Below are 166,382 nucleotides of genomic sequence, written 5' to 3'. Positions count from 1 at the left end.
GAAAGGGCTAGCGTGGTGGCGGTTTTGTTCGCGGTCGCGCGCGCCCTGTGAGCCCGGCTTTTTAACCCCCCCACCCCCGGGGCCCCCCCGCCGGAAACACCCCGGGCGGGGGGCGCCGCCGTATTGTCTAGACACCACCGGTCGCTCCGGCCGCCGTGTCGGTGCAGGCAGCACCGGTTTGCCCCGAAGGAGCCCCTCATGACCCCGCCCGTCGTCCACTCGCTGCGCGAACAGATCCGCGAGCACATCGTGGACGGGATCGTCAGCGGGCGCTGGAAGCCGGGCGAGCGGATCGTCGAGCGGCGCATCGCCACCGAGCTGGAGGTCAGCCAGACACCCGTGCGCGAGGCGCTGCGCGAGCTGGAGACGCTCCGCCTGATCGAGTCGGCGCCCAACAAGGGCGTCCGGGTCCGCAACCTCACCGCCGCCGACCTGGAGGAGAGCTACCCGGTCCGGGCCGGCCTGGAGCAGATCGCCGCCGAACTGGCGGCCCCGGGGCTCGGCGAGGACTGCTCGCTGCTCGCCCCGCACGTGGCGGCGCTGTACGAGGCGGACAGGCTGGCGGACGGCGAGGCCCAGGTGCGGCACACGGTGGGGTTCCACCGGGAGCTGGTCCGGGCGGCCGGCAACGCCGTTCTGCTGCACACCTGGGAGGGCCTGGGCATCGAGGTGTTCACGGCGCTCTCGATCCGCTGGCTGGGCACGGTGCAGAAGTCGTACGCCGAGGAGCACGAGGCGCTCATCGAGGCGTTCCTGCGGAAGGACCCGGACATAGGGACGCTGGTCAAGGCCCATGTGCTCGGCTGCGCGCCGCGGGCCTGAGGCGGGTGCGCCGCGCCTGAGCCCGGTGCGCCGCGCCTGAGGCCGGAGCAGGCGCGCGGTGCGCATGTGTCGTGAGGGGCGCTCGCCTGTGCAGGCGAGCGCCCCTTTTGCCTGATAAATCCCGTCACTCCGTGCCCCGTTTCGCGGCACCCCATGCCACTTTCTTCATATCGAGAAGTTTTGCCTTTCATCCTTTGATCGATCATCGATCGGAGCCTTACAGTTCACTCCGCGGGCCCACCGGCCCCATCGCCCTGTCCTGCCAGTCAGGGACTTCTCCACCCCCCTCCTCACCGGAAGGCGGCGATCATGACCGACCCCGTAGGAAAGCTTCCGAGCGAGCTCGACCAGCTCCCGGACCGCGACCCGGAGGAGACCGCTGAATGGGCGGCCTCCCTGGATGCCGTCACCAAGGCCGCGGGCCCGCACCGCGCCGCGTACCTGATGCGGCGCTCGCTCCAGCACGCCGAGGGCGCCGGTCTCGCGCTGCCCAAGCTGCTGGAGACCGATTACGTCAACTCCATCCCCACCGCCGCGGAGCCCGACTTCGACGGCGACCTGGAGATGGAATCGAAGATCACCGCGTGGAACCGCTGGAACGCGGCCGCGATGGTCACCCGTGGCTCCCGCTTCGGCGTCGGCGGCCACATCGCCACCTTCGCCTCGGCGGCGTGGCTGTACGAGACCGGCTTCAACCACTTCTTCCGCGGCAAGGAGGGGGACGGCTCCGGCGACCAGCTCTACATCCAGGGCCACGCCTCCCCCGGCATCTACGCCCGCGCCTTCCTCGACGGCCGGCTCAGCGAGCAGCAGCTCGACAACTTCCGCCAGGAGGCGGGCGGTGACGGTCTGCCGTCCTACCCGCACCCGCGGCGGCTGCCCTGGCTGTGGGAGTTCCCCACGGTGTCGATGGGTCTCGGCCCGCTCTCGGCGATCTACCAGGCGCGCTTCAACCGTTACCTGACCAACCGCAACATCAAGGACACGTCGAACTCGCACGTCTGGGCCTTCCTGGGCGACGGCGAGATGGACGAGCCCGAGTCGACCGCGGCCCTCGCCCTCGCGGCGCGTGAGCAGCTCGACAACCTGACGTTCGTCATCAACTGCAACCTGCAGCGCCTCGACGGTCCGGTGCGCGCCAACTTCCGCGTCGTCCAGGAGCTGGAGGGCGCCTTCCGCGGCGCCGGCTGGAACGTCGTCAAGACGCTCTGGGGCACCGCCTGGGACGAGCTCTTCCAGCTCGACACCACGGGCGCGCTGGTGCGCCGGCTCCGTGAGGTACCGGACGCGCAGTTCCAGACGTACGCCACCCGTGACGTCGCCTACATCCGCCAGCACTTCTTCGGCACCGAGCCCGCGCTCGCCGAGCTGGCGAAGCTGCTCACCGACGCGAAGATCGCCGAGTGCTTCCACAGCTCGCGCGGCGGCCACGAGGCCCGCAAGGTGTACGCGGCCTACCGGGCGGCGCTCGCGCACAAGGGCGCTCCGACGGTGATCCTGGCGCAGACGGTGAAGGGCTACACGCTCGGCCCGGGCTTCGAGTCGCGCAACGCCAACCACCAGATGAAGAAGCTCGACGGCAAGCAGTTCCGCGCCATGCGCGACCTGCTGGAGCTGCCGATCCCGGACTCGAAACTGGACGAGGGCCTGGTGCCGTACGGCCACCCGGGCGCCGACTCCCCCGAGGTCCGCTATCTCCAGGAGCGCCGTGCCGCCCTCGGCGGCCCCGCCCCGGCCCGCCGGGTGCACGCGGTGGCGCTGCCGCAGCCCGAGGAGCGCGCGTTCGCCGCGCTGAAGAAGGGTTCCGGCAAGCAGGAGCTGGCCACCACGATGGCCTTCGTCCGCCTGGCCAAGGACCTGATGCGGGACAAGGAGACCGGCAAGCGCTGGGTTCCGATCGTCCCCGACGAGGCCCGCACCTTCGGCATGGAGGCGCTGTTCCCGTCGGCCGGCATCTACTCGCCGCTGGGGCAGACGTACGACCCGGTCGACCGCGACCAGCTGATGTACTACAAGGAAGCCAAGGACGGCCAGGTCCTCAACGAGGGCATCACCGAGGCCGGTGCCATGGCCGACTTCATCGCCGCCTCCACGTCGTACGCGACGCACGGCGAGCCGATGATCCCGTTCTACATCTTCTACTCGATGTTCGGCTGGCAGCGCACGGGCGACCAGTTCTGGCAGCTCGGCGACCAGCTCGGCCGCGGCTTCGTGGTCGGTGCCACGGCAGGCCGTACGACGCTGACGGGTGAAGGTCTCCAGCACGCGGACGGCCACTCGCACCTGATCGCGTCCACGAACCCGGCGTCGCTCAACTACGACCCGGCGTTCGCGTACGAGATCGCGGTGATCGTCCAGGACGGTCTGCGCCGGATGTACGGCCCCGACGCCGAGAACGTCTTCTACTACCTGACGGTCTACAACGAGCCGAAGCCGCAGCCCGCGATGCCGGAAGGCATCGAGGAGGGCATCCTCAAGGGCCTCTACCGGTTCAAGGAGGGCACGCCCGCGAACGCGGACGCGCCGCGCGTCCAGCTGATGGCCTCCGGTACGGCGATCCACTGGATCCTGGAGGCCCAGGAGATGCTGGCCGCGGACTGGGGTGTCACGGCCGACGTCTGGTCCGCCACCTCGTGGGGCGAGCTGCGCCGCGACGCACTGGAGTGCGACGAGGCACTGCTCCGCGGTGAGCAGCGGGTGCCGTACGTGACTCAGGCGCTGGAAGGCGCACCGGGTCCGGTCGTCGCGGTCAGCGACTGGATGCGCCAGGTGCCGGACCAGATCAGTCAGTGGGTGGAGCAGGACTGGACCTCGCTCGGCACGGACGGCTTCGGCCTCTCCGACACCCGTGACGCGGCCCGTCGCCACTTCGGCGTCGACGCGCAGTCGATCGTGGTCGCGGCCCTGGCCCAGCTGGCCCGCCGCGGCGAGGTGCCGGCGTCGGCGGTCAAGGAAGCCCGCGAGCAGTACGGGCTCTGACGGCCCGGAGGACGGGGAGCGGGCCTGCCCCGCTCCCCGTCCTCCGCACGTCTGCCCCGCTCCGGCAGAGGCTTCGTCCTCAATCGCCGGACGGGCTTGGAGATCAAGCCCGTCCGGCGATTGAGGACGTCTTTTTTGAGCCCGGCCGGCGCTTGAGGCCGCACACCCAGCCCGGCCGACGCTCGAGGCCGCACTCCCGGCCCGGGCCACGCCCGCCCCGTACCGCGGCCACAATGGCCGCATGCGTGCTGCCCGGCTCATCAGAATGGTGCTGCTCCTGCAGTCCCGCCCCGCCATGACCGCCGCCGAGCTAGCCCGGGAGCTGGAGGTGTCCGAGCGGACCGTCACCCGGGACGCCCAGGCGCTGTCCGAGGCCGGGGTGCCGGTGTACGCGGACCGGGGACGGGCGGGCGGGTACCGGCTCGTCGGCGGGTACCGGACGCGGCTCACCGGTCTGGCCCGTGACGAGGCCGAGGCCCTCTTCCTCTCCGGCCTGCCCTCCGCCCTGCGCGAGATGGGCCTGGAGGACGCCGCCTCCGCCGCCCGGCTGAAGGTGTCGGCGGCCCTGCTCCCCTCCTTCCGGGACGCCTCCGCGAGCGCCTCCCAGCGCTTCCACCTGGACGCGCCCGGCTGGTACCAGGAACCGGCCACCCCCGCGCTCCTGCCCGCCGTGGCCGAGGCGGTGTGGGACGACCGGGTGGTGCACGCCCGTTACCGCCGGGCCGGTCAGGACGCCGGGGCGGAGCGTGAGCTGGCACCGTACGGGCTCGTCCTGAAGGCCGGGGTCTGGTACCTCTGCGCCCGTGCGGAGGACGACTTCCGGGTGTACCGGATCGACCGCTTCACGGCGGTGGCGGTGTCGGACACCCGCTTCGTCCGGGACGAGAGCTTCGACCTGCCCGCCTTCTGGGACGAACGCGCGGCCCAGTTCGCCCGGTCGATCCTGCGGACCGAGGTGACGCTGCGGCTCTCGGAGGCGGCCGTGCGCCGGCTTCCGCACGCCGTGGACCGCGTCGCCGCCCGGGACGCCCTGGACGCGGCCGGGCCGCCCGGCCCCGACGGATGGGTCACGGTCAGGCTGCCCGTCGAGTCCCTGGACGTCGCGTACGGACAGTTGCTGGCCCTGGGGCCGGAGTTGGAGGTCCTGGAGCCGGCCGCCCTGCGCATCAGGTTCGCGGCGGCCGCGGAGGCGTTGCACGCCCTCTACCGGTGAATCCTGAGGCCGTAAGGCTTCATTTCGGCGTCTGAGCGTGCATCGGCCGCCTCCGGGGCCGATGCTGGACCCGTGATGGACGAGACGGAATTCTGGGAGATCGTCGACAGCACCCGCGAGGCCGCCGACGGGGACCCCGAGGACCATGCGGACCTGCTCGTCGAACGGCTGGTGCAGCTCGATCCCGATTCCGTGCTGGACTTCGCGCGGCACTTCGAGGCCCGCTACAACCGGGCGTACCGCTGGGACCTGTGGGCCGCGGCCGCCGTACTGCTCGGCGGGGCGAGCGACGACGCCTTCGACTACTTCCGCTGCTGGCTGATCGGCCGGGGCCGGGAGGTCTTCGAGGGGGCGGTGCACGATCCGGACAGCCTGGCCGAACTGCTCGACGACTTCGACGAGGAACTGGACGGGGACGCCGAGGAGCTGGGCTACGCCGCCGACGAGGCGTACGAGCAGCTCACCGGGGTGGTCGCGCCGGATCTCGGGCTGCCGCCGCAGGCGGCCGAGCCGGAGGGCACCCCGTTCGACTTCGAGGACGACGCGGTCCTGGCGGCACGGCTCCCCGAGCTGTGGCAGCGGTTCGGGGCCGGGTGAGGCGCGGCCGGCCGTAGGTCCTGTCCGGAGTTCCCCGTCTGCGCCTCGACGCCCGGTCACGGGCCGAGCGGCCGGCCCATCATGACGTCGTCCACGTAACGCCCGCCCAGGAAGAACTCGCCCGGCAGGACGCCCTCGACGGTGAACCCTTCGGCCGCGTACAGCGCCCGGGCCGGGGTGTTGTGGCCCAGCACCCGCAGGGTGATGCGGTTCGCCCCCTGGCCGCGCGCGGCCCCGCACGCGGCGCGTATCAGCGTGCGGCCCATGCCGCGGCCCCGCGCCCAGTCGGCCACGGCGAGGCCCTGTATCTGCCGGACGTGCGCGTTGCAGGCCAGGGGGGTGGGCGGCACGATGCGGACGTACCCGGCGATGGCCGTCTCGCCCGCCGTGTTGACCGCTTCGGCCACCAGGACGTCCTGCGGCCGGTGCCGGTCGTCGAAGAACGGCTCGTACGGCGGCTGCGGCCGGGGGGTCACGGCGTGCAGCGTCGACCAGGTGCTCCGGTCGAGCTCCCCGAGGGCGGGGCCGTCGTCGAGGACGGCGGGGCGGACGGGCGGGGCGGGAGGGGTGAGGAACTCGGCCATGGGCGTCACTGTGTCACGCGTCGTCAGCGGCATATGGGGCAGGATGGGGCCCATGCCGCACTCCCGTATCGCCGTCACCGGATCGACCGGACTCATCGGAGCGGCGCTGGTGCGCTCGCTGCGGACCGACGGGCACGAGGTGGTCCGGCTGGTCCGCCGTCCCGCCCGGTCGGGCGACGAGGTGGAGTGGGACCCCAAGCGGGGTTACGTGGACGTGGCCGGTCTGGTGGGCTGCGACGCCGTCGTCCATCTCGCCGGGGCCGGGGTCGGTGACCACCGCTGGACCGACGCGTACAAGCGGGAGATCCGGGAGAGCCGGGTGCTGGGCACGGCCGCCGTCGCCGAGGCCGTCGCCTCACTGGACGTACCGCCGAAGGTGCTGCTGTCCGGGTCCGCGATCGGTTACTACGGCGACACCGGGAACCGGGCGGTCGACGAGGCCGCTCCGCCCGGCGACGGGTTCCTGCCGTCGGTGTGCGTGGAGTGGGAGGAGGCCACGGCCGCCGCGGAGGAGGCCGGGGTGCGGACCGCGCACGCCCGCACCGGGCTGGTCGTCGCCCGGGAGGGCGGCGCCTGGGGCCGGCTCTTCCCGCTGTTCCGTGCGGGTCTCGGCGGGCGGCTCGGCAACGGCCGGCAGTACTGGAGCTTCATCGCGCTGCACGACCACGTCGCGGCGCTGCGGCACATCCTGGACACCCCGGAGCTGTCCGGGCCCGTGAATCTGACCGGGCCGGACCCGGTCACCAACGGCGAGGTGACGGCGGCGATGGGCCGGGTGCTGGGCCGGCCCACCCTGTTCACCGCTCCCGCACCCGCACTGCGGATCGCCCTGGGCGCCTTCGCCGAGGACGTGCTGGGCAGTCAGCGGGTGCTGCCGGCACGGCTGCTGGACTCGGGATTCGCCTTCGCCTTCCCCGGGATCGACGGCGCCATCCGGGCCGCCCTGCGCTGACCCCGGGCCCCGCGCCCGCCGCCCCATTCGGACGGACGTGCGACCCCGTGCACCGGTGCCCCGGCCCGCGCGCGACTGCGCACAATCCCGCCACCCTCCTACTCTCGTGCCGAACTCGCGCATTCCGGTGGCCTGTTGAGGGCAAGAGCCTCCCACCAGTTGCGCCGACTCGGGGAGGGGCACGTGCTCAGCACGGCACACCACGCGGACGTCGTCATCATCGGAGCCGGGATCGCCGGCCTGTCAGCGGCCCACCTACTGACCAGTGCGGGAGTCAGCGTCAGCGTCCTGGAAGCCGGCCCCCGGGTCGGCGGCCGGATGATGACCGACGAGGTGGACGGGTTCCGGCTCGACCACATAGGACCGCTTCTCAACACCTCGTATCCGCAGTTGTACGGGACGCCGGGCCTCGACGGACTCGTCCTGCGGAACTTCGACCCCGGCGTCCTCGTCCACAGCGAGGGCCGCCGGTACCGGACCGGGGAGGTGCGCGGTCCCAAGGGCTCACGAAGCGCGCGGGGCGCACTCAAGGCGGCACGCGCCCTCGCGAGCGCCCCCAGGGCGCCCCAGGGCGGAAGCCTCGGCGGGGCGATGAACGGTGCGATCGACCAGGCCCGGCTCGGCGTGGCCCTGGCCAGGCTCGCGGCCACCCCCCGCGCCCGCGCCCTCGCCCGGCCCGAGCGGGCCGCGCTCGACGCGCTGTCCGGCCGCGGCCTGTCCGCCCGGACGCTCAACGGATTCGTACGCCCCCTGCTCACCGCACTGCTCAGCGACCCCGCGCTCACCACGTCGAGCCGGTGCGCCGACCTCGCGCTGCGGGGTTACGCCGGCGGCAGGCTCTGCGTACCGTCGGGGGGTTCGGTCACGCTGCCCGAGCTGCTCGCGGCCTCCCTCCCGCCCGGCACCGTACGCACGGGCGTGCACGTCGCGGCGGCGGACATCACCTCGGTGCGCACCAAGGAACACGGCGAACTGGGCTGCCGCTCCCTGCTGCTGGCGACCGGTGCGGGCGCCGCGGCCGAGCTGCTGCCCGGCCTGCGCGTGCCGCCGTTCCACCCGGTGACCGTCCTCCACCACACCGCCCCCGCTCCCCCGCCGACCGGCGCCTCGCTGCTGCTGGACGCCGACCGTTCGGGTCCGGTCGCGCACACCGCGGTGATGAGCGAGGTCGACCCGGCACGCGCCCCGCACGGCCGCGTCCTGATCAGCTCGACGGTGCTCGGCACCCCGCCACCCGATCTGGACCGCACGGTCCGCAAGCACCTCGCGGCGCTCTACGGCACGCCCACCGACGACTGGGAGTTGCTCGCCGCCCGCCACGATCCGGAGGCGGTGCCCGCGATGCCGCCCCCGCACGACCCGCAGCGCCCGGTACGGCTGCTCACGGGCCTGTACGTGTGCGGAGACCACCGCGACACCGGTTCGGTCCAGGGCGCCCTGTCCTCCGCCCGTCGCGCGGCCGGGGCGATCCTCGCCGACCTGGGTGTGCGCCCCGCCTCCGTCTCCGGGGACGCGGCAGCACTCCCGGAGGCGGCCTGAGGAGCTCCCGTCATCCCAGCGCGGCCACCCGCTCGCGGTAGCCGCGGACCGCGGCGGCGTCTCGGAAGGGTTCGAGGCGCCGCTCGAAGTCCCGTACGTACTCCGTGGCACGCACCGACCGCATCTCCGCGGCCTGCTGCGCGGCCTCCGCGCCCAGCCGGCACGCCTGGTCGAGCTCACCGAGTCCGAGCCGGGCGGAAGCCAGTACCACCCGGCAGAACAGCCGGCTGCGAGCGTACGCGGGGGCGCGCAGCTGGAGCGAGCGCTCGGCGTGCTGGGCGGCGATCCGGTATTGCTGGAGGTCCCGGTAGCAGTGCCCGAACTCGTCGGCCAGCTGGGCCTCGTCGAAGTAGCGCGCCCAGTGCGGTACCTCGTCGCCGGGGCGGGAGGCCTCCAGCGCGCGTTCCGCCCGCGCGAGCGAGGCCGCGCACGCCTTGGCATCGCCGAGGACCCCGTGCCCGCGTGCCTCGACCGCGTGCAGCAGGGCCAGGGCGGCGTGGGGCGCGGACGAGCCGACGCCCTGCTGGGCCACGCGGGCGAGCTGCACCGCCTCCCTGCCGTGCCCGAGGTAGACGGCCTGGCGGCTCATGGTGATCAGGACGAAGCTGCCGTAGACCCGGTCCCCGGCGGCCTGGGCCAGCCGGAGCGCCTGGACGAAGTAGCGCTGGGCGAGCCCGTGGGCCGCGATGTCGTACGAGGTCCAGCCGGCGAGCCGGGTGAGATCGGCGGCGGCGGCGAAGAGCCGCCGCCCGGTGGCCTCGCCGTACGTGCCGCGCAGCATCGGCTCCGTCTCGTGCTCCAGGTAGCGCACGAGGGCCTGCCGTGCGTGGCCGCCGCCGTAGGCGTTGTCCAGGGTGCGGAAGAGTTCGGCGACGGAGCGCAGGGCGGCGACGTCACCGCTGCTGACCTTCTGCCCGGAGCCCCGCTCGGTCTGCCGCTGCCGGGGGACGCCCGGAGCCCCGGGCCCCGGGGCGGCCGGGGTACCGCCCGGCGCGTGCGGTCCGGCGGGCCGGGACGGGGTGGGACCACGGAGCCCGTGCCGGACACCGTGGCCGGGGGCGCCGCCCTGCTCGGGCACGCCGGGCCCGAACCCGGTGCCGGGACCGGTGAGGGCGTGGCCGCCGCCGTGCTGCCCGTTCGCCGCACCGCCGTAGCTGCCGTGCGCCGCGGGCGCCGTACGCGGCCCGTGTGCCGGGGCGGGGCAGTGCGCCCTGCCCGCGACGGCGGCGCCTTCGCCGGCGCGTCCCACCCACTCGTCCGCCCGCCCGATCAGCCAGTCCCGGCTGGGGACGACCAGCCCCGCCGGGGTGAAGGCGATCTTCCGCAGCTCCGCATGGCTGCCGGAGTCCTTGCGCCACAGCCCACTGACGATGTCGACAGCCTCGGCGGGCGTGGCCGCGAACTCCAGGCCCGCGTATACGGGCGCGCAGGCGTCCAGACCGAGGTCCTGCGCGGAGAGCCGACGGCCGAGCCGCCGGGTGAAGACCTCGGCGATCAGCGCGGGGGTGGTGCCGCGCGGCTGCTGCCCGCGCAGCCAGCGGGTCACGGAGGTCTTGTCGTAGCGCAGGTCGAGGCCGTGCTCGAGCCCGAGCTGGTCCACCCGGCGGGCGAGGCCGGCGTTGGAGAATCCGGCTTCGGTGATGAGCGAGGCGAGTCGGCGGTTGGGGGTGCGCTGCGGAGGTCGTTCCGACATCAGCTGTACGGTCTCCTGCCTTCGGGGCCGGGCGGGCAGCCCTTACGACCTCGCGGGTGAGGTCGTTATGGAACGGCGCGAATTTAGCGGCCCCGGAGGTGCTCCCGGCCACCTTCGCTTCACATTCATCCGATCGTGTGAGGATTGAGGGCGGCGCTGACGGGAACCACCTGCCGGGCCCCCGCTCCGACGCCGGTCGTACAGTGGCCGGAGGCGCGATTCGGTGCACGGTGACGTGATGACGGGACACCCCCGGCCCGCGGCGCCGCAAGTAGAGAGGCTGCTGTCGTGACTGAGCTTCGGTTCGTCCGTCTGGGATTCGGCGAGGACGCCGTCGACTACCAGGAGGCCTGGCAGAAGCAGCGCGAGGTGCACGCGGCACGGTTCGAGGACACCGTCCCCGACACCTGTCTGCTGCTGGAGCACCCGCCCGTCTACACCGCGGGCCGGCGCACCGCCGACAGCGAACGTCCGCTGGACGGCACCCCGGTCATCGACGTGGACCGCGGCGGCAAGATCACCTGGCACGGTCCGGGCCAGCTGGTCGGCTACCCGATCCAGAAGCTCCCGCGCCCCGTGGACGTCGTCGCGCACGTCCGCCGGCTGGAGGAGGCGCTGATCCGTACGGCCGCCGAGTTCGGCGTGGAGACCAGCCGGGTCGAGGGCCGCAGCGGCGTCTGGGTCCTGGGCGATCCCGTCGAACAGCGCCCGGCCATCGGCGGTCTCTCGCTCGACTTCGACCCCCGGCTCCAGGACGAGGAGTTCGACGCCCGGCTGAACGGCCCCGAGTACGCCCCGTCCAACGCCGGCCAGCGCCGCGAGGACCGCAAGCTCGCCGCGATCGGCATCCGGGTCGCCAAGGGCGTGACCATGCACGGCTTCGCCCTCAACGTGAACCCGGACAACACCTCGTTCGACCGGATCGTGCCGTGCGGCATCCGCGACGCCGGCGTCACCTCGCTCGCGTACGAACTGGGCCGCGACCTCACGATCGCGGAGGTGCTCCCCATCGCCGAGAAGCACCTGCGGGACATCCTGGAGAACGCCGAGCTCGCCCCCCGCGTCATCGAGCGCACGAACGAGGCCGTGGCCACGGCCTGACCCTCGGAGCACCCCTCGGGGAATAGGCCCTGCCGGCCACAGGTTGGGCAGACGTAAAGCCGTTTGAACAACGGGCGTACCCTGGTGTTCGCCGAAGAATCCAATGCAGTGAAAGCAAAGGGGAGTGCCGGAGTGTCCGCTGTCGCACCCGACGGGCGCAAGATGCTGCGCCTCGAGGTCCGGAACAGCCAGACCCCCATCGAGCGCAAGCCCGAGTGGATCAAAACGCGGGCGAAGATGGGCCCCGAGTACAACCAGCTGCAGAAACTCGTCAAGAGCGAGGGTCTGCACACGGTGTGCCAGGAGGCCGGCTGCCCCAACATCTTCGAGTGCTGGGAGGACCGCGAGGCCACGTTCCTCATCGGCGGCGACCAGTGCACCCGGCGTTGTGACTTCTGCCAGATCGACACGGGCAAGCCCGAGGCGCTGGACCGGGACGAGCCCCGCCGCGTCGGCGAGTCGGTCGTCACGATGGACCTGAACTACGCCACCATCACGGGCGTCGCGCGCGACGACCTGGAGGACGGCGGCTCCTGGCTGTACGCGGAGACCGTGCGCCAGATCCACGCGCTGACGGCGGAGCGGGAGGGCGGCCACACCAAGGTCGAGCTGCTGATCCCCGACTTCAACGCGGATCCCGCGCAGCTCGCCGAGGTCTTCTCCTCGCGCCCCGAGGTGCTGGGGCACAACGTGGAGACGGTGCCGCGGATCTTCAAGCGGATCCGCCCCGGCTTCCGCTACGAGCGTTCCCTGGAGGTCATCACCCGCGCCCGTGAGGCCGGTCTGGTGACCAAGTCCAACCTGATCCTCGGCATGGGCGAGACCCGCGAGGAAGTCAGCCAGGCGCTCCGGGACCTGCACGACGCGGGCTGCGAGCTCATCACGATCACGCAGTACCTGCGGCCGACGCCGCGCCACCACCCCGTGGAGCGCTGGGTGAAGCCGCACGAGTTCGTGGAGCTCCAGGAGGAGGCCGACCAGATCGGCTACTCCGGTGTGATGTCCGGTCCGCTGGTCCGCTCCTCGTACCGCGCGGGCCGGCTGTTCCAGCAGGCGATGGAGCGGCGCGGTGCGGCGGCTCCGGCCCCGACCGCGTAGCAGCCCCCGTGTGAATCCGGGCACAAGAAGCTACTGAACAGTAATGGCTGAATCGACGCGGCCCTCACGCTCCTCGCAGGTCGGAGGCGCGGATGGGCCGCGTCGGCGTGCGCGGCGCCGATATCAAGGTTTCATTGGTGTTTGACCGACCGGTCATGCGCTGGTAACACCAAGCAGTGACTCTGGATGCACGCAGCGCAGTGGTTCTTCGGGCCACTGCCGCCCTGCGCCCCGTATCCAGTCCGCGCAGCACACTCCGTCCGCCGGGCACCACCCGGTGAGCGCATCCGTTCCGAGGGGACTTCCACGATGCAGGCCGTGCCGGTACGCGCCACCGCCCTTCCGTCCGTCACCAGCGCCCTCCGCGCCGTCGAGTCGCTGCTGCTGAGCAGCGGCCAGCGCACCGCCCGCCGCAACGCCTGGACGGCGGTCCTCGAGGACCGCCGCCGGGCCAAGGACCGGGTCGAGTCCGAGTACGTACTGGAGGCCGTGGCCGACCACCGTTCCTAGGCCACGTAAACTTCCTTGCATGGCGAGGAAGGCAAAAACCACTGAAGGCGCGGACAGCGCCGAGAACGCGGGGCGGCTCAAGCAGATCGCCCTGACCTACAAGATGACCAGGCGGACCGACACCAAGATCGGTCTTGTCGTCGCGGGTGTGGGAATCGTCACCTTCGGTGTCCTCCTCGCGATCGGTTTCCTGATCGACCACCCGCTCTACCTGGGCATCCTGGGCTTCGTGCTCGCCCTCCTCGCGATGGCGATCGTCTTCGGACGGCGCGCCGAGCGGGCGGCCTTCGGGCAGATGGAGGGGCAGCCGGGCGCCGCCGCGGCGGTGCTGGACCGCGTGGGCCGCGGCTGGAGCACGACGCCCGCGGTCGCGATGAACCGCAGCCAGGACGTCGTCCACCGCGCCGTGGGCAAGGCGGGCATCGTGCTGGTGGCCGAGGGCAACCCGAACCGGGTGAAGGGCCTGCTGGCGGCCGAGAAGAAGAAGATGGCCCGCATCGTGGTCGACGTACCCGTGCACGACATCATCGTCGGCAACGGCGAGGGTCAGGTGCCGCTCAAGAAGGTGCGCACCAAGATGCTGAAGCTGCCGCGCGTCCTGACCGGCCCGCAGGTGACGGCGGCCAACGACCGGCTGCGCGCGATGGGGGACCTTATGAGCAACATGCCCCTTCCGAAGGGCCCCATGCCCAAGGGCATGCGGATGCCGCGCGGCGGAAAGATGCGCTGAGCGGACTGAGAGAACGCACGAAGAGGGCGGGGGGGGGGCCCCCGGGGGGGGCCCCCCCCCCCGCCGGGGGGGGGGGGGCCCCCGCCCCCGCCCCCCCCCCCCCCCGCCGGCCCCCGGGCCCAGGGGCGGGGGGTGGCGGGGGGGGTCATTGGGGGGGGGGGGGGGGGGCCTCCCCCCCGGGGGGGGGGGGGCCCCCCCCGGGGGGCCCCCCCCCCGCCCTCTTCGTGCGTTCTCTCAGATACGGATCTGAACGGCGCGGGCCAGCCGGTCGTGCAGGCCGCGGCCGTCGCGGTCCCAGACCAGGGCCGGGATCACCAGGCACAGCAGCACGCTGCGCACCAGCACCCGCCCGAGCCCCAGGCGCCCGCCGTCCTCGGCGACGACCTTGACGCGCAGCAGGCGCTTGCCGGGTGTGCAGCCGATGGTGCCGACGGTGAGCACACTCAGTACGAGGAAGACGCCGAGCGCCCAGTTGCCCGCCGCCTGCTGGTCACCGCGAGCGAACAACCCGTATGCGATCAGCATGCACAGGGCCCAGTCGACGAAGATCGCGCCGAAGCGCCGGCCGAGCGGGGCCACGGCGCCCGGTCCGTGCTCGGGGAGCCCGAGCCGCTTGCCCCGGTACCCGAAGTCGGCGCCCATCTCCTCGGCGGCCGCACGCGGCCCGGAGAGCCACGATCCGATTGCTTGCCTATTGTCCACCCGACCACGGTACTGCGCCCACCCGTGGCCCCTGCCGGGCGGGGCCGCAGGCGCTCCGGGACTCCGCGCCGAAACCGGTCCGCAACGCGCCGGGAACCGGCCGTCTCCGCACACATGAGGTGCCGCTCACACCCGGGCCGGTTAACTTCGGCGAAACAAATGGGTCATGCTTGAGAAATCCGGTCTGCCTATGGTCGGGTCCAGCGTGTGCCACCGCACTGGCCGCACAACGAGCTGCAACCCCGTCCCTCCCGGGCCGGGAGTAGGAGGAGTTGGATGTTCCAGAACGCCGACGACGTGAAGAAGTACATCGCCGACGAAGACGTCAAGTTCATCGACGTCCGGTTCTGCGACCTGCCCGGTGTGATGCAGCACTTCACCATCCCGGCGGCGGTCTTCGACCCGACCGAGGAGCTCGCCTTCGACGGCTCCTCGATCCGCGGCTTCCAGGCCATCCACGAGTCCGACATGGCGCTGCGCGCCGACCTGTCGACGGCCCGTGTCGACCCGTTCCGCCGCGACAAGACCGTCAACATCAACTTCTTCATCCACGACCCGATCACGGGCGAGCAGTACAGCCGTGACCCGCGGAACGTGGCCAAGAAGGCCGAGGCGTACCTCGCCTCCACCGGCATCGCCGACACCGCGTTCTTCGGCCCCGAGGCCGAGTTCTACGTGTTCGACAACGTCCGCTTCCAGACCTCGGCGAACGAGTCGTTCTACCACATCGACTCCGAGGCGGGCGCCTGGAACACCGGGTCGGAGGAGAACAACCGCGGTTACAAGGTCCGCTACAAGGGCGGCTACTTCCCGACCCCGCCGGTCGACCACTTCGCCGACCTGCGTGCCGAGATCTCCATGGAGCTGGACAAGAACGGCCTCCAGGTCGAGCGCCAGCACCACGAGGTCGGCACCGCCGGCCAGGCCGAGATCAACTACAAGTTCAACACGCTGCTCGCAGCGGCCGACGACCTGATGCTCTTCAAGTACATCGTGAAGAACGTCGCCTGGCGCAACGGCAAGACCGCGACCTTCATGCCGAAGCCGATCTTCGGTGACAACGGCTCGGGCATGCACGTGCACCAGTCCCTGTGGGCCGGTGGCGACCCGCTGTTCTACGACGAGCAGGGCTACGCGGGCCTCTCGGACATGGCGCGCTACTACATCGGCGGCATCCTGAAGCACGCCCCGTCGCTGCTGGCCTTCACCAACCCGACGGTGAACTCGTACCACCGCCTGGTCCCCGGCTTCGAGGCCCCGGTCAACATGGTGTACTCGCAGCGCAACCGCTCCGCCGCGATGCGCATCCCGATCACGGGCTCCAACCCGAAGGCCAAGCGCGTCGAGTTCCGCGCCCCGGACCCGTCGTCCAACCCGTACCTCGCCTTCTCGGCGCTCCTGATGGCGGGCCTGGACGGCATCAAGAACAAGATCGAGCCGCCGGAGCCGATCGACAAGGACCTCTACGAGCTGGCTCCCGAGGAGCACGCCAACGTCCAGCAGGTCCCGACCTCCCTCCCGGCCGTGCTCGACGCCCTCGAGGCGGACCACGAGTACCTCCTGGCGGGCGGCGTCTTCACGTCCGACCTCATCGAGACGTGGATCGACTTCAAGCGCACGCACGAGATCGCCCCGATCCAGCTGCGCCCGCACCCGCACGAGTTCGAGCTGTACTTCGACCTCTAGGAAGCGGGGCCGGGCCCCTGCGCACCGCCCGGCCGATTCCCTGAAGTGACCTAGGTACGACCGCGAGGGCCGCCACCCCACAGTGAGGGTGGCGGCCCTCGTCGGCGTCTCCAGGACGACCGGCCGTCTCCGGGCAGGATCAGTGGGCGTGCACGACCTGGATCGGGTTGCCGACTCGCGGTCAGTGCCGCAGCGCCTCCCCGACCTCGGCCGTGACGTCGCCGTCGAGCTTGCGGTTGCTGCGGGCCGTGGCGTCCTTGGTCTTCTTGGCGGCCACGTCGTCGACCGTCACCACGACCGTGTCCTGGAGCTTGCCGTCCGGGTCCTTGAAGTTGATCTGCACCGCGTAGGACTGCGTCGAACCGGTGCTGTTCTTCACGGTGACCCTGGAGGTGGCGCGGCCGTCCTTGTCGGTGGCGGGGGCACCCGCCTTGACGTCGCCGCTCGCGTTCACGCCGTCCTTGAAGCTGTTCAGCTTGTCCTCGGCGGCGGCCGTGGCGGAGGCGACCACATCGGACCCCTTGGAAGCGACGGAGGAAGCCACCGAGGAGGCCGCCGATGCCGCCTTCGACGCCGTGCTGGACGCACTGTCGCCGTCGTCCGAACACGCCGACGCCGTGCATGCCACCGTCACCGCCATCAGTACCGCGCTCGCGCCCCGTAGGCCTCGCCTCGTCATCGTGCCTCCCAGCACTAGTCCGTCGGCCCAAGTCAAAGCGGCCGCAGGTGGGGGCGCATGCGGTGTAGGCCGGACGGGTGAGGGGACGGCGGCGGTGGGGTCGCGGGCGGGGCGCGGAGCACCGAAGCTGGGGTGATGAGTGAGCAGGCCACCCCCGGCGCACCGGCCCCGCCGCCCCCGCGACGGCGGCTGTGGCCATGGGTGCTGCTGATGGTCCTCGTGCTGCTCGCCCTCGTCGTCGGAGCCGTCTCGGCGGTGCTGGCCCGTGAGGTGTCGGCGGAGAGCTCGCGCACCGTACACATCCGGTACGAGGTCACCGGCGCCGCCGAGGACGTGACCCTCACCTACAGCACGTGGAAGGGCGAGGAACTGTCCACGGGACGGCTGAGGCTGCGGAGCCTGCCGTGGGCCGGGGAGTTGGACACCAAGAGCTTCATGAGCGGGGGGTCGTTCGTCGTCAGCCTCGGTAAGTCCGGCGGTGACGTGGCCTGTTCGGTGACGGTGGACCACGGGATGCGCCGCACCGACCGGGCTTCCGGCGCGTTCGCCACCGCCACGTGCAGCGGGTACTGAGACGCGACCGCGCCCCCGGTCCCCCCGGGGGCGCGGTCCTTGGCGGTCGGTCGTCAGCGGCCGTAGCGGATGAGGGCGCGGACCATGCGGCAGGTGGTGTCGGACGGCGGGTGGATGCCGAGGCGCTCGGCGGCCGTGCGTATCCGGGTGTTGCTCGCGCTCGACGGGTGGTACACGCCCGCGTCGAGCAGGGCGATCGCCAGGCGCATCGCCTTCAGCCGGCGATTGTGCGAGACGTACCACTCACGGGGACGGCCGGCGGGGAGCCGCTTCTTCTTCAGGGGTGTGTCGAGCGGCTTGGTCGTGACTGCGGCTACGGCCATTGGCAACCTCCTGGCGCGGTGGTGGAACCCTCACGAACTACCCCCATTTTACTGCCCACCACTGACAATCGCCCCTGGCCAGAGGGGTTTTCGGGTAGTCCATCGCGTACCTTTGGACCCATGGAGATCTGGATCAATCCCGCCTGTTCCAAGTGCCGCAGCGCGCTGACGCTGCTCGACGCGGAGGGTGCCGACTACACCGTCCGCCGCTACCTGGAGGACGTGCCGTCGCCGGACGAGATCCGGGCCGTGCTCGACCGGCTGGGGCTGGAGCCGTGGGACATCACGCGGACGCAGGAGGCGGACGCGAAGGAGCTGGGGCTCAAGGAGTGGCCGCGCGACGCGGAGGCTCGGGAGCGCTGGGTGACGGCGCTCGCCGGGCATCCGAAGCTCATCCAGCGGCCGATCATCACGGCGGAGGACGGCACGGCCGTGGTCGGACGCACGGACGAGGCGGTCCGGGACGCTCTGGGGCGCTGAGCGCGACCCCCCGGACCGCCGGGTCCCGCGGGTCAGCTGTCCGCCTGTGCCTCGGCCTCCGCGAGCAGCTCGGTGAGCCGTAGTCCGAACCGTGCGTCGCAGGGGTGCGGCTCCCCCGTACGCACTGATGCGATCAGCGCGTCGACCGCCGCGCCGAACGCCCCGACGGCGCCCTCCCACCGCGGCAGACCGACGATGCCGTGCTCGCCCCTGAGCTTGATCTCCGCCCCGGCCGCGGCCACCGGCGCCGCCAGTGTGAGCGTCACCGTGCTGGAGGCGCCGGAGGTGTGGCGCAGGACGAGGTGGTGGGTGCCGGCGGGGCCTCGGACCGCGGTGAGGGCGGTGACGTCGCCGAGCACCGGGATGAGGACGGAGAGCGCGTGCGGGCCGACGTCCCACAGGCCGCCCTTCTCACGGCGCCAGGGTGACGCGGCGTACTCGCTGTCGGCGCCGGGTGCCCACAGGGCGCCGATCCATTCGGCGTGCGCGGTGAACCAGCCTCCTGTCGCCTGCTGTTCGGCGATCCACTCCGCCGTCTCCGGCGCGAACCGCAGCGTGCAGAAGACGATCGAGGCGACCCGGGCGCGCTCGACGGCCTCGACCACCTCGCGGGCGCCCTCGGCGGTCGTGGCCACCGGCTTGTCCATCAGCAGGTGGCAGCCTGCCGCCGCGGCCCGGACGGCCAGGGGTGCCTGGACGTCGGGCGGCAAGGCGAAGGCGACGGCGTCGCTCGCGCCGAAGAGCTCGTCGAGCCCCGCGTCACCCGTGTACGCCGTGGTGCCGTGCGCTGCGGCCAGCTCCTCCGCCGCCTCGGCCCGCCGGCCCCAGACCCCGCTCAGGACGGCGCCGGGGTGGGCGGCGAGGGCGGGGGCGTGGGTGTTGCGGGCCCAGGGGCCCGCACCGACCAGGCCGATGCGCAGGGGGGTCACGGGTGTCGTCATGGGACCAGTGTGCCCGGTGCGCCCGGCCGCCCGTGAGGACCGGCTCTTCGGGGCGGGGAGGGCCAGTCGTCCTGGCCCTGTATACGACGGGGGGAATCTCGCCGTCCGGCGCCGCCCGGGTCGCCGGTCCCTCTTCCGCAGGAAACCTCGGTAACACGGGGTTCACACGAGGGCAACGGTCGGGAAATCGCGTCTTGCGAAGCTGCGCTGCATAGACCGCAGCACCCGCAAAGGATGGGCTTCCGTGACGTTCAAGGCTGAGTACATCTGGATAGACGGCACCGAGCCGACCGCCAAGCTCCGTTCCAAGACCAAGATCATGCCCGGTTCGCCGTCGTCCGACGTGGCGGAGCTGCCCATCTGGGGCTTCGACGGGTCGAGCACCAACCAGGCCGAGGGCCACGCCTCCGACCGGGTGCTGAAGCCGGTCTTCACGTGCCCGGACCCGATCCGCGGCGGTGACGACGTCCTGGTCCTGTGCGAGGTCTTCCACATCGACATGACTCCGCACGAGTCCAACACGCGGGCCTCGCTGCGCCCGGTCGCCGAGCAGTTCTCCGGCCAGGAGCCGATCTTCGGCATCGAGCAGGAGTACACGTTCTTCGACGGTCACCGGCCGCTCGGCTTCCCCGAGGGCGGCTTCCCGGCCGCGCAGGGCGGCTACTACTGCGGCGTCGGCGCGGACGAGATCTTCGGCCGTGACATCGTCGAGAAGCACCTCGACAACTGCCTGAAGGCGGGCCTCGCCATCTCCGGCATCAACGCCGAGGTCATGCCCGGTCAGTGGGAGTTCCAGGTCGGCCCGGTCTCCCCGCTGGAGGTCTCCGACCACCTGTGGATCGCCCGCTGGCTGCTCTACCGCACCGCCGAGGACTTCAACGTCTCCGCGACCCTCGACCCGAAGCCGGTCAAGGGCGACTGGAACGGAGCGGGCGCGCACACCAACTTCTCCACGAAGGCGATGCGCGAGGGCTACGAGGCGATCATCACCGCGGCCGAGTCGCTCGGTGAGGGCTCGAAGCCGATGGACCACGTCAAGAACTACGGCGCGGGCATCGACGACCGTCTGACGGGTCTGCACGAGACCGCCCCGTGGAACGAATACAGCTACGGCGTCTCCAACCGCGGCGCCTCGGTCCGTATCCCGTGGCAGGTCGAGCAGGACCAGAAGGGCTACATCGAGGACCGCCGTCCGAACGCCAACGTCGACCCGTACGTCGTCACGCGGCTGATCGTCGACACCTGCTGCACCGCGCTGGAGAAGGCCGGCCAGGTCTGATCCCGCCGCGACAACGGTCCGTGGGAGGGGCGTCCGCCGGTTGGTCCGGTGGGCGCCCCTTCGCGTGCCCGGGGGCTCTGTCAGTGGGGTGTGCCAGGGTGGTCGCATGCTCGACATCAAGATCGCGACCGAGAACCAGCAGTCACACACCCGCGTTTCGGATCAGGCGCTCAGCGACCTGGTGCACCGGATCGGTATGACCGGTGACCGCTTCCTGGTCGTCCAGCGGATACCGGACATCCCGAGCACGTTCGTCCAGGTGTGGCACGAGGTGGGCGGGGCGTACGACGTGGAGCACCGCACCGGTGGAGCGGCCACCCATGTCCGCGCCCTCGTCGAGACGCCCGAGCGGGTCGCCGCGCTGATGGCGCGCTGGGCCCGCCAGGAGCCCGGGTGGGACGCGGGCATCGACTGGGAGAGCGCCGGCCTGCCCGAGCCGGAGCCCGTACCGGAGATGGCGGCCGACATCCGCGAGCAGCTGGAGGAGCGCGTACGGGAGTTGCTCCGCGGCGGGTACGGCAGCGTGGCGGATCTCGCCGAGTCGGCCGAGGACTACCTGGTGAAGGACGGCGTGCATCCGGTGACCCTCGCGCAGGCGCGGCAGTTGGTGGAGCGGCTGTGGCTGGAGCGTGTGGAGGAGCAGCGGCGGTGGGTGGGGGTGACCGATCCCGACCGGTTGGAGCGGGCCTTCGCCGTCCTGGACGGGCGCGGAATCACTGCCAGGGAGCACTTCACGTGCTGCCGTTCGTGCGGGATCGGTGAGATCCACGCCGAAGGGCGGGACGACGCGCGGGGTTTCGTCTTCTTCCACCTGCAGGGGACGGAGAGTGCTGCGGCCGGGCACGGACTGACGCTGTACTACGGCGGGTTCGACGAGTCCGCGGAGACGACGGCGGCAGTGGGACGGGAGGTCGCGGCCGTGCTGGGGGAGGCCGGGCTGACCGTGGAGTGGGACGGCTCACCGGACCGGGCCATCGAACTGACGGGCCTGGACTGGCGCAAGCGGCTGGTGGGGTGAGGGCGGGGTGAGGGACGTAACGCGAAGGGACCGTATCGACGGGTGAGAGAGGTCTGCTCCCGCGCCCTGTTCTCTGGTTCAATGGGGGCATGGCCAGCATCCAGCACACCTCGACAGGTCGCAGCGACCTCGAGCCGTTCTGGCCCTCCCGTCAGCATCACGACTTCGACCGGGTGTGTTGCCGCGCGTTGAACGCGCAGGCCCTCTAACACCGCTCACCCCGGTCTTCGGTCCGCGCGCACGAAGCAAGTCCGTCCACAGACGACTCCCTCGCGCGAAAGAGCTGACCCTCATGGCGAACTCCCGTACCTTCTCCGCCGCGGCCGCTGCTACCGCAGCGCCGTCGGCGACCGCTGCGACCGCTTCCGCCCGTCCTCTCTCCCCCGTCTCCCCCAACCGGCACCGGCTGCGGGCCGTGGCCCCCGACGAGGTCGTCCGGCCGGCCGACGTCTCCGCGTTCCTGACTCCGGGCGCCACCTGGCTGCCCGCGCCCCAGCACACCCTGCCGGAACTGCCGGGCCGGCCACCGATGGTCGGCTATCTGGTGCTCGTCCCCGCCGACCAGCAGCCGGCCATCGCGGCCGCGGCCGCCCGCTACGTGGTCCCCGAGGTGCTGGAGACCGCGGGCGCCGGGCCCGTGCGGATCGACTCCGTCCGGCGCACGGCGGCGGTGGACGGGAATACGCTCGACCTCACCTACCTGGAGTTCGAGCTCCTCGCCCATCTGGTGGCCCATCCCCACCGGGTGCACAGCCGGGACCAGTTGGTGACCACGGTCTGGGGGTACGGGCACGTGGGCGACGGGCGCACCGTCGACGTCCACATCGCCCGGCTGCGCCGCAAGCTGGGCGCCGAGCACCGCCGGTCGATCCAGACGGTGCGGCGCGTCGGGTACAAGTACACGCCCTGAGCGCGCACGGGCGGGCCCCGGCCGCGTACGTACCGCAGCCGGGGCCCGCCCCGTCCGTGCCCCTGTCCGTCGGGGGATCAGCCGTGCATCACCGGGGTGGCCTCAGGGGTGGCCTCCGGCTCGCCGTGGGCCTGTTCCGGCAGGCGGCGCAGGGCGCGCGGGGTGCGCCAGTTCCGCTCGCCCAGCAGCGCCATCACGGAGGGCAGCAGGACCATCCGTACGATCGTGGCGTCCAGCAGCACCGCGACGGCCAGGCCGACGCCCATCTGCTGCATGTCCTGCATCGACAGCGTCCCGAAGACCGAGAACACCGCGACCATGATCACGGCCGCGCCGGTCACCGCGCCGGCCGTGCGCCGGATGCCCTCGTCGATCGCGGCCCGGGTGGAGAGACCGCGGCCGTGGGCCTCGCGGATCCGGGAGACGACGAAGACGTGGTAGTCCATCGAGAGCCCGAACAGGACGACGAGGACGAACAGCGGCATCCAGGACTCGATCGCCCCGACCCCCTCCGACCCGATCAGTGAGGCGCCCCAGCCGTGCTGGAACACGGCGGTCATCACGCCGTAGGCGGCGGCCACGGAGAGCAGGTTGAGCAGGATCGAGGTCACGGCGATGACGTAACTGCGGAAGCAGAACAGCATCAGCAGGAAGGTCACCGCGGTGATGAAGAGGAAGACGGGTGCGATGCCCCGCTTCAGCTGGTCGTTGAAGTCGACGGACCCGGCCACCTCACCGGTGACGTAGGCGTGGGCGCCCGTGCCGTCGAACGCGGCCGGCAGCCGGTCCTCCCTCAGTTCGGACAGTCCGGCCTTGCCGCCGGGGAGCGGTACCTCGATCTCGGCGACGTTCTGCGCCCGGTGGACGGTCACCTCGTCGAAACCGGCGAGTGCCTTGCGTACGGCGGGTGCCTCGATGTCGTCGGCCGCGACGATCACCTGGGCGGGGGCCGGGCCGCCCGGGAAGGTCTCGTTGATGTGCCGGTAGGCGACGGACAGCGCGGAGTCCGATCCGAACTGCTTCTCCAGGCCCAGCGATTCGGTCTTCATGCCGAGGGCCGGCGCGGCGAGCACCAGCAGGACGACGACCGAGGCGGCGGCGAAGAACTTCGGCTTGGCCAGGACGGGCCGCAGCAGCTTGCCGGCGATCCGGCCGCTCTCCTTCTTGCCGCGCCCGGTGCGCCGGTTCAGCAGCGGCACCCGTCCGGCGTCGATGCGGTCGCCCAGCCAGGAGAGCAGGGCGGGCAGGACCGTCACGGAGCCCATCATGGCGATGAAGACCACGATGATCGTGGCGAGGGCGAAGCCCTTGAACAGCAGGAGTCCGGACAGGAACATGCCGGCCATCGCGACCATGACGGTCAGCCCCGACACGAGCACGGACCGGCCGCTGGTCGCCGCCGCGATCCGCAGTGCCGTCTCGGCGTCGCGACCGGCGGCCCGCTCGTCGCGTTCGCGGCGCAGGTAGAACAGGCAGTAGTCGACGCCGACGGCGAAGCCCATCAGGAACATCACGGAGTACGTGGTCTGGAAGAGGTGCAGTTGGTGGCTGGCGAGCGAGAGCAGGCCGAAGGCGGCCATGCACGCGGTCAGCGCGAGTCCCACGGGCAGCAGGGCGGCGACGACGGCCCCGAAGGCGACCAGCAGGATGCCGAGGGCCAGGGGTACGGCGGTGAACTCGGCCTTCTTGAAGTCGTCGGAGAGCAGGTCACCGAGCCACTCCCCCGCGCTGGCCTCGCCGAACTGCTGGACGGTGACGTCCTTCCTGTTCTCCTGCACACCGGCCACGGCGTCCAGGACGGGCTGTACCCGGTCGGCGGAGGTGGCCGCGTCCCCCTTCATCTCGAAGGTGATGAGCGCGTCCTTGCCGTCCTCGGACGGGACGGGAGCCGCGAGGTCCGTCACCTCGCCGGTCCGGCCGAGGGCCTGGGAGAGCTCCTTCGCCGCCGCCCGCCAGCCGTCGGGCTCCGTCGACGACACCATGACGAGTTCGCCCGCCCGGTGGCTGAGGCCGGCGTCGGAGAGGATCTGCTCGGCGCGGGCCGAGTCGCCGGCTCCGTTCTCCGCGTTCGTCATCTCGACCATGCCGGACGCGCCGCCGATGCCCGCGGCGAGAACGACGAAGAGCAGCCAGCCGAGAATGGCCGTCTTGCGATGGTGTGCGCTCCACACGCCGATGCGTGCCGCGAGATTACGCCTCATGGCGTTGTTCGCCCCCTGATGCAGTCGTCGGACCTGACACAGGAGAATCTAGGAATTCCCGGCCCGCCGCCCCAGCCGTCGAAGCCCCCACTCGGCGTGACGTAGGGCGAGGTCAGGGGGTGGTGGTAGGTACACCCCCCGCCCGGTGGCAAGACGGCTGACGCCCGGGGCCTGCGCCGGGTCAGACTGTGTGCGGACCTGCGCCGGCTCGGCGAGGGAAGAAGGAAGAGGGATCAGGATGATCGCGAAACGGCGACGGGTGAGGTCCGCGGTGCTGGCCGCGGGACGGGGGCTGGTGCTGTCGGTCGTCTCGCTGGCGGGATCGCTCACGCTGTTCGTGCTGACGGTGCTCTCGATCGCCTTCATCCTGCTCGGCATCGGTCTCTTCACCACCCCCCAGGTGCTGACGGCGGTCCGCAAGCACGCCAATCAGCGCCGACTGCTGGCCATCACCTGGTCGGACGTCCGCATCCCCGTCCCGTACCGGCCGCTGCCGAAGGATGTACGGAGCGGCTTCACCGGGCAGGTGGAGCGGACCACGCTGATGCTGAAGGACCCGGCGACCTGGCGGGACATCCAGTGGCTGCTGGTCGACATGACGGCCGGCTTCGTGGTGGCGACCCTGGCCGCGGCCCTGATGATCTACCCGGTGGAGGGTCTCGTCCTGGCGGCGGGTCTGTGGCGGGTCTACACGGATGAGCGGTACTGGTACGCGTTCGTGCCCGTGGACAGCCAGGCGTCGGGGCTGGCCGCCGCCGCGCTCGGCGTGGCGCTCTTCGCGACCGGTGTGCTGCTGAGCGAGCGGCTGCTGCGGGCCCACTTCGTGCTCGCCCGCTCGGTGCTGGCCCCCACCCATGAGCAGGAACTGGCCCTGCGCATCGACCGGCTGACCGAGACCCGGCACGAGGCGGTCGACACCGCCGCCTCCGAACTGCGGCGCATCGAACGGGATCTGCACGACGGGGCGCAGGCCCGGCTGGTCGCCATGGGCATGAACCTCGGGACCATCGAGGCCCTGATCGAGAAGGACCCGGCCCAGGCGAAGAAGCTCCTGGCGACGGCCCGCGCGTCCTCGGCCGAGGCGCTGACCGAGCTGCGCGATCTCGTACGGGGCATCCACCCGCCGGTCCTCGCCGAGCGCGGTCTCGGGGACGCGGTCAGGGCGCTGGCGCTGCGGATGCCGATCCCGTCGGAGGTGGACGTGGAGCTGGACGGCCGGGCCGATGCCCCGGTCGAGTCGGCGGCGTACTTCGCGGTCAGCGAGGCCCTGACGAACGCGGCGAAGCACTCGGGCGCGGACCGGATCTGGGTGGACCTGAGCCACGTCGACGGCATGCTGAGGATCTCGGTCACGGACGACGGGAAGGGCGGCGCGGTGACGGGAGGCGGATCGGGGCTGAGCGGGATCGAACGCCGACTCGGTACATTCGACGGCATCATGGCCGTCAGCAGCCCCGCGGGCGGTCCCACCATGGTGACCATGGAGATCCCTTGCGAGTTGTCCTAGCCGAAGATCTCTTCCTGTTGCGCGACGGCCTGGTGCGCATGCTGGAGGCGTACGACTTCGAGATCGCGGCCGCCGTCGAGACGGGGCCCGAACTCACCCGGGCTCTCGCCGAGTTGAAGCCGGACGTCGCCGTGGTCGACGTCCGGCTTCCGCCGTCCCACACCGACGAGGGACTGCAGTGCGCCCTCGCGGCACGGCGGGCCAGGCCGGGGCTGCCGGTGCTCGTACTCTCCCAGCACGTCGAGCAGTTGTACGCGCGCGAGCTGCTGGCGGACGGCAACGGGGCGATCGGCTACCTGCTCAAGGACCGGGTCTTCGACGCCGACCAGTTCATCGACGCGGTGCGCCGGGTCGCGGCGGGCGGTACGGCGATGGATCCGCAGGTGATTTCGCAGTTGCTGTCGCGGCGCGCGCAGGACAAGCCGATGGGCGGGCTGACGCCGCGGGAGCGGGAGGTCATGGAGCTGATGGCCCAGGGCCGTTCCAACGCGGCGATCGCCTCGCAGATGGTGATCACGGAGCGGGCGGTGGCCAAGCACACGTCGAACATCTTCGGGAAGCTCGGGCTGCCGCCGTCCGACGACGACAACCGCCGGGTTCTCGCGGTGCTCGCCTATCTGGACCAGGGATAGGGCATACGGGGGGATCGCGCGTCCGGGCCGGGTCAGGGCCGACCCGGACGCGCGGGCTACGGGCCGGTCAGGAACCGGCCGGCGGGGGTCTTTCGTTTGGCGCGAGCCCGCCGGGGATGGCGGGACAGCCCCTAGGTGGTGAGGTGCAGCGTGGTGGCGCCCAGGTGCGGCTCGGCCCTGGATTCCAGCACCTTGACGCGGACCGCGGTGGCGGTGACGGCCGCGGGGAGCGGCAGGATGCGCTCGTGGCCGATGGTGGTGCCTTCGGCGATCCGCTGCCAGGCCCCGCCGATCCGGGCCTCCACGGCGAACCTCTCGACCCGCTGGCCGTGCCGGACGTCCTCGCGGACCGCGACCCGGTCGAAGGTGTACGGGCCCGGGCCCCGCCTGCGCACGTCGGTGCCGTAGACCCGGCGCACGTCCTTGCCGAACGCGGTGAGGGAGGCGACGTCCGCCGCGGCGATCCGGCCGTCGGGCGCGGGCGGGACGTTGAGCAGGAGCGAGGCGTTGCGGCCGACGCTCTTCTCGTACAGGTTCATCAACTGCACGGCGGTCTTGGGCTGTTCGTTCTCGTGGTAGAACCATCCGGGCCGGTTGGAGACGTCGGCCTCCGCCGGGTACCACTGGAGGTAGTTGACGTCCGGGCCGAGGAGCTTGGCGCGGGAGCCGATGTCGGCGTCGGTCGAGTCGTTGGGGAGGCTACCGAGTCCCGTCCACGGGTCGGTGGTGTGCGGGGTGACGCTCCACTCGGTCTCCCGGGCGGTGCCGGACTCGTTGCCGACCCAGCGGACGCCCTGCGGCCCCTGGAAGACGACGGTGTTCGGCGAGAGCGCCTTCACCATGTCGAACCACTGCTTGACGTCGTACTTCTGGGTGATGCCGGAGCCCGACCAGGGGTTGGCGCCGTCGAGCCACAGCTCCTCCACGGGGCCGTACTGGGTGAAGATCTCGTACAGCTGGTTGAGGTAGTACGCGTCGTAGTCGTCGGCCCGGACCGTGAAGGTGGGCAGCTTGCCGCTCCTCACACGGGCGGCGCGGTCGTCGCCGGGGACGAGGGTGGGAATCGTGCGCTCGGTGACGGCGCTGCCGTTGCCGAAACGGCCCTGACCGGCCGGGGCGCGGTCCCCGTCCTCCAGTGCCATCCGCTCGGGCAGGCTCAGGGGCTTGCCCTCGGCCTGCTTGGCGCGGATCTTCTCGACCCACTCGGCGTGCCAGGCGTGCGGGAGTTCGGCGCCGTCGGAGGGCGAGAGGTAGAGGCCCACCTTCAGGCCCGCCTTGCGGGCGGCCTTCACATAGGCGGCGACGACATCGGGGCTGCCGGGGCTGAGGGCGACCGAGTGGTCGGTGTAGCGGCTGGGGTAGAGGACGAAGCCGTCGTGGTGCTTGACGGTGAGCATGACCTGCTCGACGCCCGCCGCCTTGTAGGCGCGCATCCACTGGTCCGCGTCGATGCTCTTCGGCGCGAAGAGCTTCTCGTCCTCCGTGCCCGAACCCCATTCACGGTCGGTGAAGGTGTTCATCCCGAAGTGCGTGAAGGCGGTGACCTCCCGCCGCTGCCAGGCCAGTTGTCCCGTCGTGGGGACGACGTTCGCCGCCTTCTCGATGATCCGCTCGGGGCTGTCGCACGCCTCGACCGTCATCTGCGACGCGGGCCTCACGGGTGCGGTGCACGGGGCGGCGGGCGATGCGGGCCGCTGCGGTGCGGGCTGCTGCGCCGTGGCCTGTACGGGGACGAGCGCGGCGGCGGCCGCCAGTGCGAGCGCGCTGAGCACATGGGTGCGTCGTGCCATGGTTCCCTCCCATTCACGACCACGAGTGGTCGGATCTCTCGGGTGCCGACGCGTGCATGTTGCCGCACGAAGGGGCCTCCGGGAAAGGTGCGCGCTCCATACGTCCTATCTCTCGCACGTAAAATCCAAGTCCCCGCCCGCCCGTTCAGCCGTTGAACCAGGCGGCCATGTCGAGCCTGAAGGCGTCCGCGGCGGCCATGGTGCGCAGGTCGGCCTCCAGGGCGCGGACCCGCTCGGCCCCGAGGACCCGCACCCACTCGGCGCGCAGCCGGTCGAACCCCTCGGCGGACCGCACCAGCATGTCGATCCCGCGCGGGGACAGCCGGACCAGCTTGCGGCGGCCGTCCTGCGGGTCGTCGACACGTTCGACGTAGCCGAGGTTCTCGAGCTTCTCGACGGTCTTCCCGGCGGCCTGCTTGGACACCCCCAGCCGTCGGCCGATCTCACTGGCGGTCGACCCGTCCCGGCCCACCGCCTGAAGTGCGTACCCGTACGCGGGACTCATCTCGGGGTGGCCCTGCTCGGCCAGTTCGCGGTGCAACGCGTCGATGATCGAACGGAATCCACCGAAGAGCAGAACGGGCAGCTCGAAGCCCGCCCCGCCCCCGGCGGGGGCTCCGCCTGTGCGCTCAGCCATTGCGAAACTCGACAACCTGGTTTACCTTTTCGTCAATCACGTTGTCGAGTTTATCGCGAGAGGTCTTCCATGTCCGCCACCGCATTTCCCGGCCACACCCTCGAATCCGCCCCGGCCGCCGCCCGTCCCGCCATGGCGGCCGTGACACAGAAGCAGGGCTATCTGCCGGTCGCCGTCAGCCGGCTCGCCTCGTCCCCCGAGCTCCTCGGCGGCTTCCTGAAGATGAGCGCGCTCTTCGAGTCGACCACCCTGGACCCGCTCTCCCGGGAGACCCTGGTCATGACGGTGGCCGCCCGCAACGGCTGCCACCTCTGCGTGGCCATGCACACCGCGAAGCTCACCGCCCTCGGGGCCGACGCCGGCATCATCGCCGCGCTGCGCGACGGGAGCCCGCTGCCGGACGAACGGCTGGAGGCGGTACGGGAGTTCACCCTCGCCGTCATCGTGACGAGCGGGGCCGTCGGTGATCCCGCGCTCCAGGCGTTCCTCTCCCACGGCTACACCTCCCGCAACGCCCTGGAGGTGGTCCTGGGCATCGGCGCCTACACCATGTCGACCCTGGCCAACCGGCTGACGGACGCCCCGATCGACCCCCAACTGGCGCATTTCGCCTGACACTTGCTTCTCGCCCCTCTCAGGAATTCCGCCTCCCGTTGAACGGGCCGCGTGCCGGCTCCGTATGGAACGTCACGCTTCTCCCCCGCGAAGCCTGAGGAGTCCGAGGAGTTCCATGGGACGCACATCGCGCAAGAAACGCTCCACCCTGGCCAACCGGGCGATCATCGCCGCGGCCGCACTGATCCTGGGCGGGGGTGGGCTGGCCGCGGTCAACGTCTACGCCTCCGCGGGCGAGGGCTCGGCCGGCTCGTCCCACGGCCGGAACTGGCAGCCGGTCCGCCAGGCCTCCACCATCGACTGCCCCGAAGTGGTCAACGAGATCCCCGAGGTGCCCGGTCCGGCCCGGGTGGAGGTCGACCGCGAGCTGGCCGCCATGGACACCCAGATCACCGATGCCTACCGGGAGTTCGCCGACCGGCGGGACGCGATGGCCAGAGATCCGCAGCTGGCGCAGAATGCCGTGCTCGGCCCGCTGAAGGCCCGGCGCACGGCCAGCATCGACCGCATCACGACCGCCATCGGCCGCAGTACGCAGCGCCCCGAAGGGCTCGGGTCGCTGGCCCCGTGCAATCTGCGCGCGGACGACGAAACGAGCGACGAGCCCGGCGGCGAAGCGGACGACGCGGGGCCCAGCGACGCCCCCGGGCAGGACGACGACGGTGCCGGCCAGGCCGACGGTGGAGACGACCAGGATCAGGGCCAGGACCAAGGTCAGGGCCAGGATGAGGGCCAGGGCCAGGACCAGGGCGGCAACGGTCCCGAGGAGTCCGACTTCGTCGACATCCAGTCCGTCCAGCCGAACGTCGACACGCCGGCCCGGCGGCGCGGCGCCTCGCGCGGCACCTTCACCACCGAGTGCGGGCGCAACCAGAACGGGAAGTTCAACCCGGACAACGTCATCGCCGCCCCCGGGGTGAGCAACGGCGCCCACCACATGCACGACTACGTCGGCAACCAGGCCACGGACGCCTTCTCCGGCGACGAGGACCTCGCGGCCGGCGACACCACCTGCCGCAACCAGGGCGACCGGTCCACGTACTACTGGCCCGTGCTCCGCCTGCAGAACGGGGCGGCGGAGAACGACGCCGAGGCCGACGGCGGGGGCAGGGACCAGAACACCGGCGAGATCCAGACCCCTTCCCAGGTCACGCTGAAGTTCACCGGGAACCCCACCGGCAAGGTCGCGGCCATGCCGCGCTTCCTGCGCATCATCACCGGCGACGCCAAGGCGTTCACCAACGGCGACGCCAACGCCAACGCCTCCTGGTCCTGCACCGGATTCGAGGACCGGCAGCTCGCGGACAAGTACCCGATCTGCCCCGAGGGCAGCCAGGTCGTCCGTTCCTTCGCCTTCCAGAGCTGCTGGGACGGGCAGAACACCGACAGTGCCAACCACCGCACCCACGTGGCCTTCGCGCAGGACGACGGGAGGTGCCCGAAGGGCTTCCGCGCCATTCCGCAACTGGTCCAGCGGATCGTGTACGACGTGCCTCCGGGGCCCGGGTTCGCCGTGGACTCGTTCCCGGAGCAACTGCACAAGCCGGTCACCGACCACGGTGACTTCATCAACGTCTTCGACGACAAGCTGATGCGGAGAGTGGTGAGCTGCATCAACGACGGGCGCAAGTGCCGCTGAGGGCACCCCGCCCCCGCAGACCTGCGCGGTCAGCTCCCGTGGTGACCGGAGTCCCCTGCCTCGCTCCCCCCATCACCGCCACTTCCCGAGTGGTGCGGCGAGGCGCTCTCCACCGTCCCCCCGAGCCGGCCGCGCAGTGCCGCGATCACCGTGGCGTCCGAGACGGCGACCCACTTGCGGCCGACCAGGAACGAGCCGCCGTAGTCGTTTGCCTCGTTGATCCACTCCCGCTGTCCCCGGTCGGTGGCGAAGGTGGCCAGCACGTAACGGCCATCATCCGTGGCGCAGTTGGCCTGGCGCAGCTCCTGCGCGTCGGTCTGGAGCCTCGGCTCGCAGTGCGCCTTCGCCGCGAGCTCCTCCAGCGTTCCGGTGGCGGTCGGCGGGATCACGGTCCCGTCGCCGCCGTCGCCACCCCCACCGCATGCCGTGAGCAGGGCAAGACCCGCGACGGCCACCGCGCGCCGCGCGTCCCGCGCCGCCCTTCGCGTACCGTTCCGCTTCACCATCAGGCCATCGTGCCGCTTCGGGCCGGGTCCTGGCAGCCGAACGCGAGAAGGTCCCCGGGGGCGGGTGGGACCGGCCCGCACCCCCGGGGTGACCATCGCACGATTCGCTCGTTCTGCTGAACGTGCGTCCACTGCCAGAGGTACCGTCAGCCGTCGCCCGGTCCGATGCGGGGCAGTCCGGGGCCGCGCTCGTCGAGCACTACCCGCGGCTGGCCCGGCTCGGCTATCTCGTCCTGCCGCACTCGCTGAGCCGTGACCGGCGCGTTCTCACGGCCCATGCCCTGGCCCAGCGGTCCCTGCAGGCGGCGCGCAGGGCCGGGCCCGCGGACGGCGACGCCGTTCCGCTGCCACGCCGCCCCGGTCGCACGGAGGTGGCCGATCCGGGTTACGCGTACGTGCGGCGGCAGGTGCTGCGGGGCGCGCTGGCGGCGGGGCGGCCACTGCGCCTGCGCCACCGGCCCCGACGCGCCCAGTTCCCGCCCGCCCTTCCGCTGACCTGGGGGCTGCGGCTGTTCCCGCACTCCGGCGGCGCCGGCGAACTCGCCCTGGAGCAGAGGCTGTCCGCGGTCAGCGGTGCGGCGCGGGCCGCGTTCGTCCTGCGCGGCCTGGAGGGGCTGGCGGACGGCGAGGTGCGGCGGGTGCTGTCCGACGCGGGGGTGGCCGATCCGCATGCGGCGCTGATGGAGGCGGACGGGGTGTCGGCCCCCTACGCGCTGCTGGCGTCCGTCGAGTTCGATCCGTGCTCGCTCCAGGCGCGCCCGCCCGATCTGCCGCGCCGCCGCAGATATCTCCGGGCGGCGCTGGCCGGTGTCGCCGCTCTGCTGGTGTGCGGGGCGCTGCTGGGTCTGCCGGGCGAGGGCTGGGGCCGTGGCGCCCTGTCCGCGCCCCTGTACGCGCGCAATCCGGCCGCCGAGGAGGCCCTGGACCCGGGGGCGGTGCGCAGGGTGCCGATGACGTTCTGGCAGCGCTCGCCGCGTACCGACTTCACCGCCTGGCCCACCCGCGGGGATCGCACCGAGGACACCCGGCTGCTGCGACGGGCGCTGCGGGTGTGGGCCCGGCCGGGCGGCGGCGTGCGGACGTCGGCGACACCGGGCACGCCGGTGGGACCGCCGATGGGGGCGCCGCAACTGTTGTTCGCGGGAGAGGTGGGCGCGTCGGCGGTGGTGCTGTTCCACGACGGGCTGCGTGTCGTGCGGTACGCGGAGCCCCGTGACGCCGATCCGTCGGAGGGCGCGGCGCTCGACTTCGCCCGGGTCGACGGGGCGGACGCGGCGTCGGCGGGTGCCCTGGTGGTGGAACGGGCGCGGGGGGCGGTCCGCTATCTGACGGCTCCCTGGGTGCGGAAGGTGCGGGTGCGGGACCTGCTCGCGCCGGGCCGGGCGCCGCGCGCGCTGCACCGCTCCCCCGACGGGGTGACGGACGCCCTGACCAGCGCGGCGACCGCGCCCGGCTGCCGGTCCTGGGACGCCGTCGAACTGGCCGACGAAGCGGCGGTGCGGCTGGTGACGGATCTCGGCGAGCTCGCCCCGGCCCGGCTGACCTCGGGCCCGCCCGCGCGGCCGCACGACGTCTCGGGCCGCGCGGAGTACGCGAGCTGGGCCCGGACCGCCTGTCAGCTGACGGCCGTGCGCGCGCACGGGGTGCGCACGGTGAACTCATGGGTGTACGCGCGTCAGCCCCTGCCCGAGGGGAACGGCACGGCCCAGTGGCTGTGCACCCGGGCGGAGACCTGGCGGGGCACGGGGAGCAGGGTCCTCGCCCAGTTCCAGGCCCCGTCCGGGCGTCCACCGGGGAGCCGGCCGCCAGGCGTGGTCGTGGCGCGTGCCGAGGACGCGCCGGAGTGCGGGACGCGCGCCCCGCAGGTGCTGGCGGGCGTGTTGTGGAAGTCGCCCGGCGGGCGGTGGTACGTACTCGCGGCGGGCAGCGCGCAGTTCGCGTCTCTTTCCGCGTCCGGCGGGGTGACGGGCCAGGTGCGGGGGCGGCTGCTGGCGGTGCGGGCCGGGGCGGGCGACCGGGCGCGGCTGAACGGGCGGCTGGCGGACGGCAGCCGGGTCGGGGCTCTGGGCTGAGCGCCGGATGAGGTCGAGCACCCAACCCCCGTCACCTCGACCACGCACCGAGCCGACTGCGCCGTCGCCGCCCCCTTGGCCTGCGACGAGGTCCGTACGCCCACCCCGGAGCGGTGGCAGCCGGGTCGGTACCCTGTTCCTCATGACGACCGGGGTGCGGCGCAGGATGGGCGTCGAGGAGCGCAGGCAGCAGTTGATCGGTGTCGCGCTGGAGTTGTTCAGTCACCGGCCCCCGGACGAGGTGTCGATCGACGAGATCGCCGCTGCCGCGGGGATCTCCCGGCCGCTGGTCTACCACTACTTCCCCGGCAAGCAGAGCCTGTACGAGGCGGCGCTGCGGCGGGCGGCCGACGACTTGGCGGCCCGGTTCCTGGAGCCGCGTGAAGGGCCCCTGGGGGCGCGGCTGTTGCGGGTGATGGGGCGGTTCTTCGACTTCGTCGACGACCATGGCCCCGGGTTCGCGGCGCTGATGCGGGGCGGGCCGGCGGTGGGTTCCTCGACGGCGAACGCGATGATCGACGGGGTGCGCCGGGCGGCCTGCGAGCAGATCCTGGCCCATCTGGGTGTCGAGGAGCCCCCGGCCCGGCTGGAGCTGGTCGTCAGGTCCTGGGTCTCGCTCGCCGAGTCGACGGCCCTGATGTGGCTGGACGGGCGGGAGATCCCGCGTGCGGAGCTGGAGTTGCAGCTCGTGCACGACTTCGCCGCGCTGGCCGCCGTGAGCGCGGCGTACAACGAGGAGATGGCGGGCGTCGTGCTGCGGGTCCTCGCGCAGGAGCCGGCGGACGGGCCGTTCGGAGACCTGCTGGTGCGGCTCTCCTCACTGGCGCCCGCCGTGCCGGCCGTGCCCCCGCAGCGGCTGGGTTAGTGCCTCAGATCTTGCGGTAGGAGGGGTCGAGGTCGTGCGCCTCGACCGAGAGGTGCAGGGTCAGCCCGGGGGCCTGCCGGATGTGGCCCGCCAGCAGCTCCAGTACGGACTCGGTGAGACGGGCCCTGACCTCGGGCGTGCGGCCGGCCAGCAGCGAGATGTCGACGTGCACGAGCGCGTCACCGCTCGGGGCGTCCGCCACCACGGTCTCCTCGACCCGGCGGAAGCGGGTCTTGCAGGCGGCGATCTTCGTGGTGACCGTCTCGGCGATCAGCGGGTGCAGCGCGCCCGCGAAGCCGGTGCGGTCGAAGGTGTCGTCGAGTTCGGCGGAGTAGTCGACGGTGATCTGCGGCATGGCGGTCTCCTGGAGGGTGCGCGGGACAGCGGTCGCCCCCACCCTTCCCCCGCCGGGGAGGGCGCACAAGCGGGATTCACTATGTGAGCAGTCCGCTTTGGAGGGCCTGGATGAGGCCCGCCTCCGCGCTGTCGGAGCGGCCCTGTTCGAAGGCGCGCCGGTAGGCGTCGTCGCCCACGGCCTCGCGGGCCCGGCGTTCGCAGGCCTCGCGCAGCGGGCCCAGTTCCGGGGTGCCGCGCTGGGGGTGGCCGACCATCCGCCAGTAGACCTGCCCCGTGCCGTACACCCGGGCGGCGATCGCACCCTCGCCCTGGGCGGCGATCGCGGCGGCCAGGATGTCCAGGCCCAGCGCGATGCCGAAGCTGTCCCGGAGCCTGCGCTTGCCGGCGAGCATGGACCGGGCGTGCGCGGCGGCGGCGTCGGCGCGGTCCTGGAGCAGGGCGATGAGGGCGAGTTGGTAGTCGGCGTAGCTCAGGGCCCAGCACTCGTCCCGCGCCTGGCAGGCCGCACGCAGGACGGCCGCTGCCTCGGCGGCCTCGTCCAGGCGGCCGAGGCCGGTGAGGGCGAAGACGGTGATCAGGTGGCAGCGCAGCCGGTAGGCGGATTCGAGCGGCGTGCCGGCCCCCGTGGTGCGCAGGACCCGTTCGGCCTCGCGCAGTCCCTTCTCCGGGTCGCCGGTCATCAGGTGGGTGAGCCCGCGCAGATAGGCGGCGGCGAGGAGTCCTTCGTCGGTGCCGTCGTCGGCCGCCGCGCGGACGCACTCCTCGCCGATCCGCTCGGCGGCCGGGTAGTCGCCCTGGAGCAGCACGCAGATGCCGAGCACCCACAGGGCGCGGGTGCGGTGGGGGCCGGCGGCGGGGCCGGCGTCCAGGGCGCGCTGGGCGTAGGCCCGGGTCTGCGGGAGGTGGCCGCAGCAGCACCAGAAGAAGCCGATGCGGCCGGCCATCTCCTGGGCGGCCGCGGTGTCGTGGGCGAGGAGGTGGTCGAGGGCGGCGCACAGGTCGGCGTGCGATTCGGCGATGCGGTGGTACCAGTGGATCTGGTCGTCGCCGGTCCACCCCGCGTGGGCGCGGCGGGCCAGTCGGAGGAAGCAGGCCGCGTGCCGGTCGGTGGCGGCACGTTCCTCGCCGAGTTCGGCGAGCCACATCCGGCCGTACTCGCGCAGCGTGTCCAGCATGCGGTGGCGTTCGCCGTCGCGGGAGACGACCGACTTGGCGACCAGGGCGCGCAGGGCCGCGGGGACCGCGTCCGCGGTGAGCGGGCCTCCGGCGCAGACAGCGATCGCCGTGTCCTCGTCGAAGTCGCCGCGCAGCACGGCGAGCCGGGCCCAGAGCAGCCGTTCCAGTGGGGTGCACAGTTCGTGGGACCAGCCGATGGTGGTGCGCAGGGTGCGGTGGCGCGGCGGCCGGAGTGTGGCGTCGGCGAACACGTCGAGGCGGGTGCCGAGCCGGCCGGCGATCTCCTGGGCGCTCTGGCGTCCGATGCCCGCGGCGGCGAGTTCGATGGCGAGGGGGATGCCTTCGAGGCGCCGGCAGATCTCGGTGGCGGCCGCGACGGTGGCGGGGTCGTCGAGTGCGGCGCGGGGGGCGGCCGCGGCCGCGCGCTCGCGGAACAGGGTGAGGGCGTCGGCCGTACCGTCGACGGGCAGCGGTTCCACGCCGATGACCCGTTCGCCCTTGATGGCCAGGGGCTGTCTGCTGGTGGCGAGGACGGTGAGTCCGGGCGAGGTCGTGAGGATCTCGCCGAGGAGGTGCGCGCAGGCGGGGCGCAGGTGTTCGCAGGAGTCCAGGACGAGCAGGAGCTGTTTGTCGGCGAGCCATTCGCACAGCACGTCGGTGGGCATCCGCAGGGTGTGGTCGCTCAGTCCGAGGGCGTCGGAGACGGTGGCCAGGAGGAGTTCGTCGTCGTGGAGCGGGGCGAGGTCGGCCCAGTGGACCCCGTCGCGGTAGGCGCGGTCGGCGCGTCCGGCCGCCCGGACGGCGAGCCGGGTCTTGCCGACTCCGCCGGTGCCGGTGAGGGTGGTCAGCCGGCCGCTCGCGAGGGCGTGTTCGATCCGGTCGAGTTCCGCCTTCCGTCCGACGAAGCTCGTGGTCTCCTCGGGAATGCTGCTCGCCATCGTCACCGTCGCTGACCAGGTGGATCGGCCGGCCCCGGCCCCCTCCGGCCCGTACGGCACCGGCAGGCGATCCAAGCCGGTGCGTACGGGAAAGGGGGGCCGGGACCGGCCGGGTGGAGTGGGAGGGCGCGCCCGGGAGTGTGGTGCTGCGGTTCTCCCCGGCGGCTGCCCACAGGGTAGTCCTGATGCGGGTCAGCGCAGCGAGAACACCGCCACCGTACGACCCGGAACGGTGAAGCTTCCCGAACTCCGCTCGTACGTGGAGCGCTTGACGGTAAGATCCGCGCCCGCTGCCTGAACGGGGTGCAGGGCGTAGTCCTTCCCGGCCAGGGCGGTGACCTTCTGGGTGGTGGTGCCGGGTGCCGCGTTGAGGACGACGACCAGCCTGCCGAGGCGCATGGTGATCACGCCGGGCGTCTCGTCCTCGCCGGAGAGCGGGAAGGAGAGCGTGGACTGCACCTGGCCGGCGGTGGAGAGGTCGAAGTCCTTCTCCGTGGCACGGATGGTGAGCAGGTCCTGGTACGCGGACGAGGCGCCGTCGATCTGCGCGCAGCCGGGGCTGATCGCCGCGTTGGCGAGCAGGGGCTTGGCGTAGGGCCACTTGGCCTCGTTGTCCGCGGCGGGCGGCAGTCCGCGGCCGAAGCCGTTGCCCGCGCGGCAGTCCCAGTGCAGGGCGTTGAACCAGTCGCCGCTGTCGAAGGAGTTGCGGTCCAGCGACTTGGAGCGCAGCAGGTCCGTGCCGGCCTGGGAGAGCGAGGGGCCCTGCGAGAGGGCGGCCGTCGCCATGGCGAGGACCTGCATGCGGGCCCGGTCGGCTGCCGAGGTGCCCGCCGGGAGCTTGAAGGCGAGCGCGTCGTACAGGGTCTCGTTGTCGTGGGCGTCGGAGTACGCCAGGGCGTCACCGGGGGCGGCGGCGTATCCGGCCGGGGCTCCGTTGTAGTCGACGCCCGAGCCCTTGACCGTGATGCCGGAGGTGTCGGTGAAGGTGTAGTCGGCGAGGTTTCCGGTGAGTCCGACCTTGATCAGGTCCTGGTAGTGGAGCAGCCGGGCCTTCTGCTCGGCCTCGGTGCCGTTGTGGGTGGAGGTGTTGGGGTCGGTGTAGAGGCCGGTGGCGAAGCCCTGCACGCCGGGGTCCTCGTCGAACGGGGAGCCGCCGCGCACGGCGTCGCGGGCCCGGTCGGAGAAGGTGGCGATGCCGGTGCCGGCCATGTTCTTCTGGGTGGCCTGGACGAAGCGGGCGTCGTCGGCGATCTCGCCGAAGTTCCAGCCCTCGCCGTACAGGATGATCTTCTTGCCGTCGACGCCGTCCTTGGCGGTCGTCAGGGCGTCGAGCGCCTCGCGGACCGCCAGGATGTTGGCCTTGGGGTGGTGTCCCATCAGGTCGAAGCGGAAGCCGTCGACCTTGTACTCCTTGGCCCAGGTGACGATCGAGTCCACGACGAGCTTGCCCATCATGGTGTTCTCGGGCGCGGTGTTGGCGCAGCAGGTGGAGGTGGCGACGGTGCCGTCCTCCAGGAGCCGCTGGTAGTAGCCGGGCACGATGCGGTCGAGTACGGACTTGTCGTCCTGGCCGGAGGCGACGGTGTGGTTGTAGACGACGTCCATGACGGTCCGCAGTCCTGCGCCGTTGAGGCCCTGCACCATCTGCCGGAACTCGACCGTGCGCTTCGTGCCGTCGGGGTCGGAGGCGTAGGAGCCCTCGGGGACGGTGTAGTGCAGCGGGTCGTAGCCCCAGTTGAAGGCGTCCTTCGCGGCCGCCTTCGTTACGCAGGCCTGCTGCTCCTCGGAGTCGGGGGCGTAGACGGACAGGTCGCAGGCCGGCTTCTGCTGGTCCTCCTTCTTCTCGGGGATGGTGCCGATGTCGAAGGCGGGCAGCAGGTGGACGTAGTTGGTGCCGGAGCCGGCGAGTTCCTTGAGGTGCTTCATCCCGTCCGAGCGGGTGTCGGTGAAGGCGAGGTACTCACCGGGGTGCTTCGACGTGGGATCCGCGATCGAGAAGTCCCGGATCTGGAGCTCCTGGATCCGGGCGTCGCGCAGCGGCACGGCGGCGGGCTTCGCCAAGGTGCTCCAGCCCTTGGGCGCAAGCTCGCGGTCGTCGAGGTCGACCACGAGGCTGCGGGCGGAGTCATTGGTCAGGGCGGTGGAGTAGGGGTCGGTGACCTTGTTGGTGACCAGCTTCTGGACGGTCGGCGCCCAGACGTTCACGACGTACCGGTAGGGCTTGCCGTTCCAGCCCTTCTGCCCGGTGACGGACCAGACGCCGGTGCGGTCGTCGCGCCGCATCGGGACCGTCTTCCCGCCGAGTTCGAGGGAGACGGTACGGGCGGTGGGTGCCCAGACGGACAGGGTGGGACGGCCATGACGGAAGACGGGGCCGAGCGAGGCGCTGCCGGCCCTCGTCCCGTAGAGGTCGTCGAGCACTCCGGCGCTCTGGACGCCGGTCGCGGCGAGCAGGGCGCCGTTGGCGGCGCGCTGGGTGGCGATCAGCTGGCCGCGCAGGGCCTCGCGGACCCTGTCCCGGTCACGGGCGTCGACGGTGAAGGCCGGGTAGTCCCCCAGGTGCGGGTACTTCGCCTTCTGCGCGTCGGTCAGCGCGGACGGATTGAGCCGCAGCCACTGGCCTTCGTCGGTCAGGGCGCCGTCGACGACGGAGATGCCGCCGCTCGATGCGTACACGAGCTGCTGGCTGGTGGCGCCGGTGGCCTTCACCTTCCAGACGACGGTGTCGGAGTCGATCCACTGCGCCTCGGCCTTGGTGAGGTCGGGGGTGGGGACGCCGCCGGTCTGCGGCAGCAGGTAGCCGGCCGTGCCACCGAGCATCCAGACCTCGTGGCCGTAGGTGGCCAGGTCCAGCGACTGGTCGCTGGGCAGGTCCTTCTCGTCGCCGCGGTGCAGGATGTAGCTGAGCGCGGTGGCCCCGTCGGCGAGCGGGACCTCGTAGGTGAGGCCCGAGGCGTCCTTCTTCACCGGCTGGAGCGGCTTGGACCAGTCGGTGGGTTCCTTGGCGCCGGTCCAGGTGTGCAGGCCCCAGCCGTCGTAGTCGCCGTCGGCCCGGTAGTAGTGCAGGACGGCCTTGGTGGTGTCCTGTGCGGGGTAGGCGCCGTCGGGGGCTGTGTCGGCCTGGCCGTCCTTGCCCTGCTCGATCCAGACCTGTCCGGTCCTCGCGAGGTCGACGGTGCGCTCGGGCCCGTCGGCGGTGCCGGCCTTCCCGACGGTGTACGGGACCGCTGAGGCCCCCTCGGGCACCTTGATCCAGGCGAAGGCGCCGTAGGCGTCCCGGCCGGCGAAGGCGGCGGTGGTGTCGCCGGACCTGGCCTGCCATCCGTCGTAGTCGCCGTCGGCGCGCCGGTAGTGGACGACGGCGTAGTCGCGTTCGACGGCGACGGGCTTCGCCGGGGCGGGCGCCTGTCCGGCGGCCGACGAGGCGAGCGCGCTCGCGGTGCGTCCGGTGCGGTCGACCACAACGGCCTTGTAGCGCAGCGGTGTTCCGGCGGCGGTCGTGTCACCGATGGTCTGGGTGACCTTGTACGGGGCGTGGTCGGCGGTGCCGAGGGTGGTCCACTTGCCGTTGCCGGTCTGGGCGGCGAAGACGACCCGGTTGAGCGAGCCGCCGTCGACGTCGGCGATGAGCTCGACGGTGCCGGTGGCGCCGGCGGCCGGAGCCTTCAGCGTGATCGAGGGCTTGGCGGCGGGGGCGGCCAGGGTCTTCGCGGCGCGCAGCACGACGCTGGACAGCGCCGGGACGGTGACGGTGATCTTCTTGTCGGCGCCGCTGCGGACGGTGCCGGAACCGCCGTACAGCGTACGGAAGTCCACGCGGGCGGACTCGGTGGCCAGCTCGACGGTCTTCGCCCCGGTGCCGTTGTTGGTGGCGACGACGTACTCGTGGCCGCGCTCGGCGTCCGTACGGGAGAAGGCGTAGACGGAGCCCTCCGCGTACCGCTCGGTCTGCACGCCGTCGCGCAGCGCCGGGTTCTTCGCGGTCAGCTCGGAGAGCGCGGCGATGGACCGGTAGAGCGGGTGGTTCGTGTCGTACGCGTCGGAGGCGTGCGTGCGGTCGGTGCCCAGCTCGTCGTCGTCGAGGTAGTCCGCGGTCTTCGAGGCGAACATGGTCTGCCGGGCGTCCTTGTCGCCGCCGGCGCCCGTGAAGCCCTGTTCGTCGCCGTAGTAGACGACGGGGTTGCCACGGCTGAGGAACATCAGCTCGTTGGCGAGTCCGGCGCGCTTGACCAGCTCCGCGTCGTCGGCCTTCGGGTTGTCCTGCTTGAGGAACGTCCCGATGCGGCCCATGTCGTGGTTGCCGAGGAAGGTCACCTGCTCGTAGGCGTTGGCCTTGTCGGTGGTGTACCGGTAGTCGTCGCCGAAGACGGCGGCGAGCTTCGAGGCCGGGGCGCCCTGGGAGGCGTACTGGCGGGCCGCTTCCTGGAAGGGGAAGTCGAGCGTCGCGTCCAGACGGCCCTGCGTGACGTAGGGCGAGGTGATCGCGGTGTCGGCGGAGTAGACCTCGCCGAACATGAAGAAGTCCTTGCGGCCGTGCCTGGCCGCGTAGGTGTCGAGCGCGGTCGCCCACTGGGTCCAGAAGTCCATGTCGACGTGTTTGACGGTGTCGATCCGGAACCCGTCGATGTCGAAGTCGCGGACCCACTTCTCGTAGATCTTCTCCATGCCGGAGACGACCTCGGGCCGCTCGGTCCACAGGTCGTCGAGCCCGGAGAAGTCGCCGTACGTGGTGGACTCGCCGGCATAGGTCGAGTCGCCGCGGTTGTGGTACATCGTCGGGTCGTTGAGCCAGGACGGCGTCTTGCCGCCGGTGGTGACCGGCTTGTACGGGAAGGAGTCGGCGTCCGCCTTCGCCATGCCCGCGGCGTCGTCGAAGGGCCGGCCGTTCCGGTCGAGGTACGGGTAGGCGCCCTTGGGCTTGTAGCCGTAGGTCTTCTCGGCGTAGTCGACGGTGTCGGCGGTGTGGTTGGTGATGACGTCGAAGAAGACCTTCATGCCCTTGCGGTGGGCCTGGGCTATCAGCTTCGTCAGGTCCGCGTTGGTGCCGAAGTGCGGGTCGACCTGGGTGAAGTCGGTGATCCAGTAGCCGTGGTAGCCGGCCGAGGCGTCCTTGCCGGTGCCCTGGACGGGCCGGTTCTTGAAGATCGGGGCGAGCCAGATGGCGGTGGTGCCGAGATCCTTGATGTAGTCGAGCCGGTCGGTCATCCCCTTGAGGTCGCCGCCCTGGTAGAACCCCTTGTCGGTGGGGTCGTACCCGGTCTCCAGCCGCGAACCGGTCAGCCCGCCCCGGTCGTTGCCCCGGTCGCCGTTGGCGAAGCGGTCGGGCATGACGAAGTAGAACTGCTCGCGGGTCAGGTCCTGGCGTGCGGGCTGGGCTGCCAGCTTGGCGTCCGACGGCGGGCTCGGCGGCCGGGGTGCGGCGGACGCGGAGGCCGCCGGGACGAGCGGGAGCAGCGCCGTGCACAACGCGGCGACTGCTCCCCGTCTCAGGGTGGAACGGGACACGGGCGGGGTCTCCTTGAATGAGGGGCGAGGGTGCGCCGGGTGCCGCGCCGGAGGACCCGGCGCGGCACCCGGCGGGGGTGAAGTCAGCTGCGCCAGACGTCGGCGGTCAGCGTGACCTTGCCGGAGGACGGCACCGTGGCCGTGCGGTTCGCACCGCTCTCCCAGGTCACGTTGCCGCTCGCGTCCTTGCGGACGTACTTGTACTCGAACGTCGTACCGGCGGGGAGGCTCACGTCGAGCTTCCAGACGGGGTACGTGGCCGGGTCCAGCTTCGGCGCGCCGGCGGGGTTCCAGTTGCCGAGGGCGGACTGGTTGCCGGTGACGTAGATGTTCTGGCCCATCTGCGTGGTGGCGTTGACGCCGAAGGAGGCGCCGGACGTGCCCGTACCGGGCTCGGTCGGGTCCGTCGGGTCGGTGCCGCCGCCGGAGCAGGTGCGGGCGCCCGTCTGGAGGGCGAGGGCGGTGTTGGCGCCGAGCGTGGCGGTGAACTGGCCGGAGCCGTTGACCGTGACGCCGTTGCCGGACTGGATGTCGCAGTAGTCGCCGGCGGGCAGCGAGGTCTGGAACGTACGCGTCAGCGAGGAGCCCTCGTGGTTGATCGCGACGTACGCCTTGGAGCCGCGGCCGAAGGCGATCTGGTCGCCGCCGTTGTCCCACCAGTTGGTGACGGACTCACCGCGCGCGGTGTTGCGGAAGCCGACCATGGAGGAGATCTCGCGCCAGGCGTGCTGGCACTTCCAGCCGTCGCTGTAGCAGGCGTTCACGGTGCCGCCGCTCGGCGGGCCGGCGTCCTTGTCGGACCACTCGTAGCCCGAGTGGACGTCGGGCGAGCCGTAGGGCCAGGCCAGCATGAAGACGCTGGCGAGCGTGTAACTGGCGCCGCTCTTGTAGTTCAGCGTCTCGCCGTTGCGCTCGGTGTCGTGGTTGTCGACGAAGACCGCGGCCTTCGAGGAGGACATGAAGCCCCAGCCCTCGCCGAAGTTCTTCAGGTTGGCGAGGTTCTCGTTGTTGAAGACCTGCTTGAGGCTGCGGGCGTAGCGGAACTCCTGGACGTCGCCGGTGCCGGCGTACTCGTCGGGCGAGACGGCCTCGCCGGCTCCGTAGATCGCCTCCTGCTTCCAGTAGACGCCGGAGTTGCTCAGCCGGGACTTGATGTTGGCGAGGTCGCCGGCGGGCATGTGCTTGGCCGCGTCGATGCGGAAGCCGTCGACGCCGAGCGACAGCAGGTCGTTGAGGTATCCGGCGATCTTGCCGCGGACGTAGTCCTCACCGGTGTCGAGGTCGGCGAGGCCCACGAGCTCGCAGTTCTGCACGTTGCCGCGGTCGCCGTAGTTGTTGATGTTCGACTGGCAGTCGTTCATGTCGTTGACCGAGTAGAGGCCCGGGTAGTCGTACTTGCTGTACGAGGACCCGCCGGTGCCCGTGCCGGAACCCGACGACATGTGGTTGATGACCGAGTCGGCCACGACCTTGACGCCCGCGCTGTGGCAGGTGCTGACCATGTGGGCGAACGAGGTGCGGTCGCCGAGCCGCCCGGCGATCTTGTAGCTGACCGGCTGGTACGAGGTCCACCACTGCCCGCCCTGGATGTGCTCCTGGGGCGGCGAGACCTGTACGAAGCCGTAGCCGGCCGGACCGAGGGTGTCCGTACACGCCTTGGCGACGGAGTCGAACTTCCACTCGAACAGGACGGCGGTGACGTCCTTGGTGCCCGGGGCGGACGCCTGCGCGTTCGTGGCGGGGACCACGAGGGCGGCGGCGCCCGCTATCAGGGCGAGCGCGGCAGACAGGGGTCTGCTGGCCATGTTTTCCTCCTGCTGTGGGGGAAATGCGGGTGACGGTGCAGCCCTTACGGCAACGCGCCCTGCCCTCAAGGCTCCTGAATCTTCTTGCTGCAAGAATGCAAACCTTGCTGCGGGGAGACGGTACGAGCCCGTCCGGTGGCGGTCAACCCTTTGGACACGAGCTGCTCACATCCGCGAAACACTGGAGATTTCTCCCTGCAAGGTCTTACGCAAGACATTGCAGCGCTGTTACGTTTCTCCCGACTCCGGTCCGGTCGGCCGAGGGTCCCGATACCCCGGGCCCCACGCGCCCGGCCGGCCGGGCCGGTCACGTACAAGAGGGGCACCAGGGGGTCACACTCCCCGCCGACCCGTCCGGGTCGACTCCCGGTGCCCCTCGTGTGCGTGCGGGGGCCCGGTCCCCCGGCGACACCTCACCCGTCATGATGGGCACCGAGCGGGGGCTGCTCCGCACCCCCGCGGCTGACGTCTTTGGGGGAACTGGCATGGTGCGTACCGGGGTCTACCTCGCCCATCCGCGGCCCGGCAGCTTCAACCACGCGGTGTTCGACGCCGTGGTGCGCGAGCTCCGCGACCGGGGCGGCGAGGTGCTGGCACACGATCTCTGCGCGGAGGGGTTCGCCCCCGGGCTGACCGCCGACGAGACGGAGACGGTCCGGTCCGCCGCCGACGCCCCGGACGCGCAACTGGCCGCGCACCGGGCGGAGGTGGCCACGCTCGACGCCATGGTGTTCGTCCACCCCAACTGGTGGGGCATGCCGCCCGCCGTCCTGACCGGGTGGGTGCAGCGCGTGATGGTGCCCGGCGTCGCCTACAAGCTGGGTACGTCGGACGGGAAGCCGCAGGCACTGCTGAAGGCCGGCCGGGCGCTCGTACTGAACACCTCCGACACTCCCGCCGAGCGCGAGGCGGACGAGTTCGGTGATCCGCTGGACCGGATCTGGTCGGCATGTGTCCTGCCGTACGTGGGAATCACCGACGTCCGCCGCGTCGTCTTCCGGACGGTCACCGACTCCTCCGACGAGACCCGTGCGTCCTGGCTGCGCGAGGCCCGTGAGCACGCCCGCGCACTGCTGGCCTGACGTGCGCCGAGGGCTCCGCACCGCGTCTGACGAGGCCGGATTAGACTCACCGCCCATGTGGCAAGGACAGCAGTCGCCCCCCGGGCAGCCGAACTCTCAGGACACCTACGTCAGTTCGGCGCCGGAACCGCCCCGCAGCCGCTGGAGCCGCACCGCGATCACCGCCGTGGCGGCGTCCGCGGCCGTCGTCGTGGCCTGCGGAGTGACGGGCTTCCTCGTACTCCGCGACGACGGCGGCAAGGGCGACGGGAGGGACCGGGCCGACGCGACGTCCTCCGCATCCGCCCCGGCGAGCCCCGGCGGCACGGCCCGGTCGGCGGCCGACGGCAGCTCGGGCCCCCTCGTCCCCGGCTGGAACACGGTGGTCAACGCCAAGCGCGGCATCACGTTCGACGTGCCCGCCTCCTGGGAGCGCCAGTCCGCGGACTGGGTCAGCTACGTCGCCGAGGACGACGACCCCGAGGAGAAACCGCTGGTCGCGATGATGGCCCCGGCGGTCCTCAAGGAGAAGTGGTGCACCTCCGACGACGACAAGGACGGCAACGAGGAGGACACCCCGCTCGCCTCGACGGGCACCACCGGGGAGAAGGGCTCGAAGAGCGCCGCGGAGGCCGCCGAGGACACCGCGAAGAACTGGGTCTACGGCGGCTACACCCAGCCCGACAGCTCGCGCCTGACGATCGGTGAACCGGAGTCGTACCGTACGAAGTCGGGCATCGAGGGCAGCCTGGTGACCGTCACGTCGTCCGGTACGCCGAAGAAGGGCAAGTGCGACAGCGCCGGCAAGGCGGTGACGTTCGCCTTCAAGAACGCGGAGGGCGACTTCGTGTCGTGGACCTATGTCGGAGCGCACGGGGTGCCCGACGAGGTGTCCGACACGATGATCCGCCAGATCCTCGGCACCGTACGGCTCTTCGATGAGGGCGACGGGCAGGACTGAGGCGGCGCCGGCGCTCGGAGCGGAAGGCGGCGGCCTCGCGGTGTCGACCATGGACGCCTGCGCCGGCCGACGCCCTGCCGGGCCACCGGCAGGGCGGCCTGCTTCGCGCACCGTCTCGTAAGCTCCTGCCAGTCCGTAGCGATCGAAGGAGAGCCAAGCGTGCGCGATGCCGCAGTAACCGCCGCGGGGGACCGGATCCGATGGGTGGAGCTGCCCGGGCGGGAGCCGGCCCGCGTCTATCTGCACGGCCTCGGTGCCACCTCCCCCGCCTACTTCGCCCAGGCCGCCGCCCACCCGCTGCTCACCGGCCGCAGGTCCCTGCTCGTCGACATGCTGGGGCACGGCATCAGTGACCGGCCGACGGACTTCGACTACCGCCTCGAATCGCATGCCGACGCGCTGGCCGAAGCGCTGACGTGCGCGGGCGTCGGCGACGCGGAGTTGGTGGCGCACAGCATGGGTGGTTCCGTCGCCGTCGTCCTGGCGGCGCGTCACCCACAGCTGGTCTCGCGCCTGGTCCTGGTGGACGCGAATCTCGACCCCGTGGCGCCGGTCCGGGGTGCTCAGGGGAGCAGCGGAATCGCCGCCCTGTCCGAGTCCGACTTCCTGGCGGGCGGATGGCAGGGGATCCGCGACCTGGCGGGGCCCCATTGGTGGTCCACGATGCGCCTGGCCGGACTGGAGGCACTGCACCGCAGCGCCGTACACCTCACCCGTGGGGGCACTCCCCCCGTGCGGGAGCTGCTGCTGGGGCTGAGCATCCCCCGCACCTTCCTGTTCCCGCAGGCCGACGGCGCGCCCGCCGGGGCCGGCGCACTCACCGGAGCCGGTGTGCGTGTGGTCCCTGTCCCGGACTGCGGCCACAACATCATGCTGGACAACCCGGACGCGTTCGCCCGGACGACGGCCTCCGCGCTGACGCGTGACCAGCCGGCCTGAACCCCGGCCCGACGCCCACCTCGTCACAGGGGAGCGCCGCCGGCCGGGGTGGTGAGGGGAACGGGGCCGGATCCCCCCTCCGGACCCGGCCCCGCTCCCACGCCCGTTCAGGCGCTGCGGAGCGCCGCCGTGGACCCCCGTACCACCAGCTCCGGCTGGAACACGTACTCCGTGCGCTGCACCGGACTGCCGCCGATCTCCTCCAGCAGCGCGCCCACCGCGGCCGCCGCCATCGCCTGCACCGGCTGGCGCACCGTGGTCAGCGGCGGGTCGGTGAACGCGATGAGCTGCGAGTCGTCGAAGCCGACCACGGACACGTCACGCGGCACGTCGAGGCCGCGGTCCCGGGCGGCGCGCACCACGCCGAGCGCCATCAGGTCGCTGCCGCAGACGATGCCGGTGCACCCCTGGTCGAGCAGCGCTCCGGCCGCCACCTGGCCGCCCTCGACGCTGAACAGCGTGGAGCAGACCAGGTTCTCGGCATCGGCGCGGTCCAGGCCCAGCAACGAGACCGCGGCGTCCACGAACCCGTCCCGCTTGCGGCGGGAGGGCACGTAGCGCTGCGGTCCGATGGCCAGACCGACGCGGCGGTGGCCGAGTTCGGCGAGGTGGCCCACGGCCATCCGCACGGCGGCGTTGTCGTCGGGCGAGACGAACGGGGCGCTGATGCGCTCGTTGTAGCCGTTGATCAGGACGAACGGCACGCCGCGGTCGGTCAGCGCGGCGTAGCGCGCCGGGTCGGCCGAGGTGTCGGCGTGCAGTCCGGAGAGGAACACGATGCCGCCGACGCCCCGTTCGACGAGCTGCTCGACGAGCTCGTCCTCGGTGGCGCCGCCGGGCAGCTGGGTGCAGAGCACCGGGGTGTAGCCGTGGCCCGCCAGGACCTGCTCCACGGACTGCGCGAACGCCGGGAAGATCGGGTTGGTGAGCTCGGGCGTCACCAGTCCGATGAGCCCGGCACTGCGCTGCCGCAGCCGGACGGGGCGTTCGTAGCCGAGGATGTCGAGCGCCGCGAGCACCCGCTGACGCGTGGTGTCCGCGACGCCCGGCTTGCCGTTGAGCACCCGGCTGACGGTCGCCTCGCTGACGGACGCCTGGCCGGCGATGTCCGACAGTCGCAGCGCGCCGCCCGTGCCGGGGCTTCGCGGCAGGGGAACACTCACACCGTCCACCACACCGTGGTGTCCGCCGGCAGCTCGATCTCGGCGCCGTCGGCTGCCACCGGGGTGCTGGACAGCAGGACGGTGCCGCGTACGGGGATGCGCACCGGGGCGCCCGTGGTGTTCACGGTGCAGACGAAGCCGGGACGGGCGAAGACCAGCAGGCCCTCGGGGGCGTCCAGCCACTCCACCCCGGTTCCGGCGCCGAGCCCGGGGTGCACCCGGCGGGCGGCGATCGCGGCCCGGTACAGCTCCAGGGTGGAGCCGGGGGCGCCGGTCTGCGCCTCGATGCTCAGCTCGCCCCAGCCGGCGGGCTGCGGCAGCCAGCTGCCACCGCCGCCGAAGCCGTACGAGCTGCCCTCGCGGGTCCACGGGATCGGGACCCGGCAGCCGTCGCGGAAGCCGTCCTGGCCCTCGGCGCGGAAGAACGACGGGTCCTGACGGGCCTCGTCGGGCAGGTCGGTGACGTCGGGCAGGCCGAGCTCCTCGCCCTGGTAGACGTACGCCGATCCGGGCAGCGCCAGCATCAGCAGGCTGGCCGCACGGGCCCGGCGCAGACCCAGCTCGCGGTCGCCCGCGGTACGGATCTGGGTGCCGAGGCCGGCCGGGTTGGCGAAGCGGGTGGCGTGCCGGGTGACGTCGTGGTTGGAGAGCACCCAGGTGGTGGGGGCGCCGACCGGACGCATGGCGTTCAGCGAGGAGTCGATGACGGCACGCAGCTCGGCGGCGTCCCAGGCGGTCGCCAGGTACTGGAAGTTGAACGCCTGGTGCATCTCGTCGGGGCGTACGTAGTTGGCGGTGCGCTCGACGGTCGGGGTCCACGCCTCGGCCACCGCGATGCGCCCACCCGTCGCCCGCCGCCGCCCCTCCGAGGAAGGCCCTTCGGGCCCCATCGCATCGGGGTACTCGTCGAGGATGGTGCGCCAGCTGCGGTAGATCTCGTGCACGCCGTCCTGGTCGAAGAAGGGCATGACATCGTTGCCCAGCAGCTTCAACTGGTCGTGCGCGCCCAGGTCGGGCAGCCCCTCGGCCTTGACGAGACCGTGCGCCACGTCGACCCGGAAGCCGTCGACGCCCATGTCGAGCCAGAAGCGCAGGATCGAGCGGAACTCGTCGGCGACGGCCGGGTGTTCCCAGTTGAAGTCGGGCTGCTCGGGCGCGAAGAGGTGGAGGTACCACTCGCCGGGCGTGCCGTCCGCGTCGGTGGTCCGGGTCCAGGCCGGGCCGCCGAAGATGGACTCCCAGTCGTTGGGCGGGAGTTCGCCGTTCGCACCCTTGCCGGGGCGGAAGTGGTAGCGGTCGCGCAGCGCGGAGCCGGGGCCTTCGGCGAGGGCGCGCTTGAACCACTCGTGCTGGTCGGAGGAGTGGTTGGGCACCAGGTCGACGATGATCCGCAGGCCCAGGTCGTGGGCGTCCCGGATCAGTGCGTCGGCGTCCAGCAGGGTGCCGAACATGGGGTCGATGGCCCGGTAGTCGGCGACGTCGTAGCCCGCGTCGGCCTGCGGGGAGGCGTAGAAGGGGCTGAGCCACACCGCGTCGACGCCGAGCTCCTTGAGGTACGGGAGCCGGGCGGTGACGCCTGCGAGATCGCCCATGCCGTCGCCGTTGCCGTCGGCGAAGCTGCGCGGATAGACCTGGTAGATCACCGCGTCCTGCCACCAGCCGGTGCGGTGGCCCGTGGCCTCGTCGGACGTGCCGGTGGAGGGGGCAGCGAGGTGCTGGGTCATGTCGTCCCTGGGGTGTCTGGGTGGGGGGTGGCGCCGGGACCGGGTCGGGATGCCGGCGCCACCGTGACTGGTGCGTGCGGGTCGTGCTGCTGCGGTGGAGGGTGCTGACGATCTCGGCCGGATCAGCGAGCGGTGTCGCTGCAAGGCGCCCGAGCGTCCCCATAGCGGAGCTATTGGGACGGTTGGGCAACGCCGCAGATGTGCGTGCCGGACACCGGGAGCCCGGTCGAGATCGTCAGCACCCTCCCGCCTCAGCCCTTGACGGCTCCGGCGGACATGCCGGTGACGAGGTGCTTCTGCGCGAACAGGAAGACCAGGGCCGCGGGTATCGCGATGAGCACGGACGCGGCGGTCATCGGACCCCACTGGGCCCCGTACTGGTTGACGAACAACTGCAGGCCGCCCGCGAGCGTGAGGTTGTCCTCGCCGACCATGAACGCGGAGGCGTACGCCACCTCGCCCCAGGCGGTGATGAAGGAGTAGAACGCGGTGACGGCGAGGCCCGGCTTGGCCAGCGGCAGGATGAGCCGCCAGAACGTGCCGAACGGGGTGAGGCCGTCGACCTGGCCCGACTCGTCGATCTCGCGCGGGATGGTGTCGAAGAAGCCCTTCATCATCCAGGCGCAGAACGGCACCGAGATGGTGAGGTAGGTGATGACGAGACCGGCCGGCTTATTCAGCAGCCCCATGCCCGCCATGATGTTGTAGATCGGCACGATGAGGACGGCGACCGGGAACATCTGGGTGATCAGCAGCGTCCACATCAGCCCGCGCTTGCCGGGGAAGCGGAAGCGGCTGACGGCGTAGCCGGTGGAGGCGGAGACGATCACGCCGATGAGCGTGGTGAGTCCCGCGACGACCACCGAATTGCCGAACCACGTCAGGAACTTCGTGTTCCGGAGCAGGTTCGTGTAGTTCTCGAAGGTCGTCTCTTTGAAGAAGTCCGTGGTGGTCGCGAACTCGGCGGGCTTCAGCGAGGTGAGCAGGACCCAGAGGACGGGGAAGACCGCGATCACGGACGCGACGATCAGCGTCAGGTGCAGTGCCGTGGAGGCCAGCGGTGAACGCTCTCCGCGCAGCCGGACCCTGGGCGCGGAGTGCCGCGCGGCGGTGGTGGGTGCGGTGGTGGTCACCAGTCGTCTCCCTGGGTGCGGAGGACTCGCCGGTACACGGCGGCGAAGAGCAGCAGGAGCACGAGGATCAGCACGCCCCACGTGGAGGACTGCGCGAAGTCGCGCGGGCTGATCTCGAAGGAGAACTTGTACGCCTGGGTCACCAGGATCTGGGTCGCGTCGCCGGGTCCGCCACGGGTCAGCAGGAAGATCACCGGGAACATGTTGAACGTCCAGATGGTGGAGAGCAGGATCACCGTCGTGGAGACGGGCCGCAGTCCGGGCAGCGTGATGTGGCGGAAGCGCTGCCAGGCGGTGGCGCCGTCCATCTCAGCGGCTTCGTAGTGCTCGCTGGGGATGGACTGAAGCCCGCCGAGGAGGGCGACCATCATGAAGGGCACGCCGAGCCACACGTTGACGGCGATGACGGAGATCTTCGCCCAGGTGGGGTCATCGAGCCAGGCGATGCCGTCGAAGCCGCCACCGGAGAGGATCTTGTTGAGCAGCCCGCGGTCCTCGTTGTAGAGGAAGCGCCAGGCGAAGACGGAGACGAAGCCGGGGATGGCCCAGGGAAGGATGAGCGCCATCCGGTAGGCGGAGCGCCCGGCGATCCTGCGGTTCAGGATGTTCGCGAGCGCCATGCCGAGGCCGAAGGTGATGGCCACGCAGGAGACCGTCCACACCAGGGTCCACCCGAGCGTGCCGAGGAACTGGTCACCGGTGAGCGCGTCGGCGTAGTTGTCCAGGCCCACGAACTCGTACGTGGCGGGCATGTGGTTGACACCGATGGACCGCGCGACGTTGCGCTCGTTGGCGTCGGTCAGCGACAGGTAGATGCCGCGGACCAGCGGATACCCGATGATCACGCCGATCACGACGACGACCGGGGCCACCATGGTCCAGGCGTACCAGTGCGTCGACAGGGCCCGCCGGAGCCTGCTCGGCGGCGGGGGGTTACCAGTACCGCGGCTCCGGCCGCGGGCGACGTCGTCGCCCGCGGCCTTCGCCACCGACTGGCTGGTGTGGACAGCCATCAGCCGGCCTGCCTTCCTGAGTTACTTCCAGCCCTTGAGGAGCTTGCGGTAGGAGTCGCCGGTCGTCTTGACGGCCTTCTCCGGGGAGGTCTGGCCGGTGAGGACCTTCGTGTACTCGGTGACGAGCGGCGCGAAGAGGCTGCCGGTCTCCGGGATCCAGGGGCGCTCGACGGCGCTCTCGACGACCGGCTTGAAGAAGCCGACGATCTCGTTGTCGACGACGGGCTCCTCGGCGTAGGCGGAGGTGCGGGTCGGCAGGAGGTTGAGCTCCTTGGTGACCTGGGCCTGCGTCTTGACGGAGGTCATGTAGTCGACGAAGGCGTAGGACGCCTCGAGGTTCTTGGAACCGGCGTAGACGGCCAGGTTGTGACCGCCCTGCGGGGCACCCTGCGCGGCGGAGCCGGCCGGGACCGGGGCGACGCCCAGGTTCGTCTTGTCCTTGAACTCCTTGCCGGCGTACGTGTCGGCCATGGCCCACGGGCCGTTGATCATCATCGCGACATCGCCGTCCTTGAAGGACGACTGCATGTTCTCCCAGCCGTCCGTCGCGTCCGTCTTCGCGGCGCCCGAGTCGACGAGGTCCTTGACGACCTTCATGGCCTTGACGCCGGCCTCGTCGTCGATGGTGACGGACTTGTCGGCGGCGTTGACCATGTCGCCGCCCTCGCCGTACAGGAAGGGCAGGAACCAGTACGCGTCGTCGCCGCGCAGGTAGAGGCCGGTCTTGCCGGTCTTGTCCTTGATCTTCTTCGAGACGGCCTTCAGCTCGTCGATCGACGTCGGGACCTCGACGCCGGCCGCCTTGAACATCTTCTTGTTGTAGAAGATGCCCAGGGAGTCGATGACCTGCGGCACCGCGTACGTCTTGCCGTTGTACTTGGTGGAGGCCGCGGCCTGCTTCAGGAAGTCGTCCTGCTTCACCAGGGCGGCGGTGCCGTCCAGCGGGGCCAGGTAGCCGAGGTCCGCGAACTCGGGGGTCCAGGCGACCTCGGAGCGGATCACGTCGGGGGCGCCGGAGCCGGACTGGGCGGCGTTCTTGAACTTGTTCTGGGCGTCACCGAAGGGCACGTTGACGTACTTGACGTCGACCTTCGGGTGCTCCTTCTCGAAGCCCTCGGCGAGCTTCTTGAAGACCTTGTCCTCGCTGCCCGCGGTGGAGGTGTCCCACCACGTCACCGTTCCGGAGAGCTCGCCCGAGCTCTTGGAGGTGCCGTCGGAACTGTCGTCATCGCTGCCGCAGGCGGTCGCCGCGAGCGCCAGGGCCGCGACCAGGGCGGTGGCCGTTATGCCACGTCGCATCTGAACTCCTTCAACTGCCGTACCGCTCCGTCGCGGCGCCGGGTCGACGTGAACGTAACAAGGATGAAAGACGGCCGAAAGACTTTGCGGAAGATTTCTGCAAGCTCCGACGATCGTTACATTCGCGTGTCCTCACGGTTGCCGTCAAGCCTCTTGACGGAAGTACCCGATCCCTGGCAGTAGCGGGCGACCACGCCTGATTCCGCAGTGCGACGATCCGACCGCAGCCGGCAAACCCGTCTCGCAAGACTTTGCAAGATGTTGCTGTCGACCCGCGGAACCGCTTGCTCCGGAGGGCATGCGCACGGGCCCCCGGGGACGCTGTCGCCCGATTCCTGCGCATGGTGGGCAATCCGACCCACGCCCGGTACAGTCCAGTCCCATGACCGCACGGCTTGCCGATATCGCAATTCAGGCGGGGGTCAGCGAAGCGACGGTCAGCCGCGTACTGAACGGCAAGCCCGGTGTTGCCGCGACCACCCGTGAATCCGTCCTTGCGGCGCTCGACGTCCTCGGCTACGAACGGCCCGTCCGGCTGCGCCGGCGCAGCGCGGGCCTGGTCGGCCTGATCACGCCCGAGCTGGAGAACCCGATCTTCCCGGCGCTCGCCCAGGTCATCGGCCAGGCGCTGACGCGGCAGGGCTACACCCCGGTGCTGGCGACCCAGACGCCGGGCGGCTCCACGGAGGACGAGCTCACGGAGATGCTCGTGGACCGGGGCGTCTCCGGCATCATCTTCGTCTCCGGGCTGCACGCCGACACCTCGGCCGACATGCAGCGCTACGAACAACTGCGCGCGCAGGGCGTCCCCTTCGTCCTGGTCAACGGCTTCTCCCCCAAGGTGCAGGCGCCGTTCATCTCACCGGACGACCGGGCCGCCATGCGGCTCGCGGTGACACACCTGGTGTCGCTGGGCCACACCCGCATCGGTCTGGCGGTCGGCCCGAAGCGCTTCGTCCCCGTGCTCCGCAAGATCGAGGGCTTCCACGCCACGATGCAGGAGCAGTTGAACCTGACGGCGGACCAGGTGGAGGAGCTGATCCAGCACTCCCTGTACACGCTGGAGGGCGGTCAGGCCGCCGCGTCGGCGCTGATGGAGCGCGGCTGCACGGCCGTGGTGTGCGCGAGCGACATGATGGCGCTCGGCGCGATCCGCGCCGCCCGCCGGATCTCCCGGGACGTGCCGCGGGACCTCTCGGTGGTCGGTTACGACGACTCACCGCTCATAGCGTTCACCGATCCGCCCCTGACCACGATCCGGCAGCCGGTGACGGCGATGGGCCAGGCAGCGGTGCGTACGCTCCTGGAGGAGATCGGCGGCACACCCGCCCCGCACAGCGAATTCGTCTTCATGCCGGAACTGGTCGTGCGCGGCTCGACAGCGGCACGACCCGGCCCCGACGCGGCGGCCTCCGTTGCCCCGGCTGTTTCAGGATCCCACGCGCGTTCGTAACCCGCAGGACGTGCAACCCGCTCCCCACCGGAGGATCATCGGCTGGAGGGGCAAATCTGGCAGACTCTGTGCCTATGGGTGAATTGAGCGTGAAACGACAGGAAGGCCGCACGGAGGCCACCGCGTCACCCATCGTGAACGAGGCGGCTCCCGAGGCGCATACGAAGCGGAACGGCGACGGAAACCGGATCAGCGGACTGCTCGTCCGGGCCCGTGAGGGACTGCGTGCCCCACGGTCGCCCAGACGGCCACGCCTCTGGTTCGAAATCCTGCTGATCGCGGCCAGTTACTGGCTGTACTCGCTGGTGCGCAACGCCGTCCCCGAGCAGAAGGCCGCGGCCCTCTCCAACGCCGACTGGCTCTGGTCGGTCGAACGGTTCCTGGGCATCGCCGTGGAGCAGTCCGTCAACCACGCGGTCAACTCGGTGACATGGCTGATCGTGTCGATGAACTACTACTACGCGACCCTGCACTTCGTCGTCACCATCGGCGTGCTCGTATGGCTGTTCCGCCGCCACCCGGGCCGCTACGCACCGGCCCGTCTGGCGCTGTTCGCGACCACGGCCGCGGCCCTGCTCGGCTACTACCTGTACCCGTTGGCCCCGCCCCGGCTGATGAACGGCGGCCACTTCATCGACACGGTCATGGTCCACCAGACCTGGGGTTCGATGGCCTCGGGCAACTTCAAACAGATGTCGAACCAGTACGCGGCGATGCCGTCGATGCACATCGGCTGGTCGCTGTGGTGCGGTCTGACCGTCTTCGCCCTGGCCTCCGCGCCGTGGGCGCGCATCCTGGGCCTGCTGTACCCGACGGTCACGCTGATCGTGATCGTGGCGACGGCCAACCACTTCTGGCTGGACGCGGTGGGCGGCATGGCCTGCCTGGCCTTCGGTTACGCGGTGTCGTACGCCTGGTACGGAGCGCTGCCGCACCACCTGCCGAAGCTGGTCCCCCCGAAACCGACGCGCCGACCCCGGCTGTCCGCGGTGACGAGGCAGCGTCGGCCGGTCGTCTCAAGCCCGTCCGGCGATTGAGGAGCGGGGGCCTGGGCCGGCACCCCCCAAACCCCCACGCACCCGCACCACTCCCACAACGGCCCCGCCGGGGGCCTCCTACCCCGCCGCCCCGTAGAACCGCTCCTCCACCACCGCCCGAGCCCTCCGCGTGATCCGCCGGTAGTCGTCCAACATGTCCCCGACATGCCCGGGCTCGTACCCCAGATACCGCCCCACGGCGGTCAGCTCCCGCGGCCCCGAGGGGAAGGTGTCGCCCGGCCGCCCGCGCACCAGCATCACCGCGTTGCGGACCCGCGACGCCAGCACCCACGCCTCGTCCAGCGTCTGCGCGTCCTCCGCCGGAATCAGGCCCGCGGCGCACGCCGCCGCCAGCGCCTCCCTCGTCCGGGTGGTGCGCAGCCCCGGCTCCGCCCAGCCGTGCTGCATCTGCATCAGCTGGACCGTCCACTCGACGTCGCTCAGACCGCCCCGTCCCAGCTTCGCGTGGAGCGTCGGGTCCGCGCCGCGCGGCAGCCGCTCCGACTCCATCCGCGCCTTCAGCCGCCGGATCTCCCGGACCGCGTCCTCACCCAGCCCGTCCACCGGATACCGCAGCGGGTCGATGAGCTCGACGAATGCGCGGCCGAGGTCGATGTCGCCCGCCATGGGCTCGGCGCGCAGCAGGGCCTGGCTCTCCCAGACCAGCGACCAGCGGCGGTAGTACGCCCCGTACGACTTCAGCGTGCGCACCAGCGGCCCGGTCTTGCCCTCGGGGCGCAGATCCGCGTCGATGAGCAGCGGCGGGTCGGCGGTGGGCAGCTGGAGCAGCCTGCGCATCTCGGCGACCACCCGGTTCGCGGCCCGGCTCGCCTCCTGCTCCTCCACGCCCTCCCGCGGCGCGTGGACGAACAGGACATCCGCGTCGGAGCCGTACGAGAGCTCGTGGCCGCCGAAGCGGCCCATGCCGATCACCGCGAACCGGGTGGGCAGGGTGTCGCCCCACTCCGCGCGGACGACGGCACGCAGCGCCCCCGCGATCGTGACGGCGTTCAGATCGGTGACCGCGCTGCCGACCCGGTCGACGAGCGCCCCGGGGTCGGGCTCGGCCGGGTTCTCCTCGGTGCCGTACGAGCCGATGAGGTCCGCGGCCGTCGTACGGAACAGCTCGCGCCGACGCACCCCGCGCACCACCGCCACGGCCGACTCCGCGTCCTCCGCGCGCCCCACCGCGGCCAGCACCTCCTGCTCCAGGTGCTCCCGGCTGCGGGGCTTCAGCCCCTGCGGGTCACCGAGGAGGGCGACCGCCTCGGGGGCGCGCAGCAGCAGGTCGGGGGCGAGCCGGCCGGCGGACAGTACCCGTGCGAGGTTCTCGGCGGCCGCGCCCTCGTCCCGCAGCAGACGCAGGTACCACGGGGTCTTCCCGAGTGCGTCGGACACCTTGCGGAAACCGAGGAGTCCGGCGTCCGGGTCGGCGGAGTCGGCGAACCAGCCGAGCAGCACCGGCAGCAGCGTGCGCTGGATGGCGGCCTTGCGCGACACCCCGGAGGACAGCGCCTCCAGATGCCGCAGGGCGGCCGCCGGGTCCTCGTACCCGAGGGCCACGAGGCGGTGGGCGGCGGCCTTCGCGCTGAGCCGGGACTCGCCGGGGGCGAGCTGGGCGACGGCGTCGAGCAGCGGCCGGTAGAACAGCTTCTCGTGCAGCCGGCGCACCACGGAGGCGTGCCGCTTCCAGGCCTGGTTCAGCTCGGCGATGGGGTCGGTACGCATGCCGAGGGAGCGTCCGAGCCGCCGCAGGTCCGGCTCGTCCACCGGAACCAGATGGGTGCGGCGCAGCCGGTAGAGCTGGATGCGGTGCTCCATGGCGCGCAGGAATCGGTAGGCGTCGTCCAGCTGGGAGGCGTCCACCCGTCCCACGTATCCGCCGTCGGCGAGCGCGCCCAGCGCCTCCAGGGTCGATCCTCTGCGCAGGGCGGGGTCGTTGCGCCCGTGCACGAGCTGGAGCAACTGGACGGCGAACTCGACGTCCCGCAGTCCGCCGGGCCCGAGCTTGATCTCGCGGTCGACCCGGTCGGCGGGGATGGTGTCGACGACGCGGCGGCGCATCTTCTGCACGTCGGGGACGAAGTTGTCGCGGTCGGCGGCCTGCCAGACGAGGGGCGAGACGGCCTCGACGTACTCGGCGCCCAGCTCGGGGTCGCCGGCGACCGGCCGGGCCTTGAGGAGCGCCTGGAACTCCCAGGTCTTGGCCCAGCGCTGGTAGTAGGCGAGGTGCGAGCTGAGCGTCCGCACCAGGGGCCCGTTGCGGCCTTCGGGCCGGAGGTTGGCGTCGACGGGCCAGATGGTGCCCTCGACGGTCGTGTCGGAGCAGATCCGCATCATGTGCGCGGCCAGCCGGGTGGCGGCCTGCATGGCCGCGTTCTCCTCGGCGCTGTCGGTGTGGTCGGCGGGTTCCGCCACGAAGATGACGTCGACGTCGGAGACGTAGTTCAGCTCGTGGCCGCCGCACTTGCCCATCGCGATGACGGCGAGCCGGCACTGAGCGGCGTCGGCGGGCGCGGCCGTACGGGCGATGGTGAGCGCGGCCCGGAGCGTCGCGGTGGCCAGGTCGGCGAGCTCGGCGGCGGCCTCGGCGACATCGGTCGTACCGCACACGTCGCGTGCCGCTATCGACAGCAGGCACCGGCGGTAGGCGATGCGCAGCGAGTCCGGGTCGTCGGCCCCGGCCAGCTCCCGCTCGAACTCGGGGACCCCCGGGTGCAGATCGGCCGCCTCGTACGTGACGAGGGCCTGCCAGTCGCGCGGGTGCCGCGCCAGGTGGTCGCCGAGGGCCTCGGACGCCCCGAGCACCCCCAGGAGGCGGTCCCGCAGGGGCTTGGCGGTGACGAGGGTGTCCAGCAGGATCTGCCGCTCATCGGCCTCCTCGGCCTCGACGAGCCGGACGACCCCGCGCAGGGCCAGATCGGGGTCGGCGGTGGCCCCGAGGGCGTCGAGGAGGACCGGGTCGGAGCGTACGGAGGAGAGTTCCGGCAGATCCAGCAGCCGCTCGGCGGCGGACGGATCGATGAAACCGTGCCGCAGCAGTCGGGTGAACGTGCTGCTCCTGCGCCCCGGCAACGTCGTCATTCCGCGCTCTCCTGCTCGCCGCCCGATCACCTTCCAGCCTTCCGAGCCTAGCCGGACGCGCATGTTCCTGTGGGGTGCCGGGTCCGTTTCGTGGCCCGGCACCCGGGCTCGGGGTTCCGTCCTCAATCGCCGGACGGGCTTGCGGTTCGTGGGTGGGGGTCCGGGGTCCCTCCGGGGCGTCTCCTCAGACGACGAACGTTCCGCGGGTACGCCGCGGACCCGGGTATCCGTTCGTCGTCCTGCGGGGACTCCCCTGCACGCCCCCGAACCCGCCCGCCGTGAGTCTGCACCGATCGTCCCACCGGCGTGCAGACGCAGGAGCGACCGGGTGGGGGCGTGCAGGGCAGTCCCCGCAGAAAATGGCGTACGACCCGGGTACCTGCTCGTCGTCGGGCGCACACGCCATTTTTGAGGAGTCTGCCCGGAGGGACCCCACCCCCACCCACCGGGGCAGAAGCGCACCCCGCGGAGCACCCGCACCACCAAGCCCGTCCGGCGCTTGAGGACGGAACCCCGAGCACGGGGACGGGCTACCGCGTGCCGATCACGACGGTGGCGTACAGCTCGTCGGAGGTGACCACGCGCGGCAGCAGTCCGCAGCCGCGCAGGATCTCCCCGGCCGGGGCCGCCTGCCGTTCACTCGTCTCGCACAGCAGGCTGCCGCCCGGGGCCAACCATCGCGGTGCCTCGGCGGCCACCCGGCGCAGGACGTCGAGCCCGTCGCCGCCCCCGTCGAGGGCGACGAGCGGTTCATGGACGCGCGCCTCGGCGGGCAACAGGGCCACGTCGCCCGTCGGTACGTACGGGACATTGGCGAGGAGCACGTCGACGCGCCCGTGCAAGGAGCCGGGCAGGGGGGCGAAGAGGTCGCCCCCGTAGACCCGGCCGAGGTCACCGACGTTGCGCCGGGCACAGCGCACCGCCGCGGGTTCCACGTCGGTGGCGTGCAGCTCGACGCCACGGCCCAGCACGGCGGCGAGCGCGGCGCCGAGAGCGCCCGAGCCGCAGCAGAGGTCGACCACGACGGCCGGTCTCGGGGCCAGTTCCGCGGCCTGGCGGATCAGGAACTCGGTGCGGCGGCGGGGAACGAAGACCCCGGGGCCCACGGCGATGCGCAGTCCGCTGAACTCGGCCCAGCCGAGGACGTGTTCCAGGGGGTGGCCGGCGACGCGCCGTTCCACCATGGCGGTGAGTTCGGCGGGACCGGCCGCGGTGGCGGCGATCAGATCCGCTTCGTCCTCGGCGAATACGCAGCCGGCGGAGCGGAGGGTGGTGATGAGGCGGGACAGGGCGGGCGGGGACAGCGGGACCGGCATGGAGCGGAGCCTTTCGGGGAACGCCGATGGGTGCTCCGCGGCCGGTTACGTCCGGTCGACCACGCGATCATGTGAGGCGAGCACCCAGCCTGATACAGCGGTAATGGGTCTCACCTCCTTCAGTACGTCCCCGTGCGGGGATGCGAAAGACTACCTCAGCCCGTCTCAGCGCTTCCTGGGCCGGTAGTCGTTGCCGCCGTCGATGAAGCGGTTGTGGACGGCGATCGACGTGTTGGCCGCCCGGGTTTCGCGGATCTGGGCGCTGTGGTGGCGCTCGATCTCCTGGCCGTCGAAGTTGTCCGTAGGGCGGCGCCGTTCCTTCAGCATCAGCTTCACGACCAGGAACACGATCGTGAAGAGCAGCAGTCCGACCAGCACGAAGACCTCGGTCATCGCCCCTCCCCCCGTCCACGGCCGACGGTGACTCGGCAGCCGTACGGGCATTGTCGCCGACCCGACAAGTCCGGTCCATCGCAATCACCGACGGCCCGCCGGGCGGCCGTGCCCCGGCGGGGCGGTCCACCTGCGGATAATGGCCCCATGGAGCGCGCTGTGGGACTGCGGGAACGCAAGAAGGAAGCCACCCGGCAGGCCGTGCACGAAGCGGCCTTGCGGCTGACCGTCGAGCACGGCTTCGACCAGCTCACGGTGGAGGCCGTGGCGGATGCGGCCGGGATCTCCCGCAGAACGTTCTCCAACTACTTCGCGGGCAAGGAGGACGCCCTGCTCCACGGCGAGGAGCAGCAGATCAGGGAGCTGGTGCGGGCGGTGCGGGAGCGCCCCGCCGACGAGGGGGCCTGGCCGGCGCTGCGGGCGGCCGTGGCCCAGTTCGCCGAGCGCGTCGCCCCTCCGGAACGCGAATGGGCCGTCCGCACCCGTCTCGCCATGAACCACCCGTCCCTGCTGGCCCGTCAGCTCGCCAATCACGCCGCGCTGGAACGCGACCTGGCGGATGCGGTGGCCGCCCGCCCCGGCCGGGCCCCGGACCCGGTCCGCCCCCTGGTCCTCGCCGCGGCATTCCTCGCCTCGCTGCGGATCGCGATGTGCGTGTGGATCGAGGAGGATCTGGCCCGGGATCCGGTCGACGTGATCGACGAGGTCCTGGACGAGATGGGACGGAGCTTCGCCTGAGCCGGGCGGGGCGCCACACGCACCATTCACGCGCTCCTCAGCCCTCCGGGTCCTCTTCCCCGATCAGCGGGCAGCGGGTCCGCGTGTAGATGGTGGGCATGCAGCGGTTGCAGTGGATGCACTGCGAGCGGGTGGCCGCGTCGCGGCCGATACGGTGCAGCAGGTCCGGCTCTCGCAACAGGGCGCGGGCCATCGCGACGAACTCGAAGCCCTCCGCCATGGCGCGGTCCATGCCCTCCCGGTCGGTGACCCCGCCCAGGAGGATCAGCGGGAGGTCCAGCGCGGCGCGGAACCTCCGGGCGGATTCGAGCAGGTACAGGGGTTGGTACGGATACGTGCGGAACACGCCCCGGCCCACGGCCCGGATCGCGAGACGCTGCGGGAACGGGAAGTTCGCCGCGAACTCGGCGACGGGCGCTCCCCCACGGAACAGGTACATCGGGTTCAACAGGGAGCTTCCCGCCGTCAGTTCGAGGGCATCGACCGTGCCCTCCTCCTCCAGCCAGCGGGCGACCTGGAGGCTGTCGTCCACGGTGAGCCCGCCGGGCGCCCCGTCCTTCATGTTCAGCTTGGCGGTGATGGCGAGCCGGTCGCCCAACGCGTCACGCACCGCCCGGGTGATGCCCAGCGCCACGGCGGCACGGGCGCGCAGTGAGCCACCGTAGGCGTCGGTGCGGCGGTTCAGCCGGGGGCTGAGGAAGGCGCTGGCCAGGTAGTTGTGCCCGAGGTGGATCTCCACGGCATCGAACCCTGCCTCTGCCGCCAACAGGGCCGCGTCGGCGTGGGCCTTGATCACCCGGTCGATGTCCTCGGCGGTCGCCGCCTTGTTACGGCGCATGCTCAGCGCGTTGAAGCCGGCCATCGGGGCGAGGGAGGCCAGCTGGTTGGACCGCCCGTCGGCCACCGGACCGGCGTGCCCCAGCTGGGCGCTGACGGCGGCACCGGTACCGTGCACCGCCTCGGTGAGCCTGCGCAGCCCGGGCAGCGCCTCGGGCCGCATCCACAGCTGCCGCCGCTCGGTACGCCCCTCCGGCGCGACCGCGCAGTAGGCCACGGTGGTCATCGCGACCCCGCCCTCCGCAGGGCGCAGGTGGTAGTCGATGAGCTCCTGGGTGACCAGCGCGTCGGGGGTGGCCCCCTCGAAGGTCGCGGCCTTGATGACCCGGTTACGCAACCCGAGCGGCCCCAGCCGGGCCGGCGCCAGCACGTCCGGGGCACCCCGGGGCGCCTCCCCTGTCGGGCCTTCCGTTCCCGGTTCATCCGCCATGGCGCGGAGCATCGCAGAGATCTGACGATTAGTCAGCAGTCATGCGGTCGCCGTTCGTCGCCGTGCTGCTCACGGGCCCGGGACGAAACGTCACCCTCGCGGCGGAGCACGCAGGGCAGCACCCTGGGTCCGGTCCGTCCTATTCCGCCGCCCAGGCCAGTTGGGTGGCGCTCAGAAGAGGATCGAATCCTTCCGGGAACAAGAGCATCAACGGTTGCGGCCACATGTTCTCCAGCCCGTGCTCGCCGCAGTGCAGGGCGATGACATGTGGCCCTTCTCCACAGGAGGCGTACCGGTACGGGCGGTCATGCGTCTGGCAGAGGTACCCGAACGTCCAGCAGTCGTCCTCTTCCGTCGGCTCGTAGAAGCCGGGATCACGAACGATCGTGGTCACCGGCTCCTGCCGGTTGAAGGGAGGTATGGGGCGGGGGTCGCACCACCGCAGTCGGGGAGGCATCACGGGCCCATCCTGCCTCGGGACGGCCCCCGGACGGCCCCGCCCCCTGACACGGCTTCGGGCCGACGGAAGCGCCCCGTCGGCCCGAAGCCACGCCCAAGCGCCCTGACGGCGCTGACCTGCGCCTACAGCACCGGCAGCAGCGCCTTCAGCTCGAAGGCGGTGACCTCGGAGCGGTACTCCTCCCACTCCTGCTTCTTGTTGCGCAGGAAGAAGTCGAAGACGTGCTCGCCGAGCGTCTCGGCGACCAGTTCGCTCTTCTCCATCAGCGCGATCGCCTCGCCCAGGTTCTGCGGCAGCGGCTCGATGCCCATCGCGCGGCGCTCCGCGTCGGACAGGGCCCAGACGTCGTCGTCGGCGCCGGCCGGGAGCTCGTAGCCCTCCTCGATGCCCTTGAGGCCCGCGGCCAGGAGCACCGCGTACGTCAGGTAGGGGTTGGCGCCGGAGTCGATCGAGCGGACCTCGACGCGGGCCGAGCCGGTCTTGCCGGGCTTGTACATGGGGACGCGGATCAGCGCGGAGCGGTTGTTGTGGCCCCAGCAGATGTACGAGGGGGCCTCGCCGCCGGCGCCCGCGGCGCGGGAGGAGCCGCCCCAGATGCGCTTGTAGGAGTTGACCCACTGGTTGGTGACGGCGGAGATCTCCGCGGCGTGCTTGAGCAGGCCCGCGATGAAGGAGCGGCCCACCTTCGACAGCTGGTACTCGGCGCCGGACTCGTAGAACGCGTTGCGGTCGCCCTCGAAGAGGGAGAGGTGGGTGTGCATGCCCGAGCCGGGGTACTCCGAGAACGGCTTCGGCATGAAGGTCGCCTGCACGCCCTGCTCCAGCGCGACCTGCTTCATGACCAGGCGGAAGGTCATGATGTTGTCGGCGGTGGAGAGTGCGTCCGCGTACCGCAGGTCGATCTCCTGCTGGCCCGGGGCGCCCTCGTGGTGGCTGAACTCGACCGAGATGCCCATGGATTCGAGCATGGTGATCGCCTGGCGGCGGAAGTCCATGCCGACGTTCTGCGGGGTGTGGTCGAAGTAGCCGGAGCTGTCCGCGGGGGTGGGTCGGCTGCCGTCGACCGGCTTGTTCTTCAGCAGGAAGAACTCGATCTCCGGGTGGGTGTAGAAGGTGAAGCCCAGGTCGGAGGTCTTGGCCAGGATGCGCTTGAGCACGTAGCGCGGGTCGGCGAAGGACGGCGAACCGTCGGGCATCAGGATGTCGCAGAACATCCGGGCCGTGCCGGGGGCCTCCGCGCGCCACGGCAGGATCTGGAAGGTGCCCGGATCCGGCTTGGCGATCATGTCCGACTCGTACACCCGGGCGAAGCCCTCGATGGCGGAGCCGTCGAAGCCGATTCCCTCGTCAAACGCCTGTTCCAGCTCGGCAGGGGCCACGGCGACGGACTTGAGGTAACCGAGCACGTCGGTGAACCACAGTCGTACGAACCGGATGTCGCGCTCCTCAAGTGTCCTGAGGACGAATTCCTGCTGCTTGTCCATAGCCACATCCTTGCAGTTCAGACGGTCCGTGCACCACCGCCCGGGGTAAGGGGGAACGTCCAGTATCACGACCCCGGATTTCACCCAGATTACGCACACGACGTGAGATGGAGCACGCGGCCACCCACTACGATCGTCGGCCATGGCGCGTATGGGGCGCGACGGCCTCGCAACTGCCCCGCACGCACCGGTTCCCGACCGTTTTCCTCCTCTCATCGCCCCTTCGCAGAAGGACCTACGACATGAGCTTCGACCGCAGGACCCGCATAGAGCAGATGCGCAACGCCGACCGCGCGCGAGACCGCCGCAGCCGGGTGCTCGTCATAAGCCTCAGCGCCGTCGTCGTCGCAGGTCTCGTCACCTTCGGGACCTACACCCTGATCGACCGGTCCGAGGCCTCGGCCGACCAGAAGGCCTCGGACGCCAAGAACGCCGAGCAGTCCGAGGCGGAGAAGAAGGAACTGGCCGACGGGCCGATCCAGGGCGAGAAGACGTGGGACGCGAAGAAGCTGACCCGCAACCACGTCACCGAAACCATCTCGTACCCGATGAGGCCTCCGGTAGGCGGTGACCACAGCCCCGTCTGGATGAACTGCGACGGCGAGGTATACGAAAAGGCCATTCCCGACGAGAACGCCGTGCACGCACTGGAGCACGGTTCCGTGTGGGTGACGTACACGGACAAGGCCTCGGCCGCCGATGTGGACAAGCTCTCCGAGCGGGTCGCGAAGACCCCGTACTCACTGATGAGCCCTTACAAGGACCAGGCCGGCACCATCATGCTGAGCGCCTGGGGCAAGCAGGTCACGGTGGACGGTGCCGATGACCGGCGGGTGGCGCAGTTCTTCGCCAAGTACGTGCAGGGCCCGCAGACGCCCGAGCCGGGCGCGGCGTGCACCGGCGGGCGGGCGGCCCCGTGACAGAGGTGACAGAGGTGACAGAGGTGACGGAGGTGACGGAGGTGACGGAGGTGACGGAGGTGACAGAGACGGCGGAAGCGGCGGGGCGCACGCGGCGCATCCGCTGGGCCGCCGGTTCCGCCGTCGCGCTCGCACTGCTGTTCGCGGGGGCTGCGACCGTCGCCGCCGCGCGGGACGGCGGGGCGGAGCATCACGTGTCCGCCCCCGCCCCGCAGGTCCCGGCGGCTGATTCCGCGGACGCCGGCTTCGCGCGCGACATGGCCGTCCACCATCAGCAGGCCGTGGAGATGTCCTTCATCGTGCGCGACCGCACCGACGACGAGGACGTGCGCCGGCTCGCGTACGACATCGCCAACACGCAGGCCAACCAGCGGGGCATGCTGCTCGGCTGGCTGGATCTGTGGGAGCTGCCGAAGGCGGCCGCCGGGCAGGAGCCGATGGCCTGGATGAGTGCGGGGCGGCACGCGGGCCACGACATGGCCGGGATGCCGGGCATGGACGGCGGTTACGAGCCCCATGACGGGTCCCTCATGCCCGGCATGGCGACCCGCACCGAGCTCGAACAGCTCCGCGGGGCCCACGGCGAGCAGGCCGAGATCCTGTACCTCCAGTTGATGACCGACCACCACAGGGGCGGTGTCGACATGGCTCGCGGCTGCGCGGACCTGTGCACCGTGAAGGTCGAGAAACGGCTGGCCCGGGGCATGGTCGAGGGCCAGCAGTCCGAGCTGGAGGCCATGGCCGGGATGCTGGCGGAGCGGGGTGCCGCGCCCCGCCCGGGGAAGGCGTCCTGACGCCTGTCCCGCAAGGGTTCCCGCGCACCACCGCACCCGAATGGGTGAGAGCGGTCGCGTGCCCCGGGCGGGCCCATGACGATGGGTTCGCTCGGGGTCGTACGCGAGTGCCCAGCGGCACGCAGGAGGGAACCCCATGACCACCGCCAAGGACATCATGCACACCGGCGCCACCTGGATCCCGGCACACGAGACCCTCGACCGCGCCGCCCAGCTGATGCGGGACCACAGGGTCGGCGCGCTGCCCATCTCGGAGAACGGCGAGCAGGGCCGGATGGTCGGCATCCTCACGGACCGCGACATCGTGGTCGGCTGTGTGGCCATGGGCCGCGACCCGTCGAAGGTGACCGCCGGCGAGCTCGCCCAGGGCACGCCGCGCTGGATCGACGCGGAGGCCGAGGTGGAGGCGGTGCTGGAGGAGATGCAGACCCACCGGATCCGCCGGCTGCCGGTGGTCGAGAACAAGAAGCTGATCGGCATGATCAGCGAGGCCGATCTGGCCCAGCACCTCTCCGACGGCCAGATCGCCTGCTGGGTGGAGAAGGTCTACTCCCGGAACTGACCGGTACGCCGTACGACCGGATGGGCCGGCCACCCCGCCGCGCGGGGGAGGCGGACCATTGCCGCCCTCATGCCCGACATGAGTAATCTGTCTGGTATGTCCGCTCAGCTTACCCGCCGCGCCGTGCTCGGCGCCTCGATCGCCCTTGCCGGTACGGGAGTTCTCGCCGACCGCGCCGCCGCGTCCCACTCCGCCACGCATCATCCGGCACCGTCCGGCACCACCGCCCCCGAGGGCTATGTCTCCCCCGACGGCCCCGAGGTCGCCGCGGCCGAGCGGCGGCGGGGCGCCGGCCCCGAGCGCAGGGCCACCCTGATCGCGACCCCGTCCCGCCTCGAACTGGGCGGCGGACGCACCGTCACCTCGTGGGCGTACGGAGGCCGGCTCCCCGGGCGCGAGATCCGGGTCACCGCGGGCGACACGCTCGCGCTCACGCTCGCCAACCACCTGCCGCAGTCCACCTCCCTGCACTGGCACGGGCTCTCCGTGCGCAACGACATGGACGGGGTCCCCGGGCTGACCCAGCGGGCGATCGGGGCGGGGACGGCCTTCTCGTACCGGTTCGCCGTGCCCGACCCCGGCACGTACTGGCTCCACCCGCACTCGGGCGTCCAGCTGGACCGCGGGCTGTACGCACCGCTGATCGTGGACGACCCGAGGGAGCCACTCAGTTACGACAGGGAGTGGGTCGTCGTCCTGGACGACTGGGTCGACGGGGTGGACGGCTCGACCCCCGACGCGGTGCTCCGGGAACTCACCGGGGGCCGCGGGCACACCGGGCACGCCATGCCGGCGACGGCCCCACCCGCGAACGACGGGCCCTCGCGGAGGCTGATGGGCGCCACCAGTGAGCTGCTGGGCGGCGACGCCGGAGACGTGGACTACCCGTACTACCTGGTCAACGGCCGTACGGCCGACGATCCGTCCGCCTTCCTCGCACGGCCGGGCGACCGGATCCGGCTGCGGATCATCAACGCGGGCGGCGACACCGCCTTCCGCGTCGCGCTCGGCGGCCACCGGATGACGGTGACACACACCGACGGCTTCCCCGTCCGGCACACCGGGACGGACGCCCTGCTGCTCGGGATGGGCGAGCGGTACGACGTGCTGGTCACCGCCGGGGACGGGGTGTTCCCGCTGACCGCGCTGGCCGAGGGCAAGAACGCCTCCGCGATGGCCCTGCTGCGGACCGGGGGCGGCGCGGCACCCGGCGCCTCCGTGCGGCCGAAGGAGCTGGACGGCGAACTGGTGACGGCCGGCCGGCTGGCCCCGGACGCCTCCGTCGCCCTGCCCGCCCGCAAGCCCGACCGGACGGTGGTGATGAGGCTGACGGGTTCCATGAAGGCGTACGACTGGGCCTTCGACCGGAAGCCTTACACCGCCGACCAGCGCCATCCGGTGAAGGCCGGGGAGCGGGTCAGGCTGGAGTTCCGCAACCCGACGGCCATGTGGCACCCCATCCACCTGCACGGGCACACCTTCGCGCTGACCGGAGGCGCTTCCGGAGCCCGTAAGGACACCGCGATCGTGCTGCCCCGGCGGACGCTGACCGTCGACTTCGACGCGGACAACCCGGGCCTGTGGATGCTCCACTGCCACAACCTGTACCACGCGGAGGCGGGCATGATGACGGTCCTCGGCTACCGCGGCTGAGTGCTCTTCCGGCGGGCCGCGCCGCTTTTCGCACGGCCCGCCAGGACATCGCGTCAGTCAGACGATTACACTGGGCGGCGTGCCTCAACTACGCCTCGCACTGAATCAGATCGACTCGACCGTCGGCGATCTCGCCCAGAACGCCGAGTCGATCCTCCACTGGACCCGGCACTCCGCCGAACAGGGCGCCCACCTCGTGGCGTTCCCCGAGATGGTGCTGACCGGTTACCCCGTCGAGGACCTGGCCCTGCGGTCATCCTTCGTCGAGGCGTCGCGGGAGGCGCTGCGTGCGCTCGCCGCGCGCCTGGACGCGGAGGGCTTCGGGGAGCTCCCGGTCGTCGTCGGCTACCTCGACCGTTCCGAGCACGCCGCGGCCCGCTACGGCCAGCCCGCCGGGTCGCCCCGGAACGCCGCCGCGGTGCTGCACCGCGGGCGGATCGCGCTGAACTTCGCCAAGCACCACCTGCCCAACTACGGCGTCTTCGACGAGTTCCGGTACTTCGTACCGGGCGACTCGATGCCCGTCGTGCGGGTGCACGGCATCGATGTGGCGCTCGCGATCTGCGAGGACCTCTGGCAGGACGGCGGCCGGGTGCCTGCCGCGCGCGCCGCCGGGGCCGGGCTGCTGCTGTCGATCAACGCCTCCCCGTACGAGCGGGACAAGGACGACACCCGGCTGGAGCTGGTCCGCAAGCGGGCCCAGGAGGCCGGCTGCACGACCGCGTACCTCGCGATGATCGGCGGCCAGGACGAGCTGGTCTTCGACGGTGACTCGATCGTCGTCGACCAGGACGGCGAGGTGATCGCCCGCGCCCCGCAGTTCGCCGAGGGCAGCGTGATCCTGGACCTCGACCTGCCGGCCGCCTCACCCGAGGCGCCGTCCGGCGTGGTGAACGACGGGCTGCGGATCGACCACGTGGTCCTCTCCGAGGAGCCGCTGCCGGCGTACGAGGCGGAGCTGGCCGGTGGCTATGCCGACCGGCTCGACGGTGATGAGGAGCTGTACTCGGCGCTCGTCGTGGGCCTGCGGGCGTACGCGGCGAAGAACGGCTTCAGCAGCGTGCTGGTCGGGCTCTCCGGCGGGATCGACTCGGCGCTGGTCGCGGCGATCGCCTGCGACGCGCTGGGCGCGCAGCACGTGTACGGCATCTCGATGCCGTCGAAGTACTCCTCGGACCACTCCAAGGGTGACGCGGCCGAGCTGGCGCGCCGTACCGGGCTGAACTTCAGGACCGTACCGATCGAGCCGATGTTCGACGCGTACATGGGGTCGCTGGGGCTCACCGGGCTCGCCGAGGAGAACCTGCAGTCGCGGCTGCGCGGCACGATGCTGATGGCCGTGTCCAACCAGGAGGGCCAGATCGTCCTGGCTCCGGGCAACAAGTCGGAGCTGGCGGTCGGTTACTCGACGCTGTACGGGGACTCCGTCGGCGCGTACGGGCCGATCAAGGACGTGTACAAGACGTCGGTCTTCCGGCTGGCGAAGTGGCGCAACCGCGCCGCCGAGGAGCGCGGGCAGACGCCGCCGATCCCGGAGGCCTCCATCACCAAGCCGCCCAGCGCGGAGCTGCGTCCCGGTCAGGTCGACACGGACTCGCTGCCCGACTACGACGTGCTGGACCGGATCCTGGAGATGTACGTCGACCGGGACCAGGGGCTCGACGCGATCGTCGCGGCCGGGTTCGACGCGGCGCTGGTGGCCAAGACGCTGCGGATGGTGGACACGGCGGAGTACAAGCGGCGGCAGTATCCGCCGGGCACGAAGATCTCGCCCAAGGGCTTCGGCAAGGACCGGCGGCTGCCGATCACGAACCGGTGGCGCGAGTCCGGCTGACGCCGGGGGGCGGGGTGGCCTCCGGGCCGTTCCCGCCAAGAGCTGTCCCGTAATCCCTGGTGGATCAGCGCGCGGCGTCGGATGCGGTGCGTCGCAAGGCGGAGGGGCGTCCGCATACTGGATGCATTCGGGCGTTCCGACGACGGAGGGGGTCCCCCCGTGCCGTTGAGGCTACGGGGGAGAGGTGCCGTAGCTGTCGTCGTGCGCCCGCCAGGGATGACGGGACAGCCCTCAGGGCCCGCCCGGCCGAGGACTTGCTCCTCCATCGCCGGGCGGGCCCGCTTTTCGGCTTTCACCCGACACCATGAGGAACATGACCTGCTCGCTCCCCCGGCCGGCCCGCCCGCTTTCCTCGCCCGAGGACTGACACCTCCTCACCTACCGTTCCCCGCACGTCACTTGTCGTGATGGACGCCTGCGTGGAACGATGACCGCTCCGCACCGGACCTGGTGTCGGGGGCGGTGGGCGTAGGGGCGCCCACCCTTGGCGGGGGGAGTTCAACATGGCTATTCGGTTCGTGGGACTGTTCGCGAACGACCCGGTCTACCAGGCGGCCCAGGCCCAACTCACGCTCTGCGACCGGCTTCCGGCCGCGGCCGACGCGGCGTGGGGGTTGTGGCCGGCGCCCGCGACCCTGGGGACGACCCTGCTGGGCAAGCTGGGAGCCGTGCCCGGAGCCAACGTCATCGTGCACGGCTCCCAGAAACGGTTGCCGGTCGGGGCGACCCAGCTGATCGGGGTGCCGGCGGGAGGGGAGCAGCACGACCTGACGGAGGAGACGGCTGCTTCACTGCGGGCGTGGCTCGCGGCGAACCCCGGGGCGGCCCTCAGTATCGTGGTGAAGCTGACGACCAGCCCCAGGACCACCTTCGCGGGGACGATCGTCGAGATCCTCAATCACGAACTGTCGGCGCACGCCGAGCCGTACGCCGACTTCCTGATCGCGGAGGCGGCCGCCCCCGGGACGGGAGTCGTAGGCACGGCCGACCAGCAGCACCAGGCCCTGGCCACAGGCGATCCCCGGTACCGGCTGATCGGAGCGGTGTACGTGACGACCCACCTGGCGGCCGACCAGGCGCCGTGCTACCGCACTCGGATGGCGCAGGACACGGTGGCGAACGCGACCCTGCCCCCGGGCGTCTGACCGGGCGGACCGGAGATCGCTCGGCCGGCTCGATGTGGCGGGGTGCGGGCGGCGGTTCAGTGCACGTCCGCTCCGGACTTCCGCGGGGTGGACGCCGCCGCCCGGGCCACGATCCGCGACGGGGTGCGGTCGCGGTCCAGTACGCCCGCCGTGACCGCGACCGCGAGTCCGGCCAGCGTCAGGGCCGCGCCGACCAGGGCCGGGGAGGTCCAGCCCCAGCCTGCCGCGATGGCCATGCCGCCCAGCCACGCACCGCCCGCGTTGGCCAGGTTGAAGGCGGAGTGGTTGGAGGCGGACGCCAGGGTCGGGGCGTCCTTGGCCTTGTTCATGACGAGCATCTGCAACGGCGTGGTCGTCATGAAGCCGACTCCGCCCAGCAGCACCACCATCACCAGCGCCGCCCACTGCACGTGCGCGGCGAAGGGGAAGACCACCAGGACGACGGCGAGCGCGCCCAGTGACCCGTACAGCGTGGGGCGCAGTGCCCGGTCCGTGAGGGGCCCCGCGGCGAGTGCGCCCAGGGTCATGCCGATGCCGAAGAGAGCCAGCACCAGCGTCACGGAGGATTCGCCGAAGCCCATCGCCTCGGTCGTCATGGCCGAGAGGTAGGAGTACACGGCGAAGACCCCGGCGAAGCCGAAGACGGCGGTGAGGAGCCCGAGCAGGACCTGGCGGTTGCCCAGGGCCCGCAGCTCGTGGCGGACGTGCCGGTGCGCCTCGGCCGGGATCTGCGGGACGAGGCGGGCGAGCGCGGCCATGGCGCACAGCCCGATGGCCGCGACCACGAGGAAGGTGGCCCGCCAGCCGAGGTGCTGGCCGAGCAGCGTGGCGGCGGGGACGCCGACGACGTTGGCGATGGTCAGGCCGAGGAACATCGTCGCCACGGCCCGGGCCTGGCGCCCCTCGGCGGCCAGCCGGGTGGCGACGACCGCGCCGACGCCGAAGAACGCGCCGTGCGGCAGTCCGGCCAGCAGGCGTCCGGCGATCAGCCAGCCGAAGTCGGGGGCGAGCGCCGAGGCGAGGTTGCCGACGGTGAAGAGCGCCATCAGCAGCAGGAGCATCCGCTTGCGAGGAACGCGCGAGCCGACGGCGGTGAGCAGCGGGGCGCCGAGCACCACGCCGATCGCGTACGCCGACACGAGGTAGCCCGCGGTGGGGACGGAGGTGCCCAGATCGTCCGCGACGTCGGGCAGCAGGCCCATCATCACGAATTCCGTAGTACCGATGCCGAAGGCGCTCACCGCGAGTGCGAGCAGAGCCAGTGGCATGAAGAGAGACCTTTCCGACGTGGGCCCGTGCGCTCCCGGCGGGGCCCGGCGGGCCTTCGGGGAGCGGGAGGGCAGGAGGGAACGCGGTCTTCCGTGCGCCGGCGCGGGCCGGCCGGGGCCGGATCGCACGGTGACGGACCGGCTTCCTCGCCGGCGACCTTGTTCCCGTTCGGAACAAAGTCTCTCAGACGAATGGGGCCCTGAGGTAAACGGACCGTTGCGTCACAGTCTGACGCGGGCGGCGATCGGGAGATGGTCGCTGTCCGTGGCCGGAAGCGTCCACGAGGACATCGGCTCGATGCCCTTCACCATGATCTGGTCGATCCGGGCCATCGGGAACGACGCGGGCCAGCTGAATCCGAAGCCGTCACCGGCCGCGCCCTGGGTGGAGCGCATCTGGGCGGTGACCCCGTTGAGCGAGCGGTCGTTCATGGTCCCGTTGAGGTCGCCGAGCAGGGCGACCCGTTCCAGCGGTTCGTGGGAGATGGCCTCGCCGAGGGCGTCCGCGCTCTGGTCGCGCTGGTTGGCGGTGAACCCGGCGTGCAGTTTGACGCGGACCGAGGGCAGGTGCGCGACGTAGACGGCGACCGGGCCCTCGGGGGTGGTGACGGTGGTCCGCATGGCGCGGACCCAGCCCATCTTGATGTCCACCGGGCGGGTGTCGCTGAGGGGGTACTTGCTCCACACGCCGACGGTGCCCTGCACGGAGTGGTAGCGGAAACGGCCGGCGAGCGCCGACTCGTACGCCGCGACCTTGCCGCTGGGAAGCTCCTGAAGGGCGACGACGTCGGCGCCCGAACCGGCGACCTGCTGGGCGGTGCCGGCGGGATCGGGGTTGTCCGCGTTGACGTTGTGGGTCGCGACGGTGAGGTCGCCGCCGGTGCCCGACTTGTCGGTGAGCAGCCCGCCGAAGACGTTGAACCAGACCAGGACCGGCAGCAGCAGGGCGACCACTGCGGTCGCCGAGCGGCGCACCAGGCCCAGGATCAGCAGGACCGGGACGAAGACGGCGCACCACGGCAGGAACGTCTCGGTGAGGCTGCCCAGGTTGCCGATGGTGTTGGGGATCTGGGCGTGCAGGAGCATCACGAGGGTCAGCAGGACCGAGCAGCCGGCCAGGACGATCCCGCGCCGCCAGATGCCGGGATCCCGGGTCAGTCTGTCGCGCAGGTCCCGGAGACGAGATCCGGTGCGCTGCGGTCCCGCGCCGCCGTTCCCGGTGTCCGCCCTGTACGCCTGCACCATCGCGCTGTCCTCACTGCCTTGCCGTACACATCGCCGCGCCCCACGACCCTAGGGGATGCGCGATGCCTTTCCGGCCGTCGGCGACGACCGTACTGCCACGAGGACGACCCGGGCGGTACGAAGGGTTCCGGCCGCAAGGGGTCTGTGGCGGCTTGTGACAGAACGATCACACTCGCCCGACCCCGGGCGCGTCAGCCGCGGCCTGCGGCTTCACCCGGTCCGGTGACGGCCCGGCCCGGTCCGAGGCCCTCGACCAGCAGGCGGATGATGCGGTCGGCGAGGTCCTCGGGCAGCGGCGCGTCGGGCCGGTGGATGGTGCGTACGAGCATGGGGCCGAGGAACAGGTCGTCCATCAGCTCCACGTCCACGTCGCCCCGCAGCTCACCCGCCTCGACGGCCCGGCCGACGGCGGCGAGCATCGCGGCCCGGCGGGGGGCTATCACGGTGCACTGGTACTCGCTCCACAGCTTGGGGTGGCTCTTCATCTGCGCGAAGACGTTGTGCAGCAGGACCGAGGAGCGCTGGGCGAGTCCGCGGGTGCGCATGGACTCCAGCAGGACGCGCAGGTCGTGCAGGCCCCCGGTGCCGGAGACGTCGGGCTCCGCCGGCTCGATCTCGCGCAGGACGTCGACGAAGAGTTCCTCCTTGCCGGCCCAGCGCCGGTAGATGGTGGCTTTTCCGACCCCGGCCGTGCGGGCGATCCGCTCGATGGACAGACCGGCGAGGGGTTCGCCGGCTTCCAGGAGATCGACGACGGCGTCCAGGATGGACCGCTCGGCGGCGGCGCTGCGGGGGCGGCCGCGGCGGGGCTCCCGATCGTCTCCGGGGTGCGGGTCCGGGTCCCGGCCGTCTGCCCCGCGCGGGTCCCGGTCCCGGCCCTCGCGGGCCTGCCGGGCCTGCTCGCCGGGGACCCGTTCGTACCGGTCCGATGCCTCAGCCTGCACGTGGAACCACCTTTCACCACCCCGATTCTCGCCGACGCGGGAGGTGCCCGGCCGCCTCGGGCCCCGGCAGGGCCCCCGGGCCTCACCGCCCGGCGTCCGCGGGCACCGTCCGCTCGTCCTGCGCGGGCGCCGTCCCGGTGCGCGGCCGGCCGGGGAGGAACAGGGCGACCACGAGCGTCCCGACCAGGGCCACGCAGGCCGAACCGATGGCGGTGACGTGCATGGCACCCATGAACGCGTCGTGCGCGGCGCTCACCAGCGGGGTGCCCGCCGGGCCCATCCTCTCCGCGACCCCGAGCGTCGCCTCGATCGACTCCCCCGCCACATCCCTGGCCGCGGCCGGCACGGCGTCGAGGTGCCCCTCGATGTCGCCTCGGTAGACGGTGGACAGCACCGAGCCGAGGACGGCGATCCCCAGCGCGCCGCCGACCTGGCGGAACACGTTGTTGACGGCCGAGCCCGATCCGGCCTTCTCCCGGGGCAGCGCCTGCATTACGGAGACGGTGACCGGGGGCATCACATGGGCCATGCCCGTGCCCTGGACGAAGAAGACCACGCACATCACCCAGACCGGGGTCGTGGCGTCGAACAGGGCGAACGCCGCCAGCCCGACGGCCACCATCAGCATGCCCGCGGTGCACACGGCACGGGCGCCGAACCGTGCGACCACGAGCCGGGCCCGCGGCGCGAAGACCATCTGCGCCACGGCCAGCGGCAGGATCAGCAGCCCGGACTGCAGGGCACTCCAGCCGCGCACGCTCTGCATGTAGAAGGCGGAGAAGAACGTCACACCCATCAGCGCGAAGAAGACCAGCGCGATGGCGGCGACGGCGGCGGAGAACGCGGGCTTCCTGAAGTACGAGATGTCGATGGCCGGGCTGCTGCTGCGCTTCTCGTGGAGGACGAACACGACCAGGACGGCCAGGCCGCCGATGACCGGCAGGAGCACGGTGGTGTCGGTGAAGTCGGCGAGTTCGCCGCCGCGGATGATGCCGTACACGAGCAGCACCAGGCCGATGACGGAGAGCGCCACACCGATCGGGTCGAGGCGGCCCGGCTTAGGATCCCTGGAGTCCGGTACGAGCACCAGCATGGCGATCAGCGCGATGACCACGACGGGCACGTTGACCAGGAAGATCGAGCCCCACCAGAAGTGTTCGAGGAGCAGACCGCCGGTGATCGGGCCGATCGCGATGCCGAGGCCGACACCGCCTGCCCAGATGCCGATGGCCTTGGGCTGCTCGTCGCGCTCGAAGACGTTCATCAGGACGGCGAGCGTGGCCGGCATGACGAAGGCCGCGCCGAAGCCCATCACGGCGCGCCAGGTGATGAGTTCGCCGGGCGATCCCGACATGGCGGCGAAGGCGGAACCCACGCCGAAGAGAGCGATGCCGCAGAGCAGGACCTTCTTGCGTCCGATGCGGTCGCCGAGCAGGCCCGCGGTGAAGAGCAGACCGGCGAAGACGAGTGTGTAGGAGTTGATGGCCCACTCCAGCTCGCTCTGGGTGGCTCCCAGACCGGTGGGCGAGGGGGACGCGATCGTCTTGACGGCGACGTTCAGGATCGAGTTGTCGAGCACGACGATGAGCAGGCTGAACATGAGGACGGCGAGGATCGCCCAGCGGCGGCGGTGGACCGCCTCGGGGACCTGGGGAACGGCGGCGGGCGCGCCGGACGGTATGGACATGGCCCGAACGTACCCTCATTTCAATACGAGACCGTCTCGTATTGGAAAGTCTTTACCGGGCCGCCCTGACACCCGGTGCCACCCCGTACGGCGGGCCCACTTCCCGTGAACGGCTCCGGGATGCCACCATGGAGGCGATCCGGGGACGCCGTCAGGGCGCCTCGAGATGACGAAGGAGCCGTTGGCAATGTCGCTTCAGGCTGCGCACGACCAGTCCCCCACCTCCCCCGCGGGAGCCCCCTCCGACAGCAGCAAGGCGCTGTACGGAGGCAAGAGCAACCGCCGCGTCACCGTCCACGACATCGCCGCCGCCACCGCGCGCGGCGAGAAGTGGCCCATGCTCACCGCCTACGACGCGATGACCGCGTCCGTCTTCGACGAGGCCGGCATTCCGGTCATGCTCGTCGGCGACTCCATGGGCAACTGTCACCTCGGCTACGAGACCACCGTGCCCGTCACGATGGACGAGATCGCCATCCTGTCCGCCGCCGTCGTCCGGGGCACCAAGCGCGCCCTGATCGTCGCCGACCTGCCCTTCGGCTCCTACCAGGAGAGTCCCGTCCAGGCCCTGCGCAACGCCACCCGGCTGATCAAGGAGTCCGGCGTCGGCGCGGTCAAGCTGGAGGGCGGCGAGCGCAGCCACGAGCAGATCAAGCTCCTGGTCGACGCCGGCATCCCGGTGATGGCCCACATCGGCCTGACCCCGCAGTCCGTCAACGCGATGGGCTACCGCGTACAGGGCCGCGGCGAGGAGGCCGCCCAGCAGATGCTGCGCGACGCCAAGGCCGTCCAGGACGCGGGCGCGTTCGCCGTCGTCCTCGAACTCGTACCGGCCGAACTGGCCGCCGAGGTCACCCGCATCCTGCACATCCCGACCATCGGCATCGGGGCCGGCCCCGACACCGACGCGCAGGTGCTGGTCTACACCGACATGGTCGGTCTGACCGGCGGCAAGGTGCCGCGCTTCACCAAGCAGTACGCCGACCTGCGCCAGATCCTCGGCGACGCCGCGAAGGCGTACGCGGACGAGGTCGTCGGCGGCACGTTCCCGGCGCCCGAGCACACCTTCCACTAGGGCGTGTTTCGAAAGTCCCGCTCGTCCGCGCGAAGCGCGGGCGCAGCGGCGGTCGGGGCGCAGACGGGGAACTCCGGACAGGACCTGGGGCCGGCCCCACGGCCACGAGGACCGCGCAGCCACTGCCGCACCACCGACAGCCCGCCGACATCCCCCATCGGCGGGCTGTCGCCCGCTGTCGGCGGACTGTCGGTGCGTTGTCGGTGGCGGCTGGTCTGATGGTGGACATGACGCGAATCGACAAGAACCCCAGGAACGGCACGAACGCCGTCGAGGTACGGGGGCTGGTCAAGCACTACGGCTCGACCAAGGCTCTGGACGGCGTGGACCTCGATGTCCGCGAGGGCACCGTCCTCGGCGTGCTCGGCCCCAACGGCGCCGGCAAGACGACCCTCGTACGGGTCCTGTCCACCCTGATCCAGCCCGACGCCGGACACGCGGTCGTGGCGGGCTACGACGTGGTGAAGCAGCCCCGCGCCCTGCGCCGCACCATCGGCCTGACCGGGCAGTACGCCTCGGTCGACGAGAAGCTCTCCGGCTGGGAGAACCTCTACATGATCGGGCGGCTGCTCGATCTGCCGCGCACGAAGGCCCGTTCGCGCGCCGACGAGCTGCTGGAGCGCTTCTCGCTCACCGACGCGGCGAAGAAGGCCGCGATGGAGTACTCCGGCGGTATGCGCCGCCGGCTGGACCTCGCCGCCTCCATGATCGGCAGTCCGGCCGTCCTCTATCTGGACGAGCCGACGACGGGGCTCGACCCCCGTACCCGTAACGAGGTCTGGGACGAGGTGCAGAGGATGGTCGCGGAGGGGGCGACCGTGCTGCTCACCACCCAGTACATGGAAGAGGCCGAACAGCTCGCCAGTGAGCTCACCGTCATCGACAAGGGCAAGATCATCGCCCGCGGCGGCGTCGACGAGCTGAAGGCCAAGGTCGGCGGCCGCACCCTGCAGATCCGCCCCTCCGACCCGGCCGAACTGGCCGCGATGGCCCAGGCGATCCGCGAGGCCGGTCTCGACGGCGTGGCGGGCGCGCAGGCCGTCCCGGACGAGGGACTGCTCTACGTACCGATCCTCAGCGACGAGCAGCTCACCGCCGTCATCGGCCTGCTCGGCACCCGGGGCTTCTCGCTGGCGCACGTCGCCACCGCGCTGCCCAGCCTGGACGAGGTGTTCCTCGCCATCACCGGCGACAAGGCCACCGTCACCGACACGATTCCCCAGGAGGTCGCGGCATGAGCACGACGACTCTGACGCCCGCCCCCACCGACGCAGCCGCGGCCGCCCCGGCCGTGAAGGTCCATGACGAGGGCCGGATCGGACTGCGGAACAACCTGCGCCACATCGGGGCGCTGGTGCGGCGCAATCTGCTCCAGATCAAGAAGGATCCGGAGTCGATGTTCGACGCGCTCCTGATGCCGGTGATCTTCGTCCTGCTGTTCGTGTACGTCTTCGGCGGCGCCGTCGGCGGCAGCATGGGCGGCGGCCGGCAGGAGTACCTGAACTACCTGATCCCCGGCCTGATGGCGATGATGGGCATGAACATCGCCATGGCGGTCGGCTCCGGTGTCAACGACGACTTCCGCAAGGGGGTCATGGACCGGTTCCGTACGATGCCGATCGCCCGTTCCTCGGTACTCATCGCGAAGATCGTGGTCGAGCTCGGCCGGATGATGGTCGCCACGCTCATCCTGCTGGGCATGGGCTTCGCGCTCGGCCTGGAGCTCCACGGGTCGGTGCTCGGGCTGATCGGCGCCATCGCGCTGGCGGCGGCCTTCGGCGCCGCCATCATGTGGATCTTCATCCTGCTCGGACTGGCCATGAAGACGGCCCAGGCCGTCCAGGGGATGGGGATGATCGTGATGATGCCGCTCCAGTTCGGTTCCTCGATCTTCACCCCGCCCACGACGATGCCCGGCTGGCTCCAGACCTTCACCGACTACAACCCGCTGTCCAACCTGGCCGACGCGGCCCGGGGTCTGATGATGGGCAGCCCGCTCGGCGACTCGGTCTGGCTGACGCTCGGCTGGACCGTGGTCATCACGGCGGTCATGGCCCCGCTCGCGGTGTCCAAGTTCCGCAAGAAGTCCTGACGGCCCCGACCGGAGGGGGTTCGGAGCCTCTCAGTCCCGGTACGCGTCCACGAGGGCGGTGGCCTCCTCCAGGGAGAGGCCGCCGCCCTCGGCGTACGCGGCCTCGTAGGCGGCGTCATCGAGCACGGCACGGACCAGCGCCTCGGCGCACTCGAAGTTCTGCCGCTCCATCGCCGTCAGGAAGTGCTCCTGCGGCAGCAGCGCCCGGCCGGCGGCCAGCAGCCGCGCACCGAGCAGCGCCCCCCGCTCCCTGCCGAGGCCGCCCAGCGCCCACGCCACCGTGACCAGGTGGATCACCGCCATCTGGGGCGCCACCATCTGCGTCAGCGGGTCACCCAGGCGCGCCAGCGCCTGCCGGCCCCGGTCCAGCCCGCCGGCGTAGTCGCCGTCCAGGTTGTCCAGCCAGGCCAGGCCGCCCAGCACGAACCCCTCGAAGATCGCCATGGTCTGGGACCTGAACTCCTCGAGCAGTTCGGTGAACTGCTCGCGCGCCTCTGCGATCCGGCCGGAGCGGCCCAGCCACAGGGCCAGGAAGAGCCGGGCGGCGGGCCGCGCCTCGTGCCCCGCGTGCCGCTCGTCCTCGAGCACCTGACGCAGGATCGCCTCGGCCTCCGTGCCGCGGCCGAGCTCGGTGAGCGCGGAGGCGTACCGGGTGCGGAGCACCGACACCTGGGCCAGGGCGCCGAGTTTCTCCGCGTAGCCGATCGCGGCCTGGTAGTCCTCGGCCGCCCGGGTGTGATCGCCCGCCTTCTCGTTCGCCTCGCCGCGTGAGGAGAGCGCCTCTGCCATGCCCCAGTCGTCGCCGAGACGGCTGAAGATCTCCAGGCTCTCGGCGGCGTCCACGTGGGCCGCACCCGCCCAGTCGGGGCGGTTGGCCAGGATGTTGGCGCGCATCTGGAGTGCTGCGGCGAGCTCCCACTCGAAGGCGAACTCCCGTGCGGCGCGGACTGTTTCGTCCAGCAGATGCCGCAGGTCCGCGACACCCCCGGTCAGCATGACGGCGAAGAACCAGAGCGAAGCGGGGCTCCGGCAGGTCTGCGGCTGGCCGACCTGGTACGCGGCGACGATCCCCCGCAGCCGCTCCATGCTGGCCTCGTTCGTCCACTCGTCCATCGCGTGGTCCATGCTGACCAGCTGGACCAGCCCCACCTGGCGCCGCGCCTCCTGGAGCAGTTCGGGACCCATGGGCGGGGGTGCGTCGGTGCAGCGTTCGTGGAGGGAGGGTGCGCGTTCCACGGGCGGGGCGAACGGGTCGGGCCCGAGGGCCGCCGCGGCGTCGGCCCAGTGCAGGGCGTCGCTGCGCAGATTGCGTATCTGCCAGTACCAGGAGAGCGAGATCACCAGGCACAGCGCCTCCTGCTCGTCCCGCGCGGCGACGGCGTGCCGCAGCGCGGTGCGCAGGTTCTCGTACTCGCGCTGGAAAAGATCGATGGCGGCGCGCTGTCCGGAGCCGCGGAGCAGGGGGTCGGTGGTCCGGGCCAGCTCCCTGAAGTGCACGAGGTGCTGGCGTTCGACGGCGTCCCGCTCCCCCGCCTCGTCGAGCCGCTGCGCCGCGTACTCGCCGACGGTCTCCAGGAGGCGGTAGCGCATCTGGCCGTCCGTCGCGGGTGCGGCGACGACCAGGGACTTGTCGACGAGGGAGCCGAGCAGCCCGGCGACCTCCCGCGCCTGCCGCGGCCCGTCCGCGCAGACCGCCTCGGCCGCTTCGAGGGTGCAGCCGCCGGCGAAGACGGACAACCGGCGCAGGGTGGTGCGTTCGTCCTCGGCGAGGAGATCCCAGGACCAGTCGACGACGGCCCGCAGGGTCTGCTGGCGCGGCAGGACGGTGCGGCTGCCGTTGGTCAGCAGCCGGAACCTGTCGTCGAGGCGGTCGGCGATCTGCTGCGGGGTGAGCATCCGCAGCCGGGCGGCGGCGAGTTCGATGGCGAGGGGCAGCCCGTCCAGGCGGCGGCAGATCTCGGCGGTGGCGGCGGCCGTCGCCTCGTCTGCGTCGACACGGAAGCCGGGCAGTGCGGCGGCGCCGCGCTCGGCCAGCAGGCGCAGGGCGGTCGGGTCGGGCAGCGGTTCCACGGGCCGGACGAACTCGCCCGGTACGCCGAGGGGTTCGCGGCTGGTGGCGAGGACGGTGAGCCCCGGGCAGCGGGCCAGCAGGTGGTCGGCGAGAGCGGCGGCGGCCTCGATGACGTGCTCGCAGTTGTCCAGGAGCAGCAGCATGCGGCGCCGGGAGCAGTGGTCGGTGAGCCGGGAGAGCGGTTCGCCCGCCCCTCGTTCGGCGGCCCGGAGCTCCTCGGCGCCGGCGCCGCGCAGCACGGTCTCGCGGGCGCCGAGTGCGCCGAGGACCGCCTCCGGCACCGCTTCGGGGTCGTCGACGGGCGCGAGTTCGGCCAGCCAGACGCCGTCCGGCCAGGACGCGGCGTCGAAGGATTCGGCGGTCTCCTGGGAGAGCCGGGTCTTGCCCGCCCCGCCGGGTCCGAGCAGGGTGACGAGCCGGCCCCGCGCGAGGTCGCCGCGCAGGGCTTCGATGTCGTGCTCGCGTCCGACGAAGCTCGTGAGCCTGGCCCGGAGGTTGCCCTGCGGGACAGCCGGGGCGGGGGTGCGGGGAGCCGGGCGCGGGGCCGGGCGGGCCGGTTCCTGGCGGAGCAGTTCGGCGTGCAGCGCGCTCAGTTCGGGCCCGGCGTCGGTGCCGAGCCGGTCGGCGAGGACAGTGCGCACCTCGTCGTACGCGGCCAGCGCCTGGGCCGTGCGCCCGGCGTCGCGCAGGGCCCGCAGCCGCAGCGCCTGGAGCGGTTCGTCGATGGGGTGCTCGTCGCAGAGCGCGGCCAGCTCCGGCAGCGCCTCGTCGGCCCGGCCGAGCGCGAGCGCCGCGGTGAGCCTGGTCCGGCGGGCGTCGAGGCGGCGGGCGGTCCAGCGGGCCGCGACGGCGTCCCGGTCGGGAAGGTCGGCCAGGACCGGCCCCCGCCAGAGACCGAGCGCGTCGTCGAGGACGCTCAGGGCCTTCGCCGGATCGCCGGCCCCCAGAGCGCGCACGCCCTCCCCCGCGAGGCGCTCGAAGCGGTACAGGTCGACGCTGTCGGGTTCGGCGGCCAACCGGTAGCCGTTGTCCACGGAGGCGACCGCCGCATGGCCGAGCGCCCGCCGGAGCCGGCCCACGAGCGCCTGCAGGGCGCCGGGCGCGTCGGCCGGCGGGTCGCCGTCCCACACCTCGTCGACGAGCACCGCGACGGGCACCGTCCGGCCGGTGCGCAGGGCGAGCACGGCGAGCAGGGCGCGCAGCCGCGCCCCGCCGATGACGACGGCCGTGCCGTCGTCGCGAAGTGCCTGGGTGGTACCGAGGATGCCGTAGCGCACGCGCCCATTGTCCGCGACGGGGGCCGGGTCATCCACCGCCACCCGGCCGTACCCGCTCGCCCCGCCCGTGCCACTGCCCGCCATGCCCCCACCTTCGTGGAACCACCGGCCCGATGCCAGACGTTTTCCGCGTGTCGCCTGTACGGTCGGGGCTCGCCGCCCGCCCGCTCCCGCCTTCCCCGCAGCCACCAGGAGCCCGCCGATGACCTCCGCACCAGCCCGCAGCGACCGGCGGATCAGCCCGGTCTTCCTCGGGATCGCCGCCGTGACGGCGGTCTCCGGCTGGGCGGTGTGGACGGACTTCGCCGAGCAGCCGGGCTTCGCCACGTTCCTGTTCGTCACCGCGGCGTGGATCGTCTCGCTCTGTCTCCATGAGTACGCCCACGCCCGGACGGCGCTGCACAGCGGCGACATCTCCATCGGCGCCAAGGGCTACCTCACGCTGAACCCCTTGAAGTACACGCACGCGCTGCTGAGCATCGTGCTGCCCGTGCTGTTCGTGATCATGGGTGGGATCGGGCTGCCCGGTGGCGCGGTCTTCATCGAGCGGGGCCGGATCCGGGGCCGCTGGCGGCACAGCCTGATCTCGGCGGCGGGCCCGCTGACGAACGTCCTGTTCGCCCTGGTGTGCACCGCGCCGTTCTGGCTGGACGCGCTGGACGGTGTCCCCGGCCCCTTCCGGAACGCGCTGGCCTTCCTGGCGCTGCTCCAGGTGACGGCGGCGATCCTGAACTCGCTGCCGGTGCCGGGCCTGGACGGTTACGGAGTGATCGAACCGTGGCTCTCGCACTCGCTCCGACGCACGGTGGAGCCCTTCGCGCCCTACGGGCTGATCGCGGTCTTCGGTCTGCTGTGGGTGCCCGAGGTGAACGCGGCCTTCTTCGACGCGATCGACGGGGTACTGGGGTCGCTCGGCGTCAGCAGGTCCCAGTCGGACTGCGGTCTCGACGCCTACCGGTTCTGGCAGACGGCGAACCCGTTCTGCGCGACGGCCGGCTAGGCGCCCCGACGCCCTACGCGCCCTGGGCGTTCACCGCGCGCTGCCTGCGTACGTAGTACCAGGACATGTTGGACGAGAGTCCGACCAGCAGCACCCAGACGATCCCGAGGAGCCAGCTGCCCTGCACGAAGGAGATCACGGCCGCCGCGACGGCGAGGACGCAGACGGCGATGGCGTAGAGAGCGAGGCGGGGCATGGGGGTGGCTCCTGTCGGGGGGTGATGCGTGGTCCCGTCCAGTGTCCCCCATGCCCCCGGCCGCTCCGAGCAGGGTGGCGCGGCCGGCTCAGACGTCGGTGGCGCGCAGACCCGCGTGGGCCTTGTAGCGGCGGTTGACCGAGATCAGGTTGGCGACGAGCGACTCGACCTGGTGGGCGCCCCGGAGCCGGCCCGCGAAGATGCCGCGCATCCCCGGGATGCGGCCTGCCAGTGCCTGGACGATGTCGGTGTCGGCGCGGGCCTCGCCCAGCACGAGCACGTCGGTGTCGATCTCCTCGATCGTCTCGTCCTGGAGCAGTACCGCCGAGAGGTGGTGGAAGGCGGCGGTGACGCGCGACTCGGGCAGCAGGGCGGCGGCCTGCTCGGCGGCACTGCCCTCCTCGGGCTTCAGCGCGAAGGCGCCCTTCTTGTCGAAGCCGAGCGGGTTGACGCAGTCGATGACGAGCTTGCCGACGAGCTCGTCGCGCAGGGACTCCAGGGTCTTGGCGTGCCCGTCCCACGGCACGGCGACGATCACGACGTCGCTGTCGCGCGCGCAGGCGGCGTTGTCCGCGCCGCGGACCCCGTGGCCGAGCTCGTCGGCGGCGGCCTCGGCGCGGTCCGCCGCACGGGAGCCGATGATCACGGACTGTCCGGCGCGGGCGAACCGGTAGGCGAGCCCGCGGCCCTGCGGTCCGGTGCCGCCGAGGACGCCGATGGTCAGGCCGGAGACGTCGGGGAGGTCCCAGGGGTCCTTGGCGGGGGGCTTGGGAGCGCTGCCGCTGTCATTCGTAGTCATGGCCCCGACACTACTGCCAGGTACGAGGACGGGACGGTGTGTCCTCGGCCAGTGGGACGGGCCTTCGTACGCGATCTCGTACGGATGGATCCGCCGCCGTTCGCCCGTGCGGGGCCCCCGGTGTGGTGCAGGATGCCGGGCCATGGATGCCGTACGTGTGGCGCTGCTGCGTGAGGTGCTGGCCGGAACCCAGTGGCCGTCCGCCACCCGGCGGTTCGCCGGGACGCTGCGCTCGTCCGTCGTGCCGCACGGCGGCGGGCTGCTGCTGGTGGGGACCGAGGTGTACGAGCCGTGGCACCTGGCGGCCCATCTGGTCGACGAGTCCGCCTGGTCGGGGCTGCCCGAACTGACGCCCACCCTGGTGCGCCACCGGGTGGAGCCCGGCGACCCGGCGCACCTGGCGGTGGGGCTCGGCCGGATCGAGGCGGCCGGGCGGGGCGAGACGCTGCTCGTGGTGGTGCCGGAGCGGCCGGGCGAGGACCTGCTGGAGCGGGTGCACGACGCCCGCCGGGCCGGGGCGACGGTCCTGTCGCTGGACAACGGTGATCCCGAGGTGCGGGGGCTGGCCCATGAGGCGCTCTCGGTGACGGCCGGCGACGATGTGGACCTGGACACGATCCAGCACCTGGTCAGCGCGGCGGCCGGGGAGAACGGCGCGCCCGTGCAGCGTGGCCGGCGGCGGTTCCGGGACCGGCTGTCCCGGCTCGCCGACCAGCTGACCGCGCCGCCGCCGGCCCGGTGGTGACCGAGGCACCGCCACCGGGCCGATGACCCGCGGCACCGCGGGCCGGACTCCACGGTCGGAAACCTGTTTGCACCGGGCACGCACGAGGTCGGACCATGTCCCCTCGTGACCTCTCACCCCTCCCTCGCCGCCAGGCTGGCCGCGCTGCTTCCCGACCTCTCGCCCTGGCGTTCCTCGGCGGACTTCCGGCTGCTGTGGGTGCAGGGGATCGTCACCTACTTCGGCAGTTTCATGGCGCTGATCGCGCTGCCGCTCCAGATCAAGGACCTCACCGGGTCCCCGCTCGCCGTCGGCGCGATGGGCGCGGTCGAGCTGGTGCCCCTGGTCGTGTTCGGGCTCTACGGCGGCGCGCTCGCCGATGCGGCCGACCGCCGCAAGGTCATCCTGGCCACCGAGGCGGGGCTCGGTCTGCTCGCGCTCGTCCTCCTGGTGAACGCGGCCCTGCCGGACCCGATGCTGTGGCCGCTGTACGTCGTGGCCGGTGGTGTCTCCGCGCTGGCCGGGCTCCAGCGACCCGCGCTGGACTCGCTGATGGCCCGGATCGTGCCGCACGACCAGCTGGGGGCGGCCGCCGCACTGAACTCGCTGCGCTGGCAGGCCGGCGCGATCATGGGCCCGGCGCTGGCGGGCCTGGTGGTCGCCTACGCGGGGCACGCCACGGCGTACGCGATCACGGTGTGCACGTTCGCCGTCTCCGTCCTGCTGTGCCGCGGGCTAGCGCCCGCGCCGCCCGCGGAGAAGGGGCTGAAGCCGTCGTTGCGGGGCATCGCGGAGGGGGCGCGCTATGCGTGGAGCCGGCCGGTGCTGCTCGGGACCTACGCGATCGACATGGCGGCGATGTTCTTCGCCTTCCCGAACACGATCTTCCCGTTCCTCGCCGACGACCTGGACGCCGAGTGGTCGCTGGGGTTGATGTACGCGGCGGGCTCGGTCGGCTCCCTCGTTCTCGGCCTGACCAGTGGCTGGACCTCGCGGGTACGCCGGCACGGGCTGTTCGTGGTGTGCGGTGCGGCCGTCTGGGGGCTGGCCATCGCGGCGGCCGGCTGGTTCGGCGACGTGTGGCTGGTGCTGGTCTGCCTGACGGTCGCCGGCGCGGGCGACATGCTCAGCGGGCTCGGCCGTTCGACCATCTGGAACCAGACGATCCCGGAGGAGCTCCGGGGCCGGCTCGCGGGCATCGAGGTGCTCTCGTACAGCGTCGGCCCGCAGCTGGGCCAGGTCCGGGCCGGCGGGATGGCCGGGTGGACGGGGACCCGGACCGCGGTCTGGAGCGGGGGCGTGGCCTGCGTCGCCTCGGTGGCGCTGCTGGCGGCCGCCCTGCCGAAGCTCCTCACGTACGACTCGGAGACGGACGAGGACGCGCTGCGCAGGCGGGAGCGGAGCGAGGAGGCCCTGAGGGCGGCGCCCACGGGCTGAGCCCGGGGCGCGGCCGGTCGGGCCCCGCCCTCGGCCGCCCCCGCCCTCAGCCGCCCGCGTTCTCGTCCGGGCCCTTGCGGTCGTGCCACTTGGGGTCGGTCTCCCACTCCAGGTTCCGCTCCTGCGCGGTCTCCATGGCGTGCTGCGCCTCCTGGCGGGAGGTGTACGGGCCGAAGCGGTCCTTGGCCGGGCACTCGGGGCCCTCCTCGACCTTCTTGTGCTCCAGGCAGTAGAACCACTCGCCCGGCTTGCCGACCGTGCGCTTCTTGAACAGGGCCATCACGGGCTCCTTTCCTCGGTGCCATGGTGCCCCAGACACAGGCTCTAAACTCGCTGACATGTCTGGCCAGTCGCTGCTTGTACCAGGGGAGCTCACTCCCGTCCGTTCCGTGCCCGGAAACATCCGGCGCCCCGAGTATGTGGGCAAGCCCGCCCCGACGCCGTACAACGGCCCGGAGGTGCAGGACGCCGACACCGTCGAGCGCATGCGCGTCGCGGGACGCATCGCCGCCCAGGCCATGGCCGAGGCCGCCAAGCACATCGCCCCGGGCGTCACGACGGACGAACTCGACCGGGTCGCCCATGAGTTCATGTGCGACCACGGCGCGTACCCGTCGACGCTGGGGTACCGGGGCTTCCCGAAGTCGCTCTGCACGTCGCTCAACGAGGTGATCTGCCACGGCATCCCGGACTCCACGGTGCTGCGCGACGGCGACATCGTGAACCTCGACGTGACGGCGTACATCAACGGGGTGCACGGCGACAACAACGCCACGTACCTCTGCGGTGACGTGGACGAGGAGTCGCGGCTGCTCGTGGAGCGCACGGAGGAGTCGCTGAACCGGGCGATCAAGGCGGTGCGGCCGGGCCGCCAGATCAATGTGATCGGCCGGGTCATCGAGTCGTACGCGAAGCGCTTCGGTTACGGCGTGGTGCGGGACTTCACGGGGCACGGGATCAACTCGTCGTTCCACTCCGGGCTGATCATCCCGCACTACGACAGCCCGCACGCCACCACCGTGATGCGGCCCGGCATGACCTTCACCATCGAGCCGATGCTGACGCTCGGGTCGCACGACTACGACATGTGGGACGACGGCTGGACCGTGGTCACGAAGGACCGCAGGCGCACCGCGCAGTTCGAGCACACGCTCGTGGTGACGGAGACGGGCGCGGAGATCCTGACGCTCCCGTAGTCCCTCCCCTGTCCGCTGAACGGCCGCCCCTTCCGAGCGGCCCCGCCTCGGCTCGGGTGCCCCGCCGCTTCCGTCTGTCCTCAATCGCCGGACGGGCTTGATCGTGCCGCTGCGGGAATTGGACGGCCGGGGGCTCGATTCGGCACGCGGTCAGCCCTGGGCAGCCAGCCGCACCCGGCCGCCGATCTCCACCGTGCCGTCCGGGGCGGGGGCCGTGAGGATCTGGGAGCCGCGGCCCTGCCTGATGTTCAGCGCGCGGCCCAGCCGGTCGCTGAGAAGCAGCGCCGCCGCCCCCGTCGCCTCGTCCTCGGCGATGCCCCCGGTGCGAGCCCCGGCTCCACTGGAGCGGCTGACGCCGCGCTCATCGAACCTGCGCGGGAACGCCCGCGCCCTCACCCGGCCCGCGGCCTCGTCCTCCCACGCCCAGGCGTAGAGCCAGCCCTCCCCGGGCGGCGGGGCGGGCAGCGCCTCGACCTCGGCGACGGAGCCGTACTGCTGGAGCGTGCGCGGCGGCGCCCATTCGGGGCGGGCGGCGATCCAGCTGAACTCCCCGTCCTGGCGGGCGAAGACCTCCCCCACCCCGAGCTCCAGAATTTCCAGGTCGAGCAGCCACGCGGCGCCGACCAAGGGATGCCCGGCGAACGGCAGGCGGAGGCCCGGGGTGTAGATGTCCAGATGGCCGCGCTCGGGGTCGTCCACGAACACGGTCTCGCTGAAGCCGAGCCGGCGGGCCAGCTCCTGCCGGGACGCCTCGTCGGGGTGGTCGCGTCCGTCGCGTACGACTCCGAGCGCGTTGCCGTGGCGGCCGTCGGGGCCGCAGAACACGCGCAGGACGTCGATGCCGGCGGGTACGTCGTAGTCATTCACGTGCGCATTCAAGCACCGCCCCGGGTATCGCACCGCGAGAGAGTGACCGGGTTCGTGGCCGCCCCTTCTCCGCACTGTGCGGCGGCCAGCGGGCCCGGGTCGCGCCGGCCCGGACCACCTCTTGACCATCACTTGACCTGTTGAGGGCTCGCTCGTGGGTCGACCGTGATCCTTCCGTTCCTGTGCGTCCCCAGTGAGAGCTGAATCACTGCACAGGTGGGTACCGGTCAGGTAAGCCTCGGTTAAGTTAGGTCCGCCTCACCCATCTTTGTCCGGCCTTCCCCTCCCTTCTCCTTCGTCCTCAAGTGGAGCCCGCATGCGAGCCGTTCGTTTCTCCGTCGTCACCGCTGCCGCCACCGTGGCCGCCCTGACCGCTGTCACGGGCTGCGCCGAGAAGAGCGACGGCAAGGGCGAGGGGGCCGTCCAGGTCGTCGCCAAGGACGATGCCTGCGAGGTCTCGAAGACGGAGCTGCCGGCCGGGCACGTCGAGCTGGCGGTGCAGAACAAGGGTTCCAAGGTCACCGAGGTCTACGTCCTGTTCCCGGACGACCGCATCGTCGCCGAGCGCGAGAACATCGGGCCGGGCACCAAGGCCACCATCACCGCCGAGATCAAGGCCGGTTCGTACGAGATCGCCTGCAAGCCCGGCATGAAGGGCCACGGCATCCGGCAGAAGATCGAGGTCAGCGGCGGCAAGGCGGCCAAGCGCAGCCCGGAGATGGACAAGGCCGTCGCCGCGTACCGCACCTACGTCCAGGCCCAGGCCGACGAGACGCTGCCGAAGGTCAAGGTCTTCACGGACGCGGTCGCCGCCGGTGACGTCGAGGCCGCGAAGAAGGCGTACGCCGACTCCCGCATCGGCTGGGAGCGCACCGAGCCGGTCGCCGAGTCCTTCGGCGACATCGACCCGAAGGTCGACGTCCGCGAGGACGGCCTGGAGGACGGCCAGAAGTGGACCGGCTGGCACCGCCTGGAGAAGGCGCTGTGGCAGGACAAGAAGCTGGGCGCCGAGGAGAAGGCCCTCGCGCCGACCCTCTACAAGGACCTGCTCGACTGGCAGAAGCGGGTCGGCACGGCGGACATCAGCCCGACCTCGATGGCCAACGGCGCCAAGGAGCTCCTCGACGAGGTCGCCACCGGCAAGGTCACCGGTGAGGAGGAGCGCTACAGCCACACCGACCTGGTCGACTTCAAGGCCAACGTCGAGGGCGCGGAGAAGTCCTACGAGCTGCTGAAGCCGATCGCCACGAAGAACGACGCGGCGCTGACCTCCAGCCTGGACAAGCAGTTCGCGGCGCTGAACACGCTGCTGGACAAGTACCGCACGGACAAGAGCTCGTACGTCTTCACGTCGTACGAGAAGGTCGGCAAGGCGGACCGCAAGGAGCTGTCGGACGCGGTCAACGCGCTGGCCGAGCCCCTCTCGCGGCTCGCCGCCGCGGTGACGAAGTAACCGGTCGGAAAGGGGCTCCGGGTATGTCCGAGCAGAAGCGGCAGGCATCCGAGGACACCGCCACCGGGACGTCGGCGGGTGTTCCCTCGCGGCGGGCGCTGCTCGGCTGGGGCGGCGCCGGACTCGCGCTCGGTGCGGCGGTGGCCGGCGGTGCCGTGGCCGCGGTCCGCTCCGGGGACACCGCCGTGACGGCCGCGGACAGCGGTGCGGCGGTGCCGTTCCACGGAGCGCACCAGGCCGGGATCGCCACCGCCGTCCAGGACCGCCTGCACTTCGCCGCGTTCGACGTGACGACGAAGGACCGGGCGGAACTGGTCGCGCTGCTCAAGGAGTGGACGCGGGCGGCCGAGCGGATGACGGCGGGCCACGCGGTGGGCGACGGTGCCTACGGGGGCCCGGCCGAGGCTCCGCCGGACGACACGGGCGAGGCGCTGGGGCTCAGGCCGTCCCGGCTGACGCTGACGATCGGCTTCGGCCCCTCGCTGTTCGCCAAGGGCCGGTTCGGCCTGGAGGACCGGCGTCCCGAGGCGCTCGTCGAGCTGCCGAAGTTCCCGGGTGACAACCTCGACAAGGCCCGCAGCGGCGGCGACCTGTGCGTCCAGGCGTGTGCGGACGACCCGCAGGTGGCGGTGCACGCCATCCGTAACCTCGCCAGGATCGGCATGGGCCGCACCGCGATCCGCTGGTCGCAGCTGGGCTTCGGCAAGACGTCCTCGACGACGCCCGACGCCCAGACCCCGCGCAACATGCTGGGCTTCAAGGACGGCACCCGCAACATCGCCGGCACCGACACCGCCGCCCTCGACCAGCACGTGTGGGCCGGCGCGAAGGACGGTTCCGACTGGATGACCGGGGGGTCCTATCTGGTGGCCCGGCGCATCCGGATGCACATCGAGACCTGGGACCGGACCGGGCTGCAGGAGCAGGAGGACGTCTTCGGCCGCGACAAGGGCGAGGGCGCCCCGGTCGGCAGGGCGAAGGAGCGCGACGAGCCGTTCCTGAAGGCGATGCTGCCCACCGCGCACGTACGGCTCGCGCACCCCGACACCAACGACGGGGCGACGATCCTGCGGCGCGGCTACTCCTTCACCGACGGGACGGACGGCCTGGGCAGGCTCGACGCCGGGCTGTTCTTCCTCGCCTACCAGCGTGACACCCGCAAGGGGTTCGTACCGCTGCAGCGGCGCCTGGCGGCACACGACGCACTCAACGAGTACATCCAGCACGTGGGTTCGGCGCACTTCGCCGTCCCGCCGGGCGTCCGCGACAAGGACGACTGGTGGGGCCGGGCGCTGTTCTCGTAACGGGACTCGAAGCGGAAAGGGAACCGAAACGTGTTCAGTAACTTCCTGATCGGCCTGCGCGAGGGCCTTGAGGCCAGTCTGGTCGTCTGCATTCTCATCGCGTACCTGGTGAAGACCGGCAACCGGCACAAGCTGCTGCCGATCTGGACCGGTGTCGGCATCGCGGTCGTCGTCAGCCTGGCCTTCGGCGCCGGTCTCGAATTCGGTTCGCAGGAGATGACGTTCAAGGCCCAGGAGGCGCTCGGCGGTTCGCTGTCGATCCTCTCGGTCGGCCTCGTCACCTGGATGGTCTTCTGGATGCGCCGCACCGCGCGGCACCTGAGGAAGGAGCTGCACGGAAAGCTCGACGCGGCACTCGCGATGGGCACCGGTGCCCTGGTCGCCACGGCGCTGCTCGCGGTGGGCCGTGAGGGTCTGGAGACCTCGCTGTTCGTGTGGCGTGCGGTGCACGCGGCGGACGACGGCTGGCACCCGATGATCGGCGCGCTGCTCGGGATTCTGACGGCGGTGGTGCTGGGGTGGCTGTTCTACCGGGGCGCGTTGAAGATCAACCTGGCGAAGTTCTTCACCTGGACGGGTGGCATGCTGGTGGTCGTCGCGGCGGGTGTGCTCGCGTACGGCGTCCATGACCTTCAGGAGGCCGAGTTCCTCGGCGGTCTGCGGAACCGTGCGTTCGACATCAGCGCCGCGATTCCGCCGGACAGCTGGTACGGCACGCTGCTGAAGGGGACGTTCAACTTCCAGCCCGACCCGACCGTTCTCCAGATCACGGTGTGGGCGCTGTATCTGATCCCCACGCTCGCGTTGTTCCTCTCCCCGGTAGGGTTCGGACGGTCAGAGGGCCCCTCAGCGGGTGCGACGGATCAGAAGGCGCGGAAAGCAACGGATGAGAAGCCTGAGGCCGGTTCGGCTGGCGACGGGGCTCGCGACAGCGACGGTGCTGAGCATGACGGCGAGCGGGTGCGTGACGGTGCACGGCGAGCTGGAAGTCGTCCGGGCGGCGACGCCGTCTGAGGCCGCGCAGGCCCTGAACGACTTCACCACCGCGTACAACGCGGCGGACAAGGCCTACGACCCCGCGCTGGACGCGGACCAGGTCACCGGTGCGCTCGGCACGATCAACCAGGCGGGTCTGCGGGCCCGGCAGAAGAACAATCCGAACGGCAACCCGAACCACCGGCCGCTGGAACTGACCGACGCGCACTACGTCATCCCGAAGAAGGCCGGCTGGCCGCGGTGGTTCCTCGCGGACACGGACTCCAACCGTGATCAGGACAGCGGGAAGCAGGACACCCGCTGGCTGTTCGCGTTCGTCAAGTCCGGGCCCGGCGCGGGGTGGAAGGCCGCCTACCTGGCGGTCGCCGCCCCGTCCCAGCTCCCCGACTTCGTGAAGGACGGCGAGGGGCGGGCCGCACCGGTGTCCGCGGACACCTCCGAACTGGTGGTGGCTCCCGCGGACTTGGGCACGCAGTACACGGAGTACCTGCAAAAGGGCACGCCGGACGTGTTCGCCCCCGGCGTGGCCACCTCCGCCTGGCGCGACGCGCGCCTGAACACCCGCCGGGCCGGATTCTCGTACCAGTACATCGACCAGCCGCTGAACAGCGGGGCGTTCGGGCCGCTCGGCCTGGAGACGGCCGACGGCGGAGCGCTGGTCTTCTTCAGCAGCAAGCACTTCGAACGGCAGACGGCGGCGAAGGGGCTGCGTCCGGCCGTCTCGCAGGACGTCGCGGCGCTGATGACCGGCGAGGTGCGGAGCACGCTCACGAAGGAGCGGGTCTCCAGCCAGCTGGTGTACGTGCCGAAGAAGGGCGCCGGTGCGGGCAAGGTGATCGTACTGAACCGCGTGCCGGGCCTGACGTCGGCGAAGGGGTCTTAGGCGGTCAAGCGGTCCTGGGGCTCTCGCGTCGCCCCAGGGCCTCCCTCGTCCTCGCCCCCGCCCCGGCTACCGGCTCAGCGGCCAGGCCACCGACTCGTGGTCGACGTCGCTCTGCTCCGCGGAGCCCACGAACCGCGCGCAGGCGTCCGTCAGCGTCTCCAGCAGGGTCAGCGGGTCCGGCAGCGGATTCTCCGGTCCGCGCACCCAGCGCACGTCCAGCTCACCGGGGAGCATGGCCGGCGGCAGGAGCACGTAACTGCCCCGGCAGTGCCATCGCAGCCCGGGGTGCTCGTCCATCGTCTCGGGGTGGCAGTCCAGCTCGCACGGCCACCACTCGTCCTCGTCCTCCGGCGTACCGCGGGTCGCGGTGAAGAAGAGCATCCGGTCGTCGCCGGAGCGGGCCACCGGGCCCACGTCGATACCGGCGGCGAGGAGCCGCTCCAGTGCCTGGGTGCCGGCCGACAGCGGGACGTCGAGCACGTCATGGATCATGCCGGTCGCGGTGATGAAGTTGGCCTGCGGCTGGCTGAGGGCCCAGCGCTCGATCTGGGCACGGTCGGTCGTGGACTGTGTCTGCCAGGCGAAGGAGACGGGGTGTCTGGCGGGGGTGGGACAGCCGACGCGTTCGCACGAACATCGGTAGCCGACCGGATGAGCGGCGGGCGCGATCGGCATCCCGGCCTCGGCGACAGCCAGGAGCAGCGCCTCCCGGGCGGTGCCGTCGACATCGCTCTGCTGCGGTTTGGGCCGTCGGCGCAGCCACTGGGAAATCCTGCCCTCTGAGCCGCGACCGCGGCTGAAATCGGCGCCCATCTATCCCCTTACCTCAAGCGTTGCCCCTGCCCATGGTCCCACCATCCTGCGCTTCGGGTGGCCAGAGTCCTGAAGCGGGGTACGGAGACCGGTGGCCGGGTGTGAACACCCTCGCACCCATGGTCACCTTATGGCTCGGGGGGCCCGGCGCGGCAGTGGTCACTCGGAGCGGCGGGGGCTGCGCCGGGGCGCGTACGGGGCTGCTGAACGTGCCCGTACGCGCGCCGGGGCGGCGGGGGTCGACGACGGTCGGTGAGCGGTGAGCGAAATCTCGGACCGGACCTTCCCTCACCCGCCCTCAGGGCGGGCGGGCCGCACGGCCTCCCGGTGCGGCCCGCCCGAACACCAGTGGCAGCCCCGACCCGTACCCCTCGTGAACCACCCGATCGGCCCACTGTCCCGACGGCCCGGAACGGCGCACCATGGGCTCACGCACACACCCGTGCGACGCACCGGCCGCAGCGGTCACCTATGCCGCCGCGACGATTCGTGAGGAGCCCTCGTTGCCTCGTGAAGCCACACCCCGCCGCTACCTGATGTGCGCCCCGGCGCACTTCGAGGTGACGTATTCCATCAACCCGTGGATGGACCCCACCAAGCCGGTCGACCTCCCGCTGGCGCAGACCCAGTGGGAGGACCTGCTGGGCCGCTACCGCAGCCTCGGACACACCGTCGAACTGCTCCCGCCCCACCCGGACCTGCCGGACATGGTCTTCGCCGCCAACGGGGCCACCGTCATCGACGGCCGGGTCCTGGGGGCCAGGTTCGCGTACCAGGAGCGGTTCCCGGAGGCGGCCGCCCACCGCGACTGGTTCGCCGGACACGGTTTCACCGAGATCCACGAGCCCGTCCACGTCAACGAGGGCGAGGGCGACTTCGCGGTGACCTCCTCGTACCTCCTGGCGGGGCACGGCTTCCGGTCCGATCCGCTCTCGCACGACGAGGCGCAGGAGTTCTTCGGGCGGCCGGTGATCGGCCTGGACCTGGTCGATCCGCGCTACTACCACCTGGACACGGCGCTGAGCGTCCTCGACGACGCGGCCGACGAGATCATGTACTACCCGGGTGCCTTCTCGCCGGGCAGCCGGGCCGTACTGGCGCGGCTCTTCCCGGACGCGCTGATCGCCGACGAGCCGGACGCCGCCGCGCTGGGGCTGAACGCGGTGAGCGACGGGCTCCACGTCCTGCTGCCGCAGGCCGCGACGGGCCTGTTCGACCCGCTGCGCGACCGCGGCTTCGAGCCGGTGCCGATGGATCTCGGCGAACTGCTCAAGGGCGGCGGCAGCGTGAAGTGCTGCACCCAGGAGCTGCGGCCCTAAAGCGAGTCCCGCGGGTCGGGGCCGGACGGTTCCCGGCCCGCTTCCGGCGGGGGCGGCCAGGCGTCGCCCCAGTCGGTGTCCCGGGCGGCGCGGTACAGCCCGCCGTGCCGCTTGGTGACCGTGGCGCGACGCAGCGCCTCGTCCCGGGTGCAGAGCTCCAGCAGCACCTGGCCCTTGCGGATCTGCGGCCGGCGCGTGACCCGCGCGTCCACGGGCCGAGCCGTGAAGCGGGTGGCCACGACGTAGCTGAACTTCTCGTCCTCGTACGGGAGCGAGCCGCCCTTGACCCGCCGGTGCAGCGAGGAGCGGCTGACCCGGGCCGAGAAGTGGCACCAGTCCGTGCCCGGCTCGATGGGGCAGGCGTCGCTGTGCGGGCAGGGCGCGGCGACGGTGAGGCCGGCGGCGATCAGCCGGTCGCGGGCCTCGATGACGCGGGTGTAGCCGTCGGGGGTGCCGGGCTCGACGATCACGACGGCCTGCGCCGCACGGGCCGCGGCGTCGACGAGGGCGGTGCGGGCCTCGGGCGTCAGCTCGTTGAGCACGTAGGAGACGGTGACCAGGTCGGCGGCGTCCAGCGCCAGGTCCTCGCCGATGCGCGCCCGCTGCCACGTGGCGGCGCGCAGTGCCGGGATGCCGGAGGCCGCTGCCAGTTCACGGCCCAGGGCGAGGGCCGGCTCGGCCCAGTCCAGGACGGTGGTCCGCGGCCCGTCCCAGGCCCCGGCGACCGCCCAGCTCGCAGCCCCGGTGCCGCCGCCGACGTCGGTGTGCGTGGCCGGCTCCCAGTCCGGGGCGGCGTCGCGCAGTGCGTCGAGGGCGGAACGTACCGCCTCGAAGGTCGCGGGCATCCGGTACGCGGCGTACGCGGCGACGTCCGAGCGGTCGCGGAGCAGCGGGGCGTCGGTGGGAGTGGTGCCCCGGTAGTTGGCGATGAGCCGGTCGACGGCCTGCGTGGCCTGCTTGGGCGGCAGCCCGTCGAGGAGTCCGGCCAGGGCCGCACGCAGGGCTTCCGCGGTGGGGAGGGTGACGTTCACCGAGGAAGTGTAGGCGCCCGCGACCGGGTCCGGACTCCGTGCGGAACCGGGACGGAACGGGGACGGAACGGGGACGGAACGGGGACGGAACGGGGACGGAACCGAACAGCGGTTGCCTACCGGCCAGTTGCTACGCTGACCGGCGCGAGGTCGGGTACTGCTCATCGGGGGGACCATGAGACTGCGGTTCGGGCGCCTGGCTCCGGCCGGTACGGCGACCACGAGGCAGCGGGTCGTGCGCCTGGCCCTGGTCGGCGGGCTGCTGGTGCTGGCTCTGCTGCTCCTGCTGGCCACCTGCGGTGGCGGCGGCGAGGAGGACGACGCCGGGCCGAAGGAGCCGGTGAGGAAGAGCACGGCCCCGGCGACGCAGCTGACCGTCCCGACCGCGTACACGACGCGGCGCGGCTGGGAGCTCGTCGACACCTCCCCCGACTACGCCCTCTCCCGGACGACCGGGCGGCTCGCCCATCTGGTGCGGACGGGCGAGGGCGAGTACCGGCTGCGGACCATCGACACGGAGACCGGACGGGCCGGCTGGAGCGGGGACCCCTGGCGCCCGCCGGCGGCGGCGCACTTCCCGAGACTGCTCACCGTCACCGCGGACGGACAGGAGTACTTCGTCACCTGGTCGTACGGGAAGGTCGGCGAGAACGCGCCGGCGCCCGCCGACCGGATCGTCTCGCTCGACGTGTACGCCGTGGAGGACGGCGGCCGGCAGCGTGTCGAGGTGCCGTGGCCCTCGGCCCCGACCGTCACGGCCACCGGCCCCGGCATCGTGATCGGCGACGGCGGGGCCACGAGCGTGGTGGTGGACCCGGCGACCGGCAGGATCGCCAGGGTTCCCGCCAAGGAGCTGAAGTACCCGGCGGGCTGCGCGTCCTGCGAGCAGCTCACCGAGGTGCGCGGGCTGACGTCGAAGGGCCTGCTGGTGAGCGGGGCGCGGGAGTTCTGGGTGCAGGGCGGCTGGTTCAGCCGGAACGTGGCGCCCGGGGGCGCGGACCGGCAGAGCGGTGTCCCCACCTCCGTGGCCCCCGGCCTGGTGCTGGCGAGGTGGCAGCTGGCCAAGGGCGCGAAGCTCGCGGCGACCCATGAGCTGTGGACGGTGCACGACACGGAGACGGGCAGGGCGCTGGCCTCCGTGCGGTGCCACAAACCGGCGATCGCGCCGGGTCAGTACCCGCAAGCCGTGGTCTCGCCGTCGGGCGGCTATCTGGTGGCCGGGAACCTCGCGTTCGATCTGGAGGCCGGCAAGGGCTTCTGCTTCGAGGACGCCGAGGGCTCCAGGACGCTGGTCCTGGCGTCCGTGACCGACGGGGGAACGGCGTACGGGGCGACGAACGTGCGCAACGCGGCGGACGCGCTGGCCGGGGGTGGCTTCCCGCTGGAGACCGACCTCTCGACGGGGACGACGGAGATGCTGTCGCCTAATGCGCGGATGCCCGGCGCGGTGAGCGCCGAGGGGATCGGGCTGTTCCGCTGGACCGACGAGAAGGACCGGCTGCACCTGATCGGCTACCCGCGGGCGGACTGACCGCCGCCCACAGCCTCAGAGCCGGGCGGCCACCCGCTGCCAGGGCCGGCACAGCCCCAGGAAGCACGCCATCGCGCCCACCGCGCACACCAGCTGGACGACGGCCATCGGCACGGCGGTCGCCTCTCCCGCGATCCCGACGAGCGGCGAGGCGATGGCACCGATCAGGAACTGGGACGTACCGAGCAGCGCGGAGGCGGAACCCGCGGCGTGCTTGGTGCGCATCAGCGCCTGGGCGTTGGTGTTCGGCATGGCCAGGCCCATGGCCGACATCAGCACGAAGAGTCCGGTCGCCACCGGCACGAGTCCGACGTCTCCGAAGACCCCGGACGTCATCAGCAGCAGCGCCGTCGCGGCCAGCACGATGACCGAGAGCCCGAAGCCGAGCGCCTTGTCGAGGCTGACCCGGCCGACGAGGATCTTGCCGTTGATCTGGCCCACGGCGATCAGCCCGATGGAGTTGATGCCGAAGAGCAGGCTGAAGGTCTGCGGCGAGGCTCCGTAGATCTCCTGGACGACGAACGGCGAGGCGCTCACGTACGCGAAGAGGGCGGCGAAGGCGAGGCTGCCCGCGATCATGTAACCGCTGAAGACGCGGTCGGCGAGCAGTCCGCGCATGGTGCGCAACGCGTCACCGATGCCGCCTGTGTGGCGCTCGGCGGGCGGCAGGGTCTCGTGCAGCCACTTCCATACGACAAGGGTGAGCAGGATGCCGACGACGGTCAGTACGGCGAAGATGCCCCGCCAGTCGGTGAACCGCAGCACCTGTCCGCCGATGACGGGGGCGATGACGGGGGCGACGCCGGAGATCAGCATCAGGGTCGAGAAGAACCTGGCCATCTCCACGCCGTCGTACATGTCGCGCACGACGGCCCGGGCGATGACGATGCCGGCCGCGCCCGCGAGGCCCTGGAGCAGGCGGAAGCCGATGAGGAGTTCGGCGGTCGGGGCGAAGACGCAGAGCACGGTGGCGAGTACGTAGACGATCATCCCGAGGAGCAGCGGGCGGCGCCTGCCCCAGCGGTCACTCATCGGGCCGACGACGACCTGGCCGAGTGCCATGCCGGTGAGGCAGGCGGTCAGGGTGAGCTGGACCGTGGCGGCGGGTGCGTGCAGCGCGTCGGTGACGGCGGGGAGCGCCGGGAGGTACATGTCCATCGACAGCGGCGGCACCGCGGTCAGTCCGCCGAGGACCAGGGTGACGAGAAGTCCGGTACGCCGGGCGGCGACGGTGGCGGTGGCGGTGGCGGTGGGGCCAGGTGGAGGGGTGGTCGGGGGAAGTCCGGCCCCGGTGTCGGTCGTAGGTATTTGCTGGGCCCGGCTGACGCCGCTGTCCGGCATTCTCATCTCCATAGTCGTTGAATCCGCCTCTATGCTCTCAGCTCAGCGGGAATGGTCGACACCTTTTTGGGAGCGTGCATGAGCAGGACTGTCCGTTGGGGCGTGCTGGCGACAGGTGGGATCGCGGCGACTTTCACCGCTGACCTGCAGGCGATGCCCGATGCGGAGGTGGTGGCCGTGGCCTCCCGTACGGACGCCTCGGCGACGGCGTTCGCGGAACGGTTCGGGATACCGCGGGCGTACGGGAGCTGGGCCGGGCTCGTCGCCGACGAGGAGGTCGACGTGGTGTACGTGGCCACGCCGCACTCCGCGCACCGGGAGGCGACCGCGCTGGCCCTGGAGGCCGGCAAGCACGTGCTGTGCGAGAAGGCGTTCACGATCAACGAGCGCGAGGCCCGTGAGCTGGTCAAGCTCGCCCGGGACCGCGGCCTCTTCCTGATGGAGGCGATGTGGACGTACTGCAACCCGGTCATCCGGCGGATGACGGAACTGGTGCGGGACGGGGCGATCGGCGAGATCCGCACGGTCCAGGCCGACTTCGGCTTCGCCGGTGACATCGGCGCCGGGCACCGGCTGCGCGACCCCGCGCTGGGCGGCGGGGCGCTGCTGGACCTCGGGGTCTATCCGGTGTCGTTCGCGCAGCTGCTGCTGGGTGAGCCGGACCGGGTGCAGGCCGACGCGCTGCTGTCGCCGGAGGGCGTCGACCTGAACACCGGCATCCTGCTGGGCTGGGATTCGGGGGCCAACGCCCTGCTGTCCTGCTCGATCGTCGGGCACCACCCGACGGCCGCCACGGTCATCGGGACGGCCGGCCGGATCGACTTCCCGGAGGGCTTCTTCTTCCCGAAGCGCTTCGTGCTCCACCGGGACGGCCAGGAGCCGCAGGAGATCACCTCGGGTCCGGGGCCGCAGGGTCTGACGGGGATGCAGTTCGAGGCGGCCGAGGTGATGCGTGCGGTCCGGGCGGGGGAGACGGAGTCCCCGCTGGTGCCGCTGGACGGTTCGCTCGCGGTGATGCGGACGCTCGACGCGGTACGTGAGCGCGTCGGCGTCCGCTACCCCGTGGACGGTGTGGTGTCCTGACGTCCTTCGTACGGGCGGTCCGGGGTCAGGCCGGGGTCAGGCCCTGGTTGCCCACCTCCGTGACGAACGAGGCGGCCGTCGTCACGGGGACGCCGGGTGTGGTGACGGCGGACACCGTGCGGTAGTCGGCGCGTGCCAGGCGCTCCTGGAGCGTGACGAGGGCGTACCCGCGGCGCCCGTTGTAGAACTTCATGTGCGGGTTGGCGGTCATGATGTTGGTCCAGTTGGCCGGCTTCTCCGAGCCGTTCTTGCCGCTGGCGATGGAGGTGGCGACGATCTCGGTGCCGACGGTGCGGGAGGCGGGGTCGTCGAAGTCCCGCTTCAGGTCGAAGGCGTAGCCGACGTGCACGTCGCCGGTCAGCACCATGAGGTTGTCCACCCCGGCGCTCTCGGCGCCCTTGAGGACGCGGTCCCGGGAGGCCGGGTAACCGTCCCAGGAGTCCATGGAGAGCTTGTAGGCGTCGGTCGGCACATCGCGCCGCCGGGCGAAGGTGACCTGCTGCGGTACGACGTTCCAGGTGGCCTTCGAGTGGCGCCAGCCGTCGATCAGCCAGCGCTCCTGGGCGGCGCCGGTCAGGGTGCGCGCCGGGTCCTCGGACTCGGGCCCCGGGGTCTGCCAGCCGTCGCCGTACGCCTGGTCGCTGCGGTACTGGCGGGTGTCGAGGATGTCGAACTGGGCGAGCCGCCCGAACTGCAGGCGCCGGTAGAGCCTCATGTCCGGGCCGCTGGGCTGCTGCGGGGCGCGCAGCGGCTGGTTCTCCCAGTACGCGCGGTAGGCGGCGGCCCGGCGGATCAGGAACTCCTCGGGCGGCACGCTGTTCTCGGGGGTCTCGCCCGCGTAGTTGTTCTCGGTCTCGTGGTCGTCCCAGGTGACGACGAAGGGGTGCGCGGCGTGGGCGGCGCGCAGGTCGGGGTCGGACTTGTAGAGGGCGTACCGCAGCCGGTAGTCCTCCAGCGTGGTCGTCTCCCGGTTGAAGAGGGCGGGCAGGGTGCGGTCGGTGTAGTTGCGGGCGCCGCCGGTCGCGGAGACGACGTACTCGTAGAGGTAGTCGCCGAGGTGGAGGACGACGTCGACGTCCTCCTGGGCGAGGTGCTTGTACGCGGTGAAGTAGCCGTCGTGGTAGGCCTGGCAGGAGACGGCGGCCAGGCTCAGTTCGCGCTTGTGGGCGCCCGGGGCGGGCGCGGTGCGGGTCCGGCCGACGGGGCTGGTCCACTGTCCGGCGCGGAAGCGGTAGTAGAGCACGCGGTCGGGGGCGAGGCCCTTGACCTCCACGTGGACGCTGTGGTGGAACTCCGGGTGGGCGGTGGCGGTCCCGCGCCGGACGATGTGCCGGAAGCGCTCGTCGCGGGCCAGTTCCCAGCGCACCTGGACGCGGGCGGCGGGCAGTCCGCTGTCGGGTTCGAACGGGCGGGGCGCCAGTCTCGTCCACAGGAGGACGGAGTCGGGCAGCGGGTCACCGGAGGCGACGCCGAGGGTGAACGGGTCCTCGCCGATCTTCCGGCCGTCGAGCTCGGCGGCGCTCGCCGCTCCCGCGGCCGGCAGGCCGACGGAGAACGCGAGGGCGGCGGCGGCCCCGGTGACGGTGAGAAAGCGGCGGCGGCCGGTGTGCCGGGCCGCGTCACGCAGTTCCTGCTGGTGCGATGAGTGCGTCATCTGTCCCTCCCCTGACTGGTGATGTGGGGGGAAGTCCATCGGACCGGCACATCGGGTGGTGGGCGTGCTCGCGTCGCTCGGGCGTCGCCCGGATGAGGAACGCGGCAGGAATGGATCCCCGGGGGCAAACTCCGCGTACGCGGCAAATCCATGATCATTAACTTCGGGTGCCACGTCCCGGGAATCGCCGGTGCCGCGCCGGGAATCACTCCTCGGGGCGCGAACACCCCGTACGGGCGTACCTTTTGGCGCCGACCGGCCCCTCCGGGAGCGGCCTCGGAACGGCTGGGCGTACGCTGCCGCACCATGAGCAACAAACTGTTGAACTCCGCGACGAAGACGGCTGTGGTCACGGGCGCGGGCTCCGGAATCGGCCGCGCGGTGGCTCTGGCCCTGAGCGGCGCCGGCTGGTCGGTGGCGCTCGCGGGCCGCCGCCCGGAGCCGCTCACCGAGACCGCCGCGCTGGCCGGTCCGGACGCCCGGGTGATCACCGTCCCCGCCGATGTGTCGCGCCCGGACGACGTGGACGCCCTGTTCTCCTCCGTACGGGAGTGCTTCGGCCGCCTCGATCTGCTCTTCAACAACGCGGGCACCTTCGGACCGGGCGCCGTGCCGGTCGAGGACCTCGCCTACGACGACTGGCGCGCGGTGGTCGACGTGAACCTGACGGGGGCGTTCCTGTGCGCGCAGGCGGCGTACCGGCAGATGAAGGAGCAGGACCCGCAGGGCGGGCGGATCATCAACAACGGCTCGGTCTCCGCCCACGCGCCGCGCCCGCACTCGGTCGCGTACACCACGACCAAGCACGCGATGACCGGCCTGACGAAGTCGCTGTCGCTGGACGGGCGCCCGTACCGGATCGCGTGCGGGCAGATCGACATCGGCAACGCCGCGACCGAGATGACCGAACGGATGCGGACGGGCACCCTCCAGGCCAACGGGGATCTGGCCGTGGAGCCGGTGATGGCGGCCTCGGACGTGGCACGGACGGTGGTCCACATGGCGGAGCTGCCGCTGGAGGCGAACGTCCAGTTCGCCACCGTGATGGCGACGGCGATGCCGTACGTGGGCCGGGGCTGACAACACCGCGACGCGGCGCCGGGAATGGTCCCGGGGGCGGAGCGGTTGTGCCGCACATGACTGATCTTCCAGGGACCGGGGTCCTGCGCTACACCGCCTTCTCCGCCGACCCCGCGGGCGGTAATCCGGCCGGCGTCGTGCTGGACGCCTCCGGCATGGACGAGGCGGGCATGCTCGCCGTCGCGGCGGAGGTCGGCTACAGCGAGTCGGCGTTCCTGACCGGTCCGGCCGAGGCGTCCGAGCCCGGTGTACGCGGCTACGCCATCCGTTACTTCAGCCCGAAGGCCGAGGTCCCGTTCTGCGGTCACGCCACCGTGGCTACGGCCCTGGCCCTGGCCGAGCGGGACGGCCCCGGGGATCTGGAGTTCGCCACCGCGGCCGGCCCGGTGCCGGTCACCGTCGTCCGTGAGGGGGGCGAGCTGCGGGCCACCCTCACCAGCGTGGAGCCGCACGTCGCGGACGCCGCGCCGGACGACGTCGAGGAGGCGCTGGCCGCCCTGGACTGGCCGGCCGCCGATCTCGACCCGGCGCTGCCGCCCCGGATCGCCTACGCGGGCGCCCGTCATCTGGTGCTGGCCGCCGCGAGCCGTGAGCGACTGGCCGCGCTCTCCTACGACTTCGCGCGGCTCGAAGCGCTGATGCACCGGCTGGACCTCACCACGGTCCAGCTGGTGTGGCGCGCGTCGGACACCGTCTTCCACGTCCGCGATCCGTTCCCGGTCGGCGGTGTGGTCGAGGACCCGGCGACGGGCGCGGCGGCCGCCGCCCTCGGCGCGTACCTGCGCACCCTGTCCCTGGTCCCGGAGACCGCCACGCTGACCCTGCACCAGGGTGAGGACATGGGCCGCCCCGGCACGCTGACCGTCACCCTGCGGGCGGGCGACCCGAGGGTGCGGGTGAGCGGGACGGGGACCCGCATCCCGGCCGGGGCAGTCAGCGGCTGAGGAACTCCCGGTACCAGGGGGCGTGCTGTGCGAAGGACGTCCGGAAGTCCGGGCCCGGCGCGCAGTCGAAGTCCGGTCCGACCCGGTCGTCGGCGAACCAGTGGTCCACGGTGAGCATGTCGAAGTGGTGCGTGGCGTACGGGACGCCGGCCAGCCGGCTGCGGGCCTCCTCCAGCCCGATCTCCGTGCCCGCCCAGGGCAGCCCCAGTTCACCGAGCACCGTGGACAGCAGCTCCGAGCAGGTCACCGGCTCGGGGTGGTTGACGTGGTAGACGCCGGACGGCGCCTTCGGGGCGAGCGCCGCACCCAGCAGTGCGCGCCCCAGCGTCTCCACGTCGATCAGCGAATGGCGGGCGTCACAGCCGGCCGGAGCCGCCGACAGGTACCGCAGCAGGGCGACCAGTCCGGGGATCGCCCACCGGTCCCCCGCCCCGTGCACGATGTGCGGGCGCAGGACGGCTCCCCCGGCCGCCAGGACGTGCTGCTCGGCGGCGACCCGGGTCAGGCTGGTGGCGGACACGGGGGCGGGCTCGGCCACGCCCGGGAGCAGCGCGGTGAAGGGGCCGCGGCCGTAGACGGACGCGGTGCTCAGCTGGACGATCCGGCCGACTCCGCCGCGTACCGCCTCGTCGACCAGAGCGCGGGTCCCGTGGTCGTTGACGGTGCGGGCGGTCCGCTCGTCGGAGCCGACCCGGGAGGCGCAGTGGATCACCGCGTCGACGCCCTCGCAGCTGCCCCGCAGCGACTGGGGTTCGGCGAGATCCCCGTACACCGTCTCGCACCCGGGGCCGTCCGCCGGGACGTCGAGCGCGGTCCGGTGGGTCATCAGGCGCACCCGGACCCCGGGTGTCGCACGCGCGGCGGCGGCCACCCGGCTGCCGATGAAACCGGTCGCACCGGTGATGAGGATGCGAGGGGTCATGAGAGGTCCGTTCTGAGGTCGCCGGGCCCGGCCGGGCCCGGCGAGCGGAGGGTGCAGGTGAAAGCCGGTTCGCCGTCCTGAACGGCCCGTATGAACACACCGGCGGGCGAGAGGGTGTCCTCGTCGTCGTCCGGGAGCACGGTGGCCTCGATGCGGCAGGGGCGGTCCAGTTCCACGTACTGGAGGAAGTCGGCCTGCATCGCCGTCGGCAGGAAGGTCGACCGGGTGGCGGCCTGCGCGGCCTGCCGGGCCGCCTCCAGCAGCAGGATGCCCGGTACGTGGTCGTTGGGGCGGCCGAAGAGTGTCGGATGCCGGGTGTCGAGCCGGAGCAGCCAGGTGCCGGGGTCCGTGCCGGGCGAGAGGACGACGTCGTTCTCGGAGGTCCTGCCGACCGTGCGCGGTGCGACGGCGGGCAGGAGGGGTATCGGGGTGTCGAGTACGGCGCCGCGGTGACCGCGCAGCCGCTGGTACGCCCCGGCCGAGGTACAGCTGATCCGGCCGCCGCCGGTGGCGAGCACGGTGCCGCTGCGGTGCAGGAGGAGTTCGAGGTGCATGGAGCCGAGGCTCCGGCCACGGCGGCGGATCCTGGAGCAGGAGACGTCCACCGTGATGTCCCAGGGGTCGTCGCCCAGTTCGAGCCGTTCGGACGCGGAGGTGTACCTGAGTTCCCACATCACGAAGGCGTCGCCGACCGGCACACCGAACTGGGCGTGGGCGATCAGCATCGTCGTCTGCCGCATCGTCTCGGCTATGAGCAGGGGGTCCTGGTGCCGGCCGTCGACGGGGGCGAAGAAGCGGTGGGCGCTCGGCCAGTGGGCGGGGACCGAGAACTGGGTGTCGGTGAGGCGGGTGAGTCCGGTGGGGAAGACGTCGAGCGGGTCGGTCCGGTGGACCAGCTGTCTCAGCCGGTCGGGTGATCCTTCTCTGCGGCCGGGCTCCTCGCCTGCGGAAGGGGCGGCCTGCGGGCCGCCGGAGGAGGCTTCGGCAGGGCCGGCACCCGTAGAGTGCCCGGCGTGCTCGACGCCCTCCACCGACATCGAAGCGCTGCGTGAGGTGAGCTGAACCATGAAGTTCCCCCAGGAGGATCCGAGTCAAAGGGCCGAGCCGTCTCGCAGTAAGATACTGACAGCCCGGTTTTCCTTTCCAGCCAACCCCCTGTGGCACCAACCACGCCACCATTAGAGAGAAGCTGATGGCACAGCAGGCGCGCGCGATCCAGACCCGCCGGTCGATCCTGGTGGCGGCCGCCGACGTGTTCGACGAGCGCGGCTACAGCAGCGCCACGATCAGCGAGATCCTGGCGCGTGCGGGGGTGACCAAGGGCGCGCTGTACTTCCACTTCGCCTCGAAGGAGGACCTCGCCCTCGGGGTGATGGACATACAGCTGCACAGCGATCCGCTTCCGCCGCAGATGACGAAGCTCCAGGAACTGGTGGACCAGGGCATGCTCCTCGCCCACCGGCTGCGCCATGAGCCACTGGTGCGGGCCAGCGTCGGCCTGGCCATGGACCAGGCCGTGGAGGGCCTCGACCGCGGCACTCCGTTTCGCGGCTGGATAGACCGTCTCGAACACCTTCTGGTGGCCGCCAAGGGCCAGGGCGAGCTGCTGCCGCACGTCGATCCGGGCGAGGCCGCCGAGATGCTGGCCGGGTCCTTCTCGGGCATCCAGGTGATGTCCCAGGTCCTGTCCAATCGCGAGGACCTGGGCCGGCGGATCTCGGTCCTGCTGCATTACGTGCTGCCGAGCATCTCGACGCCGGCCGTTCTGGCCACGCTGGATATGGCCGAAGATCGCGGTGAGCGTCTGCTGGGCAGCCTCGAAACCGTACCGAGCCAGGCCGGCGCCCCCAGCTGACCTCCGGCGACACCCCCTCGGCGGCCGGAACCATACCGGACGGTCCGCAACGGGCGAGGCCGTAGTCTCGGTGGCTCAGCGCCAGTCACCGACAGGAGCCGCCGATGTCCGTCCGCCGCGTAGTCCCCAACATTCCAACCGGCACGGGTGACGAAACCGGGGACGGCCCCGCGGCCATGCGGGCCAACGCCGCCTTCTACGGGCTCCTGGGGTTCGAGGAGGTCATGAACCAGGGCTGGATCATGACGCTCGCCTCGCCCGCCCACCCCACGGCCCAGGTCAGCATCATGACCGCCGACCGGACCGGCCCCGTCACCCCGGACCTGAGCGTGGAGGTCGAGGACGTGGACGCGGTCCACGCGTCAGTGGTGCGGAGCGGGGCGGAGATCGTCTACGGGCCGGCCGACGAGGAGTGGGGCGTGCGCCGCTTCTTCGTACGCGATCCGAACGGGCGGGTCATCAATGTCCTGAGCCATCGCTGATCCGGGTGATGAACCGGCCGGGTGCCTTTCAGGGCCGGCCGGACGGGGTTCGGCCCGCGGCGCACCTCAGCGTCGCGGCCTCGCGTGTCAGCACCGCGGGGTCGTCGCCCGGCACGAACTCCAGGAGCGCCTCGACGCCCCGGCCCTCCAGCAGCGCGAGGGCGGCGGCCCACAGGTCCCGGCGGTCCGCCAGCGGCAGCCGGCTGTTGCCCGCGGCCACCACGAGCGCCGACGGGGGCGGCGGCCGGCGCCATCCCTGCTGCGGTGCTCATGAGGAACGTGCGGCGTTGCATGGTGCCTCCGTGATTGTGCGGGTGGGCGGAGCCCGTTCCGGCCTCGCGTCAGGTGCCGGCCGGGTCGGCCGGTGTGTCCAGGAACAGTTCGATGACGGGGACGGGGGTGTCGGGGCGCCGGACCGGGAGCTGGAGCGTGAGCGTTCCGGCGGGCTGTCCGCCCATCTCGGTGTTGACCGCGGGCCGGTCCGGGTCGATGTGGACCGGGATGATCTCCGACGCGTCGTTCAGCAGTTGGGCGTAGCGCACCCGGCCCGCGAGGCCGGGCAGGTGCAGGTGGCGCAGTGGCCAGGCGAACAGGTGGACGTAGAGCCGGTCGCCGCGCTGGGTGTACCGGCATTCGGCGGGGGCCGGGTACGGGGACGGGCCGCAGCCGCGGACCGACCGTTCGTGCAGCTCCGTCCACCGGCCGATCTCGCCGAGGATCGCACCGTCGCGCGGGTCGAGAGCGCCGCGGCCGGTGGGGCCCACGTTGAGCAGCAGGTTGCCGCCCTTGGACACCCCGTCGACGAGCATGCGGATCAGCAGGTCGGCGCTCTTGTGGTCGAGGTTGTCGCGGTCGTAGCCCCAGCTCCCGTTGAGCGTCTGGCAGGCTTCCCAGAGCACGGGGTGCCCGTTCTCGGTCATCGGGCCGGAGGGCTGGTACTGCTCGGGGGTCACGAAGTCCCCGGGGAGGCCGGTCCGGTCGTTGACGAGGACGTGCGGCTGGAGTTCACGGATCGTCTCCAGGAGTTTCGGGGAGTCCCAGTCGTCGGGCCCCTTGCCGCCCCACCAGGTGCCTCCGGCGTACGAGAAGTCGAAGAACAGGTAGTCGATGCGTCCGAACGACGTCAGCAGTTCGCGGACCTGGCCGTGCAGATAGCGCCGGTAGCCGCGGATGTCCCGGTCCGCGTGGGCGGCCTTGAACTCCTCGTCGTCGCGCTGCGGATGGGTGCCGTCCACGGGGAAGGACGGGTGGTGCCAGTCGATCAGGGAGTAGTAGAGGCCCACCTTGAGCCCTTCGGCGCGGCACGCCTCGACGAACGGGCCGACGAGGTCGCGGCCGTGCGGGGTGTTGGTGACCTTGTACTCGGTGAGGGCGCTGTCCCACAGGCAGAAGCCGTCGTGGTGCTTGGCGGTGAGGACCACGTACCGCATGCCGGCGGCCTTGGCCGCCCTGGCCCACTGAGCGGGGTCGTAGCGGTCCGGTTCGAAGTGGTCGAAGTAGACCTGGTACTGCTCGTCGGTCAACCGCTCCCGGTTCTTGACCCATTCATGCCGTGCGGCGAGGGAGTAGAGGCCCCAGTGGACGAACATGCCGAACCGGGCATCGGTGAACCAGGTCGTCTCCGGGGCCCCCTCGGGAGCCGGGGTCGCGGTCGGGCGGGCTTGCGGTGTGTCAGCGTGCGGGGTCATGGGGCATCGCTCTCTCGTGCACGGGGCGGGGTCGGGGGACGGGGCTGCCGGGTTCAGTCCTTCAGCGCACCGGAAGACAGGCCGCTCACGAAGGAGCGCTGGAAGAACAGGAAGATGATCACGGAGGGCAGCAGGGCCGGCAGGGAGGCGGCCATCACCCGCTTCACACGGGCCGAGCCCCTCCAGCACGCCATCGAGCCCGCCCGCGCCGCTTCGCTGGCCTGAGGGCTGCCCCCCCGCGGGACTTCCGGTCGCCGACGTCACTCATGGCGGCCATGCTGTACTGAATTGCCGGCTCCGGGCAAGCCTCATCGGCGCACGAATGCGCACCCAGCTGCCTCACGTAAGCGAAACGTGAGCGGACATCGATGGGACGTAAGCGCGAGAAGCGATAGTCCGGTCCCGGAACAGTCCCGTCCCCGAACTCATTCCATGTGTTCCTCCAACCTCCCTCACCACCGCACGGGCGGAAGTGGGGCGGCCATGAGCCCGAAAAGAGTCATGGCCGAATGCGTCGTGCCCATCGGCGCTTCCACGACGCCAGTCGATATTCCACGCCCGGCGACGGAAATCGGACCGGCGGGTACGCGCGGCCGGTCACCCCTCCCCCCGGTGAATACGAGGGGAATTCCGGGCGGCGCGCCCGCATGACGCCTCATTCCCCTGTGATCGGTACCAGGAATTCACCCACGACGTGCCTCATCGAGCGGTACGGAGCAAAAGAGCCGGGCGGCCCTCCTGTCAGGGAGGACCGCCCGGGGGCCTGACCGTGTGGTTACCGCACGTCGTAGGCGCGGGTGATGATCTGGGTGACCGCGTTGCCGCGGGCGTCGGCGAAGGTGGCCTTCGTCGTGACCTGCTTGCCGGCGGCGCCGGTGTGGTCGAGGACCGCCGTCCATCTGCCATGCCGCTGCTGGGTCGGCGCCTGGGTCCAGGTCGTGCCGCCGTCGTAGGAGTACGACAGCGAGGCGGCCTCGACAGCGCCCGGGGTGTATCCGGCATGGCCCTCGACCGACAGGCCGACCTCGATGCCGCTCCGCGCCGGCACGGCGTTCATGCCGTCGACCGGCACGTCGTACACCGGGAAGAGGATCGGCAGCCCGCGCGAGTAGACATCGGGCTCCCGGTGGGAGCGGAAGCTCCAGGTGGTGGCGACCGCGGTGGAGCGCAGCCAGTTCCGGTCGGAGGACGGGATCTTCTCGAGGTACTGGGTGAGCTCGTACGAGGAGTCCTCGTCCGGCACCTGGAACACGTCGTACGGATAGGCACTGGTGGCGATCTGCTGACCGTTGCGCTTCAGTACCAGCTTGCCGAGGTCACCGAACGACGCGCCGTAGGACCAGTGGTCGCCGGATCCGTCGAGCCAGAGCGCGGTCTGGATGCCGATCAGGTCGCCCTGCCGTTCGGCGGCGAGTACCTGCTTGCCGTCGGTGTCCCGGGGGGCGGCCGGGTGCAGAGGGCCGCCGTACCATTCCTCGGCGCTCCGCTGCCCGGCGCGGTAGGTACGCAACTGGTCACCCAGGAACGCGGCGAACGGGAAGCTGGTCATCGCGCTGTGGGACCAGGCGTCCTCGCCGGTCGTGTAGTAGGCGGTGCGGGTGGCGGGCACGTGGACCGTGCCGAACGGGCTGACGGGGACGTAGGAACCGACGCTCCCGGCGGGGTGCAGGAACATGGCGTCGATGTAGTCGCCTTCCTTGCCCAGGGACTTCCAGGTCTCGGTGACCTGGGCCAGCCTGGAGTCCTTCGGCCGGTAGACCTGGTCGGAGTGCAGCGGGCCCCGGGTCGGGAACGACAGGTTGTAGACGTACGGCGAGCCGTCCTCGGAACCGGTCGCACGCCAGGTGGGCCGGAACTCGAAGTCGCCGTTCTCGGCCCGTCCGTCGACATCGGCGTAGAACTTCCGCACATCACTGCCGGCCATGATCGATCCGGAGATCTGCCAGGTGTCGTCCCATGAGCGGGTGTAGCTGAACGTGGTGTTGGCCACGGTCGAGGGCCGCTCGGTGCGCAGGCTCAGCCGGTGGGCCTTGCGGGCGTCGAGGACGACGGTGGTGTCACGGGTGATCCGAAGCTGCGGCTGCGCCAGGTAGCTGACCGATTCGGGCGCGCCGTCCGCGTCGTACGTCCCCACGAAGCTGCTGAGGGAGTAGTCGCCCGGGCGGACACGGTACGTCTGGTCGGCTGCACCCGCGTTGCCGCGGCGCTCGCCCTTATCGGTGTCGAGGCTCACGAGGTCCAGGGAGGAGGGGCCTGCCGCGGGCTTGCCGTTGCGGTCGATGAGCTTGACCCGGAGCGTGACCGTCTCAGGCTGGACATAGAGCGTGACGGGCACGGAGACGTGCGCACCACCGCCGGTGGCCATGATCCGGCCGGTGACCGCACCGTACTGGCCGTCCTTCAGACGGGCGGTGGGGTCGACGCGCAGCGGCACCTGGACGGTGTCCCCGGCGGGGACCCTCACCTTGTTCTGCTCCAGCGCGACGACGCGGGAGCGGACCTCGCTGCCGTCGTTGCCGTGCAGACCGTCGACCTTCAGGCTCAGAGTGAGGTCGCTGCCGCTCGTGTTGGTGAAGGGCACCTTCACCGTGGTGCGGTCCGAGGCGTCCTGCGGCCAGTTGTAGCTGCCGGCCTGGACGGCGGGTGCGGCGAGCACCTTCTGGTTCACCGCGCCGAACACGTCGAGGACCCCGCCGCCGGTCTGATCGGCGCCCGCTACCTTGCCGCCGGTGCGGGCGGAGGAGACCAGAGCGGCCTTGATCTGCTGCGCGGTCCAGTCCGGGTGGGCCTGGCGGACGACAGCGGCGGCGCCCGCGACATGCGGGGTGGCCATGGAGGTGCCCGACATCGACTGGTACGCGTAGACGCCGCGGCCGCCCGCGTTGGCTGCCGAGATGTCGACGCCCGGGGCGGAGAGTTCGGGCTTGAGGGTGTGCGTGACGGCCACGGGGCCGCGGCTGGAGAACGACGCGGTGGTGTCGTCGCGGTCCACGGCGCCGACGGTCAGCACGCCGGGCACGCAGCCGGGCGAGGAGACGGTCTCGGCGCCGGGGCCGGCGTTGCCGGCGGCGATGACGAACAGGGTGTGCGTGTTGCGCGCGAGCTGCTCGGTCGCCTGAGCCATCGGATCGGTGCAGTCGCCGATCGCGGGGTTGCCCAGACTCATGGAGACGACGTCGGCCTTCTGGTCGACGGCCCACTGCATGCCCGCGATGATCCAGGAGTCCAGACCGTAGCCCTGGTCGTTGAGGACCTTGCCGACGAGCAGGGACGTGCCGGGCGCGACGCCCTTCTTGCGGCCGTCACTGGCCGCTCCGGACCCGCCGACCGTGGAGGCGGTGTGGGTGCCGTGGCCCACCCGGTCGTCGGTGCTCTCGGAGTCCGTGAAGTTCTCGGACGCGGCGACCCGGTTCACCAGGTCCGGGTGTCCGGCGTCCACGCCCGTGTCCAGCACGGCCACCTTGGTGCCCTTGCCGTCGTATCCGGCTGCCCAGGCCTCCGGGGCGTGCACCTGGGCGGTGGACCGGTCCAGCGTGGTCTCGACCTTGCCGTCCAGCCACAGCTTCTTCAGCGTGGAGGCGGTACGCGAGCGGCTGTTGGTGATGTCCTGCCAGAAGTCGGCTGCCGTGTCCTTGCCCGCCTTCAGCGCGATCCCGTCCACCGCCGGAAGACTCAGGACCCGCTCGGAACCGCGAGGGGCCGCCGGTGCGCTCCTGGCGACGTCCACACCCGCGCCGTACGTGGCGATGAGCGGCAACGAGTCGGCGTGGGCGTCGTCGTATCCCTGGCGGATGAGCCCGGTGACGTTGAACAGCTGCTCGTCCACCTTCCCCTCGGCTATCGCCCGGGAGGCGGAGTCGGGGTAGACGTAGAGGTCCTTGCCCAGCTGACGGGTCTGGATCATCGGCTGCGTGCCGTCCTCGCGGGGCAGCACCGCCGCCGAGCTGTGGCCCGACGCGTCCGTGGTCACCTGCACCTTGTCGCCCGTGACGAGCGTGACCGTCGACTGCTTGCCGCCCGCCGCCCCGGCCCCACCGCCGGTGACGGGCCTCTTGGCCGACGCACCGCCAGGTGGCGTGTCCGCCGCCCCGGAAGGCGCGACGCCGGTGACGGCCAGGGCGACGGCGGTCGCCGTGCCCAAGGCTATGCGCGTTATGGAGCGCATGAATCTCCCCACTTCGAAGCGTGAACATGGCGTGCTGACGCCGCAGCCTGGCAGACATGAGGAGGGCATAGGGACGTCGGTCGTGGCGGGTTGCCCGCATGTCGGTTTTCCGTCACCCGGCCCTGCCCGTCGGTGCGTCAGCCCGGCTGACGGGCCCGCCGCCCGCTGGGGAGGGAACGCACGAAGGGCGGTCACCGGACAGGCGGAGGCCGCTCGGCCCTCCAGCAGGCTCGCTCCTCGGCCCTCAAGCCGGGGAGGGGGAGAAACGCGGAAGCCGGGGAGGAGGAGAAACTCAGAGCCAGCCCGCGCGTGCGGCGTGCCAGCCGAGCTGGAGGCGTGAATCCGCTCCGGCAAGATCCATCAGCCGGCGTGTCCGGCGCTCCACGGTGCGGATGGAGACCCCGAGCTGGGCGGCCGTCCGCCGGTCGGAGATGCCTGCGAGCAGCAGGGCCAGGACCTCGAGCTCCCCTTCGGTCGGCTGCTGGTCGACCACTGCCTCCGCGTGTATGCCCGTGGTGTCGGCGTAGACGAGCCGGGCCTGGTCCCACTCCTTCTCGAAGAGGTGAACCAGGGCAGCCAGCAGGCCGCTTCGGTGGACCACGATGGCGCTCGGCTCACCGCCGGAGTCGACGATGTCCAGGGGCACCATGGCGCGCTCCCGGTCAGAGACGAGCAACTTCAGCGGCAGTGAGTCGACCAGGCGGAGCTTGAGGCCCGACCTGAGGGCCGCCCTCACGTCCCTCGCCACGTCGGGACCGTCGAGGTAGCTCTTGGCGGCCACGACCCGGAAGTCGACTCCGCGGTCCAGCGCGAAACTCTCCGACACATCCGCGTCCTCGCGCGGCACCGCGCTGGGCTCACCGACGAGGAAGGCGAGCAGTTCCCGCTGCGCGCCGCGCTGCAGTTGGTGGAACCGGTGGGCGACCTGCTCCGCGCCGACGACCACTTCCACGACGCCGGCCGCGGGGTGCGCGGCGGTGCTGCGGTACTGCTCGGTCAGCATGGAGAACGCGGTCTCGGCGCGGTGCAGTGCGTTGCGCTGTTCGACGAGGAACGGGGCCATGGCGACCGACGGCGGGGTGAGCCGATAGCGGGCAGGCGGGGCGTCGGCCCCGTCACCGTCCGCGTCGGGCGACCCGCTCCCGGCTTCCTCCGCGACCGCCACCAGGCCGCGCACCGCCAGGTCGCGCAGCACACGGGTCGTCTCGGCCCTCTCGATTCCGGTCTGCCGGGCGAGGTCCTGAGCGGAGGCTGTCGGGTGGGCCAGCAGTGCGGTGTAGACGGCCTCCTCGGCCGGTCCCAGCCCCAATGCCTGCAGCATCCCAGCTCCCCCTCGGGCGGCCGCCCTGTCCGGCCTCGGCCCCGACCCGGGCGGATCTGATACCGCCGGACCCTATCCCACGGCCGTACGGGCGCCGTCGGCGTCGGCCGGCGTCCTCCCCGGCCGGTCTCCCGGCGGGGCGCGGCCGACCCACGGCCGACGCTGCCTAACGTACGGAGACGCAGCACCTATCCGGGAGGTCTTGTGCTCCGTAAGCATCCGCCGAGACGCGTGCGGCCCCTCGACGCCATCGATCCACCGCTGCCGGCCGAGGTAGTGATCGGCGTGGTCTTCGTGACCGCTCTGGTGGAAGTCCTCGGCGCCCTGTCCGATTCTCCGGTGTGGCTTCTCGGGCTTCTCGTCTTCCTGCCGGGTGCGGCGTCCGCGCTCTGCACCGTCCGCCAGACGGCGTTCGTCGCGGCGTGGACCGCATTCGTCGTCATCGTCACCGTGCTGCTGCGCGACAGTGACGGGGGTCCGTGGCTCGACAGGATCCTCATGGTGCTGCTCACGCTCGCCCTGGGTGCGACTTCCGTCTACGCCTGTCGTCGGCGTATCCGCCGCGAGCACGAGATGCTGCGGCTGCGCTCCACCGCCGCGGCGATGCAGCGCCACATCCTGCGTCCGATGCCGATGCTCACCGACGACGTCCTGGTCGACGGTGTGTACGAGCCCGTGCAGGAGGACCGGCTCGTCGGCGGCGACATCTACGACGTCGTCGCCTCCCCGTGGGGGACCCGAATCCTGATCGGCGACGTCCAGGGCAAGGGCCTGCCCGCGGTCGGGGCCGCGTTCGCCGTCATCGGAGCCTTCCGCGAGGCGGCCCACCGGGAGCCGACCCTGACCGCGCTCGTCGACGCCCTCGACACCTCGGTCGTGCGGCACAACTCCTACGCGGCGCAGACCGGTGACGACGAACGGTTCGTCACGGCGCTCATTGTCAACGTCGACGCACACGATGAGGTGCAAGCCATCAACTGCGGTCACATTCCGCCGCAGTTGCTGCACGACGCCACCGTCAGCACCCCCGGCTTCGCCTCCGGCGTCCCGCTCGGCCTCGCCGAACTCTCCGCCGAACCGACGACCGTCGGCTGGTTCGCCTTCCCGCCCGGTGCGACGCTGCTGCTGACCACGGACGGACTCACCGAGACCCGCGCCGCCGACGGCACGTTCTATCCCGTGACCGAACGTCTCACCGAGCGCGTCTCCCTCTCCCCCACCGAGCTGCCGCACGCCCTGTACGACGACGCGCGCTCGTTCTCCGGAGAGGGCAGCCACCACGACGACGTCGCGATCCTGTCCGTCCGACGATCGCCGTACCGATGACGTGTACGGATGCCAGGAGTGCCGCCGGATCGCGCTCACGCAGGCTCCCGGGCCGCGCATTGCCTCCGGCGAGGGCCGGGCCTGTGCGGGCGAAGCCGCGGGAAGCGGCAGACGAGTCGGGCTGTACGCCGGGTTCTGTCGCCCGGTCGCCTCGCGGCGGCCGGGGAGACGGCCATCCATCTAGGACCGGCATTGCTGCCGGTCTCGTGCGGTCTACCCGCGAACTCGGGCGGGCCGCCCTCGAACGTTCGCGCAGAGCCGTCTTGCGACGGCCCCTCTTGACCTTGCTCCGGGTGGGGTTTACCTAGCCGCCTGAGTCGCCTCAGGCGCTGGTGGTCTCTTACACCACCGTTTCACCCTTACCGGGGACCGAAGTCCCAGGCGGTCTGTTTTCTGTGGCACTGTCCCGCGGGTCACCCCGGGTGGCCGTTAGCCATCACCCTGCCCTGTGGAGCCCGGACGTTCCTCGGGAGAATCCGAAGATCCTCACGCGGCCGTCCGCCCGGCTCGTCTGCCGTGGGGCCCATGTTACCTGCCCGGTCGGGGCGGCCCGACAGGGTGAGCGGCCGTCTCAGATGAACGCCTCGGTCTCCAGATCCAGGGCGAAGGGCGCCGGGAGACGGATCGACTTCCCGAACGGAATCGTGCAGTGCTGGCGGTAGTCGTCCCCCTGCGGATCGCTGAACAGCGTCACCGAGGACTGTTCGCGGTCGACCAGGAGGTACAGGGGGACGGGCCCCCGGGCGTAGCAGTGCCGTTTGCCCGTGCGGTCTGCGGCAGGCTTGGACGAGGTGACCTCGACGACGAGGGCGACCCCCTCGCACGGCATCCACGGGTCGGCCCCGCGGTACAGGCGCAGTTCGGTGGGCGCGAAGGTGCCGTCGGGAATGGCGTGGTTCTTGGGGCACCCCCCGCCACTGCGCAGTTTCAGCCCTTTGTTCCCGGAGAACTGCATCTTGGTACGGGAACGGGTGATCACCTGCTCAAGAATCAGGCCGATGTAGTCCTCATGATCCCCGTCCGGCGGCGGCGTCACGACAATCTCCCCCTCGATCAGCTCGGCCCGGAAGCCCTCCGGCGTATCCAGCGCCAGGAAGCCCTCAAGCAGGACTTCCGCCTGCGAGGGCGATTCGTGCGGCATGGCAGACATGTCACGCCCCTTCCTCGGTCGCTCGCCAGAGTGGGACATCGGGGAATCCGCCGTCCGTGAGATGGGAGTGTTTCCCGCGATCGTGGCACAGCCGGGCACCCAGTTGTCAGAGGCGGACCGAGGCGAAGGCCGCGATCCCCGCTGTCCAGGCCGCGGTGACGTCGAAGTCCGCGGGGAAGCGGCCGTTGAGCTCCATCGCGACCATTCCGTGGGCGAACGCCCAGGCCGCCCTGACCAGCCCTTCGTCACCGGCCAGGGCGCGGAAGAGGGGGGCCGCGGCGTGTTCCTCCAGGTCCTGCGGGAGGGGGTGGCCGGTGGTGAGGCGGTAGAGGTGGGGGTGGGCCAGGGCGTGGGCGCGGTAGGCGGCGGCCAGGGCCGGGAAGGAGCCGGGGGCCGTGGACTCGGCCGCTTCGAGCACGTCGGCGGTCTCCCGGAGCATCGCGTCGGCCAGGGCGTTCACCACGGACGACTTGTCCGGGAAGTGCTTGTAGAGCGACGGGGCCGTGATGCCCACGCATCCGGCGAGGCGGCGCATCGTGAGAGCGTCCGGGCCCTCCCGCTCCAGCAGGGTGCGCGCCGCGGCGAGGATCTGGCGGGCGCGGTCGGTGGCCGGCCTGGCCGCGGGGTCGGTCATCCCGGTCCTCCTCTTCCTGCGGGCCCGGGGTGTGGGGCCGAAGGCGCGATCGTACGAGACGAGGAGGGGCGCGGCGGGGACCGGGGGGCGCGGCCCGGCCTCTTGACCTTGCCGCGGCGTCAGGGTTTCTACTGGCCCCATGCGCATCGGAGAGATCGCCGCGCTCGTCGGGCTCACTCCCCGGGCCGTGCGGCACTACCACCAGATCGGCCTGCTGGCCGAGCCCGCCCGCCGGGCCAACGGCTACCGCTCCTACACCGTGCGCGACGCCGTGCTGCTGGCCCGGATCCGGCGGCTCACCGAGCTGGGGCTCGGGCTGGACGAGGTGCGCGAGGTGCTCGCCGGTGACGCCGGGCGGCCGCTCGGGGACGTACTGCGTGAGCTGGACGCCGACCTGGCGCGGCAGGAGCGGGAGATCCGGGAACGGCGGCTGCGGCTGGCGCGGTTGAGGGACGGGGCGGTGATGGACGGGGTGGGGCCCGTGTCGCCCGCGTTGGCCGGGCTGCTGGCCGCCGGACCCGTCACCGACTCCCCCTCCGCTGCCAGGGACCGGGAACATCTGGCGCTGCTGGACACGGCGGGCGGCGGCAGCGGCGAGGTGTACGCCGCGCTGCGGGAGCTGGCCGGTGATCCGGCCGTGCTGGCGCTGTACGAGGAGCTGGACGCGCTCGACGCGGCGCCCGTGGACGATCCACGCGTCGCGCCGCTGGCCGCGAGGATGGCCGCCCTCGTGCCGGACGAGGTGCTTGCGGCGATCCCTGACGACGGGCCGGCGCTGACGGGGTTCGGTGAGGCGCTGCTGGCGGACTATCCGCCCGCGCAGTCCGAGGTGGTGCGCCGGGTGATGGCGGCGCTGACGGAGCGGATGAAGGGGAGGCCGGAGCGATGAGAGGGGTACGGGCCGCGCGGCTCGTGGCCGCGGTCGTGCTGCCTGCCGAACTGGCGGTGGCGGTGTGCCTGATGGCCGGCGTACGGATACCGGGGGCGGCGCTCGCCGGCGCGGAGGCGGCGGTCCTGTCGGCGTTCGTGCTGGAGGCCGTCGTGTTCGGGCGGCTGTGGCGGGCGGAGAGGCGTGTGGGTGCCGGGCGGCGGGCGGCGATGAGTGCGGCGCTGCGGACGGTCGTGCCGGTGACGGTGCGCCGGCTCGTCGCGCACGAGGCGCGGGCCCTGCACAGCCTGGGGCTGTGGGTGCTGCGGCGGCGGCACGCCGTACCCGAGGGGGCGTCGGCCGTCCCGTACACCGGGCCGCAGACGGCGACGATGTACGGACTGGTCTTCGTCTCGGTGGTGGAGACGGTGATGCTGGCGCTGCTGATCCCCTGGCCGGTCGTGCACCGGATCGTGCTCGTACTGGATGTGTACGGGGTGCTGTTGGTGCTCGCCCTGCACGCCGGCTGTGTGACCCGCCCGCACGTCGTGGGCGCGGACGGATCGCTGCGCGTGCGTTACGGGGCCCTCTTCGATCTGCGGGTCCCGGCTGCCGCGATCGCCGCCGTGCGCGTGGAACGTCGTTTCCCCGAGGGCGGGTTGGTGCGACTGGATCCGGACGGGGTGCTCGAGCTCGCCGTCGGCGGCCAGACGACGGTGACGGTCGAGCTGACCGCGCCGCTGGGCTTCGTGCGGCCGCTCGGCGGTCGCGGGCAGGCGGTCGCGGTCCGCTTCCACGCCGATGATCCGCGCGCTGCCGTGGCCGCGCTCACGCGGGGGCGAACAGCACCTTCGACGATCCCGGATCCGCCTGGGTGAGGCGGACCCTCAGCCGCTGCCCCAGGGGGAGTTCGGCGGTGCCGCCCTCGATGCGGGCGACGATCGCCGGGTCGTCGATGTGGACGGTGCCGGTGGTCGGCTCCTGCTCCTTCACGTCCACCACGTACCCGTCGAAGACCGCACCGACCCGGTCCTTGAGCAGCGCCGCCTCGACGAGGTCGACGCACTCGCGCTCCACCGTGTTGGCGCGCCGGGTCCCGTCCGCCATCTCCTTGGGCAGGGCCGGGAGCGCGGTCAGGACCCATGCGGGAGGTTCGCGGTCCGCGGCGGCCGCGACGCACAGTTCGGACGCGTACCGGTCGACGAGGCGGCGCAGCGGCGCGGTGCAGTGCGTGTAGAGGTCGGCGACGGCGGCGTGCACGGCCGGGGTGGGCAGCTCGCCGTGCTCGAAGACGGTGTAGCCGGCGCCGCGCAGCAGGGTGGTGCAGTCCTGGAGGAAGGCGGCGTGGTTGGTCCTCGTCGGGTCGAGCGTACGGACGACCTGTGCGTACGGGACGTGGTGCGGCCAGTCGATGTGCAGGGCCTCGGCCGAGCGGCGCAGGCGGGCCACCGCGCCGTCGGGGGCGACCGGGAGCGTTCGCAGGATGCCGGTACCGGCTTCCCGCATCAGCCGGGCCGCGGCCATGCCGGTGAGCAGCGAGATCTGGGCGTTCCAGCCGTCGGCGGGGAGCGGGGCGCGGTATTCGAGTCCGTAACTGCCGTCGCGCTCGACGATCTCCTGTTCGGGCACGTCGAGGGAGATGCCGCCGCGCGCGATCTCCTGTTCCTCGCGCAGCGTGCCGATGTCCTTGAGCAGGGCGAGGGGCTCCTCGGCGGTACCCGCCTCGATCTGCCGCTGCACGCCCGCGTAGTCGAGTTTGGCGCGGCTGCGTACGAGGGCCCGGCGCACCCGGATGACTTCGGTGCGGCCCTCGCCGTCGAGGTCGATCTCCCAGAGCACGGCGGGGCGGGTCTCGCCGGGCAGCAGGCTGGCGGCGCCCTCGGAGAGTGACGCGGGGTGGAGCGGCACCTTGCCGTCGGGGAAGTAGAGCGTGGTCACCCGGCGGTGGGCCTCGGTGTCGAGCGCGCCGCCGGGGCGGACGAAGGCGGCCACGTCGGCGATGGCGTAGTGCACCCGGTAGCCGCGGCCCCGGCGTTCCAGGTGCATCGCCTGGTCGAGGTCCGTGGAGGTGGGCGGGTCGATGGTGAGGAACGGCAGGTCCGTGGCGTCCTCGTGCCCGGAGAGCACCGGGTTGCGCGCCGCGTCGGCCGCCTCGGCGAGCACGTCGGCGGGAAAGCCGTCGGCGAGTCCGAGCTCGGTGCGCAGTGCGCCGAGGGCCGCCCGCAGCGGGGTGTCGGCTGCGCCGGTCATGTGGAGCTGGCGGCGGGGCATGGACCGAGCGTATGGCGGGGCGGGGCGGGCGGCATCCCGGGTGGCGGAGGGGGCGGTCGTCCGCTCCCCGTACGCTGGCGCGAGGGGCATCCCCGGCATCCGGGTGACGCGGCGGGGGTCGCGTGCGCAGGCCGGGGCCCCTTTTCCATACGTACGAAGGAGAACCGCCGTGCTCGTGCTGTTGCCGCCCTCCGAAGGAAAGGCCGCCTCGGGGCGCGGGGCACCCCTGAAGCCCGAGTCGCTCTCGCTGCCGGGTCTGGCCGGGGCGCGGGCCGCCGTGCTGGACGGGCTGGTGGAGCTGTGCGCGGCGGACGAGGAGAAGGCCCGCGTGGTGCTGGGGCTCAGCGAGGGGCTGCGCGGCGAGATCGCGAAGAACGTCGAACTGCGGACCGCGGGCGCGCGTCCGGCCGGCGAGCTCTACACCGGGGTGCTGTACGACGCACTGGACCTGGCGTCCCTCGACGCGGCCGCCCGTCGCCGGGCCGGGAAGTCGCTGCTGGTCTTCTCCGGGCTGTGGGGTGCGGTGCGGGTGGGCGACCGGATTCCGCCCTACCGCTGCGCGATGGGCGTGAAGCTGCCGGGGCTCGGCGCTCTCGGGGCCTTCTGGCGGGCGCCGATGGCGGAGGTCATGCCGGAGGCGGCGGGGGACGGCCTGGTGCTGGACCTGCGGTCGTCCGCGTACACCGCGGCGTGGAAGCCGAAGGGTGAGGTGGCGGAGCGCACGGCGAGCGTGCGGGTGCTGCACTCGCAACGGGTGGACGGGGTGGAGAAGCGGTCGGTCGTCAGCCACTTCAACAAGGCGACGAAGGGGCGGATGGTCCGCGATCTGCTGCGGGCGGGGGTCCGGCCGAAGGGTCCTGCGGAGCTGGTGACGGCCCTGCGGGACCTGGGGTACGTGGTGGAGGCAGCGGCTCCCGCACGGCCCGGGCGAACGTGGGAGCTGGACGTGGTGGTGACGGAGATCCACTGAGGAGGACCTCCTGACGGGGACCTCCAGACGGAGATCTACCTACTGGCGGAGATCCAGCCACTGGCGGAGATCCAGCTGCTGACGGAGACCTGCTGACGCCGTTCCACTGTGTCGGCGGACCTGCTGTTGCATCCTGTGCAACGTTCGTTGCGTACGGTGCGGTGGTCGGTGCAGGATGGGGGCATGACCTCCTCCGTACTGGACCTCGCCCCCGTCGTGCCCGTCGTCGTTCTGGAGGACGCCGGCGACGCGGTGCCGCTCGCCCGGGCCCTGGTCGCGGGCGGGCTTCCGGCGATCGAGGTGACGCTGCGGACCGCCGCCGCCCTGGACGCCATCAAGGCGATCGCGGCGGAGGTACCGGACGCGGTGGTCGGCGCCGGCACGGTGATCTCGGCGCGGAACGTCTCCGACACGGTGGCCGCGGGCGCCCGGTTCCTGGTGAGCCCCGGCTGGACGGACGCGCTGCTGGACGCGATGAAGGCGTCGGGGGTGCCATTCCTGCCGGGTGTGTCGACGACGTCCGAAGTGGTCGCGCTGCTGGAGCGCGGGGTCACCGAGATGAAGTTCTTCCCGGCGGAGGCGGCAGGGGGCACGGCCTACCTGAAGGCCCTCTCCGCCCCGCTCCCGCAGGCCCGCTTCTGCCCGACCGGCGGCGTCTCCCTGGCCTCGGCGCCTTCTTACCTGGCCCTGCCGAACGTCGGCTGTGTGGGCGGCAGTTGGATGGTCCCCGGCGACGCGGTGGCGGCCCGGGACTGGGCGCGTGTGGAGCGCCTGGCCGCAGAGGCGGCGGCGCTGCGCGGTTGAACGCCACGAGATTTCACGGTTGCGCGTGCATGCTCCCCGGCAACCGGGGCACGAGGTCCTCAGGGACACGTGACCCGGACTCCGGGTGACCCGGGTTCCGGCCGGCAATCCCCCGGCCCGCCGGAACCGCCTCGGCCCCATCGGCCTCCCCCCGCCGATGGGGCCGAGTGCTGTCCGCAGGGCGTTACCGCAGGTGGGACGTGTCGTTCAGCAGCCGTACGGAGGCGTTGCCGTCCGCGTAGTAGGCGACAGCCGACACCGACGCCGCTGAGAGCTCCATCCGGAACAGCGACTCCGGCGGTGCGCCGAGTGCCAGCCGGACCAGGGTCTTGATGGGCGTGACGTGCGTGACCACGAGGACCGTGCGTCCGGCGTAGCGGGTGACGAGGCGGTCGCGGGTGGTGGCGACGCGGCGGGCGACCTCGGCGAAGCTCTCGCCGCCCCCGGTGGGGGCCGCCTTCGCGGAGGCGAGCCAGGCGTCCAGATCGGCGCCGTACCGCTCCCTGACCTCGCCGAACGTCAGGCCCTCCCAGGCGCCGAAGTCCGTCTCGCGCAGCCCGTCCTCGATCCGGACCTCCAGGCCCAGCCGCGCCGCGACGGCGCCGGCCGTCTCACGGCAGCGGCGCAGCGGGGAGCTGACGATCTCCTGGACCGTCCCGCGGGCGGCGAAGGCGTCGGCGGCGTGCTCGGCCTGTCCGCGGCCGACGGCGGAGAGCTCGGGGTCGGTGCCGCCGCTGCCGGAGAACCGCTTCTCGGGGGTGAGGGCGGTCTCGCCGTGGCGCAGCAGCACGAAGGTGGCGGGCTCGCCGAGGTCCGGGGCGGCGGCCCAGCCGACCTGCGGGGTGGCCGTGGCGGCGGGAGCGGGACGGTTCAGCGCCGCCCGGGCCCTCGCCGCACCGGCCGTCGCGTCACCGGGCGGTCCGGAGACCGGCGGCAGGGCGGCGGCCACCGAGGACCTCGGAGTGTCGAGGTCCGCCGTCGAGGCGGACGGTTCCCACTGCTTGCCGCGCTTGCCCGCGTCCATCGCCTCGTTGGCGAGCCGGTCCGCGTGCTTGTTCTTCTCGCGCGGGATCCACTCGTACGTGACGGCGGAGGCGGGCAGGACGCGCGCGGCCTCGGCCGCGAGCGGTTTCATGTCGGGGTGCTTGATCTTCCAGCGTCCCGACATCTGTTCCACGACCAGCTTGGAGTCCATCCGGACACGGACCTGCGGACCGTCGTCCGCCGGCCCGTCCGGCAGCAGCGCGCGCACGGCGCGGAGTCCGGCGATGAGGCCCTTGTACTCGGCGACGTTGTTCGTCGCGACGCCGATGTACTCGGCGGCCTCGGCCAGGGTCTCCCCCGTCGCCGGGTCGATGACGACCGCGCCGTAACCGGCAGGCCCCGGGTTGCCCCGGGAGCCACCGTCGGCCTCGACGACGAACCGGCGCGGCTGCGTCATTACAGGCCCGAGTCCGCGGTGCGGACCAGGATGCGGTGACAGTTCTCGCAGCGCAGCACCGTGTCGGGGGACGCGGCCTTCACGTCGTTGACCTCGGTGATGTTCAGCTCGAGACGGCAGCCCTCGCAGCGGCGCTGGTAGAGGCGGGCGGCGCCCACCCCGCCCTGCTGGGCGCTGAGCTTGTCGTACAGCTTGAGCAGGTCCGCGGGGACGGAACCGGCGACGACCTCGCGCTCCTTGGTGACCGTGGCGGTCTCCGCGTCGAGCTCCTGCGTCGCGGCGTCCCGGCGGGCGGTGGCGTCGTCGACCTTGGCCTGCACGGCGGAGACCCGGTCGGTCAGCTCGGCGACCCGCTCCTGGGCGGACTCGCGGCGCTCCATGACTTCGAGGACGACGTCCTCCAGGTCGCCCTGGCGCTTGGCTAGGGAGACGATCTCGCGCTGGAGGCTCTCCAGGTCCTTGGGCGAGGTGACCGCGCCGGAGTCCAGGCGCTGCTGGTCGCGGGCGGCGCGCTGGCGCACCTGGTCGACGTCGTGCTCCGCCTTGGTCTGCTCGCGGGCGGTGTCGCTCTCCTCGGTCGTCGAGGCGACGAGGAGGTCACGGAGCTGGGCGAGGTCGGCCGTGAGCGACTCGATCTCGGCGTGCTCGGGCAGGGACCTGCGCCGGTGCGCGAGCTGGGAGAGGCGCTGGTCGAGGGCCTGGACGTCGAGGAGTCGGATCTGGTCGGCGGGCGCGGCGTTCAGTTGGGGGCTCCAGAAGAGTGGTGGGTGGTCCAGGGGTCGGTGACCTGCTTCGAGACGTGGACCCGCAGGTCCCATCCGTGGCGGTCGGAAATCGCGTCGAGCTGGGTGGCCGCCTGCTCGCACCACGGCCACTCGGTGGCCCAGTGTGCGGCATCGACCAGGCCGAGCGACGAGTGCTGGACGGCCTCGGAGGCCGGGTGGTGGCGCAGGTCCGCGGTGAGGAAGGCGTCCACGCCGGCGGCGCGCACCGCGTCGAAGAGGCTGTCACCCGATCCGCCGCTCACCGCGACGGTCCGCACGAGGGCCTCCGGATCGCCCGCGAGGCGGATGCCCTGCGCGGTGGCGGGCAGCCGGGCGGCGGCACGGGCGGCGAAGGCGCCCAGCGTCTCGGGGTGGTCGAGCGTGCAGACGCGGCCGAGGCCGCGGCGGCCCGCGGGGTCGGTGGGGTCCGGGACGAGGGGCCGCTCGACGCGCAGGTCGAGGGCGCCGGCCAGGGCGTCGGAGACGCCGGGGTCCGCGGAGTCCGCGTTGGTGTGGGCCACGTGCAGGGCGATGTCGTGCTTGATGAGGGTGTGCACGACGCGGCCCTTGAAGGTGCCGGCCGCGACCGTCGTCGTACCGCGCAGATAGAGCGGGTGGTGGGTGACGATCAGCTGGGCGCCGAGCTTCAGGGCCTCGTCCGCGATCTCCTGGACGGGGTCGACGGCGAAGAGCACCCGGTCGACCCCGGCGTCCGGATCGCCGCAGACGGTGCCGACCGCATCCCATCCTTCGGCCCGCCCGGGCGGCCACAGGGCGTCGAGCTCGGCGATGACTTCAGACAGACGGGGCACGGAGGAAAGGCTACCTGGCCTCCGTGCCCCACATCCCATGCCCGGTCGGACCCGCGCCATCGGGCCGCCGGCCGGTATGAATCGTTACGTCACGAGGTCCGCGCCGCCGCTACTCGGCCGGGTCCTCGCCACCGCTACTTGACGAGGTCCGCGCGCAGGTCGTCGAGGACGAGGTTCGCCGCGGTGACGCCGAGGCCCAGGTACCAGGTCTCGTCGGAGACGTTCTTGGCCCGGCCACCCTTGACGGCGTCGAGGTTCTTCCACAGCGGGTTGGCCTGGGCCGTGTCGCGCTTGGTGGCCTTCACGTCGCCGTACACACCGGTGAAGATCCAGTCGGCGTCCGCCTCGTCGATCTTCTCGGGGCTGATCTCCGCGGCGAGCTCGTCGATCTGCTGGTTCTCCGGCCGCGGCAGGCCGGCGTCGTCGAGGATCGTGCCGATGAACGAGGCCTTGGCGTAGAGGCGGATCTTGTCCGGCAGGTAACGGACCATGGAGATGGTCGGCTTCTTCGGGCCGATGTCCTCGCCGAGCTTCTTCGCGTTCACCTCGTAGGCGCCGAGGGCCGACTTCGCCTTGGCGGTCTTGTCGAGCGCCGCGGCGTTGAGGAGGTAGTTCTCCTTCCAGGTGAAGCCCGGGCGGATGGAGAACACGGTCGGCGCGATCTTGGACAGCTCGTCGTACTTGTCCGCGGCGCGCAGCTGGCTGCCGAGGATCAGGTCGGGCTTGAGCCCGGCGATCGCCTCGAGGTTGAGGTTGTTGATCGTGCCGACGTTCTTGGGATCGCCCGCGTCCTTCTTCAGGTACGACGGGATCGCCGCGTCGCCCTCGGAGGGGGCGTAACCCACCGGCTTCACCCCCAGCGAGACGACGTTGTCGAACTCGCCGACGTCGAGCACGACGACCCGCTTCGGGGCCGCCTTGAGCTCGGTCGTGCCCATCGCGTGCGTGACGGTACGGGGGAAGGTGCCCGCCGGGGCGTCGGTGCCGTACGTCGCGGTCTTCTTGGCCGCGTCGCCGAAGTCCTTGCCACCGGTCGCCACCGCCGCCTTCTTGTCACCGCCGGCCTCGGACTTGCCGGAGGCGTCGGACGCGTCGTCGCTTCCGCAGGCCGAGAGGGACAGGGCGGCCACAACGGCCAGGCCGACTGCGGCGGTGCCGCGGCGACGAAGGGACATCACTTGCTCCAGTCGAGGGTCACACAGGTAACACTTAGGAATGCCTTACCTTAGACACCCCTGACCCCCCAGAGCACACCCACCCCCGTCTTCTCAGGTGAATCCGGGCATCACCACCCTTATGTGTGAAGTGGTCACGCCCGTGTTGTTCGGTAGCGAGTGCGAAAACTAGCTTCGGTGGCCGGAGGTGACGAGTCGATGACTGCCTGTGCCATTGAGGACGGGACCGCTGAGGCGGCCGGAACCGGCGAGACGGTGGAGCCGGAGTCCGACGAGCCGGACGGAGCCGAGGAGGCACCGGATCCGGCCGGGGGCGCCGCGGGTCCGGCCGAGCCGGTGGAGCCCGGGCCGCCGGAGCACGACCCTGGCGAAACGGTCCTGCCCGCGTTCACGCTCACGACCGACGGGGCCTACGCGGCACGGCTCACGACCGCCGCCGGGACGGGAGCGGCCGGCCGGACCGCCCGCTACGCGGAGCGCTGGACGCTGGACGGCCCCGAGCCGTACGCGGTGCCGCTCCCGCTGGACCGGCCTGAGGAGGCCGGCTCGCAGGTGCTGCCGCTCGCCGACGGCAGGGTCCTGATCCGGCGCCGGGTCGCCGACCGCCATACCTTCTCGCTGCTCTATCCGACCGGGCCCGGCACCGGTGAACTTTCGCTGGGCGCCGTCGAACACCCCGAGCTGACCCTGCTGCCGCCGTCGCCGGACGGCGTCAGCGCGTACGCCCTGTCGACCGGTGCGTACTCCACCGGTCTCTGGCTGGTGGCGGGCGGCGCGTTCGGGCCGGAGCACATCGCGGACCTGCCGGGGCGCTGTTCCGGCGGGGTCTGGCTCGACCGGGCGGGCCGGCTGCTGGCCCTGGACCGGGAACCGGCGGGCGGCGGACCGGTGAAGGCGGTCGCGGTGGACCTGGGACGCGGCGGGGAAATGACGCCGCTGCTGCAGATCGCACCGGACAGTGACGACCGGCTGCTGCTCGCCGATCCGGACAGCGGTCTGCTGCTGATCCGCTCCGACGCGCCGGGGCACGACCGGATCGGCTGGGGGGTGCTGGGCAGTTGTCTGCCGGTGCGCTTCCCCGAGTGCCTGCGTCTGCCGGACGTCGCCGTGACGCCGTTCGCGGTGCAGCCGGGGCAGATGCTGATGCCGGAGAGCTGCGCGGTGGCCCTGCGGATCGACGGGGCGGCCGGCAGCTGGGTGGGGGTCTGGCGCCCGTCGGGCCGGCGGCTGCACCAGCTCGCCGCGCCCGGGGGCTGGCTGGCCGGCAGCGGGGTCTGGTCGCGCGACGGCGTCCTCAGGCTGCCGTACGCGAACGAGGACGCTCCCTGCGCGCTGGCGTTCCTGACGGCCCCGGCCGACGTGGATCCGTCCGGGGAGGCGGCTTCGGCGGGATGCGCGGAAAGCGGTGGGCAACCCTCCGCCGCCGTGACGCCTCCTCCTGTGTGTAGACCCGTTCCACTGGGGCAGGCGCCTCTCGTGGGGCGTACGGCACCTGACTAGAGTTGAGCCGGGGATCTCACGCAATCGCGCACCGCGGTCGCCGACGGTGACCGTTCCCGAGCGGTGGTGCGAGGGCCCCGCAGACCAGCACGCAAGCGATCACAACGGGGTGACTTCCCAGATGTCTGAGGCGCGATCCGACACGACCCAGACGCGTCCGCCGGGGGCGGACGCGCAATGGGCCGCAGACGGCGGCTCCGGAAAGCACCGAGGAGGTGTGGCGACGGACGATTCTGCGGCTCAACCGCACGGCCGTCACCGCCGCCCCTCCGAGGGGGCGGCAGGGCGGCCTGACCGCCCGGGAAATGCGACGAGAGAGAGGAGGGCCCCCGCAGCCGGCCGGCTGCGGGGGCCCTCCTCCGTGCGCGTCCACCCGGCGGTCAGCCGCGCTTGAGGCCGAGCACCTCCGCCGCCGCGAACGTTTCGTTCGGCGGCCGGTCCGCGTAGTACGGGGAGATCAGTTCGTCCAGCTCGTCGAAGGAGAACGTCTCCTTCGCCGCGTCGAACTTCGCCGCCACCCTGGGGCGGTCGACGATCGCGACCATCCCGCCGTGCACCACGAGCAGTTGCCCGTTGACCTTGGCGGCCGCCGGTGAGGCCAGGTAGCCGACGAGGGGCGAGACGTGCTCGGGCGCGAGTGCGTCGAGCCGTCCGTCCCGCGGTTCCTCGAAGCCCGCGAAGACGTCCTCGGTCATCCGGGTCCGGGCGCGCGGGCAGATGGCGTTGGCGGTGACGCCGTACTTGGCCAGCGCCAGCGCGGTGGAGGTGGTCAGACCGACGATGCCGCCCTTGGCCGCCGCGTAGTTGGGCTGGCCCGCCGAGCCGGCCAGGAATGCCTCCGACGAGGTGTTGACGATCCGGCCGTAGACCGGGCCGCCGGATTCCTTCGACCTCGACCGCCAGTGGGCGGCGGCGAAGTGCGTGGTGTTGAAGTGGCCCTTGAGGTGCACCCGTATGACCGAGTCCCACTCGTCCTCGGTCATCGAGAAGACCATCCGGTCGCGCAGGATGCCCGCGTTGTTGACGAGGACGTCGAGCCGCCCGTACGTCTCGACGGCCAGGTCCACGAGGGCGCGGGCCTGCTCGTGGTCGGAGACGTCGCCGAGGTGTGCGACCGCCCGGCCGCCGGCGGCGCGGATCTCCTCGGCGACCTCCTCTGCGGGCGCGGCGGACGCCTCGCCCGAGCCGTCGCGGCCGGGCTGTCCGTAGTCGTTGACGACGACGGCCGCGCCGAGCCGCGCCAGTTCCAGCGCCTCGGCCCGGCCGAGGCCGCGGCCGGCGCCGGTGACGATCGCGGACAGTCCGTCCAGGGGAAGTGACATCGGTTCTCGGGGTCCTCTCGGGAGGGGGCGGGGCGGGGTCTCAGAGTTCGACGCAGGTGCGCAGCGACTCGCCGGTCCGCATCTGGTCGAGGGCGTCGTTGATGCCGTCGAGCCGCACCCGGTGGGTGATCATCGATGCGAGGTCGATGCGGCCGGCCCGCCAGAGCGCGATGGCCCGCTCGTACGACCGGAGCACGTCCCCGCCCCCGTACATGGAGGGCAGGATGCGCTTCTCGTCGAAGAACAGCTCGAACATGTTGACCTGGAAGTTGTCGTCCATCGCGCCCGCGCCGACGATGCACAGGGTGCCGCCGCGCCGGGTCTGCTCGTACGCGGTGCGGGCCGTGGCGGACTTGCCGACGACCTCGAAGACGTAGTCGAAGCCCTCGCCCGCGGTGATCCGCTGCTTGGCGTCGGCGAACTCGTCGGGTGAGACCGCCTCGGTCGCGCCGAACCGCAGCGCCGCTTCGCGCCGGGAGGCCACCGGGTCCACGGCGACGATCTGGGCGGCGCCCTGCACCCGGGCCCCCTGGATGGTGGAGATGCCCACACCGCCGCAGCCGATCACGGCGACCGAGGAACCGGCCTCCACCTGCGCGGTGTTGATGGCGGCGCCGAGACCGGTGGTGACCCCGCAGCCGATCAGCGCGGCGATCTCGAACGGCACGTCGTCGGGGATCGGCACGGCGCAGCCCGCGCCGACGACGACCTCCTCGGTGAACGTGCCGGTCCCGGCGAAGCCGAAGACGTCACCGCCGGGGCGCTTGAAGTTGGGGGTGCCCGCGTTCATGAAACCGGCGAGGCACAGGTGGGTCTGGCCGCGCTTGCAGGCCGGGCAGGTGCCACAGGCCGGCAGCCAGCAGACCAGCACCCGGTCCCCCGCGCTCAGCCCGGTCACCCCGTCGCCGACGTCGACGACCTCGCCGGCGCCCTCGTGGCCGGGGATGAAGGGAGCGGGCTGCGGGAGCACTCCGCTCATCGCGGAGACGTCGGAGTGGCACAGCCCGGTGGCCCGGATGCGGAGCCTCACCTTGCCGGGGCCGAAGCCCACCGCCTCGACGTCGTCGAGTACTTCGAGTTTGTCCTGGCCTATCTCGTGCAGTACGGCTGCGCGCATGGTGCGGCTCCCCTCACGGGCCTGCGGTGCTCTGATGCCGGGTCGGCGGTTGGGATTCAGGAGTGCTCGACGAAGGTGTCGCCGAGGACCGTGGCGTTGTCCCGCTCCACGGCTTTCACCTCGACGCGCACCTGGTTCCCGGCGGTCCACATCTCGATGCGGAGGGTCTCGCCGGGGAAGACGACCCCGGTGAACCGGGTGCGGTAGGAGCGGATACGGGTCACGTCGCCGCCGAGCACCGTGTCGGTGACGGCCTTGAGCGTCATGCCGTAGGTGCACAGCCCGTGCAGGATGGGCCGGTCGAAGCCGGCCCGCGCGGCGAAGCCCGGGTCGGCGTGGAGCGGGTTCCAGTCCCCGGAGAGGCGGTACAGCAGCGCCTGGTCGGGGCGGACCGGCCGCTCCACGACGTGGTCGGGGGCGACGGCGGGGTGGGCCACCCGCTCGGACGGGCCGCGCTCGCCGCCGAACCCGCCCTCGCCGCGCACGAAGATCTGGGAGTCGCTGGTCCACAGCGGGCCGTCGTCGTCGGCGGCCTCGGTGCGCAGCACCAGCACGGCGGCCTTGACCTTGTCGTACACCGCGGCCACCTTCGACGTCGCCAGGGCGCCGCCCTTCACGGGGAGCGGCCGGTGCACCCGGACGCTCTGCCCGCCGTGCAGGACGGCCGCGAGGTCGATGTCGACCCCGGGTGCGGAAAGACCCCCGGCCATGGCCGTGCCCGCGCCCGCGACGGTGGCGAAGGAGGGCAGCACCTGGAGCCGGGACTCCAGGGTGTAGCGCAGCTCACCGGGGTCGACGGCGGGGTCGGCCAGGTCGGGGCGGGCACCGGCGCCGATCCCGAGGTGGTAGAGCTGGACGTCCTTGTGGTCCCAGCTGATGTGGCTGGTCCGGGGTTCGGCAGCGAGAGCTTTTTCGGCATCAATGGGCATGGGGAAGCTGCTCCTCGACGGTGAAAGACCTCGGTGCGGCCGTCCGCACCGTCGGCCGCACCGAGGTCGTGCGGGGACCGGAGACCACGCCCGTTCTAGAACGCGTTCTAGCCGGTTGGCCCTATGTATAACGCAGCGTCCAGCACTTGGGAAGACTGCTGACGTCTCGTCAGATCGGCTGTGGGGCAGCGTTCTCACCCCGCTGCGGGCCATGACATTTGTCATCGCGGAGTCCGTACATGCGCCTCTGCCGCTCCATGTCCGGGCTCCGTAGCGTCGTATGCATGACGCAGACGACAGGGGACGGGGCCGCGGTGGTCTTCACCGGGGTGGTGAAGACCTTCGGCAGGCCGGGGCAGCGGGTGCGGGCCGTGGACGGGATCGGACTGACCGTCGAACGGGGCGAGACCGTCGCCCTGCTCGGCCGCAACGGGGCGGGGAAGTCCACCGCGATCAGCCTGCTCCTCGGGCTGAACGAACCGGACGCGGGCAGCGTGCGCGTCCTGGGCCGTACACCCGAACAGGCCGTACGGGCGGGCTCGGTCGGCGCCATGCTCCAGGACGGGCGGCCCATCCAGCGCGTCACCGTCCGCGAGCTGATCGCGTTCGTCGCCTCCACCTACCCGAAGCCGTTGCCGCTCGGCGAGGCGCTGGCCCTGGCGGGTGTGGCGGAGTACGCGGACCGGCGGGTCGACAAGCTCTCGGGGGGCCAGATCCAGCGGGTCCGGTTCGCCGTCGCGCTGGCCGGGAATCCGGAGCTGATCGTGCTGGACGAGCCGACCGCCGCCCTGGACGTGGAGGGGCGGCACGCGTTCTGGGAGTCCATGCGGGCCTACGCCCGGCGCGGCAACACGGTGCTCTTCTCCACCCATTACCTGGAGGAGGCGGACGAGAACGCCGACCGGATCGTCGTCGTCGACCGCGGCCGGATCGTCGCGGACGGCAGCGGCGAGGCCATCAAGGCCGCGGCCGGCCACAGCCGGGTCTCCTTCGACCTGGCGGGCCGGGCCACCGGCGGCCTGGAGCTGCTGCCCGGCGTCGTGACGGTCGAGGTGACCGCGGACAGGGCGGTGCTGCACACGGACGACTCGGACGCCACCGTGGTGGAACTGGCCCGGCTCGGCCTGGTCCGGGGTCTCCAGGTGTCCCGGGCGACGCTGGAGGCCGCCTTCCTCTCCCTCACCGCACCGGCCGCCGCACCCTCCCGATCCGCGAAGGAGTCCGTCTGATGTTCCTCTACGTCCTGCTCGAGATCCGCCGCACCCTGCGCGACGGCACCTTCCTGATCTTCGGCGCCGGAATGCCCGTGATGATGTATCTGATCTTCACGAACATCGGAGGCGGCGACGGAGTCGACGGGTGGAAGACCGCTTCGATGGTCGGCATGGCCGCGTACGGGGCGCTGGGCTCCGCCATGGCGATCGGTACGGGCGTCGCGTCCGACAAGTCCCTGGGATGGCTCCAGCAGTTGAGGATCACCCCGCTCCCTCCCGCGCACGCGGTCGTGGGCCGGGCGATCAGCGGTTCGGTGACCGTGCTGCCGACGATCCTGACGGTGCTGCTCGCCGGCGGTCTGGTGAACGGAGTACGGCTGGCGGCCTGGCAGTGGGCCGCCCTCGTCCTGCTGCTCTGGATCGGCGCCCTGCCCTTCACCCTGCTCGGCCTGGGCAACGGCTACCGGCTCACCCCGCAGGGCACCGGCGTCGTCAACGTCGCGTGCCTGATGGGCTTCGGTGTCGTCGGCGGGCTGTGGTTCCCGCTGGAACTGCTGCCCGAGTGGCTGCGGTCCGTGGGCAGGTACACCCCGGCCAACCGGTTCGCCGACCTGGGCTGGGCGGCCACGGACGGCCATGCCCCCGGCATCACGACGGTCGGTGTACTCGCTGCGTGGCTCCTGCTGTTCGGTGCGTACGCCGTGATCTCGTACCGTCGGTCCGCAAGGACCGTGTGACGGGAGTGGACATGTCCAGGAACGGAAGAGCGGCCAGGAAGGAACGGCGCCGGCTGCGCGAGGAGACGCGCCGCCCCGGCCCGCCGGGGCCGTACGCCCTGCTGCCCTGGCTGCTGATGGGCCTGGGCTCCTTCTCCAACCTCTTCCAGGGCGAGACCCCCAACCCGTGGATCGGCGGCCTCGGGCTGCTCGCCTTCAACTCCCTCTACATCTCCGTGGTGTTCCGGGGCTTCGTCAAGGAGAAGCGCGAGAGCCCGGTGTCGTACGTCCTGCTGGGCGCGATGACCGTCATCACCTTCGGGCTGGCGATCGGCTACGGAGGCAGCTGGCTGCTCTACTTCCCGCTGCTCTCGCTGGCGTGCGGAACCATCCTGCGCCACCGCCTGCTGGCCGTCGGGCTGCTCGGGCTCGCCGTCTCCGCGTGTCTGATCTCGGTGTGGCGCGAGGACGGGGGGCCCACGCCCTGGACGCTGGGCTACGGGACGTTCATCTCGGGTGCGGTGACGGCCGCGATCCTCACCCTGGCGGAGACCGTGATGGAGCTGCGCTCCACCCGCCAGGAACTTGCCCGTACCGCCGTCGAGAAGGAGCGGCTGCGCTTCTCCCGCGATCTGCACGACCTGCTGGGCCACACGCTCTCGGTGATCGTCGTGAAGTCGGAGGCGGCACGCAGGCTCGCGCCGCGTGACATCGACGCCGCGCTCACGCAGGTCGCCGACATCGAGTCCGTCGGCCGGCAGGCGCTCACCGAGATCCGCGAGGCGGTATCCGGCTACCGCGAGGGGAGCCTGGGCACCGAACTCGACGGGGCCAGGTCCGCGCTGACCGCCGCCGGGATCGAACCGTCCGTCCGCCGCTCGGGCCCCCCGCTCGCGCCGCAGACGGAGGCGCTGCTGGGCTGGGTGGTCCGGGAGACCGTCACCAACGTCGTCCGCCACTCCACCGCCACCACCTGCGCGTTCGTCGTCGAGGGCACCGCGGACCGGGTCCGTCTGACGGTCACCGACGACGGCCGGACCCCGGCCGCCCCGCCCACCCCGGGCATCGGCGGCACCGGCCTGAAGGGCCTCACCGAACGCCTCGCGGTGGCCGGCGGCTCCCTGGAGGCGGGCCCCGGGCCGGCAGGCGGCTTCGTGGTCACGGCGGAACTGCCCGTGGACGCGCCGGGGGAGCCGGGTGGGAGCGGCGGCCCGAACCCGGTCGCGTAACCCGGAGCGAGGACTACGCCGTACGGCTGAAGCCGCATCCCCTCTAGCTCCTGCGACGGACCCCCGGGGTCGTCGGCTCAGGTGACGACCCAGATCGCGTCGGCGGCCTAGCGTGCTGCAGGTGATCGGAACGGCCCGGCGCGGTTGCCCGGTGTCCGATCGCCTCCTTTGTCCCGCGACCCGGAGCTTCGCCATGCCCAGAACCACACGCGCGGTCGGCCCGGCAGCCCTCACCCTCTTACTCGGCCTGTGGGGAATCACCCGCGGAAACAGCATGTGGCGTGACGAGGCGGCGACTTGGCAGGTGGCCCACCGGTCCGTTCCCGAGATCCGGCACCTGCTGGAGACGGCCGATGTCGTCCATGGCCTCTACTACCTGTTCATGCACGGTGTCTTCGCCGTCTTCGGGGACAGCCTGCTCTCCCTGCGGCTGCCCTCCGTCCTGGCCATGGCCGGCGCCACCGCCCTGATCACCATCCTGGGCACCCGCCTGGCCGGCCCGTGCACCGGTCTCGCCGCGGGCCTGGCCTTCGCCCTGATCCCCGCAGTCCAGCAGTACGCGCAGGAGGGGCGTTCGTACGCGCTGGTGACGGCCTGCGTGGCGCTCGCCTGCCTGCTGCTGGTCGAGGCGGTCGACAGTCCGGGGGCAGGCCGGTGGACGGCGTACGGCGCGACCCTCCTGGTGGCGGCCCTGCTCAACTGGTTCTCGCTCCTGGTGCTGTTCGCACACGCCGTGACGCTGGCGCTGTCCCGCCCGCCCCGCCCGGCAGTCCTGGGCTGGGGGGCCGCCGCGTCCGCGGCCGTAGCCGGAACGCTGCCTCTCATCATGGCGAGCAAGGCCCAGGCGGGGCAGGTCGCCTGGATCCCCCCGGTCCTCCCGGGCACCCTGCTCGGCCTCGCACCGACCCTGCTCGCGGGCGTGCTCTGTGCCTGGCTCGCCCGCCCGGGGAAGGGCGACCGCACGCCGTCCAGCGGCGCCCGGATCCCGATCGCCTCCATCGCCCTGCCCCTGTTGGCCGTTCCTCCGCTGCTGCTGCTCGTGGCCTCCCTGGCCCACCCCCTCTACCTCACCCGGTATGTCCTGTTCAGTTACCTCGGCCTCGCCCTGCTCATCGGCGCGGCGTGCCGCGCCCTCGCGGTGCGGCTGCGCGGGGCACCGCGCCGTCCGGTCGTGGTGGTCGCGGCTGCCGCCTTTCTCGGACTGCTTCCCGTCCAGCTGTCACTGCGCGGCCCGGCCAGCCGGATCGATGACGTGCTGTCGACGGCCGAGAACGTCGCCGCGGTCCACGAGGCGGGTGATGTGGTGCTGTACATCCCCGCGGCCCGTCGGGACACGGCCCTTGTCTCGCCGGCCGACTTCACCGGGATCGGAGATCTGGCGCTGGTCCGGGATCCGTGGGAATCCGGCACGATGAACGGCGTGGAGGGCACCCCGGAACAGATAGCGGACGCCATGCTGACCGCGCGCCGCATCGTGGTCGTCAGTGACGCGGGCGCCCCGTCCGCCCGTACCGCTCGCGACCGGGCCAAACGGCGTGTCCTGAAGGAGCACTTCGTCCGCTGCTCCGAAACCGACGAACGCGGCCGCCGGGTCACGGTGTACCGGGCGCGGCAGACGGGATGAACCCGGGCCGCCCCGCTCTACTCTGTTCCCCGTGAACGAGATGCCGCAGGATCACCGGCCGTCCAAGTCCGTACGGGTACTGCTCGCCGAGGACCAGGGCATGATGCGCGGCGCGCTCGCCCTGCTGCTCGGTCTGGAGCCCGACATCGAGGTGGTCGCCCAGGTGGGCGCGGGCGACGAGATCGTGGCCGCCGCCCTGACGTCGCGGCCCGATGTGGCGCTCCTCGACATCGAACTCCCGGGCCGCAGCGGGCTGGACGCGGCCGCCGATCTGCGCGAGGAGGTGCCGGACTGCCGGGTGCTGATCCTCACCACCTTCGGCCGGCCCGGCTATCTGCGGCGCGCGATGGAGGCGGGTGCGGCGGGGTTCCTGGTGAAGGACGGTCCGGTCGAGGAGCTCGCGGCGGCGATCCGCCGGGTGCTGACCGGGGAGACCGTCATCGATCCGGCCCTGGCCGCCGCCGCACTGAGCGCCGGACCGAGCCCGCTGACCGCGCGGGAGCGCGACGCGCTGGTCGCCTCGGTGGACGGGGCGACGGTCGCCGACATCGCGCTGAAGCTCCACCTGTCGGAGTCGACCGTACGCAACTACCTGTCCGCCGCGATCGGGAAGACGGGCACGCGCAACCGGATGGAGGCGGTCAGGGCGGCACGGCAGCAGGGCTGGCTCTGACGGGTGCGGGTGGACTCAGCGCTTCGCCGACCCGTGCCGGGGCAGCCAGAGGACACTCAGCAGCAGTCCGCCGAGCAGCACTCCGCCCGCCGTCCGGAAGGCCAGTGCGTAGCCGGCCGTGAGCTCCACCGGGTTCGTGGAGCCGTCCGTGCGGGCCGCGGCGACCGTGGAGAGTACGGCGAGGCCGAGGGCGCCGCCCATCGTGCGGGAGGTGTTGACGAGTCCGGAGACCAGTCCGGCCTCGCCGGGGGCCGCGCCCGAGGTGGCGAGCGTGGCGAGCGGGGTGGCCGCGAGGCCGGTGCCGGCCATCATCAGGACGCCGGGCAGACAGACCGCGGTGAGGTACGAGCCGTCGGCCGTCATCGTGGACTGCCAGCCGAAGCCCGCGGCGGCCATCGCCGTGCCGATCAGCGCCAGGTTCTTCGCCCCGGTCCGGGCCATCAGCCGCGGGGCGCACTTGGAGCCGACCACGATGGCCACGGAAGTCGGGATCAGGGCGAGCCCGGCCTCCAGCGCGGAGTAGCCCAGCACGTTCTGCGCGTACACGGTCATGAAGTACCACATGGAGAAGGTGGCCGAGCCGATCACGAGCATCGCCACGTTCGCCGCCGCCACGGCACGCACCCCGAGCACCCGCAACGGCATCAGCGGCTTCGCCGTCCGGGCCTCCACCAGGACGAACAGCGCGAGCAGGGCAGACCCGCCCAGCAGCGGCACCAGGGTCGCGGCGGCGCGCCAGCCCGATTCCTCGGTCTGCACGATGCCGTACGCGACCGAGGCCAGGCCCGCCGTGACGAGCAGGGCGCCCAGCAGGTCGATCCGGCTGCGCCCACCGGCCCGGCCCTCGGCGAGCCACAGGGCGGCGCCGACCAGGACGAGCACCCCGACGGGCACGTTGATGAGCAGGACCCACCGCCAGGACAGGGCGTCGGTGAGCACCCCGCCGATCAGCCCGCCGGCCGCGCCACCGCCCGCACCGACGGCCATCCAGGTGCCGATCGCCCTGGTCCTGGCCGGTCCCTCGGGGACGGCCGCGGTGAGCAGGGTGAGGGTCGCCGGGGCGAGCACGGCGGCGCCGAGCCCCTGGCCGGCCCGGGCGGCGAGCAACTGCCAGCCCTCCTGGGCCAGTCCGCCGGCGAGGGAGGCGGCGGTGAACAGGCCGAGGCCCACGAGGAACATCCGCTTGCGGCCGTAGAGGTCGGCCGCCCGCCCGCCGAGCAGCATGAATCCGGCGAAGGCGATCGAGTACGCGTTGAGCACCCACTGGAGGCCCGCGGCGCTGAGCCCCAGGTCGGTGCGCATGGAAGGGAGTGCCACGTTGACGACGGACACGTCGAGGACGACGAGGAACTGACCGGTGCAGGCGGCGAGCACGACCGCCCAGGTACGGGTCCGGGTGCCGCCGGTACGGCGTGTGGGCGTCGAGACATCAACCATGGAGGTCATGGTCGCAGCCGCCACGGACCCCGTACATCGGTTTCCGGACCGTAGCGGCCTCGGTCCAGCGGCGTAGGACCGTAGCGGCCTCGGTCCAGCGGCGTAGGACCGGGAATCCGGAGGCTCAGCGGCGCAGGAGGGTCACCACCGCCGCTCCGCCGAGTCCGATGTTGTGGGCGAGCCCGGTCCGGGCGTCCGGAACCTGACGGGGGCCGGCCTCTCCCCTGAGCTGCCAGGTGAGTTCGGCGGCCTGGGCGATCCCCGTGGCGCCGAGCGGGTGCCCCTTGGAGATCAGGCCGCCGGACGGGTTGACCACCCAGCGGCCTCCGTGGGTGGTGGCGCCGGACTCGACGAGCGCCCCGGACTCGCCCTCTCCGCACAGCCCGAGCGCCTCGTAGGTGAGGAGCTCGTTGATGGAGAAGCAGTCGTGGAGCTCGATCACGTCGAGGTCGTCCGCGCCGACGCCGGCCCTCTCGTACACCTGCCGCGCCGCCTCCCGGGACATGGGCAGCCCGACCGCGTCGATGCAGGTCCCGGAGGCGAAGGAGGCGTCGGTGTCGGTCGTCATGGCCTGGGCGGCGATCTCGACGGCCCGGTCACCGAGGCCGTGCCGCTCGACGAAGCGCTCCGAGACGACGACGGCCGCCGCCGCCCCGTCGGAGGTCGGGGAGCACTGGAGCCGGGTGAGGGGGCGGTGGATCGGTTTGGCGGCGAGGACCTCGTCGACCGTGTACGGGTCCTGGAACTGGGCGTACGGGTTGCCGGCCGAGTGGCGGTGGTTCTTCGCGGCGACCGCGGCGAGCTGTGCCTCCGTGGTCCCGTACCGCTCCATGTGCTCCCGGGCGGCGTTGCCGAAGATCTGCGCGGTGGGCGGGGTCATCTCGAAGCCGTGGGCGGCGGCCATGATGCCGTAGTGCCGGGCCACCGGGGACGTCTTGAAGTCGCCCGCGCCGCCGTCGGCCCCGCCCCCGCCGAGCGATCCGCGCGCCATCTTCTCGAAGCCGAGGGCCAGGACGCAGTCGCTGCCGCCGCCCTCGACGAACTGGCGGGCCATCATCAGGGCGGTGGAGCCGGTGGCGCAGTTGTTGTTGACGTTGTAGACGGGTACGCCGGTCAGTCCGAGTTCGTAGACGGCGCGCTGCCCGGCGGTGGAGGGCTGGAAGCAGTAGCCGACGGCGGCCTGCTCGATGTCCTCGTACGTGACGGAGGCATCGGTGAGGGCGGCGGTACCGGCCTCCCGGACCATGTCCCAGTACTGCCAGTCGCGGGTCTCGGGCTTCTCGAACTTCGTCATTCCGACACCGACGATGTATGCCTTCATGGGGGTGTCCCTTCAGTCCCGAGGGAGGCCGAGGATGCGCTCGGCGACGACATTGAGCTGAACCTGGGTGGTGCCGCCCGCGATGGTGAGGCAGCGGGACATCAGGAAGCCGTGCACCGCCCGCTCCCCCGGCCCTTCGCGGACCGCCCCGTCCGGGCCGAGGAGTTCGAGGGCGAGTTCGGCGACCTTCTGCTGGTGGACCGTCTGGACGAGCTTGCGCACGGAGGCTCCCGCGCCCGGATCGAGGCCGGAGACCTGCTGGAGCGTGGTGCGCAGCCCGATGCAGGCCAGCGCGTGGGCCTCGGCGGCCAGCGCCCCGATCCGGGTCCGGCAGGCGCCGTCGAGCCCTTCGGCGCGGTCGATCAGGGCTTCCAGCCCGGTGTCGAAGGCCACCTGGTCGGCCATGTGGACGCGTTCGTTGCCCAGGGTGTTGCGGGCGACCCGCCAGCCGCCGGCGGCCTCGCCGACGAGGGCGTCGTGGGGCAGCAGGACGTCGTCGAAGTACACCTCGTTGAAGAGGGAGTCGCCGGTGATCTCCTTCAGGGGGCGGATGTCGATGCCCTCGGTGTTCTTCATGTCGACGAGGAAGTAGCCGAGCCCCTGGTGCTTGGGTGCGTCCGGGTCGGTCCTGGCGAGCAGGATGCCGTGGTCGGCCCACTGGGCGGCGCTCGTCCACACCTTCTGGCCGTTGATCCGCCAGCCCTCGGGGGTCCGTTCGGCGCGGGTGCGCAGCGAGGCGAGGTCGGAGCCGGCGCCGGGTTCGGAGAACAGCTGGCACCAGAGGAGTTCGCCGCGCAGGGTGGGCAGGAGGTAGCGGTCCTGTTGCTCGGCGGTCCCGTGTGCGAGGAGGGAGGGCACCACCCAGGTGGCGATCCCGAGATCGCTCAGCTTCACGCCCTGCTCGCGCAACTCCTGTTGGACGGCCAGCTGTTGTACGGGCCCGGCGCCGAGTCCGTAGGGCTCCGGCAGGTGTGGGGCCGCGTACCCGGTGGGCGCGAGGGCGCGGCGGGCGGCTCCCGGGTCGAGCCCGCGGGCGGCGGCGACGGCCTCGCGGGCCGCCGAGCGGTGCTCCGCCGCGTGCGCGGGGAGTTCCAGGGCGAGTTCGCGGCGCGCACCGCCTGCGGCCAGACGGACGGCCCGCTGCCGGTGGTCGTCCCCGGCGCCCAGCAGTTGCCGTGCCACCAGGGCGCGGCGCAGGTACAGGTGGGCGTCGTGCTCCCAGGTGAAGCCGATGCCGCCGAGGATCTGGATGGCGTCCTTGGCGCAGCCGTACGCCGCGTCCAGGGCGGTCGCGGCGGCGAGTGCGGCGGTCAGGCCCCGTACCTCGTCCGGCGCGCCGGCCGCCCGGGCGGCGTCCCAGACCAGGGCGCGGGCCTGTTCGACGCGTACGAGCATGTCGGCGCACAGGTGCTTGACGCCCTGGAACTGTCCGATGGGGCGGCCGAACTGTTCGCGGACCTTGGCGTGTTCGGTGGCGGTGTCCAGCGAGCGGGCCGCGGTGCCGCAGGCCTCGGCGGCGAGGAGGACGGCGGCGAGGTCGCGGACGAGAGCCGAGTCGGCGCGCAGGGCGCGTGCGGCGGGGGCCAGGACCCCGTCGGCGCGGACCGCGGCCGTGGGCCGGGTGGGGTCGGCGCTGCGGTGCGGTCGCACGGTGACGCCCGGTGCGGCGGCGTCCACGGCGAACCAGCGCAGGCCGGTGGCCGAGGCGGCCGGGAGCAGGAGCAGGTCGGCCTCGGCGCCGGAGAGCACCGGTGGCAGTGCGCCGTCCAGGAGGTGGCCGTCCTTGTGCGCGACGGCGGTGAGGGTGCCGGGGCCGAGCGCGACGGCTCCGATGCGCGTACCGGCCGCCAGGTCGCGCACCAGTTCGCCGGCGCCCGAGGCGTGCAGGACGGCCGAGGCGAGGACGCTGCCGAGGTAGGGACCCGGCAGCGCGGCGCGGCCCGTCTCTTCGAGGACGACGGCCAGGTCGAGGAGATCGCCGCCCCCGCCGCCGTACGCCTCGGGCAGATGGATGCCCAGCAGCCCCTGCTCCGCGAGACCGTCCCAGTGCGCGGGGCGTGCGCCGGAGGCAGCGGGGACGTCCGCGTCGAGCAGTGCGCGGATTTCGCCCGGCGGTACGGCACGTGACAGCCATCCCCGCACGGACTGTGCGAGTTCCCTGTGTTCTTCGGTGATTCCGATGCCCATGCGGATCCTCGCCGGTCGCAGCCACTGGAACGGCGCAAGAGTAGAACACGTTCCAATCTGACGGAAGGTCAGATGAGCCCTCACTTCGGACCCTGCCGGTCGCCTTGACCTGTTCTTTCCCTATTCACCGGAATACCGCGGGCGTACGGAAGGTTTCAACCTGCACGTACTTGGCGGTCAGCGCTGCCCGCCGCAGGGACCGCTCTCCCGCCCCACCCCTCCTCTTTTGCCGCCCGGAGGCCGCACGCATGCCACAGACGACGCACGAGAAGCCCGCCGCGGAGCTTCCTGATCCACGGACATCGAAGGCGGGCCGCGGGATCGTCCCCGTGCTCGCCTTCGCGGGCATCACCGTCGCAGTGATGCAGACCCTGCTCGTCCCCGTCATCAAGGACCTGCCCGCCCTTCTGAACACCACCCCGTCGAACGCGACCTGGGTGATGACGGCGACCCTGCTCGCCGGAGCCGTCTCGACCCCGATCATGGGTCGCCTCGGAGACCTCAACGGCAAGCGGAAGATGCTGCTGGCCAGTCTTGCCGTGATGGTGGTCGGCTCGCTGATATGCGCGTTCACCGACGACCTCGTGATCATGATCGTGGGCCGTGCGCTCCAGGGCTTCGCCATGGGCGCCATCCCGCTGGGCATCGGGATCATGCGCGACGAGCTGCCGCGCGAGAAGCTCGGCTCCGCGATGGCGCTCATGTCTTCCTCGATCGGAGTGGGCGGCGGACTCGCGCTGCCCGCCGCCGCGCTGGTCGCCCAGCACGCCGACTGGCACACCCTCTTCTTCGGCTCGGCCGCTCTCGGGGTGCTGGCCATGGGGCTGACCGTGCTCGCGGTGCCCGAGACCTCGCGGCGCGCACCCGGGCGGTTCGACGTCACGGGCGCACTCGGCCTCTCGCTCGGCCTGGTCCTCCTGCTGCTGCCCATCACCAAAGGCAGCGACTGGGGCTGGACCTCGGGCACCACGCTCGGCCTGATCGCCGCCGCCCTGGTGGTCCTCCTGCTCTGGGGCGTCTTCGAGCTGCGGAGCGACGCGCCGCTGGTCGACCTGCGGACCACGGCCCGGCGCGAGGTGCTGCTCACCAACCTCGCCTCGATCATGGTCGGGGTCGCCTTCTACGCCGTCTCGCTGGTCCTTCCGCAGCTGCTCCAGCTGCCGGCCTCCACCGGTTACGGCCTCGGCCAGTCGATGGTGGTCGCCGGACTGTGCGTGGCCCCGCTCGGCCTGACGATGATGTTCGTCGCCCCGCTGTACGCGCGGATCTCCGCCCGGTACGGCCCCAAGGTCTCGCTGATGCTCGGCCTGCTGGTCATCGCGATCGGCTACGGTGCCGGGCTCGGCCTGATGAGCGCCCCCTGGCAGACCATCGTGATCGCGGTGCTGCTCGGGGCCGGTATCGGACTCGCGTACTCCTCGCTGCCCGCACTGATCATCGGGGCGGTCGACGCCTCGGAGACGGGTGCGGCCAACGGGCTGAACACCCTGATGCGCTCGATCGGCACCTCGGTGTCGAGCGCGGTGATCGGCATGGTGCTGGCGAACACCTCGGTGCGGATGGGGCCGGTCTCGGTGCCCAGCATGGAGGGGTTCCGGACCTCGTTCATGATCGCTACGGGAGCGGTGCTGGTCGGTCTCGTACTGGCGGCCTTCCTGCCGTCGCCGCGAAAGGCCGCCGCGCCGGTGCTGCTGGCGAGCAGCGCGGCCGACGCCGCCGCACGCGAGGCCGGCGAGCCGCTGCCCGCCGTTCCGCACCCGTTCGCGGGCTCCGACGGCTTCCGCGGCCGCGTGCTGGAGGCGGACGGGACACCGGTGGCCGGGGCCAACGTGACCCTGATCGACCGGCACGGCCGGCAGGCCGGACTCACCACGACGGACGCGCAGGGCCGCTACGCGCTCGCCGCCCCCGGTCACGGCAGCTTCGTCCTGGCCGGATCGGCCACCGGACACGCGCCGCGGGCCCGGCCCGCGGCGTACCCGGCGGACGGGGCTCGGGCCGAGACCGATCTGGTCCTGCCGGTCAGCGCACCGGCGCGTCGAACCGGGGCGCGGTCGTGAGCAGATGAGAGACGTCCGCCCCCACCAGGAGCTCCTGCGGCCGCGCGCCGCGGGTGAACAGCCGTGCGGGGCGGGCGCCCTGGACCCGGGCCTGGCGTCCGTCGACGTGCAGCCATGAGCCTTCGCGCAGACCCAGCACGGGCACGTCGTTCTCCTCCAGGAACTCCGTGAGCCGCTCCTCACGGGTCTCACCCTTGTGGGTGCTCTCCGGGTCCGGGTCCAGGTAGTGCGGGTTGATCTGGAAGGGGACCAGCCCGAGTGTCTCGAAGGACGGCGGCTGCACGATGGGCATGTCGTTGGTCGTACGGAGGGTGGGTGCCGCCATGTTCGTCCCCGCGCTGGCCCCCATGTACGGCAGCCCCTCGCGTACCGCCCGGGTGACGGCGTCCCGCAGCCCGGTGCGGTAGAGCGCGCTCAGCAGCCGGAACGAATTCCCGCCGCCGACGAACACGGCGTCGGAGGCGGCGAGTTCGGCGACCGGATCGGCGTTCTCATGGACGCCGCGAACGCTGATGCCGACCGGTTCGAGGGCGTCCCGGACCCGTGCGGTGTACGTGGTGTAGTCGGCGAGTGCGTAGGGCACGAAGGCGAGCCTGGCGCCGGAGGGCAGGAAGGCGGCGACCGTGTCGAGGGCGTGTTCCAGGTAACCACGGCCGTGCTGGGTGGAGTTGGAGAGCAGGAGCAGATTCACGGGGTTCCTCGCGGGGGTTCTCATCGGGGCGGTCGTGCGGGTGCGTGGATACTGACTGCGGGTCAGGTGACCCGTGTGCGGCGGGGCTTGGGCTTCGGGCGCTGCGGCGGGTGGGTCAGGCGCTTCTCCAGCAGGTCGGCGGCCTGCCGCAGCGCGTCGAGACGGTTCTCCGGCGCCCCCTCGAACCGCTCCTCGGCCCCGCCCAGACTGAGGCTTCCGTACGGTTCGCGCCCGAGGAAGACCGGTACGGCGACGGTCGCGACGCCGGTGTCGTACTCGCCGACCGTCCAGGCGTACCCCTGGGCCCGGACCTTCAGGAGCTCCCGCTCCAACAGGTCCGGATCGGTGACCGTCCGGTCCGTGAACCGGGCCATCGGGCGTCCCCGGAACAGCCGGTGGCGCTGCTCGTCCGGCAGATAGGCGTAGAACGACTTGCTGGTGGCCCCGGCGTGCGCCGGGTAGAGCTCGCCGACCAGCGGGTAGTAGCGCAGCGGCCCGCTCTCGCCCTCCTCGGCGGCCACGCACCGCATGTGGAAGCTGTCCGGCAGACAGAACAGCACGGTGTCGCCGGTGACCCGCCGCAGTTCCTCCAGGACCGGCCCGGCCAGCAGCTCCAGCGATCCGGAACGCTCCCAGAGCCTGCCCAGGCGCAGCACGGCGGGGCCGATGCGGTAGCGGCGGGTGGCCGGGTCGGAGACGAGGAAGCCGCGCCCCGCGAGGGTGGCGAGCAGCCGCTGGGCCACCGAGGTGTCCCAGCCGAACTCCTCCGCGACCTCGGTGACGCCCCAGTCGGGTCTGGTTCGCTCGAACGCGAGCAGCACGAGGAGCGCCCGGTCGACGGTTTGCAGGGCCCCGGCGGGGGTGCGCCGGTCCAGATCGAAGTCCCTCATCGTGATCTCACCATTCAGACCTGAGTTGCAGATAACGGGAAATGGTTGCGCCCCACGCTATCCGATCCCGACTCTGCTCTCAGCACCCCGTCCGGCGCCCCACTCCCTGCCGGGCGCCGGACGGGTGTGATGGATGCGCGAGAAAGGCCCCCCATGTTGAAGTACGTACTGGACATCGTCGATCTTCTGGACGATCCCCAGGCCAACGGCAAGACGGTCGTCGAGTACCTCGACTCCGTGGCTGGGGCCGAGGGCTCGTCCGCACAGGTCACCACGGTCGCCGGTGAGCGGGGTTCGACGGATTTCGTGATGGTCCGCATCCCGGGCTCCCGGGGACGTACGGGCGGAGGCGGCGCCCGCACCCTGGGGGTCGTCGGCCGGCTCGGCGGCATCGGCGCCCGGCCCGAGGTGACCGGCATGGTCTCCGACGCCGACGGCGCGGTCTCGGCCCTCGCCACCGCCGCCAAGCTGCTCGACATGCGCCGCCGCGGCGACGTGCTCCCCGGCGACGTGATCGTCGCCACGCACATCTGCCCGAACGCGCCGACCGAGCCGCACGACCCGGTGCCGTTCATGGGCTCGCCCGTGGACATCGCCACCATGAACCGGCACGAGGTGACCGGCGAGATGGAGGCCGTGCTCTCCATCGACACCACCAAGGGCAACCGGATCATCAACCACAAGGGCCTCGCCCTGTCGCCCACCGTCAAGGAGGGCTGGGTACTCCGGGTCAACGAGCAGCTGGGCGAACTGCTGGCCGTGGTGACCGGTGAGCCGTTGGTCACGTACCCCGTGACCACGCAGGACATCACGCCGTACGGTAATGGTGCACACCACATCAATTCGATCCTCCAGCCCGCCACCGCGACGGCCGCCCCGGTCATCGGCCTGGCCATCACCTCGGCCGCCGCGGTGCCGGGCTGCGGTACCGGCGCCAGTCACGAGAGCGACATCGCGTCCGCAGCCCGCTACGCCGTGGAGGTCGCCAAGGCCTACGGCGGCGGCCACCTGGACTTCCACGACGCGGTGGAGTTCGACAACCTCGTCCGTCGCTACGGGTCGCTGGCTCACCTGCAGACCTTCGGCCGCACACCCCAGGAGTCCTGATGGCAGCCGCCCCGCAGGCCGACGCCGTGGTCCACGAGACCAAGAGCATCGGCAGCGACGACTACTCGCTCTCGCGCGTCCCGCGCGACAAGCGGTTCGGCTTCTGGTCCATGCTGCTCCAGTGGCTGGCCCAGTCCGGTTCGATCTCGCAGTTCACGCTGGGCGCCACCATCGGCGTCGGCATGACCTTCGGCGACGCCTTCCTCGCCTTCACGCTCGGCGCGGTGATCCTGGAGGTCGTGATCTTCGCGATCGGTCTGGCCGGTATGCGCGAGGGTCTGGCGACCCCGATGCTGACGCGCTGGGTGGGCTTCGGCCGCAACGGCTCCGCGCTGGTCAGCTTCGTCATCGCGGTCAGCCTCGTCGGCTGGTTCGGCGTCCAGAACACGATCTTCGGCAACAGCGTCTCGGCGCTCGTCGGCGGGCCGTCCTGGATGTGGTGCGTGTTCGCGGGCATCGCCATCACCGCCCTGGTGATCTTCGGCTTCAAGTACATGGCGAACTTCGCGAAGATCGTCACCCCGCTCTTCTTCGCGATGGTCGCCTGGTCCGTCATCACCACCCTGAACGACCACTCGTTCAGCGACCTGATCCACTCGCCGCCGCCCGGTGACACGATCCCCCTCGCCGTCGCCGCCACCGCCATCGCGGGCGGCTACATGACGGGCGCGATCGTCTCCCCGGAGATGACCCGCTACAACCGCAAGGGCTCGCACGTCTTCCTGCAGAGCGCCTCGTCGATGATCCTGTCCGAGTACCTCGTCGGCCTGACCGGTGTGCTGCTCGGCCACCTGGTCAAGAGCAACGAGGTCTCGCACATCGTGCTCTCCACGTCCGGCGCCTTCGGCGTCATCGTGGTCCTGATGTCCACCGCCAAGATCAACGACTGGAACCTGTACGGCTCCTCGCTCGGCGTCGTCAACTTCTTCCAGGTCGTCTTCGGCAGGCGCGTCCACCGCGGTGTGGTCACGATCGTCCTCGGCATCGCGGGCACCCTCCTGTCCGCGGTCGGCATCATGACCCACTTCACCGAGTTCCTCACGATCCTCGGCGTCGCCATCCCGCCCATCGGCGGCATCATCGTGGCCGAGTACTGGGTCGTGAAGAAGATGCGCAAGCCACTGGACGACACCCGGGAGTCCGAGACCCTGCCGAAGTCCTCGCCGACCTGGGTCCCGATGTCGATCGCCATCTGGATCGCGGCGTTCTGCGTCGGCAAGTTCTACGACGGCGGCATCCCGGCCCTGAACTCCCTGGCCACCGCCTTCGTCCTCTACAGCGTCCTCGGCCTGCTGGGCTGGGTGAAGCCGTACGGCACCTCCGCCCTGGACGACGAGGGCGACGCCGTCCCCGACGCCCGCACCACCACCCCCGTGGGAGCAGCATGAGCACCGTCCCCGCCCCGGCCACCCCCCTGGTCCCGGCCTCCGACGAGGCCCAGGCCGAAGTCGTGGACCTCTGCGCCGAGCTGATCAGGTTCGACACGTCCAACCCCACGAGCGACGAGCGCGCCGCCGCCGAGTGGGTGGTGAGCCGGCTCGCCGAGGTGGGCATCGCGTCGGAGCTGATCGAGTCGGCGCCGGGCCGCGCCAGCGTCATCGCCCGGATCGCGGGCCGCGATCCGGGGCGCGGTGCTCTGCTGGTCCACGGTCACCTGGACGTGGTCCCCGCCGACGCCTCCGAGTGGCAGGTGCCGCCGTTCTCCGGCGAGATCCGGAACGGCTACCTGTGGGGCCGCGGCGCGATCGACATGAAGGACACGGTGGCCGTCATGCTGGCCACCGCCCGCCACTTCGCCCGCACCGCCGCGCAGCCCTCGCGGGACCTGGTCCTGGCCTTCCTCGCCGACGAGGAGGCGGGTGGCAGGTTCGGCGCCCACTGGCTGGTCGAGCACCGTCCGGAGCTGTTCGCCGGAGTCACCGAGGCGATCGGCGAGGGCGGCGGGTTCTCCTTCGCCCTCGACGACACCCGGCGCCTCTACCCGATCGAGAACGCCCAGCGCGGCATGGCGTGGATGGAGCTCACCGCGACCGGCCGGGCCGGCCACGGCTCCTCCCCCAATGACGAGAACGCCGTCACCGACCTCGCCGAGTCGCTGACCCGGATCGGCCGCGAGACCTTCCCGATCCGGCTGATCGAGCCGGTCCGCGCACTGCTCGAAGAGGCCGCCCGGCTCTACGGTGTCGAGTTCGACGAGAACGACATCGAGGGCACTCTCGCCAGGCTCGGCCCGGTCTCCGACTTCATGCAGGTGGTGCTCCGCAACTCGGCGAACCCCACCATGTTCAACGCCGGATACCAGACCAACGTGATCCCCGGGAAGGCGACCGCGCGCGTCGACGGCCGCTTCCTGCCCGGCCACGAGCAGGAACTGATCGACACCATCGACCGGCTCCTGCTGCCTTCGGTCACCCGCGAGTGGGTCAACCACGACATCGCGATGGAGACGACGTTCGACGGCCCGCTCGTCGACGCCATGTGCGACGCGGTGCGCGCCGAGGACCCGGACGGCCACCCGGTGCCGTACTGCAATCCGGGCGGTACGGACGCCAAGGCCTTCACGCACCTGGGCATCCGCTGCTTCGGTTTCAAGGGCCTGAAGCTCCCGCACGACCTGGACTACGGCCGGCTCTTCCACGGCGTGGACGAGCGCGTCCCGTTGGAGGGACTGCGTTTCGGCGTCCGCGTCATGACGCGGCTCTGGCAGAGCTGCTGAACGCTCCCTCACCGCCGCACACCCCCGCCGAGCGCGTCGGCCGGGGTGTGCGGCACGATGGGGCGCCGTCGAAACGCCCCGTCCCACCAGGAGGAACCCCGTGGCCGCCGAGCCCAAGCCGGAGATTCTCGCCGCGTTCCAGGCCGCCAAGGGCTTCATGCCGGTGGTCGAGGGACTCGCGCTGTACGCCGCCGCCGCCGAGGCGGCCGCGCTCGGTCTGCCGCTGCTGGAGGTGGGCACGTACTGCGGGCGCTCCACCATCCTGCTCGCCGACGCGGCGCGTGCGGCGGGTGTCACCGCTCTCACCGTCGACCACCACCGGGGCAGCGAGGAGCAGCAGCCCGGCTGGGAGTACCACGACCCGACGGTGGTGGACCCCGAGGTGGGCCGGATGGACACGCTGCCCACGTTCCGCAGGACGCTGCACGCCGCCGGTCTGGAGGACCACGTGGTGGCGCTCGTGGGACGTTCGCCGCAGGTGGCGGCGGTCTGGGGCGGCCGGCTCGGCCTCGTCTTCATCGACGGCGGCCACACCGACGAACACGCGAACGGCGACTACGAGGGCTGGGCCCCGCATCTCGCCGAGGGCGGGCTGCTGGTGATCCACGACGTGTTCCCGGACCCCGCGCACGGCGGTCAGGCCCCGTACCGGGTGTACCTGCGGGCGCTGGCGTCGGGGGCGTTCGCCGAGATCTCCGTCACGGACTCGCTGCGGGTGCTGCGGCGTACGGGTCCGGGGATCTGAGCGCGCCCGGCAGCGTGCGGGCTTCCCGGGCGGCCCCGGGAGCGCGCCCCGGCCCGCACGCGGGCTACGGGCGGCCTCGTCCGGACCGGCCTTTGATCCCTCCGGACAGCGCGCGGGCTCCCCGATAGCATCGCCGGGTGCGTCACGACGAGAGTGCTCCCCCCACCCCCCGCCGCCCCGCCCTGTCGGCCGCCGCGGGTCTGACCCTGCTGTGTCTGGGCGTGGCCGGCTGCGGCGGTGGCGGCGCCGCGCAGGCGCAGCCCGGGAAGGGCGGTGACGCGGTCCCGTCCTCGGCGGCCGCGTCCGCTCCCGCCTCCCCGGCTGCGCCGTCCCCGGCGCGTACGAGTCCGTCCCCGTCGAAGCGTGCCGCCTCCCCCTCACCGACCGCGCCGGAGACCGTGTCCGGGCCGCTGTCCGGGAAGACGGTCGTCATCGACCCGGGCCACAACCCGGACAACCACCTGCACACCGCCGAGATCAACCGCCAGGTGGACATCGGCACCACGCACAAGGAGTGCGACACCACCGGCACCTCCACCAACTCCGGTTACGCGGAGGCCCGGTTCACGCTCGACGTCTCGCACCGGCTGCGGACACTGCTCCAGGCGCAGGGCGCGAAGGTCGTCCTGACGTACGACGACGACCGGGCGTTCGGCCCCTGTGTGGACGAGCGGGCCCGGATCGGCAACAAGGCCGGGGCGGACGCGGTCGTCTCCGTCCACGCGGACGGTTCGGCGGCGGGGAACCGCGGCTTCCATGTGATTCTTCCCGCATCGGTGCGCGGCGGGGGCGCGGACACCTCGAAGATCGTGGGTCCTTCGCGCGATCTGGGGACCCGGATCGCCGGACTCTTCGTACGCGCTACCGGAAGTGCGCCTTCCAATTACATCGGCGGCAATACCGGTTTGGACACGCGCAAGGATCTCGGCGGACTGAATTTGTCGACCGTCCCCAAAGTCTTCATCGAATGCGGCAATATGCGTGACCCGAAGGATGCCGCCCTGCTCACCAGCGCGGGCTGGCGTCAGAAGGCGGCCCAGGGCATCGCGGACGGCATCAGCAGCTACCTCAAGGGGTAGGTAAGAGGTGGTTCTGCGATGAATTCGGGAGGATGCCCGCCCAAGGACCGGGCAGGGGCGCAACCCGCCCGGGCAGACGATAGATTCATCCGTACGATGGGGGGCCGCTCCCGAGCTTCGCGCCGTACCCGCCGTACCGGTGGCAGCGACGACCGCCCCGACGAGACGACCGACTAAGGACCTTCACGTGAATATCCGCTCCCTCACTCGAGGCGATGGCGTGGTGATCGGAGCAGCGGTCGTGCTGTTCATCGCCTCTTTCCTCGATTACTTCGACTACGGAAGCACCAGCGTCGACGCGCCCAACTCCTGGGACTCCCTGGGGAACGCGATCGGTGTCTACATGGTCGGCGTGATCGGTGCCGCACTGATCGTGCTGTCCCGTTCGCAGCCCCAGCCGCGCAAGGTCGCCGGTCTCGACCTGGCCCAGTTCGGTGTCGCCGCCACGGTGTTCACCGCGTGGAGCCTGTTCTGGACGATCATCGACCTCGGTCAGATCGACGCCGGCGCCGGACTGATCCTCGGCCTGATCGCCTCCCTGGCGCTGGCCGGGGGTGCCGTCGCCTCCCCGTTGGTCCCGGCCCTCAAGGCCCCGCTGGCGGGTGCCCCGAAGCCGCAGGCCGTGCAGCCGCCGTACGGTGGTCAGCCGGGCCAGGGCTATGGCTACCCGGGTGCGCAGCAGCCGTCCTACGGTGGTCAGCCGCAGGGCCAGGCGCCGGCGTTCGGCGGTCAGCCGCAGGCCGGTCAGCCGCAAGGCGGTCAGCCCGAGCCGCAGCAGGCTCAGGCTCCCGCCCAGCAGGCCGCGCCCGCCGGTGACTTCACCCCGTTCTGGTTCGCGGTGCCGGTGGCCCGTCCGCTGTACGGCGAGGACGGTTCGCCGGCCCCGATCGCCGAACTGGCGCCGGGCACCTGGTACCTCGCGGTCGAGCAGCGCGGTCCGAGCCTCATCGCCCAGACGCAGGACGGCCGTCGTGGTGTCCTCCAGGACACCACGGGCATCCAGCGCGGCTGACGCCCCGGCGCACGCACCAACGACAGCGGCCCCCCGCCCCTTCCGGGCGGGGGGCCGCTGTCGTACCCTCCGGCAATATCTGATGCAACGTCAGTCAGCCTGGGAGGCAGCGGAATGCGGCTCGGACTCGCACTCGGTTACTGGGGCCGCGGCCCGAATCCAGCCCATCTGGAACTCGCCCGTGAGGCGGAGGAGCTGGGCTATGCGTCGGTGTGGACGGCCGAGGCCTGGGGTTCGGACGCCTTCACCCCGCTGACCTGGATCGCCGCCCACACCTCCCGCATCCGGCTGGGCACCGCCATCGCGCAGATGGCGGCCCGCACCCCGACCGCCACCGCGATGCACGCCCTGACGCTGGACCACCTCTCCGGCGGCCGGATGATGCTCGGCCTCGGGCTGTCCGGCCCACAGGTCGTGGAGGGCTGGTACGGGCGGCCGTTCCCCCGCAGCCCGCTCACCGCGACCCGCGAGTACGTCGACGTCGTGCGCCAGGTGCTGCGCCGCGAGGCGCCCGTCGCCCTGGACGGCCGGTTCCACGCGCATCCGTACAACGGCCCGGACGCGACCGGCCTCGGCAAGCCGCTGAAGCCGATCACACATCCGCTGCGCGCCGGGCTCCCCGTGCTGCTGGGCGCCGAGGGGCCGAAGAACATCGCCCAGACCACCCGGATCGCGGACGGCTGGCTGCCGCTGTACTGGTCGCCGCTGCGCACCGATGTGTACGAGGCCTCGCTGAGCGGCCTCCCCGAGGGGTTCATGATCGCGCCGATGGCCCGCGCGCAGGTCTGTGACGATGTCGCCCAGGGGCTGCTGCCGGTGAAGGCGATGCTCGGCTTCTACATCGGCGGCATGGGCGCCGCGGCCCGCAACTTCCACGCGGACCTGATGGCGCGCATGGGCTTCGAGGAGGAGGCGCGGCGGATCCAGCGGCTGTTCCTGGAGGGGCGCAAGGAGGAGGCGGTGCTGGCCGTCCCGGACGCGTTCGCCGACGAGATCTCACTGGTCGGCCCCCGCGAACGCATCGCGGAACGGCTGGAGTTGTGGCGCAAGGGCCCGGTCACCGACCTCCTGGTGACGGCGCCGGACCCGCACACCCTGCGGGTGCTCGCCGAGCTCAACCAGTAGGCACCGCTGCCACTACCGCTTGGCGGCCACGAAACCCCACTGGTCGACCGGCTCACCGACGAGGGGCTCTTCGGGGCGCCACAGGCTGATCGAGCCGAAGCCCGGTTCCACCAGGTCGAGTCCGTCCGCGAAGGTCGCCATGATCTCCTTGGGGCGCGAGATGTAGGGCATGGCCCCGCCACTGGCATACTCCTCGGACCCGGCCTCGGTCTCCGGAGTCCCGATGGTGTCGCACAGCATCAGGTGACTGCCCGCGGGCAGCGCGTCCAGGTAGCTGCGGAGCAGCGCCGCGGCCTCGCCCGAGTCCGCGACGTGTCCCAGCGTCGAGAGCACCATCACCGCCACGGGCTTGTCGAGGTCCAGGGTCCGGGCGGCCTCGCGCAGCACCGTCTTCGCGTCCGTCAGGTCCGCGTGCACGTAGTCCGTCGCCCCTTCGGGCCGGCTGGTCAGCAGGGCGCGCGCGTGTGCCAGGACGATCGGGTCGTTGTCCACGTACACGATGCGTGCCGTCGGCTCGGCGCCCTGGGCGACCTCGTGCGTCGCGTTCGCCGTCGGCAGACCGGTGCCGAGGTCCAGGAACTGCCGTATCCCCGCCTCCCCGGCCAGGTAGCGCACCGCTCGCGCCTGGAACGCGCGGGAGGCGCGCGCTATGTCGATGATCTGTGGGTACAGCTCCTCCATCGTCGCCCCGAGCCGACGGTCCACCTCGTAGTTGTCCTTGCCGCCCAGCCAGTAGTTCCACACCCGCGCCGAATGCGGCGTGCCCGTGTCGATTCCGTCCACCGGCGTCCGGGTGCCCTGCTCGTCAGTCATCGGCCCTCTTCAAGTCGCACATCGGTTGCGCGCACGACCCCCGTACCGCGCACACCCATGCTTCCTCACCAGCAACATCCGCACCAGCCCGACAGGGGAGCAACTCCCCTGCGCGGCAGTAGCGTCCGAGGCCGGAAGCCGTGGTTCAGGACTCCGCCCGATCACCGGCGGGGATCCGGCCCTCGCGGGTCCAGCCGAGCAGTTCGTCCGCCGTCCACGTCGTGACGACCCGTTCCGCCGGGACCTCGCACTCCTCGGCGCGGGCGCAGCCGTAGATCTGCCAGTCGAGCTGTCCGGGGGCGTGTGCGTCGGTGTCGACGGCGAAGAACGTGCCCGCGTCCACGGCCTGCCGCAGGAGCCGCCGGGGCGGGTCGAGCCGCTCCGGGCGGCTGTTGATCTCGACCGCCGTGCCCGCCTCGGCGCAGGCCGCGAAGACCTCGTCCGCGTCGAACCCCGACTCGGGGCGGCCCCGGCCGGTGACCAGGCGCCCGGTGCAGTGGCCGAGGACGTTGGCCTGGGGGTGGCGGACGGCGGCGACCATGCGCCGGGTCATCGGGCCGGGGTCCATCCGCAGCTTGGAGTGCACGGAGACCACGACGAGGTCGAGGCGTTCGAGCAGGTCGTCCTCCTGGTCGAGGGAGCCGTCGAGGTGAATGTCGCACTCGATGCCGGTCAGCAGGCGGAAGGGCGCCCAGCGTTCGTTGAGTTCGGCCACCACGTCGAGCTGTTCCCGCAGCCGCTCGGGCGAGAGCCCGTTCGCGATCGTCAACCGGGGCGAGTGGTCGGTGAGGACCGCCCATGCGTGGCCGAGTTCCGCCGCCGCACGGCCCATCTCCTCGATCGGGCTGCCGCCGTCCGACCAGTCGGAGTGCAGATGGCAGTCACCGCGCAGCAGGGCGAGCAGCCGTTCACCGCCCTCCGCGAGCGGGCCGCTCCGCGCGGCCTCCGTCTCCAGCCGCTCCAGGTAGGCGGGCGTCTGCCCGGCGACCGCCTCACGGATCACCTGGGCGGTGCGGGGACCGATGCCCTTGACCTGTTCCAGGGAGCCATTGGTCACCCGCTCCACGGCCTCGCCGTCGGGCATCGCCGCCACCGTGCGGGCGGCGGTGCGGAAGGCCTGGACGCGGTACGTCTCGGCCCTGCCGCGCTCCAGCAGGAAGGCGATCCGTTCCAGGGCGCGGACCGGGTCCATCGGCACCTCCTGGCAGGACGGGCGGGACGGGGCGGGCTGGGCAGGCAGGACGGGGCAAGCCGCCCGTCCAGCTTGGACCAGCTCCGCCCGGCTCGCACACCGGCCGGGCCCGTCGCCCCGGTCAGCCGAAGGAGGACCGGGCCAGCCAGAAGTCCAGCAGCTCCGCGTCGCCCAGCACCTCGACGCGGTCGCTGTCCGGGGCCAGGCGGCGGTTGAAGACCAGCATCAGGTCGGTGAGCCGCCCCCGCAGGGCCACGGTCGCCTTCCCGTGCGCCCGCCGCCAGGTGAACCCGTCCTCGCCGAACTCGATGAGCCACTCGGCGTCCGGCACGTCCGTGGCGTGCAGGTGGAGGGAGCGGCCCTCACCGCGCAGCTCCGCGGCCTCGGGGTCCCCCTCGGCCTGAGCGAAGGCGACGATCTCCAGCCACTCGTCGATCGTGTCGCCTGCCAGGTCGGGCGCCATCGTGTACGGCACCTTCGCGGCCAGTGCCGCGTCCGCCAGGTGGACGACCGTCTCGATCGCCATCCGCCGCGCCCAGAAGCCCGCGTCGCGGTCCCGGTACCACGACCAGACCTCCGCCGCCGGCCCCGCCTCCCTCAGCGCCCCGGCGGTCCCGGCCGCCCCGTCCGCCAGCCAGGCGTCGAGCACGGCGGGGTCGTCGCCGTCGGGCGTGAACGCCGGCACCTGCTCGTCCGGGAGCTCCTCGGTGGCGCGGGTGCGGACGATCTCGCCGGCCCAGCGATGGGCGCCGCCGACGTGGACGGCGAGGTCGCGCAGCGTCCACTCGGGGCAGGTCGGGACGGTCGCGTCGAGGTCCGCGCCACTGATCGCGGACCTCAAGGCGTCGGTCAGCAGGACGATTTCGTCGCAGTAGCGCTCATGCGCGAGGGGGGCCATGCCCGCACCCTACGGGGGCCGTACTCCTGCCTCCACGCGGTTATTCGCCGAGCTGCGAGGTGGATGGCACCTTGTCCTTCACCTCGGCGCCCGCGCTCTTCCCGGCGTCCTTGATGCTGTTGATGACGCTCTCGAACGCGCCGACGTCCCCGTCGCCCGCCTCGCCCTTGCGGAGCTTGGTGGCCATGCCCTTGAGCGACGCGATGCCCGCGGTCAGCGGGGCGACCGCCTTGGACAGCAGCGGGTCGCCCTTGGCGTTGTCGGAGGCGGCCTTGAGCCGGTTGTAGGCGAAGCCGCCCGCGAGCCCGGCCTTGACGAGCGCGAAGGTCCGCCCGTCCGCGCCCTTCTTGAACTTCCCGGCGCGGTACGGCTTGACGATCCACTGGTACGTGGCGCCCGCCGCGAGCCCCGCGTTGGCGACGAACCGCGTCTTGGCGAACTTCTGCGCCTCGGCCGACGACGAACCGGTGGGCGACGCCGAACTGCTCGCACCGCTGTCGCCGTCGCCGCCCCCGCACGCGGTGCTGCCCACCAGCACGGAACAGCTCAGCAGCAGTGCCACGAGCAGGCGGCGGAGCGGTACGGAACGGGGCACGGCGGGCCTCCTGACCGGGACATCACGGGGGAGTGCCGGGTCCCGGCACTCCCCCGCCAGGCTGGCCGCGGCCGCGCCGCACCGCCACCCGGGGCCGCCGTCCGGGTTTCGCCCGGCCGAAACGGGCAACCCGGAATCCATGTCTTACAGACGAGGCAACGGAAGCAGCACCGCAGCACGTGTCATAGCCGTGGTGGCCGACATCATGGCTTTCATCATCGGCCTGTGGATCCTGATGTACCTGCTCGACGCCAACCGGGGCAATGACCTGGTCGACTTCGTGCAGCACAGCGCCCGGTGGCTCGCCGGCTGGTCGTACGACCTGTTCACCTTCGACGCGGCATGGGCCCGCGTCGTCTGCGGATACGGTCTGGCCGCCGTGGTGTACCTCTTCATCGGACACGCGGTCGCCGGCCGCATCCGCCACTGAAAAAGCGCGGGAGACCCCCCGGTCTCAGCCGCAGCAGTCCGGCTCCAGCCCCTTCGGCAGCCTTTCCCCGCTGAAGACCGCGGTGGTCGCCTCGTCCCCCCCGAGCGCGGCCACCGCCAGCAGGAGTGATCCGGCGGTCCACGCCGTGTGCTCCTCCGGCCAGAACGCCCGGTTGCCCTCGAAGACGTACCCGGTCCAGTACATCCCGCCCTCGGCGCGCAGGTGCTGGATCGACTGGAGGACCTCCAGGGCCCGGTCGGACTCGCCCATCACCCAGAGGGCCAGTGCCAGTTCGCAGCTCTCGCCGCCGGTCACCCACGGGTTCGGCAGCACACAGCGCACGCCGAGGTCCGGGACGACGAAGCGGTCCCAGCCCTCGTCGATCCGCTGCTGGGCCGCCGGTCCGCCGATCGCGCCGCCGAGGATCGGGTAGTACCAGTCCATCGAGTAGTGGCTCTTGTCGAGGAAGCGCTCCGGGTGGTTGCGGATCGCGTGGCCGAGAGCCCCGGTCGCCAACTCCCAGTCGGGCTGCGGCTCCTCGCGGCACTCGGCGATGGCGAGGGCGCAGCGCAGGGCCTGGTGGATGGAGGAGGAGCCGGTGAGCAGCGCGTCCGTCACCGGGGTGCCGTCGGCCTCCTGCTTCCAGCCGATCTCCCCGCCGGGCTGCTGGAGCCGCAGGACGAACTCGACGGCGGCGAAGACCGTCGGCCACATCCGGTCGAGGAACGCGTCGTCGCCGGTGGCGAGGTAGTGGTGCCAGACGCCGACGGCCACGTAGGCGCAGAAGTTGGTCTCCAGGCCGCGGTCGGTCGGCTGCAGCGGGTCGCCGTCGTGGTAGGCCGCGTACCAGGAGCCGTCCTCGTTCTGGTTGCGGGCGAGCCACTCGTACGCGCGTTCCGCGGCGGTGTGTTCGCCGGCCGCGTCCAGGGCCATGGCTGCCTCGGTGTGGTCCCACGGGTCGAGGTGGTGGCCGCGGAACCACGGGATCGCGCCGTCCTCGCACTGCACGGCGAGCACCGCGGCGACGGTCTCGGCGGCCTCCCCGGCGGTGAGCACTCCGGGCAGGACGAGGTGTTCGGTCCGCTCGGGAAGACTCACGCCTCGGCCTCAGCGGAGTCGCCGGCCCGCACGGGGGCCTCGTCGGTGGCCAGGCCGGGCAGGTGCGGCTTGGTCGCGTAGGCCACGAAGCTCTTGCCGACGACCGGGTTGAGCAGCTGCTCGGCGACCCGGGTCGCCATCGGCTTCTTCATGATGTCCCAGACCAGCAGCTTGTGGTAGGCCCGCACCGGCAGCGCCTTGTCGTTGTCGACGCCGAAGGCGCACTTGAGCCACCAGTAGGGCGCGTGCAGCGCGTGCGCGTGGTGGGTGCCGTACGGCTTGAGGCCGGCGCCCCGGATCTTGCCGAGCAGCTCGTCGGCCTTGTAGATGCGGATGTGGCCGCCCTCGACCTCGTGGTACGCGTCGGAGAGCGTCCAGCAGACCTTCTCGGGGCCGTAACGCGGCACGGTGATCGCGATCCGGCCGCCGGGCTTCAGGACCCGGACCATCTCGGCGAGGACGCCCTTGTCGTCCGGGATGTGCTCCATGACCTCGGAGATGATCACGACGTCGAAGGACGCGTCGGGGAACGGCAGGTTGAGCGCGTCGCCCTCCATCGCGGTGGCGGTGGCGCCCTCGGGCGCCTCCCTCGCCTCCTTCATCGCGGCGAACCACTTCGCGACCTCGCGGATCTCCTCGCCGTTCTGGTCGAGGGCCACGACCTGGGCGCCGCGCCGGTAGCACTCGAAGGCGTGGCGTCCGGCGCCGCAGCCCAGGTCGAGCACTCGGTCGCCTGCGGCGAGCGGGAAGCGGGTGAAGTCCACGGTCAGCACGAATGCCTGCTTTCGCGGTCGAGAGGTCGGAGTCTGAGAGGTCGGAGTCTGAGGGTGCGCGTGGGGAGCGTGGTCACCGTCGGCCGCCGGGGCCGGTGGCGGCGCGGGCCGCGATCGCCTCCCGGTAGAGCGCGGCGGTGCCGATCGCCGCCTGCTTCCAGGTGAACCGGGCGAGGACCCGTTCGCGGCCCGCGGCCCCGAGCGTCGCGCGCAGCTCCGGGTCGCCGAGCAGCCGGCCGAGCGCGTCGGCGAGGGCCCCGGCGTCGGCGGGCGGGACCGCGAGACAGGTTTCGCCGTCCGGTCCCGCGACCTCGGGGATCGCCCCGCCGGTGGTGGCGACGAGCGGGGTGCCGGTGGCCATGGCCTCGGCGGCGGGCAGCGAGAAGCCCTCGTACAGCGAGGGGACGCAGGCGATCTGGGCGCCGCGCACCAGGTCGACGAGTTCGGTGTCGCTGATGCCCTTGACGAACTCGACGGCGTCCCCGAGCCCGTGCCGCTCGATGGCCTGGGCGACCGGCCCGTCCTCGGCCCGGCGGCCGACGACCACGAGGTGCGCCGCCGGGTTGTCGGTACGGAGCTTGGCCAGTGCCTCGACGAGGTGGACGAGGCCCTTGAGCGGGACGTCGGCGCTGGAGGTGGTGACGATGCGGCCCGGCACCTCGGCGACGGACGCGTCGGGCGACCACAGGTCGGTGTCGGCGCCGATGTGCACGACGCGGACGCGGTCCGGGCGCACGCCGAGGTGGTCGACGATCTCCTGCTTGGAGGAGCCGGAGACGGTGAGCACGGACGGCAGCTTGCGCGCGACGCGCTTCTGCATGCGGGTGAAGGCGTACCAGCGGCGTACGGAGGCGCGGCGGCGGCGGGTCGGGGCGGCGGCCAGGTCGAGCTGCCGGTCCACGGTGATGGGGTGGTGGATCGTGGTGACGAGCGGGGCGCCGAGGTCGCCGAGGAGGCCGTAGCCGAGCGTCTGGTTGTCGTGGATGACGTCGAACTCGCCGCGCCGGGCCGCGAGATGGCGTCGGGCGCGCAGGCTGAAGGTGAGCGGTTCGGGGAAGCCGCCGGTCCACATGGTGGCGACCTCGGCGGCGTCGATCCAGTCCCGGTACTCGCCCGGCTTCGGGGTGCGGAACGGGTCGGGCTGCCGGTAGAGGTCCAGGCTCGGCAGCTCGGTGAGCGGGACGCCCTCGTCGAGCACGGGGTAGGGCTGGGCGCCGATCACCTCGACGCTGTGGCCCAGGCGGGCGAGCTCCCGGGCCAGGTGGCGCACGTAGACGCCCTGGCCGCCGCAGAAGGGGTTGCCCTTGTACGTGAGGAGCGCGATGCGAAGGGGCCGGTCACCGGCGCCCGTGCCCGACGTTTCGACGCCCGTACGGGGGCCCGACTCTATGGCCTCAGCGGTCACACTCGGCCCCCTTCTCACTGCTTGTTCGCCGGAGCGTAACCGCTCGCGCTAATCTAGAACAAGTTACAGACCGACCGCCACATGCCGGTCGGCCGCGGCCTGGATCGTTCAATGAGCTACGAATCTACCGGCAGGTAGCAACGGTGCGACGGCCGGATCAGGTGATTCGCGCCACGACACACACCCTGGCATGCTGTGCGCCGCCGGACCGGCCGCCGCAGCCTCGCGGTCGCGGACAGAAGCCTGGGGATGGGACACATGACAGCGGAAGCCAGACCGGCATCGCCGCCCCTGACGGAACGCCAGGAGGCTCGCCGCCGCCGCATCCTGCACGCCAGCGCCCAGCTCGCCAGCAGGGGCGGTTTCGAGGCCGTCCAGATGCGTGAGGTGGCGGAGGCCGCCGGAGTGGCCCTGGGCACCCTGTACCGCTACTTCCCGTCCAAGGTCCATCTGCTGGTCGCCACCATGCAGGACCAGCTCCAGCACATGCACGGAACGCTCCGCAAACGGCCTCCGGTCGGGAACGACGCGGCGGACCGGGTCGCGGACACCCTGATGCGGGCCTTCCGCGCGATGCAGCGCGAACCGCACCTGGCGGACGCGATGGTGCGCGCGCTGACCTTCGCGGACCGCAGCGTGAGCCCCGAGGTGGACACGGTCTCGCGGCTCACGACGGCGATCATCCTGGACGCGATGGAGCTGGACCACCCGACCACCGAGCAGCTCTCGGCCGTCCGGGTCATCGAGCACACCTGGCACTCGGCGCTGATCACCTGGCTGTCGGGCCGGGCGTCGATCGCGCAGGTGAAGATAGACATCGAGACGGTCTGCCGGCTGATCGACCTGACGGCACCGGATCCGGCCCCCTGACTTCTTCCGGACCCTGCCCATGTGCGGCGCCCACACGCCTCCCGGGCCAGGTGGGGTTCCCTGCACCATATCGACGACGGCGCGGTCTTCATACGGTTCGGCGACATCACAGGAACACGCCGAGGAGCCGGTCACCATGCGTCGCAGAGCCAGCAGAGCCAGCAGATCCCTCAACGACATCCGTGCCGTCGCCGTACTGGCCGCCGCCGGTCTGCTGCTGACCGGCTGCACCGCCGCCGGGAAGGCGGGCGCGTCCGACTCCGGCGGGTCCGGGAAGACCGCCGGCGACGCGACCGTGAAGGTCGGCCTGGTCTACTCCCGCACCGGGCTGCTCGCCGACTACGGCAAGCAGTACCGCGACGGCTTCATGGCGGGCCTGGACTACGCGACGAAGGGCACGGGCGAGGTCGCGGGCCACCGCATCGAGGTCACCGAGCAGGACGACGCCGGCGACCCCGGCAAGGCCGTCTCCGCCGCGAAGAGCCTGATCGGCAAGGGCTACAAGGTGCTGGCCGGCACCACCGACTCCGGCGTCGCCCTCCAGATGGCACCGCTCGCCGCGCAGAACAAGGTCCTGTACGTGAGCGGCCCGGCGGCCACCGACGCGGTGACCGGCATCAACGACTACACGTTCCGCTCGGGCCGCCAGTCCTACCAGGACATCCTGACGGCGGGCGCGATGCTCGGCGACGCCGAGGGCAAGAAGGTCACGGTCCTCGCCCAGGACTCCACGTTCGGCCAGGCCAACGTCGCCGCCGTGAAGGCGGTGCTCGGCGCGAAGGGCGCCAAGGTGGGCTCCGTGCTGGCCCCGCCCAGCGCGACGGACCTGACGCCGTTCGCCCGGCAGGTCAAGGCCGGCGGCCCGGACCTGGTCTTCGTCGCCTGGGCCGGTTCCACCGCCCCGGCCCTGTGGACCGCACTGGACCAGCAGGGGGTGCTCGGCGCGGGCAAGGTCGTCACCGGCCTCGCGGGGACCGCCTCGTACCCGGTCTTCGGGGCGGCCGGGTCCAAGGTGTCGTTCCTGGCGCACTACTTCCCCGGCGCGGCCGGCGGCAACGCGGTGGAGAAGGCCATGCTCGACTCGGTGGCGAAGGAGGGCGGCACGCCCGACCTGTTCACCCCGGACGGCTTCGCCGCGGCCCAGATGATCGTGCACGCCGTCGCCGAGGGCAGCGCCACCGACCCGGCCGCGATGGTGAAGGCCCTGGAGGGCTGGACCTTCGAAGGACCCAAGGGCAAACAGCAGGTCAGGGCCGAGGACCACGCGTTGTTGCAGCCGATGTTCGTGGCCCGGCTGACCGGCAAGGGCGCGGCCGCGAAGCCGGAGCTGCTGGACACCGAGGCGATGGACACCGTGGCACCGCCCGTGAAGCCCTCGGCGGGCTGAACCGTGACCGCACCCCACACCCTCGGGCCCGACAGCCCGGCGGACCTGGCGGCCCCCGTGCTCCGGCTGGACGGCATCGGCTGGGGCGTCGGCGGCGCGACCATCGTCCAGGACATCTCCCTGAGCGTCCGCGAGGGCGAGTTCCTCGCCTTCATCGGCCCCAACGGCGCGGGCAAGACGTCCCTGTTCAACCTGATCAGCGGACTTACGCTGCCCACCGCGGGCACGATCGCGCTGGACGGCGCGGACATCACGGACCGGCCCGCGCACGTCCGGGCCCGGCGCGGCGTCGGCCGGACGTTCCAGACGTCCAGCCTCTGGCCTGCGATGAGCGTGGCCGACCACGTACGGCTGGCCGCCCAAGCCGCCCGGGGCGGCTCGTACCGTCTCTGGCGGCGCGCCGACCCGTACACCGCAGAGGTGACCGGCGTCCTGGAGCGCACCGGTCTCGGGCACCGGGCCTCGGCGACGGCCGCGGAACTGTCCCACGGCGAGAAGCGGAAGCTGGAGCTCGCCGTGCTGCTGGTGGGCGAGCCCCGGCTGATGCTGCTCGACGAGCCGATGGCCGGGGTGAGCGCCGAGGAGGTTCCGGCCCTGACCGAGCTGATCCGCACGCTGCACCGGGAGGAGGGCCGCACGGTCCTCATGGTCGAACACCACATGGATGTGCTGCTGGGCCTCGCGGACCGGCTCGCCGTGATGCACCACGGCCGGCTGCTCGCCCTGGACACACCCGAGGCCGTGACCGCCGACCCGACCGTGCAGCAGGCCTACCTCGGGGAGGGACTGTGACGACGGAGCAACCCCTGCTCGCCGTGCGGGACCTGCGGGTCCTGATCGGCGGCCGTCACATCCTGCACGGCGTCGGCCTGGACGTCGCGGCCCACGGGGTGACCGCGCTGCTCGGCCGCAACGGGGCCGGGAAGACCACGACGGTACGCGGCATCCTCGGCCTCGTCCCGCGCGCGGGCAGCGTCCGCCTCGACGGCGAGGAGACCGTGGCACTGCCCACGCACGCGCTGGTCCGGCGCGGGATCGGCTACGCCCCGGAGGACCGGGGCGTCTTCGCCGGGCTGACGGTCGCGGAGAACCTGCGGCTCGCGGAGCGGCGCGGGGCGGGCGAGCCCGCGTACGGCCTGGTCCACGAGCTCTTCCCCGAACTGAAGCAGCGGGCACGGCAGTTGGCCGGCACGCTGTCCGGCGGTCAGCAGCAGATGGTCGCCATCGGCCGCACCCTGCTCAACACCAACCGGCTGATCATCGCGGACGAGCCCACCAAGGGCCTGGCCCCGAGGGTGGTCACCGAGGTGGCGCAGGTGCTGGAGCGGGCCGCCGAGGCGGTGCCGGTGCTGCTCGTGGAGCAGAACCTCGCCGTCGTCCGGCGCCTCGCCGCGCACTGTGTGGTGCTGGCCGACGGCCGGACCGCCCACCGTGGCCCGGCGGACGCACTGCTCGGCGACGCGGAGGCGGCCCGCAGGCTGCTCGGCGTGGGCCACGGCCCGCTGACCCCCCACCCCGCGGAGGCGGATTCCTGATGTCCACCCTCGTCCTGCTCACCATGACCGGACTCGGCCTGGGAGCCCTCTACTTCCTCATCGCGTCCGGACTCTCGCTGATCTTCGGCCTGATGGACGTCCTCAACTTCGCGCACGGGGCCCTGCTCTCCATCGGCGCGTACGGCACCTGGTGGGCGGCGTCCGGAAATCTGCCCGGCGCGGGCCCCGGCGGGGCCGGCTTCGTCCTCGCGGTCCTGTTCGGTACGGCGGTGGGCACCGCGGCCGCCGTACTCCTCGAACTCGCCGTCGTCCGCCCGCTCTACACCCGGCCGCGCGAGCAGGTGCTCGCCACGGTCGGGGTGGGGCTCGCCGTTCCGGCGCTGCTGTCGGGTATCTGGGGCTCCGACGCCCGGACCTTCCCGGGGCCCGAGGCCCTGTCCGGCACCTTCGGGCTGCTGGGCGCGCAGGTCCCGGTCAACCGCCTCGTCCTGATCGCGGCGGCCGTCGTGGTCCTGGCGGCGCTGCGGCTGTTCCTCGGCCGGACCCGGCACGGCCTCGTCGTACGGGCGGGCGTCGAGGACCGGGCGATGGTCACCGCCCTCGGCGTCGACGTCCGCAAGGCGTTCACCCTCGTCTTCGCCATCGGAGGCGCGGCCGCGGCCCTCGGCGGGGCGCTGGGCGGGCTG

The 166,382-nt window shown here is 71.9% G+C and carries 143 protein-coding genes and 1 other RNA gene (1 of these 144 cut by a window edge); 77 read left to right on the top strand and 67 right to left on the bottom strand.

Going from position 1 to position 166,382, the window contains the following annotated elements; genetic code table 11:
• The first annotated feature begins 198 nt into the window (after positions 1 to 198).
• The 4 genes from ACFYPA_RS13500 (at position 199) to ACFYPA_RS13485 (ending at position 5,611) form a co-directional block, all read left to right on the top strand.
• The gene (locus tag ACFYPA_RS13500) at positions 199 to 822 is read left to right on the top strand and encodes a GntR family transcriptional regulator (protein WP_311312822.1); all 624 of its coding nucleotides are present in this window, start codon (positions 199 to 201) and stop codon (positions 820 to 822) included.
• Positions 823 to 1,131: 309 nt separating this feature from the next.
• Positions 1,132 to 3,801 (top strand): pyruvate dehydrogenase (acetyl-transferring), homodimeric type, encoded by a 2,670-nt coding sequence (aceE, locus tag ACFYPA_RS13495; protein ID WP_359314517.1) that lies wholly within the window; start codon positions 1,132 to 1,134, stop codon positions 3,799 to 3,801.
• A gap of 241 nt (positions 3,802 to 4,042) precedes the next feature.
• Entirely contained in the window at positions 4,043 to 5,014 is a 972-nt protein-coding gene (locus ACFYPA_RS13490; RefSeq protein ID WP_389131695.1) for a helix-turn-helix transcriptional regulator, read from the top strand.
• A 75-nt stretch (positions 5,015 to 5,089) separates the two neighbouring features.
• The gene (locus tag ACFYPA_RS13485) at positions 5,090 to 5,611 is read left to right on the top strand and encodes a DUF4240 domain-containing protein (protein WP_359085041.1); all 522 of its coding nucleotides are present in this window, start codon (positions 5,090 to 5,092) and stop codon (positions 5,609 to 5,611) included.
• A gap of 56 nt (positions 5,612 to 5,667) precedes the next feature.
• Here ACFYPA_RS13485 and ACFYPA_RS13480 read toward each other — a convergent pair whose 3' ends face one another.
• Positions 5,668 to 6,195: a GNAT family N-acetyltransferase gene (locus ACFYPA_RS13480; protein WP_359085136.1), complete on the bottom strand. Its 528-nt coding sequence runs from the start codon at positions 6,193 to 6,195 to the stop codon at positions 5,668 to 5,670.
• 52 nt (positions 6,196 to 6,247) lie between these two features.
• Here ACFYPA_RS13480 and ACFYPA_RS13475 point away from each other — a divergent pair, with 52 nt between their 5' ends.
• Positions 6,248 to 7,147 (top strand): TIGR01777 family oxidoreductase, encoded by a 900-nt coding sequence (locus ACFYPA_RS13475; RefSeq protein WP_389131693.1) that lies wholly within the window; start codon positions 6,248 to 6,250, stop codon positions 7,145 to 7,147.
• A gap of 183 nt (positions 7,148 to 7,330) precedes the next feature.
• On the top strand, positions 7,331 to 8,686 hold the full coding sequence (locus ACFYPA_RS13470; RefSeq protein WP_389131690.1) for an FAD-dependent oxidoreductase: 1,356 nt from the start codon (positions 7,331 to 7,333) through the stop codon (positions 8,684 to 8,686).
• Between the two features lie 10 nt (positions 8,687 to 8,696).
• Here the strand turns inward: ACFYPA_RS13470 and ACFYPA_RS13465 are convergent, their stop codons facing one another.
• A complete protein-coding gene (locus ACFYPA_RS13465; protein ID WP_389131687.1) occupies positions 8,697 to 10,379 on the bottom strand; it encodes a regulator in 1,683 nt (560 codons plus the stop codon).
• Positions 10,380 to 10,667: 288 nt separating this feature from the next.
• Between ACFYPA_RS13465 and lipB the strand changes: the two genes are divergently transcribed.
• The 4 genes from lipB to ACFYPA_RS13445 all read left to right on the top strand — a co-directional run bounded on the left by lipB (position 10,668) and on the right by ACFYPA_RS13445 (position 13,818).
• On the top strand, positions 10,668 to 11,480 hold the full coding sequence (lipB, locus tag ACFYPA_RS13460; RefSeq protein ID WP_359356046.1) for a lipoyl(octanoyl) transferase LipB: 813 nt from the start codon (positions 10,668 to 10,670) through the stop codon (positions 11,478 to 11,480).
• Positions 11,481 to 11,612: 132 nt separating this feature from the next.
• Entirely contained in the window at positions 11,613 to 12,578 is a 966-nt protein-coding gene (gene lipA / locus ACFYPA_RS13455; protein ID WP_389131684.1) for a lipoyl synthase, read from the top strand.
• Between the two features lie 309 nt (positions 12,579 to 12,887).
• Complete coding sequence (locus ACFYPA_RS13450; RefSeq protein WP_359356040.1) at positions 12,888 to 13,088, top strand: hypothetical protein; 201 nt, start codon at positions 12,888 to 12,890, stop codon at positions 13,086 to 13,088.
• Positions 13,089 to 13,107: 19 nt separating this feature from the next.
• Entirely contained in the window at positions 13,108 to 13,818 is a 711-nt protein-coding gene (locus ACFYPA_RS13445; protein ID WP_359085034.1) for a DUF4191 domain-containing protein, read from the top strand.
• A gap of 234 nt (positions 13,819 to 14,052) precedes the next feature.
• Here the strand turns inward: ACFYPA_RS13445 and ACFYPA_RS13440 are convergent, their stop codons facing one another.
• Complete coding sequence (locus ACFYPA_RS13440; protein WP_359081114.1) at positions 14,053 to 14,520, bottom strand: RDD family protein; 468 nt, start codon at positions 14,518 to 14,520, stop codon at positions 14,053 to 14,055.
• Between the two features lie 276 nt (positions 14,521 to 14,796).
• Between ACFYPA_RS13440 and glnA (ACFYPA_RS13435) the strand changes: the two genes are divergently transcribed.
• Positions 14,797 to 16,206: a type I glutamate--ammonia ligase gene (glnA, locus tag ACFYPA_RS13435; protein WP_359081116.1), complete on the top strand. Its 1,410-nt coding sequence runs from the start codon at positions 14,797 to 14,799 to the stop codon at positions 16,204 to 16,206.
• Between the two features lie 181 nt (positions 16,207 to 16,387).
• On the opposite strand, the gene ACFYPA_RS13430 is transcribed toward glnA (ACFYPA_RS13435), so the two are convergent.
• On the bottom strand, positions 16,388 to 16,885 hold the full coding sequence (locus tag ACFYPA_RS13430) for a hypothetical protein (protein ID WP_359081118.1): 498 nt from the start codon (positions 16,883 to 16,885) through the stop codon (positions 16,388 to 16,390).
• A 135-nt stretch (positions 16,886 to 17,020) separates the two neighbouring features.
• Between ACFYPA_RS13430 and ACFYPA_RS13425 the strand changes: the two genes are divergently transcribed.
• On the top strand, positions 17,021 to 17,458 hold the full coding sequence (locus ACFYPA_RS13425; RefSeq protein ID WP_359081120.1) for a hypothetical protein: 438 nt from the start codon (positions 17,021 to 17,023) through the stop codon (positions 17,456 to 17,458).
• Between the two features lie 53 nt (positions 17,459 to 17,511).
• On the opposite strand, the gene ACFYPA_RS13420 is transcribed toward ACFYPA_RS13425, so the two are convergent.
• Complete coding sequence (locus ACFYPA_RS13420; RefSeq protein ID WP_389131678.1) at positions 17,512 to 17,781, bottom strand: hypothetical protein; 270 nt, start codon at positions 17,779 to 17,781, stop codon at positions 17,512 to 17,514.
• Between the two features lie 120 nt (positions 17,782 to 17,901).
• On the opposite strand from ACFYPA_RS13420, the gene ACFYPA_RS13415 reads away from it, so the two are divergent.
• On the top strand, positions 17,902 to 18,261 hold the full coding sequence (locus tag ACFYPA_RS13415) for an arsenate reductase family protein (protein WP_359355511.1): 360 nt from the start codon (positions 17,902 to 17,904) through the stop codon (positions 18,259 to 18,261).
• A 32-nt stretch (positions 18,262 to 18,293) separates the two neighbouring features.
• On the opposite strand, the gene ACFYPA_RS13410 is transcribed toward ACFYPA_RS13415, so the two are convergent.
• Entirely contained in the window at positions 18,294 to 19,202 is a 909-nt protein-coding gene (locus ACFYPA_RS13410) for a Gfo/Idh/MocA family oxidoreductase (protein ID WP_359081125.1), read from the bottom strand.
• 244 nt (positions 19,203 to 19,446) lie between these two features.
• Here ACFYPA_RS13410 and glnII point away from each other — a divergent pair, with 244 nt between their 5' ends.
• The 3 genes from glnII (at position 19,447) to ACFYPA_RS13395 (ending at position 22,409) form a co-directional block, all read left to right on the top strand.
• On the top strand, positions 19,447 to 20,481 hold the full coding sequence (gene glnII / locus ACFYPA_RS13405) for a glutamine synthetase (RefSeq protein WP_359081127.1): 1,035 nt from the start codon (positions 19,447 to 19,449) through the stop codon (positions 20,479 to 20,481).
• Positions 20,482 to 20,587: 106 nt separating this feature from the next.
• A complete protein-coding gene (locus ACFYPA_RS13400) occupies positions 20,588 to 21,499 on the top strand; it encodes a DUF6891 domain-containing protein (protein ID WP_359081129.1) in 912 nt (303 codons plus the stop codon).
• A 292-nt stretch (positions 21,500 to 21,791) separates the two neighbouring features.
• The gene (locus tag ACFYPA_RS13395; protein ID WP_359081131.1) at positions 21,792 to 22,409 is read left to right on the top strand and encodes a winged helix-turn-helix domain-containing protein; all 618 of its coding nucleotides are present in this window, start codon (positions 21,792 to 21,794) and stop codon (positions 22,407 to 22,409) included.
• 77 nt (positions 22,410 to 22,486) lie between these two features.
• On the opposite strand, the gene ACFYPA_RS13390 is transcribed toward ACFYPA_RS13395, so the two are convergent.
• Positions 22,487 to 24,610 carry an MMPL family transporter gene (locus ACFYPA_RS13390; protein WP_389131674.1) on the bottom strand — a complete coding sequence of 708 codons (2,124 nt, stop codon included), beginning with the start codon at positions 24,608 to 24,610 and terminating at the stop codon, positions 22,487 to 22,489.
• Positions 24,611 to 24,848: 238 nt separating this feature from the next.
• Between ACFYPA_RS13390 and ACFYPA_RS13385 the strand changes: the two genes are divergently transcribed.
• The gene (locus tag ACFYPA_RS13385; RefSeq protein ID WP_359081135.1) at positions 24,849 to 26,117 is read left to right on the top strand and encodes a sensor domain-containing protein; all 1,269 of its coding nucleotides are present in this window, start codon (positions 24,849 to 24,851) and stop codon (positions 26,115 to 26,117) included.
• The gene (locus tag ACFYPA_RS13380) at positions 26,102 to 26,749 is read left to right on the top strand and encodes a response regulator transcription factor (protein ID WP_359081137.1); all 648 of its coding nucleotides are present in this window, start codon (positions 26,102 to 26,104) and stop codon (positions 26,747 to 26,749) included. The genes ACFYPA_RS13385 and ACFYPA_RS13380 overlap by 16 nt, the downstream gene beginning before the upstream one ends.
• A gap of 131 nt (positions 26,750 to 26,880) precedes the next feature.
• On the opposite strand, the gene ACFYPA_RS13375 is transcribed toward ACFYPA_RS13380, so the two are convergent.
• Complete coding sequence (locus ACFYPA_RS13375; RefSeq protein WP_359081139.1) at positions 26,881 to 28,539, bottom strand: alpha-L-fucosidase; 1,659 nt, start codon at positions 28,537 to 28,539, stop codon at positions 26,881 to 26,883.
• 145 nt (positions 28,540 to 28,684) lie between these two features.
• On the bottom strand, positions 28,685 to 29,176 hold the full coding sequence (locus ACFYPA_RS13370; RefSeq protein WP_389131670.1) for a MarR family winged helix-turn-helix transcriptional regulator: 492 nt from the start codon (positions 29,174 to 29,176) through the stop codon (positions 28,685 to 28,687).
• Between the two features lie 69 nt (positions 29,177 to 29,245).
• Here ACFYPA_RS13370 and ACFYPA_RS13365 point away from each other — a divergent pair, with 69 nt between their 5' ends.
• Both ACFYPA_RS13365 and ACFYPA_RS13360 read left to right on the top strand, forming a co-directional pair.
• Entirely contained in the window at positions 29,246 to 29,791 is a 546-nt protein-coding gene (locus tag ACFYPA_RS13365; RefSeq protein ID WP_359081141.1) for a carboxymuconolactone decarboxylase family protein, read from the top strand.
• 115 nt (positions 29,792 to 29,906) lie between these two features.
• Positions 29,907 to 31,430 carry a DUF1996 domain-containing protein gene (locus tag ACFYPA_RS13360; RefSeq protein ID WP_359081143.1) on the top strand — a complete coding sequence of 508 codons (1,524 nt, stop codon included), beginning with the start codon at positions 29,907 to 29,909 and terminating at the stop codon, positions 31,428 to 31,430.
• Between the two features lie 29 nt (positions 31,431 to 31,459).
• On the opposite strand, the gene ACFYPA_RS13355 is transcribed toward ACFYPA_RS13360, so the two are convergent.
• Complete coding sequence (locus ACFYPA_RS13355) at positions 31,460 to 31,936, bottom strand: hypothetical protein (RefSeq protein WP_359081144.1); 477 nt, start codon at positions 31,934 to 31,936, stop codon at positions 31,460 to 31,462.
• A gap of 122 nt (positions 31,937 to 32,058) precedes the next feature.
• Between ACFYPA_RS13355 and ACFYPA_RS13350 the strand changes: the two genes are divergently transcribed.
• Together ACFYPA_RS13350 and ACFYPA_RS13345 are read left to right on the top strand one after the other, a co-directional pair.
• Positions 32,059 to 34,008, top strand: a complete 1,950-nt coding sequence (locus ACFYPA_RS13350) for a hypothetical protein (RefSeq protein WP_389131666.1) — start codon at positions 32,059 to 32,061, stop codon at positions 34,006 to 34,008.
• A gap of 142 nt (positions 34,009 to 34,150) precedes the next feature.
• Positions 34,151 to 34,873, top strand: a complete 723-nt coding sequence (locus tag ACFYPA_RS13345; protein WP_359320654.1) for a TetR/AcrR family transcriptional regulator — start codon at positions 34,151 to 34,153, stop codon at positions 34,871 to 34,873.
• Between the two features lie 4 nt (positions 34,874 to 34,877).
• On the opposite strand, the gene ACFYPA_RS13340 is transcribed toward ACFYPA_RS13345, so the two are convergent.
• The 4 genes from ACFYPA_RS13340 to ACFYPA_RS13325 form a co-directional block, all read right to left on the bottom strand.
• Positions 34,878 to 35,228: an isomerase gene (locus ACFYPA_RS13340; RefSeq protein WP_359081148.1), complete on the bottom strand. Its 351-nt coding sequence runs from the start codon at positions 35,226 to 35,228 to the stop codon at positions 34,878 to 34,880.
• A 79-nt stretch (positions 35,229 to 35,307) separates the two neighbouring features.
• On the bottom strand, positions 35,308 to 37,344 hold the full coding sequence (locus ACFYPA_RS13335) for an ATP-binding protein (RefSeq protein WP_389131663.1): 2,037 nt from the start codon (positions 37,342 to 37,344) through the stop codon (positions 35,308 to 35,310).
• Positions 37,345 to 37,536: 192 nt separating this feature from the next.
• Entirely contained in the window at positions 37,537 to 42,849 is a 5,313-nt protein-coding gene (pulA, locus tag ACFYPA_RS13330; RefSeq protein ID WP_389131660.1) for a pullulanase-type alpha-1,6-glucosidase, read from the bottom strand.
• Between the two features lie 83 nt (positions 42,850 to 42,932).
• Positions 42,933 to 44,654, bottom strand: a complete 1,722-nt coding sequence (locus tag ACFYPA_RS13325; RefSeq protein ID WP_359081153.1) for a carbohydrate-binding module family 20 domain-containing protein — start codon at positions 44,652 to 44,654, stop codon at positions 42,933 to 42,935.
• 485 nt (positions 44,655 to 45,139) lie between these two features.
• On the opposite strand from ACFYPA_RS13325, the gene ACFYPA_RS13320 reads away from it, so the two are divergent.
• The 3 genes from ACFYPA_RS13320 (at position 45,140) to ACFYPA_RS13310 (ending at position 47,615) form a co-directional block, all read left to right on the top strand.
• Entirely contained in the window at positions 45,140 to 45,736 is a 597-nt protein-coding gene (locus ACFYPA_RS13320) for an NAD(P)H-dependent oxidoreductase (RefSeq protein ID WP_359355492.1), read from the top strand.
• Positions 45,737 to 45,791: 55 nt separating this feature from the next.
• Positions 45,792 to 46,676: a hypothetical protein gene (locus ACFYPA_RS13315; RefSeq protein WP_389131656.1), complete on the top strand. Its 885-nt coding sequence runs from the start codon at positions 45,792 to 45,794 to the stop codon at positions 46,674 to 46,676.
• 159 nt (positions 46,677 to 46,835) lie between these two features.
• The gene (locus ACFYPA_RS13310) at positions 46,836 to 47,615 is read left to right on the top strand and encodes an alpha/beta fold hydrolase (protein WP_389131653.1); all 780 of its coding nucleotides are present in this window, start codon (positions 46,836 to 46,838) and stop codon (positions 47,613 to 47,615) included.
• 107 nt (positions 47,616 to 47,722) lie between these two features.
• Here ACFYPA_RS13310 and ACFYPA_RS13305 read toward each other — a convergent pair whose 3' ends face one another.
• From ACFYPA_RS13305 to ACFYPA_RS13285, 5 genes are all read right to left on the bottom strand, one after another.
• Complete coding sequence (locus tag ACFYPA_RS13305; protein ID WP_359320638.1) at positions 47,723 to 48,790, bottom strand: LacI family DNA-binding transcriptional regulator; 1,068 nt, start codon at positions 48,788 to 48,790, stop codon at positions 47,723 to 47,725.
• Positions 48,775 to 50,502 (bottom strand): glycoside hydrolase family 13 protein, encoded by a 1,728-nt coding sequence (locus ACFYPA_RS13300; protein WP_389131650.1) that lies wholly within the window; start codon positions 50,500 to 50,502, stop codon positions 48,775 to 48,777. The genes ACFYPA_RS13305 and ACFYPA_RS13300 overlap by 16 nt, the downstream gene beginning before the upstream one ends.
• Positions 50,503 to 50,753: 251 nt before the next feature.
• Complete coding sequence (locus ACFYPA_RS13295; RefSeq protein WP_389131742.1) at positions 50,754 to 51,638, bottom strand: sugar ABC transporter permease; 885 nt, start codon at positions 51,636 to 51,638, stop codon at positions 50,754 to 50,756.
• Entirely contained in the window at positions 51,632 to 52,648 is a 1,017-nt protein-coding gene (locus ACFYPA_RS13290) for a sugar ABC transporter permease (RefSeq protein ID WP_359081167.1), read from the bottom strand. The genes ACFYPA_RS13295 and ACFYPA_RS13290 overlap by 7 nt, the downstream gene beginning before the upstream one ends.
• 21 nt (positions 52,649 to 52,669) lie before the next feature.
• Positions 52,670 to 53,947 carry an extracellular solute-binding protein gene (locus tag ACFYPA_RS13285; RefSeq protein ID WP_359081169.1) on the bottom strand — a complete coding sequence of 426 codons (1,278 nt, stop codon included), beginning with the start codon at positions 53,945 to 53,947 and terminating at the stop codon, positions 52,670 to 52,672.
• Positions 53,948 to 54,329: 382 nt separating this feature from the next.
• Here ACFYPA_RS13285 and ACFYPA_RS13280 point away from each other — a divergent pair, with 382 nt between their 5' ends.
• Both ACFYPA_RS13280 and ACFYPA_RS13275 read left to right on the top strand, forming a co-directional pair.
• Positions 54,330 to 55,400 carry a LacI family DNA-binding transcriptional regulator gene (locus tag ACFYPA_RS13280; RefSeq protein ID WP_359081171.1) on the top strand — a complete coding sequence of 357 codons (1,071 nt, stop codon included), beginning with the start codon at positions 54,330 to 54,332 and terminating at the stop codon, positions 55,398 to 55,400.
• Between the two features lie 134 nt (positions 55,401 to 55,534).
• Positions 55,535 to 56,437: a phosphatase PAP2 family protein gene (locus ACFYPA_RS13275; protein ID WP_359081649.1), complete on the top strand. Its 903-nt coding sequence runs from the start codon at positions 55,535 to 55,537 to the stop codon at positions 56,435 to 56,437.
• A 78-nt stretch (positions 56,438 to 56,515) separates the two neighbouring features.
• Here ACFYPA_RS13275 and ACFYPA_RS13270 read toward each other — a convergent pair whose 3' ends face one another.
• The 3 genes from ACFYPA_RS13270 to ACFYPA_RS13260 all read right to left on the bottom strand — a co-directional run bounded on the left by ACFYPA_RS13270 (position 56,516) and on the right by ACFYPA_RS13260 (position 61,230).
• Positions 56,516 to 59,521 (bottom strand): bifunctional [glutamine synthetase] adenylyltransferase/[glutamine synthetase]-adenylyl-L-tyrosine phosphorylase, encoded by a 3,006-nt coding sequence (locus ACFYPA_RS13270; protein ID WP_359081173.1) that lies wholly within the window; start codon positions 59,519 to 59,521, stop codon positions 56,516 to 56,518.
• Positions 59,522 to 60,051: 530 nt separating this feature from the next.
• Complete coding sequence (locus ACFYPA_RS13265; RefSeq protein ID WP_359081175.1) at positions 60,052 to 60,837, bottom strand: putative protein N(5)-glutamine methyltransferase; 786 nt, start codon at positions 60,835 to 60,837, stop codon at positions 60,052 to 60,054.
• 165 nt (positions 60,838 to 61,002) lie between these two features.
• Positions 61,003 to 61,230 carry a hypothetical protein gene (locus tag ACFYPA_RS13260; RefSeq protein ID WP_359081177.1) on the bottom strand — a complete coding sequence of 76 codons (228 nt, stop codon included), beginning with the start codon at positions 61,228 to 61,230 and terminating at the stop codon, positions 61,003 to 61,005.
• A 147-nt stretch (positions 61,231 to 61,377) separates the two neighbouring features.
• Between ACFYPA_RS13260 and ACFYPA_RS13255 the strand changes: the two genes are divergently transcribed.
• Positions 61,378 to 61,968 (top strand): TetR family transcriptional regulator, encoded by a 591-nt coding sequence (locus ACFYPA_RS13255; RefSeq protein WP_359081179.1) that lies wholly within the window; start codon positions 61,378 to 61,380, stop codon positions 61,966 to 61,968.
• A 37-nt stretch (positions 61,969 to 62,005) separates the two neighbouring features.
• On the opposite strand, the gene ACFYPA_RS13250 is transcribed toward ACFYPA_RS13255, so the two are convergent.
• The 3 genes from ACFYPA_RS13250 to glnA (ACFYPA_RS13240) form a co-directional block, all read right to left on the bottom strand.
• Positions 62,006 to 63,235, bottom strand: coding sequence for an NADH:flavin oxidoreductase (locus tag ACFYPA_RS13250; RefSeq protein ID WP_359081181.1), 1,230 nt, complete (start codon positions 63,233 to 63,235; stop codon positions 62,006 to 62,008).
• Positions 63,236 to 63,374: 139 nt separating this feature from the next.
• Positions 63,375 to 63,629 carry a hypothetical protein gene (locus tag ACFYPA_RS13245; RefSeq protein WP_359318580.1) on the bottom strand — a complete coding sequence of 85 codons (255 nt, stop codon included), beginning with the start codon at positions 63,627 to 63,629 and terminating at the stop codon, positions 63,375 to 63,377.
• 188 nt (positions 63,630 to 63,817) lie between these two features.
• Positions 63,818 to 65,179: a type I glutamate--ammonia ligase gene (gene glnA, locus ACFYPA_RS13240; protein WP_359081183.1), complete on the bottom strand. Its 1,362-nt coding sequence runs from the start codon at positions 65,177 to 65,179 to the stop codon at positions 63,818 to 63,820.
• A gap of 242 nt (positions 65,180 to 65,421) precedes the next feature.
• On the opposite strand from glnA (ACFYPA_RS13240), the gene ACFYPA_RS13235 reads away from it, so the two are divergent.
• The 6 genes from ACFYPA_RS13235 to ACFYPA_RS13210 all read left to right on the top strand — a co-directional run bounded on the left by ACFYPA_RS13235 (position 65,422) and on the right by ACFYPA_RS13210 (position 72,087).
• Positions 65,422 to 66,099, top strand: coding sequence for a DUF3105 domain-containing protein (locus ACFYPA_RS13235; RefSeq protein ID WP_389131643.1), 678 nt, complete (start codon positions 65,422 to 65,424; stop codon positions 66,097 to 66,099).
• Between the two features lie 41 nt (positions 66,100 to 66,140).
• Entirely contained in the window at positions 66,141 to 66,893 is a 753-nt protein-coding gene (locus ACFYPA_RS13230; protein ID WP_359318595.1) for a DUF305 domain-containing protein, read from the top strand.
• 136 nt (positions 66,894 to 67,029) lie between these two features.
• A complete protein-coding gene (locus ACFYPA_RS13225) occupies positions 67,030 to 67,455 on the top strand; it encodes a CBS domain-containing protein (protein WP_389131640.1) in 426 nt (141 codons plus the stop codon).
• Between the two features lie 96 nt (positions 67,456 to 67,551).
• Positions 67,552 to 69,108, top strand: coding sequence for a multicopper oxidase family protein (locus tag ACFYPA_RS13220; RefSeq protein ID WP_389131638.1), 1,557 nt, complete (start codon positions 67,552 to 67,554; stop codon positions 69,106 to 69,108).
• 79 nt (positions 69,109 to 69,187) lie between these two features.
• Complete coding sequence (locus tag ACFYPA_RS13215) at positions 69,188 to 70,942, top strand: NAD+ synthase (protein ID WP_359081193.1); 1,755 nt, start codon at positions 69,188 to 69,190, stop codon at positions 70,940 to 70,942.
• Positions 70,943 to 71,445: 503 nt separating this feature from the next.
• Complete coding sequence (locus ACFYPA_RS13210) at positions 71,446 to 72,087, top strand: hypothetical protein (RefSeq protein WP_359081195.1); 642 nt, start codon at positions 71,446 to 71,448, stop codon at positions 72,085 to 72,087.
• A gap of 56 nt (positions 72,088 to 72,143) precedes the next feature.
• Here ACFYPA_RS13210 and ACFYPA_RS13205 read toward each other — a convergent pair whose 3' ends face one another.
• The 4 genes from ACFYPA_RS13205 to ACFYPA_RS13190 all read right to left on the bottom strand — a co-directional run bounded on the left by ACFYPA_RS13205 (position 72,144) and on the right by ACFYPA_RS13190 (position 77,231).
• A complete protein-coding gene (locus ACFYPA_RS13205; protein WP_359081196.1) occupies positions 72,144 to 73,355 on the bottom strand; it encodes an MFS transporter in 1,212 nt (403 codons plus the stop codon).
• 222 nt (positions 73,356 to 73,577) lie between these two features.
• Positions 73,578 to 74,600, bottom strand: a complete 1,023-nt coding sequence (locus ACFYPA_RS13200) for an endonuclease/exonuclease/phosphatase family protein (protein ID WP_389131634.1) — start codon at positions 74,598 to 74,600, stop codon at positions 73,578 to 73,580.
• 191 nt (positions 74,601 to 74,791) lie between these two features.
• Positions 74,792 to 75,544, bottom strand: a complete 753-nt coding sequence (locus tag ACFYPA_RS13195) for a TetR/AcrR family transcriptional regulator (RefSeq protein ID WP_359081200.1) — start codon at positions 75,542 to 75,544, stop codon at positions 74,792 to 74,794.
• 82 nt (positions 75,545 to 75,626) lie between these two features.
• Positions 75,627 to 77,231 (bottom strand): MFS transporter, encoded by a 1,605-nt coding sequence (locus ACFYPA_RS13190; protein ID WP_359318569.1) that lies wholly within the window; start codon positions 77,229 to 77,231, stop codon positions 75,627 to 75,629.
• A gap of 187 nt (positions 77,232 to 77,418) precedes the next feature.
• Here ACFYPA_RS13190 and panB point away from each other — a divergent pair, with 187 nt between their 5' ends.
• From panB to ACFYPA_RS13175, 3 genes are all read left to right on the top strand, one after another.
• Positions 77,419 to 78,306 carry a 3-methyl-2-oxobutanoate hydroxymethyltransferase gene (panB, locus tag ACFYPA_RS13185; RefSeq protein WP_359081204.1) on the top strand — a complete coding sequence of 296 codons (888 nt, stop codon included), beginning with the start codon at positions 77,419 to 77,421 and terminating at the stop codon, positions 78,304 to 78,306.
• Positions 78,307 to 78,524: 218 nt separating this feature from the next.
• Entirely contained in the window at positions 78,525 to 79,544 is a 1,020-nt protein-coding gene (locus tag ACFYPA_RS13180; RefSeq protein ID WP_389131739.1) for an ATP-binding cassette domain-containing protein, read from the top strand.
• The gene (locus ACFYPA_RS13175; protein WP_359081206.1) at positions 79,541 to 80,398 is read left to right on the top strand and encodes an ABC transporter permease; all 858 of its coding nucleotides are present in this window, start codon (positions 79,541 to 79,543) and stop codon (positions 80,396 to 80,398) included. The genes ACFYPA_RS13180 and ACFYPA_RS13175 overlap by 4 nt, the downstream gene beginning before the upstream one ends.
• Positions 80,399 to 80,428: 30 nt before the next feature.
• On the opposite strand, the gene ACFYPA_RS13170 is transcribed toward ACFYPA_RS13175, so the two are convergent.
• The gene (locus ACFYPA_RS13170) at positions 80,429 to 83,746 is read right to left on the bottom strand and encodes an ATP-binding protein (protein ID WP_389131736.1); all 3,318 of its coding nucleotides are present in this window, start codon (positions 83,744 to 83,746) and stop codon (positions 80,429 to 80,431) included.
• Positions 83,747 to 83,948: 202 nt separating this feature from the next.
• Here ACFYPA_RS13170 and ACFYPA_RS13165 point away from each other — a divergent pair, with 202 nt between their 5' ends.
• The gene (locus tag ACFYPA_RS13165) at positions 83,949 to 84,746 is read left to right on the top strand and encodes a site-2 protease family protein (RefSeq protein ID WP_389131629.1); all 798 of its coding nucleotides are present in this window, start codon (positions 83,949 to 83,951) and stop codon (positions 84,744 to 84,746) included.
• Between the two features lie 13 nt (positions 84,747 to 84,759).
• Here ACFYPA_RS13165 and ACFYPA_RS13160 read toward each other — a convergent pair whose 3' ends face one another.
• Together ACFYPA_RS13160 and npdG are read right to left on the bottom strand one after the other, a co-directional pair.
• Positions 84,760 to 84,942 carry a hypothetical protein gene (locus ACFYPA_RS13160; protein ID WP_359081210.1) on the bottom strand — a complete coding sequence of 61 codons (183 nt, stop codon included), beginning with the start codon at positions 84,940 to 84,942 and terminating at the stop codon, positions 84,760 to 84,762.
• 88 nt (positions 84,943 to 85,030) lie between these two features.
• On the bottom strand, positions 85,031 to 85,741 hold the full coding sequence (gene npdG / locus ACFYPA_RS13155) for an NADPH-dependent F420 reductase (RefSeq protein WP_359081211.1): 711 nt from the start codon (positions 85,739 to 85,741) through the stop codon (positions 85,031 to 85,033).
• 142 nt (positions 85,742 to 85,883) lie between these two features.
• Here npdG and ACFYPA_RS13150 point away from each other — a divergent pair, with 142 nt between their 5' ends.
• Together ACFYPA_RS13150 and ACFYPA_RS13145 are read left to right on the top strand one after the other, a co-directional pair.
• Positions 85,884 to 86,486: a hypothetical protein gene (locus ACFYPA_RS13150; protein ID WP_359081212.1), complete on the top strand. Its 603-nt coding sequence runs from the start codon at positions 85,884 to 85,886 to the stop codon at positions 86,484 to 86,486.
• A 105-nt stretch (positions 86,487 to 86,591) separates the two neighbouring features.
• Positions 86,592 to 87,902, top strand: a complete 1,311-nt coding sequence (locus tag ACFYPA_RS13145; protein WP_389131626.1) for an MFS transporter — start codon at positions 86,592 to 86,594, stop codon at positions 87,900 to 87,902.
• A gap of 46 nt (positions 87,903 to 87,948) precedes the next feature.
• Here ACFYPA_RS13145 and ACFYPA_RS13140 read toward each other — a convergent pair whose 3' ends face one another.
• Positions 87,949 to 88,182 carry a hypothetical protein gene (locus ACFYPA_RS13140; RefSeq protein ID WP_359081216.1) on the bottom strand — a complete coding sequence of 78 codons (234 nt, stop codon included), beginning with the start codon at positions 88,180 to 88,182 and terminating at the stop codon, positions 87,949 to 87,951.
• Between the two features lie 58 nt (positions 88,183 to 88,240).
• Here ACFYPA_RS13140 and map point away from each other — a divergent pair, with 58 nt between their 5' ends.
• Positions 88,241 to 89,098 carry a type I methionyl aminopeptidase gene (gene map, locus ACFYPA_RS13135; RefSeq protein WP_359081218.1) on the top strand — a complete coding sequence of 286 codons (858 nt, stop codon included), beginning with the start codon at positions 88,241 to 88,243 and terminating at the stop codon, positions 89,096 to 89,098.
• Positions 89,099 to 89,248: 150 nt separating this feature from the next.
• On the opposite strand, the gene ACFYPA_RS13130 is transcribed toward map, so the two are convergent.
• Positions 89,249 to 89,965, bottom strand: a complete 717-nt coding sequence (locus tag ACFYPA_RS13130) for a PhzF family phenazine biosynthesis protein (RefSeq protein WP_359081220.1) — start codon at positions 89,963 to 89,965, stop codon at positions 89,249 to 89,251.
• A 316-nt stretch (positions 89,966 to 90,281) separates the two neighbouring features.
• On the opposite strand from ACFYPA_RS13130, the gene efeO reads away from it, so the two are divergent.
• Genes efeO through ACFYPA_RS13110 form a run of 4 tightly spaced genes read left to right on the top strand, consistent with a single transcriptional unit; the run spans position 90,282 to position 94,601 of the window.
• Positions 90,282 to 91,418 carry an iron uptake system protein EfeO gene (gene efeO, locus ACFYPA_RS13125; protein ID WP_389131622.1) on the top strand — a complete coding sequence of 379 codons (1,137 nt, stop codon included), beginning with the start codon at positions 90,282 to 90,284 and terminating at the stop codon, positions 91,416 to 91,418.
• A 23-nt stretch (positions 91,419 to 91,441) separates the two neighbouring features.
• Positions 91,442 to 92,722, top strand: coding sequence for an iron uptake transporter deferrochelatase/peroxidase subunit (gene efeB, locus ACFYPA_RS13120; protein ID WP_389131619.1), 1,281 nt, complete (start codon positions 91,442 to 91,444; stop codon positions 92,720 to 92,722).
• A gap of 30 nt (positions 92,723 to 92,752) precedes the next feature.
• Positions 92,753 to 93,736 (top strand): iron uptake transporter permease EfeU, encoded by a 984-nt coding sequence (gene efeU / locus ACFYPA_RS13115; RefSeq protein ID WP_389131616.1) that lies wholly within the window; start codon positions 92,753 to 92,755, stop codon positions 93,734 to 93,736.
• Positions 93,669 to 94,601, top strand: a complete 933-nt coding sequence (locus tag ACFYPA_RS13110; protein WP_359318558.1) for a hypothetical protein — start codon at positions 93,669 to 93,671, stop codon at positions 94,599 to 94,601. Before efeU ends, ACFYPA_RS13110 begins: the two co-directional genes overlap by 68 nt.
• Positions 94,602 to 94,667: 66 nt before the next feature.
• On the opposite strand, the gene ACFYPA_RS13105 is transcribed toward ACFYPA_RS13110, so the two are convergent.
• Positions 94,668 to 95,414 (bottom strand): bifunctional DNA primase/polymerase, encoded by a 747-nt coding sequence (locus tag ACFYPA_RS13105; protein ID WP_359318555.1) that lies wholly within the window; start codon positions 95,412 to 95,414, stop codon positions 94,668 to 94,670.
• 422 nt (positions 95,415 to 95,836) lie between these two features.
• Here ACFYPA_RS13105 and ddaH point away from each other — a divergent pair, with 422 nt between their 5' ends.
• Positions 95,837 to 96,733, top strand: a complete 897-nt coding sequence (ddaH, locus tag ACFYPA_RS13100; RefSeq protein ID WP_389131613.1) for a dimethylargininase — start codon at positions 95,837 to 95,839, stop codon at positions 96,731 to 96,733.
• Here ddaH and ACFYPA_RS13095 read toward each other — a convergent pair.
• Positions 96,730 to 97,764, bottom strand: coding sequence for a small ribosomal subunit Rsm22 family protein (locus ACFYPA_RS13095; protein WP_389131611.1), 1,035 nt, complete (start codon positions 97,762 to 97,764; stop codon positions 96,730 to 96,732). The genes ddaH and ACFYPA_RS13095 overlap by 4 nt on opposite strands.
• A gap of 175 nt (positions 97,765 to 97,939) precedes the next feature.
• Here ACFYPA_RS13095 and ACFYPA_RS13090 point away from each other — a divergent pair, with 175 nt between their 5' ends.
• A complete protein-coding gene (locus ACFYPA_RS13090) occupies positions 97,940 to 99,295 on the top strand; it encodes a hypothetical protein (RefSeq protein WP_389131609.1) in 1,356 nt (451 codons plus the stop codon).
• A 15-nt stretch (positions 99,296 to 99,310) separates the two neighbouring features.
• Here the strand turns inward: ACFYPA_RS13090 and ACFYPA_RS13085 are convergent, their stop codons facing one another.
• Positions 99,311 to 100,636, bottom strand: coding sequence for a multidrug effflux MFS transporter (locus ACFYPA_RS13085; RefSeq protein WP_389131606.1), 1,326 nt, complete (start codon positions 100,634 to 100,636; stop codon positions 99,311 to 99,313).
• A 78-nt stretch (positions 100,637 to 100,714) separates the two neighbouring features.
• On the opposite strand from ACFYPA_RS13085, the gene ACFYPA_RS13080 reads away from it, so the two are divergent.
• Positions 100,715 to 101,719, top strand: coding sequence for a Gfo/Idh/MocA family oxidoreductase (locus tag ACFYPA_RS13080; RefSeq protein ID WP_359081237.1), 1,005 nt, complete (start codon positions 100,715 to 100,717; stop codon positions 101,717 to 101,719).
• A gap of 25 nt (positions 101,720 to 101,744) precedes the next feature.
• Here ACFYPA_RS13080 and ACFYPA_RS13075 read toward each other — a convergent pair whose 3' ends face one another.
• Positions 101,745 to 103,373 (bottom strand): alkaline phosphatase D family protein, encoded by a 1,629-nt coding sequence (locus tag ACFYPA_RS13075; protein ID WP_389131603.1) that lies wholly within the window; start codon positions 103,371 to 103,373, stop codon positions 101,745 to 101,747.
• A 306-nt stretch (positions 103,374 to 103,679) separates the two neighbouring features.
• On the opposite strand from ACFYPA_RS13075, the gene ACFYPA_RS13070 reads away from it, so the two are divergent.
• Positions 103,680 to 104,453 (top strand): SDR family oxidoreductase, encoded by a 774-nt coding sequence (locus ACFYPA_RS13070; RefSeq protein WP_389131600.1) that lies wholly within the window; start codon positions 103,680 to 103,682, stop codon positions 104,451 to 104,453.
• Between the two features lie 56 nt (positions 104,454 to 104,509).
• Complete coding sequence (locus ACFYPA_RS13065) at positions 104,510 to 105,397, top strand: PhzF family phenazine biosynthesis isomerase (RefSeq protein ID WP_359081243.1); 888 nt, start codon at positions 104,510 to 104,512, stop codon at positions 105,395 to 105,397.
• Here the strand turns inward: ACFYPA_RS13065 and ACFYPA_RS13060 are convergent.
• Entirely contained in the window at positions 105,387 to 106,319 is a 933-nt protein-coding gene (locus tag ACFYPA_RS13060; RefSeq protein ID WP_389131597.1) for an NAD-dependent epimerase/dehydratase family protein, read from the bottom strand. The genes ACFYPA_RS13065 and ACFYPA_RS13060 overlap by 11 nt on opposite strands.
• On the bottom strand, positions 106,316 to 107,386 hold the full coding sequence (locus ACFYPA_RS13055; protein WP_359318535.1) for a ScbA/BarX family gamma-butyrolactone biosynthesis protein: 1,071 nt from the start codon (positions 107,384 to 107,386) through the stop codon (positions 106,316 to 106,318). Before ACFYPA_RS13055 ends, ACFYPA_RS13060 begins: the two co-directional genes overlap by 4 nt.
• 125 nt (positions 107,387 to 107,511) lie before the next feature.
• On the opposite strand from ACFYPA_RS13055, the gene ACFYPA_RS13050 reads away from it, so the two are divergent.
• Both ACFYPA_RS13050 and ACFYPA_RS13045 read left to right on the top strand, forming a co-directional pair.
• Positions 107,512 to 108,174, top strand: coding sequence for a ScbR family autoregulator-binding transcription factor (locus ACFYPA_RS13050; RefSeq protein WP_359081249.1), 663 nt, complete (start codon positions 107,512 to 107,514; stop codon positions 108,172 to 108,174).
• Between the two features lie 104 nt (positions 108,175 to 108,278).
• Positions 108,279 to 108,656, top strand: a complete 378-nt coding sequence (locus ACFYPA_RS13045) for a VOC family protein (protein ID WP_359081250.1) — start codon at positions 108,279 to 108,281, stop codon at positions 108,654 to 108,656.
• Positions 108,657 to 108,684: 28 nt separating this feature from the next.
• Here ACFYPA_RS13045 and ACFYPA_RS13040 read toward each other — a convergent pair whose 3' ends face one another.
• The 4 genes from ACFYPA_RS13040 to ACFYPA_RS13025 form a co-directional block, all read right to left on the bottom strand.
• On the bottom strand, positions 108,685 to 108,876 hold the full coding sequence (locus ACFYPA_RS13040) for a hypothetical protein (protein ID WP_389131592.1): 192 nt from the start codon (positions 108,874 to 108,876) through the stop codon (positions 108,685 to 108,687).
• Positions 108,877 to 108,997: 121 nt separating this feature from the next.
• Positions 108,998 to 110,344, bottom strand: coding sequence for an alpha-L-fucosidase (locus ACFYPA_RS13035; protein ID WP_389131589.1), 1,347 nt, complete (start codon positions 110,342 to 110,344; stop codon positions 108,998 to 109,000).
• Positions 110,345 to 111,119: 775 nt separating this feature from the next.
• Positions 111,120 to 114,509, bottom strand: coding sequence for a S8 family serine peptidase (locus tag ACFYPA_RS13030; RefSeq protein ID WP_389131586.1), 3,390 nt, complete (start codon positions 114,507 to 114,509; stop codon positions 111,120 to 111,122).
• Between the two features lie 292 nt (positions 114,510 to 114,801).
• Positions 114,802 to 115,830: a helix-turn-helix domain-containing protein gene (locus tag ACFYPA_RS13025; RefSeq protein ID WP_389131584.1), complete on the bottom strand. Its 1,029-nt coding sequence runs from the start codon at positions 115,828 to 115,830 to the stop codon at positions 114,802 to 114,804.
• Between the two features lie 231 nt (positions 115,831 to 116,061).
• Between ACFYPA_RS13025 and ACFYPA_RS13020 the strand changes: the two genes are divergently transcribed.
• Positions 116,062 to 117,156, top strand: coding sequence for a PP2C family protein-serine/threonine phosphatase (locus ACFYPA_RS13020; protein WP_389131581.1), 1,095 nt, complete (start codon positions 116,062 to 116,064; stop codon positions 117,154 to 117,156).
• 108 nt (positions 117,157 to 117,264) lie between these two features.
• Here ACFYPA_RS13020 and rnpB read toward each other — a convergent pair.
• The 3 genes from rnpB to ACFYPA_RS13005 all read right to left on the bottom strand — a co-directional run bounded on the left by rnpB (position 117,265) and on the right by ACFYPA_RS13005 (position 118,940).
• An RNA gene (gene rnpB / locus ACFYPA_RS13015) (RNase P RNA component class A) lies at positions 117,265 to 117,666 on the bottom strand.
• Between the two features lie 61 nt (positions 117,667 to 117,727).
• A complete protein-coding gene (locus tag ACFYPA_RS13010) occupies positions 117,728 to 118,297 on the bottom strand; it encodes a Uma2 family endonuclease (RefSeq protein WP_359318587.1) in 570 nt (189 codons plus the stop codon).
• Between the two features lie 115 nt (positions 118,298 to 118,412).
• Positions 118,413 to 118,940, bottom strand: coding sequence for a TetR/AcrR family transcriptional regulator (locus ACFYPA_RS13005; protein ID WP_389131578.1), 528 nt, complete (start codon positions 118,938 to 118,940; stop codon positions 118,413 to 118,415).
• Between the two features lie 139 nt (positions 118,941 to 119,079).
• Here ACFYPA_RS13005 and ACFYPA_RS13000 point away from each other — a divergent pair, with 139 nt between their 5' ends.
• Both ACFYPA_RS13000 and ACFYPA_RS12995 read left to right on the top strand, forming a co-directional pair.
• Entirely contained in the window at positions 119,080 to 119,829 is a 750-nt protein-coding gene (locus ACFYPA_RS13000) for a MerR family transcriptional regulator (RefSeq protein WP_359081265.1), read from the top strand.
• Positions 119,826 to 120,686 (top strand): hypothetical protein, encoded by an 861-nt coding sequence (locus ACFYPA_RS12995; protein ID WP_389131575.1) that lies wholly within the window; start codon positions 119,826 to 119,828, stop codon positions 120,684 to 120,686. The genes ACFYPA_RS13000 and ACFYPA_RS12995 overlap by 4 nt, the downstream gene beginning before the upstream one ends.
• Here the strand turns inward: ACFYPA_RS12995 and ACFYPA_RS12990 are convergent.
• Positions 120,637 to 122,058, bottom strand: a complete 1,422-nt coding sequence (locus ACFYPA_RS12990) for an RNB domain-containing ribonuclease (protein WP_389131733.1) — start codon at positions 122,056 to 122,058, stop codon at positions 120,637 to 120,639. The two genes, ACFYPA_RS12995 and ACFYPA_RS12990, sit on opposite strands and share 50 nt — an antisense overlap.
• 190 nt (positions 122,059 to 122,248) lie before the next feature.
• Here ACFYPA_RS12990 and yaaA point away from each other — a divergent pair, with 190 nt between their 5' ends.
• Entirely contained in the window at positions 122,249 to 123,049 is an 801-nt protein-coding gene (gene yaaA / locus ACFYPA_RS12985) for a peroxide stress protein YaaA (protein ID WP_389131572.1), read from the top strand.
• A 183-nt stretch (positions 123,050 to 123,232) separates the two neighbouring features.
• Entirely contained in the window at positions 123,233 to 123,853 is a 621-nt protein-coding gene (gene eda, locus ACFYPA_RS12980) for a bifunctional 4-hydroxy-2-oxoglutarate aldolase/2-dehydro-3-deoxy-phosphogluconate aldolase (protein ID WP_359081273.1), read from the top strand.
• Positions 123,854 to 124,037: 184 nt separating this feature from the next.
• On the opposite strand, the gene ACFYPA_RS12975 is transcribed toward eda, so the two are convergent.
• The 4 genes from ACFYPA_RS12975 to ACFYPA_RS12960 form a co-directional block, all read right to left on the bottom strand.
• On the bottom strand, positions 124,038 to 125,294 hold the full coding sequence (locus ACFYPA_RS12975; RefSeq protein ID WP_389131569.1) for a bifunctional RNase H/acid phosphatase: 1,257 nt from the start codon (positions 125,292 to 125,294) through the stop codon (positions 124,038 to 124,040).
• Positions 125,294 to 126,037: a C4-type zinc ribbon domain-containing protein gene (locus ACFYPA_RS12970; protein ID WP_356322194.1), complete on the bottom strand. Its 744-nt coding sequence runs from the start codon at positions 126,035 to 126,037 to the stop codon at positions 125,294 to 125,296. Before ACFYPA_RS12970 ends, ACFYPA_RS12975 begins: the two co-directional genes overlap by 1 nt.
• Positions 126,034 to 126,870: a Nif3-like dinuclear metal center hexameric protein gene (locus ACFYPA_RS12965; RefSeq protein ID WP_359081276.1), complete on the bottom strand. Its 837-nt coding sequence runs from the start codon at positions 126,868 to 126,870 to the stop codon at positions 126,034 to 126,036. Before ACFYPA_RS12965 ends, ACFYPA_RS12970 begins: the two co-directional genes overlap by 4 nt.
• A 134-nt stretch (positions 126,871 to 127,004) precedes the next feature.
• Complete coding sequence (locus ACFYPA_RS12960; RefSeq protein WP_359081278.1) at positions 127,005 to 128,045, bottom strand: iron-siderophore ABC transporter substrate-binding protein; 1,041 nt, start codon at positions 128,043 to 128,045, stop codon at positions 127,005 to 127,007.
• Positions 128,046 to 128,243: 198 nt separating this feature from the next.
• On the opposite strand from ACFYPA_RS12960, the gene ACFYPA_RS12955 reads away from it, so the two are divergent.
• The gene (locus ACFYPA_RS12955; RefSeq protein WP_359355050.1) at positions 128,244 to 129,545 is read left to right on the top strand and encodes a hypothetical protein; all 1,302 of its coding nucleotides are present in this window, start codon (positions 128,244 to 128,246) and stop codon (positions 129,543 to 129,545) included.
• A 380-nt stretch (positions 129,546 to 129,925) separates the two neighbouring features.
• Here ACFYPA_RS12955 and ACFYPA_RS12950 read toward each other — a convergent pair whose 3' ends face one another.
• The 3 genes from ACFYPA_RS12950 to ACFYPA_RS12940 are packed head-to-tail and all read right to left on the bottom strand — an operon-like array spanning position 129,926 to position 132,913.
• Complete coding sequence (locus ACFYPA_RS12950; protein ID WP_359081281.1) at positions 129,926 to 130,867, bottom strand: 3-oxoacyl-ACP reductase; 942 nt, start codon at positions 130,865 to 130,867, stop codon at positions 129,926 to 129,928.
• A 40-nt stretch (positions 130,868 to 130,907) separates the two neighbouring features.
• Positions 130,908 to 131,984, bottom strand: coding sequence for a Zn-dependent alcohol dehydrogenase (locus tag ACFYPA_RS12945; RefSeq protein WP_389131564.1), 1,077 nt, complete (start codon positions 131,982 to 131,984; stop codon positions 130,908 to 130,910).
• A gap of 56 nt (positions 131,985 to 132,040) precedes the next feature.
• Positions 132,041 to 132,913, bottom strand: a complete 873-nt coding sequence (locus ACFYPA_RS12940; protein ID WP_359318490.1) for a MaoC/PaaZ C-terminal domain-containing protein — start codon at positions 132,911 to 132,913, stop codon at positions 132,041 to 132,043.
• 284 nt (positions 132,914 to 133,197) lie between these two features.
• Here ACFYPA_RS12940 and ACFYPA_RS12935 point away from each other — a divergent pair, with 284 nt between their 5' ends.
• From ACFYPA_RS12935 to ACFYPA_RS12915, 5 genes are all read left to right on the top strand, one after another.
• Positions 133,198 to 134,142, top strand: coding sequence for an ABC transporter ATP-binding protein (locus tag ACFYPA_RS12935; RefSeq protein ID WP_359081287.1), 945 nt, complete (start codon positions 133,198 to 133,200; stop codon positions 134,140 to 134,142).
• Positions 134,142 to 134,864, top strand: a complete 723-nt coding sequence (locus ACFYPA_RS12930; protein ID WP_389131560.1) for an ABC transporter permease — start codon at positions 134,142 to 134,144, stop codon at positions 134,862 to 134,864. The genes ACFYPA_RS12935 and ACFYPA_RS12930 overlap by 1 nt, the downstream gene beginning before the upstream one ends.
• 11 nt (positions 134,865 to 134,875) lie before the next feature.
• On the top strand, positions 134,876 to 136,072 hold the full coding sequence (locus ACFYPA_RS12925; RefSeq protein WP_389131557.1) for a sensor histidine kinase: 1,197 nt from the start codon (positions 134,876 to 134,878) through the stop codon (positions 136,070 to 136,072).
• 193 nt (positions 136,073 to 136,265) lie between these two features.
• Positions 136,266 to 137,696 (top strand): glycosyltransferase family 39 protein, encoded by a 1,431-nt coding sequence (locus ACFYPA_RS12920; RefSeq protein WP_389131554.1) that lies wholly within the window; start codon positions 136,266 to 136,268, stop codon positions 137,694 to 137,696.
• A gap of 40 nt (positions 137,697 to 137,736) precedes the next feature.
• Complete coding sequence (locus ACFYPA_RS12915) at positions 137,737 to 138,369, top strand: response regulator transcription factor (protein WP_359081659.1); 633 nt, start codon at positions 137,737 to 137,739, stop codon at positions 138,367 to 138,369.
• A gap of 15 nt (positions 138,370 to 138,384) precedes the next feature.
• Here ACFYPA_RS12915 and ACFYPA_RS12910 read toward each other — a convergent pair whose 3' ends face one another.
• The 3 genes from ACFYPA_RS12910 to ACFYPA_RS12900 all read right to left on the bottom strand — a co-directional run bounded on the left by ACFYPA_RS12910 (position 138,385) and on the right by ACFYPA_RS12900 (position 143,314).
• Positions 138,385 to 139,815 (bottom strand): MFS transporter, encoded by a 1,431-nt coding sequence (locus tag ACFYPA_RS12910; protein WP_389131551.1) that lies wholly within the window; start codon positions 139,813 to 139,815, stop codon positions 138,385 to 138,387.
• 115 nt (positions 139,816 to 139,930) lie between these two features.
• On the bottom strand, positions 139,931 to 141,127 hold the full coding sequence (locus ACFYPA_RS12905; RefSeq protein WP_359081294.1) for a lipid-transfer protein: 1,197 nt from the start codon (positions 141,125 to 141,127) through the stop codon (positions 139,931 to 139,933).
• A 12-nt stretch (positions 141,128 to 141,139) separates the two neighbouring features.
• Complete coding sequence (locus ACFYPA_RS12900; RefSeq protein ID WP_389131548.1) at positions 141,140 to 143,314, bottom strand: acyl-CoA dehydrogenase; 2,175 nt, start codon at positions 143,312 to 143,314, stop codon at positions 141,140 to 141,142.
• A 248-nt stretch (positions 143,315 to 143,562) separates the two neighbouring features.
• On the opposite strand from ACFYPA_RS12900, the gene ACFYPA_RS12895 reads away from it, so the two are divergent.
• Positions 143,563 to 145,374: an MFS transporter gene (locus ACFYPA_RS12895; protein WP_389131545.1), complete on the top strand. Its 1,812-nt coding sequence runs from the start codon at positions 143,563 to 143,565 to the stop codon at positions 145,372 to 145,374.
• On the opposite strand, the gene pepE is transcribed toward ACFYPA_RS12895, so the two are convergent.
• Together pepE and ACFYPA_RS12885 are read right to left on the bottom strand one after the other, a co-directional pair.
• On the bottom strand, positions 145,337 to 146,065 hold the full coding sequence (gene pepE, locus ACFYPA_RS12890; RefSeq protein WP_359081299.1) for a dipeptidase PepE: 729 nt from the start codon (positions 146,063 to 146,065) through the stop codon (positions 145,337 to 145,339). The two genes, ACFYPA_RS12895 and pepE, sit on opposite strands and share 38 nt — an antisense overlap.
• A gap of 62 nt (positions 146,066 to 146,127) precedes the next feature.
• Positions 146,128 to 146,955 carry an IclR family transcriptional regulator gene (locus tag ACFYPA_RS12885; RefSeq protein ID WP_359350837.1) on the bottom strand — a complete coding sequence of 276 codons (828 nt, stop codon included), beginning with the start codon at positions 146,953 to 146,955 and terminating at the stop codon, positions 146,128 to 146,130.
• 153 nt (positions 146,956 to 147,108) lie between these two features.
• Here ACFYPA_RS12885 and ACFYPA_RS12880 point away from each other — a divergent pair, with 153 nt between their 5' ends.
• The 7 genes from ACFYPA_RS12880 (at position 147,109) to ACFYPA_RS12850 (ending at position 154,739) form a co-directional block, all read left to right on the top strand.
• A complete protein-coding gene (locus ACFYPA_RS12880) occupies positions 147,109 to 148,062 on the top strand; it encodes a DUF1177 domain-containing protein (protein WP_359081302.1) in 954 nt (317 codons plus the stop codon).
• Positions 148,062 to 149,450 carry a cytosine permease gene (locus tag ACFYPA_RS12875; protein ID WP_359318473.1) on the top strand — a complete coding sequence of 463 codons (1,389 nt, stop codon included), beginning with the start codon at positions 148,062 to 148,064 and terminating at the stop codon, positions 149,448 to 149,450. Before ACFYPA_RS12880 ends, ACFYPA_RS12875 begins: the two co-directional genes overlap by 1 nt.
• The gene (locus tag ACFYPA_RS12870; protein WP_389131540.1) at positions 149,447 to 150,778 is read left to right on the top strand and encodes a M20/M25/M40 family metallo-hydrolase; all 1,332 of its coding nucleotides are present in this window, start codon (positions 149,447 to 149,449) and stop codon (positions 150,776 to 150,778) included. The genes ACFYPA_RS12875 and ACFYPA_RS12870 overlap by 4 nt, the downstream gene beginning before the upstream one ends.
• Before the next feature lie 100 nt (positions 150,779 to 150,878).
• Complete coding sequence (locus tag ACFYPA_RS12865) at positions 150,879 to 151,523, top strand: class I SAM-dependent methyltransferase (RefSeq protein WP_389131537.1); 645 nt, start codon at positions 150,879 to 150,881, stop codon at positions 151,521 to 151,523.
• Positions 151,524 to 151,660: 137 nt separating this feature from the next.
• Entirely contained in the window at positions 151,661 to 152,602 is a 942-nt protein-coding gene (locus tag ACFYPA_RS12860; protein WP_389131534.1) for an N-acetylmuramoyl-L-alanine amidase, read from the top strand.
• 220 nt (positions 152,603 to 152,822) lie between these two features.
• On the top strand, positions 152,823 to 153,614 hold the full coding sequence (locus tag ACFYPA_RS12855; protein WP_359318469.1) for a hypothetical protein: 792 nt from the start codon (positions 152,823 to 152,825) through the stop codon (positions 153,612 to 153,614).
• Between the two features lie 114 nt (positions 153,615 to 153,728).
• On the top strand, positions 153,729 to 154,739 hold the full coding sequence (locus ACFYPA_RS12850) for an LLM class F420-dependent oxidoreductase (RefSeq protein WP_359081314.1): 1,011 nt from the start codon (positions 153,729 to 153,731) through the stop codon (positions 154,737 to 154,739).
• Between the two features lie 12 nt (positions 154,740 to 154,751).
• On the opposite strand, the gene ACFYPA_RS12845 is transcribed toward ACFYPA_RS12850, so the two are convergent.
• The 4 genes from ACFYPA_RS12845 to ACFYPA_RS12830 form a co-directional block, all read right to left on the bottom strand.
• Positions 154,752 to 155,552: an SAM-dependent methyltransferase gene (locus ACFYPA_RS12845; protein WP_389131529.1), complete on the bottom strand. Its 801-nt coding sequence runs from the start codon at positions 155,550 to 155,552 to the stop codon at positions 154,752 to 154,754.
• Between the two features lie 145 nt (positions 155,553 to 155,697).
• Positions 155,698 to 156,744, bottom strand: a complete 1,047-nt coding sequence (locus ACFYPA_RS12840) for a PHP domain-containing protein (RefSeq protein ID WP_389131527.1) — start codon at positions 156,742 to 156,744, stop codon at positions 155,698 to 155,700.
• Positions 156,745 to 156,865: 121 nt separating this feature from the next.
• Positions 156,866 to 157,642 (bottom strand): maleylpyruvate isomerase family mycothiol-dependent enzyme, encoded by a 777-nt coding sequence (locus ACFYPA_RS12835; RefSeq protein WP_389131524.1) that lies wholly within the window; start codon positions 157,640 to 157,642, stop codon positions 156,866 to 156,868.
• Between the two features lie 40 nt (positions 157,643 to 157,682).
• The gene (locus ACFYPA_RS12830; RefSeq protein ID WP_359081320.1) at positions 157,683 to 158,237 is read right to left on the bottom strand and encodes a hypothetical protein; all 555 of its coding nucleotides are present in this window, start codon (positions 158,235 to 158,237) and stop codon (positions 157,683 to 157,685) included.
• 139 nt (positions 158,238 to 158,376) lie between these two features.
• On the opposite strand from ACFYPA_RS12830, the gene ACFYPA_RS12825 reads away from it, so the two are divergent.
• A complete protein-coding gene (locus ACFYPA_RS12825) occupies positions 158,377 to 158,667 on the top strand; it encodes a hypothetical protein (RefSeq protein WP_359081322.1) in 291 nt (96 codons plus the stop codon).
• Between the two features lie 24 nt (positions 158,668 to 158,691).
• Here ACFYPA_RS12825 and ACFYPA_RS12820 read toward each other — a convergent pair whose 3' ends face one another.
• From ACFYPA_RS12820 to ACFYPA_RS12810, 3 genes are all read right to left on the bottom strand, one after another.
• A complete protein-coding gene (locus tag ACFYPA_RS12820; protein WP_359081323.1) occupies positions 158,692 to 159,765 on the bottom strand; it encodes a prenyltransferase in 1,074 nt (357 codons plus the stop codon).
• Positions 159,762 to 160,538 carry a class I SAM-dependent methyltransferase gene (locus ACFYPA_RS12815; protein WP_389131519.1) on the bottom strand — a complete coding sequence of 259 codons (777 nt, stop codon included), beginning with the start codon at positions 160,536 to 160,538 and terminating at the stop codon, positions 159,762 to 159,764. Before ACFYPA_RS12815 ends, ACFYPA_RS12820 begins: the two co-directional genes overlap by 4 nt.
• Before the next feature lie 73 nt (positions 160,539 to 160,611).
• Positions 160,612 to 161,943, bottom strand: coding sequence for a glycosyltransferase family 4 protein (locus tag ACFYPA_RS12810; protein ID WP_359318457.1), 1,332 nt, complete (start codon positions 161,941 to 161,943; stop codon positions 160,612 to 160,614).
• A 258-nt stretch (positions 161,944 to 162,201) separates the two neighbouring features.
• Here ACFYPA_RS12810 and ACFYPA_RS12805 point away from each other — a divergent pair, with 258 nt between their 5' ends.
• The 5 genes from ACFYPA_RS12805 to ACFYPA_RS12785 all read left to right on the top strand — a co-directional run.
• The gene (locus ACFYPA_RS12805) at positions 162,202 to 162,813 is read left to right on the top strand and encodes a TetR family transcriptional regulator (protein WP_359081329.1); all 612 of its coding nucleotides are present in this window, start codon (positions 162,202 to 162,204) and stop codon (positions 162,811 to 162,813) included.
• A 136-nt stretch (positions 162,814 to 162,949) separates the two neighbouring features.
• A complete protein-coding gene (locus tag ACFYPA_RS12800) occupies positions 162,950 to 164,200 on the top strand; it encodes a substrate-binding domain-containing protein (RefSeq protein WP_389131516.1) in 1,251 nt (416 codons plus the stop codon).
• A 3-nt stretch (positions 164,201 to 164,203) separates the two neighbouring features.
• Positions 164,204 to 164,992, top strand: coding sequence for an ABC transporter ATP-binding protein (locus tag ACFYPA_RS12795; protein ID WP_389131513.1), 789 nt, complete (start codon positions 164,204 to 164,206; stop codon positions 164,990 to 164,992).
• Positions 164,989 to 165,735, top strand: a complete 747-nt coding sequence (locus tag ACFYPA_RS12790) for an ABC transporter ATP-binding protein (protein WP_389131510.1) — start codon at positions 164,989 to 164,991, stop codon at positions 165,733 to 165,735. The genes ACFYPA_RS12795 and ACFYPA_RS12790 overlap by 4 nt, the downstream gene beginning before the upstream one ends.
• Positions 165,735 to 166,382 carry the 5' portion of a branched-chain amino acid ABC transporter permease gene (locus ACFYPA_RS12785; protein WP_359081337.1) on the top strand. Its footprint extends 240 nt past the window's final position, so the window shows 648 of its 888 coding nt (coding positions 1-648); the start codon lies at positions 165,735 to 165,737; its stop codon lies off the right edge, out of view. The genes ACFYPA_RS12790 and ACFYPA_RS12785 overlap by 1 nt, the downstream gene beginning before the upstream one ends.

Source organism: Streptomyces sp. NPDC005775, from assembly GCF_042871565.1.
Lineage (GTDB): Bacteria > Actinomycetota > Actinomycetes > Streptomycetales > Streptomycetaceae > Streptomyces.
This window is presented reverse-complemented; position numbering and strand designations above follow the sequence as displayed.

Bases quoted from the DNA above. Each gene is read 5' to 3' on its own strand.
- ACFYPA_RS13500 (WP_311312822.1), top strand. From the start codon at position 199: ATGACCCCGCCCGTCGTCCACTCGCTGCGCGAACAGATCCGCGAGCAC.
- aceE (WP_359314517.1), top strand. From the start codon at position 1,132: ATGACCGACCCCGTAGGAAAGCTTCCGAGCGAGCTCGACCAGCTCCCG.
- ACFYPA_RS13490 (WP_389131695.1), top strand. From the start codon at position 4,043: ATGCGTGCTGCCCGGCTCATCAGAATGGTGCTGCTCCTGCAGTCCCGC.
- ACFYPA_RS13485 (WP_359085041.1), top strand. From the start codon at position 5,090: ATGGACGAGACGGAATTCTGGGAGATCGTCGACAGCACCCGCGAGGCC.
- ACFYPA_RS13480 (WP_359085136.1), bottom strand. From the start codon at position 6,195: ATGGCCGAGTTCCTCACCCCTCCCGCCCCGCCCGTCCGCCCCGCCGTC.
- ACFYPA_RS13475 (WP_389131693.1), top strand. From the start codon at position 6,248: ATGCCGCACTCCCGTATCGCCGTCACCGGATCGACCGGACTCATCGGA.
- ACFYPA_RS13465 (WP_389131687.1), bottom strand. From the start codon at position 10,379: ATGTCGGAACGACCTCCGCAGCGCACCCCCAACCGCCGACTCGCCTCG.
- ACFYPA_RS13450 (WP_359356040.1), top strand. From the start codon at position 12,888: ATGCAGGCCGTGCCGGTACGCGCCACCGCCCTTCCGTCCGTCACCAGC.
- ACFYPA_RS13445 (WP_359085034.1), top strand. From the start codon at position 13,108: ATGGCGAGGAAGGCAAAAACCACTGAAGGCGCGGACAGCGCCGAGAAC.
- glnA (WP_359081116.1), top strand. From the start codon at position 14,797: ATGTTCCAGAACGCCGACGACGTGAAGAAGTACATCGCCGACGAAGAC.
- ACFYPA_RS13430 (WP_359081118.1), bottom strand. From the start codon at position 16,885: ATGACGAGGCGAGGCCTACGGGGCGCGAGCGCGGTACTGATGGCGGTG.
- ACFYPA_RS13425 (WP_359081120.1), top strand. From the start codon at position 17,021: ATGAGTGAGCAGGCCACCCCCGGCGCACCGGCCCCGCCGCCCCCGCGA.
- ACFYPA_RS13420 (WP_389131678.1), bottom strand. From the start codon at position 17,781: ATGGCCGTAGCCGCAGTCACGACCAAGCCGCTCGACACACCCCTGAAG.
- ACFYPA_RS13415 (WP_359355511.1), top strand. From the start codon at position 17,902: ATGGAGATCTGGATCAATCCCGCCTGTTCCAAGTGCCGCAGCGCGCTG.
- ACFYPA_RS13410 (WP_359081125.1), bottom strand. From the start codon at position 19,202: ATGACGACACCCGTGACCCCCCTGCGCATCGGCCTGGTCGGTGCGGGC.
- ACFYPA_RS13400 (WP_359081129.1), top strand. From the start codon at position 20,588: ATGCTCGACATCAAGATCGCGACCGAGAACCAGCAGTCACACACCCGC.
- ACFYPA_RS13395 (WP_359081131.1), top strand. From the start codon at position 21,792: ATGGCGAACTCCCGTACCTTCTCCGCCGCGGCCGCTGCTACCGCAGCG.
- ACFYPA_RS13390 (WP_389131674.1), bottom strand. From the start codon at position 24,610: ATGAGGCGTAATCTCGCGGCACGCATCGGCGTGTGGAGCGCACACCAT.
- ACFYPA_RS13385 (WP_359081135.1), top strand. From the start codon at position 24,849: ATGATCGCGAAACGGCGACGGGTGAGGTCCGCGGTGCTGGCCGCGGGA.
- ACFYPA_RS13375 (WP_359081139.1), bottom strand. From the start codon at position 28,539: ATGGCACGACGCACCCATGTGCTCAGCGCGCTCGCACTGGCGGCCGCC.
- ACFYPA_RS13370 (WP_389131670.1), bottom strand. From the start codon at position 29,176: ATGGCTGAGCGCACAGGCGGAGCCCCCGCCGGGGGCGGGGCGGGCTTC.
- ACFYPA_RS13365 (WP_359081141.1), top strand. From the start codon at position 29,246: ATGTCCGCCACCGCATTTCCCGGCCACACCCTCGAATCCGCCCCGGCC.
- ACFYPA_RS13360 (WP_359081143.1), top strand. From the start codon at position 29,907: ATGGGACGCACATCGCGCAAGAAACGCTCCACCCTGGCCAACCGGGCG.
- ACFYPA_RS13355 (WP_359081144.1), bottom strand. From the start codon at position 31,936: ATGGTGAAGCGGAACGGTACGCGAAGGGCGGCGCGGGACGCGCGGCGC.
- ACFYPA_RS13345 (WP_359320654.1), top strand. From the start codon at position 34,151: ATGACGACCGGGGTGCGGCGCAGGATGGGCGTCGAGGAGCGCAGGCAG.
- ACFYPA_RS13340 (WP_359081148.1), bottom strand. From the start codon at position 35,228: ATGCCGCAGATCACCGTCGACTACTCCGCCGAACTCGACGACACCTTC.
- ACFYPA_RS13335 (WP_389131663.1), bottom strand. From the start codon at position 37,344: ATGGCGAGCAGCATTCCCGAGGAGACCACGAGCTTCGTCGGACGGAAG.
- ACFYPA_RS13325 (WP_359081153.1), bottom strand. From the start codon at position 44,654: ATGGCCAGCAGACCCCTGTCTGCCGCGCTCGCCCTGATAGCGGGCGCC.
- ACFYPA_RS13320 (WP_359355492.1), top strand. From the start codon at position 45,140: ATGGTGCGTACCGGGGTCTACCTCGCCCATCCGCGGCCCGGCAGCTTC.
- ACFYPA_RS13315 (WP_389131656.1), top strand. From the start codon at position 45,792: ATGTGGCAAGGACAGCAGTCGCCCCCCGGGCAGCCGAACTCTCAGGAC.
- ACFYPA_RS13300 (WP_389131650.1), bottom strand. From the start codon at position 50,502: ATGACCCAGCACCTCGCTGCCCCCTCCACCGGCACGTCCGACGAGGCC.
- ACFYPA_RS13290 (WP_359081167.1), bottom strand. From the start codon at position 52,648: ATGGCTGTCCACACCAGCCAGTCGGTGGCGAAGGCCGCGGGCGACGAC.
- ACFYPA_RS13285 (WP_359081169.1), bottom strand. From the start codon at position 53,947: ATGCGACGTGGCATAACGGCCACCGCCCTGGTCGCGGCCCTGGCGCTC.
- ACFYPA_RS13280 (WP_359081171.1), top strand. From the start codon at position 54,330: ATGACCGCACGGCTTGCCGATATCGCAATTCAGGCGGGGGTCAGCGAA.
- ACFYPA_RS13270 (WP_359081173.1), bottom strand. From the start codon at position 59,521: ATGACGACGTTGCCGGGGCGCAGGAGCAGCACGTTCACCCGACTGCTG.
- ACFYPA_RS13265 (WP_359081175.1), bottom strand. From the start codon at position 60,837: ATGCCGGTCCCGCTGTCCCCGCCCGCCCTGTCCCGCCTCATCACCACC.
- ACFYPA_RS13260 (WP_359081177.1), bottom strand. From the start codon at position 61,230: ATGACCGAGGTCTTCGTGCTGGTCGGACTGCTGCTCTTCACGATCGTG.
- ACFYPA_RS13255 (WP_359081179.1), top strand. From the start codon at position 61,378: ATGGAGCGCGCTGTGGGACTGCGGGAACGCAAGAAGGAAGCCACCCGG.
- ACFYPA_RS13250 (WP_359081181.1), bottom strand. From the start codon at position 63,235: ATGGCGGATGAACCGGGAACGGAAGGCCCGACAGGGGAGGCGCCCCGG.
- glnA (WP_359081183.1), bottom strand. From the start codon at position 65,179: ATGGACAAGCAGCAGGAATTCGTCCTCAGGACACTTGAGGAGCGCGAC.
- ACFYPA_RS13235 (WP_389131643.1), top strand. From the start codon at position 65,422: ATGAGCTTCGACCGCAGGACCCGCATAGAGCAGATGCGCAACGCCGAC.
- ACFYPA_RS13225 (WP_389131640.1), top strand. From the start codon at position 67,030: ATGACCACCGCCAAGGACATCATGCACACCGGCGCCACCTGGATCCCG.
- ACFYPA_RS13220 (WP_389131638.1), top strand. From the start codon at position 67,552: ATGTCCGCTCAGCTTACCCGCCGCGCCGTGCTCGGCGCCTCGATCGCC.
- ACFYPA_RS13210 (WP_359081195.1), top strand. From the start codon at position 71,446: ATGGCTATTCGGTTCGTGGGACTGTTCGCGAACGACCCGGTCTACCAG.
- ACFYPA_RS13205 (WP_359081196.1), bottom strand. From the start codon at position 73,355: ATGCCACTGGCTCTGCTCGCACTCGCGGTGAGCGCCTTCGGCATCGGT.
- ACFYPA_RS13200 (WP_389131634.1), bottom strand. From the start codon at position 74,600: ATGGTGCAGGCGTACAGGGCGGACACCGGGAACGGCGGCGCGGGACCG.
- ACFYPA_RS13190 (WP_359318569.1), bottom strand. From the start codon at position 77,231: ATGTCCATACCGTCCGGCGCGCCCGCCGCCGTTCCCCAGGTCCCCGAG.
- panB (WP_359081204.1), top strand. From the start codon at position 77,419: ATGTCGCTTCAGGCTGCGCACGACCAGTCCCCCACCTCCCCCGCGGGA.
- ACFYPA_RS13180 (WP_389131739.1), top strand. From the start codon at position 78,525: ATGGTGGACATGACGCGAATCGACAAGAACCCCAGGAACGGCACGAAC.
- ACFYPA_RS13175 (WP_359081206.1), top strand. From the start codon at position 79,541: ATGAGCACGACGACTCTGACGCCCGCCCCCACCGACGCAGCCGCGGCC.
- ACFYPA_RS13165 (WP_389131629.1), top strand. From the start codon at position 83,949: ATGACCTCCGCACCAGCCCGCAGCGACCGGCGGATCAGCCCGGTCTTC.
- ACFYPA_RS13160 (WP_359081210.1), bottom strand. From the start codon at position 84,942: ATGCCCCGCCTCGCTCTCTACGCCATCGCCGTCTGCGTCCTCGCCGTC.
- npdG (WP_359081211.1), bottom strand. From the start codon at position 85,741: ATGACTACGAATGACAGCGGCAGCGCTCCCAAGCCCCCCGCCAAGGAC.
- ACFYPA_RS13150 (WP_359081212.1), top strand. From the start codon at position 85,884: ATGGATGCCGTACGTGTGGCGCTGCTGCGTGAGGTGCTGGCCGGAACC.
- ACFYPA_RS13140 (WP_359081216.1), bottom strand. From the start codon at position 88,182: ATGGCCCTGTTCAAGAAGCGCACGGTCGGCAAGCCGGGCGAGTGGTTC.
- map (WP_359081218.1), top strand. From the start codon at position 88,241: ATGTCTGGCCAGTCGCTGCTTGTACCAGGGGAGCTCACTCCCGTCCGT.
- efeO (WP_389131622.1), top strand. From the start codon at position 90,282: ATGCGAGCCGTTCGTTTCTCCGTCGTCACCGCTGCCGCCACCGTGGCC.
- efeB (WP_389131619.1), top strand. From the start codon at position 91,442: ATGTCCGAGCAGAAGCGGCAGGCATCCGAGGACACCGCCACCGGGACG.
- ACFYPA_RS13110 (WP_359318558.1), top strand. From the start codon at position 93,669: ATGACGGCGAGCGGGTGCGTGACGGTGCACGGCGAGCTGGAAGTCGTC.
- ACFYPA_RS13105 (WP_359318555.1), bottom strand. From the start codon at position 95,414: ATGGGCGCCGATTTCAGCCGCGGTCGCGGCTCAGAGGGCAGGATTTCC.
- ddaH (WP_389131613.1), top strand. From the start codon at position 95,837: ATGGGCTCACGCACACACCCGTGCGACGCACCGGCCGCAGCGGTCACC.
- ACFYPA_RS13090 (WP_389131609.1), top strand. From the start codon at position 97,940: ATGAGACTGCGGTTCGGGCGCCTGGCTCCGGCCGGTACGGCGACCACG.
- ACFYPA_RS13085 (WP_389131606.1), bottom strand. From the start codon at position 100,636: ATGCCGGACAGCGGCGTCAGCCGGGCCCAGCAAATACCTACGACCGAC.
- ACFYPA_RS13080 (WP_359081237.1), top strand. From the start codon at position 100,715: ATGAGCAGGACTGTCCGTTGGGGCGTGCTGGCGACAGGTGGGATCGCG.
- ACFYPA_RS13075 (WP_389131603.1), bottom strand. From the start codon at position 103,373: ATGACGCACTCATCGCACCAGCAGGAACTGCGTGACGCGGCCCGGCAC.
- ACFYPA_RS13070 (WP_389131600.1), top strand. From the start codon at position 103,680: ATGAGCAACAAACTGTTGAACTCCGCGACGAAGACGGCTGTGGTCACG.
- ACFYPA_RS13065 (WP_359081243.1), top strand. From the start codon at position 104,510: ATGACTGATCTTCCAGGGACCGGGGTCCTGCGCTACACCGCCTTCTCC.
- ACFYPA_RS13060 (WP_389131597.1), bottom strand. From the start codon at position 106,319: ATGACCCCTCGCATCCTCATCACCGGTGCGACCGGTTTCATCGGCAGC.
- ACFYPA_RS13055 (WP_359318535.1), bottom strand. From the start codon at position 107,386: ATGGTTCAGCTCACCTCACGCAGCGCTTCGATGTCGGTGGAGGGCGTC.
- ACFYPA_RS13050 (WP_359081249.1), top strand. From the start codon at position 107,512: ATGGCACAGCAGGCGCGCGCGATCCAGACCCGCCGGTCGATCCTGGTG.
- ACFYPA_RS13045 (WP_359081250.1), top strand. From the start codon at position 108,279: ATGTCCGTCCGCCGCGTAGTCCCCAACATTCCAACCGGCACGGGTGAC.
- ACFYPA_RS13035 (WP_389131589.1), bottom strand. From the start codon at position 110,344: ATGACCCCGCACGCTGACACACCGCAAGCCCGCCCGACCGCGACCCCG.
- ACFYPA_RS13030 (WP_389131586.1), bottom strand. From the start codon at position 114,509: ATGCGCTCCATAACGCGCATAGCCTTGGGCACGGCGACCGCCGTCGCC.
- ACFYPA_RS13025 (WP_389131584.1), bottom strand. From the start codon at position 115,830: ATGCTGCAGGCATTGGGGCTGGGACCGGCCGAGGAGGCCGTCTACACC.
- ACFYPA_RS13010 (WP_359318587.1), bottom strand. From the start codon at position 118,297: ATGCCGCACGAATCGCCCTCGCAGGCGGAAGTCCTGCTTGAGGGCTTC.
- ACFYPA_RS13005 (WP_389131578.1), bottom strand. From the start codon at position 118,940: ATGACCGACCCCGCGGCCAGGCCGGCCACCGACCGCGCCCGCCAGATC.
- ACFYPA_RS13000 (WP_359081265.1), top strand. From the start codon at position 119,080: ATGCGCATCGGAGAGATCGCCGCGCTCGTCGGGCTCACTCCCCGGGCC.
- ACFYPA_RS12995 (WP_389131575.1), top strand. From the start codon at position 119,826: ATGAGAGGGGTACGGGCCGCGCGGCTCGTGGCCGCGGTCGTGCTGCCT.
- ACFYPA_RS12990 (WP_389131733.1), bottom strand. From the start codon at position 122,058: ATGACCGGCGCAGCCGACACCCCGCTGCGGGCGGCCCTCGGCGCACTG.
- eda (WP_359081273.1), top strand. From the start codon at position 123,233: ATGACCTCCTCCGTACTGGACCTCGCCCCCGTCGTGCCCGTCGTCGTT.
- ACFYPA_RS12975 (WP_389131569.1), bottom strand. From the start codon at position 125,294: ATGACGCAGCCGCGCCGGTTCGTCGTCGAGGCCGACGGTGGCTCCCGG.
- ACFYPA_RS12960 (WP_359081278.1), bottom strand. From the start codon at position 128,045: ATGTCCCTTCGTCGCCGCGGCACCGCCGCAGTCGGCCTGGCCGTTGTG.
- ACFYPA_RS12955 (WP_359355050.1), top strand. From the start codon at position 128,244: ATGACTGCCTGTGCCATTGAGGACGGGACCGCTGAGGCGGCCGGAACC.
- ACFYPA_RS12950 (WP_359081281.1), bottom strand. From the start codon at position 130,867: ATGTCACTTCCCCTGGACGGACTGTCCGCGATCGTCACCGGCGCCGGC.
- ACFYPA_RS12945 (WP_389131564.1), bottom strand. From the start codon at position 131,984: ATGCGCGCAGCCGTACTGCACGAGATAGGCCAGGACAAACTCGAAGTA.
- ACFYPA_RS12940 (WP_359318490.1), bottom strand. From the start codon at position 132,913: ATGCCCATTGATGCCGAAAAAGCTCTCGCTGCCGAACCCCGGACCAGC.
- ACFYPA_RS12935 (WP_359081287.1), top strand. From the start codon at position 133,198: ATGACGCAGACGACAGGGGACGGGGCCGCGGTGGTCTTCACCGGGGTG.
- ACFYPA_RS12930 (WP_389131560.1), top strand. From the start codon at position 134,142: ATGTTCCTCTACGTCCTGCTCGAGATCCGCCGCACCCTGCGCGACGGC.
- ACFYPA_RS12925 (WP_389131557.1), top strand. From the start codon at position 134,876: ATGTCCAGGAACGGAAGAGCGGCCAGGAAGGAACGGCGCCGGCTGCGC.
- ACFYPA_RS12920 (WP_389131554.1), top strand. From the start codon at position 136,266: ATGCCCAGAACCACACGCGCGGTCGGCCCGGCAGCCCTCACCCTCTTA.
- ACFYPA_RS12915 (WP_359081659.1), top strand. From the start codon at position 137,737: ATGCCGCAGGATCACCGGCCGTCCAAGTCCGTACGGGTACTGCTCGCC.
- ACFYPA_RS12910 (WP_389131551.1), bottom strand. From the start codon at position 139,815: ATGACCTCCATGGTTGATGTCTCGACGCCCACACGCCGTACCGGCGGC.
- ACFYPA_RS12905 (WP_359081294.1), bottom strand. From the start codon at position 141,127: ATGAAGGCATACATCGTCGGTGTCGGAATGACGAAGTTCGAGAAGCCC.
- ACFYPA_RS12900 (WP_389131548.1), bottom strand. From the start codon at position 143,314: ATGGGCATCGGAATCACCGAAGAACACAGGGAACTCGCACAGTCCGTG.
- ACFYPA_RS12895 (WP_389131545.1), top strand. From the start codon at position 143,563: ATGCCACAGACGACGCACGAGAAGCCCGCCGCGGAGCTTCCTGATCCA.
- ACFYPA_RS12885 (WP_359350837.1), bottom strand. From the start codon at position 146,955: ATGAGGGACTTCGATCTGGACCGGCGCACCCCCGCCGGGGCCCTGCAA.
- ACFYPA_RS12880 (WP_359081302.1), top strand. From the start codon at position 147,109: ATGTTGAAGTACGTACTGGACATCGTCGATCTTCTGGACGATCCCCAG.
- ACFYPA_RS12875 (WP_359318473.1), top strand. From the start codon at position 148,062: ATGGCAGCCGCCCCGCAGGCCGACGCCGTGGTCCACGAGACCAAGAGC.
- ACFYPA_RS12870 (WP_389131540.1), top strand. From the start codon at position 149,447: ATGAGCACCGTCCCCGCCCCGGCCACCCCCCTGGTCCCGGCCTCCGAC.
- ACFYPA_RS12850 (WP_359081314.1), top strand. From the start codon at position 153,729: ATGCGGCTCGGACTCGCACTCGGTTACTGGGGCCGCGGCCCGAATCCA.
- ACFYPA_RS12845 (WP_389131529.1), bottom strand. From the start codon at position 155,552: ATGACTGACGAGCAGGGCACCCGGACGCCGGTGGACGGAATCGACACG.
- ACFYPA_RS12840 (WP_389131527.1), bottom strand. From the start codon at position 156,744: ATGGACCCGGTCCGCGCCCTGGAACGGATCGCCTTCCTGCTGGAGCGC.
- ACFYPA_RS12835 (WP_389131524.1), bottom strand. From the start codon at position 157,642: ATGGCCCCCCTCGCGCATGAGCGCTACTGCGACGAAATCGTCCTGCTG.
- ACFYPA_RS12825 (WP_359081322.1), top strand. From the start codon at position 158,377: ATGTCTTACAGACGAGGCAACGGAAGCAGCACCGCAGCACGTGTCATA.
- ACFYPA_RS12805 (WP_359081329.1), top strand. From the start codon at position 162,202: ATGACAGCGGAAGCCAGACCGGCATCGCCGCCCCTGACGGAACGCCAG.
- ACFYPA_RS12800 (WP_389131516.1), top strand. From the start codon at position 162,950: ATGCGTCGCAGAGCCAGCAGAGCCAGCAGATCCCTCAACGACATCCGT.